Origin of the sequence: Streptomyces sp. NBC_01384 (assembly GCF_045040035.1) — a bacterium.
Taxonomy (GTDB): Bacteria; Actinomycetota; Actinomycetes; order Streptomycetales; family Streptomycetaceae; genus Streptomyces.
This window is the reverse complement of record NZ_CP109559.1, coordinates 4,755,438-4,984,795: the sequence shown is the minus strand read 5'-3', so window position 1 is coordinate 4,984,795 and position 229,358 is coordinate 4,755,438. Positions and strand designations below refer to the sequence as shown.

Annotated in this window: 210 protein-coding genes, 5 tRNA genes, 9 pseudogenes and 1 riboswitch (2 of these 225 cut by a window edge); of the genes and pseudogenes, 119 read left to right on the top strand and 105 right to left on the bottom strand. The window is 68.5% G+C overall.

The features are described 5' to 3' along the window. The 8 genes from OG747_RS22855 to OG747_RS22820 form a co-directional block, all read right to left on the bottom strand. Positions 1-475, bottom strand: partial view of a long-chain fatty acid--CoA ligase gene (locus tag OG747_RS22855; protein WP_405881202.1) — the 5' portion only. Its footprint begins 1,202 nt before the window's first position; the window shows 475 of its 1,677 coding nt (coding positions 1-475); it begins with the start codon at positions 473-475; the stop codon falls past the left edge of the window. A 148-nt stretch (positions 476-623) separates the two neighbouring features. After that, positions 624-1,178 (bottom strand): SigE family RNA polymerase sigma factor, encoded by a 555-nt coding sequence (locus OG747_RS22850; protein WP_405881201.1) that lies wholly within the window; start codon positions 1,176-1,178, stop codon positions 624-626. A 209-nt stretch (positions 1,179-1,387) separates the two neighbouring features. Continuing rightward, on the bottom strand, positions 1,388-2,557 hold the full coding sequence (locus tag OG747_RS22845) for a lipid-transfer protein (RefSeq protein WP_405881200.1): 1,170 nt from the start codon (positions 2,555-2,557) through the stop codon (positions 1,388-1,390). Beyond that, positions 2,554-2,949, bottom strand: a complete 396-nt coding sequence (locus OG747_RS22840; RefSeq protein WP_405885633.1) for a MaoC family dehydratase — start codon at positions 2,947-2,949, stop codon at positions 2,554-2,556. Before OG747_RS22840 ends, OG747_RS22845 begins: the two co-directional genes overlap by 4 nt. Before the next feature lie 20 nt (positions 2,950-2,969). After that, the gene (locus tag OG747_RS22835; RefSeq protein ID WP_405881199.1) at positions 2,970-4,001 is read right to left on the bottom strand and encodes an acyl-CoA dehydrogenase family protein; all 1,032 of its coding nucleotides are present in this window, start codon (positions 3,999-4,001) and stop codon (positions 2,970-2,972) included. 1 nt (position 4,002) lies between these two features. Continuing rightward, positions 4,003-4,932: a bifunctional MaoC family dehydratase N-terminal/OB-fold nucleic acid binding domain-containing protein gene (locus tag OG747_RS22830; RefSeq protein WP_405881198.1), complete on the bottom strand. Its 930-nt coding sequence runs from the start codon at positions 4,930-4,932 to the stop codon at positions 4,003-4,005. Continuing rightward, positions 4,929-6,092, bottom strand: a complete 1,164-nt coding sequence (locus tag OG747_RS22825) for an acyl-CoA dehydrogenase family protein (protein WP_405881197.1) — start codon at positions 6,090-6,092, stop codon at positions 4,929-4,931. The genes OG747_RS22830 and OG747_RS22825 overlap by 4 nt, the downstream gene beginning before the upstream one ends. Positions 6,093-6,349: 257 nt before the next feature. Continuing rightward, on the bottom strand, positions 6,350-6,655 hold the full coding sequence (locus OG747_RS22820) for a hypothetical protein (RefSeq protein ID WP_405881196.1): 306 nt from the start codon (positions 6,653-6,655) through the stop codon (positions 6,350-6,352). Between the two features lie 362 nt (positions 6,656-7,017). Between OG747_RS22820 and OG747_RS22815 the strand changes: the two genes are divergently transcribed. Further along, complete coding sequence (locus OG747_RS22815; protein ID WP_405881195.1) at positions 7,018-7,932, top strand: bifunctional DNA primase/polymerase; 915 nt, start codon at positions 7,018-7,020, stop codon at positions 7,930-7,932. Between the two features lie 224 nt (positions 7,933-8,156). On the opposite strand, the gene OG747_RS22810 is transcribed toward OG747_RS22815, so the two are convergent. The 3 genes from OG747_RS22810 to OG747_RS22800 form a co-directional block, all read right to left on the bottom strand. Next, positions 8,157-9,314 (bottom strand): RNA-guided endonuclease InsQ/TnpB family protein, encoded by a 1,158-nt coding sequence (locus tag OG747_RS22810; RefSeq protein WP_405881194.1) that lies wholly within the window; start codon positions 9,312-9,314, stop codon positions 8,157-8,159. Positions 9,315-9,630: 316 nt separating this feature from the next. After that, a tRNA-Ser gene (locus tag OG747_RS22805) sits at positions 9,631-9,717 on the bottom strand. A 45-nt stretch (positions 9,718-9,762) separates the two neighbouring features. After that, on the bottom strand, positions 9,763-11,265 hold the full coding sequence (locus OG747_RS22800; RefSeq protein ID WP_405881193.1) for a S1C family serine protease: 1,503 nt from the start codon (positions 11,263-11,265) through the stop codon (positions 9,763-9,765). 267 nt (positions 11,266-11,532) lie between these two features. On the opposite strand from OG747_RS22800, the gene OG747_RS22795 reads away from it, so the two are divergent. The 3 genes from OG747_RS22795 to OG747_RS22785 all read left to right on the top strand — a co-directional run bounded on the left by OG747_RS22795 (position 11,533) and on the right by OG747_RS22785 (position 14,272). Next, positions 11,533-12,351 (top strand): glycerophosphodiester phosphodiesterase, encoded by an 819-nt coding sequence (locus OG747_RS22795; protein WP_405881192.1) that lies wholly within the window; start codon positions 11,533-11,535, stop codon positions 12,349-12,351. Positions 12,352-12,478: 127 nt separating this feature from the next. Beyond that, a complete protein-coding gene (locus OG747_RS22790) occupies positions 12,479-13,144 on the top strand; it encodes an ATP-binding protein (RefSeq protein ID WP_405881191.1) in 666 nt (221 codons plus the stop codon). Positions 13,145-13,306: 162 nt separating this feature from the next. Further along, positions 13,307-14,272: a DUF5926 family protein gene (locus tag OG747_RS22785; protein WP_405881190.1), complete on the top strand. Its 966-nt coding sequence runs from the start codon at positions 13,307-13,309 to the stop codon at positions 14,270-14,272. A 254-nt stretch (positions 14,273-14,526) separates the two neighbouring features. Here the strand turns inward: OG747_RS22785 and OG747_RS22780 are convergent, their stop codons facing one another. Both OG747_RS22780 and OG747_RS22775 read right to left on the bottom strand, forming a co-directional pair. Then, complete coding sequence (locus OG747_RS22780; RefSeq protein ID WP_405881189.1) at positions 14,527-15,147, bottom strand: hypothetical protein; 621 nt, start codon at positions 15,145-15,147, stop codon at positions 14,527-14,529. 55 nt (positions 15,148-15,202) lie between these two features. Further along, entirely contained in the window at positions 15,203-15,868 is a 666-nt protein-coding gene (locus tag OG747_RS22775; protein ID WP_405881188.1) for a bifunctional DNA primase/polymerase, read from the bottom strand. A 482-nt stretch (positions 15,869-16,350) separates the two neighbouring features. On the opposite strand from OG747_RS22775, the gene OG747_RS22770 reads away from it, so the two are divergent. From OG747_RS22770 to OG747_RS22760, 3 genes and pseudogenes are all read left to right on the top strand, one after another. Then, complete coding sequence (locus OG747_RS22770; RefSeq protein WP_405881187.1) at positions 16,351-17,874, top strand: PP2C family protein-serine/threonine phosphatase; 1,524 nt, start codon at positions 16,351-16,353, stop codon at positions 17,872-17,874. A 186-nt stretch (positions 17,875-18,060) separates the two neighbouring features. Then, positions 18,061-19,563, top strand: a complete 1,503-nt coding sequence (locus OG747_RS22765; protein ID WP_405881186.1) for an aminopeptidase P family protein — start codon at positions 18,061-18,063, stop codon at positions 19,561-19,563. Positions 19,564-19,777: 214 nt separating this feature from the next. Continuing rightward, a pseudogene (locus tag OG747_RS22760) lies at positions 19,778-19,975 on the top strand (GntR family transcriptional regulator); the annotation flags it as partial. A gap of 295 nt (positions 19,976-20,270) precedes the next feature. Here the strand turns inward: OG747_RS22760 and OG747_RS22755 are convergent. The 3 genes from OG747_RS22755 to OG747_RS22745 all read right to left on the bottom strand — a co-directional run bounded on the left by OG747_RS22755 (position 20,271) and on the right by OG747_RS22745 (position 22,708). Then, a complete protein-coding gene (locus OG747_RS22755; protein ID WP_405881185.1) occupies positions 20,271-21,113 on the bottom strand; it encodes a triphosphoribosyl-dephospho-CoA synthase in 843 nt (280 codons plus the stop codon). 9 nt (positions 21,114-21,122) lie between these two features. Beyond that, a complete protein-coding gene (locus tag OG747_RS22750; RefSeq protein ID WP_405881184.1) occupies positions 21,123-22,082 on the bottom strand; it encodes an intradiol ring-cleavage dioxygenase in 960 nt (319 codons plus the stop codon). A 173-nt stretch (positions 22,083-22,255) separates the two neighbouring features. After that, complete coding sequence (locus tag OG747_RS22745) at positions 22,256-22,708, bottom strand: ATP-binding protein (RefSeq protein ID WP_405881183.1); 453 nt, start codon at positions 22,706-22,708, stop codon at positions 22,256-22,258. A 234-nt stretch (positions 22,709-22,942) separates the two neighbouring features. Between OG747_RS22745 and OG747_RS22740 the strand changes: the two genes are divergently transcribed. The 12 genes from OG747_RS22740 to OG747_RS22685 all read left to right on the top strand — a co-directional run bounded on the left by OG747_RS22740 (position 22,943) and on the right by OG747_RS22685 (position 35,022). Then, positions 22,943-23,761 carry a hypothetical protein gene (locus tag OG747_RS22740; RefSeq protein ID WP_405881182.1) on the top strand — a complete coding sequence of 273 codons (819 nt, stop codon included), beginning with the start codon at positions 22,943-22,945 and terminating at the stop codon, positions 23,759-23,761. 172 nt (positions 23,762-23,933) lie between these two features. Further along, positions 23,934-24,689, top strand: a complete 756-nt coding sequence (locus OG747_RS22735) for a YcnI family protein (RefSeq protein ID WP_405881181.1) — start codon at positions 23,934-23,936, stop codon at positions 24,687-24,689. A 128-nt stretch (positions 24,690-24,817) separates the two neighbouring features. Further along, positions 24,818-25,471 (top strand): SCO family protein, encoded by a 654-nt coding sequence (locus OG747_RS22730; protein ID WP_405881180.1) that lies wholly within the window; start codon positions 24,818-24,820, stop codon positions 25,469-25,471. Next, positions 25,468-25,962 (top strand): copper chaperone PCu(A)C, encoded by a 495-nt coding sequence (locus tag OG747_RS22725; RefSeq protein WP_405881179.1) that lies wholly within the window; start codon positions 25,468-25,470, stop codon positions 25,960-25,962. The genes OG747_RS22730 and OG747_RS22725 overlap by 4 nt, the downstream gene beginning before the upstream one ends. A 106-nt stretch (positions 25,963-26,068) precedes the next feature. After that, on the top strand, positions 26,069-28,018 hold the full coding sequence (locus tag OG747_RS22720; protein WP_405885632.1) for a copper resistance CopC/CopD family protein: 1,950 nt from the start codon (positions 26,069-26,071) through the stop codon (positions 28,016-28,018). A gap of 8 nt (positions 28,019-28,026) precedes the next feature. Continuing rightward, positions 28,027-29,403 (top strand): iron uptake transporter deferrochelatase/peroxidase subunit, encoded by a 1,377-nt coding sequence (gene efeB, locus OG747_RS22715; protein WP_405881178.1) that lies wholly within the window; start codon positions 28,027-28,029, stop codon positions 29,401-29,403. 71 nt (positions 29,404-29,474) lie between these two features. Next, entirely contained in the window at positions 29,475-30,407 is a 933-nt protein-coding gene (gene pheA / locus OG747_RS22710; protein ID WP_405881177.1) for a prephenate dehydratase, read from the top strand. 660 nt (positions 30,408-31,067) lie between these two features. Next, on the top strand, positions 31,068-32,345 hold the full coding sequence (serS, locus tag OG747_RS22705) for a serine--tRNA ligase (RefSeq protein ID WP_405881176.1): 1,278 nt from the start codon (positions 31,068-31,070) through the stop codon (positions 32,343-32,345). Next, positions 32,342-33,220: an HAD family hydrolase gene (locus OG747_RS22700; protein ID WP_405881175.1), complete on the top strand. Its 879-nt coding sequence runs from the start codon at positions 32,342-32,344 to the stop codon at positions 33,218-33,220. Before serS ends, OG747_RS22700 begins: the two co-directional genes overlap by 4 nt. Positions 33,221-33,388: 168 nt before the next feature. After that, positions 33,389-33,691, top strand: a complete 303-nt coding sequence (locus OG747_RS22695) for a hypothetical protein (RefSeq protein WP_405881174.1) — start codon at positions 33,389-33,391, stop codon at positions 33,689-33,691. A gap of 111 nt (positions 33,692-33,802) precedes the next feature. Next, positions 33,803-34,351 (top strand): GNAT family N-acetyltransferase, encoded by a 549-nt coding sequence (locus OG747_RS22690; RefSeq protein WP_405881173.1) that lies wholly within the window; start codon positions 33,803-33,805, stop codon positions 34,349-34,351. Between the two features lie 230 nt (positions 34,352-34,581). Further along, positions 34,582-35,022 (top strand): hypothetical protein, encoded by a 441-nt coding sequence (locus tag OG747_RS22685; protein ID WP_405881172.1) that lies wholly within the window; start codon positions 34,582-34,584, stop codon positions 35,020-35,022. A gap of 31 nt (positions 35,023-35,053) precedes the next feature. Here OG747_RS22685 and OG747_RS22680 read toward each other — a convergent pair whose 3' ends face one another. From OG747_RS22680 to OG747_RS22645, 8 genes are all read right to left on the bottom strand, one after another. Beyond that, positions 35,054-35,878 (bottom strand): glutamate racemase, encoded by an 825-nt coding sequence (locus tag OG747_RS22680; RefSeq protein ID WP_405885631.1) that lies wholly within the window; start codon positions 35,876-35,878, stop codon positions 35,054-35,056. Between the two features lie 398 nt (positions 35,879-36,276). Further along, positions 36,277-36,804, bottom strand: coding sequence for an FAD-dependent oxidoreductase (locus OG747_RS22675; protein WP_405881171.1), 528 nt, complete (start codon positions 36,802-36,804; stop codon positions 36,277-36,279). A gap of 60 nt (positions 36,805-36,864) precedes the next feature. Further along, positions 36,865-36,949, bottom strand: a tRNA-Ser gene (locus OG747_RS22670). Positions 36,950-37,213: 264 nt separating this feature from the next. Continuing rightward, a complete protein-coding gene (locus OG747_RS22665) occupies positions 37,214-37,462 on the bottom strand; it encodes a hypothetical protein (protein ID WP_405881170.1) in 249 nt (82 codons plus the stop codon). A gap of 140 nt (positions 37,463-37,602) precedes the next feature. Then, complete coding sequence (locus OG747_RS22660; protein ID WP_405881169.1) at positions 37,603-38,322, bottom strand: ABC transporter permease; 720 nt, start codon at positions 38,320-38,322, stop codon at positions 37,603-37,605. 10 nt (positions 38,323-38,332) lie between these two features. Further along, positions 38,333-39,244 (bottom strand): ABC transporter ATP-binding protein, encoded by a 912-nt coding sequence (locus tag OG747_RS22655; protein WP_405881168.1) that lies wholly within the window; start codon positions 39,242-39,244, stop codon positions 38,333-38,335. Next, positions 39,241-40,158 (bottom strand): ABC transporter permease subunit, encoded by a 918-nt coding sequence (locus OG747_RS22650; protein ID WP_405881167.1) that lies wholly within the window; start codon positions 40,156-40,158, stop codon positions 39,241-39,243. Before OG747_RS22650 ends, OG747_RS22655 begins: the two co-directional genes overlap by 4 nt. Beyond that, entirely contained in the window at positions 40,148-41,146 is a 999-nt protein-coding gene (locus OG747_RS22645; protein WP_405885630.1) for an ABC transporter ATP-binding protein, read from the bottom strand. The genes OG747_RS22650 and OG747_RS22645 overlap by 11 nt, the downstream gene beginning before the upstream one ends. Positions 41,147-41,401: 255 nt before the next feature. Here OG747_RS22645 and OG747_RS22640 point away from each other — a divergent pair, with 255 nt between their 5' ends. The 6 genes and pseudogenes from OG747_RS22640 to OG747_RS22615 form a co-directional block, all read left to right on the top strand. Beyond that, a complete protein-coding gene (locus tag OG747_RS22640) occupies positions 41,402-42,268 on the top strand; it encodes a M24 family metallopeptidase (protein WP_405881166.1) in 867 nt (288 codons plus the stop codon). Positions 42,269-42,273: 5 nt separating this feature from the next. Continuing rightward, positions 42,274-44,034, top strand: coding sequence for an SDR family oxidoreductase (locus OG747_RS22635; RefSeq protein ID WP_405881165.1), 1,761 nt, complete (start codon positions 42,274-42,276; stop codon positions 44,032-44,034). A gap of 99 nt (positions 44,035-44,133) precedes the next feature. Further along, a pseudogene (locus OG747_RS22630) lies at positions 44,134-44,259 on the top strand (metal-dependent hydrolase); the annotation flags it as partial. A 28-nt stretch (positions 44,260-44,287) separates the two neighbouring features. Then, on the top strand, positions 44,288-45,232 hold the full coding sequence (locus tag OG747_RS22625; protein WP_405881164.1) for a MerR family transcriptional regulator: 945 nt from the start codon (positions 44,288-44,290) through the stop codon (positions 45,230-45,232). Between the two features lie 122 nt (positions 45,233-45,354). Beyond that, positions 45,355-45,903 (top strand): RNA 2'-phosphotransferase, encoded by a 549-nt coding sequence (locus OG747_RS22620; protein WP_405881163.1) that lies wholly within the window; start codon positions 45,355-45,357, stop codon positions 45,901-45,903. 94 nt (positions 45,904-45,997) lie between these two features. After that, positions 45,998-46,171, top strand: a pseudogene (locus OG747_RS22615) (LLM class flavin-dependent oxidoreductase); the annotation flags it as partial. A 183-nt stretch (positions 46,172-46,354) separates the two neighbouring features. Here OG747_RS22615 and OG747_RS22610 read toward each other — a convergent pair. Together OG747_RS22610 and OG747_RS22605 are read right to left on the bottom strand one after the other, a co-directional pair. After that, the gene (locus tag OG747_RS22610) at positions 46,355-48,700 is read right to left on the bottom strand and encodes an FtsX-like permease family protein (protein ID WP_405881162.1); all 2,346 of its coding nucleotides are present in this window, start codon (positions 48,698-48,700) and stop codon (positions 46,355-46,357) included. After that, complete coding sequence (locus OG747_RS22605; protein ID WP_405881161.1) at positions 48,697-49,440, bottom strand: ABC transporter ATP-binding protein; 744 nt, start codon at positions 49,438-49,440, stop codon at positions 48,697-48,699. The genes OG747_RS22610 and OG747_RS22605 overlap by 4 nt, the downstream gene beginning before the upstream one ends. 128 nt (positions 49,441-49,568) lie before the next feature. On the opposite strand from OG747_RS22605, the gene OG747_RS22600 reads away from it, so the two are divergent. From OG747_RS22600 to OG747_RS22590, 3 genes are all read left to right on the top strand, one after another. Continuing rightward, positions 49,569-50,474, top strand: a complete 906-nt coding sequence (locus OG747_RS22600; protein ID WP_405881160.1) for a sensor histidine kinase — start codon at positions 49,569-49,571, stop codon at positions 50,472-50,474. Between the two features lie 107 nt (positions 50,475-50,581). Further along, positions 50,582-51,283, top strand: a complete 702-nt coding sequence (locus tag OG747_RS22595; protein ID WP_405885629.1) for a response regulator — start codon at positions 50,582-50,584, stop codon at positions 51,281-51,283. Positions 51,284-51,315: 32 nt separating this feature from the next. Beyond that, positions 51,316-51,453 (top strand): hypothetical protein, encoded by a 138-nt coding sequence (locus tag OG747_RS22590; protein ID WP_405881159.1) that lies wholly within the window; start codon positions 51,316-51,318, stop codon positions 51,451-51,453. Positions 51,454-51,730: 277 nt separating this feature from the next. On the opposite strand, the gene OG747_RS22585 is transcribed toward OG747_RS22590, so the two are convergent. From OG747_RS22585 to OG747_RS22575, 3 genes are all read right to left on the bottom strand, one after another. Further along, a complete protein-coding gene (locus tag OG747_RS22585; RefSeq protein ID WP_405881158.1) occupies positions 51,731-52,936 on the bottom strand; it encodes a hypothetical protein in 1,206 nt (401 codons plus the stop codon). Positions 52,937-52,988: 52 nt separating this feature from the next. Beyond that, positions 52,989-53,300 (bottom strand): hypothetical protein, encoded by a 312-nt coding sequence (locus OG747_RS22580; RefSeq protein WP_405881157.1) that lies wholly within the window; start codon positions 53,298-53,300, stop codon positions 52,989-52,991. Between the two features lie 388 nt (positions 53,301-53,688). Further along, entirely contained in the window at positions 53,689-54,600 is a 912-nt protein-coding gene (locus OG747_RS22575; protein ID WP_405881156.1) for an LLM class flavin-dependent oxidoreductase, read from the bottom strand. A 66-nt stretch (positions 54,601-54,666) separates the two neighbouring features. Between OG747_RS22575 and OG747_RS22570 the strand changes: the two are divergent. Together OG747_RS22570 and OG747_RS22565 are read left to right on the top strand one after the other, a co-directional pair. Next, positions 54,667-54,882: pseudogene (locus tag OG747_RS22570) on the top strand (LLM class flavin-dependent oxidoreductase); the annotation flags it as partial. 145 nt (positions 54,883-55,027) lie between these two features. After that, the gene (locus tag OG747_RS22565; RefSeq protein ID WP_405881155.1) at positions 55,028-55,936 is read left to right on the top strand and encodes a Cof-type HAD-IIB family hydrolase; all 909 of its coding nucleotides are present in this window, start codon (positions 55,028-55,030) and stop codon (positions 55,934-55,936) included. A gap of 104 nt (positions 55,937-56,040) precedes the next feature. Here the strand turns inward: OG747_RS22565 and OG747_RS22560 are convergent, their stop codons facing one another. The 5 genes from OG747_RS22560 to hisC form a co-directional block, all read right to left on the bottom strand. Continuing rightward, positions 56,041-57,702, bottom strand: coding sequence for a GAF domain-containing sensor histidine kinase (locus OG747_RS22560; protein ID WP_405881154.1), 1,662 nt, complete (start codon positions 57,700-57,702; stop codon positions 56,041-56,043). 49 nt (positions 57,703-57,751) lie between these two features. Further along, the gene (gene cydD / locus OG747_RS22555; protein WP_405881153.1) at positions 57,752-61,276 is read right to left on the bottom strand and encodes a thiol reductant ABC exporter subunit CydD; all 3,525 of its coding nucleotides are present in this window, start codon (positions 61,274-61,276) and stop codon (positions 57,752-57,754) included. A 98-nt stretch (positions 61,277-61,374) separates the two neighbouring features. After that, positions 61,375-62,382, bottom strand: a complete 1,008-nt coding sequence (gene cydB / locus OG747_RS22550) for a cytochrome d ubiquinol oxidase subunit II (protein ID WP_405881152.1) — start codon at positions 62,380-62,382, stop codon at positions 61,375-61,377. Positions 62,383-62,402: 20 nt separating this feature from the next. After that, entirely contained in the window at positions 62,403-63,920 is a 1,518-nt protein-coding gene (locus tag OG747_RS22545; RefSeq protein WP_405881151.1) for a cytochrome ubiquinol oxidase subunit I, read from the bottom strand. A 215-nt stretch (positions 63,921-64,135) separates the two neighbouring features. Then, entirely contained in the window at positions 64,136-65,227 is a 1,092-nt protein-coding gene (gene hisC, locus OG747_RS22540) for a histidinol-phosphate transaminase (RefSeq protein ID WP_405881150.1), read from the bottom strand. A 580-nt stretch (positions 65,228-65,807) separates the two neighbouring features. On the opposite strand from hisC, the gene OG747_RS22535 reads away from it, so the two are divergent. From OG747_RS22535 to OG747_RS22525, 3 genes are all read left to right on the top strand, one after another. After that, positions 65,808-66,920, top strand: a complete 1,113-nt coding sequence (locus tag OG747_RS22535) for a LacI family DNA-binding transcriptional regulator (RefSeq protein WP_405881149.1) — start codon at positions 65,808-65,810, stop codon at positions 66,918-66,920. 244 nt (positions 66,921-67,164) lie between these two features. Beyond that, a complete protein-coding gene (locus tag OG747_RS22530) occupies positions 67,165-68,247 on the top strand; it encodes a metallophosphoesterase family protein (protein ID WP_405885628.1) in 1,083 nt (360 codons plus the stop codon). Positions 68,248-68,428: 181 nt separating this feature from the next. Then, positions 68,429-69,298: a hypothetical protein gene (locus OG747_RS22525; protein WP_405881148.1), complete on the top strand. Its 870-nt coding sequence runs from the start codon at positions 68,429-68,431 to the stop codon at positions 69,296-69,298. Between the two features lie 111 nt (positions 69,299-69,409). Here OG747_RS22525 and OG747_RS22520 read toward each other — a convergent pair whose 3' ends face one another. Both OG747_RS22520 and thiC read right to left on the bottom strand, forming a co-directional pair. Beyond that, a complete protein-coding gene (locus OG747_RS22520; RefSeq protein WP_405881147.1) occupies positions 69,410-70,897 on the bottom strand; it encodes a VWA domain-containing protein in 1,488 nt (495 codons plus the stop codon). Positions 70,898-71,113: 216 nt separating this feature from the next. Beyond that, complete coding sequence (thiC, locus tag OG747_RS22515; protein WP_405881146.1) at positions 71,114-72,943, bottom strand: phosphomethylpyrimidine synthase ThiC; 1,830 nt, start codon at positions 72,941-72,943, stop codon at positions 71,114-71,116. After that, a riboswitch (TPP riboswitch) is annotated at positions 72,936-73,113 on the bottom strand. (Overlaps the previous gene by 8 nt.) A gap of 71 nt (positions 73,114-73,184) precedes the next feature. Here thiC and OG747_RS22510 point away from each other — a divergent pair. Then, complete coding sequence (locus OG747_RS22510) at positions 73,185-74,675, top strand: YibE/F family protein (RefSeq protein WP_405881145.1); 1,491 nt, start codon at positions 73,185-73,187, stop codon at positions 74,673-74,675. 428 nt (positions 74,676-75,103) lie between these two features. On the opposite strand, the gene OG747_RS22505 is transcribed toward OG747_RS22510, so the two are convergent. From OG747_RS22505 to OG747_RS22490, 4 genes are all read right to left on the bottom strand, one after another. Beyond that, a complete protein-coding gene (locus OG747_RS22505) occupies positions 75,104-75,541 on the bottom strand; it encodes an SsgA family sporulation/cell division regulator (protein ID WP_356798107.1) in 438 nt (145 codons plus the stop codon). Positions 75,542-75,640: 99 nt separating this feature from the next. Next, complete coding sequence (locus tag OG747_RS22500; RefSeq protein ID WP_405881144.1) at positions 75,641-76,366, bottom strand: IclR family transcriptional regulator; 726 nt, start codon at positions 76,364-76,366, stop codon at positions 75,641-75,643. A gap of 412 nt (positions 76,367-76,778) precedes the next feature. Then, the gene (locus OG747_RS22495; RefSeq protein WP_405881143.1) at positions 76,779-76,991 is read right to left on the bottom strand and encodes a DUF5326 family protein; all 213 of its coding nucleotides are present in this window, start codon (positions 76,989-76,991) and stop codon (positions 76,779-76,781) included. A 164-nt stretch (positions 76,992-77,155) separates the two neighbouring features. Further along, on the bottom strand, positions 77,156-77,473 hold the full coding sequence (locus tag OG747_RS22490; protein WP_099942285.1) for a cupin domain-containing protein: 318 nt from the start codon (positions 77,471-77,473) through the stop codon (positions 77,156-77,158). 81 nt (positions 77,474-77,554) lie between these two features. On the opposite strand from OG747_RS22490, the gene OG747_RS22485 reads away from it, so the two are divergent. The 5 genes from OG747_RS22485 to OG747_RS22465 all read left to right on the top strand — a co-directional run bounded on the left by OG747_RS22485 (position 77,555) and on the right by OG747_RS22465 (position 81,310). Next, positions 77,555-77,938, top strand: a complete 384-nt coding sequence (locus OG747_RS22485; RefSeq protein ID WP_405881142.1) for a phage holin family protein — start codon at positions 77,555-77,557, stop codon at positions 77,936-77,938. 9 nt (positions 77,939-77,947) lie between these two features. Continuing rightward, positions 77,948-78,439, top strand: a complete 492-nt coding sequence (locus tag OG747_RS22480; RefSeq protein WP_405881141.1) for a low molecular weight protein-tyrosine-phosphatase — start codon at positions 77,948-77,950, stop codon at positions 78,437-78,439. Then, positions 78,436-79,581, top strand: a complete 1,146-nt coding sequence (locus OG747_RS22475) for a cystathionine gamma-lyase (protein WP_405881140.1) — start codon at positions 78,436-78,438, stop codon at positions 79,579-79,581. Before OG747_RS22480 ends, OG747_RS22475 begins: the two co-directional genes overlap by 4 nt. Positions 79,582-79,830: 249 nt before the next feature. Beyond that, positions 79,831-80,736 (top strand): LysR family transcriptional regulator, encoded by a 906-nt coding sequence (locus OG747_RS22470; protein WP_405881139.1) that lies wholly within the window; start codon positions 79,831-79,833, stop codon positions 80,734-80,736. A gap of 91 nt (positions 80,737-80,827) precedes the next feature. Then, a complete protein-coding gene (locus OG747_RS22465) occupies positions 80,828-81,310 on the top strand; it encodes an NUDIX domain-containing protein (protein WP_405881138.1) in 483 nt (160 codons plus the stop codon). 70 nt (positions 81,311-81,380) lie between these two features. On the opposite strand, the gene OG747_RS22460 is transcribed toward OG747_RS22465, so the two are convergent. Both OG747_RS22460 and OG747_RS22455 read right to left on the bottom strand, forming a co-directional pair. Further along, positions 81,381-83,066, bottom strand: a complete 1,686-nt coding sequence (locus OG747_RS22460) for a globin domain-containing protein (RefSeq protein ID WP_405881137.1) — start codon at positions 83,064-83,066, stop codon at positions 81,381-81,383. Positions 83,067-83,483: 417 nt separating this feature from the next. Then, positions 83,484-84,116 (bottom strand): HAD family hydrolase, encoded by a 633-nt coding sequence (locus OG747_RS22455; protein WP_405881136.1) that lies wholly within the window; start codon positions 84,114-84,116, stop codon positions 83,484-83,486. 215 nt (positions 84,117-84,331) lie between these two features. On the opposite strand from OG747_RS22455, the gene OG747_RS22450 reads away from it, so the two are divergent. Beyond that, complete coding sequence (locus OG747_RS22450) at positions 84,332-85,198, top strand: GNAT family N-acetyltransferase (RefSeq protein ID WP_405881135.1); 867 nt, start codon at positions 84,332-84,334, stop codon at positions 85,196-85,198. Between the two features lie 92 nt (positions 85,199-85,290). Here the strand turns inward: OG747_RS22450 and OG747_RS22445 are convergent, their stop codons facing one another. Continuing rightward, positions 85,291-85,728 (bottom strand): heme-binding protein, encoded by a 438-nt coding sequence (locus tag OG747_RS22445; RefSeq protein WP_405881134.1) that lies wholly within the window; start codon positions 85,726-85,728, stop codon positions 85,291-85,293. A 109-nt stretch (positions 85,729-85,837) separates the two neighbouring features. Beyond that, positions 85,838-87,046, bottom strand: coding sequence for an MFS transporter (locus OG747_RS22440; protein WP_405881133.1), 1,209 nt, complete (start codon positions 87,044-87,046; stop codon positions 85,838-85,840). Positions 87,047-87,188: 142 nt separating this feature from the next. On the opposite strand from OG747_RS22440, the gene OG747_RS22435 reads away from it, so the two are divergent. Both OG747_RS22435 and OG747_RS22430 read left to right on the top strand, forming a co-directional pair. Beyond that, entirely contained in the window at positions 87,189-87,647 is a 459-nt protein-coding gene (locus OG747_RS22435) for a MarR family winged helix-turn-helix transcriptional regulator (RefSeq protein ID WP_405881132.1), read from the top strand. Positions 87,648-87,722: 75 nt separating this feature from the next. Beyond that, positions 87,723-88,175 carry a GNAT family N-acetyltransferase gene (locus OG747_RS22430; protein WP_405881131.1) on the top strand — a complete coding sequence of 151 codons (453 nt, stop codon included), beginning with the start codon at positions 87,723-87,725 and terminating at the stop codon, positions 88,173-88,175. 90 nt (positions 88,176-88,265) lie between these two features. On the opposite strand, the gene OG747_RS22425 is transcribed toward OG747_RS22430, so the two are convergent. After that, on the bottom strand, positions 88,266-89,651 hold the full coding sequence (locus OG747_RS22425; protein ID WP_405881130.1) for a serine hydrolase domain-containing protein: 1,386 nt from the start codon (positions 89,649-89,651) through the stop codon (positions 88,266-88,268). Between the two features lie 301 nt (positions 89,652-89,952). Between OG747_RS22425 and OG747_RS22420 the strand changes: the two genes are divergently transcribed. Both OG747_RS22420 and helR read left to right on the top strand, forming a co-directional pair. After that, entirely contained in the window at positions 89,953-91,188 is a 1,236-nt protein-coding gene (locus OG747_RS22420; RefSeq protein ID WP_405881129.1) for a glycosyltransferase, read from the top strand. A 190-nt stretch (positions 91,189-91,378) separates the two neighbouring features. After that, complete coding sequence (gene helR, locus OG747_RS22415) at positions 91,379-93,526, top strand: RNA polymerase recycling motor ATPase HelR (protein WP_405881128.1); 2,148 nt, start codon at positions 91,379-91,381, stop codon at positions 93,524-93,526. Positions 93,527-93,958: 432 nt separating this feature from the next. Here helR and OG747_RS22410 read toward each other — a convergent pair whose 3' ends face one another. The 3 genes from OG747_RS22410 to dnaB form a co-directional block, all read right to left on the bottom strand. Beyond that, positions 93,959-95,245, bottom strand: a complete 1,287-nt coding sequence (locus OG747_RS22410) for a helix-turn-helix domain-containing protein (protein WP_405885627.1) — start codon at positions 95,243-95,245, stop codon at positions 93,959-93,961. A gap of 71 nt (positions 95,246-95,316) precedes the next feature. Next, a complete protein-coding gene (locus OG747_RS22405) occupies positions 95,317-95,751 on the bottom strand; it encodes a TnsA-like heteromeric transposase endonuclease subunit (RefSeq protein ID WP_405881127.1) in 435 nt (144 codons plus the stop codon). 320 nt (positions 95,752-96,071) lie between these two features. Further along, positions 96,072-97,547 carry a replicative DNA helicase gene (gene dnaB / locus OG747_RS22400; RefSeq protein ID WP_405881126.1) on the bottom strand — a complete coding sequence of 492 codons (1,476 nt, stop codon included), beginning with the start codon at positions 97,545-97,547 and terminating at the stop codon, positions 96,072-96,074. A 459-nt stretch (positions 97,548-98,006) separates the two neighbouring features. On the opposite strand from dnaB, the gene OG747_RS22395 reads away from it, so the two are divergent. After that, on the top strand, positions 98,007-99,344 hold the full coding sequence (locus OG747_RS22395) for an MATE family efflux transporter (RefSeq protein WP_405881125.1): 1,338 nt from the start codon (positions 98,007-98,009) through the stop codon (positions 99,342-99,344). A 231-nt stretch (positions 99,345-99,575) separates the two neighbouring features. Here OG747_RS22395 and rplI read toward each other — a convergent pair whose 3' ends face one another. The 4 genes from rplI to rpsF all read right to left on the bottom strand — a co-directional run bounded on the left by rplI (position 99,576) and on the right by rpsF (position 101,306). Continuing rightward, the gene (gene rplI, locus OG747_RS22390) at positions 99,576-100,022 is read right to left on the bottom strand and encodes a 50S ribosomal protein L9 (protein ID WP_054236454.1); all 447 of its coding nucleotides are present in this window, start codon (positions 100,020-100,022) and stop codon (positions 99,576-99,578) included. An 18-nt stretch (positions 100,023-100,040) separates the two neighbouring features. Next, the gene (gene rpsR / locus OG747_RS22385) at positions 100,041-100,277 is read right to left on the bottom strand and encodes a 30S ribosomal protein S18 (RefSeq protein ID WP_003949403.1); all 237 of its coding nucleotides are present in this window, start codon (positions 100,275-100,277) and stop codon (positions 100,041-100,043) included. Positions 100,278-100,334: 57 nt separating this feature from the next. Next, positions 100,335-100,937, bottom strand: a complete 603-nt coding sequence (locus tag OG747_RS22380) for a single-stranded DNA-binding protein (RefSeq protein WP_405881124.1) — start codon at positions 100,935-100,937, stop codon at positions 100,335-100,337. 78 nt (positions 100,938-101,015) lie between these two features. Continuing rightward, the gene (gene rpsF / locus OG747_RS22375) at positions 101,016-101,306 is read right to left on the bottom strand and encodes a 30S ribosomal protein S6 (RefSeq protein ID WP_005482942.1); all 291 of its coding nucleotides are present in this window, start codon (positions 101,304-101,306) and stop codon (positions 101,016-101,018) included. Positions 101,307-101,617: 311 nt separating this feature from the next. Here rpsF and OG747_RS22370 point away from each other — a divergent pair, with 311 nt between their 5' ends. The 3 genes from OG747_RS22370 to OG747_RS22360 all read left to right on the top strand — a co-directional run bounded on the left by OG747_RS22370 (position 101,618) and on the right by OG747_RS22360 (position 104,472). Beyond that, complete coding sequence (locus OG747_RS22370; protein ID WP_405881123.1) at positions 101,618-101,929, top strand: hypothetical protein; 312 nt, start codon at positions 101,618-101,620, stop codon at positions 101,927-101,929. Between the two features lie 237 nt (positions 101,930-102,166). Further along, positions 102,167-103,288: a peptidoglycan bridge formation glycyltransferase FemX gene (gene femX, locus OG747_RS22365; RefSeq protein ID WP_405881122.1), complete on the top strand. Its 1,122-nt coding sequence runs from the start codon at positions 102,167-102,169 to the stop codon at positions 103,286-103,288. 152 nt (positions 103,289-103,440) lie between these two features. After that, positions 103,441-104,472: an alanine racemase gene (locus OG747_RS22360; protein ID WP_405881121.1), complete on the top strand. Its 1,032-nt coding sequence runs from the start codon at positions 103,441-103,443 to the stop codon at positions 104,470-104,472. Positions 104,473-104,609: 137 nt separating this feature from the next. On the opposite strand, the gene OG747_RS22355 is transcribed toward OG747_RS22360, so the two are convergent. Beyond that, the gene (locus OG747_RS22355; RefSeq protein WP_405881120.1) at positions 104,610-106,124 is read right to left on the bottom strand and encodes a glycosyltransferase family 87 protein; all 1,515 of its coding nucleotides are present in this window, start codon (positions 106,122-106,124) and stop codon (positions 104,610-104,612) included. A gap of 166 nt (positions 106,125-106,290) precedes the next feature. Further along, positions 106,291-108,969, bottom strand: coding sequence for a transglycosylase domain-containing protein (locus tag OG747_RS22350; RefSeq protein ID WP_405881119.1), 2,679 nt, complete (start codon positions 108,967-108,969; stop codon positions 106,291-106,293). 375 nt (positions 108,970-109,344) lie between these two features. On the opposite strand from OG747_RS22350, the gene OG747_RS22345 reads away from it, so the two are divergent. The 4 genes from OG747_RS22345 to OG747_RS22330 all read left to right on the top strand — a co-directional run bounded on the left by OG747_RS22345 (position 109,345) and on the right by OG747_RS22330 (position 113,174). Further along, a complete protein-coding gene (locus tag OG747_RS22345; protein ID WP_405881118.1) occupies positions 109,345-110,076 on the top strand; it encodes a helix-turn-helix transcriptional regulator in 732 nt (243 codons plus the stop codon). Positions 110,077-110,120: 44 nt separating this feature from the next. Continuing rightward, entirely contained in the window at positions 110,121-111,203 is a 1,083-nt protein-coding gene (locus OG747_RS22340) for an inositol-3-phosphate synthase (RefSeq protein ID WP_405881117.1), read from the top strand. A 101-nt stretch (positions 111,204-111,304) separates the two neighbouring features. Next, positions 111,305-112,567, top strand: coding sequence for an MFS transporter (locus tag OG747_RS22335; RefSeq protein ID WP_405881116.1), 1,263 nt, complete (start codon positions 111,305-111,307; stop codon positions 112,565-112,567). Between the two features lie 118 nt (positions 112,568-112,685). Then, complete coding sequence (locus tag OG747_RS22330) at positions 112,686-113,174, top strand: hypothetical protein (protein WP_405881115.1); 489 nt, start codon at positions 112,686-112,688, stop codon at positions 113,172-113,174. Between the two features lie 127 nt (positions 113,175-113,301). On the opposite strand, the gene OG747_RS22325 is transcribed toward OG747_RS22330, so the two are convergent. Beyond that, complete coding sequence (locus OG747_RS22325; protein ID WP_405881114.1) at positions 113,302-114,768, bottom strand: CCA tRNA nucleotidyltransferase; 1,467 nt, start codon at positions 114,766-114,768, stop codon at positions 113,302-113,304. 222 nt (positions 114,769-114,990) lie between these two features. Here OG747_RS22325 and OG747_RS22320 point away from each other — a divergent pair, with 222 nt between their 5' ends. The 7 genes from OG747_RS22320 to trxA (OG747_RS22290) all read left to right on the top strand — a co-directional run bounded on the left by OG747_RS22320 (position 114,991) and on the right by trxA (OG747_RS22290) (position 124,827). Further along, positions 114,991-117,417 carry a DUF6049 family protein gene (locus tag OG747_RS22320; RefSeq protein WP_405881113.1) on the top strand — a complete coding sequence of 809 codons (2,427 nt, stop codon included), beginning with the start codon at positions 114,991-114,993 and terminating at the stop codon, positions 117,415-117,417. A 46-nt stretch (positions 117,418-117,463) separates the two neighbouring features. Continuing rightward, the gene (gene murJ, locus OG747_RS22315; RefSeq protein ID WP_405881112.1) at positions 117,464-119,755 is read left to right on the top strand and encodes a murein biosynthesis integral membrane protein MurJ; all 2,292 of its coding nucleotides are present in this window, start codon (positions 117,464-117,466) and stop codon (positions 119,753-119,755) included. 118 nt (positions 119,756-119,873) lie between these two features. Then, the gene (locus tag OG747_RS22310; RefSeq protein WP_405881111.1) at positions 119,874-121,595 is read left to right on the top strand and encodes a protein kinase family protein; all 1,722 of its coding nucleotides are present in this window, start codon (positions 119,874-119,876) and stop codon (positions 121,593-121,595) included. A gap of 28 nt (positions 121,596-121,623) precedes the next feature. Then, the gene (sigM, locus tag OG747_RS22305; protein WP_405881109.1) at positions 121,624-122,361 is read left to right on the top strand and encodes an RNA polymerase sigma factor SigM; all 738 of its coding nucleotides are present in this window, start codon (positions 121,624-121,626) and stop codon (positions 122,359-122,361) included. Continuing rightward, positions 122,358-123,305 carry a hypothetical protein gene (locus tag OG747_RS22300; RefSeq protein WP_405881108.1) on the top strand — a complete coding sequence of 316 codons (948 nt, stop codon included), beginning with the start codon at positions 122,358-122,360 and terminating at the stop codon, positions 123,303-123,305. The genes sigM and OG747_RS22300 overlap by 4 nt, the downstream gene beginning before the upstream one ends. Positions 123,306-123,489: 184 nt before the next feature. Further along, positions 123,490-124,452: a thioredoxin-disulfide reductase gene (trxB, locus tag OG747_RS22295; RefSeq protein WP_405881107.1), complete on the top strand. Its 963-nt coding sequence runs from the start codon at positions 123,490-123,492 to the stop codon at positions 124,450-124,452. A 42-nt stretch (positions 124,453-124,494) separates the two neighbouring features. Beyond that, on the top strand, positions 124,495-124,827 hold the full coding sequence (trxA, locus tag OG747_RS22290; RefSeq protein WP_007383275.1) for a thioredoxin: 333 nt from the start codon (positions 124,495-124,497) through the stop codon (positions 124,825-124,827). Between the two features lie 93 nt (positions 124,828-124,920). On the opposite strand, the gene OG747_RS22285 is transcribed toward trxA (OG747_RS22290), so the two are convergent. From OG747_RS22285 to rpmH, 9 genes are all read right to left on the bottom strand, one after another. Next, positions 124,921-125,538: a GNAT family N-acetyltransferase gene (locus tag OG747_RS22285; RefSeq protein WP_405881106.1), complete on the bottom strand. Its 618-nt coding sequence runs from the start codon at positions 125,536-125,538 to the stop codon at positions 124,921-124,923. Positions 125,539-125,865: 327 nt separating this feature from the next. Then, positions 125,866-126,963, bottom strand: coding sequence for a ParB/RepB/Spo0J family partition protein (locus OG747_RS22280; RefSeq protein WP_405881105.1), 1,098 nt, complete (start codon positions 126,961-126,963; stop codon positions 125,866-125,868). Continuing rightward, entirely contained in the window at positions 126,960-128,033 is a 1,074-nt protein-coding gene (locus OG747_RS22275; RefSeq protein WP_405885626.1) for a ParA family protein, read from the bottom strand. The genes OG747_RS22280 and OG747_RS22275 overlap by 4 nt, the downstream gene beginning before the upstream one ends. 292 nt (positions 128,034-128,325) lie before the next feature. Further along, the gene (gene rsmG / locus OG747_RS22270; protein WP_405881104.1) at positions 128,326-129,042 is read right to left on the bottom strand and encodes a 16S rRNA (guanine(527)-N(7))-methyltransferase RsmG; all 717 of its coding nucleotides are present in this window, start codon (positions 129,040-129,042) and stop codon (positions 128,326-128,328) included. A 147-nt stretch (positions 129,043-129,189) separates the two neighbouring features. Then, positions 129,190-129,699 (bottom strand): protein jag, encoded by a 510-nt coding sequence (locus tag OG747_RS22265; protein ID WP_405881103.1) that lies wholly within the window; start codon positions 129,697-129,699, stop codon positions 129,190-129,192. Positions 129,700-129,714: 15 nt separating this feature from the next. Then, positions 129,715-131,013, bottom strand: a complete 1,299-nt coding sequence (gene yidC / locus OG747_RS22260; protein ID WP_405881102.1) for a membrane protein insertase YidC — start codon at positions 131,011-131,013, stop codon at positions 129,715-129,717. 3 nt (positions 131,014-131,016) lie between these two features. Further along, the gene (gene yidD, locus OG747_RS22255) at positions 131,017-131,382 is read right to left on the bottom strand and encodes a membrane protein insertion efficiency factor YidD (protein WP_405881101.1); all 366 of its coding nucleotides are present in this window, start codon (positions 131,380-131,382) and stop codon (positions 131,017-131,019) included. Beyond that, entirely contained in the window at positions 131,379-131,750 is a 372-nt protein-coding gene (rnpA, locus tag OG747_RS22250; RefSeq protein ID WP_266458390.1) for a ribonuclease P protein component, read from the bottom strand. The genes yidD and rnpA overlap by 4 nt, the downstream gene beginning before the upstream one ends. 20 nt (positions 131,751-131,770) lie before the next feature. Beyond that, a complete protein-coding gene (gene rpmH, locus OG747_RS22245) occupies positions 131,771-131,908 on the bottom strand; it encodes a 50S ribosomal protein L34 (RefSeq protein WP_006381191.1) in 138 nt (45 codons plus the stop codon). Between the two features lie 422 nt (positions 131,909-132,330). On the opposite strand from rpmH, the gene dnaA reads away from it, so the two are divergent. The 9 genes from dnaA to OG747_RS22200 all read left to right on the top strand — a co-directional run bounded on the left by dnaA (position 132,331) and on the right by OG747_RS22200 (position 145,418). After that, complete coding sequence (gene dnaA / locus OG747_RS22240) at positions 132,331-134,412, top strand: chromosomal replication initiator protein DnaA (protein WP_405881100.1); 2,082 nt, start codon at positions 132,331-132,333, stop codon at positions 134,410-134,412. A gap of 1,011 nt (positions 134,413-135,423) precedes the next feature. After that, complete coding sequence (gene dnaN / locus OG747_RS22235; RefSeq protein WP_405881099.1) at positions 135,424-136,554, top strand: DNA polymerase III subunit beta; 1,131 nt, start codon at positions 135,424-135,426, stop codon at positions 136,552-136,554. 171 nt (positions 136,555-136,725) lie between these two features. Further along, positions 136,726-137,601 carry a phosphogluconate dehydrogenase (NAD(+)-dependent, decarboxylating) gene (gene gnd / locus OG747_RS22230; RefSeq protein WP_405881098.1) on the top strand — a complete coding sequence of 292 codons (876 nt, stop codon included), beginning with the start codon at positions 136,726-136,728 and terminating at the stop codon, positions 137,599-137,601. Positions 137,602-137,665: 64 nt separating this feature from the next. Then, positions 137,666-138,787 carry a DNA replication/repair protein RecF gene (recF, locus tag OG747_RS22225; RefSeq protein WP_405881097.1) on the top strand — a complete coding sequence of 374 codons (1,122 nt, stop codon included), beginning with the start codon at positions 137,666-137,668 and terminating at the stop codon, positions 138,785-138,787. Next, positions 138,784-139,347, top strand: coding sequence for a DUF721 domain-containing protein (locus tag OG747_RS22220; protein WP_405881096.1), 564 nt, complete (start codon positions 138,784-138,786; stop codon positions 139,345-139,347). The genes recF and OG747_RS22220 overlap by 4 nt, the downstream gene beginning before the upstream one ends. Before the next feature lie 341 nt (positions 139,348-139,688). Then, the gene (gene gyrB / locus OG747_RS22215; RefSeq protein ID WP_405881095.1) at positions 139,689-141,773 is read left to right on the top strand and encodes a DNA topoisomerase (ATP-hydrolyzing) subunit B; all 2,085 of its coding nucleotides are present in this window, start codon (positions 139,689-139,691) and stop codon (positions 141,771-141,773) included. 42 nt (positions 141,774-141,815) lie between these two features. After that, the gene (gene gyrA / locus OG747_RS22210) at positions 141,816-144,410 is read left to right on the top strand and encodes a DNA gyrase subunit A (RefSeq protein WP_405881094.1); all 2,595 of its coding nucleotides are present in this window, start codon (positions 141,816-141,818) and stop codon (positions 144,408-144,410) included. A gap of 18 nt (positions 144,411-144,428) precedes the next feature. Next, positions 144,429-145,232 (top strand): DUF3566 domain-containing protein, encoded by an 804-nt coding sequence (locus OG747_RS22205; RefSeq protein WP_405881093.1) that lies wholly within the window; start codon positions 144,429-144,431, stop codon positions 145,230-145,232. A gap of 112 nt (positions 145,233-145,344) precedes the next feature. After that, positions 145,345-145,418: transfer RNA gene (locus OG747_RS22200), tRNA-Ile, on the top strand. A gap of 1,007 nt (positions 145,419-146,425) precedes the next feature. Here OG747_RS22200 and OG747_RS22195 read toward each other — a convergent pair. Further along, positions 146,426-150,433, bottom strand: coding sequence for a hypothetical protein (locus OG747_RS22195; protein ID WP_405881092.1), 4,008 nt, complete (start codon positions 150,431-150,433; stop codon positions 146,426-146,428). 539 nt (positions 150,434-150,972) lie between these two features. Between OG747_RS22195 and OG747_RS22190 the strand changes: the two are divergent. From OG747_RS22190 to OG747_RS22180, 3 genes and pseudogenes are all read left to right on the top strand, one after another. Then, positions 150,973-151,119, top strand: a pseudogene (locus OG747_RS22190) (IS5/IS1182 family transposase); the annotation flags it as partial. Further along, on the top strand, positions 151,116-151,508 hold the full coding sequence (locus tag OG747_RS22185; RefSeq protein WP_405881091.1) for a hypothetical protein: 393 nt from the start codon (positions 151,116-151,118) through the stop codon (positions 151,506-151,508). The pseudogene OG747_RS22190 and the gene OG747_RS22185, both read left to right, overlap by 4 nt. 420 nt (positions 151,509-151,928) lie before the next feature. Next, positions 151,929-153,224: an amidohydrolase family protein gene (locus OG747_RS22180; protein WP_405881090.1), complete on the top strand. Its 1,296-nt coding sequence runs from the start codon at positions 151,929-151,931 to the stop codon at positions 153,222-153,224. A gap of 301 nt (positions 153,225-153,525) precedes the next feature. Here the strand turns inward: OG747_RS22180 and OG747_RS22175 are convergent, their stop codons facing one another. Next, on the bottom strand, positions 153,526-154,056 hold the full coding sequence (locus tag OG747_RS22175) for a GNAT family N-acetyltransferase (protein WP_405881089.1): 531 nt from the start codon (positions 154,054-154,056) through the stop codon (positions 153,526-153,528). Between the two features lie 192 nt (positions 154,057-154,248). Continuing rightward, on the bottom strand, positions 154,249-154,698 hold the full coding sequence (locus OG747_RS22170) for a DoxX family membrane protein (RefSeq protein ID WP_405881088.1): 450 nt from the start codon (positions 154,696-154,698) through the stop codon (positions 154,249-154,251). Positions 154,699-154,874: 176 nt separating this feature from the next. On the opposite strand from OG747_RS22170, the gene OG747_RS22165 reads away from it, so the two are divergent. From OG747_RS22165 to OG747_RS22150, 4 genes and pseudogenes are all read left to right on the top strand, one after another. Further along, positions 154,875-156,101 (top strand): amidohydrolase family protein, encoded by a 1,227-nt coding sequence (locus OG747_RS22165; protein ID WP_405881086.1) that lies wholly within the window; start codon positions 154,875-154,877, stop codon positions 156,099-156,101. A 127-nt stretch (positions 156,102-156,228) separates the two neighbouring features. Then, complete coding sequence (locus tag OG747_RS22160; RefSeq protein ID WP_405881085.1) at positions 156,229-156,420, top strand: ferredoxin; 192 nt, start codon at positions 156,229-156,231, stop codon at positions 156,418-156,420. A gap of 72 nt (positions 156,421-156,492) precedes the next feature. Further along, entirely contained in the window at positions 156,493-157,416 is a 924-nt protein-coding gene (locus OG747_RS22155) for an FkbM family methyltransferase (RefSeq protein ID WP_405881084.1), read from the top strand. Positions 157,417-157,580: 164 nt separating this feature from the next. After that, positions 157,581-157,712: pseudogene (locus OG747_RS22150) on the top strand (GntR family transcriptional regulator); the annotation flags it as partial. On the opposite strand, the gene OG747_RS22145 reads toward OG747_RS22150, so the two are convergent. Then, positions 157,702-158,460, bottom strand: coding sequence for a glycosyltransferase family 2 protein (locus OG747_RS22145; RefSeq protein WP_405881083.1), 759 nt, complete (start codon positions 158,458-158,460; stop codon positions 157,702-157,704). The pseudogene OG747_RS22150 and the gene OG747_RS22145 overlap by 11 nt on opposite strands. 8 nt (positions 158,461-158,468) lie before the next feature. Continuing rightward, positions 158,469-159,257, bottom strand: coding sequence for a GntR family transcriptional regulator (locus OG747_RS22140; protein ID WP_405881082.1), 789 nt, complete (start codon positions 159,255-159,257; stop codon positions 158,469-158,471). A 297-nt stretch (positions 159,258-159,554) separates the two neighbouring features. Here OG747_RS22140 and OG747_RS22135 point away from each other — a divergent pair, with 297 nt between their 5' ends. Next, positions 159,555-159,761, top strand: coding sequence for a hypothetical protein (locus tag OG747_RS22135; protein WP_405881081.1), 207 nt, complete (start codon positions 159,555-159,557; stop codon positions 159,759-159,761). A gap of 166 nt (positions 159,762-159,927) precedes the next feature. Here the strand turns inward: OG747_RS22135 and OG747_RS22130 are convergent, their stop codons facing one another. Beyond that, on the bottom strand, positions 159,928-160,299 hold the full coding sequence (locus tag OG747_RS22130) for a DUF6344 domain-containing protein (protein WP_405881080.1): 372 nt from the start codon (positions 160,297-160,299) through the stop codon (positions 159,928-159,930). A 348-nt stretch (positions 160,300-160,647) separates the two neighbouring features. Between OG747_RS22130 and OG747_RS22125 the strand changes: the two genes are divergently transcribed. Both OG747_RS22125 and OG747_RS22120 read left to right on the top strand, forming a co-directional pair. After that, a complete protein-coding gene (locus OG747_RS22125) occupies positions 160,648-160,776 on the top strand; it encodes a DLW-39 family protein (protein WP_003999697.1) in 129 nt (42 codons plus the stop codon). Positions 160,777-161,003: 227 nt separating this feature from the next. Beyond that, positions 161,004-162,512 carry a hypothetical protein gene (locus OG747_RS22120; protein WP_405885625.1) on the top strand — a complete coding sequence of 503 codons (1,509 nt, stop codon included), beginning with the start codon at positions 161,004-161,006 and terminating at the stop codon, positions 162,510-162,512. 48 nt (positions 162,513-162,560) lie between these two features. Here the strand turns inward: OG747_RS22120 and OG747_RS22115 are convergent, their stop codons facing one another. Together OG747_RS22115 and OG747_RS22110 are read right to left on the bottom strand one after the other, a co-directional pair. Further along, positions 162,561-164,186 carry a protein kinase domain-containing protein gene (locus OG747_RS22115; RefSeq protein ID WP_405881079.1) on the bottom strand — a complete coding sequence of 542 codons (1,626 nt, stop codon included), beginning with the start codon at positions 164,184-164,186 and terminating at the stop codon, positions 162,561-162,563. A gap of 131 nt (positions 164,187-164,317) precedes the next feature. Next, positions 164,318-164,866, bottom strand: coding sequence for a helix-turn-helix domain-containing protein (locus tag OG747_RS22110; protein WP_405881078.1), 549 nt, complete (start codon positions 164,864-164,866; stop codon positions 164,318-164,320). 182 nt (positions 164,867-165,048) lie between these two features. Between OG747_RS22110 and OG747_RS22105 the strand changes: the two genes are divergently transcribed. Beyond that, a tRNA-Ala gene (locus tag OG747_RS22105) sits at positions 165,049-165,121 on the top strand. Positions 165,122-165,586: 465 nt separating this feature from the next. Here OG747_RS22105 and OG747_RS22100 read toward each other — a convergent pair. Then, positions 165,587-166,288, bottom strand: a complete 702-nt coding sequence (locus OG747_RS22100; protein WP_405881077.1) for a DUF5324 family protein — start codon at positions 166,286-166,288, stop codon at positions 165,587-165,589. Between the two features lie 313 nt (positions 166,289-166,601). Here OG747_RS22100 and OG747_RS22095 point away from each other — a divergent pair, with 313 nt between their 5' ends. Together OG747_RS22095 and OG747_RS22090 are read left to right on the top strand one after the other, a co-directional pair. Further along, on the top strand, positions 166,602-167,135 hold the full coding sequence (locus OG747_RS22095; RefSeq protein WP_405881076.1) for a peptidylprolyl isomerase: 534 nt from the start codon (positions 166,602-166,604) through the stop codon (positions 167,133-167,135). A gap of 114 nt (positions 167,136-167,249) precedes the next feature. Then, positions 167,250-168,164: a rhomboid family intramembrane serine protease gene (locus OG747_RS22090; RefSeq protein WP_405881075.1), complete on the top strand. Its 915-nt coding sequence runs from the start codon at positions 167,250-167,252 to the stop codon at positions 168,162-168,164. 302 nt (positions 168,165-168,466) lie between these two features. Here the strand turns inward: OG747_RS22090 and crgA are convergent, their stop codons facing one another. Then, the gene (gene crgA, locus OG747_RS22085; protein ID WP_405881074.1) at positions 168,467-168,721 is read right to left on the bottom strand and encodes a cell division protein CrgA; all 255 of its coding nucleotides are present in this window, start codon (positions 168,719-168,721) and stop codon (positions 168,467-168,469) included. A gap of 143 nt (positions 168,722-168,864) precedes the next feature. Here crgA and OG747_RS22080 point away from each other — a divergent pair, with 143 nt between their 5' ends. The 6 genes from OG747_RS22080 to OG747_RS22055 all read left to right on the top strand — a co-directional run bounded on the left by OG747_RS22080 (position 168,865) and on the right by OG747_RS22055 (position 173,573). Continuing rightward, positions 168,865-169,644, top strand: a complete 780-nt coding sequence (locus tag OG747_RS22080) for a DUF881 domain-containing protein (protein WP_405881073.1) — start codon at positions 168,865-168,867, stop codon at positions 169,642-169,644. 35 nt (positions 169,645-169,679) lie between these two features. After that, positions 169,680-170,405 (top strand): class E sortase, encoded by a 726-nt coding sequence (locus tag OG747_RS22075; protein ID WP_405881072.1) that lies wholly within the window; start codon positions 169,680-169,682, stop codon positions 170,403-170,405. Positions 170,406-170,442: 37 nt separating this feature from the next. Next, complete coding sequence (locus OG747_RS22070; protein WP_405881071.1) at positions 170,443-170,640, top strand: hypothetical protein; 198 nt, start codon at positions 170,443-170,445, stop codon at positions 170,638-170,640. Further along, positions 170,637-171,275, top strand: a complete 639-nt coding sequence (locus OG747_RS22065) for an aminodeoxychorismate/anthranilate synthase component II (RefSeq protein ID WP_405881070.1) — start codon at positions 170,637-170,639, stop codon at positions 171,273-171,275. Before OG747_RS22070 ends, OG747_RS22065 begins: the two co-directional genes overlap by 4 nt. Next, a complete protein-coding gene (locus OG747_RS22060) occupies positions 171,272-172,753 on the top strand; it encodes a class E sortase (RefSeq protein WP_405881069.1) in 1,482 nt (493 codons plus the stop codon). Before OG747_RS22065 ends, OG747_RS22060 begins: the two co-directional genes overlap by 4 nt. A gap of 61 nt (positions 172,754-172,814) precedes the next feature. Then, positions 172,815-173,573, top strand: coding sequence for a class E sortase (locus tag OG747_RS22055; protein ID WP_405881068.1), 759 nt, complete (start codon positions 172,815-172,817; stop codon positions 173,571-173,573). Between the two features lie 91 nt (positions 173,574-173,664). Here the strand turns inward: OG747_RS22055 and OG747_RS22050 are convergent, their stop codons facing one another. Continuing rightward, positions 173,665-174,930: a restriction endonuclease gene (locus OG747_RS22050; protein ID WP_405881067.1), complete on the bottom strand. Its 1,266-nt coding sequence runs from the start codon at positions 174,928-174,930 to the stop codon at positions 173,665-173,667. 147 nt (positions 174,931-175,077) lie between these two features. On the opposite strand from OG747_RS22050, the gene OG747_RS22045 reads away from it, so the two are divergent. Next, positions 175,078-175,386 (top strand): IS3 family transposase, encoded by a 309-nt coding sequence (locus tag OG747_RS22045; protein WP_405881066.1) that lies wholly within the window; start codon positions 175,078-175,080, stop codon positions 175,384-175,386. 3 nt (positions 175,387-175,389) lie between these two features. After that, the gene (locus OG747_RS22040; protein ID WP_405881065.1) at positions 175,390-175,782 is read left to right on the top strand and encodes an IS3 family transposase; all 393 of its coding nucleotides are present in this window, start codon (positions 175,390-175,392) and stop codon (positions 175,780-175,782) included. 152 nt (positions 175,783-175,934) lie between these two features. Here the strand turns inward: OG747_RS22040 and OG747_RS22035 are convergent, their stop codons facing one another. The 11 genes and pseudogenes from OG747_RS22035 to OG747_RS21985 form a co-directional block, all read right to left on the bottom strand. Then, positions 175,935-176,390: a hypothetical protein gene (locus tag OG747_RS22035; RefSeq protein ID WP_405881064.1), complete on the bottom strand. Its 456-nt coding sequence runs from the start codon at positions 176,388-176,390 to the stop codon at positions 175,935-175,937. A 262-nt stretch (positions 176,391-176,652) separates the two neighbouring features. After that, positions 176,653-176,829 (bottom strand): annotated as a pseudogene (locus OG747_RS22030) (ISAs1 family transposase); the annotation flags it as partial. Positions 176,830-177,059: 230 nt separating this feature from the next. Further along, complete coding sequence (locus OG747_RS22025) at positions 177,060-177,755, bottom strand: PASTA domain-containing protein (protein ID WP_405881063.1); 696 nt, start codon at positions 177,753-177,755, stop codon at positions 177,060-177,062. Continuing rightward, positions 177,697-178,011 (bottom strand): hypothetical protein, encoded by a 315-nt coding sequence (locus OG747_RS22020; protein ID WP_405881062.1) that lies wholly within the window; start codon positions 178,009-178,011, stop codon positions 177,697-177,699. Before OG747_RS22020 ends, OG747_RS22025 begins: the two co-directional genes overlap by 59 nt. 230 nt (positions 178,012-178,241) lie before the next feature. Beyond that, positions 178,242-180,239: a Stk1 family PASTA domain-containing Ser/Thr kinase gene (gene pknB, locus OG747_RS22015; RefSeq protein ID WP_405881061.1), complete on the bottom strand. Its 1,998-nt coding sequence runs from the start codon at positions 180,237-180,239 to the stop codon at positions 178,242-178,244. Positions 180,240-180,410: 171 nt separating this feature from the next. Beyond that, positions 180,411-181,901, bottom strand: a complete 1,491-nt coding sequence (locus OG747_RS22010; RefSeq protein WP_405881060.1) for a peptidoglycan D,D-transpeptidase FtsI family protein — start codon at positions 181,899-181,901, stop codon at positions 180,411-180,413. Further along, entirely contained in the window at positions 181,898-183,337 is a 1,440-nt protein-coding gene (locus tag OG747_RS22005) for an FtsW/RodA/SpoVE family cell cycle protein (RefSeq protein ID WP_405881059.1), read from the bottom strand. Before OG747_RS22005 ends, OG747_RS22010 begins: the two co-directional genes overlap by 4 nt. Before the next feature lie 26 nt (positions 183,338-183,363). Beyond that, on the bottom strand, positions 183,364-184,923 hold the full coding sequence (locus tag OG747_RS22000) for a Stp1/IreP family PP2C-type Ser/Thr phosphatase (RefSeq protein WP_405881058.1): 1,560 nt from the start codon (positions 184,921-184,923) through the stop codon (positions 183,364-183,366). Between the two features lie 128 nt (positions 184,924-185,051). Then, positions 185,052-185,576: an FHA domain-containing protein gene (locus OG747_RS21995; protein WP_405881057.1), complete on the bottom strand. Its 525-nt coding sequence runs from the start codon at positions 185,574-185,576 to the stop codon at positions 185,052-185,054. A 10-nt stretch (positions 185,577-185,586) separates the two neighbouring features. Then, the gene (locus OG747_RS21990; RefSeq protein ID WP_405881056.1) at positions 185,587-186,462 is read right to left on the bottom strand and encodes an FhaA domain-containing protein; all 876 of its coding nucleotides are present in this window, start codon (positions 186,460-186,462) and stop codon (positions 185,587-185,589) included. Further along, positions 186,450-186,593 carry a hypothetical protein gene (locus OG747_RS21985; RefSeq protein ID WP_405881055.1) on the bottom strand — a complete coding sequence of 48 codons (144 nt, stop codon included), beginning with the start codon at positions 186,591-186,593 and terminating at the stop codon, positions 186,450-186,452. The genes OG747_RS21990 and OG747_RS21985 overlap by 13 nt, the downstream gene beginning before the upstream one ends. Positions 186,594-186,983: 390 nt before the next feature. Here OG747_RS21985 and OG747_RS21980 point away from each other — a divergent pair. Next, positions 186,984-187,070, top strand: a tRNA-Leu gene (locus tag OG747_RS21980). Between the two features lie 188 nt (positions 187,071-187,258). On the opposite strand, the gene OG747_RS21975 is transcribed toward OG747_RS21980, so the two are convergent. Together OG747_RS21975 and OG747_RS21970 are read right to left on the bottom strand one after the other, a co-directional pair. Further along, on the bottom strand, positions 187,259-189,061 hold the full coding sequence (locus OG747_RS21975) for a hypothetical protein (RefSeq protein WP_405881054.1): 1,803 nt from the start codon (positions 189,059-189,061) through the stop codon (positions 187,259-187,261). Continuing rightward, entirely contained in the window at positions 189,058-189,903 is an 846-nt protein-coding gene (locus tag OG747_RS21970; RefSeq protein ID WP_405881053.1) for a hypothetical protein, read from the bottom strand. Before OG747_RS21970 ends, OG747_RS21975 begins: the two co-directional genes overlap by 4 nt. Positions 189,904-190,164: 261 nt before the next feature. Here OG747_RS21970 and OG747_RS21965 point away from each other — a divergent pair, with 261 nt between their 5' ends. After that, the gene (locus tag OG747_RS21965) at positions 190,165-190,389 is read left to right on the top strand and encodes a helix-turn-helix domain-containing protein (RefSeq protein ID WP_405881052.1); all 225 of its coding nucleotides are present in this window, start codon (positions 190,165-190,167) and stop codon (positions 190,387-190,389) included. Positions 190,390-190,648: 259 nt separating this feature from the next. Here OG747_RS21965 and OG747_RS21960 read toward each other — a convergent pair whose 3' ends face one another. The 4 genes from OG747_RS21960 to OG747_RS21945 all read right to left on the bottom strand — a co-directional run bounded on the left by OG747_RS21960 (position 190,649) and on the right by OG747_RS21945 (position 195,025). Next, entirely contained in the window at positions 190,649-191,101 is a 453-nt protein-coding gene (locus OG747_RS21960; RefSeq protein ID WP_405881051.1) for a hypothetical protein, read from the bottom strand. A gap of 828 nt (positions 191,102-191,929) precedes the next feature. Further along, on the bottom strand, positions 191,930-193,153 hold the full coding sequence (locus tag OG747_RS21955) for an MFS transporter (protein WP_405881050.1): 1,224 nt from the start codon (positions 193,151-193,153) through the stop codon (positions 191,930-191,932). A 6-nt stretch (positions 193,154-193,159) separates the two neighbouring features. After that, on the bottom strand, positions 193,160-193,621 hold the full coding sequence (locus OG747_RS21950; protein WP_405881049.1) for an ArsI/CadI family heavy metal resistance metalloenzyme: 462 nt from the start codon (positions 193,619-193,621) through the stop codon (positions 193,160-193,162). A 36-nt stretch (positions 193,622-193,657) separates the two neighbouring features. Continuing rightward, positions 193,658-195,025: an FAD-dependent oxidoreductase gene (locus tag OG747_RS21945; RefSeq protein ID WP_405881048.1), complete on the bottom strand. Its 1,368-nt coding sequence runs from the start codon at positions 195,023-195,025 to the stop codon at positions 193,658-193,660. A 292-nt stretch (positions 195,026-195,317) separates the two neighbouring features. Between OG747_RS21945 and OG747_RS21940 the strand changes: the two genes are divergently transcribed. Together OG747_RS21940 and pstS are read left to right on the top strand one after the other, a co-directional pair. Then, positions 195,318-195,683 carry an ArsR/SmtB family transcription factor gene (locus OG747_RS21940; protein WP_405881047.1) on the top strand — a complete coding sequence of 122 codons (366 nt, stop codon included), beginning with the start codon at positions 195,318-195,320 and terminating at the stop codon, positions 195,681-195,683. Positions 195,684-195,870: 187 nt separating this feature from the next. Further along, complete coding sequence (gene pstS / locus OG747_RS21935) at positions 195,871-197,016, top strand: phosphate ABC transporter substrate-binding protein PstS (RefSeq protein WP_405881046.1); 1,146 nt, start codon at positions 195,871-195,873, stop codon at positions 197,014-197,016. Between the two features lie 27 nt (positions 197,017-197,043). Here the strand turns inward: pstS and OG747_RS21930 are convergent, their stop codons facing one another. From OG747_RS21930 to OG747_RS21920, 3 genes are read right to left on the bottom strand one after another with little or no spacing between them, the layout of a single operon-like run. Next, on the bottom strand, positions 197,044-198,102 hold the full coding sequence (locus OG747_RS21930; protein ID WP_405881045.1) for an ArsO family NAD(P)H-dependent flavin-containing monooxygenase: 1,059 nt from the start codon (positions 198,100-198,102) through the stop codon (positions 197,044-197,046). After that, positions 198,099-198,881, bottom strand: a complete 783-nt coding sequence (locus OG747_RS21925; RefSeq protein WP_405881044.1) for an aquaporin — start codon at positions 198,879-198,881, stop codon at positions 198,099-198,101. The genes OG747_RS21930 and OG747_RS21925 overlap by 4 nt, the downstream gene beginning before the upstream one ends. A 38-nt stretch (positions 198,882-198,919) precedes the next feature. Continuing rightward, the gene (locus OG747_RS21920; protein ID WP_405881043.1) at positions 198,920-199,228 is read right to left on the bottom strand and encodes an ArsR/SmtB family transcription factor; all 309 of its coding nucleotides are present in this window, start codon (positions 199,226-199,228) and stop codon (positions 198,920-198,922) included. A 92-nt stretch (positions 199,229-199,320) separates the two neighbouring features. Between OG747_RS21920 and OG747_RS21915 the strand changes: the two genes are divergently transcribed. The 4 genes from OG747_RS21915 to OG747_RS21900 all read left to right on the top strand — a co-directional run bounded on the left by OG747_RS21915 (position 199,321) and on the right by OG747_RS21900 (position 202,566). Continuing rightward, positions 199,321-199,734 carry an arsenate reductase ArsC gene (locus OG747_RS21915; protein WP_405881042.1) on the top strand — a complete coding sequence of 138 codons (414 nt, stop codon included), beginning with the start codon at positions 199,321-199,323 and terminating at the stop codon, positions 199,732-199,734. Next, positions 199,731-200,714 carry a thioredoxin-disulfide reductase gene (gene trxB / locus OG747_RS21910; protein ID WP_405881041.1) on the top strand — a complete coding sequence of 328 codons (984 nt, stop codon included), beginning with the start codon at positions 199,731-199,733 and terminating at the stop codon, positions 200,712-200,714. Before OG747_RS21915 ends, trxB (OG747_RS21910) begins: the two co-directional genes overlap by 4 nt. A gap of 17 nt (positions 200,715-200,731) precedes the next feature. Further along, a complete protein-coding gene (gene trxA, locus OG747_RS21905; RefSeq protein ID WP_405881040.1) occupies positions 200,732-201,055 on the top strand; it encodes a thioredoxin in 324 nt (107 codons plus the stop codon). Between the two features lie 77 nt (positions 201,056-201,132). Further along, a complete protein-coding gene (locus tag OG747_RS21900) occupies positions 201,133-202,566 on the top strand; it encodes an FAD-dependent oxidoreductase (RefSeq protein ID WP_405881039.1) in 1,434 nt (477 codons plus the stop codon). 15 nt (positions 202,567-202,581) lie between these two features. On the opposite strand, the gene OG747_RS21895 is transcribed toward OG747_RS21900, so the two are convergent. Next, on the bottom strand, positions 202,582-202,977 hold the full coding sequence (locus OG747_RS21895) for an ArsR/SmtB family transcription factor (RefSeq protein WP_405881038.1): 396 nt from the start codon (positions 202,975-202,977) through the stop codon (positions 202,582-202,584). Between the two features lie 206 nt (positions 202,978-203,183). Between OG747_RS21895 and OG747_RS21890 the strand changes: the two genes are divergently transcribed. Further along, complete coding sequence (locus OG747_RS21890; protein WP_405881037.1) at positions 203,184-203,852, top strand: helix-turn-helix domain-containing protein; 669 nt, start codon at positions 203,184-203,186, stop codon at positions 203,850-203,852. Continuing rightward, a complete protein-coding gene (locus tag OG747_RS21885; protein WP_405881036.1) occupies positions 203,845-204,507 on the top strand; it encodes an arsenate reductase ArsC in 663 nt (220 codons plus the stop codon). The genes OG747_RS21890 and OG747_RS21885 overlap by 8 nt, the downstream gene beginning before the upstream one ends. Positions 204,508-204,716: 209 nt before the next feature. Here OG747_RS21885 and OG747_RS21880 read toward each other — a convergent pair whose 3' ends face one another. Continuing rightward, positions 204,717-205,802: a TniQ family protein gene (locus OG747_RS21880; protein WP_405881035.1), complete on the bottom strand. Its 1,086-nt coding sequence runs from the start codon at positions 205,800-205,802 to the stop codon at positions 204,717-204,719. Between the two features lie 441 nt (positions 205,803-206,243). Between OG747_RS21880 and OG747_RS21875 the strand changes: the two genes are divergently transcribed. Both OG747_RS21875 and OG747_RS21870 read left to right on the top strand, forming a co-directional pair. Continuing rightward, a complete protein-coding gene (locus OG747_RS21875; RefSeq protein ID WP_405881034.1) occupies positions 206,244-206,426 on the top strand; it encodes a hypothetical protein in 183 nt (60 codons plus the stop codon). Positions 206,427-206,518: 92 nt separating this feature from the next. Beyond that, positions 206,519-206,980, top strand: a complete 462-nt coding sequence (locus OG747_RS21870; RefSeq protein ID WP_405881032.1) for a hypothetical protein — start codon at positions 206,519-206,521, stop codon at positions 206,978-206,980. 234 nt (positions 206,981-207,214) lie between these two features. On the opposite strand, the gene OG747_RS21865 is transcribed toward OG747_RS21870, so the two are convergent. Next, positions 207,215-207,547 (bottom strand): hypothetical protein, encoded by a 333-nt coding sequence (locus OG747_RS21865; RefSeq protein ID WP_405881031.1) that lies wholly within the window; start codon positions 207,545-207,547, stop codon positions 207,215-207,217. A 58-nt stretch (positions 207,548-207,605) separates the two neighbouring features. On the opposite strand from OG747_RS21865, the gene OG747_RS21860 reads away from it, so the two are divergent. The 9 genes from OG747_RS21860 (at position 207,606) to OG747_RS21820 (ending at position 214,437) form a co-directional block, all read left to right on the top strand. Further along, entirely contained in the window at positions 207,606-208,676 is a 1,071-nt protein-coding gene (locus OG747_RS21860) for a nucleotide kinase domain-containing protein (RefSeq protein WP_405881030.1), read from the top strand. Positions 208,677-208,741: 65 nt separating this feature from the next. Then, positions 208,742-209,308, top strand: coding sequence for a dTMP kinase (locus OG747_RS21855; RefSeq protein WP_405881029.1), 567 nt, complete (start codon positions 208,742-208,744; stop codon positions 209,306-209,308). A 78-nt stretch (positions 209,309-209,386) separates the two neighbouring features. After that, positions 209,387-209,824 (top strand): hypothetical protein, encoded by a 438-nt coding sequence (locus OG747_RS21850; protein ID WP_405881028.1) that lies wholly within the window; start codon positions 209,387-209,389, stop codon positions 209,822-209,824. Beyond that, positions 209,821-210,696: a hypothetical protein gene (locus OG747_RS21845; RefSeq protein ID WP_405881026.1), complete on the top strand. Its 876-nt coding sequence runs from the start codon at positions 209,821-209,823 to the stop codon at positions 210,694-210,696. The genes OG747_RS21850 and OG747_RS21845 overlap by 4 nt, the downstream gene beginning before the upstream one ends. A gap of 1 nt (position 210,697) precedes the next feature. Further along, complete coding sequence (acpS, locus tag OG747_RS21840) at positions 210,698-211,087, top strand: holo-ACP synthase (protein WP_358630455.1); 390 nt, start codon at positions 210,698-210,700, stop codon at positions 211,085-211,087. Next, positions 211,080-211,526 (top strand): helix-turn-helix domain-containing protein, encoded by a 447-nt coding sequence (locus OG747_RS21835; protein WP_405881025.1) that lies wholly within the window; start codon positions 211,080-211,082, stop codon positions 211,524-211,526. Before acpS ends, OG747_RS21835 begins: the two co-directional genes overlap by 8 nt. Next, entirely contained in the window at positions 211,523-212,761 is a 1,239-nt protein-coding gene (locus OG747_RS21830; protein WP_405881024.1) for a protease inhibitor I42 family protein, read from the top strand. Before OG747_RS21835 ends, OG747_RS21830 begins: the two co-directional genes overlap by 4 nt. Before the next feature lie 113 nt (positions 212,762-212,874). Next, positions 212,875-213,510: a C1 family peptidase gene (locus tag OG747_RS21825; protein ID WP_405881023.1), complete on the top strand. Its 636-nt coding sequence runs from the start codon at positions 212,875-212,877 to the stop codon at positions 213,508-213,510. 36 nt (positions 213,511-213,546) lie between these two features. After that, the gene (locus OG747_RS21820; RefSeq protein WP_405881021.1) at positions 213,547-214,437 is read left to right on the top strand and encodes a nucleoside triphosphate pyrophosphohydrolase family protein; all 891 of its coding nucleotides are present in this window, start codon (positions 213,547-213,549) and stop codon (positions 214,435-214,437) included. Between the two features lie 167 nt (positions 214,438-214,604). On the opposite strand, the gene OG747_RS21815 is transcribed toward OG747_RS21820, so the two are convergent. The 3 genes from OG747_RS21815 to OG747_RS21805 form a co-directional block, all read right to left on the bottom strand. After that, positions 214,605-215,216: a hypothetical protein gene (locus tag OG747_RS21815; RefSeq protein ID WP_405881020.1), complete on the bottom strand. Its 612-nt coding sequence runs from the start codon at positions 215,214-215,216 to the stop codon at positions 214,605-214,607. Positions 215,217-215,232: 16 nt separating this feature from the next. Then, positions 215,233-215,706, bottom strand: coding sequence for a TIR domain-containing protein (locus OG747_RS21810; protein WP_405881019.1), 474 nt, complete (start codon positions 215,704-215,706; stop codon positions 215,233-215,235). A 198-nt stretch (positions 215,707-215,904) separates the two neighbouring features. Further along, a complete protein-coding gene (locus OG747_RS21805; RefSeq protein WP_405881018.1) occupies positions 215,905-216,576 on the bottom strand; it encodes a hypothetical protein in 672 nt (223 codons plus the stop codon). 204 nt (positions 216,577-216,780) lie between these two features. Here OG747_RS21805 and OG747_RS21800 point away from each other — a divergent pair, with 204 nt between their 5' ends. Next, entirely contained in the window at positions 216,781-217,131 is a 351-nt protein-coding gene (locus OG747_RS21800; RefSeq protein ID WP_405881017.1) for a hypothetical protein, read from the top strand. Between the two features lie 903 nt (positions 217,132-218,034). Then, on the top strand, positions 218,035-219,966 hold the full coding sequence (locus OG747_RS21795) for a hypothetical protein (RefSeq protein WP_405881016.1): 1,932 nt from the start codon (positions 218,035-218,037) through the stop codon (positions 219,964-219,966). A 464-nt stretch (positions 219,967-220,430) separates the two neighbouring features. Here the strand turns inward: OG747_RS21795 and OG747_RS21790 are convergent, their stop codons facing one another. Then, positions 220,431-221,945, bottom strand: a complete 1,515-nt coding sequence (locus OG747_RS21790; RefSeq protein WP_405881015.1) for a hypothetical protein — start codon at positions 221,943-221,945, stop codon at positions 220,431-220,433. 405 nt (positions 221,946-222,350) lie between these two features. On the opposite strand from OG747_RS21790, the gene OG747_RS21785 reads away from it, so the two are divergent. Both OG747_RS21785 and OG747_RS21780 read left to right on the top strand, forming a co-directional pair. Beyond that, entirely contained in the window at positions 222,351-222,749 is a 399-nt protein-coding gene (locus OG747_RS21785) for a type II toxin-antitoxin system RelE/ParE family toxin (protein ID WP_405881014.1), read from the top strand. Beyond that, positions 222,746-223,051 carry a helix-turn-helix domain-containing protein gene (locus OG747_RS21780; RefSeq protein WP_405881013.1) on the top strand — a complete coding sequence of 102 codons (306 nt, stop codon included), beginning with the start codon at positions 222,746-222,748 and terminating at the stop codon, positions 223,049-223,051. The genes OG747_RS21785 and OG747_RS21780 overlap by 4 nt, the downstream gene beginning before the upstream one ends. Positions 223,052-223,237: 186 nt before the next feature. On the opposite strand, the gene OG747_RS21775 is transcribed toward OG747_RS21780, so the two are convergent. After that, positions 223,238-223,537 carry a tyrosine-type recombinase/integrase gene (locus OG747_RS21775; protein ID WP_405881011.1) on the bottom strand — a complete coding sequence of 100 codons (300 nt, stop codon included), beginning with the start codon at positions 223,535-223,537 and terminating at the stop codon, positions 223,238-223,240. A 275-nt stretch (positions 223,538-223,812) separates the two neighbouring features. Beyond that, positions 223,813-223,974 (bottom strand): hypothetical protein, encoded by a 162-nt coding sequence (locus OG747_RS21770; protein WP_405881010.1) that lies wholly within the window; start codon positions 223,972-223,974, stop codon positions 223,813-223,815. Between the two features lie 86 nt (positions 223,975-224,060). Between OG747_RS21770 and OG747_RS21765 the strand changes: the two are divergent. The 3 genes and pseudogenes from OG747_RS21765 to OG747_RS21755 all read left to right on the top strand — a co-directional run. Next, positions 224,061-224,159 (top strand): annotated as a pseudogene (locus OG747_RS21765) (DUF397 domain-containing protein); the annotation flags it as partial. A gap of 469 nt (positions 224,160-224,628) precedes the next feature. Continuing rightward, positions 224,629-225,414, top strand: a complete 786-nt coding sequence (locus OG747_RS21760; RefSeq protein WP_405881009.1) for a hypothetical protein — start codon at positions 224,629-224,631, stop codon at positions 225,412-225,414. Then, positions 225,354-225,692, top strand: a complete 339-nt coding sequence (locus OG747_RS21755; protein ID WP_405885624.1) for a PqqD family protein — start codon at positions 225,354-225,356, stop codon at positions 225,690-225,692. The genes OG747_RS21760 and OG747_RS21755 overlap by 61 nt, the downstream gene beginning before the upstream one ends. On the opposite strand, the pseudogene OG747_RS21750 reads toward OG747_RS21755, so the two are convergent. Beyond that, a pseudogene (locus tag OG747_RS21750) lies at positions 225,639-225,929 on the bottom strand (transposase); the annotation flags it as partial. The gene OG747_RS21755 and the pseudogene OG747_RS21750 overlap by 54 nt on opposite strands. A 491-nt stretch (positions 225,930-226,420) precedes the next feature. On the opposite strand from OG747_RS21750, the gene asnB reads away from it, so the two are divergent. Then, the gene (gene asnB, locus OG747_RS21745) at positions 226,421-228,586 is read left to right on the top strand and encodes an asparagine synthase (glutamine-hydrolyzing) (protein WP_405881008.1); all 2,166 of its coding nucleotides are present in this window, start codon (positions 226,421-226,423) and stop codon (positions 228,584-228,586) included. 41 nt (positions 228,587-228,627) lie between these two features. After that, positions 228,628-229,358, top strand: the 5' portion of a protein-coding gene (locus tag OG747_RS21740; RefSeq protein ID WP_405881007.1) for a diiron oxygenase. Its footprint extends 367 nt past the window's final position; only the first 731 of its 1,098 coding nucleotides appear in the window; the start codon lies at positions 228,628-228,630; its stop codon lies off the right edge, out of view.

Below are 229,358 nucleotides of genomic sequence, written 5' to 3'. Positions count from 1 at the left end.
CCTCGAGCAGCGAACGGTCGCCCGGGCCCGAGACGACCACATGCTCGACCGTCGGCAGATGGGGGAGCAGCGGCGCGAGCAGCGGAAGCAGCGAACCGTTGGCGATGATCACGCGGTCGGCGGCGTGGTTGACGATGAAGACGAGCTGCTCCGCGGGGAGGCGGAGGTTGAGCGTGTGCAGGACCGCACCCATGGAGGGGATCGCGAAGTACGCCTCGACGTGCTCGGCGTTGTTCCACATGAGGGTCGCGACACGGTCGTCGCCCTCGATCCCGAGGCCCTCGCGCAGCGCGTGCGCGAGCTGGGCGGCCCGGTCGCCGATCTCGGCGTAGGAACGGCGCTGCGGCTCTCCCTCACCCGTCCAGGTGATCACCTGCGATGTGCCGTGGATGGCCGACCCATGGGTCAGGATCCTCGAGATCAGCAGCGGTACGTCCTGCATCGTGCTCAGCACGGCGTCCTCCCGGGGCGACATTGCCTACGAGGTGGTAAGGGATGCGCTGATTCTGCGCACATACCACGCGGTATGTCACTAGCTTCGGGCGATGGATCAGGTCACAGGGCTCGTTCGGCTCGGACGGGAACTTTTCCACGGGGACCGCTCGACTCGGGTCGGCCGAAGGTCAGCGCACAGGCTCCAGCTCGGGGTCCTCACGCAGCTTGCCCAGCGCCCGTGACACCGCCGACTTGACCGTCCCGACGGAGACGCCGAGCACCTCCGCCGTCTGCGCCTCGCTCAGGTCCTCGTAGTACCGCAGGACGACCATGGCCCGCTGCCGCGCCGGCAGCTTCATGATCGCGCGCCACATCGCGTCGTGCAGCACCTGCTGTTCGGCCGGGTCCCCGGCGGGCACGCCCTCCGGCTCCGGCAGCTCGTCGCAGACGAACTCGTCGACCTTGCGCTTGCGCCACTGCGACGTCCGCGTGTTGAGCAGCGCACGCCGTACATAGCCGTCGAGCGCCCGGTGGTCCTCGATCCGCTCCCACGCGACGTACGTCTTGGCCAGCGCGGTCTGCAGCAGGTCCTCCGCGTCGCTGGGGTTCGCGGTCAGCGACCGCGCGGTACGCAACAGCACCGGCCGGCGGGCCTTCATGTACGACGTGAACGACGGGTATGCCGCGTACGGAAGGGTCCGCGTCGCGACGTTCGAACCGCTGGTGCAGACGGGTGTGGTCATGGCTCCACGCTAGGAGCGACCCCTGCTCCTTCGGATCGGCCGCAGGTCCCGAAGAGGTGTCCCCCCTAGGTTGTAGGAGGGGGGTTGGCTCCACCTCCTGAGGGTGGACGAGCGGCGCCTGCACCCTGAGGGTTCATCCCTGAGAGACACATACGGCGGTAGTACAGCGGCTGCCGCCGTACTACCCGGGGTGTCCCCGGGACTCCTGGTCAATGGCCGTCCGCCCCCAGGATCAGCCCCGACGTGGGGACTCCGGTGCCCGCGGTGACGAGGGTGCGGCGGGCGCCCGGTATCTGGTTCACGGAGGTGCCGCGCAGCTGTCGTACCGCCTCCGCCACCCCGTTCATCCCGTGCAGATACGCCTCCCCGAGCTGCCCGCCGTGCGTGTTCAGCGGGAGCCGCTCCTCGGCGACGAAGTCCGCGGCCTCCCCCGGCTTGCAGAACCCGAACTCCTCCAGCTGCATCAGCACGAACGGCGTGAAGTGGTCGTAGAGAACGCCCACGTCGATGTCCGTAGGGGTCAGCCCGGAGGTCCGCCACAGCTGCCGCGCCACCACCCCCATCTCCGGCAGCCCGGTCAGCTCGTCCCGGTAGAAGCTCGTCATCTGCTCCTGGGCCCGGCCCGCGCCCTGGGCGGCCGCCGTGATCACCGCGGGCGGATGCGGCAGATCCCGGGCGCGCTCCACCGAGGTGACGACCAGCGCCTGGCCGCCGTCGGTCTCCTGGCAGCAGTCCAGCAGCCGCAGCGGCTCCACGATCCACCGCGAGGCCGCGTGCTCGGCGAGGGTGATCGGTCTGCCGTGGAAGTACGCCGCCGGGTTCGTCGCCGCGTACTTCCGGTCCACCACGGCGACGTGGCCGAACGCCTCGGGCGTCAGTCCGTACGTATGCAGATACCGCTGGGCCGCCATCGCCACCCAGGAGGCCGGGGTGAGCAGCCCGAACGGCAGGGCCCAGCCCAGCGCGACCCCCTCGGCCGAGGGCTCCCGCTGCTGCACCCCGGCTCCGAACCTCCGCCCCGACCGTTCGTTGAACGCCCGGTAGCAGACCACCACCTCGGCCACTCCCGTCGCCACGGCCAGCGCCGCCTGCTGGACGGTCGCGCAGGCCGCCCCGCCCCCGTAGTGGACCCGGGAGAAGAAGGACAGCTCACCGATCCCGGCGGCCTGGGCGACGGTGATCTCCGGGCTGGTGTCCATGGTGAACGTGACCATCCCGTCCACCTCGTCCGGCGTCAGCCCGGCGTCCTCGATCGCCGCCCGCACGGCCTCCACGGCGAGCCTGAGCTCGCTGCGCCCGGAGTCCTTGGAGAACTCGGTGGCCCCGATCCCGACGATCGCCGCCCGTCCGCCGAGCCGGTCCCTCGTCCGCAGGCTCATGAGGCGCCTCCGGACGGAAGGGTGACCGTCACCGTCCCGGTCACATGTCTGCCGATGCCGTTCGCCCCGACGACGCGCACCGTCGCGGTATCGCCCTCGACCTGTTCCACCGAGCCGGTCAACACCATGGTGTCGCCCGGATAGTTGGGCGCTCCGAGCCGTATGGCCACCTTGCGGAGCACCGCGTCCGGTCCGAAGTGGTCCGTGATGTACCTCCCGACCAGGCCGTTGGTGGTCAGGATGTTCATGAAGATGTCGGGGGAACCCTTCTGCCGCGCCAGCTCCGCATCGTGGTGCACATCCTGGTAGTCCCGTGAGGCGATCGCCCCGGCGACGATCAACGTGCGTGTGATCTCGATCTCCAACGGCGGCAACTGGTCACCGGCCCGCACGCTCTCACCTCCTCCGCCCCTCATGTCTCCGCCTCCCCGCTCACGATCAACTCCCCCAGCTCCTGGAGCACCTCGCTCCCGCACCCCAGATACGCGTCCAGCTGCCGCCCCCACAGGAAGTGCCGGTGCACGGGGTGCTCCAGATCGGCCCCCGTCCCACCGTGCAGATGCTGGCCCGTGTGCACGACCCGCTGTCCCGCCTCGGACGCCCACCAGGCCGCGGTCAGCGCGTGCGTCGCGTATGCGAGCCCCTCGTCGCGCCGCCACGCCGCCTCGTACGCCGTCACCCGGATCGCCTCCGTGTCCATGTACGCGTCGGCGGCCCGGAGTTGGACCCCTTGCTTGGCGGCGAGCGGGCGCCCGAACTGCTCGCGCCCGTTGGTGTGCTGCACGGCCCGCGCGAGCGACCCGGCGCACACCCCGGCCTGCAGTCCGGCGAAGGCGGTCCGTGCGGTGGCGAGCACGTCGCCGTACGCGCCCTCTGCGCCCACCGGCTCACCCGGCGCCGCGTCGAGCGTCAGCCGCCCTGCCGCCCATGGCGCCGTCAGCTCGACCGGCGCGCACTCCGCGTCGGCCGTCCGCACCAGCCACAGCCGGCGCCGGTCGTCCGCGACGAGCACATGGGTGGCGTCCCGCAGCCACGGCACCACGGGGACGACGCCGTCCAACCGCCCCGACGCGCCCGCCCGTACGGCTCCCGGCCCAAAGACCGCCCCGCTCACCACCACCGTCCCGTCCCCGATCCCGAGCAGCAGCCGCTCCCGCTGCTCCGGCGAACCGTGTGCCGTCACCGCCAGCAGCCCGTACACACAGCTCGCCGCGAACGGCACCTGCGCAGTGGTGCGCCCCTGCTCCTCCAGGAGCAGCACGAGACCCAGGAGCCCTGTGTCCGCCACGGCCGTCACCAGCCCGGCCGCGCACAGCGCCTTCCACAACTCGGCGTCACTGCCGGTCCCCGCCGCGGCGAGCCGCTCGTGCGTGGAGAGGTCGGCGAAGATCCGGGCGGCCAGCTCGCGGGCGGCCGCCTGCTCCTCGGTGGGCGTGAAGTCCATGTCAGCCTCCGCCTCCTCCCGGACCGCTCCCGGGGCTCGCGTCGGCCCGGAAGACCGGCAGCACCAACTCCTCGTCGTACCGCTCGAACCGGAGCCGTACGGGCATCCCGATCCGCACCTTGTCGTACGGCACCCCGATCACATTGCTGACGATCCGGACGCCCTCGGCCAGCTCGATCAGACCGACGGCGTACGGAGGGTCGAAGGCCGGGAACGGCGGGTGGTGCATGACCACGTACGAGTAGACCGTCCCGTCGCCGCTCGCCTCGACCGTGTCCCAGTCCAGGGAGCCGCACGCGCCGCATCCGGGCAGCCAGGGAAACCGCAGCGCCCCGCAGTCACCGCACCGCTGGATCAGCAGCTCGTGCCGGCCGACGCCCTCCCAGAACCCGGCGTTGTCCCGGTTGACGACCGGGCCCGGCCGACTGGTCCTGGGCTTGCCGCGCGCCGGGGCGTACTTGAGGATGCGGAACCGGTGCGTACCCGCCGGTTCCCCGCCCGCCCGTACGTCCATGCGCGTCGTGACGAAGTGCCCCGTGCCCAGCTTGGTCGTCTTGCGCTCGGAGACGGACTCGATCACCGCGTCGAAGGTGATCTCGTCCCCGGGCCGCAGCGGCCGCAGATACTCCTGCTCGCAGTCGGTGGCGACCACGGAGGTGTACCCGGCCTCGTCGAGCAGGCCGAGCAGCTCGTCGTACGCGTCCGAGCGGCCCGCGTGCCCGGACAGGCCGCCCATGGTCCACACCTGGAGCATGGCGGGCGGCGCCACGGCATCGGGCCCCGCGTACGCCGGATGGGTGTCGCCCATCGCCTCGCACCAGTGCCGGATCATCGGCTCGTTGACCGGGTCCTTGCCGGCGCCCGCGACGGCGGCCGCCCGCCCCTCGTACGCCTTCCAGCGCACCGCCGGTTCGTCGCTCGCGTCGCTCACCGCCGCCCCCTCGTCATCCCGAGCCGCATGGTCGCCACGATCTCGCGCTGCACCTCGCTCACCCCGCCCCCGAACGTGTTGATCTGCGCCGCCCTGTTCATCCGCTCCAGCTCGCCGTCCCCGAACACCCCCGGCGAACCGGAGCGCACCAGCGCATCCGGTCCCACGATTTCCTGACACATGCGATACGTCGCGACCGCCGATTCCGTTCCCGCCACCTTCACGCCGCTGGCGTCGCCGGGGGCCAGCCGACCGGCCCCGACATCCCCCACCAAACGCCAGCTGAGCAGGCGTGATGCCGCAAGCCGTGCATGCACCTCGGCCAGCCGGAACTTCACCCACGGCTCGTCAACCCGGCGCCGACCCGTCACCGGATCGGGGGTGCGTGCCGCCTCCAGCGCGGCCGCGTAGAAATCCTCGGCCTGCATACCGATCGCGGCGAGGGCGACCCGCTCGTGGTTGAGCTGGTCGGTGATGAGCCGCCAGCCGCCGTTCTCCTCACCGACGAGGTTCGCGGCCGGGACGCGCATCCCGTCGTAGTACGTGGCCGTGGTCGTCAGTCCGCCCACCGTCTCGATCGGCGTCCACGAGAACCCGGGCGCGTCCGTGGGCACGAGGAGGATCGAGATGCCCCGGTGCCTGGGCGCGTCGGGGTCGGTGCGGCAGGCGAGCCAGATCCAGTCGGCGTGCTGGGCGTTGGAGGTGAAGACCTTCTGACCGTCGATCAGCCAGTGGGCGTCCGTCCGTACCGCGCGCGTCCGCAGCGAGGCGAGGTCCGTTCCCGCCGAGGGCTCCGAGTACCCGATCGCGAAGACGACGTCCCCGCTCAGGATGCGGGGCAGGAAGTACTCCTTCTGCTCCTCGCTCCCGTACTTCATCAGGGTCGGCCCGACGGTGTTCAACGTGACCATCGACACCGGCGCACCGGCCCGGTACGCCTCGTCGAAGAACACGAACTGCTCGTCCGCGCCGCGCCCTTGGCCCCCGTACGCGACGGGCCAGCCGATCCCGAGCAGTCCGTCGGCGCCGATGCGGCGCAGCAACGCGCGCTGCCGGCCTGGGTCGTCTGCGGGCGGGGGACCGTCGGGCATCAGGTCCCGGAAGTACGTACGCAGCTCGGCGCGCAGCCGTCGCTGGCGCTCGGTGGGGGCGAGGTGCACGGCGGCGGCCCTCCCGGACCTCGTACGAACAAGGTTTTCTGACTGTCCGTCAGAAACCGAGGCCTGTCAAGGTCGCGGAGCGCCCGCGACCGGCCCCCTGGTACACGAAATAGGCGTATGAAAAGGCGCATGAAAAACGTCTGCGCGGCGGCACCGAAGCACCGCCGCGCAGACGCGTCACCACCCCACAGAGCACACCCCACACGGTGTTTCAAGGCCACTGAGCCCGACCCCAGAACGGGCGCATCGGCCCCGGCTCACCAGAGCTTGGTGAAGTTGATGACGGTGGTCGACTGGTCGATGGCCGTGAACGCGGAGCGGTTCACCTGAGCCGTGTTGCTCTGGTTCGAGGCACCGGAGCCGACCGCCTGCTGCTGGGTGGTGGAGGAGTTGCCGCTGTTGTTGTGTCCTACCCCGCTGCGGCTGGCGGTTGCCACGCCCGCGTTCGATCCGTTGTCCGCGAAAGCGCCGTTGTCCGCCGCGGCGACGCCCGCGAAGAGGGCGGCGGCGAGGGGCAGGGCCGAGACGGCGGCGAGAACGCGGGCGGTACGGATGCTTGCCATGTGAATCCTCCAAGAACCGGATGTACGGACCGGCGCGAACCGGGAAGTACTGCTCTCTCCAAGGCGGTTGGCCGACCGCCTCGGGCGCTGATCACGACGTCGCGAGTCCAGAGTTGCCCACCGAATCCCCGGCGAACCACCCCGTAAGGTGTGATTCCTCCTCAAGCGTGAGGACATATCGATAAACCCTCTTCATGACATAAAACCCTGGTTCACCATGGACCGGAGGGCCGGACCCCGGGCGCCACAGGAGAGGAACCGTTCCGCCACTTTTTCGGTCAATCCCGCCCGAACCCCGCTCCCGGCACCCCCGCACCCGGCGAGCCCTTCCCTTTTTCGAACACTCGTACGAACATAGATGCATGGCCACCATCGACCGGCAGGCCACGACCCTGGCCCTGGCCCACGCTCTGTCCGCCGCCGAACGCGGCCTCGCGGTGATCCCGCTGTCCCGCACGAAGCTCCCGGCCCTGCGCTCCCCCCACCGCGACGACCCCGACCCGACGGCCCCTCCCTGCCACGGCGAGTGCGGCCGCTTCGGGCACGGGGTGTACGACGCCTCCACCGACCCCCGCCGCATCCGCGACCTCTTCGCTGCCGCCCCCTGGGCCACCGGCTACGGCATCGCCTGCGGCCTCGAGCCGCACCACCTCATCGGCATCGACCTCGACACCAAAACCGGTACGGACTCCTCGGCGGCCCTGCGCGAACTGGCCCTGCGCCACCTGTTCACGATCCCGGAGACGGTGGTCGTGCTGACCCCCAGCGGCGGCCGCCACCTCTGGCTGACCGGCCCGCCGGACGTGGTCGTCCCCAACTCGGCGAGCCGACTGGCCCCCGGAATCGACATCCGCGGCGCCGGCGGCTACCTGGTCGGCCCCGGCTCCCGCACCGAGCACGGCGTGTACGGCACGGCTCCGGGCACCGCCCATCTCGCGCCGGCGCCCTGCCCACGCGAACTCCTGCGCCTGCTCACGCCTCCGCCCCGTACGCACCACCGCACGCCCCCTGCGACCGGCCAACACGGCCAGGGCCTGGTCGAGTTCGTACTCGCCGCCCATGAAGGCCAGCGCAACACCCGCCTCTTCTGGGCCGCTTGCCGCGCCTACGAGAACGGCATCGGCCCGGACCTGACCCCCGCCCTCGTCGAGGCCGCCGTCCGCACCGGCCTCACCGAACGCGAGGCCCGCTCGACGATCGCCTCGGCGTCCCGGATGACGTTCCATCGTCCCGAGCCACCGGAAAACCGAACGGCACCACGAACCGCACGTCCCTAGGCTGCGCCCCATGGCACCCGAACGTCGAGATGTCCGCACTACATCGCCCGCCGCCGATCCCACCCCACGAGCCATCCCCTGGGAGGAAGCCGTCCGGGACTTCGAGCTGCCACCTTCTCGGCCGTGAACGGCCGAGCTTGTGCAACTCGGTCGTTCACACCTTGTCGCGCTCCCGACTGTCCCCTACGGCAGGACGGTCACGGGTCGCATCTCCCGCGTTCCGGCTATGCCGATGACGGGACGGGCATGGTGACAAATACCCACGCCGAGCGTGCGCGGTCGCGCACGTTGACCCCGGCGACGTGGTCGGCGGGCCCAGCGAGGCCGCACCGACGACAGGAGAAACGGTCCCGGGTGGGCCGGTTGGCCCGCCCGGTGTGCCCGCAGCGCGGGCAGCGCTGCGAGGTGTAGGCCGCATCCACTTCCAGGAACGGCACCCCGGCCCGGCGTGCCTTGTAGGCGAGATGCTGTCCGAGCTGGTGGAACGGCCACGAGGAGAGCGTGCCCCGCTGGTCGCGACGAAGCCGTACCCGCTCGCGGATCCCGTCGAGCTGCTCGACGGCGATCCCACGACCGGTGCGTTGCGCGACAGACACAATCTCCTTCGAAATCCGGTGATTCACGTGCGTTGCATGGCGCTGCTCCTTCTTCGCACGGCAGGCCAGGCGGCGCGTGGCCGAGCGAGTGCACCTGGCCTGGAGTTCAGCGCGTTTGCGGGCCTGCCACCTGCGGTAACGGTTCAGGCGACGGCCCTGGTAGTTGGTCCCGTCGCTGGTAGTGGCCAAGTTGGCGATGCCACGGTCCACCCCGATCCAGTCCACCGGCTCGAACACCTCCGGCTCGGGGATTTCGCAGGTCGCGATCAGGAACCACTTCCCGCCCCGCCGCACCAGGTCGGACTCGCCCTTGCGGTACTCGGCCAGCGTCTTGAGCTGGTCCGCAGAGCCGGTGTAGCGGATGCCACGCATCCGCCCCTCCACCGTCCAGATCGACACCGTGCGCGCATCCGTCTGCCAGGACAGGCACCGGTCGTCGAACGGCTGCGCCGCCTCCGGCCGGAAGCCGACAGCAGAGCCGACGGCCTTGCGGTACCGCTTCGATGACGGGCGGCCCAGCCGCCCGGCCCGCAGACTCGCCGCGAGCGTGCGGTAGGCGTCGACGACCTTCTTCACCACTCGCACCGTCGGCTGCGCCGACAGCCCAAAACTGGCCTTGATGTCCGTATACACCAGTTTCTGCAGGCCGTTGCGGTCCTTCACCCCGGACGCGAAGGCGGTCCGGGAGACGTGGTCGGCGGCCCGGTTGCAGGCGCGCAGAGTTGCCTCCAGCGCCGCCGCCTGCTCAGGCGACGGCAGCAGCTTCACCTGCACCACCAGCTTCACAACACGCCAACCTAGGCAACGCTTCGCACACCCGGGCGGGCTTCGCATGCACTCACCCATACCCGCGACTGCATCGCACGCCCGTGCACATTTCCCGGATCCGCCCGACAGCAATGCGGGCGCCCCACACCCGGCCGCGGGACGCAGTGACGCTCCGCGTCACGATCCTGGATGCGATTCCTCCCCGGCGTGAACGCCGGGGCATCCTCGCAAGAATCAGGTGAAGTGCTGCCGACATGCAGAAGGGGTGTCCCGGAAGCGGGACACCCCTTCTCATCGGTACACGTACCTCATCGGCACATGGACCGAACCAACGCGGTGGGTGTGGGATTTGAACCCACGGTGACATCGCTGCCACGACGGTTTTCAAGACCGTTCCCTTAGGCCGCTCGGGCAACCCACCCCGCGCCACCGGCGATCGTCGGTTGCGCGGGACAAGACTAACCGGTCAGCTGTCGCCCTCGCGCTGTCCCAGGGTCACCTCGGCGGTGCGGGTCTTTCCGTCGCGGGTGTAGGTGAGCTTGACGACGTCGCCCGGCTGGTGGGTCCAGATCTCGCCGATGAGGGTCGGGCCGCTGTCGATCACCTGGTCGTCGAGCTTGGTGATGATGTCGCCGGGCTTGAGGCCGGCCTTGTCCGCGGGGCCGCCGGAGGTGACCGCGGCGGAGCCGCTCGCGCCCTGTTCGGTGATCTTCGCGCCGCCGGAGCCGTCTTCGAGGGAGACGGACGCGCCGATCACGGGGTAGACCGGCTTGCCGGTCTTGATGAGCTGCTGGGCGACATGCTTGGCCTGGTTGACCGGGATCGCGAAGCCGAGACCGATGGAGCCGGACTGGCTGGTGCCACTCAGGCCGCCGCTGCTCGTCGACTGAATCGCCGAGTTGATGCCGATGACCGCGCCCGAAGAGTCAAGAAGAGGGCCACCGGAGTTGCCGGGGTTGATCGAGGCGTCCGTCTGCAGGGCGCTCATGTACGAGGCCTTGCTGCTGGAGCTGCCGTCACTGGAGGCCACCGGACGGTTCTTGGCGCTGATGATGCCCGTGGTCACCGTGTTCGAGAGGCCGAAGGGCGCGCCGATCGCGATCGTGGAGTCGCCGACCGCCACCTTGTCGGAGTCGCCGAGGGTGAGCGGCTGCAGGTCCGACGGGGCGTTCTTGAGCTTGATGACCGCGACGTCGTACCCCTGTGCGTGCCCGACCACCTCGGCGTCGTACTTCTTGCCGCTGGGGAAGGTCGCGGTGAGCTTGCCGCCGTCGACCGCGTCCGCGACGACGTGGTTGTTGGTGAGGATGTGGCCCTGGGTGTCGAAGACGAACCCGGTGCCGGTGCCGCCCGAGCCACTGGTGCTCTCGGCCTCGATGGTGACGGTGCTCGGCAGCGCCTTGGCGGCCACGTTCGCGACCGTGCCCGAGGCGCGCTTGACGTCGCCGCTGCTGCTGGGCGCGGAGACCGTGGTCGAGTCGGTGGAGTTGTCGTTGTTCTTGGCCAGCGAGTAGCCGATGCCACCGCCGACGCCGCCCGCGACCAGCGCGGCCACCAGGATCGCGGCGACCAGGCCGCCGCGCCCGTTCTTCGGCTTCGGGGCGGGCTGCTGGTAGGAGGAGCCCCAGCCGTCGATTCCCGAGCCGCCGCCGTCCGCGTACGAAGGAACGGCGGGCGGCGGAGGCGGCCAGCCGGCCTCGGCTGCCGAGACCGGAGCCCCGGGAGCCCCGGGAGCCCCGGGAGCCCCGGAGTCGTACCCCTGCGCGTCAGGAGCCCCTGCGCCCATCGACGCGTACGCCGGTGACTGCTCCGGTGCGCCGGGGGCGCTCGGAGGCACCGCCGGGATCTGGGCGGTTGGTGCGCCCCCCTCGGGCGCAGCGGTCTGCGCGGGAGCAGCGGGAGTTTCCACCGGCACAGGAGGTGCGGACGGGGCCGGGGGTACTGCAGTGCCCTCGTTCTCGGTGCTCACAGCTCTTCTCCTCGATCCACGGCTGTTGTTCTCGGTCGCACTCGGTCACGCTCACTCACGCTTGTCAACGGTTCCGGCGCGATTCAGCTGTGCATGTGTGCATGTGCTTTTTGTACGCCGTCAGCTTTTCCCACGGGACGTCAGAGCACCATAAGCGGTGGCTGTGGGTCCACGACCATCCTTTATATCGGATGTTTTATATGAAATATAATCATCTCTGGCGTCTCCGGCCCGACGTCCGCCCCGTAGCGATGGCACCATGACGCGGTGACCCACGCACGACAGCACCCGAAGCACCCGATTCAGGTCGTCGCCCACCGCGGAGCCTCCGAAGAGGCGCCCGAGCACACCCTGGCCGCGTACAAGAAGGCGATCGAGGACGGTGCCGACGCCCTCGAGTGCGATGTGCGGCTGACCGCGGACGGACATCTCGTCTGCGTCCACGACCGCCGCGTCAACCGTACGTCCAACGGCCGCGGAGCGGTCTCCGCCCTGGAGCTCGCCGAGCTCGCCGCGCTGGACTTCGGCTCCTGGAAGAACCGCGAGGAGTCCCCCGACTGGGAGTACGGCCCCGGGGACCCGAAGGACACCTCCGTGCTCACCCTGGAGCGGCTGCTCGAACTCGTCGCCGACGCCGGCCGTCGCGTGGAGCTGGCCATCGAGACCAAGCACCCCACGCGCTGGGCGGGCCAGGTCGAGGACCGGTTGCTGCTCCTCCTGAAGCGCTTCGGCCTGGACTCCCCGGAGAGCGCCGCCACCTCGCCGGTACGTGTCATGAGCTTCTCGGCACGCTCGCTGCACCGCATTCGGGTCGCGTCCCCGACCCTGCCGTCGGTCTATCTGCTGCAGTTCATCTCGCCCCGGCTGCGCGACGGACGACTGCCCGTGGGTGTCCGGATCGCGGGCCCCTCGATGCGGATCGTGCGCAGTCACCCCGGGTACATCGAACGGCTGAAACGAGCCGGTCACCAGGTGCACGTCTGGACCGTGAACGAGCCCGAGGACGTCGATCTCTGCGTTGAGCTGGGCATTGACGCCATCATCACCAACCGCCCGCGCGCGGTATTGCGCCAACTCGGCCGCTGATCTGGCCCCACGCCAGGCCGCCCCTCTGGGAAACCACCCCGTGAACACCCGTCGTCGACCGTCGAAAACCAGCCATTCGATTACAGGGAGTGCACCGGCGCGTTCGATCCGCATTCGATCGTTACGAGTGCGTCAGCACACGTGGATTGGCCGGTTTCCGGTCCAGTCCAAAGGGGCATCCACACCGTGGCGTGGGGCAAAGGAGGTCTCGGGGGTGGCGTTGGTGGTGGCACGGGAAGTGCCCACGTCGTCGAGCATGGCCGTTTCCCATGGCCCTGCGGGCGTAGGGAAAGCAAGACATCGGATGCGCGATCAGTTGCGTACCGGTGGAGTGGCGGAATCGGTCATCGACGATGCCATACTGATCCTTTCCGAACTGTTGAGCAATGCGTGCCGGCACGGCAGGCCCCTCGGTGACGCCTTGGCGGGTGACGGTGACGTCCGGGCCGCGTGGCGCGTCGACACGGCCGGCAGACTCACCGTCGAGGTGACGGACGGCGGTGGTCCGACCCGCCCGGTTCCGGCCACGCCCTCGGTCACCGCCCACGGCGGCCGCGGGCTGAACATCATCACGGCACTGGCCAAGGACTGGGGCGTCCGGGACGACACCCGCGGAGAGGTCACGGTCTGGGTCGTCGTCCGGGAGGACGTGGGGGACACGGCCGCCGGACACCGGCGGGACGGCTTCGCTACGCGCGTCACATCACCGGCCGTGCCGGGGATACCCGAGCTGGACTTCGCGGACGCCTTCGACGACTTGGACCGACACCCCGCGTTCGACGACCTGGACTGACACCCCACGCGCCGGGCAGGCCCGAGCCGACGTCCGCGTACGCCGACTGACGCACCGGTTCCGGGACGACTCGGTGCGTTGTCCACAGGGTCCCGTCGGCCGTCGCGCGAGGGGCTAGGCTCGCGCCAGTACGAGACGAGCCGTGATCGGGAGACACCCACGATGGCCAAGAAGCGACCCCAGACGAAGGCCAAGCAGCCTCAGCTCAAGGACGGGGAGATCCCGGTAGTCGGCGCTCGCGAGCCCTGCCCCTGCGGCAGCGGCCGCCGGTACAAGGCCTGTCACGGCCGGGCGGCCGCACACGCCGTGACCGAGCTGGTGCAGCGCCCCTTCGAGGGCCTGCCGGGCGAGGCGGACTGGGTCGCGCTGCGCGAGCTGGTGCCCGCCGCGACCGTCGAGCTGAAGCTCAAGGAGAGCCTCCCGGAGGGTGTCCCCTCCGTGACGCTCGCCACCGTCCTGCCGATGGCCTGGCCCGCGCTGCGCCGCGACGACGGCTCGGTGCTGCTCGGCCTGCAGAACGACACGGCGTCCGGCGACATCAGCCGCGACCTCGCCGACACCCTCCAGCGCGCGCTCACGGCGACGCCCGGCACCCCGGTCCCGGGCCGCCGCGCCCCGGCCGACGGCCCGCGGCTGCAGGAACTGCTCGACCCCGAAGGCGCGTTCGAGCCAGTTGTGCACTCGGGCTTCGAATTCTGGGTCCCGGACATGGAGAACTCGACGCCGGAGGTGACCGCCTCCCTGGAGCGGGCCAACGCCGCCGCCATCCCGACCGTGAAGCTCGCCGGTGTCGACGCGGCGTACTGGTGCGAGACCCCCGACAAGAACCACCTGCGCTGGGTCATGCCGTACCCCGAGGAGCAGCTTCTGGACGCGCTCGCGCGGCTGCACGCGGCCGGTGGGTCGAGCCTCGGCGAGGGCACCCGGCTGGTCGGTTCCTTCCGTGCGCACGGGCTCACGGTGCCGGTCTGGGACCTGCCGACGGGCGTCACGGCGGACGACGTGGAGAAGCCGGCGGCCGAGTTCGCCGAGCGCCTCACGACCGCTCTGGCCTCGGACGCGCCGCTCACCACGGACGAGCGCCGGGCACGCGGCGGCCTCACGAACCGACAGGTCACGCTCAGCTGACACGCAGCGGGGCACTGACCGACCGGTCAGCTGGTCGAAGTCCCGCGGAACAGGTGACCCCTGTCACAACTCCCGGTTGCGACAGGTAAATCCCTGTCCGAATAGCCGAGATCGAATTTGCGAACCGCCGATCTCTTGTTACCGTTCGAGTAGCCCGGTTGCTGGTGCATCCCCCGTCGCCAGCAACCGGGTCTTTCCGTGTGCGGAATTCCGTACGGCGCCAACCGCCTTGCTACGGCGCTGAGTTGGCCTTGCTACAGAGCCGAGTCGCTCCCCGAGTCGCTCCCCGGGTCGCTCCCCGACCGCAGCAGCACCGGCCCGCTCCCGGCGCTTCTCGCGAACTCCGCGACCGCCGTGTACGCCCCCACGCCCCCCGTCGTACGCTCCCTGGGCGTCTCGCACGCCCCTGGGTCATCCTCCGCGCCCACCACGCAGGTCATCTGCACGGCGTGGCCGCCGGGCCCCATGAGGCTCAGTGCGGACTTCAGCTGGTCGCCGGTCGCATTGCGGTAGTAGGTGCGCGCCCAGGTGTCCTCTCCCTGGGTCAGGACACAGGTCTGTGCCTCGATGCCGTCGGGTGAGGAGAGTTCGGGGCCGCACCGGGCGGCGGTGGCCAGGCCGAGGCCCAGCAGCCGGGGTGAGGGCGCGGGTGCGGGGGTGCCTGCAGGGGCGGCCGGCCTCTTGTCGTCGAGGCGTTCGGAGGCGCGTACGAGCTCGCGGCCCTCGTCGCCGACGGGCCCTGCGGAGGCCACGGTCAGCGGCAGGGCCACGGCGAACGTCACGCCGCCCGCCAGCGCCACCAGGCGAGCACTTCGGGCGCCCGGCCCGGAGCGTAGCGACGACGAGGCTCTGTACCCCCCAGAATGACGCTGCATAGTGCGGAACATAACGAGCGCGGGTGGGCGCGCGGCTCACCGCGCGCCGGGCACCCTACAACTCGGGCGCGCTCACACCCGTACGAGTGAGCGCCTCCACCACGGCGTCCACCACCGCCTCGACATCCGGCACCCAGGGCGCGGCGGAACCGGGCAGCGGGGCCCGCTCCCAACGGATCTGCCCCTGGCCGGTCTCGGACGGGGGCAGCGCGACGTAACCGCCCTCGCCGTGGAAGCGCAGGGACCCCGGGACGAAGTCCTTGGCGTAGAGGAGCTCGCCGAGCTGCTCCATGGAGTACGGCGCGACGAGGATCGCCCAGCGCGTGGGCGCCGCGACGACCGGGCCGAGGCGCATGCCCTCGCGGTCGAGCGCGTCGAGCGCGCGGGCCGCCGCGGGGGCGGGCAGGCTCACCGCGCAGGGGGCCCTGCCTCCGGTGGCCAGCACGATCGGTGCCGACGGCCGGTTGGTCCACCACCAGCGCACCATGCGCTCGTCGGTGGTTGCCGCGAGGAGGCCGGGGTCGAAGGGGTGAGCACCGGGCACCGTGCACTCCGGGTCCGGGCAGCCGCAGCGGGCGCGCCCCTGCGGATCCGGAGCCACACCCGGGAGTACGGGCCACTGCCAATCGGTCGCGAAGGTCAGGGCCGCGCTGAGCATCTCAAGCCTCCCGTCGTTCCGCCTCGACAGAAGCCTGCGTCGCCTTCCGAGGATCTCGCGCATGAGCGCTCGTTCCTTTCCGTTGCACGCCTGGCAACACCGTGGATCACATCACACCATGTGTCGATCACTTCACTGTGCGTACCTGCTGGCGCATCACACCCCTGCGCAAGACAAGGGGAACCCATCTGGGCTGAGCATTGGTTGCGTCCGCGTCCATACTGCGTCTGTCTAAAGCATGGGCATGGCGTGGGGTGGCGGCGCCTGGCGTTTTGCCGTCCCGCGTATTTCTTGCCGCCTCCGCCACGGGAGGATGGGGCACGGTCGTCGGTGGTTAAGACGCCCGGGTCCGTTGCCAGGTTCCGGGCGGATCCCAACCACCCCTGGCCTTCACCGAGTACGTACCCATCACGACCGCTGTGACGCTCCGTGGAACGAGGCCAGTCGACCTCAATAACCCGTTGCCCGAGTCAGTTTTAAGCCAACTTCGCTTTTCCGCAAGGGTTACCGAGAGTCTCACGGACACCAGGAATCCCAGCAGGACAATGCTGGACATCCCCTCACGAGTGCGTGTACATGTGGAGACACTGCTAGCGGCGCAGAACGACATGGGGGTTTGCGATGCTATTGAGCAATACGCACCGGTCGGAAAGCCGGACACCATGAACGCCCCTCACCTTCCGAAAGTGGCCGGAATCGATTCCACGGTTCCCGCGCCCGCACACACTGTCGCGCCGACGGCTTCCGCCACGGGTTCCGCCACAGGTTCCCCTTCGGCCACCTCGTCCACCGGCCCCGGAGCCGTTCTCCAAGATCGGCTCGCCGGCTGGGTCTCCGACCTCACCACGCTCCATGAACTCACCGAGCGCCTGGTGCGCACCGCGACACTGAGCGACGCCCTGCGGGAGCTGCTGCACGCCGGAGCCGCCCTCGTGGGCGCCCGGCGCGGTCTCGTCGTCATGGAACCGGGCGACGGACTCGGCCCGGACACCACCATCGGCCTCGGCCTCGGCCGCGCCGACCTCGGCCACATCGAGACAGTCCCGCGCAGCTCCATGTCGTACGGGAGGATTTTGGATGGACTGCCGGGCGGCAACGCGGAGATCGCGGAGCCGGATCTCTTCTCCGAGGACGGGCTCGACCCCCGCCACCGCGAGGTGGCCGCCCGGCTCGGCTACGCCGCGAGCTACGCGCTCCCCCTGTCGACCGAGGCGGCGGGCCGGCTCGGCGCCGCCGTGTGGCTCTACGACGAGCCCGCCGAACCGGTGGAGCGCCAGCGCCACCTCATCGGCCTCTACGCCCGCTACGCGACCGAACACCTGGCACGGCTGCTGGAACTGGACCGCACGCGCGCGTGCATGACGACGATCGCCCAGGAGCTGCTTCCACCCCGACTGCCCCGGGTCTCCGGCGTCCAGCTCGCCGCCCGGCACCGCACGGGCCCGCGCGGCGGCGGCGACTGGTACGACGCGCTGCCGCTGCCCGACGCCGCGCTCGGCCTCGCGGTCGGCTCCGTCACCGGGTCCGGGTCCAGCGCGGTCGCCGCGATGGGCCGGCTGCGGGCCTCCCTGCGGGCGTACGCCGTGATGGAGGGCGAGGACCCCGTCGCCGTCCTGTCCGACCTCGAACTGCTGCTGCGCCTGACCGAGCCCGCCCGTTCCGCGACGGCCCTCTTCGCGTACTGCGAGCCCGCGCTGCGCAAGATCACGCTCGCCGGAGCCGGGCACAGCCCGCCCCTGGTGATCGGCGGGCGGCGCACCGAGTTCGTGGAGACCTCCCTGTCCGCGCCCCTGGGGATGCTCGCCTGCTGGGAGGCGCCCAGCGTCGAACTGACCGCCGAGCCCGGCGAGACCGTGCTGCTCTACACGGACGGCCTGCTGCACCGCACCGGCGACCCCATGGACCGCGCCTTCGCCCGGCTGCACGCGGCGGCGGCGAGCGTCCCGCGGACGGTGCGCGAAGATCCCGGCGCGATCGCCGATCACGTCCTGCGGTCCGTGCTGCCGGACGGGCTGGACGAGGCGGACAGCACGGAGGACGTCGTACTCCTGGCGGCGCGCTTCGACTGACCGCCGACGCGCTCCGGACAACCGCGTGCGGGTGGCCCGCGGGCTGTCCGCGCCGAGCTCTGCGCGTAAAGGTCTTCCGTGCCCTGGGCCCGCTCCCAAGCGACCGTACGATGGAGGGCGTGCCCCCTGCTCGAGCACAGCCGAGAGCCCGGGGGACGGTCCAGAGTCGTATCTAGGAGGCAGACCGTGTCGGAGGCGCTCACCCCGGAGACCCCGGAAGCCGTGCTCGACGATGCCGCTGACGAAGCGGGCGAAGAAGAGCCGATCAAGCAGCGCAAGAACGGCCTGTATCCGGGCGTGTCCGACGAGCTCGCCGAGAACATGAAGTCCGGCTGGGCCGACACCGAGCTGCACGGCCTGGAGCCGATCGCCCAGGCCGAGTACACCGCCGCCCGCCGCGCCGCGCTCTCCGCCCGCTTCCCGGGCGAGCGCCTGGTGATCCCCGCGGGCAACCTGAAGACCCGCTCGAACGACACGGACTACCCCTTCCGCGCCTCGGTCGAGTACGCGTACCTCACCGGCAACCTGGCCGAGGACGGCGTCCTGGTCCTGGAGCCGGCCAACCTCCCGGACGGGACGAACGGCCACAGGGCGACGATCTACCTGCTGCCGCGCTCCGACCGCGAGAACGGCGAGTTCTGGCTCTCCGGGCACGGCGAGCTGTGGGTCGGCCGCCGCCACTCCCTCGCCGAGGCGCAGCAGCTCTACGGCATCCCCGCCTCCGACGTACGCGAACTGGCCGACAAGCTGCGCGAGGCCACCGGCCCGGTCCGGGTCGTGCGCGGCTACGACGCCGGGATCGAGGCGGCCCTGACCGACAAGGTCACCGCCGAGCGCGACGAGGAACTGCGGGTCTTCCTCTCCGAGGCGCGGCTGATCAAGGACGAGTTCGAGGCCGGCGAGCTGCAGAAGGCCGTCGACTCGACGGTGCGCGGCTTCGAGGACGTCGTGAAGGTCCTGGACAAGGCCGAGGCGACCAGCGAGCGCTACATCGAGGGCACCTTCTTCCTGCGCGCCCGGGTCGAGGGCAACGACATCGGCTACGGCTCGATCTGCGCCGCCGGACCGCACGCGTGCACGCTGCACTGGGTGCGCAACGACGGGCCCGTGCGCTCCGGGGACCTGCTGCTGCTCGACGCGGGCGTCGAGACGCACACGCTCTACACCGCCGACGTCACGCGCACGCTGCCGGTCAACGGCCGCTACAGCGAGATCCAGAAGAAGATCTACGACGCCGTGTACGAGGCACAGGAGGCCGGTATCGCGGCCGTGCAGCCCGGCGCCAAGTACCGCGACTTCCACGACGCCGCGCAGCGCGTGCTGGCCGAGAAACTCGTCGAGTGGGGCCTGGCCGAAGGCCCCGTCGAGCGTGTCCTGGAGCTCGGTCTGCAGCGCCGCTGGACCCTGCACGGCACCGGGCACATGCTCGGCATGGACGTCCACGACTGCGCCGCCGCGCGGACCGAGACGTACGTGGACAGCACGCTGGAGCCGGGCATGTGCCTGACCGTGGAGCCGGGTCTGTACTTCCAGGCGGACGACCTGACCGTCCCGGAGGAGTACCGGGGCATCGGTGTGCGCATCGAGGACGACATTCTGGTGACCGAGGACGGGAACCGGAACCTGTCCGACGGGCTGCCGAGGCGCTCCGCCGATATCGAGGCGTGGATGACGGCACTGAAGGGCTGATCTGAACGGGACGGCCGGGTTGCCCCCTGGGGTGCCCGGCCGTTCTTTCGGCCGCGGGTCGTCTGTGGCTGGTCGCGCGGTTCCCTCGCGCCCCTGAAGGGGCGCGCCGGTGCACAGGGAGGGTCCGGTTCACGACTTCTGGTCCGGCGTCGGCGTGGATCTGCATCTGGAGCCGGACGTGGCCGCGGGACGCAGGACCGGGCTCTAGCGTGCGCTGCGGGACGCGGTGCGCGCCTGGCGGCTCGCTCCGGGCACGCGGCTGCCCGCGACCCGGCGGCTGGCTGCCGAACTCGGCATCTCGCGCGGGACGGCCAAGAGAACCTACGACCAGCTGGTCGCCGAGGGGTATCTGACGGCCCGGCAAGGGTCGGGCACCGAGGTGGCGGAGCTTCCCGCGGCTGCGGTGCCGGAGGCTGCCGGGGCGCTGCTCCAGGTCATCGCCGGGATGCAGCAGTCGGCGGGTTCCTGGCAGGTGGGCTTCGACCTCGCTCCGGCCGAGCGGATGGGCGAGTACCAGACCTTCTTCGGCACGGGCGTCACGGTGGCCCGCACGGCGGGACCACTGGTCCTGACCACGCTGCTGGTGGGCTGGGGGACTCCGGGGTGGCTGCTGCTGGGGGGCCTGATGCTCGGGGCGTCGTACGGGATGGGGCCGGCAGTGCGGTGGGCCGCCACGCACGGCGTGACAGCCCACCGCCGGGACCGGATCAGGCAGCGCCCCGTACCGGTGAACTGACCACCACCGGCAGCGAGTCCACGAACAACGCGCCCGCCAGGAGTGCCCCGCTGCCACGGGGGCTCCACGCGCGCGCGTGGAGGTCGTCGTCGAAGGCGGCCAGGGCCGCGCGGCCGGCCTCCGTCGCCGTACTGCCCGCCTCCAGCACGCCCCGTGCGCCCGCCTGGACGTGCCGGAGCCCGTGCGGGCCCGCTGTGTACAGCAATTCGGTGTCCTGGAGGGTGGACATGACGGTGAGGAGGGCGTCGAGTCGGGCGTACGGCTCGGACGCACCGGCGGAGCGGGAGGCCGCGAGCGCGTCCAACGCCCGCCGTACATGCGGGAATCCGGCGCGTGCCTCGCCCCGCGCCCCGGCCGCACCGTACTTCGCGGACACGGACGACCCCCGGGAGGGCCTCCCTGGCGCCCTTCGGTCGGGGTGCGCCGCGATCTGCTTGGCGGTGGCGGCGACCTCGGAGCCCTTGGCCCCGGGGTCCAGGGCCGCGGCCGCGACCAGGAAACCCAGGGCCCACAGCGCCCCGCGGTGGCCGCCGCCCGCCAGAGCCACCGAGTGCTCGGTGGACCGGCCGATCGCGCCCAGCTCCGTACGGAGTTCGGGCGTGGGCCGAGCGGCGCGGCGCGCGGCGGCCGCCATGGCCGCGAGGCCGGGCGCCAGTGCCTTGGCCGACCAGCGCAGGGAACAGAGGTCCCGGCGGGTGGCCCGGGCGCCGAGATCGCGCGGGTCGGGCAGGCCGGGCTTCGGGGTGAGCTCCAGTTGCCACGTCAGCGCGGCCACGGCGGCCTGCGCCAGCGTCTCGTCCTCGCGGCTGCTCATCCGCGAGGACTACGAAGACGCCGAGGCGGACGGGGCGGCACTGTCGCTCGGGGCGCCGCTCGGCGGCGTACCGGTCGGAGCACCGCTCGGCGCGCCGCTCGGGGGCGTACCGCCGCCACCGCTGCCCGCGCCGGTGCTCTCGGCGTCCGGGTCGATGCCCAGGGTGATGTACCCCTTGAAGCCCTTGGACGGGTCCTTCTTGTGGACCGGCTCCAGGGTCAGCAGTCCGCTGGAGGCGCCGCCGCCGTCGTACACCATGTCGTCGGCGAGCTTGGTGTAGCTGCCGGTGTGCTTGGAGTAGGGCTCCAGTGCCTGGACCTCGGCGGCGATGTCGTCGTCGAAGAAGAGCTGGCCGGTGAAGTTGACCTTGCCGCCCTCGTAGGTGCCGTCCTCCTTCTCGCCGCCGGTGTGCACCTTGACGTGGATGTGGGTGGTGCGGGGCGTGTACCAGCCGGGGAAGATCGTCTCGAACTTGACGACCCCGTTGGCGTTGGCGACCTGGTAGCCGCGCAGGTATGTCTGGTCGTTGGCGGTCGAGCCGTCCTCGCTCTCGGCGGGGGCGGAACCGCCGGGGTTGGCGGTGGTGTAGCCGGAGTAATAACCCCAGGCGTCGCAGTGCCAGATCTCCACGGCCGCGCCCGCGACCGGGTCGCAGGAGTCGGTGGTGTCCTGCACGGTGATGCGCAGCGTCAGCGGGACGCCGCCCTTGCCCTCGGTGATGTTCTTCCGCACCAGGGCGCCGTCCAGGTAGTACGGCCCCTCGGTGACGCTGGACATCAGCACGCACTGTCCGCTGCTGGTGGAGGTCGAGGTCGCCGAGGCGGCCGCCTCGGCGTCGGTGGTGGTCGTCTCGTCGGCGAACGCCGACTGGTAGCCGGCGACCGCGAGCCCGCCCGCGGCAACCGTGCCTCCGGTCACCGCGAGCGCGCGGCGCCGGGTGATCGATGTGTCTTTGTGGCTTCTCGTCATGATCGGAAAGCTACGAAGGGCAGCCGTCAGGGGCATGGGGTGGAGCTGTGAGGGGGGTAAGAATTCTGAGAAAGCTGAAATCGACGCAAAAGCGCCCTCTCCAAGGGGCCCGAAAACAGCGGGACACCGCGCGAGCACTCTGACGGTTCGGCCTGCACCGCCATGAGTTCGGCCTACACCGCCATCAGAGGCGCGTCCTTCTTCCACTTGAGGATCTTGTCGAAGCTGACCACCGCCCCGCCCCGCCCCGGTTCGTTGCCGATCTGGACGTGGTCGGCGAGTTCCTGGATCAGACACAGCCCCCGGCCGTGCTCGGCGTCGCTGCAAGCGGGCCGGAGCGGGAAACGGGCGTGGCCGGGCGCGAACCCGGGGCCGGAGTCGGCGACTTCGATGCGGCACTTCTCACCGTCGAGGTAGGCGGTGACCCGATAGGCCTCGGAGGAGGCTCCGAGGGCATCGCCGCCGTGCTCAACGGCGTTGGCACAGGCCTCGCTGAGGGCGACGGAGAGGTCGTACGAGACCTCCGGGTCGACGCCCGCCGTCTCCATCGTGCCGAGCAGCAGGCGTCTGGCGAGCGGAACGCTCGCAGCCTCGCGCCGCAGATGGAGTGACCACCAGATGCTCATGCTCCAGCCTCCCGGCCGCGGCTCGACATACCGTTACGTATTGCCGCAAGCACCCGCGTGCAATCGCCTCCATGACGTGATGCCGCCCATACGGCGGATGCGCGTACGCCCGGAATCGGTGTATGTGTGGACGGTTTCCCCCAGATAGTGATCTTCAGGACCCCGGCCTGCGGAACGTCATCTTGCGGACCTGCCGCGGGAAGCGGGTAAGTCCAGTGCGATGATGAACCCGCCATGACTGCCCCCCACCAACGCAGGGCGCGCTCCGGATACGGACTCCGGATTCTGCGGGCCGCGGTGTTCGCCGCGGTCTGCGCCGTGCTGGCCGCGGCCGGTCATGAGCTCGCCTCCTGCGCCACGATTCCGCTGTGGACGCTGGGCGCCGGATTCCTCGCGGTCTTCGCCGTCGCCGCCGCGCTGGCGGGGCGGGAGCGTTCGCTGCCGGGCATCGCCGCGCTGCTCGCGGTCGGCCAGACCGCCCTGCACACGCTCTTCGGGCTCGGCGGGGCCGGTACGGCGACGGTCTCCGGCTCCATGTCGATGGCCGACACCTCACTCGTGGAACGTGCCGCCCGCCTCGTGTGCGGCACGACCGCGGCGGCCATCACCCCCGCACACGCCCAGAAGATCCTCGCCGCCGCACGGCTCGGCACCGGCATGACGCAGTCCATGCCCATGCACCACCCCGCGGACGCGATGTCGACCACCGCGGGCTCCCCGATGTCCGTGCTGCCGTCCCTGCCGATGCTGCTCGGCCACGTCCTCGCGGCCGTCGCCGCCGGATGGGTGCTGCGCCACGGTGACATGGCGCTGCTGCGGCTCATGCGGCTGTCCGCGCACGGGGTCGCGGAAGGGGCGCTCGTACGGTCGTTGCGCGGGGCGCTCGCGCTCGTACGCGCCCTGCGGGCCGGACTTCCGGGTACGCCCGGTGCGACACCGTGCGCCTGCCGCACCGCGATGCTCCCGCCGCCCAAGCCCCGTACCACCGCGCTCCAGCACACCGTCGTCCGGCGCGGGCCGCCACACTCCACCGCTCTCGTCCTCGCCGCCTGACACGACGCGCCACTCCACCGCCCCGCCGATGGGCCCGATGGGGGTGCCGTCGTGCGGCACGCGCGCGTGCATGCCGTCGACGCCTCCAGGGCGCCGCACCGGCCCTCGCACGTGCCCCTCTGTAACGGACTTCAACGGACTTCAACGGACTGAAAGTGGAGTGTCCCCTTCTATGAAGGCTTCCCGTATCGCCGCCGCCGGTGCCGTCGCCGCCTCGGCCGTCCTCGCCGCCTCCGCCCCCGCCTTCGCGCACGTCAGCGTCCAGCCGGAGGACGAGGCCGCCAAGGGCGGCTACGCCGTCGTCGACTTCAAGGTCCCCAACGAGCGCGACAACGCCTCGACCACCAAGGTCGAGGTGAACTTCCCGACCGACCACCCGCTCGCCTCCGTCATGCCGCAGCCCCTCGACGGCTGGTCCGTGCAGGTCAGCAAGAGCAAGCCGGCCAAGCCGGTCACCCTGCACGGCGAGAAGATCTCCGAGGCCGTCTCCAAGGTCACCTGGACCGCCACCGGCAAGGGCATCGAGCCGGGCTTCTTCCAGAAGTTCCCGCTCTCCGTCGGCGCGCTCCCCGAGGACACCGCCGAACTCGTCTTCAAGGCGATCCAGACGTACGACAACAAGGAGGTCGTGCGCTGGATCGAGCCGCAGCAGGAGGGCCAGGAGGAGCCCGAGAACCCGGCTCCGGTGCTCGCGCTCTCCGCCGCGTCCACGGACGGCCACCACGGATCGTCCGCCACCGCGGAGGACGCCTCCGACACGTCCGCCGCGGGCGCCAAGGCCACCACCGAGGCCGCCTCCTCGTCCGACGGCACGTCGTCCGACGGCACGGACACCACCGCCCGCGTCCTCGGCGTCGTCGGCATCGCCGTCGGCGTGGCGGGCGTCGCGTACGGCGTCCTGGCCGGCCGTCGGCGCACCACCGCCTGAGGCCCATCGCCCCCTTCCGTTGTGCACCGGTGAGTCGTACGGCCCCGCCAGCCAGGTCGTACGCCCCCGTCAACGGCGTCGTACGACCCCGGTGCACACCGGAGCCCTCACATCTGGGACATTTTTCTATGCGCAAGAAGACGTATGCCGCGGCCGCCCTGTTCGCCGCCGCCGCACTGACCCTTTCCGCCTGCGGCAGCGGCGACGACAGCAACAAGCCGATCGCCGACGTGTCCGCCGAGGCCGGCACGGGCAAGGCCGCCACGGTCCTCGACAAGGCGTTCGAGAAGCCCGACCTCGTCCTCACCGACACGAACGGCAAGAAGTACGACTTCCGGGCCGAGACCAAGGGCGTCCCGACGCTGATCTACTTCGGCTACACCCACTGCCCCGACGTCTGCCCGACGACGATGAGCAACCTCGCCGTGGCCAAGAAGCAACTGCCCAAGGCCGAACAGGACAAGCTCAAGGTCGTGTTCGTCACCACCGACCCGGCGCGCGACACCCCCGCCGCGCTCGGCAAGTGGCTCAAGGGGATCGACCCCGCCTTCATCGGCCTCACCGGTGACTTCCCCACCATCCAGGCGGGCGCCCGCACCCTGGGCATCACCATCGAGCCGACGGCGAAGGACAAGAACGGCAAGCTCGTCTCCGTGCACGGCACCCAGGTCTTCGCGTTCTCACCGAAGACCGACGGGGGCTATGTGGTCTACGGCGAGGACGCCACCGTCGACGACTACACCAAGGACCTCCCCAAGCTCATCAAGGGGGAGAATCCGTGAGGCGTCCCGGAGCCCCTTCGAGGCGTCTCGCGGGATGCGCGGCGCTGACGGCCGCCGCGCTGACACTGGCGGGCTGCGGCTCGGACAGCTCCTCGTCGGACAACACGGACAGTTCGAGCAAGCCCGAACTGCAGGTCACCGGCGCCTACATGCCCGCCCCCGTCATGGACACCATGGCGGCCGGCTTCTTCACCGTCACCAACTCCGGCGGCGCCGACACCCTGACCTCGGTCACCAGCGACCTCGCCTCCGACGTCACGCTGCACTCCACCGAGGGCGGCGCGATGGAGGAGCAGAAGTCGTTCGCCGTGCCCGCGGACGGCACGCTCGGCTTCGCCAGCGGCGGCAACCACCTCATGTTCGAAAAGCTCACCCACAAGCCCCTGGAGGGCGAGAAGGTGTCGGTGACGCTGCACTTCACCAGGGCCGGCGCGGTGAAGATCTCCATGCCGGTGAAGTCCGCGACGTACAACCCGAAGACCGGGCACTGAGGGAGGGATCACCGTGACGCAGACCATCGTTCCCCGCGCAACTGTCCGCACGACCGCGCGTGCGGCCGTACGTGCCACTTCTGGTGTCCCCTTTCGGGTACGGACGCTGCTGTTGCTGTTCCTCGCCGTGGCGGGCGCGGTCCTGGCCGGCGCCGCGCCGGTCTCCGCGCACGCCGCGCTGACCGGCAGCGACCCGCAGCAGGGAGCGGTGGTCAAACAGGCACCGGCCCAGATCTCGCTGACCTTCTCCGAGAAGGTCGCGATGTCCGACGGCTCGGTCCGCGTGCTCGACCCCAAGGGCGAGCGCGTCGACACCGGCAAGGCGTCCGACCTGGGCGGCACCACCTACGGTGTGAAGCTGCACTCGGGGTTGCCCGACGGCACGTTCACCGTCACCTACCAGGTGGTGTCGGCGGACAGCCACCCCGTCTCGGGCGCCTTCACCTTCTCCATCGGGGCGCCCTCGCAGACCTCCGTCGCGCTGTCCGACCCGGCAGTGGGCGGCGGAGTCGTCGGCACGCTCTACGGATTCGGGCGCTATGTGTCGTACGCCGGATTCATCCTGTTCGTCGGCGGCGCGGCCTTCGTGCTGACCTGCTGGCAGCGCGGCGCCGGGGTCCGTCCGGTGCAGCGGCTCGTGGTCTCCGGGTGGCTCGCGCTGACGGGCGCCACGCTCGCACTGCTGCTCCTGCGCGGCTCGTACGTCGGCTCCGGCAAGATCGGCGACATCTTCGACCTGACGCTGCTCGGGCAGGCGCTGCAGACCAAGGCAGGCGCGGCGCTGGTCTCGCGGCTGCTGCTGCTCGCCGCGGGGGCGCTGTTCATCGCGGTGCTGTTCGGGGCGTACGCGCGCCGGGGCGAGGCCACCGCGTCCGAAGACCTCGATGACCTCGATGACCTCGAGAAGAAGGACCTCACCTTCGGGCTCGCGATCGGCGGTGCCGTCGTCGCGGCGGGCCTGGCCGCGAGCTGGGCGATGGCCGAGCACGCCTCGACCGGCATCCAGGCGGGCCTCGCGATGCCCGTCGACGTACTGCACCTGCTGGCGGTCGCCGTCTGGCTGGGCGGCCTTTCGACGCTGCTCGTGGCGCTGTTCCGGGCGCCCGCCGAGGCACAGATCGAGGCGGCGGCCGTACGACGCTTCTCCCGCGTCGCGTTCGGCAGCGTGAGCGTGCTGGCCGCGACCGGGATCTACCAGTCCTGGCGCCAGGTCGGCTCCTGGTCGGCGCTCACCGACACGTCGTACGGGCAGCTGCTGCTCGCCAAGATCGGCCTGGTGGCGGTCCTCGTCGGCATCGCGTGGATCTCGCGGCGCTGGACGGCACAGCTGTCCGAGGCGCCGGTGACGAAGGCCATGGCGACGGCAGGGGCGGCAGCCGCGGCCGGACAGCGGGCGAAGCAGCCGACCAAGGTTCCCGCGGACACCAAAAACTCCGGAGGCTCCAGGGACTCCGGAGGCTCCGGGGACACGGGGGGCTCCGGGGACTCCCCGCGCGCCGCCCAGCTCGCCCGGCAGCAGGCCGCCGTGGCCACCGCGCGCCAGAAGCGCATCCGCGACGCCGATCCGATCCGTACCGGCCTGCGCCGCTCGGTGCTCGCCGAGGCGGGCGTCGCCGTCGTCCTGCTGGCCGTGACGACCGTGCTGACGTCCACCGAGCCGGGACGCACGGAGGAGGCCGCCCAGCAGGCCACCGCGTCCACCTCCCAGCGGTCCGGGCCGCTCTCTCTGAAGCTCCCGTTCGACACCGGCGGCCAGGACGGCAAGGGCACCGTGGAGGTCACCCTCGACCCGGCCCGCGTCGGCGGCAACGAAATGCGCGTCTTCGTGGAGCGGCCCAACGGCAAGGCCTTCGACGTTCCCGAGGTGAAGGTCGCCTTCACCCTGGAGGCGAAGAAGATCGGCCCGCTGCCCGTGACCCCCGACCGCATCGCCACCGGCCACTGGTCGGCGATCGGAGTGCAGATCCCCATGGCGGGCGACTGGAAGATCGCGGTGACCGTGCGCACCTCGGACATCGACCAAGCGACCGTGAACAAGAACGCGAAGATCGGCTGAACCTCACCATGGCTGACCAGTCCACGTCGAAGGCCACCCCTAAGGCCGCCTCGAAGGCCGCTTCGGAAAGTGCCTCTCCTGGGGAGCTCGTTTCCCAGGAGCCCTCTTCCAAGGGGGCCTCTTCCAAGAAGACCTCCTCGGGGACATCCTCGGGGACCTCTCCCCAGGGAGTCTTTTCCCGTCGTCGGCTGCTCGGCACCGCGGGAGCCACCGGTCTCGCCCTGGGGGCGGCCGGAGGCGCCGCCGGGTACGCGGCGGCACCCTCCGCCGACAAGGCCGCGCCCCTGACCTCGCTCGGCGCGGACACGGTGATGTTTCACGGGAAACATCAGCCCGGCATCACCACCGCGCTGCAGGCCCGCGGCCACCTCGTCGCGTTCGACCTGGCCGCGGGCGCGGGCCGCAAGGAGGCCGCCGCGCTGCTGCGCCGCTGGTCGACGACGGCCCAGCGATTGATGGCGGGCGAGGCGGCCGCACAGGACGACACGGACGTCGCCCGCGACGCCGGCCCCTCGTCCCTGACGGTCACCTTCGGATTCGGGTACAGCTTCTTCGCGCGTACGGGCCTGGAGAAGCAGCGCCCGGTCGCCCTCGACCCGCTGCCCGACTTCTCCTCCGACCACCTCGACAAGACGCGCAGCGACGGCGACCTGTGGGTGCAGATCGGCGCCAACGACGCCCTGGTCGCCTTCCACGCCCTGCGCACGCTCCAGAAGGACGCGGGCAGCGCGGCTCGGGTGCGCTGGCAGATGAACGGCTTCAACCGCTCGCCCGGCGCCACCGCCCAGCCGATGACGGCCCGCAATCTGATGGGCCAGATCGACGGCACCCGCAATCCGAAGCCGTCCGAGTCCGACTTCGACCGGCGCATCTTCGTGCCCGCCTCCGGCGCCCCGGCATGGATGGCGAACGGCTCGTACGCCGTCGTACGCCGGATCCGGATGCTCCTCGACGACTGGGAGAAACTCTCGGTCAAGGCCCAGGAGGACGTCATCGGGCGGAAGAAGTCGACCGGGGCGCCGCTGAGCGGCGGCACCGAGACGACAGCGATGAACCTCGCCAAGACCGACGCCGACGGCAGCCCGGCCGTCCCCGTCAACGCACATGCCCGGATCACCCGGCCCGATCAGAACGGCGGCGCCGCGATGCTGCGCCGCCCGTTCTCCTTCCACGACGGCTTCGACGCGGACGGCGTGCCCGACGCGGGCCTGCTCTTCGTCTGCTGGCAGGCGGATCCGCTGCGCGGCTTCGTCCCGGTGCAGCGCAAGCTCGACCGGGGCGACGCCCTGTCCACGTACATCCGCCACGAGGCGAGCGGGCTGTTCGCGGTGCCGGGCGGGGCCGCGAAGGGCGAGTACGTGGGGCAGCGGCTGCTGGAGGGGTGAGGGTCCCCCTTCGGGACGGTGGTTTCCCGTGGCCGGGGGCCCGGGTACGAAAGGCCCATTAGGGTGAGGTCATGCCAGCCAGCTATGCGTATCTCGGTCCCGAAGGCACCTTCACCGAAGTCGCCCTGCGCACGCTTCCGGAGACCGCCACGCGGGAGCTCGTCCCGATGGTGTCGGTTCCCGCCGCGCTGGACGCCGTCCGCAACGGCGAGGCCGAGGCCGCATTCGTCCCGATCGAGAACTCGGTAGAGGGCGGCATCACCACGACCCTCGACGAGCTGGTCGCGGGCAGTCCACTGATGATCTACCGCGAGGTGCTGCTGTCGATCACCTTCGCCCTGCTGGTCAGGCCCGGCACGAACCTGTCGGACATCAAGACGGTGAGCGCCCATCCCGCCGCCCAGCCGCAGGTGCGCAACTGGCTGAAGAACAATCTGCCGGACGCCCTCTGGGAGTCCGCCGCCTCGAACGCGGACGCCGCCCGGCTGGTGCAGGAAGGCCGGTACGACGCCGCCTTCGCGGGCGAGTTCGCGGCGGCCAAGTACGGTCTGGAACCGCTGGAGACCGGCATCCACGACGCGGAGAACGCCCAGACGCGCTTCGTCCTGGTGGGCCGGCCCGCCCGGCCCGCGGCGCCGACGGGCGCGGACAAGACGTCCGTGGTCATCTGGCAGCGCGACGACCACCCGGGTGCCCTGCTGGAACTGCTGCAGGAGTTCGCCGTGCGGGGCGTCAACCTGATGCTGTTGCAGTCCCGGCCCACTGGCGAGGGCATCGGCAACTACTGCTTCGCCGTTGACGCGGAGGGCCACATCTCGGACCGCCGCGTGGGGGAGGCGCTCATGGGGCTCAAGCGGGTCTGTCCGCAGGTGCGCTTCCTCGGCTCGTACCCCCGTGCGGAAGTCGACCCCCAGGACGTACGCCCGCCCCGGGCCGGTACGTCGGACAGCGAATTCTCCGCCGCGTCGGACTGGCTGGCGCGCTGCCAGGACGGCCGGTTCTAGCGCGCCGCCAGAACGGTCCCAGGTCCGCGCCGGATCGTCGGCGCGGCCGTTTTCCACCTGCCCCGTTTTCCACCTGCCGGTTCTCCAGCTGGCCGTTTTCCACCTGGCCAACCGGCTCCCCGCCAGTGCTACCTGCCGATTTTCGTCATCCACAGGTGTTATCCACAGGTGTGCTTCTCGACCTGGGGACAAGTCGACAACGAAGCACTGCATCATCGACAAATCGCCCTACAGACCCCAAGTTCGTCCACAGCTCCGCACGTCACCCCTCGTCCACTCTTTTCCATTGATCAATCCTTTGGAGCGAAGCATTTCCACTCGAACGTGGGTGTACAGGGGGTTTGACCCGGGAATTCTTCGTCCTTGATGCGGCTTTCGGAACGATCAACTCCGACGTCCACAGATCTTCCGCACACCCTGTGGATAACTCGGTGAGGGTGGGGGTGCCTGTGGACAACTCTCCTCAAGTCCCGCCCTCCACAAGGGAATCCAGTCAACCGACGTGCGCCCGTCTGCCCCGTTTCAGGGAGTACAGTCCCTTTTATTGACGCTCATCGTTGATCAAGAGATTCAGCCCGGCATTTGACTCATAACGTCACAGAAGCGACGGAGTGGAATATCGAGTCGATGGCCGGAAGCGCGCACCGGTAGCCTTGAGGGGTGATTGACCTTCGCCAGCTTCGTGAGGACCCCGACCGTGTGCGTGCGTCACAGCGCGCCCGTGGAGAGGACGTCGCACTCGTCGACGCCCTCCTCTCTGCCGACGAGCGGCGCAGGTCGTCCGGCGTCCGCTTCGACGAGCTCCGTTCCGAGCAGAAGACGCTCGGCAAGCTGATCCCCAAGGCGTCCGGCGACGAGAAGGCCGAGCTGCTGAAGAAGGCCGGCGAGCTCGCCTCCGCCGTCAAGGCCGCCGACGCCGAGCAGCACGAGGCGGACGACGAGACCAAGCGGCTCCTCCTCCAGCTCGGCAACCTGATCCACCCGGACGTCCCGGTCGGCGGCGAGGAGGACTTCGTCGTCCTGGAGACGCACGGCACGATCCGCGACTTCGGCGCCGAGGGCTTCGAGCCCAAGGACCACCTGGAGCTCGGCGAGGCGCTCGGCGCCATCGACGTCGAGCGGGGCGCCAAGGTGTCCGGCTCGCGCTTCTACTACCTGACGGGTGTCGGCGCGCTGCTGGAGCTCGCCCTCGTCAACGCCGCGATCGCCCAGGCCACCGAGGCCGGCTTCACCCCGATGCTGACCCCGGCCCTGGTCCGCCCGCGCGCCATGGAGGGCACCGGCTTCCTCGGCCAGGCGGCCGAGAACGTGTACCACCTGGAGAAGGACGACTACTACCTGGTCGGCACCTCCGAGGTCCCCCTCGCGGCGTACCACATGGACGAGATCCTCGACGCCGACCAGCTCCCGCTGCGCTACGCCGGCTTCTCGCCGTGCTTCCGCCGCGAGGCCGGTACGTACGGCAAGGACACCCGCGGCATCTTCCGCGTGCACCAGTTCGACAAGGTCGAGATGTTCTCGTACGTCGACCCCGAGGACGCGGAGAACGAGCACAGGCGGCTCCTGGACTGGGAGAAGCAGTGGCTGACCGGCCTCGAGCTGCCCTTCCAGGTCATCGACGTGGCCTCGGGCGATCTCGGCGCGTCGGCGTCCCGCAAGTTCGACTGCGAGGCGTGGATCCCGACCCAGGGCAAGTACCGCGAGCTGACCTCGGCCTCGAACTGCGACGGCTTCCAGGCCCGCCGGCTGTCCGTGCGCATGCGCGACGGCAAGAAGGTCCAGCCCCTCGCCACGCTGAACGGCACGCTGTGCGCCGTCCCGCGCACGATCGTCGCGATCCTGGAGAACCACCAGCTCGCCGACGGCTCCGTGCGGGTGCCGGAGGTACTGCGTCCGTACCTGGGCGGCCGTGAGGTCCTGGAGCCGATCTCCAAGTGACCGGCACCCCTGGGCCGACCGGACCGACCGGACCGACCGAGTCGACCGGTCCGACCGGGCCGACCGGGCCTACTGGATCGTTTCCCTACAAGCTCGTCGCGACCGATCTCGACGGCACGCTGCTGCGTTCCGACGAGACGGTCTCGGAGCGGACGCGTGCGGCACTCGCCGCGGCGTGTGCGGCGGGCGCCGCACACATCGTCGTCACCGGGCGCGCGGTGCCCTGGACCCGGCACATCCTCGACGACCTCGGCTACGAGGGCCTCGCGGTGTGCGGTCAGGGCGCGCAGGTGTACGACGCGGGGGAGCACCGGCTGCTCACCTCGGTGACGCTGGACCGGCAGCTGGCCGGTCTGGCGCTCGCCAAGATCGAGGCGGAGGTCGGCCCGCTGCTGCTCGCCGCGAGCCGCGACGGGCTCGACGGCGAGGTGCTGGTCGGCCCCGGCTACCGGACACAGGACGGCCCCCTCCCGGTCGTCCCGATCAGGGACGCGGCGGACCTCTGGTCGGCCCCCCTGAACAAGGTGTACGTGCAGCACCCGACGCTCTCCGACGACGAGCTCGCCGCAGTGGCCGCGGAGGTCGCGGGAGGCCTCGTCGGCGTCACGATGGCCGGCGCGGGCATCGTGGAACTTCTCCCCCTCGGCCTCTCCAAGGCCACGGGGCTGTCCCTGGCGGCCCGCCGCCTCGGCGTGAAGGCCGCGGACACCATAGCCTTCGGCGACATGCCCAACGACATCCCGATGTTCGCGTGGTCGGCCCGCGGGGTGGCGATGGCCAACGCCCACGACGAGCTCAAGGCGGTCGCGGACGAGGTGACGTCCTCGAACGAGGAGGACGGCATCGCGGTGGTACTGGAGCGGTTGCTGGGTTAGAGATTGTGCTCTGGAGCGCTTCTCTGCACTTCACCCGAATGGGTGGTGCGGGGTATTCGGTGTGGCATGAACTCTCCGTTCTGGATGGACCTCTGGTCTTGGCGGTTGGCGTCTCGCCTCTCCCCTGTGCCGCGGTTACTGTCTGGGCAAGGGACTGGGGAGGGACGTGTGGGGGAGACGGCCGATTACGAGGTCTGGCATGGCGACTTGTTGGTCGGCGCGCTCTGCGCCGTGAGCATCGATCAACCGTGGTTCCTCTGCCGCTTCGTGCCAGGAGCCGGCTGGGACGATCTCGGTCCGCTCTTCGCCGCTCAGGAGGAGGCGCGACGCCAGCACTTCCCTGAGCACCTGATCGGGGCGATTGCCGCCGTGCGAGATCTCGGTGTGGAACTGCGGCCCGTGGCGGGCGGTGAGCCGATCCACCCCTGGATGATCTATCTCAGCGAGGGGCGAGCCAGCTTTCGGTACTGAGGCTGTTCCAACCTGCGGTAAGCCTGTTGGCGCGGAGCGGCGTTGAGGAGCTGCTGCCGCTGTCGGTCGTCTGAGGCTCCTACCCGGCGGGCTTGCGATAGGTTGCCCGCCATGACTGAGCTCGGATCCGTCGCCTGGCCACCTGCCCCGATCAAGACCGAGCGGCTCGTGCTCCGCGAGCCTGAGGCCCGGGACCGTGCGGCGTTCATCGAGCTGTTCGCCTCGCCGGAGGTGGGCGCCTACATAGGCGGCCCTCGACCGCGTGATGAGTTGGAGCGCGCGTTGCCTGAGACGCCCGAGAGGCGCCCCGGCCTTTTCGTGATCGAGCTCGACGGAGCGATGATCGGCACCATCGAGCTCAACCGGCGCGACGCGGAGCATCGGAGTCATGTCCGTCCGGATGCCGGGGAGGCCGAGCTCGGCTACCTGTTCCTGCCCGAGGCATGGGGACGCGGGTACGCCGCCGAGGCGAGCGCGGCGGCGCTCGGCTGGTTCGCCGACGCGCTTCCCGGCGAGCCGGTGGTGCTCTGCACCCAGACCGCCAACGACCGCTCGATGCGCCTCGCGGCGAAGCTGGGGTTCACCGAGGTGCAACGGTTCGAGGAGTGGGGCGCCGAGCAGTGGTTCGGCGTGTGGTCCCCGGTCACGCCGTCCGGTTGAACTCGTGCTCCACAGCGCGGATCCACGAGGGCACCCATCGGTCGTCGGCCTCGGCGCACCGCTTGACCTCGTTATGTACGTCGGAGGGGGAACGTACGGGGATGGGCAATGCCGGCCGTGCTGCGCGCTGCTCAACCAGGTTGGAAATGCCTCACTGACTCTCGTCGTTACCTCCTCTGCCGGCGTGCAGTCGGGATGCCAAGGTCAACGGGCGGTCGCTGAGTTCTGCGTTGTGTTTCGTCGCGCTTGGCGCGGAGGAAGGCGAGAGTGAGGTCGATGCCTTCGGTCTCGCCGACCCAGCCCTCGGCTTCGGCGCGCGCTCGACGGTCCAGGAGGTCGGCCTCCAGTTCCGCGAGGCGAGGCAGCATCTGCCCCCTGAACTGCCCAATTCCCACTGCCGGTTCAGTCAACGGGGCATCCGCTGCCCCGTACTTCAGCTGGACCCCAAACAACGGTCCCGGCTCATCGAGATCGTCCAGAACCTTCGCGAGCGGATCACCGAAGCTCGCGCCAACGGCTGGCTCGGTGAAGTCGAAGGACTTCAGGTCAGCTTTGACGCCGCGATGGCCAAGCTCAACAGCCTCAAGCGCACACCTACTGACGGCCGCTCACAGCTGGTCGACATCGGCATACCCGTCTTGACCGATACGGAGAAGCCCCCTCAACCATGATCGATTTCTTAGTCCGGAGGAGAGCCCCTGCTCAATCGGCCGGAGCAGCCATCGGGTAACAGGTTGCCTCGGGCATGAGGGCCTCGGGTGACACTCGCGTCGCGGTGGCAAGAGCCCGGCCCACGGAGTAGGCGTGGGCGCTTGCCGGGAGGCTTCCGCGGCTGCCGCTGAGCACGATGTCGACGCTACCCATCGCGCCGTCCGACTCTGTGGTCCGGTCCAGACGCCGCAACGTCTGCCGGGCGACCGCCTCCGCGCTGTCGTACAGGGTGGTGCCGGTGGGTAGCTGCTGCAGAATCTCCGGCGCTACCAGAGGGTAATGCGTGCACCCCAGCACCACGGCGTCGCAGTGGAGGGGAGTTCGCTCGACTGCGTAGGCGATCGCTTCAGATGCAGCGGCCACATCCCCGTGGTCAATCGCTTCGGCCAGACCGGGGCAGGCGACGCGCACGACTGGCTTGCCGTTCGCGAAGTCGGCGATCAGGCGGGCCTGATAGTCACTCGCCGTGGTCCGGACAGTTGCCCATACGGCGATGTTCCTGCCGGTCACTGCGGCTGGCTTCACTGCGGGAACGGTGCCGATCACCGGCACATGAGGCTCGAACTCCTGGCGCAGGGCGTCGATCGCAGTGACGGTGGCGGTATTGCAGGGCACCACGATTGCCTCCGCGCCCCGCTCGACTGCGGCATGAGCAGCGGTGACCAGACGGTCCGTGATGAAGGACGTGCTCTTCGGTCCCCAGGGGGCGCCCTCGGGATCCAAGAGCAGCAGCAGATCGAGTTCCGGGGCAAGGTGCCGCAGCCAGCCGGCGGTGGAGAGGAGGCCAAGTCCCGAGTCGATCAATGCCACCGTCATGGCGATCAAGCTACCAAGTCTGTTCCCACCACGGTCAGCGCGGATGACGGTCTCCTGCGATCGATTCCTTGGTCCGGAAAAGCGCGCCCGCCATCGCCGACGCCGTCGGCCACCGAATGCGGGAGGCCGGCGCCCGCGTCCAGATCACCCACCACCACAACTGAGGACGCAGCGGACAACGGGTTCATCGCCTACCGGGGGCTGCACGTCGCCGGCATCGGCGACCCTGCCGCCGATCGCCTTCATCCGACGGCGTTCGTCGTCATCGGACACCAGCGGTGGTCCCGCGTCATCGAGGCCGCCGCCGCGTACATGGACCGCGTCCACGGCTGGAGGAACTTACACCTCTATCCGGGCGATGACCCCTCGGTGCGCCTCCCCGAGATCCCGCGCGCGGTTCACACGTTCGGGGTGTTCCTGCGACATCCGCACCCTTGTGCACGGTCGGTCAGTGACCAACTGTGGAAGCGATACAGCGGGGCGGCCCCCGGAAGCTCGGCCTGGTCCTGAGTGCCGCCGTGCTCCGAGACCCTGATCAGCTGGGCCTCCATCTTGTTGTCGCCGGCGGCGACGGTGCGCAGCGCGCGGCCCAGCAGGACGGCATCGCGCATGGCGAGGTTGGCGCCGCGGCCCAGGGTGGGCGTCATGGCGTGGACGGCGTCTCCCAGGAGCGTGACGTTGGTGGGTGTATCCAGTGTGCCGGGCACGCTGCTGTACATGTGGACCGGGAAGAACGCCTCGGCGTCGCCCTGGCGGATGAGGTCGGCGGCCTGGTCGGGCCAGTCCGCCACCGTCCTTGCCGCGATGTCGCGCAGTTGTTCCCCGGAGAGGTTGTCGGTGTCGGGGAAGAACTGGTGGCGTCCGCCGACGATGCACACGACGTAGTCGTCCTGGAAGCGCATGGCGGTGCCGGGGGGTGCAGACAACTGTGCACTCTCAGTGCATGGAGTCGGGCCGTTCATGGTGTCGCGGAGTACGGGGTGTTGCGGAGGATGCGCGGATCGAACGCGCGCGGGGGTGACCCCGACCGCGGCTTAGCAAGCCGGTGCCTTACCTCTCGGCCAATCCTCCGGGTGGGCGGCCCGCGCGGCATACGCGCGCTCGAAGCGGCCGCCCCGGGCAGCCCCCCGTGCGGGGTGGGTTCGACGGAGGTGTAACTACTCCGGAACCCGCCGCGGGCTGCCCTGCCGGGAGCTCGACGAACTGCTCCTGATGAACATCGTCGCGCTCCTCTCCCAGAACGTGGCGCCGGCTCGATGCGGCGACGTGGACGTAACTACTGTGCCCGTACGCCGACTTGAGCGCCACTGATTAACAGGCCGCCCCCGTAGGGGTTCACCGGCGGCGCCACCTGCGTCGGCGGGCCTTGCTGAAGAACCACCCCGCGGGCGGCTCGTCGGAGCGCCAGGGCTGTGGGTCGGGTCCTCCCTCGCGCCAACGGGCGGCGAGCATACGGGCGCGGGCGGACGGCTCGGCCGTCTCCGCGGACCGTATGAAGTTCTCGTCCAGTACGAGGTCGTCCCAGACGTCCTCGACATCCCTGGACTGCTCGCGACCTTCACCTTGCGATTCCTCGACCGCCATCCCCGTTCCTCCTAGCCGTACGTCGGCCGTGCATCCCCTTTTGCCCAGTGTGCCGGGACAGAGGTGAAGCCGCTGTCAAGAAGAAGGGCCTCCACGCGCGCGTACGTGGCGACAACCGGCACGCGCGCGTGGAGCCCCGCTCACTCCTCGCCCGCCAGCGTCAGCGTCCGCAGCCTCTGCCCGGCGTACCACGTGGCGAGTACGGTGACCGCGACCAGCAGCACCGTCGCGGTCGGCAGGCCCACGTCCGAGGTGACGAGGTCCCCACCGGTGACCTTGTGGGCCACCGCGAGCGCCCACTGCTGGACGCTGAGCGTGCGCGCGCCGGACACCAGCGACCCGAACAGGGCCTCCCAGACGAGGGCGTAGACGAGGCCGAAGACCACCGCGTGCCGGGTCACCGTTCCAAGGAGCAGGAACAGCGCCGCGTACGCGATCGAGGCGACCAGCGCGGCCACCGTGTAGGCGACGGCGATCTGCTGCCCGTTGCCGTTGAGGATCATGCCCGCGATGAACGTCGGCACCGCAGAGAACGCCATGGTGACGGCGACGGCGACGATCAGCTTGGTGAAGATGATCGTGGGCCGCTTGAGGGGCTTGGCCAGCAGATACACCACCGAGCCGTCGTCGATCTCGGGCCCGATCGCGCCCGTACCGGCGATGACGCCGATGATCGGCACCATGGTGGCGAGGGCGAACCCGCCGAGCAGGTCCGAGGCCACCTGGTCGTCGGCCCCGGCGAAGCTGCGAACGGCCGCCGAGATCACGATGAGCAGGACGGGCAGTACGCAGAGGATGAGGGCCCGGCGGCGGCCGAGCAGGCCCCGATAGGTGAGCCGGGCGACTGTGGGGTCGTACATCTTGGGCCTCCTACGCCGCGACGAGATACGAGAAGACGGATTCGAGCGACTCGTCGGACGGCGACACCGTGAGCAGCCGGATGCCGTGCTCGCGCGCGACGCGCGGCAGCAGCGCGGTGAACCGGCCGAAGTCGACCGCCTGGATGCGCAACGCGCCCTCGGCGAGGTCCACTTCGATGCCGGACGTCGACGGGTCGGCGATCAGCGCGGCGGCCAGCGCCCGGTCGTCGCTGGAGCGCACCAGGTAGCGGTGCGGGCGGTCGGTCATCAGGCGGCGGATGCGCCGGAAGTCGCCGCTCGCCGCGTGCCGTCCCGCGACGATCACCTCGATGTGCGAGGCGAGTTGCTCGACCTCTTCGAGGATGTGGGACGAGAACAGCACCGTGCGTCCCTCGTCGCCCATGCGGCGCAGCAGGTCCATGAGCTGCATGCGCTGACGGGGGTCCATGCCGTTGAAGGGCTCGTCGAGCAGCAGCAGGGACGGGTCGTGGACGAGCGCGGAGGCCATCTTCACGCGCTGCCGCATGCCCTTGGAGTACGTCGAGATCTTGCGGTCCTGCGCGTACTCCATCTCGACCGTGGCCAGCGCCCGCTGGGCGGCCTTCGCGCCGAGGCCGTGCAACTCGGCGTTGGCGACGACGAATTCCTGGCCCGTGAGGAAGTCGTACATCGCCTCGCGCTCCGGGACGATACCGATGTGCTTGTAGATCTGTTCGTTGCGCCAGACCTGCCGGCCGTCGAGGGTGACGGTGCCGGTGGAGGGGGCGAGGAAGCCGCCCATCATGTTGATGAGGGTGGACTTCCCGGCGCCGTTCGGGCCGAGCAGGCCGGTGACACCCGGGCCGATCGTCATCGTGATGTCGTTGACCGCCACCACGTTGCCGAACCAGCGTGAGACGTGGTCGATGTTGAGCGTGGTCACAGCCCGACCTTTCGGTAGCGGCGCATCAGGAGGCCGTAGCAGCCCGCGATGAGACCCAGGACGACGATGAGGTAGACGACGCCCTGTCCGGACGAGGGGCCTTCCCCTCCGGGGAAGGCGGAGGTGGCGCCGAGGAAGGCCGTCTGCACTCCGTCGATCAGCGTGATGGGCGAGAAGAGCCCGAGCCAGGGGACGGCTCCCGTGCTGGACTGCTCGAAGGCGATGGCCTGGACGGTCGACACGGCCCCGTAGGAGATGGTCAGGGCGGCGATGACGGCCGCGATGCCGAAGCCGCGGCGCGGCGTGATCGCCGAGATGACCAGGCCGATCCCGGCGAAGAGCAGCGACAGGAGCGCCACGGAGACCAGCCCCTGTCCGAAGCCCTTCGTCTGGTCGGCGAAGTCGAGCTTCGCCAGAAGCGCCCCTACGTAGAGCACGATCAGTGGCGCGGCCGTGAGGATGAACAGTGCCGAGGCCAGGGCCGCGTACTTGGCGCGTACGTAGTCGACGGTCTCGATGGGGCGCGAGAAGTACAGCGGTACGGTCTTGAAGCGCAGGTCGCGGGAGACGGACTGGGGTCCCTGGGAGGCGACGTACAGGCCGATGACGGCCTGCATGATGACCGCGTAGCGCGTGTAGTCGACGGGCAGGTCCTTCGCCTTGGTGGCGACCGCGACCGCCACCATGATGAGCGCGGGCACGCACATCACCACGAAGAGCAGCATCGGCAGCACCTTGGACTTGACCGAGCGGCCCAGGCCGTAGGAGCCGCGCAGGGACTGCGAGTACAGCGAGCGGCGGGCGTAGGCGCGGCCGAGGCGCGGGCCGTCGTAGTGGCGGTAGCCGATGTTGTGGATGCGGGTCTGCTCACCGCTCTGGGCGCGTGCCGCCGTCCGGGGCTGCTCAACTGCCATGACCGACCGCCTCCTTCCGCTGTTCGTCGCCGGTCCGCTGCTCATCGCTCGCCCGCTGCTCGTCGCTGTCCTTGAAGACCTCCGCGATGTGGTGCCGGCGCTGTTCCATCCGGACCAGGCCGAGGCCGAGGTCGGCGACGACGTCGCGGACGAGGTCGTATGTCTCCTCGCCCTCGGCGGTCAGCAGCAGGATGTGCCCGGCGCCCGGCAGCCCGCTGCCGTCGTGGGTCTCCACCCCGCGCGCGTGGAGCACGTCGCGCACCGCGCGGGTGCCGTCCGGGTGCTCGTCGGTGTCGGTGACCTCGATGGCGAGGGTCGCGGTCTTCTGGGTGAAGTCCGTGGTGGAGCTGGAGCGCAGCAGCTTGCCGCCGTCGACGACGACGACGTGGTCGCAGGTGCGCTCCAGCTCGCCCAGCAGGTGCGAGGTGACCAGGACCGAGATCCCGAAGTCGGTGTGGATGCGGCGGATCAGGCCGAGCATCTCGTCGCGGCCGACCGGGTCGAGGCCGTTGGTCGGCTCGTCGAGGAAGACCAGCTGGGGGTCGTGGACGAGGGCCTGCGCGAGCTTGACGCGCTGCTTCATACCCGTGGAGTAGCCGCCGATCGGGCGGTAGCGCTCCTCGTACAGTCCGACGTGGCGCAGGGTGTCCGCGGTGCGTTCGCGGGCCGCGGCCGGCGGGAGCCCGGACATGCGCGCCATGTGGACGACGAACTCGGTGGCCGAGACGTCGGGCGGCAGGCAGTCGTGCTCGGGCATGTACCCGACCCGCTCGCGAATGGTGCCGCCCTCGGTGGCGACGTCCAGGCCGAGCACCTGTGCACGGCCCTCGGTGGCGGGGGACAGACCCAGCAGAATCTTGATCAGTGTGGACTTGCCGGCTCCGTTGGCTCCGACGAGTCCGGTCACACCGGGCCCGACGTCCACGGAGAGCCGGTCAAGAGCGGTCACCCGGGGGTACCGCTTGCTCAGGCTTTCGGTCGCGATCACAGTCACGTTGTCGAAGGTAGTGGCGCACACCACAGCGGTCGTCAACCCACGGAGCTGGATCCGCGTCCGACTCCAGTCGTACGGGCCCGTAGGGGTCCCCCTGAGGTCGAACAACCGGCGGGGGTTTATCCACATCAGGTCAGTTGTCCACAGGCGCCGCGCAGGTCTATTGACGCGGCCTCTAACAACTGTCACATTCGCCAGTGTCACGTTACGGACGCGTACCGTAGTCGACGGACAAGGTGGGGCGATGGCATGACGACGGCAGTGACAGGCGAACTCTCCGCGGAACCGCGGGGGTTCAGGTCCGCGGAGCTACGGGGGTTCCGGGAGGTCCAGCGCCTCGCGTACGACTGCGCGGAAGCGGTCGCCGCGCAGCTGAAGCCGGGCGTGACCGAGCGCGAGGCGGCACGCACGCAGCGGGAGTGGCTGCGCGAGCGCGGGGTGCGCGACTGGTTCCACCTGCCCTTCGCCTGGTTCGGGGACCGCACGGCGTTCGTGAACTTCCGGATCCCGCTGCAGTTCTTCCCCACCGACCGCCGACTGGAGCCGGGGATGCCGTACATCCTCGACCTGGCCCCGGTCCACCGGGGCTTCACGGCGGACATCGGCTACTCGGGCTCCCTGGGCCCGAACCCTCTGCAGGACAAGCTGCTCGCCGACCTGGAGGCGCACCGCGAGCTGATCCTGCGCGAGGTGCGCGAGCGCAGAGCGCTGCGCGAGATCTACGAGGACGTGGACCGGCTCATGGTCCGCCAGGGCTACGCGAACCGGCACCGCGCCTATCCGTTCGGCGTGATCGCGCACAAGGTCGACCGGGTGAAGGAGCGCTCCTGGTCACCCCGCCTGTTCGGGTTCGGCACGCGGTCCCTGAAGGGGCTGGCGAGCGACGCGCTCCACGGGCACCGGGACGGCTGGTCGCCGCTGTGGTCGCCGTACCGGTTCTCCGACCATCCTCCCCGTCCGGGGCTGTGGGCGGTCGAGCCGCATCTCGGGTTCCGGGGCACGGGCGCGAAGTTCGAGGAGATCCTGGTCGTCACGGACTCCAAGGATCCCGAGCAGAGTGCGTTCTGGCTGGACGACGATCTGCCGCACGTGCGGCGCTGGGCGGAGGAGAAGTGACTCTCGTGACTCTCGAAGGCGCGCGCGAGCGCTGGGTGCGGACGGGCGGGATCGAGCTGTGTGTAGCCGAGTTGGGCGACCCGGCGCAGCCCACGGTGGTGCTGGTGCACGGCTATCCGGACTCCAAGGAGGTGTGGTCCGAGGTCGCGACACGCCTCGCCGAGCACTTTCATGTCGTCCTGTACGACGTGCGCGGGCACGGCAGATCGACGGCGCCGCAGCCGTTGCGCGGCGGGTTCACGCTGGAGAAGCTGACGGACGACTTCCTGGCCGTCGTGGACGCGGTGAGCCCGGACCGGCCTGTGCACCTGGTGGGGCACGACTGGGGTTCGGTGCAGTCCTGGGAGTTCGTCACGGTCACGCGCACCCAGGGCCGGATCGCCTCCTTCACGTCGATGTCCGGACCGTCCCTCGACCACTTCGGGCACTGGATCAAGCAGCGCGTACGGCGGCCCACCCCGCGCGGGGTCGGCCAACTCCTCGGCCAGGGTGCCAAGTCCTGGTACGTGTACCTGCTGCACACGCCCGCTCTGCCCGAGCTCGCCTGGCGCGGCCCCCTCGGCAAGCAGTGGCCGAAGATCCTGCGGCGGGTCGAGAAGGTGCCCGGGGACGGCTATCCGACCCCGTCTCTGCCGACGGACGCGGCGCACGGCGCCTGGCTGTACCGGGACAACGTACGGGCCCGGTTGGGCCGTCCACGCCCGGACGCCTACGCGCACGCGCCCGTGCAGCTCATCACGCCCCTGGGGGACGCGTTCCTCTCCGAGCGGCTCTACGACGACCTGGAGCGGTGGGCCCCGCAGCCAGTACGCCGCACGCTCCCGGCCAAGCACTGGATTCCGCGCACCCGACCCGACCAACTGGCAGCCTGGATCACGGAGTTCGTGCACGCCCACGAGGACGGCACTCCGGTGCGGGACGCCGTGGCCACCGGTACGTACGCGCAACGGTTCGGCGGGCAGCTCGTGCTGGTCACGGGGGCGGGCAGCGGCATCGGGCGGGCCACCGCCTTCGCGTTCGCCGAGGCCGGCGCGCGCGTGGTCGCCGTCGACCGGGACGCCGAGGGCGCCGCCCGCACGGCGGAGCTGGCGCGGCTGATCGGCTCCCCCGAGGCCTGGGCCGAGACGGTCGACGTCTCGGACGAGCAGGCCATGGAGAAGCTCGCCGAGAAGGTCGCCGACGAGTACGGCGTGGTGGACGTGCTGGTGAACAACGCCGGGATCGGGCTGTCGGGCTCCTTCTTCGACACGACTCCGGAGGACTGGAAGAAGGTCCTCGACATCAATCTGTGGGGCGTGATCCACGGTTGCCGGCTCTTCGGCAAGCAGATGGCCGAGCGCGGCCAGGGCGGCCACATCGTCAACACCGCGTCGGCGGCGGCGTACCAGCCCTCGAAGGCACTCCCCGCCTACAGCACCTCCAAGGCGGCCGTGCTGATGCTGAGCGAATGCCTGCGCGCGGAGCTGGCAGGACAGGACATCGGCGTCTCGGCGATCTGCCCCGGCTTCGTCAACACCAACATCACCTCGACCGCGCACTTCGCCGGGGTCGACGCGACCGAGGAGAAACGCCGCCAGAAGAAGTCGGCGCGGTTGTACGGGCTGCGCAACTACCCGCCGGAGAAGGTGGCCGACGCGATCCTGCGCGCGGTCGTCAACAACCAGGCGGTCGTGCCGGTCACCCCCGAGGCGCGCGGCGCTCGCCTCATGTCCCGCCTCGCGCCGCGGGCGCTGCGCGCGATCGCACGGATGGAGCCACCACTGTGAGGGACCTTCCGGGCACCCTCTTGAGCGGCCCTTCGAGCGACTCCGTCGGCGTCGGCCACGCGTGGTTCGTGAAGGTCTTCGGGGCCGGATTTCCCGGTGCACAACAGGGCGGTACGCAAGGGCCTGTTGCCCACCCGGAAGGGGCTCGGCACGGCCATACCCCGCTGGCTGCGGCGGTCGTACCATCCCTCGCAGGAGGGGTCACTGCGCAGGGCCGTCGCGTAGCGCCCAGGGGGGCGGGAGGGCAGACAGCGTGGACGACGAGCCGGTCGGTGTCGCGTACCGCATCGAGGACCTGGCGCACCACAGCGGCGCCACGGTCCGGACGATCCGCGCCTATCAGGACCGCGGGCTGCTGCCCCGCCCGGAGCGGCGCGGTCGCGCCAATGTGTACGCGGACGCGCATCTGGCCCGGCTGCGGCAGATCGCCGAACTTCTGGACCGCGGCTACACGCTGGCCTCCATCAAGGAACTCCTGGAGGCCTGGGACACGGGCCGGGGCCTGGGCGGAATCCTCGGTCTGGTCGCCGAGGCCGAGGGACCGTGGACCGGCGAGGAGGCCGTACGGATCTCGCGGGCCGAGCTGGACAAGCGGTTCGGCGGCGGCCCGGACGACGCGGCGGTGGCGGAGGCGGTGGAGCTCGGAGTGCTGGAGCGCATTCCCGGCGAGCGCGAGCTGTACCTGGTCCCGAGCCCTCAAGAGCTGGCTGTGGCGGTGGAGTTGTACGCGGCGGGCGTTCCGTTGTCCGCGATCTCGGGCCACCTCAGGGAGTTGAGAGGCAAGGTTGAACACATCGCGGCGCGTTTCCTTGAGTTCACGACCGAACACGTCTTCGCGCGCTGTCTCGGCGAACATCCGCCGAGCGACGCGGAGGCGGCCGAGGCGGCCTCCCTCGTACGCCGTCTGCGACCGCTCGCACAGCAGACGGTGGACGCGGAACTGGCGCGTGCCATGCGGATGTTCGCGACCCGGCAGCTGCGTGATCGCCTCGGCTCGGGGCAACCGCGGGATCGTGGGGACGAGACGCGTTCAGTAGGGATACCGGTCGCCACAGCGCGGGCCGTGGAGCGGCTGGTTGGCGTGGAGCGCATCGCGGACTTCGTTGCGGCGGCGGCCGAACGTGAGGTACAGACACGGATCTTGGACCGTCTCACATCAAATGACCACGATGGCAATATCGTTGATGAACCACTCTAAATCACCCATGACTTGTCCACAGATTCCTCAATTACCCTGTGGATAACTACAGTTGGTTGTGGATCAAACCTCCGAACCAAAATCAAATGCGTGATCAGCATCTCGTCAGGCACTCTGACAAGATGGATGAAAGACGCACCGTAAAGGTGTCGAAGTACCTCTCGAAGCATCTGCGGCATCAGCCCGAGCGGATCGGGCTCACGCTCGACGAGGGAGGCTGGGTCGAGATCGACACGCTGATCGCCGCAGCGGCGGCGCACGGCTTCCGGTTCACCCGCGAGGAGCTCGACCACGTGGTGGCCACGAACGACAAGCGGCGCTTCGCCGTGGAAGGCACCCGTATCCGGGCCAGCCAGGGCCACTCCGTCGAGGTCGACCTCGGACTGCCCGTGGCGACTCCGCCGACGTATCTGTACCACGGGACCGTGGCCCGCAACCTGGACGCGATCCGCGCCGAGGGCCTGCGGCCCATGAACCGGCACGACGTGCACCTGTCGCCCGACCGTGAGACCGCCACCCGCGTCGGCGCCCGCCGCGGCCGGCCCGTCGTGCTCGGCGTGGACGCCGCCGCCATGCACCGCGACGGCCATGTCTTCCGGGTCAGCGCGAACGGGGTGTGGCTCACCGAGGCCGTACCACCGCGGTATCTGCGCTTCCCCGGCCCGCACTGATCGTCCGCCGGCCGGCTGATCAAGGGACGCCGATGAAGCGATCGCGCGGCGGCCGCGACCACCCCGTGGCTCCGCCTACGCTCGATGCACGAGTCTGCGTCCGAGCACTGTGATCCCGCCGTACGTCCACTGACACAAGGGCGGGCGTGCCGCCTGGCAGCGTGCGGAGCGGCTCGGCTTTCACCCCGCGTTCGCGTACGACCACCTGTCGTGGCGGACCTTCCGGGACGGCCCCTGGTTCGGCGCCGTGCCGACGCTCACCGCCGCGGACCAAGAAGTCGGGGACGCGTCCGCAGGGCCGACCATCCACCAAGCGCCGACCATCCGCCAAAGCTCCGGGGAACCGCTCGCGGGATCAGGGACCGGGCGGGCACTACGCCGTGCATCGCGCGCGGGCGCCGCCGGGCCGCCGAGGCCCTGGCAGACGCCCGCCTCCGACGCGACGCCGACGTCACTCGCTGTGCAGGACCCGGGCGATGGTCTGCCGGGCCGCCGCACGCGCCGGTATCACCGCGCCCAGTGCGGCGATCGCCACCCCGGCCAGCGCGAGCAGCGCCATGGTCCCCGGATGCCACACGTCCAGCATCCGTGCCGGGAGGGCGAGATGGGCGCTGTGCTCGGTCATCGGGATCACCACGCGGTAGGCCGCGACTCCCAGCGGCAGCCCCAGGACCCCGCCGACCAGGCCCAGCCCGGCCATGGACACCACCATCATCACCGTGACCTGGCGCGGCGTCATGCCGATCGACTTCAGCATTCCCAGGTCGCGCCGCCGCTCCCGGCTGCTCAGCACGACCGTGTTGAACACCCCCATCGCGGCGACCACCGACAGCATCAGGGTCAGCACGGTCGCGGAACTGATCACCGTTACGGCCCCGGCGTTCACCGATGTCTTCGCGTCCGGATAGAGACCGGGGTCGGCGGCCCGAACGGCCTTCACATAGGCGCTGACATCGGCTCCGGGGGTGAGCCGCACCCAGTACTGGTTGGCCTGCGCGCCCGGTGCCAGAGCGGTCACCGTCGCCCAGTCCGCGCGCATCAAGTCCGCCGGCCCGGACATGACCTCCCCGACCAGGGTCACGCGCTCCTGCCGGCCGCCCGCCGCGCCCAGGACGAAGGAGTCACCGAGACGCAGACCGGACTTGGACAGGAATCGGCCGGAAACCACCGCCTCGCCGGGCCCCCGCATCCACCGGCCCCTGGCCAGGTCGTCCTGGAGAGCCGACCGGCCCCCGCGCACGCCCTCGATCGACACGTCCTGGCTCTGCCCGAGCAGCCGCACGTCGGCGAAGCCCATGGCGGACACGTCCGCCGCGTGCGGCAGACCGCGCAGCAGCGCCTGGGTCGCGGCGTCGCCGTGCTTCGGGGCGGTCTGGCCGAACCTGGTTTCCCCTCGCCAGACGACCACCTGCGTCCTGCCGACGCCCTCGACCGCGTTGCCGTAGGAGACCATGGTGGCCGACAGGCCGGTGGCGAAGGTCACCGTCGCCACCCCGAGCAGGACCGCGCAGACGGTGAGCAGCGCCCGTCCGGGCCGCGCGAAGGGCAGCCCCAGGCCCAGGCTCACCGAGCGCGGCAGCCGCACCCCGCTCAGCCACCGCTGCACCACCAGCCCCCGTCCGCCACTGGGCGCGCTGCCCGCGCTGATCGCACGGGCCGCGGACAGCCGGTGCGCGCGCAGCGCCGGGATCAGCGCGGCCAGCAGCACCACGGCCGGCATGCCGAGCGCCGTGGTCGCGTAGACCCAGGAGCCGATCGTCGGCGTGACGTTCATCGTGCCGAGGCCTACGCCCTGGAAGACCTGGTGCAGCAGCGGCCGCGCCGCCACTCCGCCCAGGGCCGTACCGGCCAGCGCGCCCGCCGTCGCCGGGATGCAGACCATCACCAGGTAGACCGCGACCACCTGGTTGGGCGTGAACCCCAGGGACTTGAGCACCCCGATGTGCCGGAAGCCGGACACCACGGCGCCGCTCACCACATTGGCCACGATCAGGACCGCCACCAGCAGGCCGAGGATGCCGAAGGCCATGAGGAACGGCACGAAGGCGTTGGGCTTGGACGCGACCTCCGCCTTCAACGTCAGATACGACTGGCCTGCGACCAGCGATCCGGACGGCAGGCCGGCGGTCACCGCCGTGGTGTCCGCTGTGATCTGCCGGGCTGTCGCGGCCTGGTCGAACCGGTACATCATCTGGTACGTCGTGGGGTGCAGGGCCGCGATCTGCTGCGCGGAGACCCACGCCTGGGCGGTCCCGCTCACGCTGGACGCGAGGCCGACCACGGTCAGCAGCGGCAGTCCGGGCAGCCGGATCCGCTTGCCGATCGGCGAGTCCGGCCCCTTGCCCGCGCCGGGCCCGTCGATGGACGCCAGGACGATCTCGCTGGGGCCGGTGGCCCAGTGCCCGGCGAAGAGGTCAAGGCGGTCGACCGGGCCATCCGGCTCCGACCGCCCCACCACGGTCAGCGGGCCGGACGGCATCCAGGGCATCTCGGAGGCCGCGTTCTGCGGCAGGTCGACCACGGCTTCCGGGAACGGCCCGGCCGAGGCCCGCACGCCCGGACGGTGCGCGGTCCGTGCCAGCTCCGCGCCGGAGACCTTCGCCGCGTCGAAGGTGGCCACGACGTGCGCCCCGTGCGCCTGGCCGAAGAGCCGGTCGAACGGTCCGGACGCGACGTCCAGCAGGCCCAGGGCGACCACGAGGGCCATGCTGGAGACCAGGACCACCACCCCGATCACGGAGGTCTGCAGCCGACGGCGGCGCACGGCCGCGCGCGAGGCGCGCCACACCGCGCTCATGCCGACCGCTCCAGGGTCCGCTCGCCAGTGATCCGGCCGTCCGCCATCGTCACCAGGCGGCTGGCGCAGCGCGTCGCCAGCCGCTGGTCGTGCGTCACCAGCATGAGGGTCTGGCCCAGTTCGTTGAGGTCGATGAGCAGGTCCATCACCTGCTCGCCCGAGTAGCTGTCCAGCGCGCCGGTCGGCTCGTCCGCCAGCAGCAGCGCGGGGCGGTTCATCAGCGCACGGGCCACCGCCACCCGCTGGCGCTCGCCGCCGCTCAGCGCGGCCGGGTAGACGTTCCTGCGGTCGGCGACGCCGAGCTCGTCCAGCAACTCCAGCGCCCGGCGCCGGGCCTGACGGGCCGGTGTTCCGGTGAGCTGGGCGGCCAGGGCGACGTTGTCGATCGCGGGCAGGTCGTCGATGAGATTGAAGAACTGGAAGATCATGCCGATCCGGCGGCGGCGGAAGAGCGCGAGACCGGTCTCGTTGATCTCGCCCAGGTCCTCGCCGTGCACGCGCACCGAGCCGGCGCTCGGCCGGTCGAGCCCGGCGATCATGTTGAGCAGGGTGGACTTGCCGCAGCCGGACGGACCCATCACCGCCACTGCCTCCCCGGCGCCGATCTCCAGCGACACCCCGTTCAGGGCGACGGTGTCGCCGTACTCCTTGCGCAGGCCGCTCACCCGGACGACTTCCTGGTCGCGCACGGCGGCCGGGTCGGCCCCCGGGGCCGTGTCGCTGATGTCTTCGGTGGTCATGGCAGGGACGGTAGGCGGCGTGGACCGTACGGGCGTCAGCCCCCGGAGGTAACCCGCGACGCCGGTCATCCTGGCGATGTACGGGGTGGACCCGCAGGAGGACGTCCGCTCGCCGGCTGCCTGGCACGATGGACGACGTGTGGACATCGGGGACGGGCCGGCTGCTCATCGCCCTCGCGGGGGTGAGCCTGGCGGTGGCCGGGGGCGCTGTCGTGTTGCTGGCGCGGGCCCGCCACCGCTACCGCAGGGTCCTGGAGGACCGGGGCTGGCTGCTGGAGCGCGAGCGGGAGGCCGCCGCCCGCACGGCGGTGGCGGCCGAACGGGCCCGCATCGCCCGCGAGCTGCACGACATCGTCAGCCACAAGGTCAGCCTGATGGTCGTATCGGCAAGCGCCGCGCGCGAGGTGCTGGCCACCCTGCCGCACGAGGCGGAGACCGCGCTGCGGGCCGTCGAGGGTGCCGGACGCGACGCGATGACCGAAATGCGCCACCTGCTGGGCCTGCTGGCGCCGTCGCCCAACGGCGACGACGACCAGACCGAACGGTACGGCGAAGGAGACCCCTCCGGACTCGCACCGCAGCCGAGCCTGAGTCAACTGGGCACCCTCGTCGACCGGATCGCCTTCGCCGGCCTCCCGGTCGAGGTGCGGATCTCCGGCGAACCGCGCCCGCTGGCACCCGGCATCGACGTCACCGCCTACCGGATCATCCAGGAGGCGCTGACCAACGCGCTCAAGTACAGCGACGGCGGCAAGGCGGCGGTGACGGTGCGTTATGCCGACCACAGTCTGCGGGTCGAGGTGCTCAACAGCGGACCGAGCGTGCTGTCCGCCGACCACGCGAGCACGGGTGCCGGATCGGATGCCGGCTCGGATGCCGGCTCGGGTGCCCGCGAGCGCCGGGACGACAGCGCCGGGCGCGGCCTGATCGGTCTGCGCGAGCGCGTCGCCGTCTACGGCGGCCACTTCGACGCCCGGCGCCGCATCGGCGGCGGCTACCGCGTCCGCGCCCGCATCCCTCTGGAGCGCCCGTGAGCGAGTCCGCCGCCGACCGCGGCATCCACCACGCGCCGAACCGGGTTCCGAACTCCCAGCCTCCGGACTCGAACCCGAGCCGGGAAGCAGGCGCCCCGCGCGTCCTCATCGCCGACGACGAGGAGCTCATCCGAACCGGCTTCCGCCTCATCCTCACCTCGCGCGGCATCGAGGTCGTCGGCGAGGCCGCAGACGGCGTGCAGGCCGTCGCGGAAGCCGAACGGCTGCGCCCGGACGTCCTCCTGATGGACGTCCGGATGCCCAACCTGGACGGCCTGGAAGCCGCCCAGCGCGTCCTGCGGCTGCTCCCGCACTGCCGGGTGCTCATGCTCACCACCTTCGACCTCGACCGCTACGTCTACGCGGCGCTCGCCGCCGGGGCGAGCGGCTTCCTGCTCAAGGACGTCACCGCCGCCCACCTTGCCGCAGCCGTGCGACTGGTGAACACCGGCGACGCGTTGCTCGCCCCCTCGATCACCCGCCGTCTGGTCGAGCGCCACGCGACCGCCCGCGAGGCCGACCGGCCCGGCACGGCTCAGGGCCCCGCCGCTGTGGCGGCTGCGGCCCGCATACCCGCGATCCACCGCGACCTGACTCCGCTGACCCCTCGTGAACTCGAGGTGCTGGCCCTGATGGGCCGTGGCCTGTCGAACACCGAGCTCGCCGAAGCTCTCACCCTCAGCGCGTCCACCGTGAAGACCCACGTCGCCCGGATCTTCGCCAAGCTCGCCCTCCGCGACCGCGCCCAAGCCGTCGTCCTCGCCTACGAGACGGGCCTGGTCGCCCCCGGCAGCTCCGCCGCCGACTGACACCGGCACGCTGCCTCCTCGCGGAGGGAACCGTGGAGGACAAGGTGGCGAAGCTGCTGGAGTCCAAGCGCGCGCTCGCCGACGCCGTCGCCGGCTCCGGCGAGGCTGCCCTGACCGAACTGTCCGACGCCGACCTCGCCGAACTCGTCGCCCTGGGGAGGCAGTCATGAGCCCCTCCGGCCCCGGACCGCGCCGTGCGCCCGGCCGCGGCAGGCGGGCCTTCGCGGCGACCTGGTGGGGCCAGGCATGGGTGAGGGCCCTGGAGGACTCCACCTTGGACGCCGGGCGTCTGTCCCGCGGACGTACCTACGCCCGCCAGGGCATGGTCGGTCCCGTCACCGTCGCCCCCGGCCAGGTCGAAGCCGCCGTCCAGGGCAGCCGACCGCGCCCGTACCGCTCAGCCATCCGGGCAGTGTTGCGCAGCAGCCGCTGCCGTGTGAACGGTGACTACCGACGGCCGGTGAGGAGCGCGCCGAGGCGGTCGCCGATTACGGAGACACCAGGGCGGGGCTCGTTCGCGTAGTACCAGGGCTTGCGTCGGCGCAGCAGCGCCTCACCGTGCTCGCTCCAGGTGAATCCGGGCTTCCGCAGCAGCTTCCGGAACACCGCGTCGGCTGTCTCCGGGTGCGCGGCGGCCAGTCGGCGGATCGGCAGTGGCGCAATCGACCCCTCGCGCAGGTACGTGCGCAACAGGTCCTGGTGCTGCCCGCGGCTCGCGAGCACCGGGTCCGCGAAGAGATCTCGCAGCATCCCGTAGTCCGCGTAGAAGTTGAGCCCGTCGGCCTGGTCGTAGATGACGCCGATGGTGTGCGAGTCCGCGAGCTCTCGCGGCAATTCGAAGAACGGCAGGTCCAGGCCAGGCAGCCGCCTGCCCCGGGCACGGTCGGGCTGCCCGGCGACGACTGCCTCTTGGCGGCTGCGGTAGTAGGCGTTGAGGAGGTCCTCGGCTTCGGCAGGCGGAAGGACCAGTTCGTCACCGCCGCAGAACTCGACGAACGCGGCCCGGTCTTCCCGCATCCGCTGCCATCCCTGCTCGATCTTCTCGGGGTTGCGGAAGACCAGTTCGGGTTGGCTGGTGGCCAGGTGGAGAGCGGCCTGGGCGATCTCGGTGGCGCTGGACTTGGGATAGCTCGTCATCGCCCCGGACACCAGCCACGCCCCGCCGGCCGAGTGAACGGGTACCAGGCAGGTGTGGAGGAATCCTCCTTTGGACATGCCACGGAACGCCGCCCGCCCAACGTTCGAGTACGTGCGGTACTCCAGGTCGTCGACCAGGTTCAGCAGGACGACGGCGTCCTCTTCTTTGCGCTGGATCTCGAAGATGCCCTCGACCGGGTCACGCCAGCCGAGCAGCATCTCCCGGTCGACCGCGGTCAAGTTCTTCCGTCCGGCGACGAACCGGTCCACCACGGTCGAACCGTCCGGCAGGCGGTACTGCAGGATGAAGTGGTCGATGATCCGGATCGCCTCGCCCTCGTCCAACTGCCGCTCAGGCCCGGCGGCCTCAAGCAGGAGGGGCGTCAGCCACCGGTCAAAGCGGGTGCTCTGACCGAAGGCGACCAGCTGCCCTTTCAACTCGGCACTGCGCTTGATGAGGTCGGTCAGCGACGGTTCGCCGGCGCCCTGATGCGTGCCCTGTACGGCGTCAGCCACGTTCAGCCCTCCCAGACAAGTCGGTTCCGCGTGGGGTGTGAGGTGCCCGACCTCAACCGGCCCAGTGACGGTACGCCTCGATCCACTCCGCGCCCTCGGGCACCGGGCTGGGCAACGGCAGCTCCAGGATTCCGATCGATTGCCGCATGCCGCCGCAAGAGCACAGGGCGACGATCCTGCCGTCCGGCGTAAGGTCGATGCTGTCCACGGTCACCTCGACGCCGAGAACCGCGGTGGTAAAGGGCAGGCCGAGGTATTCCTCAAGCATGGTGAAGAGACCGGTCAGCTGCTCGTCCTCGTTGTAGGCATCGACAGTCGCCTCTTCGATCATGGCCTCGAGCTCGGCCGTGTCCAACACACCCATGGGGCAACACTAGCGACCCTCGGGCTGACACCGGGCGGCCATGACACTGCTGGTATCCCACCTCCGAGACGACGAGGGCGGACGGTGGCCCGCTGCACCGGCCAACACCGACCCCGTCGCGGCACTCACCACGGTCTGGGAGCAGCGGTCACCGACCTGAACGAGATATGACCGCCACCGTGAGTCGCCAGGTGAACCATCCGGACCAGGAAGCCGGAAGGCACAAGTTCACGTCAGTCAAGCCATTTTCGCCTATCGCAACGTGACCAGGAGGAATACGCTCACCCACCCCACCGTTCGCCAGTCGAGTCGGCGAAACAGGGCGCCTGGCTGCCAGAGGGCAAACGACGGCTTAGCAGAGGGAACAAGGTCGGAACAAGGTCACACATCAAGCCAGCTGGGCCGACGCCTCCATGGCGATCTGCTCGAAGACCTTCTCGTCCGCCGCGAAGTCGGAGTCCGGGATCGGCCAGTGGACCACGATCTCGGTGAAGCCCAGTTCCTGGTGCCGGCCCGCGAAATCCACGAAGGCACCGAGGGACTCCAGTGGACGGCCGCGGTCCGGAGTGAAGCCCGTGAGCAGGATCTTGTCGAGCCCGGCCACGTCACGGCCGACCGCGGCGCAGGCGGCGGCCAGCTTCTCGGCCTGTCCGCGAATGGCCTGAACCGACTGTTCAGGAGTGCCCGTCTCATACAGCTTGGGGTCTCCGGTCGTCACCCAGGCCTGTCCGTACCGGGCGGCGAGCTTCAGACCGCGCGGACCGGTGGCGGCCACCGCGAAGGGCAGTCGGGGCCGCTGCACACAGCCCGGGATGTTGCGCGCCTCGTGCGCCGAGTAGAAGTCGCCCTCGTACGACACCCCGTCCTTGCCGTCCTCGGTGAGCAGGCGGTCGATGAGCGGTACGAACTCGCCGAAGCGGTCGGCGCGCTCGCGCGGGGTCCACGGTTCCTGGCCCAGCGCGGTGGCGTCGAATCCGGTACCGCCCGCGCCGATCCCCAGCGTGACGCGCCCGCCGGAGACGTCGTCGAGGGAGATCAGGTCCTTGGCGAGGGTCACCGGGTGCCGGAAATTGGGCGACGTAACGAGGGTGCCCAAGCGCATCCGGTCGGTGACGCCTGCGGCGGCCGTCAGCGTCGGCACCGCGCCGAACCAGGGCCCGTCCCGGAACGAGCGCCAGGACAGGTGGTCGTAGGTGTACGCGGTGTGGAAACCGAGGTCCTCCGCGCGCCGCCAGGCGGCGTGGCCGCCCTCGTGCCAGCGGCGGTACGGCAGGATCACGGTGCTCAGACGCAGACTCATGCCCCCGAGCCTACGGCGACGATTGAGGTGTCCGGCTCGCACTGTGCAGTGCGCTATCTCGCATGAGCGACCTCGTGCGCGGCGATCGCCAGGACGGACTTCACTCCGGACCGTGGCCGTCCACTGGAGTCCCTGGACGCGTTCGTCGACTTCGCGGGCAGGCACGCGGAGCTGGGCTTCACCGACATCGTGATCCACTGGCCCATCCCCGACTCGGACTTCGCGGCGGACGAGAAGGTCTTCGAGCGCATTGCCATGGAGGCCCCGGCGCAGCTGGACTGACGGCCAGGGCTGTCGGCTGGAGGATCGACTGCCAGGGCTGCCGCGGGTGGCGACGGCGGGGCGTAACGGCGCTGGCGAGAGCGGTAACCACTCACGTGTGCGGACTGTCGCACGACCGTGCGGGCATATGCGCGAGAATGGCCCGGTGACCTCAGCGACTCGACAGCCCGAGCCCCCGGCCTCCCCCAAGCTCTCGACCTCGCTCGAGCAGGGAGGTGCCCCCACCGTCCCGCCGCGGCTGATCGCCACGGACCTCGACGGCACCCTCCTGCGCGACGACAAGTCGGTGTCCGAGCGCACGGTCGCCGCCCTCGCCGCCGCCGAGGAGGCCGGCATCGAGGTCTTCTTCGTCACCGGCCGCCCGGCCCGCTGGATGGACGTCGTCAGCGACCACGTGCACGGCCACGGCCTGGCGATCTGCGGCAACGGCGCCGCCGTGGTCGACCTGCACGGCGGCCCCGGCGCCCACCGGTTCGTCAAGGTCCGGGAGCTGGCGCGGGAGAACGCGCTCGACGCCGTACGGCTGGTGCGCGAGGCCGCGCCGGGCACCATGTTCGCCATCGAGCAGACGTACGGCTTCTACCAGGAGCCCGCGTACCCCAAGCTGCACATGGAGATTCCCCGCACCCTCGCGCCCGCCGAGAAACTGCTGGCAGCGGACGCTCCCGGCGCCGACGAACCGGTGCTCAAGATCCTCGCCTTCCATCACGAGCTCGACCCCGACGCCTTCCTCACCGTGGCCCGTCTCGCCGTCGGCGACCGCGCCACCATCACTCGCTCCAGCCCCAGCGCACTGCTGGAGATCAGCGGCCCCGGCGTCTCCAAGGCCAGCACGCTCGAGCTGTGCTGTGCCGAGCGCGGTATCGCCCCCGAGGAGGTCGTCGCCTTCGGAGACATGCCGAACGACGTCGAGATGCTCACCTGGGCGGGCACGTCGTACGCGATGGGAAACGCGCACCCCGCCGTGATCGCCGCCGCCTCCGGCCGCACGGTCGCCAACAACGAGGACGGGGTGGCGGTCATCATCGAACGGCTCATCGCCGAGCGGCTGTAGCACCGGATCGACGGCCCAGCCCCACTCCGGTGTGACCCGTGTCCCGAGGTGCAGATCGGGCTCGCCGCCGCTGCCGAGGCCCGTTCTCAGGGCCTGGAGTGTGCTCAGTGCGGGGCCTGCCACACCACCGTCGTACCGCCGCCGTCCGCGCCGAGCCCCGGCCCGTACCAGCTGTCGCCGCCCAGTGACTCGGCGCGCCGCCCGAGGTTCCGCAGGCCGCTGCGTCGGCCGCCCTCGGGAATGCCGATGCCGTCGTCCGCGACGGTCAGCCGGACGCCCTGCCGCCCGTCCGGCAGAACGACGGTCGCGTCGACGACCACATCGATGCGGGAGGCGCCGGCGTGCCGGAAGGCGTTGGAGAGGGTCTCGCGCAGGGCCGCGATGAGGTTCTTGCCGGCGAGTTCGCCGACCGCCGTGTCGACGGGCCCGACGAAGCGGTGCGTGGGCATGAAGCCGAGGGGCACGGCGGCCATGTTGATCTCGCGCAGCACCCGGGTGCGCAGCCCGGACGGCACTTCGGCGGGGCCCTGTTGGAGCGCGAAGACGGCGGTGCGGATCTCCTGGATAGTGACGTCGAGTTCGTCGACCGCCTTGCCGACGCTCTCCCGTACCTCGGGCACGGCGGAGTTCCGCTGCGCGCTCTCCAGCATCATCCCGGTGGCGAACAGCCGTTGGATGACGAGGTCGTGCAGGTCGCGGGCGATCCGGTCGCGGTCCTCGTAGACGGCGAGCCGTTCCCGGTCGCGCTGCGCCTCGGCCATCATCAGCGCGAGCGCGGCCTGCGAGGCGAAGTGCGCGGCGAGGGTGCGCTCGGTCGCGGTGAACGGGCGGGCGCCCCGTTCCCGGGGTGTGACAAGGGCCCCCAGGAGGCGGCCGCCGCTCTGCAGCGGGAGCATCATGGTCGGCCCGTACTCGCGGGCGAAGTCGCTGAGCATGCGCGGGTCGGTGGCCGCGTCCTCGAGGAACACGGCCGCTCCGTCGAGGAGTTCGGCGACCACTTCGCTCTCCGGCGGGATGACGGCGCCGAGCACCTTGGACGGGCGGTCCTTGGCGACCGCGGCGATCTCCAGGCCGCCCTCGGCGGCGGGCAGCAGCACGATCCCGGCTGCCGAGCCGGAGAGCCGGCGGGCCTGTTCGGCGACGACCTGGAGCGCGTCCTCGGCGTCCCCCGCCGACAGAAGTGCCCTGGTGACGGCCACCGAGCCGTCGATCCACCGTTCGCGCTGCCGGGCGGCCTCATACAGCCGGGCGTTGCCGATCGCGATGCCGGCCTCCGCGGCCAGTACGCGGACCATGTTGAGGTCGTCGTGCTCGAACGAGCCGCCGCCGCGTTTCTCGGCCAGGTACAGATTCCCGAAGATCGCGCCCTGCACGCGAATCGGAACCCCCAGGAAGCTGCGCATCGCCGGGTGGTGCTCGGGGAATCCGCACGAGCGCGGGTCCTCGGCCAACCGTGCGAGCCGTACCGGCTCCGGATCGTGGATGAGCGCCCCGAGGAGTCCCTTGTGCCCGTCGGGCAGCCGCCCGATCCGCCGGGCGGTCTCCTCGTCGACCCCGTGGAAGACGAAGTCCGCGAGCCCCTCGCCGTCCTCGGCCACGACCCCGATGGCCGCGTAGCGCGCGTCGGCCAGATCGGCCGCCGTCTCGCAGATCCGGTCCAGCGTCGAGTGCAGCTCCAGCCCCGACCCGACCGACCGCACCGCCTCCAGCAGCCGCGGCACGTCCGGGCCGCCGTCCGGGCCGGACGAGGCGGGAGCCAATGACATGCCTCGAGAGTAGTAAGTCCCTTTTGATCAGGAAAGTCGGCCGGTTTACTCAGGAAGGTAGGCCAGTTGTCTCACGCGCTGCCGCCCCGACCAGCAGATCTCCCGCCGCCTCCCGCTCCAGCATCTCCCGCAGCGGCCCCTCCACCATGGACAGCTCGGCGTACGCACCCCGCTGTGCCACCCGCCCGGCTGCCAGCACGATCACCTCGTCCACCGCTGCGAGACCGGCCAGCCGATGCGTGATCAGCAGCGTCGTACGGCCCTCGGTCGCGGCCAGCAGGTCCGCGGTGAGCGCGTCGGCCGTCGGCAGGTCGAGATGTTCGGCAGGCTCGTCGAGGACGAGGACGGGGAAGTCGGCCAGCAGTGCGCGGGCGAGCGCCAGGCGCTGTCGCTGGCCACCGGACAGCCGCGCCCCGTGCTCGCCGATCAGCGTGTCGAGCCCGTCGGGCAGGCCGTCCGCCCACTCCAGGAGCCGGGCCCGCGCGAGCGCGTCGCGCAGCTCGGCCTCGGTGGCGTTCTTCCGGGCCAGCAGCAGGTTCTCGCGCACCGTGCTGTCGAAGAGGTGCGCGTCCTGGGCACAGAGGCCGACGAGTCGGCGTACGTCGTCCCCGCCCATCCCGTACGCGTCCGTGCCACCCAGCGTGTACGTCCCCGCGCCCGCGTCCAGGAACCGCAGCAGTACCTGTGCGAGCGTGGTCTTGCCGGAGCCGGAAGGGCCGACAACGGCGATCCTGCGGCCCTCCTCAAGCGTCAGGTCGAGACCGGCGAGCGCGTCCCGGTCCTGTCCGGCGTGGCGGGCCCGGAGCCCTTGCACGCGCAGCGGGAACGGCGACGCGGGTGCCGGCTGCGGCCGCTCCGGTTCGCGTACGGGATCGGGGGCGTCCAGCACCTCGTACACGCGCTCCGCGCTCTTGTGCACCCGCTGCCGGTACTGGACGGCCAGTGGCAGCCCCAGGACGGCCTCGAACGCGGCCAGTGGAGTGAGGACGACGACGGCCATGGCCACGCCGCTCAGCCGCCCGGCAGCGACCGCCTGGGCGCCCACGAGGGCGGTCGCGGCGACGGTCAGCCCGGTCGCCAGCGCGGTGAGCCCGTCGCCGAGTGCGGTCGCGGTGGCGGCCCGGGAGGCGATGCGGGTCAGCACGGTGTCGGCCCGCCGGGCCTCGGCCGTACGGGCGGGCAGCGCGCCCGCGACGGTCAACTCGGCCGTCCCGCTGAGGAGATCGGCCACGCCGGTCGCCAGGGCGCCCCGGGCGGGGGCCAGCCGCCGTTCCGCCCGGCGCGCCACGGCTCCGGTCAGGAGCGGGACGCCGACCCCGGCCGCCAGCAGCCCGGCGGCGAGGGCGGCGCCCGCCTCGGGCAGCAGCCAGGCGGTGAAGCCGACGGAGGCGGCGGACACCACGACCGCCGCACCGGCGGGCAGCAGCCACCGCAGCCAGTAGTCCTGCAGGGCGTCCACGTCGGCGACGAGCCGCGACAGCAGATCGCCGCGCCGGGTGGTCCGCAACCCCGCGGGGGCAAGGCGCTCCAGACGCCGGTAGACGGCGACCCGGGTGTCGGCCAGCATCCGCAGCACCGCGTCGTGCGACACGAGCCGCTCCGCGTACCGGAAGACGGCCCGGCCGATCCCGAACGCCCGCGTGGCCGTGACGGCCAGCATCAGATACATCACCGGCGGCTGCTGGGACGCCCGTGAGATCAGCCACCCGGAGGTGGCCATCAGCCCGACGGCACTCCCGAGCGCGAGGCTCCCGAGAAGGAGGGCGAGCGCGAAGCGGCCGCTCCGGGGGCCGGCCATGGCGCGGACCCGGGCAAGCACGCCTCCGCGCCGCTGAGGCGCCCCGTACGCCTCTTCCGCGTCAGCCGCGGGCTCACCCTCCGGCTCGACCGGACGGAGCTCCTTCGTGCCCTCGCTGGGCACCGACCCGGCCGCGACGACAGACGCCCCGGGCTCCAGCCGCACCACCCGGTCCGCCACGGACAGCAGCGCGGGCCGGTGCACGACCAGCAGCACGGTCCGTCCGACGGCGAGCCTGCGCACCGCCGCCACGACCTCCGCCTCCGTCGCGCCGTCCAGCGAAGCCGTCGGCTCGTCGAGAAGCAGCACGGGCCGGTCCGCGAGGAACGCCCGGGCCAGGGCCAGACGTTGGCGCTGTCCGGCGGAGAGCCCGGCGCCGTCCTCGCCGAGGATCGTCCCGATCCCGTCGGGCAGGGCGTCCACGAACTCCAGCGCGCCCGCGTCGGCCAGCGCCCGCCGCACCGCCGCGTCGTCCGCGTCGGGCCGCGCCAGCCGTACGTTCTCGGCGATCGACCCGGCGTAGAGGTGCGGCCGCTGCGGCACCCAGGCCACCCGGGACCGCCACTCCTGCACATCGGCCTCGGCGAGATCGACTCCCCCGACCCGCACCCGTCCCGCGGCGGGTTCCACGAACCCCAGCAGCACGTTCAGCAGCGTCGACTTGCCGACGCCGCTCGGCCCGACGAGGGCCACCGTCTCACCTGGCTCGACCACGAAGGAGACATCGCCGACCGCGTCCCCAGAGCGCCCCGGATACCGGACCGTCACCCCGTCGAAGACGATCTCCCCCTCCGGTGCGACAAGCGAGCCGCTGGCCGGCACCGGGGTCTCCAGCACCGAGAAGATCTCCTCCGCCGCCGCGAGCCCCTCGGCGGCGGCGTGGTACTGCGCCCCCACCTGGCGCAGCGGCAGATACGCCTCGGGCGCGAGGACGAGGATGACGAGTCCCACGTACAGGTCCATGTCGCCGTGAACGAGCCGCATCCCGATGGTGACCGCGACCAGCGCGACCGAGATCGTGGCGAGCAGCTCCAGCGCGAAGGACGACAGGAAGGCGATCCGTAGCGTCCGCATGGTCGCCTGGCGGTACTCGCCGGTGATCCGCCGGATCGACTCGGCCTGCGCCTTGGCCCGGCCGAAGACCTTGAGCGTGGGCAGCCCGGCGACCACGTCCAGGAAGTGTCCGGAGAGCCGGGACAGCAGCCGCCACTGGCGGTCCATCTGGGACTGCGTGGCCCAGCCGATCAGGGCCATGAAGAGGGGGATGAGCGGCAGTGTGACGACGATGATCGCCGCCGACACCCAGTCCTCGGTGACGATCCGGGCGAGCACCGCCACGGGCACCACGATCGCGAGCCCCAGCTGGGGGAGATAGCGCGAGAAGTAGTCGTCGAGCGCGTCCACTCCCCGCGTGGCGAGGGCGACCAGCGATCCCGTCCGCTGCCCGCTCAGCCACCCGGGACCGAGCGTGGCGGCCCGCTCCAACAACCGGCCCCGCAGCTCCGACTTGACCGCCGCGCTCGCCCGGTGCGCGGCGAGCTCGGTGAGCCAGGAGACAACCGCCCGGCCGATGGCGACGGCCACCAGCAAGACCAGGGGAGTGCGGAGCTCGGCGGCCGAGTGACCGTGCTGAAAGGCACCGACCACGACTTCGGCGATGAGCATCGCTTGGGCAATGACCAGCGCCGCTCCGACCGTACCCAGCCCCACGACCGCCATCAGGAAGAAGCGAGTGGCGCGGGCGTACCGCAGCAGACGCGGATCAATTGGTTTCACGTGAAACACACCCTTGGCTCATCCGGCACGTTTCACGTGAAACATGCCCCTGGATCGGACTCGGTCCATGAGGTCGGATTCAGTCCATGAGACCGGACTCAGTGCGCGACATCCGCAGCGATGTGATGCGTACCGATCCGTTTGCGGAACACCCAGTACGTCCACGACTGGTAGAGCAGGACCATCGGCGTGGCGATTCCCGCACACCAGGTCATGATCTTCAGGGTGTACGGACTCGACGAGGCGTTTGAGACCGTCAGACTCCAGTCCTCATTGAGCGAGGACGGCATGACGTTCGGGAAGAGCGTCAGGAAGAGCATCGCGACGGCCGCCACGATGGTGAGCCCCGACAGCGCGAACGCCCAACCCTCACGTCCCGTCTGGGCCACCGCGATGGCGGCGACAAGGGCGACGACGGCCACGATCATCGCGGCCAGGGACTTCGCGTCTCCGTTGTCGGCCTGGGTCCAGATCAGGAAGACGAGCGCCAGCGCGGCGGTCACCAGTCCGACCCGGAGCGAGAGCTTTCGCGCCCGTTCCCGGATGTCCCCGACGGTCTTGAGCCCGACGAACACGGTCCCATGGAAGGTGAACAGGGTCAGCGTGACCAGACCGCCGAGGAGCGCGTACGGGTTGAGCAGGTCACCGAAGGTGCCCACGTACTCGAAGTTCTTGTCGATCTTCACGCCGCGCACGATGTTGCCGAAGGCCACGCCCCACAGGAACGCGGGGAGCAAGGAGGTCCAGAAGATCGCCGTCTCCCAGTTGCGCTGCCAGTTCTCCTCGGGCCGCTTCGCCCGGTACTCGAAGGCGACACCGCGCACGATCAGACAGACCAGGATGAGCAGCAGGGGCAGATAGAAGCCGGAGAAGAGCGTGGCGTACCACTCCGGGAAGGCGGCGAAGGTCGCGCCGCCCGCCGAGAGCAGCCACACCTCGTTGCCGTCCCAGACGGGTCCGATGGTGTTGATGAGGACCCGCTTCTCCGTGCGGTCACGCGCCAGCAGTTTGGTGAGGACGCCGACGCCGAAGTCGAAGCCTTCCAGGAAGAAGTAGCCGGTCCACAGGACCGCGATGATGACGAACCAGACGTCGTGAAGTTCCATGACTTAAGCGCTCCCTGGGCCTAGTAGGAGAAGGCCATCGGCTTGTCGGCGTCATGGGAGTCGCCGCCGATCTTGGTGGGCGGGTTCAGGTCGGCCTCGGTGAGTTCCGGCGGTCCCTGCTTGACGTACTTGAGCATCAGCTTCACCTCGATGACGGCGAGGATCGCGTAGATGAGGGTGAACACGATCAGCGAGGTCAGCACCTCACCCTGGGAGACTCCGGGCGAGACCGCGTCCCTGGTCCTGAGCAGGCCGTACACCACCCAGGGCTGACGCCCCGTCTCAGTGAAGATCCAGCCCCAGGAAATACCGATGAGCGGGAAGATCAACGTCCACTGGGACAGTCGCCACCACCAGATGCCGAGCTTCGGCGTCAGCTCCATGTTCTTGGTGAGCATGAGCTTCGGGACGTCGTCCTCGCCGGTGCGGTGTTCCGGTGCCAGCCAGAGCTTGCGCCTGGTCAGCCAGAGGCCGGCGGTGCACAGGACCATCGAGACCCCGCCGAAGCCGATCATCCAGCGGTACGCCCAGTAGGCGGTGGGGATGTTGGGACGGTAGTCGCCCGGCCCGAACTTCTCCTGCTCGGCCTTGTTGATGTCGTTGATGCCGGGGATCTTGGCGTTGAAGTCGTTCTTGGCGAGGAAGGACAGTATCCCGGGGATCTCGATGGCGACCGTGTTGTGTCCCTTGGCGACATCGCCGTATGCGAAGAGCGAGAAAGGCGCGGGCTGCTGCGATTCCCACAGAGCTTCGGCGGCCGACATCTTCATCGGCTGCTGCTCGTACATCACCTTGCCGAGGGTGTCGGCGCTGACGACGGTGAGGATCGTGCCGACCAGCGCGGTGATCAGGCCGAGCCGCAGCGACATCCGCATGGTACGGACGTGCCGCTTCTTGCGGAGGTGGAAGACGGCGATACCCGTCATGAAGGCGCCGCCGACCAGGATGGAGGCGCTGATGACGTGCCAGAAGTTGACGAGCGTCGTCTCCTGGAAGAGCACCTTGGGAAAGTCGGTGAGTTCGGCCCGTGTCGTGCCGTCCGCCTTCTTCACGAGCCGGTAGCCGACCGGATGCTGCATGAAGGAGTTGGCCGCCATGATGAAGTACGCCGACAGGATGGTGCCGATGGAGACCACCCAGATACAGGCGAGGTGTGCCTTCTTCGGCAGCTTGTCCCAGCCGAAGATCCACAGCCCGATGAAGGTGGACTCGAAGAAGAAGGCGATCAGGGCCTCGAAGGCGAGCGGGGCACCGAAGACGTCACCGACGAAGCGCGAGTAGTCGGACCAGTTCATGCCGAACTGGAACTCCTGCACGATGCCGGTCACGACACCCATGGCGATATTGATCAGGAACAGCTTTCCCCAGAACTTGGTCGCCCTGAGGTAGTGCTCCTTGCCCGTCCGCACCCAGGCGGTCTCCAGGATCGCCGTGAGAGCGGCGAGCGAGATCGTCAGAGGGACGAAGAGGAAGTGGTAGACGGTAGTGATGCCGAACTGCCATCGCGCCAGGGTCTCGGGCGCCAAAGCCAATTCCACGTCGTCAGTCTCCTTACGCCACCATGATTACAGCGGCAGTTTGCCCCGCTTGTGGCACACAGCACGGGACAACCGGGACACGCTTGTGAACGCGTTCACATTCACAAGCAATTATGACGCATACCCGTTCGAGGCTGGAGGGCCGGGGGGTCCCTCGCCGCGGCCCGACCGGCCCCTGACACAAACAGGCCGGTCGGAACCTTGACGGAAGCGGACTAGAGCTCCTTGCGGAACCCCTCCGTGGCCTTCAGGAAGATGTCGTTCGCCTCGGTCTCGCCGATCGTCACGCGCACCCCCTCCCCGGCGAAGGGCCGCACGACGACCCCGGCCTGCTCGCAGTGGGCGGCGAAGTCGAGCGTGCGCTCCCCCAGCCGGAGCCACACGAAGTTGGCCTGTGTCTCGGGCACCGTCCAGCCCTGGCCGCGCAGCGACTCGACCACGCGGGTGCGCTCGGACACCAGCGTGCCGACCCGGCCGAGCAGCTCGTCCTCGGCGCGCAGCGAGGCGACTGCCGCGTCCTGCGCGAGCTGACTCACGCCGAAAGGCACCGCCGTCTTGCGCAGCGCCGCCGCCACCGGCTCATGAGCGATCGCGAAGCCGACCCTGAGGCCGGCCAGCCCGTACGCCTTGGAGAAGGTGCGCAGCACACAGACGTTGGGCCGGTCACGGTAGATCGCGACGCCGTCCGGCACCTCACCCCCTTCGCCTTCGGCGGCACGAATGAACTCGCGGTAGGCCTCGTCCAGAACCACCAGCACATCACCGGGCACCCGGTCGAGGAACCGCTCCAGCTCGGCCCTGCGCACCACGGTGCCGGTGGGATTGTTCGGGTTGCAGACGAAAATCAGCCGCGTCCGGTCGGTGATCGCGTCGGCCATGGCGTCGAGGTCGTGCACCTCGCCCGGGGTCAGCGGCACCTGCACCGCCCTCGCCCCGCTGATCTGCGTGATGATCGGGTACGCCTCGAAGGAACGCCAGGCGTACATGACCTCGTCGCCCGGACCGCTGGTCGCCTGCACCAGCTGCTGGGCGACCCCGACCGAGCCGGTGCCGGTCGCCAGGTGCGAGAGAGGGACCCCGAAGCGGTCCGACAGCTCGTCCATCAGCCCCGTGCACGCCATGTCCGGGTAGCGGTTGAACGACCCGGCCGCGGCGCTCACGCTCTCGATCACGCCGGGCAGCGGCGGGTAGGGGTTCTCGTTGGAGGACAGCTTGTACGCCACCGCGCCGACCGCGGCAGGCTTGCCGGGCTTGTAGGTGGGAATACCCTCCAGCTCGGCACGCAGCTTGGGGCTCGTCTCGCTCACCGCAGTCCTCCTCGTGACCACCGCTGGCTCATGACCACCACCGGCTACCAATGCTCCTCACCTTATGAGGATTCGGCGCCGCTGCGAATGGGCTGTGGACAACCACGCGACGCCTCCGCCCGGGCCTGCGATCGGCCGCATACACCCCGGTGATCATCTTCATGCACTCCGACGATCAGCACCGCACGACTCCGCGATCACCGCCGCAGGAACTCGACCGTCACCGCCGCACGAAAGCGACGATCAGCGCCGGACGAACTCGGCCGTCACCGCCGTACGAGTGCACGGTCATCCTCGTACGAAGGCGTACGAAATGGGGGGGGCGCGCTACCCACAACCGCATGCGCCGGTGGCTCACGCCGTGGCGCGCATCACCCGTGAAGGTGAGTTGAGACCTCTTCGAAACATGGCCCACTTGGCAGGCCTATGCGCGCCGACAAGTCACGTATTGCCATTGGATCGTTCAACTGACTTTGTTTCAAAGGCGGTTGTATCTTTTTGACCATGCAGAAACGTGCCTGTCAACGAGTGCATATGCGTCCGCACTACCCCACCGCATGAGCCCTACTATCGGCTCGCCATGACAGCAGCAGGGAAGCACCAGGTGAGCCGGGCAGAGACCTCCCGCCGAGGCGGTCGACCGGGCCGGGCGGGCATCAGAGACGTGGCCGCGGCCGCAGGGGTCTCCATCACGACTGTGTCCGACGCCCTCAACGGCAAGGGCCGGCTCCCGGACGCCACCCGACGCCACGTCCGCGAGGTCGCAGACCGGCTGGGCTATCGCCCGTCGGCCGCGGCCCGAACCCTCCGTACCGGCAAGTCGGGCCTCATCGGCCTGACCGTGACGACGTACGGGGATGAACCTTTCACCTTCACCGAGTTCGCGTACTTCGCGGAGATGGCCAGAGCCGCCACCTCGGCCGCGCTCGCCAGGGGATACGCCCTGGTCATCCTCCCCGCGACCTCGCGCCACGACGTGTGGTCGAACGTCGCCCTGGACGGAACCGTGGTCATCGACCCGTCCGACCAGGACCCGGTCGTCAGCGAGCTGGTCCGCCAGGGTTTACCGGTCGTCTCCGACGGCCGCCCGGCGGGCTCGCTCCCGGTCACCGCCTGGGTGGACAACGACCACGAGGCCGCGGTCCTGGGCATCCTCGACCACCTCGCCGACGCCGGCGCCCGCCGGATCGGCCTCCTCACCGGCACCTCCACGGACACGTACACCCACCTCTCCACCACCGCGTACCTGCGCTGGTGCGAGCGGGTCGGACAGGATCCGGTGTACGAGGCCTACCCCGCCCACGACCCGTGCGCGGGCGCCGTCGCCGCCGACCGGCTGCTGGCCCGCCCCGACCGGCCCGACGCCGTCTACGGCCTCTTCGACCCGAACGGTACCGATCTGCTGGCCGCCGCCCGCCGCTACGGCCTGCGCGTCCCGGACGACCTGCTCCTGGTCTGCTGCAGCGAGTCCACCGTCTACGCCAGCACCGAACCGCCCATCACCACGCTCTCCCTCAAACCGCGCCGGATCGGCACGGCCGTGGTCCAGCTCCTCATCGACGCCATCGAAGGGGTCGAATCGGGCCAAACGGTCGAACAGGTGATACCGACGGAGTTGATCGTGCGGACATCCTCCGAGCGACGCCCGCCCCGTACGACGGTCAGCCCGCCCCGATCCCCCGAGCAGGGGTAGTCCGGCATCGACCGGGGAGAGTGGCCCGGCCTCCGTCGAGGTTGACGGCCGGCCGGCCCGCGTCGGGGCGTCCACCAGGGAAAGCCCCACCCAATTCGGGAGAAAACCACGGCGAACAGGGCTCCTGCTCCGATTCACCACCCCTGGGTCATCACATGGCGCGATCCGCATTCCTATGATGGGCCCACGACACCGCGGGCCGCTGCGACCAGGCAGTCCGATCCGGTGCAGATGCGGCGCGATGGTGGTGGAGGGGTCGATGACTCAGGGGGCCGGTCAGGGACCCGAGGCGGTGCGGACGGAGACGTTGCGCGACTTCCGGGTGCCCGCGTACGTCCACGAGACCGGTCCGTACGCGCCGAGCACACCTCCAGGCGAGATGGCCAGGGCCGACGAGGAGCCCGAGGGCTACACGCCCACCCGGCGCGATCTGCCGGTCATCAACCGGGGTGACACGCTTCAGGTCATGATCGATCCCGAGGTCGTGGCGGCCCCCGGGCCCGCCACCGGGCCGGGCCCGCTGTACGTCGTCGGCGACGTGCACGGCTATCTCGACGAGCTGGTCGCCGCGCTCCAGGAGCAGGGCCTCATCGACGCCGCCGGCAACTGGTCCGCCGGGACCGCGCGCCTGTGGTTCCTCGGCGACTTCACCGACCGCGGCCCGGACGGCATCGGGGTGATCGACCTCGTGATGCGGCTGTCCGCCGAGGCGGCCGCGGCCGGCGGCTACTGCAAGGCGCTCATGGGCAACCACGAGCTGCTCCTGCTCGGCGCCAGACGCTTCGGCGACACTCCCGTCAACTCCGGCGCGGGCACCGCCACCTTCCAGGCCGCCTGGCTGCTCAACGGCGGCCAGAAGACCGACATGGACCGGCTCCAGGACCACCACCTGCAGTGGATGGCCCGGCTGGACGCCATGGAGCAGGTCGACGGACACCTCCTGGTGCACTCCGACACCACCGCCTACCTCGACTACGGCGACTCGATCGAAGCGGTCAACGACACCATCCGCGAAACTCTCACGCGCAACGACGCGGACGAGTGCTGGGACCTCTTCCGGAAGTTCACCAGACGCTTCGCCTTCCGCGACGACGGCCCCGCGGCCGTGCTCTCCCTGCTGGACACCTACGGCGGCACCCGCATCGTCCATGGTCACAGCCCGATCCCGTACCTCCTGGGCGAGGTCGGCTCGGAGGACGGCGAGGACAGCGCGGGCCCCGTGGTCGAAGGACCGCATCTTTACGCCGCCGGACTGGCCATCGCAATGGACGGCGGAGTGACCATGGCCGGAAAACTGCTGGTCCAGCAACTGCCCCTGGATAGCTGAGCGTTCTTCGGGCAGGCGTCCCCCACGGAGGACTGCGCTGGCCAGGGGGCAATTTCTGGAAACCCCCTGTCACGGCGTGCCGTCACCGCTCTACCATCGGTTTATCCGTAGCAGGCTCCCCTCCGTTTCTGCCCGACGGCTCGTCAGCGTGCGAGCCACCAGCCCTACGGAGCATCGGGGGATGCACATGAACAGCGTTCCGCAGCACCTGCTGAGCGAGGACCGCCAGGAATACGGGCGGCTCCTCGATGAGGCGCTGCGCTCCGCCCCATACCGCCCGGAACTCGCCGCTGTCGGCCAGCGGCTCAACCTCGAACAGCTGCGCACCATGGCGCTCAACGCCACCGCGCTCATCACGGCGGCCGCGGCGACCGAGTACGCGCATTACGTGAAGGTCCGCGAGGAACTGCGCCACCCGGCGCCGTCCACCCCAGCCGTGAGCGAAGAAGCCGGTTCCGCGGAGCCGGGCGCGACCGCGGTGGGGCTCGCCGCCACCATGGGGGAGGTCACCGAGACCGCCGGAGCCGGCGTCACTGCCGTCGTCGCGGTGCTCGCCCCCGTCCTCGCCGGGACAGCCGCGGCGATCTTCCTGCTCGTGGGGTTCATCCTGAAGGTGCTCACCCCCGAGCTCGCGTTCGCCCAGACCCTCCTGACCACCGGGTGGGTCTTCGGCGCGGTCACGGCGGCCGCGATCCTGGTCGCCGCGGTCGGGCTGCTGCTGACCGCCCTGCGCAACGGCTCGTCCTCGCTGCGGGCCGGAGCACCCGGCGACCTGAACGCGGAGGTGGCCCGGGCCAGGGAAGCCTGGCGCGAGGCCCTGCTGGAGCGCGGCATCATGCCGTTCCTCCGGGAGGCCCTCGCCGATCCGGGCACGGCGGCACTGGGTCGTCCGTCACCGACGCCGACCACCGGCCGCATGCCGCACCTCGGCTACGACCGGCCGGGGTTCAGCAGCCCCGACGGCGGCCCCGCGGCGGGCCCACGGCCGAGCTTCACCAGCCCGGACTTCACCAGCCCCGACTTCGGAGGCCCCGAGCACCAGCCGGAGTGACACCCGGCGTGCCGACACCGGGGTGACGGGAGCAGGGGCCTGCGCCGATACGGCGTGGGCCCTCACGGGTCCGCGCGGCGCACACGCTCGTACGGTCCTCTGCGGGCGCCGTCAGATGATGCCGAGCTGCCGCGCCGCCGTCATCCAGGCTGGGAACTGCGAGAGCAGCCGGTCGTACAGCTCCGGGTCCGGTACGCCACTGATGTCGTCCACGGCGAAGAACCCGACGTTGTCGACGCGTCGGCCCGGCAGCGAGTCGAACCGCTCCAGCACGCCGTAGTTGGACCGTCCCAGACCCACGAACTGCCAGAAGATCGGCTCCTCGACCGCGTCCCGCAGCTCCTGTTCGATCTCCTTGTTGCGATAGACACCTCCGTCGGAGAAGAACAGCACCAGTGTGGGATCGACGGCCGGATGCTCTCGCACATACGTGCGCACATCGGCGATCGCCTTCTGCTCCTCGTTCTGGATACCGACCGCCCGCATGTCCACCTGCCCCGGCAGCAGGCCCTTCCGCGGCTTCCTGCTCCGCCGGAACAGGCTCAGCTCACCGACCCGGACATGGAGCTCCAGCCACTCGGGCAACTCGCCCAGGCTCAAGTCCGGCAGCCGGGCCGCATGGGAGGCGAACGTCCACGCCTGCATCACCCCGTCGTCGTCCAACTGAGCCGCCACCGCGGCCATCCGCTCCACCACGTCCGCGACGACGCCCTTCGAGTACAGGAAGGACATGGAACCGGAGGCGTCGAGGATCAGCACGACGCGCGCCGTGACCCCCGCCGCACCGTGCTTGCGCAGACTGACCGCCACCTGCTCCTTGCGCAGCGAGAGCCGCTTGCGCATGTCGACGGGAAGCCGCTCCTCGGCCTTGCTCAGACGCGGGGAGGCCGCCGGGGGTGCCAGGGGAACCTGTGCGGCGGGCGCAGGGGCAGGGGCAGCCGTCGGCGTGACCACCGGCGCGGGCGCGGGCGGAACTACAGGCGTGCCCGCCGGCTGCCCCACAGGCGGCGCCGTCGGTCGGGCCGCGGGCGCGGCCGTCTGCTCCGGCGGGCAGACGGCGGCCTCGTCGGACTCCACGCTGATACCGAAGTCGGTGGCCAGACCGGCCAGCCCCGACGCATACCCCTGGCCCACCGCCCGGAACTTCCATCGACCGCCCCGCAGATACAGCTCACCCCCGATGAACGCCGTCTCCGTCGTCGCCTCCATCTCAAAACGCGCGAACTCCTGCAGTGTCCCGGCGTCGAGCAGCCGCAGTGTCAGCCCGAAGAGCTCACCGAAGGTGCCGCCGTCCGCCGAGGCGCACAGCACGACCCGCTCGATCTCCGGTTCCAGGGCGCGCAGGTCCACCTCGACCGTGTCCGTCGTGGCACCGCCGTCCCGCCGCTTCCCCAGATGCCGTACGGCGTGGGAGGCGTGCTGTGGCTGGTTGTAGAAGACGAAGTCACCGTCGTCCCGCACCCGTCCATCCGCGCCGAGCAGCAGTGCCGAGGCATCCGCGTCCGGCGCACCGGCCCCGCCGCTCCAGCCGAGCTCGGCCCGCACCGCCCCGGCGGCGACGGGAAGGTTGGCGCCCTTGCTCATGGATGTCGATGTCATGCGCCCAGTCTGCCGAGAGAGCCCGCCCCCGGAGCCATTCGATACGCATCCCCGCGCATCGAACGGCTCACAGCAGTCGTAGGTCGGGAAGGAACCCGCACACGACGACGACCGACACCAGCTCGCCGGCCTCAGAGCGCCCACGACGCTTCCGCCACTGCCCGTGCGGGGACGCCGCTCATGGTCGGCCCGCCATGAGCGCCGCCCCGTGACTCGTCAGTCGGCGATCGGCAGATACACCCGGTTCCCGCTCGCCGCGAACTCCTTCGACTTCTGCAGCATCCCCTCGGCGATCTCCTCCGGCGACGCTCCCTCAGCCACCGCACCGCCGAACCGCTCGCTGATACTTTGGCTGATCTTCATCGAGCAGAACTTCGGGCCGCACATGGAGCAGAAGTGCGCCGTCTTGGCGGGCTCGGCCGGCAGGGTCTCGTCGTGGAACTCCCGTGCCGTGTCCGGGTCGAGGGCCAGGTTGAACTGATCCTCCCACCGGAACTCGAAGCGGGCGTCGGACAGCGCGTCGTCCCATTCCTGCGCACCTGGGTGCCCCTTGGCGAGGTCGGCTGCGTGGGCGGCGATCTTGTAGGTGATGACGCCGGTCTTGACGTCGTCACGATTGGGCAGGCCCAAGTGCTCCTTGGGCGTGACGTAGCAGAGCATGGCCGTGCCCCACCAGGCGATCATCGCGGCACCGATGCCGGAGGTGATGTGGTCGTACGCCGGCGCGACGTCCGTCGTCAGCGGACCGAGCGTATAGAACGGAGCTTCATCACAGATCTCCTGCTGAAGGTCGATGTTCTCTTTGATCTTGTGCATCGGGACATGTCCCGGGCCCTCGATCATCGTCTGTACGTGAAAACGCTTCGCGATCGTGTTGAGTTCCCCGAGCGTCCTCAACTCGGCGAACTGGGCCGCGTCGTTGGCGTCCGCGATCGACCCGGGCCGCAGCCCGTCGCCGAGCGAGTAGGTGACGTCGTACGCCGCGAGGATCTCGCAGAGCTCCTCGAAGTTCTCGTACAGGAATGATTCCTTGTGGTGCGCGAGGCACCAGGCCGCCATGATGGAGCCGCCGCGCGAGACGATGCCGGTCTTGCGGTTCGCGGTGAGGGGCACATACGACAGGCGCACGCCCGCGTGGACGGTCATGTAGTCCACGCCCTGTTCGGCCTGTTCGACGACCGTGTCCTTGTAGATCTCCCAGGTCAGCTCCTCGGCACGGCCGTCGACCTTCTCCAGCGCCTGGTAGAGCGGCACCGTGCCGATAGGAACGGGGGAGTTGCGCAGGACCCATTCACGGGTGGTGTGGATGTTGCGGCCGGTGGACAGGTCCATGACCGTGTCGGCGCCCCAGTGGGTCGCCCAGGTCATCTTCTCGACCTCCTCCTCGATGGAGGAGGTGACCGCGGAGTTGCCGATGTTGGCGTTGACCTTCACCAGGAACCGCTTGCCGATGATCATCGGCTCGATCTCCGGGTGGTTGACGTTCGCGGGCAGCACCGCGCGGCCGGCGGCGATCTCCTCGCGGACGACCTCGGCGTCGACGTTCTCGCGGACCGCCACGAACTCCATCTCGGGCGTGATCTCACCGCGACGCGCATACGCGAGCTGCGTGACCGCCTCTCCGGGGCGGCCCCGGCGCGGCTGGCGCGGCCGCCCGGGGAAGACCGCGTCGAGGTTGCGCAGGCCCCCGCGCGGCGAGGTGTGCTTGATCCCGTCGTCCTCAGGACGGACGGTACGGCCCGCGTACTCCTCGGTGTCACCGCGGGCGATGATCCAGTTCTCACGCAGCGGCGCGAGACCCCTGCGTACATCGGTGTCCACGGTCGGATCGGTGTACGGACCGGAGGTGTCGTACAGCGTGACGGACCGCCCGTTGGTGAGGTGCACCTGACGGACCGGCACTCGCAGATCGGGGCGCGAACCTCCGACATGTGCCTTGTGCCAGCCGATGGACCTCCCGGCCTCTTGCGGCTGTCCACCTTCGGGCACGGTCGGTGCCCCATCCGTCTGGCTGAAGGCAGGCGTGCGTACGTCCTTGTTGGTCATGAGACCTACTCCCTACGCCGGCATTACCCGGTAACAGGTTCAGCGGTCGACGCAGCGGATTCCGTCTGCCGACGTCTCTTGTGAAACATGACTCGTTCCACGTGAAACATCGCTGAGACGGAGGTCAGCGCCCTCTCAGCCCGGTGCTCCGAGCTCCCGCGTGTGCAAAGGTGCCTCCACGCTAGCGTCATATCTGGCGCGGTGAACAGAGGGCCCTCGCCGTTCTTGCGATGATCGGTCGGTGACCACAACGCAGCAGCCCCCGTTCCCACCCTCCGAGCCGCCGCGCGGACCCGGCACCGGTGACGGCCATGGACACGGCTCCGAAGGCGGGCATGGACACGGACACGGACACGGACCGGGTGACGGCCATGAGCATGAGCAGGACCCCGGGAACGGGCACGGGTCGGGACACTCGCACAGTCACAGCCATGGCCCCGCCGCTCCCGTCTCCAAGCACCTGCGCAAGGTCATCGCGGCCATTCTGATCCCCTTCGCCGCCGCGGTCGTTGTGGGTCTCACGGTGCTCTGGCCCGGCGGCGCACCCTCCCACGAGCGCACCGGTGTCGGCTTCGACCGGCAGACCCAGCAGGCCACGGTCACCAAGGTCGACAAGGTGGACTGCAAGTCCGTGAACGCATCGGGGGAGACCCCGACCGGCGACACGTCCACCGCCGAGGGCTCCTCCGCGCAGCGGCAGGCGACGGGCGACTGCAAGAAGGCGACGATCCGGATCGACACCGGCAAGGACAAGGGCCGTACGTTCACGGAGATCGTCCAGCCGGACCAGTCACGGCAGTTGCACCAGGGCGAGAAGGTCGTGGTCGCCTACGAGCCCTCCGCGCCCAAGGATCTGCAGTACTCGGTCACCGACGTGAACCGGCAGTTCCCGATGGCGCTGCTCGCCGGGATCTTCGCACTGACCGTCGTGGTGGTGGGCCGGATGCGCGGCGTCATGGCGCTGATCGCGCTGGCCGTCAGCTTCTTGATCCTGACGTTGTTCATCCTGCCCGCGATCCTGCAGGGCTCGAACCCGCTGGTCGTGGCGGTGGTCGGGGCGAGCGCCATCATGCTGATCGCGCTCTACATGTGTCATGGCCTCTCGGCCCGGACGTCCGTGGCGGTGCTCGGCACACTGCTCTCACTGGTGCTGATCGGTGTGCTCGGCTCGGAGTTCATCGGCTGGGCGGCGCTGACCGGCAACACGGACGACAACACCGGTCTGATCCACGGTCTGTACCCGTCCATCGACATGAGCGGTCTGCTGCTCGCGGGCGTCATCATCGGTTCGCTCGGTGTGCTCGACGATGTGACGGTGACACAGACGTCGGCGGTCTGGGAGCTGCACGGGGCCAATCCGACGATGGGCTGGCGCGACCTGTACCGCGCGGGCATCCGGATCGGCCGCGACCACATCGCATCGGTCGTCAACACGCTTGTGTTGGCGTACGCGGGCGCCGCGCTCCCACTGCTCCTGCTCTTCTCGATCGCGCAGAGCAGTGTGGGCACAGTCGCCAACAGCGAGCTGGTCGCGGAGGAGATCGTACGCACCCTGGTCGGCTCGATCGGCCTGGTCGCCTCGGTGCCCGTGACCACCGCGTTGGCGGCCCTGGTGGTCTCGGCGGACCGTCCGGAGAGTTCGGGGACTCCGGGGGGTACGGCCGTCCCCGCGGAGCCCGCGGGGAGCAGGGCGCCGGTACGCGGTGGGAAGGGCCGTCGCCGCAAGCATTGAAGCGTCTCTGGAACTCTTGAGGATCCTGGGTTGTCGCGTGGCCCCGAGGGGTGGAAGCGATGGCGAGCGCGGACGAGTCCGGGCCGATCCTTGGGTGGAGCCCGTGTGCGGCGTCACTGGCGGTGACGCGGTGCCGGCGTCTGGACTGTGCCCGGCTCTTTCGGGTCGGGCACACCCTGGGATCGCTGCCCCGCCGGACGCTGAACCGGTCACCGCAGGTGAAACACGATGCCAGTGGCGGGGACCGCGCGCATTTCAAACACGCGGCGTGTATGTCGGTTAGAACGAGAGGCAGTCCATAGGGTCACGCCCGAGCCGGAATCAGCTTTCCGCGGCTTCACCAAGCCAATCGCCGCACCGTTGGAGACCCTCCCCACGCCCGTGTTGCGGGTGAGGAAGCGTTACTCCGCTGAGGGATGTGGGACTCCTCAGCCCGCGCTCTGCTCCTCCGCCAGGATGCGGTCCAGCGCCTCGTCGAGATGGGTGTCGAAGTCCGCGAGGGAACGCTCCTGCCCCAGCGGCACCAGCTTGTCCGTGCGGTCGAGAAACGCCACGAGCGGCGCCGCCCCGGACCGGAACAGTGCGTGGTCGCCGCCCACCTGAAGCCGGATGAGCACTTCGCCGAACGCCTCCGGGTCGGCGGGCGCGATGTGCACATCACCGTCGCCGCACGGCCGGCCCACGCCGTCGATCAGCAACTCCCGCCCGAACGCCCAGGTCACAGGTGCGTCGCCGGGCAAGTGGAAGGTCAGCCGCACGGCGTAGGGATCACAGGTCTCGTATCGCAGCTCCACCGGAATGCGGAAAGAGAGCTCCTCCGACACGAGGAAGCTCATCATGACCTCTGCCTGTACCGACTCGCGCATCGCCTACCCCGTCGTTTGCCATCGACTGGCCAGGAATCATCCCCCTGACTCTGCTGAAATATTGCTCAACGTACACAAAAGATCACAAGGAGTGAGTTTTCAGATGCTGATAGAGATCGCGAGTGTCCCAAGTAGTCTGCCGATCTCACCTTGCAATTGTCGTGCCGCAGGTAGCAGTCGATCGGCCTGGTGAATAGGGAGAGAAATGGCCATTGTTGCGGCAGTGGTGCCGGCCGTGATGGGAAGCGCGGCACAGACGGTGCCCAGCGCGTATTCCTGCCGCTCGATGACGGGCTCCATGCGCCCCGTCCGTTCCAGGCGCCGCAGCAGACTGGCGTTGTCACGCACCGTGTACGGAGTGATCGACTGCACTGGATAGCGATCGAGGTGATCCCGGCGGGCCTTCTCGTCGAGCTGGGACAACAGGCACTGGCCGATCGCATGGGCGTGCCCGGTCTCCCGGAAGTCGGCCCACTCCTCCACCGCCGGATTCCCGGGGCTGTCGGCGACGCACATGACCTCGATCTCGCCGTCGCGATAGACGGCGTAGTACACGGGTACACCGATGGAATCGCGCCACTGGGCGAGCACGTCGCTCACTGTGCTGCGACGTTTCTGCTGCGCTCCGCTGCTGCTCAGCCGCTCGGCGGCCTCACCGAGGAAGAACAGCCCCTTCTCGCGGCACAGATAGCCCTCGTGGACCAGGGTCCGCAGCAGGTGGTACGCCGTCGGCAGCGCAAGCCCGGCCTCCCGGGCGAGCTGCTTCGCGGGCGCCCCGTGCTCACGCGCGGCGACGGCCTCCAGCAGCCGCATCGCCCGCTGCACGGAGCCGATCAGGGTCGTGGGGTGCGGCTCCGAGACCGCGGCCCCCAGGCCGGGAGTGCGCGCGTCCGACAGCGGAGCACGCACCTCCGCGGGCGAGGTGCGGGGCTGGGCCGGCGGGACACATGACCCCGCGGAAGCACTGGACCGCTGGATGGGTGGGGCGGGTGATTCTGCGGGTGCGGTGTCAACCGTGGCCAAGGGGCACTCCCGAAGCGCGAGGGGAACCGCCCGTGCGGGGGGACACGGGAGGGGGCTGTGCGCTGCCCGCGGGGGTCGGCCCCGCGTCGAATTCCGGACTTTAACCGCCCACCACCGCTTGCAGACGGCCTCGCCGGAAAACTTCCCTCGGCCGAGGGAACCTTGAGTTCCCTTTCCCGGCCTGCCCGTTACCCGTTGCTCACCCGGTGGTGTCTCACCAGTCGCCGCGAGACGACGAACTCGACATGAACTTCCGGACCACGTAGATCAGTCCACCGACGAGAGCGACGAAGATCAGCACCTTGAACAGCAGGCCGATCAGCACACTGAGCACACTGACTATCACCGTGCCGAACACGACCAGAGCGATGACCGGCACCGCGATCCACTTCACCCACCACGGCATCCCGTTGAAGATCTCTCGCATCGCCCTTGTCCTTACCTCTCTTCGCCCGTCGCCCCAAGTCCGGGACTCTGATTCCGGGTTCTTTCATGTCCTGCATTCGATGCTAGGGCCGAGAGAGCGCCGACGGGGGCCTCGCACCCCTTGTCCTCCCCTGACCGTTCCCCTAGGGAACCCTGAGACGGACGTCAGCTCTCGGGTGGAGAGAACACCACCAGAACCCGCAGATCCTCGGTGATGTGGTGGAACTTGTGGGCAACCCCCGCGGGTACGTAGACGACGCTGCCGCGGGCGACCTGGGTGGTCTCCAGGCCGACCGTGATCGAGGCGCGGCCGCTCACGACGAAGTAGACCTCGTCCTGCTGGTGCGGCTTCTGCGGGTCGGGCTCGCCCGCGTCCAGCGCGTACAGGCCGACCGACATGTTCCGCTCGCGCAGGAACTGCAGGTAGGCACCATCGTTGGCGGCGCGTTCCGCCTCCAGTTCGTCCAGCCGGAATGCCTTCATCGCCCTCGTCCGCTCCCCTGCTCCGAAGGCTGTTTCCACAGCCTTGCTCGCCAGTCGATCTCTTCTGCCACGATCAGACACATGAAGAATTTCGTAGTCAAGACGATCGCCAACGCGGGGGCCCTGGCCGTCGCGGTGTGGCTGCTCGACAAGATCACCCTGACAGGGGACAGCACCGGCAAGAAGGTCGGCACGCTGCTGCTCGTCGCCCTGGTCTTCGGTCTGGTGAACTTCCTGGTCAAGCCGGTCCTGAAGATACTGACCTTCCCGCTGTTCATCCTCACCCTCGGCCTGATCACCCTCGTGGTCAACGCCCTGATGCTGCTGCTCACCTCGTGGCTGGCCGACAAGCTCGATCTGAGTTTCCACGTGGAGGGCTTCTGGACCGCTGTCGTGGGCGGCCTGATCATCTCGGTGGTGTCCTGGGCACTCAATGTCGTGCTGCCCGACGGCGACAACGACTGAGAGCGTCCCATGTCCTATCGCGTCTGTTTCGTCTGCACCGGCAACATCTGCCGCTCCCCGATGGCCGAGTCCGTCTTCCGTGCCCGTATAGAAGAGGCCGGACTCGACGGTCTGATCGAGGTCGACAGCGCGGGCACGGGCGGCTGGCACGAGGGCGACGGTGCCGACTCGCGCACCGTCGCCGTGCTGGAAGCGGGGGGCTACGGGAGCGGCCATGCGGCCCGCCAGTTCCACGCCTCGTGGTTCTCCCGTCTCGACCTCGTCATCGCCCTCGACTCCGGCCACCTCAAGGCCCTGCGCCGGCTCGCTCCCACTCCCGAGGACGCGGCGAAGGTCCAACTGCTGCGGTCGTACGACCCCTCCGCGGGCGACGACCTGGACGTCCCCGATCCGTATTACGGACCTATGGACGGTTTCGAGGAATGTCTTGAGATGGTGGAGGCGGCGAGCCCAGGACTGCTCGCCGCGATACGGCAAGAACTGGAGGGACGGGCGGCATGACGTCAGGGGATTTCGTCACGAGAAGCGGCGACGGCACGCGAGCGGTACGGGCGGGCCTGCCCGACCCCGTCAAGTACGAGGCGGCTCTCCCCGGCCCGGTCTTCGCCGCGCACTTCCATCTGCCGGGCGATCCGACCGGCCCGTACACCTACGGGCGTGACGAGAACCCGACCTGGACGCTCCTGGAGCGTGCCATCGGCGAGCTGGAGGCGCCCGGACGGGACGGTGTCACGACACTCGCCTTCCCTTCCGGGATGGCCGCCATCTCGGCGGTGCTCTTCTCCCAGCTCAAGGCGGGAGACGTCGTGGTCCTGCCCGCCGACGGCTACCAGGTGCTGCCGCTGGTGCGCGAGCAGCTCACCGCGTACGGCATCGAGGTGCGCACCGCGCCGACCGGCGGCGACGCCCAGCTCGAGGTGCTCGACGGCGCGAAGCTGCTGCTGATCGAGACCCCGTCGAACCCGGGACTCGACGTGTGCGACGTACGACGGCTCGCCGAGGCGGCCCACGCGCAGGGCACCCTCGTCGCCGTCGACAACACCCTGGCGACCCCGCTCGGGCAGCGCCCGCTGGAGCTGGGCGCCGACTTCTCCGTGGCCAGCGGCACCAAGATGCTCACCGGGCACGGAGACATCCTTCTCGGATACGTCACCGCACTCGACGCCGACCTGATGGTGCCCGTGCGGCGCTGGCGGAAGATCGTCGGCGCGATCTCCGGGCCCATGGAGGCCTGGCTGGCCCATCGCTCCCTCGCCACACTCCAACTGCGCGCCGACCGGCAGAACTCCAACGCCCTGGCGCTCGCCGAGGCGCTGCGCGGCCGCCCCGAGGTGACCGGGCTGCGCTATCCGGGACTGCCCGACGACCCCTCGCACAAGGTCGCCTCGCAGCAGATGCGGCGCTTCGGATGCGTGGTGTCCTTCACTCTGCCCACGCGCGCGCGTGCCGACCGTTTCCTCGACGCGCTGCGTCTGGTGGACGACGCGACGAGCTTCGGCGGGGTGCGGTCCACCGCCGAGCGGCGCGGCCGGTGGGGCGGCGACGCGGTGCCGGACGGCTTCATCCGCTTCTCGGCCGGTGCCGAGGACGCCGAGGACCTGGTGGCGGACGTACTCCGCGCGCTCGTCGAATCCTCGGAATGAGCCCTTACTGAGCGACCGGTGAGTATGCTGCGGCACACATTGCGGCCGTCGGCTTAGTACCTTGCTACGTACAACGGACGGTCCGAGCCTCCCCCCTCGTGGCTCGGACCGTCCCGGTTCTGTGCGCGAAGAACCGCGCGAACAAGGCTAGTTGACTCTGTGTCAGTGTCCAATCACAGTAGCGACAGAGACCTATCGACTTATTTATAGTTGGGGCTCGGTCGGGTGTGCTGGGAGGGGAGGGACGCCATGGATTTGGCCCTGCTGCGCACATTTGTGACCGTGCACCGGGCCGGTTCCTTCACCCGCGCCGCCGCGCTGCTCGGTCTCTCACAGCCTGCCGTCACCTCGCAGATCCGCACGTTGGAGCGGCAGTTGGGGCGGCCGCTCTTTCTGCGCCAGGCCCGCGGAGTGACCCCGACGACGATCGGCGACGAGCTCGCCCACAAGGCCGCGCCGCATCTGGACGCCCTGGTGGAGATCGCCGAGACCGGGCTCGACGAGGACTCGTCGCTGCGTACCCTGCACCTCGCCGGGCCACCGGAGTTCACCGCCGAGCGCGCGCTGCCCGCGCTGACGGAGCTGACGGGCGAAGACGGTCAGGGCTTCGCACTGCGCGCCTCCTTCGGGAACGCCGAGGAGACGCTGGAGGGGCTCGCCGCCGGACATCATGATCTGGCCATCACCACGGCCCGTCCGCGCGGTGCCCTACTCACCGCGACTCCGCTCTGCGACGAGGAGCACGTCCTGGTCGCCGCCCCGCGTTGGGCCGCCCTCATCGGTCCCGGAAAGCTCCGTCGCAAGGGCTCGCCCGCGCTGGAGAACTTCCCCGTCGTCGAGGTGCACGAGTCGCTGCCACTCGTCGCCCGCTACTGGGCGTCCGTCTTCGACTCGTGCCCGGCCGCCTCGGGCACCGTCGTCGTCCCCGATCTGCGGGCCGTGCTCGCCTGCGCCGCCACGGGCGCGGGCCTCGCGGTGCTGCCCCGGTATCTGTGCGCCGAGGCCCTGGAACGCGGCGACGTCGTCGCACTGCTCGAACCGGCGGTTCCTCCACTGCGGACGTACTTCCTGGTGGTCCGCACCGGGACACTGGCCATGCCGCACATCGCCCGGGCACACGAGTGGCTGCTGCGTGCCGCGGCGGACTGGTCCTGAGCCCCCTCCTGAGCCCTCTCCTGAGCCCTCTCCTGGGGCTCTCGGGGCTCTGCGATGTTTCACGTGGAACCATCTGGGCCACATTTCCCCCATGACCGTCCGACCCGTGGTCAAGCGCACCGCCCGCGCCATCCTGCTCGATGGCGATGACCTGATTCTGATCAAACGCACCAAGCCCGGCGTCGATCCCTACTGGCTCACACCGGGTGGCGGGGTCGAACCGGAAGACACGACTGTCGTCGACGCGCTCCATCGCGAGGTGCACGAGGAACTCGGCGCCAAGATCATCGATGTGGTGCCCTGCTTCGTGGACACCGTCGAGCACATCGGCGACGACGGCGGCGCCACCGGCGTCAAAGTGCAGCACTTCTTCGTCTGCCGTCTGGAGTCCATGGATCCGACCCTGCGGCACGGCCCCGAGATGGAGGAGCCCTGCGGCGAGTACGAGATCGTGCGGGTGCCCTTCACCCGGGTCGGCATCGCCTCCGTCCACCTCGTACCGCTGTCCCTGCGGCACTATCTCGACGGGAACATCGAGGGCGTACGGGCCATGCACGCACCTGACCTGGGCTGACGTCCCTCGCGCCCAGGCCTTGCGGCTCGTCCTGGCGGGGCAGCCCCGGTCAGTCCGACGGGGCGGACAGTCAGTCTCCTGCCGCGACGAGTTCCTCGACCGAGTCGTGGCGTATGCGGTTCGACGGGATGCCGGCGTCCTTCAGGGCGTCCACCCCGCTGCGGATCATGCCGGGCGGGCCCGAGAGGTAGGCGTCGTACTCGTTCCACGGCCCGTACTCGCGTACGGCGTCCGGCAGCTGGAGATGGGCCTGCTGGTCCACGACCGGGCGCACGGCGAGCCAGGGGTGGCTCTGCTGCAGTCGCAGCATCGTGTCGATGTCGTACAGGTCGTGATCGGTGCGGGCGCCGTAGAAGACCTCGACCGGGCGCCGCTCCCCGTGCTCGGCGACATCCTCGACCAGTGCCTTGATGGGCGCGATGCCGGTTCCGCCACCCAGACAGAGCAGTCCGCTGTCGGTGGTGTGGTCGACGGTCATCGATCCGGCCGGCGGGCCGAGCCGGATGATGTCGCCGGGACGGGCTCGGTGCACCAGCGCGTTGGACACCCAGCCCGCCGGAACGGCCTTCACATGGAACGACAGCAACCCGTCGGACCGGGGCGCCGAAGCAAACGAGTAGTGCCGCCATATCCGTGGCCACCACGGCGTCTCCAGGCTCGTGTACTGCCCGGCGAGGAACGGGTACGGCTGGTCGGGGCGGACGGTGATGACGGCGATGTCCGGAGTCCTGAGGTCGTGCGCGACCACCTCGGCGTACCACCAGGCCGGGGCGCGCAGCTCGTCCGAGGCCGCCGCGTCGATCATGACCTGGGAGATCGTCGTGTACACGCGTACCCAGGCCGCCTCGGTCTCGGTGTCCCAGATCGCCGAGGCGAACCGGCTGAGCGAGCCGATGAGGCACTCGCCGACGGCCGGATAGTGCTCGGGCCGGGTGCCGTACTTGCGATGGCCTCGGCCGAGGTTCTGCAGGTAGTCGACGAGAACCGGGGTGTTGTCGATGTGCTCGGCGGCGGTCAGCAGCGCTTTGAGCAACCGGTCCCGCTGGGTGTCCATCGCCGCGGGGAACAGCGACCGCAGATCCGGGTGGCGAACGAAGAGCAGCGCGTAGAAGTAGGAGGTGACCTTGTCGGCGACGGGGCCGACCTCCGCCATGGTCCGGCGGATGAGCACGGCGTCCGGAGACGGCCCCGGAGTGCGGGCGGGCCTCTGAGCGGGCGACCGCATCTCAGGGACGGCCGCCGCCCCCGGTTCGGGCGACCGCGGCGCTTGGACAGGCACACGCGGCGGCTCGGGCAACCGCTGTTCCTGGACGGGCACACGCGGCTCCGGGCGGAAGCCGGGCTGCTCCCGTCCGAGATCTACCGGCTCCCGTCCTGCATCTGCCGGCTCCCGTCCGAAAGCAGACTGCTCCGCATCGGCGGCATACCGCGGGGAGCCGTGGTCGGGCCCGGCGGCGCCTGACAGCGGTCGTACGGAGTCGTGGGCGGGTTCCGGCGCGGGGCGCGGGGCCTCAGCGGGCATGGCTTCGTGGGGTGTTGGCGCTGCTTCCACGGCCGAGGATATTCGTTCCTGCGCCGCCGTTCCCCGCCCCGTGGTGGGCCGACCGACCGGGCGCATCGCGGCCAGACGGCGACCGTCGGAGAGCTCCCGCTCCCCGCCGGACGGCGCCGGTTCCTTGCGCGGCGTGAACCAACCGCCCCCGCCATTGCCTCCGGAAGTGCCATTGTCGGCCGACGTGGTGGTCGGAGCGTCCATGGTGTGCCTCGCCTCGAACATCTTTCGGTCGGTCTGCGCACTTCCGCGGTCGGAAGATGCCTGCTTTCCCCCGTAGACGACTTGCTTTCCTGCCCCGTTCAGTCCCCACCGGCCGATGCGGCCACATTCAACCCGATTCCAGCCGCGTATGGACAAGTAAGGCGAGAATGTGACATTGGCCGCACCGCTCTCACCGCAGCATCCCACTCCGGGGCAGCACCCGGCCGCACAACGGGAAATACAGGGCTTCGATCTCTCCGTCCCGTTAGGCTGCATCGGCCTGCGTTCGTGCCCCACGAGACGTGCGCACATCACGGCGAACGCGAACCGGAGTCGACCATACCGGCAGCCGCCCCACGCACAAGTCCCCCCTTCCTTCCGTACGAATGAACGGGGGTCCATCGCCAATTCCCTTAATTACAGGGCGTGTCGGACCAATTCATAGGCGCCCCGCAGGTCCCGCCCCACGTAGGAGTGCGTGGCAAGGCCGGCCAGATGTCGATCCGCATTGACGGCGACGGATACGGGCACCGCCTCGAACAGATCCTTGTCCGACAGCGAGTCGCCGTAGGCCACGCAATCGGCCCGATTCACACCGAACTCTTCACAGAGCCGGCGCGCGATCTGCACCTTTGCCTCAGCGCTGAGAATGCCCGCGAGGTCAACGGGCTCACTGAAGGGCAGGGCGGGGAAACGTGAGCCGTACGCCGCATGCGCTCCCCACTCCGTCAGCCGCTCCACGAAGAAGGAGGGCGAGAGCGAGATGACGGCGCAGTAATCGCCGTTGCCTCTGATCTCCGTCCAGACCTCCTCGATACCGGACAGCCACGGCGCACCCTCGAAGGCCGCCACCACATGCGCCTCCGTGAGATCCGTCCACAGGGTGCGTACCTGCGTCGCATACTCCGGCGAGCCGGTCCGCCCTGCCGAGATTGCCTGATCGAGCGCGATGGTCTCCGCCTCCAGCCCGAGCTGCCGCGAGATCTCCACGGGTGCGGAGCTCCCGTGCAGCAGCGTTCCGTCAAGGTCGAAGAGATGAAGTCGGGCCATAGGAGCCGAGGTTAGTGGTGCATCCTGTCCCGTCTGCCGGACAGCCCGTCTCCGGCCTCCCGTCGGCATCTTTCGTTTCACGCGGTCGGCCGCCGCTGTTTCACGTGAAACACCTGTCCGCGTGGTGTGCGAAGGGGCATGACATGGCCAAAAGCCCATGCGTCTGTGGGCAAACAGGTGGACGTCAGAGGTGTATGTCAGACAGCCTGACCTGCGTGTCCACACCTTCCCTCGCCGCTCTGTCCATCCGCCGTCTGGCGCCTCGCGATCTCACCGACTGCGCCGACTTGTCCGAGGACCGGGGGTGGCCCCGTGAGGAACACAAGTGGGGTCTGCTCCTCGCGGCCGGGACGGGCTACGGCATCGATGATCCCGACGGCGGTCTCGTCACTGCCTGCGTCGTGACCGAGTACGGAACGCCGGGGAGGCCCGATCTGGGGGCGATCGGAATGGTGCTGGTCGCCGAGCGACATGCTCGCCAAGGTGTCGGCCGACGGCTGATGCGGCACGTCGTGGCGGAGATGGGCACCACCCCGCTGACCCTGCACGCGACCCCATACGGCCGACCGCTCTACGAAGAGTTGGGCTTCAAGGTCACCGGCCGTGCCGAGATGGTCCGTGGACACTTCGTCCCCGGCGGGCCGAAGCCCGAGGTCGCCACGCGCCCGGCCACCGCCGAGGACCTCACCACGATCCTTCGGCTCGACGCGAAGGTCTTCGGCACCGACCGCACCCATCTGATCACGCGGCTGCCCGCGTTCTCCGACCAACTGCGCGTCGCCGAGGAGAACGACCAGATCATTGGGTACGCGGCCGCCTGGCCCAATATGCACACCCATGTGGTGGGCCCGCTGGTCGCCCGCGACACGGAGACGGCGAAGGCGCTGATCGCCTCGCTGGCCGCCCACACCGACCGCCCGCTGCGTACCGACATCGATGTACGGCACGAAGAGTTGCTGTCCTGGGCAAAGGAGCACGGCCTGGAGTCCACGAGTTTCAACGCGGTGATGACGTACGGGATCTCGGAACTGCCAGGGGACTGGACGCGACGCTTTGCTCCACTGACAGTGGCGGCCGGCTGAGAGCCACCTGGGCGCACCCGGGTTCCCTGCTCAGAAAAGCGCCGGCCCCCGACAGATATCGGGGGCCGGCGCCTCTCGATGCACAGGCGCGGTCAGGCGAGTGCCTCCACGGCGGCGACGGCGAAGCCGTGGTCCTGCTCGGGGGCTCCGCCGCCGACCCCGATCGCGCCGATCAGACGGCCGTCTCGGTGGACCGGAACGCCGCCCGCGATGAACAGGAGCGGACGGTCGAGGGCGGTGGGCAGGGTGTGGAAGAGGCCGCCGGGCTGGACCGCGTCGACAAGGTCTGCGGTGGCGGAGTCCAACTGGAGTGCCGTGTAGGCCTTGCGGGTGCTGGTCTCGCCGGAAATCAGCACGGCCCGGTCGTCGCGCCGGAAGGCCAGCAGATGACCGCCCGCGTCGAGAACGGTCACGCTGACCGTGGCCCCGGCGGCCTCGGCGGCGCGGCGGGCCGCCGAGACGAGAACCTCGGCGTCCTGGATGGTCAGCGGGGCGACGGTGGTGGTGGTGGTGGTGGTGGTGGTGCTCATGAAGGGGTCTCTCCTTGTGGGGCTGCGCTCGGCCGTGCTCGGTCAGGGCCTGAGCAGCCGGACGGTTGCCGGCGGTTACTCGGGCGGTGGGTCTGTGGTGCTCGGTGGTTCAGTGGTGGACGACGGTCCGCTGCTCGGCGGGCGCGCCACCGGCGACGACAGCGCTGGGGGCGTCGGCGCGGCGTTCCAGGACGGCCGAGAGGACGGCGAGGACCAGGGCGCCTGCGGCGAGCGCGGCGCCGACCCAGTTGGGGGCGGTGTAGCCCAGGCCCGCCGCGATGACGAGACCGCCGAGCCAGGCCGAAAGGGCGTTGCCGAGGTTGAAGGCGCCGATGTTCACGGCCGAGGCAAGCGTGGGGGCGCCGTGCGCCTGGTCGAGGACTCGCTTCTGCAGCGGTGGCACGGTCGCGAACCCGAGGGCACCGATCAGCGCGATCGTGACGGCCGCCAGGACCTTGTTGTGCGCGGTCACGGTGAACAGGGCGAGCGTGACGGCGAGGCCGCCCAAGGACACGTACAGCATCGGCATCAGCGCGCGGTCGGCGAACTTGCCGCCGATGAGGTTCCCGCCGACCATGCCGAGGCCGAAGAGGACCAGCAGCCAGGTGACGGAGCTGTCGGCGAACCCGGTCACGTGCGTCATCATCGGCGCGATGTAGGTGATCGCCGCGAAGACGCCGCCGAAGCCGAGCACGGTCATCGCCATGGCGAGCAGGACCTGGACGTTCTTGAAGACGGCGAGCTCGTGACGCAGGTGCACGCCCTCGGGCTTCGGCATCTCGGGAACCAGCTTGGCGATGCCCAGCAGACCGATCACTCCGAGCGCGGCGACACCGGCGAAGGTGACCCGCCAGCCCGCGTTCTGCCCAATCAGCGTGCCCAGCGGAACACCGATCACATTGGCGATGGTGAGTCCGCTGAACATCATCGCGATCGCACCGGCCTTCTTCTCGGGTGCGACCAGCTCGGCGGCGACGACCGATCCGATACCGAAGAAGGCGCCGTGGGCGAGAGAGGCGACGACCCGGCCCGCCAGCATCAGCCCGAAGGCGGGGGCAACGGCGGAGAGCAGGTTGCCGAGGACGAACAGCCCCATCAGCAGCATCAGCACCCGCTTGCGGGACACCTTCGTGCCGAGCGCGGTCATGATCGGGGCGCCGATCACCACGCCGAGGGCATAGCCGGTCACCAGCAGTCCGGCGGTGGGGATGGAGACACCGAAGTCGCCGGCGACCTCGGGCAGCACACCCATGATCACGAACTCGGTGGTTCCGATTCCGAAGGCCCCGATCGCGAGGGCCAGAAGCGCGAGAGGCATGGTGGGGTACACCTTCCCAGATGATTGCAGGAGCGCTTTACGTGCGTTCACAATAGTTGCAGACGCTGGCAATCCGCAAGAGCGGGCTATTTCGTTCGTGCCCTATCCTTGTGTCAGCCGCTCCGGGACGGAGGAACATGCCATGACAGCCACGGACCCCGCGCTCACCGCCCTCGCTCAGGGTTGGTGCGCCCTCTCCCTGCTGCACGGGAGGATCGAGGCCCACATCGAGCGCGCGCTGCAGGCCAAACACGACCTCAGCGTGCGGGAGTACTCCCTGCTCGACGTGCTCAGCCGACAGCACGACGGCAAGGGCGGCCATCTGCAGATGAAGCAAGTCGCGGACGCGGTCGTGCTCAGCCAGAGCGCCACCACGCGGCTCGTCACCCGGCTCGAGGACCGCGGGCTACTCTCCCGCTATCTGTGCCCGACCGACCGGCGCGGCATCTACACGAACGTCAGCGAGGCCGGCCTCAAGCTCCTCGCCGAGGCACGGCCGACCAATGACACCGCCTTGCGTGAGGCACTCGACCAAGCGGCCGAGAACCCCGAACTGGCCCCGCTGGTCCGCGTCGTGGAGTCGGCGGACGTTCCGGCCTAGGCCCTGCGGAGACAACTTTCCGTACCCATGCAGGCACCGGGACAGCGCGCACAGACACCTGCATAGGCTGCGCCCATGGGAGATCTTGAGATTCGACCGGCTGTCGCGGACGACGTTGCCGCCATCGTCGCGATGCTCGCCGACGATCCACTCGGTGCCGAGCGGGAGTCACCGGACGACCTGACCCCCTATCTGTCCGCGCTCGAGCGGCTGAGCGGTGACCCGAACCAGCACGTGATGGTCGCGGTACGCGAGGGACGCGTGGTCGGCACCCTGCAGCTCACGGTCATCCCCGGGCTGTCCCGCAAGGGCTCGACCCGCTCCCTCATCGAGGGCGTACGTGTCCACGTCGACGAACGTGGCAGCGGCCTCGGCACCCACCTCATCAAGTGGGCGATCGACGAATCCCGGCGCCAGGACTGCCGGCTGGTCCAACTGACCTCCGACGCCACCCGCACCGACGCCCACCGCTTCTACGGGCGACTCGGCTTCACAGCCTCGCACGTGGGCTTCAAGCTGGCGCTCTGACGCGCATCCCTCGCCAGCCGTCCCCCGTCCCCGTATACGCAGAGGGGGTCTGTTTCACGTGAAACAGACCCCCTCGCGCCGTGGCAGCGGCTACTGGATTCCTCGCCAGCCCTCGGGGTCCACCCCACCAGGCACAGGGGCGCCCTCGTCGTACGGCTGACGCGTGAAGACGAACGATCCGAGGTCCAGGTGGCTCAGGGCCCCGTCCGGGCGCCGTACGGCCCGCAGCGGCTCCCCCGTGTAGTAACCGTCGAGTCCCGTCCAGGTCCCGTCGCCGTTCGCCCGGAAGCGCGACCCACGGCCGACTCCTGACAGCGGGCCCAGCTCGACAATGCCGTCGGCCGTCAGACGAAGCGCACACGCCTGGGTGCCCCAGTACCAGGGTCCCGTCAACTCCAGTACGGACGGGTCGACTTCGGTGGCCGGACGCCATGGCTCGGGGATCCGCGGCTCGGCGTCGGCGACGATGCGTACGAGATCGCCGGCCAGCGTCAGCGCCCGCAGACCGGAGGTGCAGTTGGACAGCACCACTGCCGCCACGTCGTCTTCCATGCCGATCACGAGGGCCGCCACAAAACCGGGCAAGGACCCGGAGTGCCCCACCAGAATCCGGCCTGACCGATGCAGAATCTGCATCCCCATCCCGTAGGCGTCTCCCGAGGCGAGCTCCGCGGCTTCCAGGGGGGCCGCGGGCGTACGCATCTCCCTGAGGGACGCCGCGCTGAGCACCATCTCGTTCTCCTTGGCCAGGAAGACCGCGAAGCGCGCCAAGTCCCCGGTGGTGGACCACAGTTGCCCGGCCGGAGCCATCCGGCCGAGGTCTTCGGCGGGCTCAGGCATCATGACGTCCGCCCAGGGGTGCACGGCCCAGCCGCCCGCGTGGGGTGCCTGCGGCCGCCCGCTCGTGCGGTGCAGGCCCAACGGTTCGAGCACCTCACGCCTCAGGACCTCTTCCCAAGGGGCTCCACGCAGTTCCTCGATCAGCGCGCCCAGCAGGGTGTAGCCGGGGTTCGAGTAGTGGTGCAGCCGCCCGGCCGGATGCAGGAAGGGCTGTTCGCCGAGCACATCGGAGAGTTCGGGGCGCAGCGAACCAGGTGTGCGTTCCCACCAGGGTCCGGGTGCCTCGGCCGCCAGCCCGGCCGTATGCGCGAGGAGTTGGGCGATGGTGGCCTCCCCCGCACCGGTGCCCGGCAGGTGCTTCTCCAGCGGGTCACCAAGGTCCAGCAGTCCCTCGTCGCGCAGCCGGAGCACCAGTACGGCGGTGAAGGTCTTGGTGATCGAGCCGATCCGGTACTGCACGTTCTCGTCCGGTCCGTGCCCGTCCACCGAGGTGCGCGATCCGTGCCACACCGTCTCCCCGCCCCGGACCACCGCCGCAACCAGCGACGGTGCCCGCCCCTCGGCCTGAGCGGCGGCGATGTGGTGCAACAGAGCCCGGCGGGTGGTGGGAAGCAGCTCTCCCTCAGATGTCGTCATGCGCCCAGTTCACCTGGCCCGGCAGCGCGCGTCGAGTGCATTTCTCCGAGTGCGGAGCGCATGTTCGCGGCTGCATCCGTGGGCCCATGGGAGACCCTCCTGGGCCGACGATACGGCCGTACGCGGCGCGCCACCGCTTCGCGAGGAGGTTGTCCGTCCGCTGCGGACGATAAAGGAAAGGGGGAGTACCCACTCCTTTCCACTCTCAACGTATAGCGCACCGGGGGGCTTGCGGCAAGACCCGGGTCGTGCCGCAGAATCTCCGGCCTGGGCCAGAACCTGCGGAAATGGGGGTCGCGGAATGCGTGCGTTGCTGTTGTCGTACGGGTCGCGCGGGGACGTCGAACCGATGGCGGCACTCGCGGTGGCGGTGCGGGAACTCGGCGCGGAGGCGCGGGTGTGCGCGCCGCCGGACAAGGAGTTCGAGGAGTTGCTGGCCGGTGTCGGCGTGGAGCTGGTGCCCTTCGGCCGGCCGGTGCGCCCGCTGGTGACCGGGGCGGTGGCGCCGTCGGCGGGGGGCGCGCCCCGGCGCGCGGCCGATCTGGTCGCCGCGCACTTCGACACGGTCGCCGCGGCGGCCGAGGGATGCGATGTGCTGGTGGCGGGCGGCTTGATGCCGGCCGGCGTCCGGTCGGTGGCCGAGAAGCTGGGCATCCGCTACGTGTACGCGTGCTTCCATACGTTCGAACTGCCGTCGCCGCACTACCGGCCGTCGCCGCGGCCGGGCCGGCCGTTCCCGCCGGAGGTGACCGACAACCGGGTGCTGTGGGACCTGGACGCCCAGAGAGTGAACGCGCTGTACGGCGCGGCGCTCAACACCCACCGGGCGTCGGCCGGGCTGCCGCCGGTGGACAACGTCCGCGACCACGTCTTCACCGACACCCCGTGGCTGGCGGCGGACCCGATCCTGGGCCCGTGGCAGGAGCTGACGGACCTCGACGTCGTGCAGACCGGCGCGTGGATCCTGCCGGACGAACGCCCGTTGCCGGCCGAGTTGGTGGCGTTCCTGGACGCCGGCACACCACCGGTGTACGTGGGATTCGGCAGCATGCCCATGCGCGAGTCGCAGGACGTCGCCCGGGTGGCCATCGACGCGATCCGCGCGCAGGGGAGCCGCGCAGTCGTCGCCCAGGGCTGGGCCGACCTGGAGCTGATCGACGACGGCGCCGACTGCTTCACCGTCGGCGAGGTCAACCAGCAGGCACTGTTCGGCCGGGTGGCCGCAGTCGTGCACCACGGCGGCGCGGGCACGACGACGACGGCCACCCGGGCCGGCGCGCCTCAGGTCGTGGTGCCCCAGATGGTGGACCAGCCGTACTGGGCCGGCCGGGTGGCCGAGTTGGGCATCGGCACGGCGCACGACGGTCCGACTCCGACCATCGAGTCCCTGTCAGCCGTGCTCAGAACGACCCTGACCCCCGAGACCCGCGCACGGGCGAGGGCCGTGGCCGGCACGATCCGCACCGACGGGGCGACGGTGGCCGCGACGCTGCTGCTCGACGCGATCAGCCGAGAAAGGCCGCCCATGTCCGCGTGAACCACGCCGGATCATCGAGCCAGGACCCAGAACACGAGAACCTGCAAACCCTGGCGACCTGAACCGACAACAGCCACGGGGTCCACGTCAGGCGGAGCGTTGCTCCTCATGCCCACCAGGCTCGTCACGCCGGTCCGGACGCCTTGCTGCGCGCAATGGTCGCAAGCGGCCTCAGATCGGAGCTGATGACGTGAACCCCCTGACCACCAGCGCGTTTGACCTTCCCGACCGCCTCTCGCCCAAGGCCGATCCGACGCTGATCGCCGGCGATGAGCAGCACTTCGCGGCCATCGCGAAGTGCCTCGAGCAGTCGATCGCCGACGTGTCCGACCGCCTCGATGCCGAGCGCAAGGCGCCCGGCGGCCTGGGCCGGCAGGCGATGGACCGGGACATGGAGATCCACCGGCTGACCGCTCGCCTGCGCGCACTGCGTCGCTTCGGTCTGGACCTGTGCCTCGGGCACATGGTCAGCGCAGACAACCCCGAGCCCGTGTACGTCGGACGACTTGGCCTCAAGGACAACGCGGGTCGTCGGCTGCTGCTCGACTGGCGCTCCCCCGCGGCTGAGCCATTCTTCGGAGCCACCCACGCCAACCCGATGGGTCTGGCAAGCCGCCGCAGGTATCGCTGGACCCACGGCCGGATCAGCGACTACTGGGACGAGGTGTTCACCTCGGACGGGTTTGTCGGGCACGCCGCGCTCGACGACCAGTCCGCCTTCATCGCCAGCCTGGGCAGCAACCGGTCGACGCGGATGCGAGACGTGCTCGGCACCATCCAGGCCGACCAGGACGCCATCATCCGCGCGGGATCCCGCGGCGCTCTCGTCGTCGACGGCGGTCCGGGTACGGGGAAGACCGTCGTCGCTCTGCACCGCTCCGCCTACCTCCTCTACTCCGACCCTCGCCTCGGTCACCGCCGGGGCGGCGTGCTGTTCGTCGGTCCGCACCAGCCCTACCTGGGCTACGTCGCCGACGTCCTCCCCAGCCTCGGAGAGGAGGGCGTGCAGACCTGCACCCTGCGCAACCTCGTCGCCGAGGGAGCCGCAGCAGCGATCGAGGCCAACCCGAACGTGGCCCTCCTGAAGTCGTCCGCGGACCTGGTGAAGGCGATCGAGACGGCCGTCAGGTTCTACGAGGAGCCGCCCACCAAGGGGATGACGGTCACGACCCACTGGTCCGACATCTGGCTGAGCGCCGACGATTGGGCCGAGGCGTTCGAAGCAGCAGAACCCGGTACTCCACACAACGAGGCGCGCGACCAGATCTGGGAGGAGCTGCTCACGATCCTGGTGGACAAGCACGACGGCGACGCCTCGGCCGACCTGCTCCGCAGGTCGCTGCTCCAGAACTGGGAGCTGCTCACGACCTTCAACCGCGCGTGGCCGCTGCTCGAAGCGGCTGACCTCGTCGGAGACCTGTGGTCGGTACCCGCCTACCTGCGGAAGTGCGCTCCCTGGCTCAGCCCCGATGACGTCTCGCAGCTGCAACGCGGGGATGCCCGGGCCTGGACGGTGTCCGACCTGCCGCTCCTGGACGCAGCACGGCAGCGGCTCGGCGACCCGGAGGCATCGCGACGTAAGCGTCAACACAACGCCTCTGTCGCTGTCGAACGCGAGCACATGGCCAAGGTCGTCGACGCCCTGCTTGAGGCCGATGACGACGGCGAAGGTGTGGTGACGATGCTGCGCGGACAGGACATACAGGACACCCTGGTCGACGAGACCGCACTGCCCAGCACCGAACCGGACCTGCTCGCAGGCCCGTTCGCGCACATCGTCGTGGACGAGGCTCAGGAACTGACCGACGCAGAGTGGCAGATGTTGCTGCTCCGGTGCCCGTCCCGGAGCTTCACCATCGTCGGGGATCGTGCCCAGGCCAGGCACGGCTTCACGGAGTCATGGCAGGAACGGCTCGAGCGGATCGGGCTCGACCGGATCAACCTGGCCTCCCTGAGCATCAACTACCGGACGCCGGAAGACATCATGGCGGAAGCCGAGCCGGTCATCCGGGCCGTACTCCCGGACGCCAACGTGCCGACCTCCATCCGCAGCAGCGACGTCCCCGTCGTACACGGATCTGCTTCGGATCTGAGCTCGATCCTCGACACCTGGCTCGCCGCACATGCCGACGGGATCGCCTGCGTCATCGGCGATCCCACATTCCCGGCGACGTCCCGCGTCCGGTCGCTGACCCCGGAGCTGACGAAGGGGCTCGAGTTCGACCTGGTCGTCCTCGTCGACCCAGAGGCGTTCGGCAAGGGCATCGAAGGAGCGGTCGACCGCTATGTCGCGATGACCCGAGCGACCCAGCAACTCGTCATCCTCACGAGCCCCTGACGTCGGCCGGACGAACGCCCACTCCCGGCCGAGTCGAAGGTGTTCCTGGACGCCGGCACACCACCGGTGTGCGTGGGCTTCGGCAGCATGCCCATGCGCGCTTCGAAGGACGTCGCCCGGGTGGCCGTCGAGGCGATCCACGCGCAGCGCCGCCGCGCCGGCCGGTGTCGCGGTTCGACGTCCACGACCACCGGCTCGTCACCAGCCAGCAGCTCCAGGTCCTCCACCACGAACTCGTCAGCCCGCCGGACCCTCAGCTGTACCGGCGCAGCCAGATCTTCTTTGCCCATCAGCCTCCGCCCCGCGTTCCTCAGGGGCGACCTGATCAGCCGCCGAACGCTGCCGGCATGCCCCGGCCGTACGCATGGCTGACGACCGGGGCCGTCCGGTACACAGAGAGTGGAACTTGCGAGCCGTAGGGCCTGAATCCCGTCAACATGTCGGATCCGACACAGCTCCGACATCTTTGAGCGCGTGGACCTGTCGGTCGAGCAACTGCCCCTTCGTCAATACCCGGGCGTACCCGACGAGCGCGCCCTGCACGGCAGGGACGGGGGCGAGGAGACCCTTATCGCGGCCCGTTCGTAGCCTCGCTGGCTGAATCGAGATGCCCATCCGACGGCAGACGCTGGTCAGATGCTCAGAGACGTAGACCTTGCCGTGATCGACCACGAGTGTCTCGGGGAACAGAGGCGGAGAAGCCAGCCCCGGCCCGGTTGCGCCCTCGACGTCGACCAGGACCGTGCGCGGGATGCCGTGCTCGGGCCAGACCGCGTGCCGCGGCCAATCTCGCCCCGCTGACCGGGGGCGAAACGACTGAAAGAGCACCGCGCTGACGTCTACCGCCTTCGTCGAAACCGGGGTGCGCCGGATCCCGGTGACGCAGCGGGTGTACCAGTCCATACCGATACTGAGCTCGGCCTGTACCCACTTGAGCGTCAGCGGGTCGAACGCGAACACGTCCAGCCGCGTGGTGTCCATCAGCAGGTATTCACCCGGCCGCGTCGGCCGCAGCTTCCCGTGGACACCGTCCGGCCGGTCGGCGATGTCCCGGTTCCGCTTCGTACTCAGCCGGAACAGCGGGTGCCGGTTCTCCAGCTCTGCCGGCAGCCGGAAGGCCGTCGCCCGACTCGGCTGCGGCACCACCCCCTCGCCGAACCGGGCGATCACCCGGGCCCTCGTCCGCTCGATCACCATCGTGCGCGACGGCTTCGACTCCCCGGTGTGCTCGACCATCACCTCCAGCGCGGTCTCGGCCCACCGGTCGTCCACTCCGACCTGCGATTTCCAGGCCGGTCCCTTCTTGGGCGCGAGACCGGCCTCGCCATGCGCCCTGAATTCCGCAACCCACCGCTTCAACGTGCGCAAACCCACGCCGAGTTCCGCGGCCTTCGTCACGTACCGAGCTTCCGCGGACAGCGCGGGTGAGTACTCCGGCCGGGGCTCATCGTCACGTGCGAGCTCTGGGGTGCCGGACCGGTAGCCCGTCAGGACCTCGCGGACGTGTTCGGCCCGGTCAAGGAGCTTCCGCCTCTCCGCCTCGTCCAGTTGCCCCAGCACCACCGAGGCGATCTCTTCCGGATCGTCTGCGGCTGGACCGGAGCCGTCAGGAATGATGACCGCACGGTCGGAGAACAGCAATTCCTTCAGGGACAAACGCAGCATCCGCCCCCGGCCGTCTTTCAGGGCCACTTCGTTGCCCGCCCTGGTCGGGACCATCTCCACCACCTCGACGGTCTCCCCGTCGTAGCGGAAGCACCTACCAACTCCGACGCGGACCCCGGCCCTGCTCATGACGTGGTCCGCAACACCCGTGAGGGGCTGAGTGGTTGGTCGAGGCGGGTGACCAGGCGGCCTGTCCGTAGCAGGTGGTGAACGGCGGACCGCACGTGTGGCTCCGGACGGCCGGGCAGACGGCGCGGGACCTGCCCCAACAGGACTCCATCCAGGTCAGCGCCGAGAAGCTCGTCCAGAAGACCCGGGCTGAACAGCCAGTCCCTGCGATAGCCGGCCAGGAAACGGATGTTCTCCAGCTGTGCCGTCGGCGGCTCACTCCACACCTCGTACCGCCCTCCCCGCGACTCAACCACCCGTCGGGTCCAATCGAAGGTGAAGGCCACCTCGGGCTTGGACAACCGGCGCAGCGGCTTGACGTCCACGGCCATCGGCCCCTGCTCTGTGATCAGCAGGTAGTCCGGGATGTGCTTGCGGAGCTTCCCATCCACTTCGGCCTTCAGCCTTCAGTAGGAAGGGCTGAGCCACGATGGCCCGCACGGCGGCATCGAAATCGGCGAAGAGCAGCCTCGCCAATTCCAGGCGCGACTCGTAGATCACATGGTCGCGCACCATCGCAGACCAGTAGCTGCCGGAGTAGTGCTTCTGGCCCTTGTACCAGCGGAAAGTCCGCCATGGAGCAGCCGACTCCAAGGGCTCGACGGGGACCGTACGCCAAGCCCGGTCGTCGACACACTCACCACAAGTGCCACCGTTGTGCCATCGCGACTGAGACTGTGCCACGAAATCTGAGACCCTACACGGGGGTGGATCAGGTCTGCGCCATGTCCACGAAGCGCGAGTAGTGACCCTGGAAGGCGACCGTGATCGTGGCCGTCGGGCCGTTGCGGTGCTTGCCGACGATGATGTCCGCCTCGCCCGCGCGCGGTGACTCCTTCTCATACGCATCCTCGCGGTGCAGCAGGATCACCATGTCCGCGTCCTGCTCGATCGATCCGGATTCACGCAGGTCGGAGACCATGGGCTTCTTGTCCGTGCGCTGTTCGGGGCCACGGTTGAGCTGCGAGAGCGCGATCACCGGCAGCTCCAGCTCCTTGGCCAGCAGCTTCAGGTTTCGTGACATGTCGGAGACCTCCTGCTGCCGGCTCTCGGACCGCTTGCCTCCCGACTGCATCAGCTGCAGATAGTCGATGACGACGAGCTTCAGATCGGCGCGCTGCTTGAGGCGTCGGCACTTGGCTCGGATCTCCATCATCGACAGGTTCGGGGAGTCGTCGATGTAGAGCGGCGCGGCCGAGACGTCCGGCATACGGCGGGCGAGCCGCGTCCAGTCCTCGTCGGTCATCGTGCCGGACCGCATGTGGTGCAGGGCCACGCGGGCTTCGGCGGACAGCAGGCGCATCGCGATCTCGTTGCGCCCCATTTCGAGCGAGAAGATCACGCTGGGCATGTTGTGCTTGATCGAGCAGGCCCGTGCGAAGTCCAGCGCCAGGGTCGACTTACCCATGGCGGGGCGAGCCGCGATGATGATCATCTGCCCCGGGTGCAGACCGTTCGTGAGCGAGTCGAGGTCGGTGAAGCCGGTCGGTACGCCGGTCATCTCCCCCGACCGTGAACCGATCGCCTCGATCTCGTCGAGTGCGCCCTCCATGATGTCGCCGAGCGGTAGGTAGTCCTCGGTGGTGCGCTGCTCGGTGACCGCGTAGATCTCGGCCTGGGCGCTGTTGACGATCTCGTCGACGTCGCCGTCGGCCGCGTATCCCATCTGGGTGATGCGCGTGCCGGCCTCGACCAGGCGGCGCAGGACCGCGCGCTCGTGCACGATCTCCGCGTAGTACTCGGCGTTCGCCGCCGTCGGGACCGTCTGGACGAGGGTGTGCAGATAGGACGCGCCGCCGACCTTGGTGATCTCACCCCGCTTGGTGAGCTCGGCGGCGACGGTGATCGGGTCGGCCGGCTCGCCCTTCGCATACAGGTCGAGGATCGCGCCGTAGATGGTCTCGTGCGCGGGCCGGTAGAAGTCGTGGCCCTTGATGACCTCGACGACATCGGCGATGGCGTCCTTGGACAGGAGCATGCCGCCGAGAACGGACTGCTCGGCGTCCAGGTCCTGGGGCGGTACGCGCTCGAAGGACGAACCTCCGCTCTCCCACGGCCCGTTGTCCCGGTCGCGGTCGTGCTGCTCGTCCCGGCCCCGGCCGCCCTCACGGCCTCGGCGGGAAGCGGGCAGACGATCACTGGGACCGCTGTCGGCCCACGGGTCGTCCAAGGGCTCGGAAATACTCACCGAGCCACCTCCTCCCGTCCGCCGAGCGGACCTCGCCGTGCTCTTCATTTCTACGGCACGGCACTGACAGATAAGAGGCCCAACTCCGGTTCTGACGCGTCGGTTTTGCGAGGTTTCCGAGGCTGGAGAAGAGAGCGGGCGCCGCACCACGTTAGGCCTGCGGGCACCGTCAGCCAATCTGGTTATCCACAGGCCATGTGGACGACGGCCCGGATGCTGTGGAGAACTCCACAAAACCTGTGCACGACCCGGTGGACAGGCCTGTGAACAAGCCCTCAACCACTCCGAAGAAACCGCTCTGACCTGCTCGTTTACCATCCACCGGCTGTGCAGAAGAAAAACTTTCCAGGTCGGGCCAAGATCGCTGCAAACGGTACACGGCGACACGCCCGACGAGAGTGCGAGTAATGGTCAGTATCACTTTGCATCTCTTACCTGTGGAAGATTAGATTGGTGCTCATGACACAGGCTCCACCGGCACCCGAGGCCGCCCGCCGACGGCACGACCGAGAGATCGTCGCGCTGGCCGTTCCGGCCTTCGGCGCACTCGTCGCCGAGCCTCTCTTCGTCATGGCCGACAGCGCCATCGTCGGCCACCTCGGCACCGCACAGCTGGCCGGCCTCGGTGTCGCTTCCGCTCTTCTCACGACAGCCGTCAGCGTCTTCGTCTTCCTTGCCTACGCCACCACCGCCGCCGTCGCCCGCCGGGTCGGCGCAGGCGATCTGCGGGCCGCGATACGTCAGGGCATGGACGGCATCTGGCTGGCGCTGCTGCTCGGCGGTGCCGTCATCACCGCCGTCCTGCCCACGGCGCCCACCCTGGTGGAACTCTTCGGCGCCTCCCACACCGCAGCCCCGTACGCGACGACGTATCTGCGCATCTCTTCGCTCGGCATCCCCGCGATGCTCATCGTGCTCGCGTCCACCGGGGTCCTGCGGGGGCTGCAGGACACGAAGACCCCGCTCTATGTCGCCGTCGCGGGCTTCGTCGCCAACGCCACGCTCAACGTGGGCCTCGTCTACGGCGTCGGCCTGGGCATCGCGGGCTCCGCCTGGGGCACTGTCATCACCCAGTTCGGTATGGCCGCGGTGTACCTGTTCGTCGTCGTCCGCGGAGCCCGGAAACACGGGGCCTCCCTACAACCGGACGCCGCCGGGATACGGGCCTACGCCCAGGCCGGTGCGCCCCTGCTCGTGCGTACGCTGTCGCTCCGGGCGATCCTCATGATCGCCACGGCTGTCGCCGCACGGCTCGGAGACGCCGACATGGCCGCACACCAGATCATCCTGTCGCTGTGGAGCCTGCTCGCCTTCGCGCTCGACGCGATCGCCATCGCCGGGCAGGCCATCATCGGGCGCTATCTCGGCGCGGACGACGCCCGGGGCGCTCGCGAGGCCTGCCGCCGCATGGTCCAGTGGGGCATCGCCTCCGGCGTCGTCCTCGGCCTGCTGGTACTCGCCGCGCGTCCGCTCCTCCTTCCCCTGTTCACCAGCGACTCGGTCGTCCAGGACACAGCTCTCCCCGCCCTGGTTCTGGTGGCCGTCTCGCAGCCGATCAGCGGGATCGTCTTCGTCCTGGACGGAGTCCTGATGGGTGCGGGGGACGGGCCCTATCTGGCGTGGGCCATGCTGCTCACCCTGGCGGTCTTCGCTCCCGTGGCGCTGCTGGTGCCCACCATCGGCGGCGGGCTCACCGCGCTCTGGGGAGCGATGGCGCTGATGATGACGGTCAGGATGCTGACCCTGTGGCTGCGCTCCCAGTCAGGACTCTGGATCGTCACGGGTGCGACGCGCTGAACCAGCGCACCGACCGTTTCACGTGAAACCCTCGCGCGAACCGCCGAACCACCGAACCGCCGAACCGCCGAACCGACCTCGCCCTCAGTCCCGTTTCACGTGAAACGGCCGTTTCACGTGAAACGAAGAGCGGCTCGCCCTCTAGCGCACGAAGACTCGCCGCTCAGCGAACGAAGAAGGGCCGTACCCCAACGGGTACGGCCCTTCTCTCAGCTATGCCGAGCGCAGCGGTCAGGCCGCGACGACCTCGATGTTGACCTTGGCGGCAACCTCGGGGTGCAGACGCACGGACGTCTCGTGGGCGCCCAGGGTCTTGATCGGCGAGCCCAGCTCGATGCGGCGCTTGTCGACCTCGGGGCCACCGGAAGCCTTGATCGCCGAAGCGATGTCGGCCGGGGTGACGGAACCGAAGAGACGACCGGCGTCGCCGGAGCGAACGGCCAGACGGACCTTCACGCCCTCGAGGCGGGCCTTGATCTCGTTGGCCTGCTCGATGGTCGCGATCTCGTGGATCTTGCGAGCACGACGGATCTGCTCGACGTCCTTCTCGCCGCCCTTGGTCCAGCGGATCGCGAAGTTCCGCGGGATCAGGTAGTTGCGAGCGTAACCGTCCTTGACGTCGACGACGTCGCCCGCGGCACCGAGGCCGGAGACCTCATGGGTGAGGATGATCTTCATGTGTCGGTCACCCTTCCCTTATCGCGCGGTGGAGGTGTAGGGCAGCAGCGCCATCTCACGGCTGTTCTTCACGGCCGTGGCGACGTCACGCTGGTGCTGCGTGCAGTTGCCGGTCACGCGGCGGGCACGGATCTTGCCGCGGTCGGAAATGAACTTCCGCAGCATGTTCGTGTCCTTGTAGTCCACGTACGTGACCTTGTCCTTGCAGAAAGCGCAGACCTTCTTCTTCGGCTTGCGCACAGGCGGCTTCGCCATGGTGTATCTCCTGTGTGATCAAGAAGTGGGAGTACGGCCCACCCTCGGCCCGGGGGCCTAGAAGGGGGGCTCGTCCGAGTAGCCGCCGCCGGAGCCGCCGGAGCCGCCGGAGTTTCCACCCCAGCCGCCGCCACCGCCGCCTTGGTTGCCACCCGCAGGAGCGCTGGTCGCCCAGGGGTCGTCGGCGGGAGCGCCGCCGCCCTGCTGACCACCGCCGGGGCCTCCGCCCCAGCCGCCGCCCTGCTGGCCGCCGCCACCGCCGCCATAACCGCCCTGGCCGCCCTGGCCGCCTCGACCGGCGGTCTTGGTGACCTTGGCCGTGGCGTTCTTCAGGCTGGCGCCGACTTCCTCGACGTCCAGCTCGTAGACCGTGCGCTTGACGCCCTCACGGTCCTCGTAGGACCGCTGCTTCAGCCGGCCCTGCACGATGACGCGCATGCCTCGCTGGAGCGACTCGGCGACGTTCTCCGCCGCCTGACGCCAGACCGAGCAGGTCAGGAACAGGCTCTCGCCGTCCTTCCACTCATTGGTCTGACGGTCGAAGGTGCGGGGAGTGGACGCGACACGGAACTTCGCGACCGCCGCACCGGAAGGGGTGAAGCGCAGCTCGGGGTCGTCGACAAGATTGCCGACGACCGTGATGACGGTCTCGCCTGCCATGGGGGAACCTCTCGGCGGGTTTGCTGCTGGCTGCTTAGTGCTGCTACTCGATGCCCGAGATCAGCTGAGCTGGGGAGCTCAGTGGGTCTCGGGACGGAGGACCTTGGTCCGGAGGACCGACTCGTTCAGGTTCATCTGGCGGTCGAGCTCCTTGACGACCGCAGGCTCGGCCTGCAGGTCGATGACCGAGTAGATGCCCTCGGGCTTCTTCTTGATCTCGTACGAGAGACGACGACGGCCCCAGGTGTCGACCTTCTCGACCTTTCCGTTGCCCTCACGGACGACGGAGAGGAAGTTCTCGATCAGGGGGGCGACAGCGCGCTCCTCCAGATCGGGGTCGAGGATGACCATCACTTCGTAGTGACGCATGTGGAACCCACCTCCTTTGGACTCAACGGCCACGGTCGTTCCGTGGCAGGAGGGTTGTGATGCGTACGCAACGGTATCGGCCGCCACTGACAATCGGGCTCCGTTCGGTGTACCGAGCGATCGGTGAGCGATCGGTGACCGAGTGGAAATCCCTGTCGTGACCTGACCTTGGCCTGGGCAGACACCGGTGCAGAGAGTAAAGAGTACCCGCACACCCGCTTCCGGTTGAAATCAGGGCGGGGTCACCGTCAATCTGTACACATCGGGTGTGTATGGCGCTACGATGCGCTGCCTTCCGCAGGAGGTGCCCTATGGCACAGACGCGACCCACCGTTGCCGGCTCTCTGTTCGCGACGGACAACAAGCCCCACCCCCTCCAAGACACGCTGCTCGCGGTGACTCTGGTGCTCGGAATCACGGCCCTCGTCACCGCGGCCTTCAACAGCCTGCATCTCATCACCTCGTGGGCAGGCCTGATCGGGATCATCACCGGCGCCTCCGGGCAGTTCATCTCGGAGACGACCCGGGAGCGCTTCGGGCTGATCCTGGGTCTCGGTGCCTCGGCCGTCGGCTTCTTCCTCGGCATGGCGCACGGCGGCCTCTTCGGCGGCATCATCGGCTGAGGCAGCCGGGCCCGGCCCCCGGACCGGGCAGCCGGACACAACCTAGGCCCGGCGGCCGGAGACCTGACCTCCTGCCGATACAGCCGGACACATCACCTCAGAACGTCCTGACCACGCTTCGGTCCGGACGCAGGTTTCGTACGGCCAGTCGGGGCGCTCCCAGGGCGCAGTAGGCTTCGGCGCGAGAGCCGGAGCCCCTGTACCCATGGGGACACACCAGCCCGAGGAGCGCCCCGAATGAGCCTGACCCTGAGGACCATCAGCCGAGAGCAGCATCTGGCCTACATCCAGAGCCTGCCCGCGGCGAGCCACATGCAGGTCCCGGCCTGGGCTGATGTCAAGGCGGAGTGGCGCTCCGAGAGCCTCGGCTGGTTCGACGAGCGGACCGGCGAGATGGTGGGCGCCGGGCTGGTGCTGTACCGCCAGCTGCCCAAGATCAAGCGCTATCTCGCGTACCTCCCCGAGGGTCCGGTCATCAACTGGTACGCGCCGAACCTCGACGAGTGGCTGCAGCCGATGCTCGCGCACCTCAAGCAGCAGGGCGCCTTCTCCGTGAAGATGGGCCCGCCGGTGATCATCCGGCGCTGGGAGGCCACCTCCATCAAGAGCGGCATCCAGAGCCCGGACGTGAAGCGCCTGCGCGACATCGAGGCGGACTTCATCGAGCCGCGCGCCTTCGAGGTCGCCGACAAGCTGCGCCGCATGGGCTGGCAGCAGGGCGAGGACGGGGGTGCCGGCTTCGGCGACGTACAGCCCCGCTACGTCTTCCAGGTGCCGCTGGCCAACCGGTCACTGGAAGAGGTCCACAAGAACTTCAACCAGCTGTGGCGCCGCAACATCAAGAAGGCCGAGAAGGAGGGCGTCGAGGTCGTCCAGGGCGGCTACCACGACCTCGAGGAGTGGCAGCGGCTGTACGAGATCACGGCGATCCGCGATCACTTCCGGCCCCGCCCGTTGTCGTACTTCCAGCGCATGTGGTCGGCCCTCAACACCGAGGACCCCAACCGGATGCGGCTCTACTTCGCCCGGCGCGACGGCGTGAACCTGTCCGCCGCGACGATGCTGGTCGTCGGCGGGCACGTCTGGTACTCGTACGGCGCCTCGGACAACATCGGGCGTGAGTTCCGGCCCTCGAACGCGATGCAGTGGCGGATGCTGCGCGACTCGTACGCGCTCGGGGCGACCGTCTACGACCTGCGCGGCATCTCCGACTCGCTGGACGAGACCGACCACCTCTTCGGCCTGATCCAGTTCAAGGTGGGCACGGGCGGGCAGGCCGCCGAGTACCTCGGAGAGTGGGACTTCCCGCTCAACAAGCTGCTGCACAAGGCCCTCGACATCTACATGTCGCGCCGCTGATCCGGCCGAACCGCGTGCCGCATCGCATGTCGGGCCGCTGATCCGGCCCGGCGTCGCCCCGTCGGTCCGGCGGATCCGCCACAATTTCCTCTCGTACCTCTGACTCACCCCTCTGATTCACCGCAGCCACGAGAAAGGTTCGGGGACCGGCCATGGCGCTCACGCTCTACGTCGACACCGCGCGCTGGCGGGCACACCACAAGCAGGTGTCCGAGCAGTTTCCGGGGCTCGTCCCCGTCTGCAAGGGCAACGGCTACGGCTTCGGCCACGAGCGGCTCGCGGACGAGGCCACCCGTCTCGGCTCGGACGTGCTCGCCGTCGGCACCACGTACGAAGCCGCCCGGATCAAGGACTGGTTCGGCGGCGATCTGCTGGTCCTGACGCCGTTCAGGCGGGGCGAGGAGCCCGTGCCGCTGCCCGACCGTGTCATCCGCTCGGTGTCGTCCATCGACGGCGTGTACGGCCTCGTGGGCGCCCGTGTCGTCATCGAGGTGATGTCCTCGATGAAGCGCCACGGTGTCAGCGAGCAGGATCTGCCGCATCTGCACCAGGCCATAGAGAACGTACGGCTGGAGGGCTTCGCCATCCACCTGCCGCTCGACCGCACCGACGGCTCGGACGCCGTCGAGGAGGTCATCGGCTGGATGGACCGCCTGCGTGCCGCCCGGCTGCCGCTGCACACGATGTTCGTCAGCCACCTGAAGGCCGACGAACTCGCGCGGCTGCAGCAGCAGTTCCCGCAGACCCGGTTCCGCGCGCGGATCGGCACGCGGCTGTGGCTGGGGGACCACGAGGCGACCGAGTACCGCGGGGCCGTTCTGGACGTCACACGCGTCGCCAAGGGCGACCGTTTCGGCTACCGGCAGCAGAAGGTGGCCTCGGACGGCTGGCTCGTCGTCGTGGCGGGCGGTACGTCGCACGGGGTGGGCCTGGAGGCCCCGAAGGCGCTGCACGGCGTCATGCCGCGCGCCAAGGGTGTCGCCCGCGCCGGTCTCGCGACGGTCAACCGGAACCTTTCTCCGTTCGTGTGGGCGGGCAAGCAGCGCTGGTTCGCCGAGCCGCCGCACATGCAGGTCTCGATCCTCTTCGTGCCGTCGGACGCCACGGAGCCGAAGGTCGGCGACGAGCTGGTGGCCCATCTGCGGCACACCACCACACAGTTCGACCGCATCGTCGAGCGCTGATCCCGGCCCGCGATCCACTGCCGCCAGGGAAATCGCCGCCCCTGGGGCACAGCCGAAAGGCCGTACACAGATAGCGTGTACGGCCTTTCGCGTTGCCTGTCAGCGCCCCGTCAGCGCCCTGTACGCGCGCTGTTCGCTCAGGGCGAACCGTCTCCCGCGGCCGTACCGTGGCTGCCCCATTCCACCTGCGGCCCGTCGAAGTGGGCGGCATGCCGAGGCGGATGGGCCGCCGCGCCGAACACGAAGGCGTCCTCCGCCCCGTCCAGCACCCCGCCCGAGGGATCGTCGTCGCCGGCCCGGCGCACCACGTCCCGCTCCGGCATGAAGATGTCGCGTACGACCACGGCGCACAGGTACAGCGTCCCCAGCAGGTGGGCGGCGATCGCGAACTGGTACCCGTGGGAGGAGAGCCCCTTGTGGGCCTCCCCGCTGGTCGTGTACGCGAGGTACATCCAGATCCCCAGGAAGTACGCGACCTCGCACGCCTGCCAGATCAGGAAGTCCCGCCACTTGGGCCGGGCCAGTGCGGCGAGGGGGACCAGCCACAGCACGTACTGGGGCGAGTAGACCTTGTTGGTGAGGATGAAGGCCGCGACGATCAGGAAGGCGAGCTGGGCGAAGCGGGGGCGGCGCGGGGCGGTGAGCGCGAGCGAGGCCAGGCCCACGCAGACGAGCACCATCAGGACCAGCGCCCACAGGTTCGCCGTCTGGTAGGTGATCGGGACGTTCCACCACGTCGAGATGAACAGGAAGACCGAACCGAAGTCGATTCCCCTGTGCTGGCTGAAGCTGTAGAACTTGGCCCAGCCCTCCGGGGCGAGGTACATCACCGGAAGGTTCACGACGAGCCAGGCTCCGACGGCGCCCATGAGCGCGTTCCCGAACTCGCGCCACTTGCCGGCCCGCCAGCACAGCACCAGCAGCGGTCCCATCAGCAGGAACGGGTAGAACTTGGCGGCCGTGGCGAGTCCGAGCAGGATGCCGAAGGCGAGGGCGCGGCCCCGTGACCACATGAGCATCGCGGCGGCCAGCAGGGCCACGGCGAGGAGGTCCCAGTTGATGGTGGCCGTGAGCGCGAAGGCGGGCGCGAGGGCGACCAGGAGGCCGTCCCAGGGGCGCCTGCGGTGGGTGCGCGCGGTGCATACGGCGATGACCGCCGCGCACACCATGAGCATCCCGGCGTTGACCATCCAGTAGATCTGCTCCTGGTGCTGGATGCTGCCGCCGCCCGGGGTGAGCCAGGCCGCGACCTCCATGAACAGACCGGTCAGCACCGGGTACTCGAGGTAGTCCATGTCGCCGGGGAGCTTGTCGAAGTACGGCACGAGGCCGTCGGCGAAACCGCGCCCCTGGTAGAGGTGCGGGATGTCCGAGTAGCACGCGTGCGTGTACTGCGTGCTGGCCCCGAAGAACCAGCCGCTGTCGTAGCAGGGCAGCTTCTGCACCATGCCGAGGGCGAACATGCCGATCGCGACGAGCGCGACGACCCGTACGGGGGTCCACCAGGACGTCCCGAGCAGCGCCCTTCGTCCGATCGGGCCGCCGATCAGCTCACTTCCGGCCGCGGCGACCGCGTCCTCCTTGGTCGGCCGCACCGGCTCCGGCTCGCGCACGCTCGCTCGCGTCGTCTCCGCACTGGTCATGGCGCACATCCTGCCGTACGGACCTGAGAGTGCGGGGTCCGGCGACGGATGCCGTTTCCTCTCCCCGCCGCTTGTGATCAAGGCCACACGGCCTCCCGTACACAGAACAGGGGCCGTCAGCCACAGCTGACGGCCCCTGTTCATCGGGCTCCGCGTCTATCGCTCGGCCCGTCTGTCATCCGAAGATGCCTCCGTTGGCATTACCTTTGGTAGTTCCGATATTTCCGGTGGTGTCGGTCGCCGTGGGTGTGGGCGAGGTCGTGGTTCCACCGGTGGAGCCCCCATTGTTCGTCCCGCCGTTGTTGCCGCAGTTCCATTTGAAGTTGCCGCAGGTGTCGCTCGGCGACGGCGAGGGAGAGCTACTGGCGGACGGGCTGGGCGAGGAGCTCGGCGTCGGGCTCGCCGACTGCGACGCCGAGGCCGACGGGGTCGGGCTCGGGGTCGGGCTGGCGTTGAGGACCTTGCCGATGGGTTCGGGCGTCGGGAAGGGCTGCGCCTTCGTGCCCTGGAGCGCCTGCTCCATGTAGTCGTGCCAGATCTGGGCCGGGAACGAGGCGCCGTGGATCTTCTCCTCGCCGCCCGTGCCGTACATCTCCTGGAACGTGCGGTTCTTGTTGGACGCGTTGTCGTCCAAGCGGTACATATCGATCGAGGTCGACAACTGCGGGGTGTATCCGACGAACCACGCCGACTTGTTGCCGTCGGTGGTACCGGTCTTGCCGGCCACATCGCGGCCGGTCAGGCGGGCGGCGGTACCGGTTCCCTTGTCGACAACCGACTTCAGCACGTCGGTGACGTTGTCCGCGACCAGCGGAGTGAAGGCATCCTTCGCCTTGGCGACACTACTGTGATCGAACACCGTGCCGTCCTTGTTGGCGATCTTCTCGACCGAGTACGGATCGTGCTGCTGGCCGCTGTCCGCGAAGGTGGCGTACGCGCCGGCCATACGGATCGCACTGGGGTCGGAGGTACCGATGGAGAACGAAGGGAAGTTGGAACTCGCCAGACTGGTCTTGAGGATGCCCGCGTGCAGCGCGGCCTCCTCGACCTTGTCCAGGCCCACGTCCATACCGAGTTGGACGTAGGCGGAGTTCACGGACTGCTCCATCGCCTCGCGGAGATCGATCTTGTAACTCGGCGGGTTGACCGACTCGTTTCCATCGTTGGCCTGGAGCCACTCCTTTCCGTCCTTGTCGGTCCAGACGGAGTGGTTCCAGTTCTGGATCTTGAGCTTGTTCTTACCGCTGTAGAGGCTCTTCGGAGAGACGATGGTGCGCTCATCCAGCGACTGCGATTCTCCGAGGGCGGGGTCGCGTACACCCCACGACATGGCGGCCGCCAGGACGAACGGCTTGAACGTCGAACCCACCTGGGCACCGGTCTGGTCGGCGTTGTCGGTGAAGTGCTTGGTCGCGTCCTCACCGCCGTAGATGGCCTTGATCGCGCCCGTGGACGGCTCGACGGAGGCCCCTCCGAACTGGACGTACGTGTCCGTCTTCGGCCGCAGCTTGGGGTTGATCTTCTTCTTGCGGACTTCCGCCACGGCCTTTTCGAGCGCATTGACCTTCTTCTTCTCGAAGGTCGTGTGGATCGAGTAGCCGCCCTGCTGAAGCTGGTTCGCGGTGATCTTGGTGTTGTTGATGATGTACGCCTTGGCGAGATCGACGAGATAGCCGATCTGGCCGCTGAGCCGGGTGTTCGACCGCGGGTTCTGAGCCTTGGGGAGCGTCTTGTACTTGGCCCGCTCCGTGGCGCTCAGGTGGCCGTACTTGACCTCTTTGTCCAGGGTGTCCGACCACTGGAGCGTGGCCCGCCTCGTGTTGGCCTCGGGAGTGGCTGCAGCGTCGAGCGATGTCGCACCCGCCGGGTCGTAGTACGTGGCGCCCTTGAGCATCGCGGCCAGGAAGGCGCACTGGCTCGGGTCGAGGTCGGTGGCGTCCTTGTTGAAGTACGCGCGCGCGGCTGCCTGGATCCCGTAGGCCCCACGACCGTAGTACGCGGAGTTCAGGTAGCCGGCCATGATCTCTTTTTTGTCGACCGTGGCGCCAACCTTGATCGCGACAAAGATCTCCTTGAACTTCCGGGAGATCGTCTGCGACTGGTCGTTCAGCATCGCGTTCTTGACGTACTGCTGGGTGATGGTGGAGCCACCCTGCGTCTGGCCGCCCTTGGCCATGTTCAAGAAGGCGCGCGCGATACCCTTCGGGTCGACGCCGCTGTCGGTCTCAAAGGTCTTGTTCTCCTGTGAGATGACGGCGTACCGCATCGCTGCGGGAATCTGCGCGTAGTTGATGATCTGCCGGTTCGTCTCACCGCCGGTGGCGACCATCTGGCTGCCGTCGGCCCAGTAGTAGACGTTGTTCTGCGCCGTGGCGGTGTTCGCGACGTCCGGGACACTCACCATCGCGTACCCGACACCGGCCACGGCCACCAGGCTCCCGCAGAAGCCGATGAACAGCCCCGTCACGAGCTTCCAGGACGGCACCCAGCGCCCAGCCCCCGACTTCCCCGCGCGCGGGTAGTCGATGAAGCGTTTCTTGACGGGCCCCGTGGCCCGCCCGCGCCCGGGCCCGTTCGGACCCCCGGGACCGCCTCGGCGGCCGCCGGACCCCGCGGCTTCGGCGCCTCTGCGCCGGCCGCCTCCACTGCTGCCTCTCTGTGCCGCCCGCCGGGCCTCGGCACGGCTGCCGTACGGGCGCTCCTCACCGCCCTCCGACTCGTAGGAGTCGGAAGGGGACCCGGTGGCGCCCCGCGGTGCCGCACGGCGGCCGGAGGACGGACCGGGCTGGCCGCGTCGGGGCGCGGCACGTCCGCCGCCCTGCTGCTGCGGCGGTTTGCGACGGTGCTCGCTCATCGAACGACTACTCCTCGGGCAGGCGCACCCTTGCGCGCCTGGAAACGGCGGCTGGTTTCCGGTCCCCCCGAAGTACGGATGCGGTCGTTTACACATTCACCCGTACTGCACTAAGGACAAGGACGTCCTCAGGTGTCACTCGGTTCCCGGTGGTTCTGCATGGCGCACAGACTACGCACCGTCAAAACCCACCTAGCCCCGAGGTTCACCCCCAAAACAGGCAACTTGCTTCGTATCAATCCGTGATGTGACGCCGTTCACCATGGCCCCTCTTGTCGCAGGCGGACGGCCGATCTATCGTGCTGATGTATCGAGTCGATACATCAGCACGGCATAAAGAACGTGCCGAGGGGACCGCGACAGAGAGGAGGCGACATGAGCCGGCGATCCGGGATCCTGGAGTTCGCCGTCCTCGGCCTGCTCCGCGAGTCCCCGATGCACGGCTATGAGCTGCGCAAACGACTCAATACGTCACTGGGTGTGTTCCGTGCCTTCAGCTACGGGACGCTCTATCCCTGCCTCAAGACGCTGGTCGCGAGCGGCTGGTTGATCGAGGAATCGGGGAACACCACCGAGGACGCCCTCGCCGCTCCGCTCGCGGGGCGTCGCGCCAAAATCGTCTATCGGTTGACCGCGGAAGGCAAAGAGCACTTCGAGGAGCTGCTCTCGCAGACGGGGCCCGACGCGTACGAGGACGAGCACTTCGCCGCTCGTTTCGCGTTCTTCGGGCAGACGTCACGCGACGTGCGCATGCGCGTACTGGAGGGCCGCCGCAGTCGGCTCGAGGAGCGGCTGGAGAAGATGCGTGCCTCGCTGGCACGCACCCGGGAGCGCCTCGACGACTACACGCTTGAGCTCCAGCGCCACGGAATGGAGTCCGTGGAGCGCGAAGTGCGCTGGCTGAACGAGCTCATCGAGAGCGAGCGGGTGGGACGGGACGTCAAGGGTTCCGCCACCGGAAGCGCCTCCCCAGGTGCCTCCGAGGGCGCCTCCCGGGGCGCCTCCGAAGGCTCCGCTCAGCAGAACAGCACATATGGAGAGACGGGCGGCCTGCCCCGGCACCGGGACACGTCCCGGCCGGATCCGTCCGACGACACCACCACGTGAGGTCCAGTCGGGGCTTCACCTCGTACACACAGGGAGCAACCGGAATGGGTTCGGTTCGCGTAGCCATCGTCGGCGTGGGCAACTGCGCCGCCTCGCTGGTGCAGGGCGTCGAGTACTACAAGGACGCCGACCCGGCGTCCAAGGTCCCGGGTCTGATGCACGTCCAGTTCGGCGACTACCACGTCGGTGACGTCGAGTTCGTCGCCGCCTTCGACGTCGACGCGAAGAAGGTCGGCCTCGACCTCTCCGACGCCATCGGTGCCAGCGAGAACAACACCATCAAGATCTGCGACGTCCCGAACACGGGCATCACGGTCCAGCGCGGCCACACCCTCGACGGTCTCGGCAAGTACTACCGCATGACCATCGAGGAGTCCGCCGAGGCGCCGGTCGACGTCGTCCAGATCCTCAAGGACAAGCAGGTCGACGTCCTCATCTGCTACCTGCCCGTCGGTTCCGAGGACGCGGCGAAGTTCTACGCCCAGTGCGCCATCGACGCCAAGGTCGCCTTCGTCAACGCCCTCCCGGTCTTCATCGCCGGCACCAAGGAGTGGGCGGACAAGTTCACCGAGGCGGGCGTCCCGATCGTCGGCGACGACATCAAGTCGCAGGTCGGCGCCACCATCACGCACCGGGTGATGGCGAAGCTGTTCGAGGACCGCGGTGTCCGTCTCGAGCGCACCATGCAGCTCAACGTCGGCGGCAACATGGACTTCAAGAACATGCTGGAGCGCGACCGCCTCGAGTCCAAGAAGATCTCGAAGACGCAGGCCGTCACCTCGCAGATCCCCGACCGCGACCTGGGCGAGAAGAACGTCCACATCGGTCCGTCGGACTACGTGCAGTGGCTGGACGACCGCAAGTGGGCGTACGTCCGCCTCGAGGGCCGCGCCTTCGGTGACGTCCCGCTGAACCTGGAGTACAAGCTCGAGGTCTGGGACTCCCCGAACTCCGCGGGTGTCATCATCGACGCGCTGCGCGCCGCGAAGATCGCCAAGGACCGCGGTATCGGCGGCCCGATCCTGTCGGCGTCCTCGTACTTCATGAAGTCCCCGCCGGTCCAGTACTTCGACGACGAGGCCTTCGCCAACGTCGAGAAGTTCATCAAGGGCGAGGTCGAGCGCTAGCGAGACAAGGGCAGCATGTACGGACTCCGGTCCGACTCGGCTGTTGAGGGTCCCCGGGCACTGTGCCCGGGGACCCTCCCCCTTATGTGAGGCTGTGCCCCATGGCTGTCGTGCGTGATCTGCGCGTCCTCCTGCGCTTCCAGGGCTTCAGACGCCTGCTCGGCATCCGTCTGCTGTCCCAGGGCGCCGACGGCGTGTACCAGGTCGCGCTCGCCACGTACGTCGTCTTCTCCCCGGAGAAACAGGCCTCGGCCGGCGCGATCGCCTCCGCCATGGCCGTACTGCTCCTCCCGTACTCCCTCGTCGGCCCGTTCGCCGGTGTCCTGCTGGACCGCTGGCGACGCCGCCAGGTCTTCCTGTACGGCAACCTGCTGCGCGCCGCGCTGGCCTGCGTGACAGCCGTCCTGATGCTGAGCCATGTCCCCGACTGGCTCTTCTACGTCTCCGCGCTGTGCGTCACCGCGGTCAACCGGTTCGTCCTCGCGGGCCTCTCCGCCGCCCTGCCCCGCATCGTCGACTCCCAGCGGCTGGTCATGGCCAACTCCCTGTCGCCCACCGCGGGGACCCTCGCCGCGACCGCGGGTGCCGGTCTCGCATTCGCCGTACGGCTGGTCGCCTCGGACTCCGATGCGGCGGTCGTCCTCTTCGGAGCGGCCCTCTATCTGTGCGCGGCGCTCGCCTCGCTGCGTATCTCCCCGGAACTGCTCGGCCCCGATCAGGAGTGGGTGCAGCCGAGCCTGCGCACGGCGCTCACCGGCACTGCGCGCGATCTCGCGGCCGGCGTGCGCCATCTTGCCGAGCCCGCTCGACGGAAGGCTGCCTGGGCGCTCCTGGCGATGACCCTGATGCGCTTCTGCTACGGCGCCCTGACGGTCATGGTGCTGATGCTCTGCCGGTACTCCTGGTCGTCCGGCTCCAAGGAAGGGCTCGCCCTTCTGGGCCTCGCCGTGGGCGTCTCCGCGGCGGGCTTCTTCGTCGCTGCGGTGGTGACGCCCTGGGCGGTGGGGCGGCTGGGCCCCAGCGGCTGGATCGTCGCCTGTGCCGGCGCGGCCGCGGTCCTGGAGCCCGCGCTCGGCCTGCCGTTCGCCCCCGGGCCCATGCTGGCCGCCGCCTTCGTCCTGGGTCTGACCACACAGGGCGCGAAGATCGCCACCGACACGATCGTGCAGTCCTCGGTCGACGACGGCTACCGCGGCCGGATCTTCTCCGTTTACGACGTCCTGTTCAACGTGGCGTTCGTCGGCGCGGCCGCAGTAGCCGCCCTGATACTGCCTCCTGACGGACGCTCAGCTCCGCTCGTGGTAACAATTTCCGTTATCTACGCAGCGATTACTGCCACTATGGTCCGCTTTGATCTTCAGTAAGTGCGGCATCAGCGCCACGGAGCCCCCACAGAGGCACAGCGTTGTCACTGGGGGCCGATAACTTACGGGCGTCTTACTTTCACGCCACGCGCTCTTACTGTTCGAGGGGGACCCCCAAGTGACCGTTCCGCCGCCGCCCCAGGGCCAGAATCCGTACGCCCAGCAGCCCACCGCTCCCATGGGGCAGCAGCCCGTCCAGCCGGGAGTTCCCCCGCAACAGCCCTACGCACCGTTCCCCAACCAGGGCGCTCCCGTCCTTCCCCCCGCGCCCGCCAAGCGCGGGGGCAAGAAGATGGTGCGCCTCATCGGGACCGTCATCGTCGGCATCGTCGTCATAGCCCTCAAGTTCGGCCTGGGCTGGTTCGGGAGCGAGACCGACGCGGAAACCACGTCGGTGGGTAGCTGCATGCACAACGACGGCACGGACTCCAAAGCCGACCTCAACGAGGTCGACTGCTCCTCCAACGATGCGCAGTACAAGGTCGTCAAGAAGTTCGACGGAACCAGCGACGACACCAAGTGCAAGGACGTCACGGACGCGCCGATCGCGTACATCCAGTCGGGCGGCGGCCACGACGTCGTGCTGTGCCTCAAGGAGACCAAGTAGTAGCGCGGTCGACATGCGGTCAGGGTCGGTGTTTCACGTGAAACACCGACCCTGACTGTTCTCGACAGGAACTTCCAGGGTCATGTTTCACGTGAAACATGACCCCGCATGGCCCGCACCGTGAGCCTCAGGCCTGCTCGGCCCACCACTCCTTGAGCGCCGTCACCGCCGCGTCGTGCTCCATCGGCCCGTTTTCCAGCCGCAGCTCCAGCAGGAACTTGTACGCCTGGCCGATCGCCGGGCCGGGCCCGATGCCCAGGATCTCCATGATCTGGTTACCGTCGAGGTCGGGACGGATCGCGTCCAGCTCCTCCTGCTCCTGGAGCTGGGCGATGCGCTCCTCCAGACCGTCGTACGCCCGGGAGAGCGCAGTCGCCTTGCGCTTGTTGCGCGTGGTGCAATCGGACCGGGTCAGCTTGTGGAGACGGTCGAGAAGCGGGCCCGCGTCGCGTACATAACGGCGGACCGCGGAGTCCGTCCACTCTCCGGTTCCGTACCCGTGGAAGCGCAGGTGAAGTTCGACCAGACGCGAGACGTCCTTCACGAGATCGTTGGAGTACTTGAGCGCCGTCATCCGCTTCTTGGTCATCTTGGCGCCCACCACCTCGTGGTGGTGGAAGGAGACCCGCCCGTCCTTCTCGAAACGCCGGGTCCTCGGCTTGCCGATGTCGTGCAGCAGCGCGGCGAGCCTCAGCGTCAGGTCCGGGCCGCTCTCCTCCAGCTCCATCGCCTGCTCCAGGACGATCAGCGTGTGGTCGTAGACGTCCTTGTGGCGGTGGTGCTCGTCACGCTCCAGTCGCAGCGCGGGAACCTCCGGCAGCACATGGTCGGCGAGCCCGGTGTCGACGAGCAGCGTCAGGCCCTTGCGCGGGTGCGCGGAAAGGATCAGCTTGTTCAGCTCGTCCCGCACCCGCTCCGCCGAGACGATCTCGATGCGCCCGGCCATGTCCGTCATCGCGGCGACGACGTCGGGGGCCACCTCGAAGTCGAGCTGAGCGGCGAACCGGGCGGCACGCATCATCCGCAGCGGATCGTCGGAGAACGAGTCCTCGGGCGTGCCCGGGGTACGCAGAACGCGGGCGGACAGGTCCTCCAGGCCGCCGTACGGATCGATGAACTCCTTCTCCGGCAGCGCCACGGCCATCGCGTTCACGGTGAAGTCGCGGCGCACGAGGTCTTCCTCGATGGAGTCGCCGTAGGACACCTCGGGCTTGCGGGAGGTCCGGTCGTACGCCTCGGAGCGGTACGTCGTGATCTCGATCTGGAAGGACTGCTGTACGTCGCCCACGCGGGCGTCCTTCTGCGCGCCGACGGTACCGAAGGCGATCCCGACCTCCCAGAGGGCGTCCGCCCAGGGCCGCACGATCTTCAGTACGTCCTCGGGGCGGGCATCGGTCGTGAAATCCAGGTCATTGCCGAGCCGGCCAAGGAGCGCGTCCCGGACCGAGCCGCCGACCAGGGCGAGTGAGAACCCGGCCTCCTGAAAGCGGCGGGCAAGGTCGTCGGCGACAGGGGACACCCGCAACAGTTCACTCACCGCGCGGTGCTGCACCTGACTCAGGGCACTGGGGTTGTCTTCGTTGGCGTTCGGCACAACAGAAAAGGGTACGTGGCCGGGGCACCCGCGGGCGCCTCCATAAAACGTGCACAGGCGTCCCCTCCTTATAGGGGGGTCAATACGTACGCATACAGGACAGTCGGCCCAGTCTGCTGATCTTGCGGAGCGGACCGCGGCACTTACCCTCAGCGCGCATCGTTACCATGCGTGGACGCACATTCCGACGACCACTGACGATGACGAGGGACGGGCGAGCGCGTGGCCGAGGCGGCAGACTTCCTGGGGATGAGTCCCTCACCTGCCCGCCGGTGGCTGCGGCGCACCGGCACACTGCTGGCCGGGGCACCCCTGCTGGCCGGCCTGCTCCAGCTGCCCGCCTCCCCGGCCGCCCACGCCGTGGAGAGGACCGCTGCGTCCGACGCCACCGGGTCCAGCACGGTCGATGTCTCCCTGGACTCGCTGAGCCCCAGCGCCCCCACCGACGGCGACACGATCACGGTCTCCGGCTCGGTCACCAACAAGGGCAAGCAGACGATCACGGGCGCGCACGTGGGCCTGCGCGTGGGGCCGTCCCTGCAGGGCCGGGTCGCCATCGACGACGCGGCGAAGCGCACGGGATTCCAGCCGGGCCTCGACCCCTTCGAGGTCGGCGGCAAGTACGTCGAGACGTTCTCCAAGCTGCCCGCGGGCGTCTCACAGCAGTTCAGCATCTCGGTGCCCGTCAAGGATCTGGACCTCGGTTCCGACGGCGTGTACCAGCTCGGCGTCTCCGTCACCGGGCAGACCGCCGCCCAGCAGTGGGACCAGGTGCTCGGCATCGAGCGGACGTTCCTGCCCTGGCAGCCCAGCGCGGCGGACACGAGGACGAAGACGACGTATCTCTGGCCGCTGATCTCGACAGTCCACCTCAGGGCGGAGACCGGCTCGGACGCCCAGCAGACACCCGTCTTCCAGAACGACGACCTGGCCAAGGAGATCTCCCCCGGCGGCCGCCTGGACCAGCTCCTGTCCCTGGGCAGCGACCTCGACGTCACCTGGGTCCTCGACCCGGACCTGCTGGCCTCCGTCGACGCCATGACCCGCAACTACCAGATCCAGAACGGCGACACCACCACGGCCGGCAAGAACCAGGCCATCGCCAAGGACTGGCTCGACAAGCTCGAGAAGACGGTCGCGGACAAGGAAGTCGTCGCCCTCCCCTTCGCCGACCCCGACCTCGCATCGCTGGCGCACAACGGCAAGGACGTCACCGGCTCCCTGAGCCACCTCAAGGACGCCACGGACGTGGCCTCCAGCACGGTGGAGACGATCCTCCATGTGAAGCCGGACACCGACTTCGCCTGGCCCGCCGAGGGCGCCGTCGATCCGTCGATCGTCAAGGTCGCCACCTCCGCCGGCGCCGACAAAGTGATCGCCCGCAGCGACAGCCTGCGCGAGACCGGCGGGCTGGTGTACACGCCCACCGCGGCCCGCCCCATCGGTGGCGGCACAACGGCCGTGGTCGCGGACTCCCGGCTGTCGACCGCGTTCCAGGGCGACATGGCGAAGGCCGACACCTCCACCCTCGCCGTGCAGGAATTCCTCGCCCAGAGCCTGATGGTCAACCTGCAGGAGCCGAACAAGCAGCGCAGCATCGTCATCGCCCCGCAGCGCATGCCGTCCGTGAGCCAGGCCCTGACGATGGCGACGGCTCTCAGGGACCTCCAGGACGGGAACTGGACGGACTCCCAGGGCCTGTCCGCGGCCGCCAAGGCCAAGCCGGACCCGAACGCCACCACAATGGTGCCCTCGGCGTCCTCATACCCCTCGTCGCTGCGCAAGCAGGAGCTGCCGCGGTCGGCCTTCGAGCAGATCCAGGCCACACAGAGCACGCTCGACAACTTCAAGGTCATCCTCACCGACAAGTCCCGCGTGGTCACTCCGTTCGGTCGGGCCATAGACCGGGGGATGGCCACGTCCTGGCGCGGCCGGGCCGGCCACGCGCAGACCTTCCGCAAGGGCGTCGAGTCGTACCTCGACGACCTCACCGATCTCGTCCGGCTGATCGACAAGTCCGACGCCAAGCTCTCGGGCCGCAGCGCCACGATCCCCGTGACGGTGCAGAACAACCTCGTACAGGGCGTCCACCACCTGGTGCTGCGCCTCACCTCGCAGCAGCCCACCCGCCTCAAGATCGGCAACGGTCCCTACGCCGAACACCCGATCCAGGTCGCGGGCGAGCACAGCCAGTCGGTGAAGTTCACCACCTCGGCCAAGGCCAACGGCCCGGTGACGGTGGTCGCCCAGTTGTTCACGGACGACGGCCAGGCGTACGGTCCTCCCGTCGCCTTCGAAGTGAAGGTCACCGAGATCACCCCCACGGTGATGCTGGTCATCGGCGGTGGCGTCCTTCTCCTCGTCCTCGCCGGTTTCCGGATGTACACGCAGCGCAAGCGGGCGGCCGCCCGACAGGCCGAGGAGGAGCAGCAGGAAGCTCCCGACGCCGAGGGCGGGAACGGTGTGAACGAGGACGCGGACGGCACCGTAGACACTACTGAGGACACCGAGCGCTCCAAGGACGGTCCCGACGGGGAGTCCACGACGGAGCCCGGGGCAGACGACCCGGAGCACCCGAGTGACCCGACACCGGACACCGCACCGGAAAGCACCGACCCGTCCGGCACGGGTGAGAGAGTGGACCGTTGAGCGATGTCGTGGCCGGTGGGCCCGGGGACGATGAGGTGGGGTAACCATGAACGCGCCGTACGACGGTGACCGCGGCCAGGGCGCGGGCAGCTCGGGCTACCCCGAGGGCTACCAGGACCAGGGCGCGGGCGGCTCGGGCTACCCGGAGCAGGGCATGGGCAACACCGGCTACCCCGAGGGGTACCCGGAGGGGCCCCCGGCCGACCCCGGCCAGCTGCCGCAGGGGCAGTACCAGGACATGTACTTCCAGGACGCCTACACCCAGGATCCCTACCGGGCGCAGGACCTCGCCGCCCAGGATCCGGTGACCGAGGCGCTCTACGACCGCGCCTCGCACCCCCCGCCGCCCCCGGGCTCCTACTACCCGCAGCAGCCGCTCTACGCCCAGCCGCCCACCTCGCAGTACACCCCCGACCCCCGTGTGTGGGCCCAGACGCCCCCGCCGGAGCCCGCGGGCCCGACTCGGCACCTGCCCTACGGCGAGGACGCCCGCACGACCCAGTTCGTCGGCGTGGACGACCTCGTGACCCAGGCCGGCGAGCAGCAGCACGAGCCCGACGCCTTCGCCCACCTCTTCCGCGACCAGGGCCAGGCAGGCACCCGTACATCCGTCGCCCCGCCGGGCGTACCGTCGCCGACGCAGGAACCGGCTCCGGCCGCCCCGCAGGCCCCCGCCCCCGAACCGGCATCCGCCGCGAAGAAGTCCGGCGGACGCGCGTCGGGCCTGCTGAAGTCGAGCGCGGTCATGGCAGCGGGCACGCTGGTGTCCCGGCTCACCGGCTTCGTCCGCTCGGCACTGATCGTCTCGGCCCTGGGCATCGGCTTCCTGGGCGACTCCTTCCAGGTCGCCTACCAGCTGCCGACGATGATCTACATCCTCACCGTGGGCGGTGGCCTCAACTCGGTCTTCGTGCCGCAGCTGGTACGCGCGATGAAGGAGGACGAGGACGGCGGCGAGGCCTTCGCCAACCGGCTGCTGACCCTCGTCATGGTGGCGCTCGGCGCACTGACCGCACTCGCGGTCCTCGCCGCGCCCCTGCTGGTGCGTCTGCTGTCGGTGAAGATCGCGGACAATCCGGCAGCCAACGACGTCGCCGTCACCTTCACCCGCTACTTCCTGCCCACGATCTTCTTCATGGGCATCCACGTGGTGATGGGCCAGATCCTCAACGCCCGCGGGAAGTTCGGCGCGATGATGTGGACCCCGGTCCTGAACAACATCGTCATCATCGTGACGCTCGGCATGTTCATCTGGGTGTACGGCACGGCGTCGAACTCCGGTATGGGGGTCACGAACATCCCGCCGGACGGCCAGCGGCTCCTCGGCGTCGGCATCCTCCTCGGCCTCGTCGTACAGGCCCTCGCGATGATCCCGTATCTGCGCGAGACCGGATTCCGGTTGCGGCTGCGCTTCGACTGGAGGGGCCACGGCCTGGGCAAGGCCGCGATGCTGGCCAAGTGGACCGTGCTCTTCGTCTTCGCCAACCAGGCGGGCGCCCTCGTCGTCACCCAGCTGGCCACCTCCGCGGGCAATGACACCAAGGTGCAGGGCACCGGCTTCGCGGCCTACGCCAACGCCCAGCTCGTGTGGGGCCTGCCGCAAGCCATCATCACGGTCTCGCTGATGGCGGCCCTGCTGCCACGGCTCGCCCGCTCGGCCCATGAGGGCGACGGCGGCGCCGTCCGCGACGACATCTCCCAGGGCCTGCGCACGACGGCCGTCGCCATCGTGCCGATCGCCTTCGGCTTCGTCGCCCTCGGCATCCCGATGTGCACCCTGATCTTCGGCTCCTCGGGCACCAGCGAAGCCACCAACATGGGCTTCATGCTCATGGCCTTCGGCCTCGGCCTGATCCCTTACTCCGTGCAGTACGTCGTCCTGCGTGCCTTCTACGCGTACGAGGACACGCGCACCCCCTTCTACAACACGGTCATCGTCGCCGCCGTCAACGCCGTGGCCTCCGCCGCGTGCTACTTCGTGCTTCCGGCCCGCTGGGCCGTGGTCGGCATGGCGGCCTCGTACGGCCTCGCTTACGCGATCGGGGTCGGCGTCGCGTGGAGCCGGCTGCGCAAGCGGCTCGGCGGTGATCTGGACGGAGCCCGCGTCCTGCGGACGTACGCCCGTCTCGGCATCGCCTCGGTGCCCGCGGCCCTGCTGAGCGGCGCGGCCTGCTACGGCATCGGGCACACCCTCGGGCAGGGCGTCGGGGGCTCCCTGGCAGCCCTCCTCGCGGGCGGCATCGCCCTGCTCGGCGTCTTCTACATCGCCGCACGCAAGATGCGCATCGAAGAACTCAACTCAATGGTCGGAATGGTCCGCGGGCGCCTGGGGCGCTGAGGCGGGGGTACGCGCACAACCATCGTCCGTCGCCGTGTGTCGTGCATAGCGTCGGACTGTGGGCACAATTGGTTTCTGCGTCGGACAGCACGCAACGAATGGGGAGGCGGGAACGACGGTGGCGGAACGGAGTACGGCTGCCGTCGACGTGGCAGACAACAGCGGCGACGAGCCGCTGACCGCCAAGGCGGGCCAGTCCACGTCCGACGGGGTGGCACAGGACCGGGAGCGGGACACGGACAGCGAAGAGGCACAGGGGAGCGGCGGGACCGAGAGTCCCGAAAAGGCCTCACCGCCCGAACTGCACAGCGGCCACAAGCTCGCCGGGCGCTATCGCCTCGAAGAGTGCGTCACCCGTCTGGACGGTTTCAGCAGTTGGCGTGCGGTGGACGAGAAGTTGCGCCGCGCCGTCGGTGTGCATCTGCTGCCCGCCGACCATCCGCGGGCCCGCTCGGTGCTGGCGGCGGCCCGCTCCTCCGCCCTGCTGGGCGATCCCCGCTTCGTCCAGGTCCTGGACGCGGTCGAGGAGGACGACCGCGTCTACGTGGTGCACGAGTGGCTGCCGGACGCCACGGAGCTGACGACGCTCCTGGCCTCGGGTCCGCTGGAGGTGCACGAGGCCTACCAGATGGTCAGCCAGGTCTCCCAGGCCATGGCCGCCGCGCACCGTGAGGGCCTCGCGCATCTGCGGCTGACGCCGAGCGCCGTGCTGCGCACCTCGACCGGCCAGTGGCGCATCCGGGGGCTCGCCGTGAACGCCGCGCTGCGCGGCATCAGCTCGGACACCCCGCAGCGCACCGACACGGAAGCGATCGGCGCGCTCCTGTACGCCGCGCTCACCCAGCGCTGGCCGTACGACAACGACGCCTACGGTCTGTCCGGGCTGCCCAAGGGCGTCGGCCTGATCGCCCCCGACCAGGTACGGGCCGGAGTGCACCGCGGCCTGTCGGAGCTCGCCATGCGCGCGCTCGCCAACGACGGCGCGACCGCCTCCCGCCACGAGACTCCGTGCACCACGCCGGAGGAACTGGTGAAGGCGATCTCCGAGATGCCCCGCATCCGCCCGCCGGAGCCCGCGTTCACGGCCCCGCCGGAGTACCAGCGCACCTCGTACCAGCAGGGCAACTACGGCCGCCCCGCGCCCCACATGGGCGCCCCGCAGCCCGTACCGGCCCCGCCGCCCCCGCTGCAGAGCCGCACCGGCAAGGCACTCAAGTGGGCCGTGTCGGCCCTCCTGATCGCCGCTCTGGGACTCGGCAGCTGGCAGCTCGCGGACGCTCTGATGGAACACAGCAAGTCCGACGACACACAGCCGACACAGCCGACAGACGGCAACGACAAGAACAAGAACACCGACAAGACCAAACCGGCAAAGCAACTGAGCATCCAGGGCGCGGTCGAGTACTACCCCGACGGCAAGCCGCAGCACGCGAACGACGTGAAGCTGACCTACGACCAGGACAGCTCGACGTACTGGAGGACCTACTCCTACAACGCCGGGCCCAAGTTGGCGCCCTTCAAGCAGGGCGTGGGAATCGTCTACGACCTCGGTTCCGCCCAGAACCTGTCGGCGGCCTCGATAGGGCTGTACTACCCCGGCGATCACACGACAGCCACGCTCTACGCCACCGACTCCTTGTCGTCGTCCGCCCCGCTCACTTCCATGACGGAGATCGCGACGGCGACGACCAGTGGCACGAACCTGAAAGTCTCGGCCAAGAAGCCGGTGAAGACCCGGTACGTTCTGCTCTGGCTCACGGCAGTGCCTAAGGCAGACGGTGACCAGTACAGCGACGCCGGCTACAAGCAAGCCATCACCGACGTGAAGTTCACCGGCTGACACTCGTCGACGAAGGGGAGGGGGTCCGATGGCCGATGAAGCCGCGTATGCGTACGGCGATGCAAGCGATCAGGACCTCCTCGCCCGCCATGTGGAGGGCGATCCCGAGGCCTTCGGTGAGATCGTGCGGCGGCACCGCGACCGGCTCTGGGCGGTGGCCCTACGGACGCTGGGAGACCGTGAGGAGGCCGCTGACGCGGTCCAGGACGCACTGGTCTCCGCCTATCGGGCCGCCCACACCTTCCGCGGCCAGTCGGCCGTCACGACCTGGCTGCACCGCATCACGGTGAACGCCTGCCTGGACCGCGCCCGCAAGGCCGCCTCCAGGAAGACGTCCCCCGTCGATGACACCGAGCGCCTGGAACAGCTCCTCGAACCGCATGAGTCCGCCGCTGCTCCGGCCGAGCGCAACGATCTGCACCGCGAGCTGTTGACGGCCCTGGGCACCCTCCCGGCCGACCAGCGCGCCGCCCTCATCCTGGTGGATATGCAGGGCTACCCCGTGGCGGAGGCGGCCCGCGTCCTCGACGTGCCCGTCGGCACGGTGAAGAGCCGCTGCGCACGGGGCAGAGCCAGACTGCTCCCGCTGCTCACCCATCTCCGTTCGGAGAACGCAAGCGGTGAGGGCGGCAACAAATCGGGCGGCGGAAGGAACCGGACGCAGGGGACATCCGTCCCACCGGCAGCGGGGCCGCACGATGCGGGTCGACGTGATGCAGGGCCAAGCGATTCAGCTGTTGTGAAGGGCGGAGGTGGGCGAGCGTGACATCCACGACGGATACGGCCGGGCACCCGGACGTCGCGGAGATCTCCGACCTCACCGAAGGTCTGCTCTCGCTTGCCCGCACCGCGGACGTACGACGACACCTTGACGGCTGTGTGCTCTGCGCCGACGTGTACGACTCCCTGGAGGAGATCCGGGGGCTGCTCGGCACACTGCCGGGCCCCACGCGTATGCCCGACGATGTGGCCGGTCGCATTGATGCCGCCCTGGCCGCGGAAGCTCTGCTGAGTGCGACGACGCCGGACCATGTATCTGGGGCAGAGGACGACCGGGCGAGTGTTTCACGTGAAACATCGGTCGCCGGGGTCTCCCTCGCGTCGGGCGAACCGGCCCCTGCTTCCATCGCAGATCGTCCCTCCGGGCATTCCCACGCCGCCACCGGCCCCGGTCGTTCACGTCGGGGGCGCAGTGGGCGCCGCAGGGTGGTCCTTCTCGGCACAGTGTTCACGGCCGCCGCTCTCGGCTTGGGCGCGGTCCTCGTCCAGTCGATCGGCGGCGACGGCTCCGGCAAGAACCAGACAGCGACACAGCAGGGGTCAAAGGACACCTTCTCCGAGGGGAAGCTGAAGACTCAGGTCGCGGATCTCCTCGCGAAGAACAAGACCACGAACAACCGCTCAGCCAGTCCGAAGCACCCCTGGGGTGTCACGTCCAATGACGCCGGCAACGGATCCGCCGGAGTCGACACCTTGATCACGCCCACCGTGCAGATCCCCGACTGCATCCAGAAGGGGACCGGAAGCAACGCGGCCGTCCTCGCCGCGCAGGAGGGCACTTACAAGGGATCGAGCGTCTATCTCGTCGTACTGCCCGACGCCTCCGACAACACGAAGGTGACGGCGTACATCGTCGATGCCGCCTGCGCGAAGCAGAACTCGACATCCCCCGGAAAGCTCCTGCTGACGCACTCCTACGCCCGCTCCTGAGCGCATCGGCGTCGAGCGGCCTCCTCCCCAGTAACCCCATGGCATCTCTGCGCGGTGTCTCGTCTCCGTGTGCCCCGACACAACGGGAATGCAAGCCCCTTAGGATCCGTTGGGTGGGGTGAGAGTTCTGAGAGAGGCTCCCACCGGTAGTACGTAGCAGTCTCCAGAGACGAGGAATCAAGCCGTGAGCGACGTCCGTAACGTGATCATCATCGGCTCAGGGCCTGCCGGCTACACGGCAGCGCTTTACACCGCGCGCGCGTCGCTGAAGCCGCTGGTCTTCGAGGGCGCCGTCACCGCGGGTGGTGCGCTGATGAACACCACCGAAGTGGAGAACTTCCCCGGCTTCCAGGACGGCATCATGGGCCCCGAGCTCATGGACAACATGCGCGGCCAGGCCGAACGCTTCGGCGCCGAGCTGGTCCCGGACGACGTCGTCGCCGTCGACCTGTCCGGCGAGATCAAGACCGTCACGGACACCTCGGGCACCGTGCACCGCGCCAAGGCCGTCATCGTCACAACGGGCTCGCAGCACCGCAAGCTCGGCCTGCCGAACGAGGACGCCCTCTCCGGCCGCGGCGTCTCGTGGTGTGCCACCTGTGACGGCTTCTTCTTCAAGGACCAGGACATCGCCGTGATCGGCGGCGGTGACACCGCGATGGAGGAGGCCACCTTCCTCTCCCGCTTCGCCAAGTCCGTGACGATCGTGCACCGCCGCGACTCCCTGCGTGCCTCGAAGACCATGCAGGAGCGCGCCTTCGCCGACCCGAAGATCAAGTTCGTCTGGGACAGCGAGGTCGCCGAGATCGAAGGCAGCCCCAAGCTCTCCGGCCTGAAGCTGCGCAACCTCAAGACCGGTGAGATCTCCGAGCTGCCGGTGACCGGTCTGTTCATCGCGATCGGTCACGACCCGCGCACCGAGCTCTTCAAGGGCCAGCTCGACCTGGACGACGAGGGCTACCTCAAGGTCGAGACGCCTTCGACCCGGACGAACCTGACCGGTGTCTTCGGCGCCGGTGACGTCGTCGACCACACGTACCGCCAGGCAATCACCGCGGCCGGCACCGGCTGCTCCGCCGCCCTCGACGCCGAACGCTACCTCGCTGCCCTCGCGGACAGCGAGACCGCCGCGGCTGCCACCGTCTGACCCCCTTCCGCCCCACCGCACCAACCAGTTAAGGAGCCCGCCGTGGCCGGCACCCTGAAGAATGTGACTGACGACTCCTTCGAGCAGGACGTCCTCAAGAGCGACAAGCCCGTCCTGGTGGACTTCTGGGCCGCCTGGTGCGGTCCGTGCCGCCAGATCGCGCCGTCGCTCGAGGCGATCGCCGCCGAATACGGCGACAAGATCGAGATCGTCAAGCTCAACATCGACGAGAACCCGGGTACGGCCGCCAAGTACGGCGTCATGTCCATCCCGACCCTGAACGTCTACCAGGGTGGCGAGGTCGCCAAGACCATCGTCGGTGCCAAGCCGAAGGCCGCGATCGTGCGGGACCTCGAGGACTTCATCGCCGAGTAGTCGGTGAGCCGCCGCGCGCGAGAGCGGCGTGTGTTTCACGTGAAACACGAATGGGCCAGCCCGGAAGGGCTGGCCCATTCGCTTTACAAGGAGTCACAGGGGTCGAAGCGCTGGTTCCTTCTGTACCGCGCCCAGAAGGCGGTCCAGCGCCAGTTCCACGTCTTCTTTCCAGGAGAGCGTCGTTCGCAGCTCCAGCCTCAGACGGGGGTACGTGGGGTGGGGTCGCACCGTCTTGAAGCCCACCGCCAGAAGATGGTCGGCGGGCAGCACACAAGCGGGTTCCTTCCACCGCGCGTCCCCGAAGGCCTCGATCGCCTTGAAGCCTCTCCGCAGCAGATCCTTGACGACCGTCTGGACCATCACCCGGCCAAGGCCCTGTCCCTGATAGCCCGGCATGATGAAGGCGGTCATCAACTGGACGGCGTCCGGTGAGACCGGGCTGGTGGGGAACGCTGTGGAGCGGGGGACATAGGCAGGGGGTGCGTACAGCACGTAGCCCACCGGTACGTCGTCCACATAGACCACGCGGCCGCAGGACCCCCACTCCAGCAGGACGGCAGAGATCCAGGCCTCCTTCTCCAGTTCGGGTGTTCCCGCCTTTATCGCGGCTTCCCCGCTGACTGGGTCCAGTTCCCAGAAGACACACGCGCGACAACGCTTGGGAAGGTCCGGAAGGTTGTCCAGCGTGAGCGGTACGAGCCGACGCCCCATGAAGGATGTTCCTCGCTTCCTTCGCCCGCAGCGTCGCGGGCGGCTGTCAGAGCGCTTCGCTCCCTGAGCAGGCTGCCGACGAACCCGCCGACCGCCCCCAGTCCCAGGCCCGCGCTCACCAGTCCGGTACGGCTCAGGGTTCGCATGGCCCCCGCCTCCCCAATGAAAGGTGCCGCCAGGTGGATGCGCCATACCCGATCGCATCGTATCCACGATGCGATTCCATCGATACCGCCAGAAAGCAAAGAGCGGGCCGTGTTCCGACACACACCGGACACGGCCCACTCTTGAGGTCGCCGAGCGGAGACCGTTCCGCCATCGGGCGGCTCAGGCCTCCGTGTCCTCGGAGTCGTCGTCCAGAAGACTCCTCTGGAGAACCGGTCCCTCGCCCGGAGCGAGCGAGCCGAGGATCCGCTCAAGGTCCTCCATCGAGGCGAACTCGACCGTGATCTTGCCCTTCTTCTGCCCCAGGTCGACCTTCACCCGCGTCTCGAAGCGGTCCGAGAGACGGGTGGCGAGGTCGCTCAGGGCCGGGGAGAGTCGGGTGCCGGCCCGCGGCCCCTTGGAGCGCGGAGCGGTCTGCGGGCGCGACCCCATCAGGGTGACGATCTCCTCGACGGCCCGCACCGACAGCCCCTCGGCCACGATGCGATGGGCCAGCCGGTCCTGCTCCTCCGAGTCCGCGACGGACAACAGGGCTCGGGCATGCCCTGCGGAGAGAACTCCGGCGGCGACACGACGCTGGACCGCGGGTGAGAGCTTCAGCAGACGCAGGGTGTTGGAGACCTGCGGACGCGACCGGCCGATACGGTCCGCCAGCTGATCGTGCGTGCAGTTGAAGTCCTGGAGCAGCTGGTCGTAGGCAGCCGCCTCTTCCAACGGGTTCAGCTGGGCACGGTGCAGGTTCTCCAACAGCGCGTCCAGGAGGAGCTTCTCGTCCTCCGTCGCCCGCACGATCGCCGGAATGGCCTCGAGCCCTGCCTCACGGCAGGCCCGGAAGCGCCGCTCGCCCATGATGAGCTCATAGCGCGCAGGACCCACTTGCCGCACGACGACCGGCTGGAGCAGCCCGACCTCCTTGATGGAGGTCACCAGTTCGGCAAGAGCGTCCTCGTCGAACACCTCACGGGGCTGCCGCGGGTTGGGAGTGATGAAGTCCAGGGGCAACTCGGCGAAGTGAGCACCGACCGGCGAGGGAGGCGTCTCGAGGACTCCGTTCGCCGATGGCTCCTCCGTTTCATGTGAAACCGGCGGCAGCGTGGCCACCTTCGCCGCCGCCACCCCGCGTTCCGCAGTGAGTACGGGTACGGCTGTCGGCGAGGTGGTGGCTCCACCCGCCGCCGAAGAGGCCGCCCTCTCTCCTGTCGGAGCAGCGGGGATCAGTGCGCCGAGGCCCCGCCCCAGCCCTCGTCGTCGCTCACTCACTGGATCCCCTCCACCATGTTCTGACTGTTCTGTGCGCCCACATGGGCGTGTTGCGCGTCATAGGCCACACCGACTCCTCGGAGGGCGATTTCTCGTGCGGCCTCAAGATACGAGAGGGCACCGCTCGACCCTGGATCGTAGGTCAGCACCGTCTGCCCATAGCTCGGGGCCTCGGAGATACGGACCGAGCGAGGAATGCTCGTCCGCAGCACCTCGTCGCCGAAGTGGCTCCGCACCTCGTCCGCGACCTGGGACGCGAGGCGCGTCCGGCCGTCGTACATGGTGAGCAGAATCGTAGAGACATGGAGGTCGGGATTGAGATGTCCCCTCACCAGGTCGACGTTCCGCAGGAGCTGCCCCAGGCCTTCCAGGGCGTAGTACTCGCACTGGATGGGGATGAGGACTTCCGCGCCGGCAACCAGCGCGTTGACCGTCAGGAGACCGAGCGACGGCGGGCAGTCGATGAGGATGTAGTCCAGAGGCTGCTCGTACGCCTGGATCGCTCGCTCCAGTCGGCTCTCCCGTGCCACCAAAGACACCAGCTCGATCTCCGCACCGGCGAGATCGATCGTGGCAGGGGCACAGAAGAGGCCCTCGACATCGGGCACCGGCTGTACGACTTCGGAGAGCGGCTTACTGTCGATCAGCACGTCGTAGATCGAAGGAACTTCGGCGTGGTGGTCGATACCCAGCGCCGTGGAGGCATTGCCCTGAGGGTCGAGGTCGATCACCAGGACACGTCCGCCATGCAGAGCGAGTGAGGCAGCAAGGTTGACCGTGGTCGTGGTCTTCCCCACCCCGCCCTTCTGGTTGGCGACCACCATGACGCGGGTTTGCTCAGGCCGTGGCAGGCCCTCGCCGGCGCGACCTAGCGCCTCCATCGCCAGTTGGGCAGCACGACCGATGGGAGTGTCGTCCATCGGGGGCGGTGTTTCACGTGAAACATCCTCCCCCATCGACTCGGTACGGGGACCGGGGACCGGATCGGTCATCGGTCCCGCGATGTTGGCGTCGGACCGCAAGGATTCACTCTCCTCGACTTCAGGCTCGCAATGAACAGAGCCTCCCATGCCTTCGGGGTCGTGAACCAGCGAGGCCCGTTCTTCTGTGGAGAAATCCACCTCTGTGGACAACTCCATACCCTCTGCGAGTGAACCGAGAGGCTTACGGTCGCGGGGTTCGGCCGCGGCGCGGCCCCGACTGATGATGCCGTGCAGCAGTGAGCGACGTTTCACGTGAAACACGATGCCTAGCGGCCACGGCCATCACGGCGCGACACTCCGACATGCGTAGGTTTGGCAGCTTGTGTGGAGTACGGCTCGCCGTCAGGACGGATCAGTGAACGTGACGAAGAACTCCCACTCAGCGGCGTCGGCGGGTACGCCCCGTCCGGGCCGCCTTGGCCCGCTTCGCGGCGAACCGCACCCCACCCGGGCTCTCCCCGACCTCGACCCGCACCACGGTCGACAGCGGGTCCACGATGCCCTCACCGACGTGCAGGATGGACGTCGACACGGCGCCGAGTTTGCTGAGCGCCGTCGCGGCACTCTTCAGCTCCTCCTCCGCGGTGTCGCCCTTGAGCGCAAGCATCTCGCCGTACGGGCGAAGCAGCGGAATCCCCCAGGTCGCCAGTCGGTCCAGCGGAGCGACGGCCCGGGCGGTCACCACATGGACCGCCGGCAGCTTGCCCATGACTTCCTCGGCTCGGCCGCGGACGACGGTCACATGGTCGAGGCCGAGAAGCTCGACGACCTCGGTGAGGAAGTTGGTCCGTCGCAGGAGCGGTTCGAGCAGAGTGATCTTGATGTCGTCCCGGACGAGAGCCAGCGGAATGCCGGGCAGCCCGGCGCCTGAGCCGACGTCGCACACGGTCACACCCTCGGGCACAACCTCGGAGAGCACCGCGCAGTTCAGCAGGTGCCGCTCCCACAGCCGGGGCACTTCGCGGGGGCCGATCAGCCCACGCTGCACTCCCGTCTCGGCCAACAGCTCCGCGTACCGGACCGCGTCTGCGAAGCGATCGCCGAATACCGCCCGAGCCTCCTCGGGCACAGGGGGGAGCTCCGCTGCCTCCGTCACGGGGGACCGTCCTTCCGTACCGCTAAGCGCACTGAGCGCTGACCAACAGGACCAACAGGGATTACCAGGGACTACCAGCGACTACCAGGCTGACAAAGTTCGGCCCCGCCTGCTCAACAGACGGGGCCGGAGGAACGTACGTACCGATCAGGCGGGAAGCACGACGACGAAGCGCTGCGGCTCCTCGCCCTCGGACTCGCTGCGCAGGCCCGCGGCCTTGACCGCGTCGTGGACCACCTTGCGCTCGAAGGGCGTCATCGGCTTCATCTTCACCGGCTCGCCCGAGCTCTTCACCTCGGCCGCGGCCTTGGCGCCCAGCTCGGAGAGCTCCTCGCGCTTCTTGGCACGGTAGCCCGCGATGTCCAGCATCAGCCGGCTGCGGTCCCCGGTCTCCCGGTGAACGGCCAGGCGCGTGAGCTCCTGGAGGGCCTCGAGCACCTCGCCGTCACGACCGACCAGCTTCTGCAGATCGCGGCTGCCGGCGTCGCTGATGATCGAGACAGCGGCGCGGTCGGCCTCGACGTCCATGTCGATGTCGCCGTCGAGGTCGGCGATGTCCAGCAGACCCTCGAGGTAGTCCGCCGCGATCTCGCCTTCCTGCTCAAGGCGGCTCAGGGTGTCGCCCTCAGCGGCGGCGGAGGTGGTGCCTTCCGTCACGGGATGGACTCCTTCTTACTTCTTGGACGGGAACTTGGGCCGCTGCGGGCCCTTGCGCTGTCCGGACTGGGCTTTGCTGCGGGTACCGGTGCCCGGCTTGTTGCCGCCGCCTGCCGGCTTGGGTGCGGGCTTGGCGTCCTGCGGCTCGTCGGACTTGGTCAGCGAGGTCTTCGGCTCGGACTCATCCGCCGCCTTCGCCGTGCCGGTCGTCGTGCCCGACTGGCGCTGGGACTTGGACTGACGCTTCGGCTGCTGACGCTTGGGGGCGGCGCCGCCGGTGGTGGTGATCGTGGTGCCGTCCTCGGTCTCGACGACCGTCGCGGCCTCACCCCTCACCACGGTGCCGTCGGCCTGGGCCACCAGGCCCGCCTTCGTCAGACCGTTGATGAACTTGCGCTCGAACTCATTGCGCTCGCGCCCCTTGGCGACGACCGCCTTGACGATGGCCTTCTCGCCACGGCCACGCGTCTTCTCGTGGTGCGTGACGTGCTTCTGCAGGCGCTCCAGGTACGCGGCCTGGGCCTTGCTGCCCGGGGTCGGGTTGTTGCGGATGACGTACATCTGCTGGCCCATGGTCCACACGTTGGTGGTCAGCCAGTAGACGAGAACACCGACCGGGAAGTTGATACCGAAGACGGCGAACATGACCGGGAAGACGTACATCAGCATCTTCTGCTGCTGCATGAAGGGCGTCTTCACCGTGGTGTCGACGTTCTTCGTCATCAGCTGACGCTGGGTGTAGAACTGCGACCCCGACATCAGCACGATCATGATCGCGGTGACGACCCGGACGTCGGTGATCTGGGCGCCGAGCTGAGCGACCTTGTCGGCGTTGTCGGTGAACTTCGCCGCGAGCGGGGCGCCGAAGATGTGCGCCTTACGGGCGCTGGCGAGCAGCTGATCGTCGATGACGCCGATCGTCTTGCCCGTCGCGATGCCGTTGAGCACGTGGTACAGGGCGAAGAAGAACGGCGACTGCGCCAGGATGGGAAGGCACGAGGAGAGCGGGTTGGTACCCGAGTCCTTGTACAGCTTCATCATCTCTTCGGACTGGCGCTGTTTGTCGTTCTTATAGCGCTCCTGGATCTTCTTCATCTCGGGCTGCAGGGTCTGCATGGCCCGAGTGGCCTTGATCTGCTTCACGAAGAGCGGGACCAGGCAGATACGAATCAGGATCACCAGGGACACGATGGACAGGCCCCAGGCCCAGCCCGTATCAGGACCGAAGATCTTCCCGTACACGGCGTGGAACTGGACGATGACCCAGGAAACGGGTGTCGTGATGAAGCTGAAGAGACTGGCAATCGTGTCCACTAATCAGGCTCCTTGAGCATGGGACGGGGTCTCGGCGGCCGGGCTCGAGGGATGGTCGGACATTCCATGCCCGTCGATGGCCGGTTCGGCGGCGGAGTTCCCGCCCTTGCGTGCGTGCCAGGCGTTACGCAGCAGTTCGTGCCACCGCGGACGCTTGCGCGGCGGAACATGATCCACACCACCCAGCGACCACGGATTGCACCGGAGGATGCGCCAGGCGGTGAGTGCCGTTCCCTTGATCGCACCGTGCCGGTCGATGGCCTGGTAGCCGTAGTGGGAGCACGACGGGTAGTACTTGCACACCGGCCCGAGCAGCGGGCTGATCGTCCACTGGTACAGCTTGATAAGAGCCAGCAGCGGGTACTTCATCGCGCGCCCCCTCCCAGCAGCCGCTGAAGGGCGGCATCCAGGTCTCGGGCCAGCTGTTCATGGTCGGCGTCGCCCGCACCGGGCAGCGCTCGTACGACTACCAGGCTACCGGGGGGCAGCAGGGCGACTCGGTCGCGCATCAGATGGCGAAGTCTGCGCTTCACCTTGTTGCGCACCACCGCTCCGCCCACGGCTTTGCTCACGACGAAACCCGCACGCGTCGGGGGAGCGCTCTCCCCAGGCGCGTGCGGGTCCGTTGCACCGCTACGAAGGTGGACGACGAGGAGCGGGCGTCCGGCCCGGCGTCCTCGGCGTACCGCGGTCGCGAAGTCCTCGCGCCGCCTCAGCCGATGCTCGGTAGGCAGCACGACATCATGACCTGTTGCTATCAGGCGGACAGGCTGGCGCGACCCTTGCCACGGCGGTTCGCGAGAATCGCGCGGCCGGCACGGGTGCGCATCCGCAGGCGGAAGCCGTGGGTCTTGGCGCGACGACGGTTGTTCGGCTGGAAGGTGCGCTTGCTCACTCGGGGGCTCCAGAAAGAATCGGTGGTGGCGGGGTGCCGCCTTGGCTGTCACCGTGCGCCCACGAGTAGCTCGTAATTACGCCCGAGTGCACCGCTTCCCGATCACTCGACGTGACCTGTGCCCATCGGAGGCAGGCGGCAGCAGCCATCGACAACTCGACCTGGTCACGGTACGCGCGGCTACGCCATCCGGTCAAACCGGCTCCCGGCGAGAGACACTATCCACAGGCTGGGGACAACAACTTGAACCTCGGCGGTCGCCCTGACTACCGTGGCTGAACCCCGATGCGTTCCCTTCCCACCGCGCCAGCGGATTCGTTCCCACCGCCCCAGCTGTTTTGTGCCCACCGCCCCACCCGACTGATCTTCCCAACCAGTTCCCAGAACCACACGTTCGTGGGACCCGTGAGAGAGCGTGCCCTGTGGCTGACGTACCTGCCGATCTTGCCGCAGTGTGGCCACGAGTACTGGAACAGCTCCTCGGTGAGGGCCGCGGGCAGGGTGTCGAGGCGAAGGACGAGCACTGGATCAAGCGCTGCCAGCCCCTGGCACTCGTCGCGGACACGGCACTGCTCGCGGTCCCGAACGAGTTCGCGAAGGGCGTACTCGAAGGGCGTCTCGCGCCGATCGTCAGCGACACGCTGAGCCGCGAGTGCGGCCGCCCGATCCGCATCGCGATCACCGTCGACGACTCGGCCGGGGAGCCCCAGCCTCCGGCGCCGCCCGCCCCCCAGCCCCGGTACGAGGAGCCCGAGCTCCCCTCCGGCTCGGGCCAGGGCCGTGACACGTACGACAGCCAGGGCGGCGAAGAGCGGAACGGTTACGCCAACCAGGGACGTGACGACCGCCACGGCTACGACGCCCCAGGGCGTGAAGAACGCAACAGCTACGACGGCCAGGGACGCGAGGACCGGGGCGGCTACGACTCGCCGGGCCGTGACGAGCGCAGTGCCTACGAGGCACAGCGCCGTGACAGCTACGAGGGGTACGGCCGCCACCGCGCCGACGACCACCGGGGCGGCCGCTCCGACCAGCTCCCGGGCGCCCCCGGCGACCAGCTGCCGTCCGGCCGTTCGGACCAGCTGCCCCCGTCCCGCGGGGATCACCTCCCGACCGCCCGCCCGGCCTACCCGGACTACCAGCGCCCCGAGCCCGGTGCCTGGCCGCGGCACGCCCAGGACGACTACGGCTGGCAGCAGCAGCGCCTCGGTTTCCCGGAGCGCGACCCGTACGCCTCGCCCTCGCAGGACTACCGGCCGCAGTCGATGGAGCGTCCGCCGTACGAGCAGCAGCGCCAGGACTACGACCAGCCGCGCTCCGACTACGACCAGCGCCCCGACCGCCGCGACCTCCAGAAGCCGCCCCCGGGCGGCGGCCCGATGCACCGCGGCGGCCCCTCGCTGCCCTCCTCCGGCGGCGCGCCCGGCCCGCTCGGTGCGAAGCCCGCGCCGGCGTCCGGTCCGGGCGAGCCCACCGCGCGCCTCAACCCGAAGTACCTCTTCGACACCTTCGTCATCGGCGCCTCCAACCGCTTCGCGCACGCCGCCGCGGTCGCCGTCGCCGAGGCACCGGCGAAGGCGTACAACCCCCTCTTCATCTATGGGGAGTCGGGTCTCGGCAAGACGCACCTGCTGCACGCGATCGGGCACTACGCGCGCAGCCTCTACCCGGGCACCCGTGTGCGGTACGTGAGCTCGGAGGAGTTCACCAACGAGTTCATCAACTCCATCCGCGACGGCAAGGGCGACAGCTTCCGCAAGCGGTACCGGGAGATGGACATCCTGCTGGTCGACGACATCCAGTTCCTCGCGGACAAGGAGTCGACGCAGGAGGAGTTCTTCCACACCTTCAACACGCTCCACAACGCGAACAAGCAGATCGTGCTCTCCAGTGACCGGCCGCCCAAGCAACTGGTGACCCTGGAGGACCGGCTGCGGAACCGTTTCGAGTGGGGACTGATCACGGACGTCCAGCCGCCCGAGCTGGAGACCCGCATCGCCATCCTTCGTAAGAAGGCGGTGCAGGAGCAGCTGAACGCTCCGCCGGAGGTACTGGAGTTCATCGCGTCCCGGATCTCGCGCAACATCCGCGAGCTGGAGGGCGCGCTGATCCGGGTGACGGCGTTCGCGTCGCTCAACCGGCAACCGGTGGATCTCGGTCTGACGGAGATCGTCCTGAAGGACCTGATCCCGGGCGGCGAGGACTCCGCCCCGGAGATCACCGCGACCGCGATCATGGCGGCCACCGCCGACTACTTCGGTCTCACCGTGGACGACCTGTGCGGGTCCTCGCGCAGCCGCGTCCTGGTGACCGCACGGCAGATCGCCATGTACCTGTGCCGCGAGCTCACCGATCTCTCGCTGCCGAAGATCGGCGCGCAGTTCGGCGGCCGCGACCACACGACCGTCATGCACGCCGACCGCAAGATCCGTGCGCTGATGGCGGAGCGGCGCTCCATCTACAACCAGGTCACCGAGCTCACCAACCGCATCAAGAACGGCTGACAGGCACGGCGGCACGGCGCCGAGGGCGCCCCGGGACACGCTCCCGAGGGCGCCCTTCGCTGTTCTCACACGCGCGCCGAAAGGTTCTGGCAGCTGCCCCAGGAACCTCTGGCATCCGTTCCCAGGGGGCTCCAAGCGCTTCTGGGACCTGTTCCGAGGGGGCTCCAGCAGCTTCTGGGACCTGTCCCGAGGCCACCGTCCCTCTTTTCACCGCTACCGGAACGACATCAGATGTTCGAATACGAGCCCGGTTACGGCCACTCTCCACAGATTCGGTGACTTTCTGGCGTCCACACCCTGGGGAGGACGAAGTTGTCCCGATCGTGTCCACAGGGGGCCCTGTTGAAGGACCGTCAGACCAGGTCATGTCCCTGTGGATTCGTGGATGAAGACTCTCCACACCCTGTGGACGAAGAAAAGATCCACAGGGTGTGCACGAAGTTGTCCACCGCCGACCCACAGGCTGGAGTCGGTTGTCCCCAGTGATCCCCGACTTCTCCACATCCCTGTCCACTGTTCGGCAATGCGACGCGTGCTCTCACCGGGTCGAGTGAAAGGCGTCACACCGAGGTGCCGGATTGGGCTGTGGGGAACGCGGGTAAAGCTGGGGACGGATCTGGGGAGAAGTCACCCGAGCCTGTGCATCGAGTGTGCAGAACTTTTCGTCGTCCACAGAGACCCCCGGTTGTCCACCGCCTCCGCCCACAGGGTCAGTGGACAAAAAATCGCTGCTGACCTGCGAAAACGCGGTTATCCACGGTATCCACAGGCCCTACTACTAAGACCAACTAGAGAGAGCCTGGGAATCGTTTAGAAGACGGGGCTGTGCACAACTCGCTCTCGGAGCCTCTGGTGCCGCTCGGCACGACTTGACCCCGAGGGGCACCGACTGTCAGTGCGGTGCGTCAGACTGGTCCCCGGTGTCCTGCCCGCCACAGGGCTGAACGACACCGAGTCAGACGACGAAGGCCAGCAGGGCGAGAGCGCCGGCAACAGACGGAGGCGGCAACGGTGAAGATCCGGGTGGAACGCGACGTACTCGCGGAGGCAGTGGCCTGGGCGGCACGCAGCCTCCCGGCCCGTCCGCCGGCGCCTGTGCTCGCCGGCCTCCTTCTGAAGGCCGAGGAGGGCTCCCTGAGCCTCTCCAGCTTCGACTACGAGGTCTCGGCACGCGTCTCCGTGGACGCGGAGGTCGACGAGGAGGGCACGGTCCTCGTCTCCGGCCGCCTGCTCGCGGACATCTGCCGCGCCCTCCCCAACCGGCCGGTGGAGATTTCCACAGACGGTGTACGGGCGACCGTGGTCTGCGGCTCCTCGCGATTCACCCTCCACACCCTGCCTGTGGAGGAGTACCCGGCGCTGCCGCAGATGCCGTCGGCGACCGGCACCGTCCCCGGTGAGGTCTTCGCCTCGGCCGCCGCCCAGGTGGCCATCGCGGCAGGGCGCGACGACACGCTCCCCGTCCTGACCGGTGTGCGCATCGAGATCGAGGGCGACAGGGTCACCCTGGCCTCCACCGACCGCTACCGCTTCGCGGTCCGTGAGTTCCTGTGGAAGCCGGAGAACCCGGAGGCGTCCGCGGTGGCCCTGGTGCCCGCGAAGACGCTCCTGGACACCGCCAAGGCCCTCACGAGCGGCGACAGCGTGATCCTGGCGCTGTCCGGCTCGGGCGCAGGCGAGGGCCTCATCGGCTTCGAGGGCGCGGGCCGCCGGACGACCACCCGACTGCTGGAGGGCGACCTCCCGAAGTACCGCACGCTCTTCCCGACGGAGTTCAACTCCATCGCGGTGATCGAGACCGCCCCCTTCGTGGAGGCCGTCAAGCGTGTGGCCCTGGTCGCCGAACGCAACACACCGGTGCGGCTCAGCTTCGAGCAAGGCGTGCTGATCCTGGAGGCCGGCTCCAGCGACGACGCACAGGCTGTGGAGAGGGTGGACGCCCAGCTGGAGGGCGACGACATCTCGATCGCCTTCAACCCGACGTTCCTGCTCGACGGCCTGAGCGCCATCGACTCGCCGGTGGCGCAGCTCTCCTTCACGACGTCCACCAAGCCCGCGCTGCTGAGCGGCAAGCCCGCCGTGGACGCCGAGGCGGACGAGGCCTACAAGTACCTGATCATGCCGGTGCGACTGTCGGGCTGAGCCCCGCGGCCCGTCGGACCGGTCGGCGCGAGCGGTCCGACGGGCGCATCCGCAGGTGGGGCGAACGCCTGAGCGGCTATGCCCACAGGTGTGCGTGAGCGTCCGGGTTTAGGCTCAGACACAGGTACGAAAGTGCCCTCACGCCACGTCGCAAACCTAAGGAACAACCTGATGGAGCTCGGTCTCGTCGGCCTCGGCAAGATGGGCGGCAACATGCGCGAGCGGATCCGCCGCGCAGGCCACACCGTCATCGGATACGACCGCAACCCGGACCTCGCCGACGTCCACAGCCTGGAAGAGCTTGTGGGCAAGCTCAAGGGCCCGCGCGTGGTGTGGGTGATGGTCCCGGCCGGTGCCGCCACCCAGTCCACCGTCGACCAGCTCGGCGAGCTCCTGGAGCCCGGTGACGTCGTCGTGGACGGCGGGAACTCGCGCTGGACGGACGACGAGAAGCACGCCGAGGAGCTGGCAGCCAAGGGCATCGGCTTCGTCGACTGCGGCGTCTCCGGCGGCGTCTGGGGCCTGGAGAACGGCTATGCGCTGATGTACGGCGGCGACGCCCAGAACATCGCGAAGGTGCAGCCGGTCTTCGACGCCCTCAAGCCCGAGGGTGACCTCGGAGCGGTGCACGCCGGCAAGGTCGGCGCGGGCCACTTCTCCAAGATGGTCCACAACGGCATCGAGTACGCAATGATGCAGGCCTACGCCGAGGGCTGGGAGCTCCTGGAGAGGGTCGACTCCGTCACGGACGTGCGCGAGGTCTTCCGCTCCTGGCAGGAAGGCACGGTCATCCGTTCCTGGCTCCTCGACCTGGCGGTGAACGCCCTGGACGAGGACGAGCACCTGGACAAGCTCCGCGGTTACGCACAGGACTCCGGCGAGGGCCGCTGGACGGTGGAAGCCGCCATCGACCACGCCGTGCCGCTGCCCGCGATCACCGCGTCGCTGTTCGCGCGGTTCGCCTCCCGGCAGGAGGACTCGCCGCAGATGAAGATGGTCGCGGCGCTGCGCAACCAGTTCGGCGGCCACGCGGTCGAGAAGAAGTAATCCACAGATCCGGGGGCCCAAAAGCCCGTGGATCCACAACCCTGGGGGAGGTCGGCGAACGACCATGCACGTCACGCATCTGTCGCTGGCCGACTTCCGCTCCTACGCCCGGGTCGAGGTCCCGCTCGACCCGGGCGTCACCGCGTTCGTGGGCCCCAACGGACAGGGCAAGACGAACCTGGTCGAGGCGGTCGGCTATCTCGCCACCCTCGGCAGTCACCGCGTCTCCTCCGACGCCCCGCTGGTGCGCATGGGCGCCGACCGGGCGATCATCCGGGCCAATGTCCGCCAGGGCGAGCGCGGGCAGCTTGTCGAGCTGGAGCTGAACCCGGGCAGGGCCAACCGTGCCCGCATCAACAGGTCCTCGCAGGTCAAACCCCGTGACGTCCTCGGCATCGTACGGACCGTGCTGTTCGCGCCCGAGGACCTCGCGCTGGTCAAGGGCGACCCCGGTGAGCGGCGCCGCTTCCTCGACGAGCTGATCACCGCTCGCTCCCCGCGCATGGCGGGCGTCCGCTCCGACTACGACCGGGTCCTCAAGCAGCGCAACACCCTTCTGAAGTCGGCCGCGCTGGCCCGTCGCCACGGCGGCCGCACCATGGACCTCTCCACGCTCGACGTGTGGGACCAGCACCTCGCGCGCGTGGGCGCCGAGCTGCTCGCCCAGCGGCTCGACCTGGTCGCCACCCTCCAGCCGCTGGCCGACAAGGCGTACGAGCAGCTGGCGCCCGGCGGCGGACCGATCGCCCTGGAGTACAAGCCGTCCGCGCCCGGCGAGGCACACACGCGTGAGGACCTGTACGAGCAGCTGATGGCGGCGCTGGCCGAGGTCCGCAAGCAGGAGATCGAGCGGGGTGTGACGCTGGTGGGGCCGCACCGGGACGATGTGCTTCTCAGACTCGGCCAGCTGCCCGCCAAGGGATACGCCTCCCACGGCGAGTCCTGGTCCTACGCGCTGGCGCTGCGGCTGGCCTCGTACGACCTGCTGAGGGCCGAGGGCAACGAGCCGGTGTTGGTCCTCGACGATGTCTTCGCCGAGCTGGACAGCCGCAGAAGGGAGCGGCTCGCGGAACTCGTCGCTCCCGGCGAGCAGGTCCTTGTGACGGCCGCGGTCGACGACGACGTACCGGACGTACTGACGGGGACGCGGTACGTCGTCTCCGAGGGCACGGTGGAGCGGGTATGACGGAGAACACATCCGGCGAAGCGCACGCCCCCAAGAAGGCTTCCGAGAAGGCCCCGGAGCCCTCCGGCGTGGACCTCGCGCGCGTGGCGTTGCGCGCCGCGAAGGAGCAGGCACGCGCGCGCGGGGACGCGGCGCAGCAGAAGAAGCAGGCGCGGCGCGGCGGCCTGCGCTCCGGCGCTCGCGCCGACGGGCGCGATCCCATGGCGCTCGGTGCGGCGATCAACCGGCTGCTCACCGAGCGCGGCTGGGAGACCCCGGCCGCGGTGGGCGGCGTGATGGGCCGCTGGCCGCAGATCGTCGGCGACGACCTGGCCAAGCACTGCGTGCCGGTGCGGTATGACGACGATCCGGCAGAGCGGGTGCTGACCGTGCAGTGCGACTCGACCGCCTGGGCCACCCAGCTGCGGCTGCTCGCCCCGCAGCTGGTCGCGCGGCTGAACCAGGACCTCGGGCACGGCACGGTGCGGTTGATCAAAGTGCAGGGCCCCGGGGGTCCCCCGCGTCGTTTCGGTCCCCTGCGCGCCCCCGGGAGCACGGGTCCCGGTGACACCTACGGGTGACCCCGGCCACATCGAGGGGCCCCTGCGCGGGAGCGCGCGCGGTTGCGAACATCGACCTGACTCCGCAGTAGCCAAGGGTTGACACCCGGAAGCGCTGAGTGCCGCTGTGAGCCTCTTTGAGCCCGGGTCCACATATGGGGAGTCGGGAGAGACCGGTTCAGGGCGGCACATGCGGACTCAGGTACCGGCAAACCCCCATCACTGTCGGCGCTACCGGTAGACTGGGGACTAATCCCGCCCCGCTTGCGGGGACCGTCCGGGAAAAGCTGAGCAACGCTGATCAAGGCTTACCAACGCAACGTGCCGCAGCCGCTCCGGCAACCCGCCGACGAGCTTGGCTTGTGCTGTGCCAGAAAGGGCGCTTCGTGGCCGATTCCGGCAACCCCAACGAGAACATCCCGTCCACCGACGCCGGCGACAACGCCGAGGCCACCACCTCGAACGGCGAGGTCACAGCCTCGTACGACGCCAGCGCCATCACCGTCCTCGAGGGTCTGGACGCGGTTCGCAAGCGACCCGGTATGTACATCGGCTCGACCGGCGAGCGCGGACTGCACCACCTCGTGTACGAGGTCGTCGACAACTCCGTCGACGAGGCGCTGGCCGGGTACGCGGACACGATCGACGTGACGATCCTGCCCGACGGCGGTGTGCGTGTCATCGACAACGGCCGTGGCATCCCGGTGGGCATCGTTGCCTCCGAGAACAAGCCGGCCCTCGAGGTCGTCCTGACCGTGCTGCACGCGGGCGGTAAGTTCGGCGGCGGCGGCTACGCGGTCTCCGGTGGTCTGCACGGCGTCGGCGTCTCCGTCGTGAACGCCCTGTCGAGCAAGGTGTCCGTCGAGGTCAAGACCGAAGGCCGCCGCTGGACGCAGGATTACAAGATGGGCGTACCGACGGCCCCGCTCGACCAGCACGAGGCCACCGACGAGACCGGCACCTCGGTCACCTTCTGGGCCGACGCCGACATCTTCGAGACGACTGAGTACTCCTTCGAGACGCTGTCGCGGCGCTTCCAGGAGATGGCGTTCCTCAACAAGGGTTTGACGCTCAAACTCACTGATGAGCGCGAGTCGGCGAAGGCCACCGCCGGGGCGGACGAGGCGGGTGCGGACGAGAAGGACGAGGTCAAGACCGTCACGTACCACTACGAGGGCGGCATCGTCGACTTCGTGAAGTACCTCAACTCCCGCAAGGGAGACGTGGTGCACCCCACCGTCATCGACCTCGAGGCCGAGGACAAGGACAAGAGCCTGTCCCTCGAGGTCGCGATGCAGTGGAACACCGGCTACAGCGAGGGCGTGTACTCCTTCGCCAACATCATCCACACCCACGAGGGCGGTACGCACGAGGAGGGCTTCCGTGCGGCGCTGACCTCGCTGATCAACAAGTACGCGCGCGACAAGAAGCTGCTGCGTGAAAAGGACGACAACCTCACCGGTGACGACATCCGTGAGGGTCTGACCGCGATCATCTCGGTGAAGCTGAGCGAGCCGCAGTTCGAGGGACAGACCAAGACCAAGCTGGGCAACACGGAGGCGAAGACCTTCGTCCAGAAGGCCGTCTACGAGCACCTCAACGACTGGCTGGACCGCAACCCGAACGAGGCCGCGGACATCATCCGCAAGTCCATCCAGGCGGCCACCGCGCGCGTGGCGGCCCGCAAGGCCCGCGACCTCACCCGCCGCAAGGGCCTCCTGGAGACGGCGTCCCTGCCGGGCAAGCTGTCCGACTGCCAGTCGAACGACCCCACCAAGTGCGAGATCTTCATCGTCGAGGGTGACTCCGCCGGTGGCTCGGCCAAGTCGGGCCGCAACCCGCAGTACCAGGCGATCCTCCCGATCCGGGGCAAGATCCTCAACGTCGAGAAGGCGCGGATCGACAAGATTCTGCAGAACCAGGAGATCCAGGCTCTGATCTCGGCCTTCGGCACCGGAGTCCACGAGGACTTCGACATCGAGAAGCTCCGCTATCACAAGATCATCCTGATGGCGGACGCCGACGTCGACGGCCAGCACATCAACACCCTCCTGCTGACCTTCCTGTTCCGCTTCATGCGGCCGCTGGTCGAGGCCGGGCACGTGTTCCTCTCGCGTCCCCCGCTTTACAAGATCAAGTGGGGCCGTGACGACTTCGAGTACGCGTACTCGGACCGCGAGCGCGACGCGCTGATCGAGCTCGGCCGGCAGAACGGCAAGCGCATCCGCGACGACTCGGTCCAGCGCTTCAAGGGTCTTGGCGAGATGAACGCCGAAGAGCTGCGCATCACCACGATGGACCAGGAACACCGCGTCCTCGGCCAGGTCACGCTCGACGACGCCGCCCAGGCCGACGACCTGTTCTCGGTCCTCATGGGCGAGGACGTCGAGGCCCGCCGCGCGTTCATCCAGCGCAACGCCAAGGACGTCCGCTTCCTCGACATCTGAGTCGGTCTCAGCTGACCGCACCAGGAAGGATCTTCACCAGCAATGGCCGACGAGAACACCACCAGCACACCTGAAGAGGGCGGCGAGATCGTCCTGCGCGTCGAGCCCGTCGGGCTCGAGACGGAGATGCAGCGCTCCTACCTCGACTACGCGATGTCCGTCATCGTGTCGCGCGCGCTGCCCGACGTCCGGGACGGTCTCAAGCCCGTCCACCGCCGCGTCCTGTACGCCATGTACGACGGCGGCTACCGGCCCGAGAAGGGCTTCTACAAGTGCGCCCGTGTCGTCGGCGACGTCATGGGCACCTACCACCCGCACGGCGACTCCTCGATCTACGACGCGCTGGTCCGCCTCGCGCAGCCGTGGTCGATGCGGATGCCGCTGGTGGACTCCAACGGCAACTTCGGCTCCCCGGGCAACGACCCCGCGGCCGCCATGCGCTACACCGAGTGCAAGATGGCGCCGCTGTCCATGGAGATGGTCCGTGACATCGACGAGGAGACCGTCGACTTCACGGACAACTACGACGGCCGTAACCAGGAGCCGACGGTTCTGCCGGCCCGGTTCCCGAACCTGCTGATCAACGGCTCGGCGGGCATCGCGGTCGGTATGGCCACCAACATCCCGCCGCACAACCTCCGTGAGGTCGCGGCCGGCGCCCAGTGGTACCTCGAGAACCCCGAGGCCAGCCACGAGGAGCTGCTCGACGCCCTGATCGAGCGCATCAAGGGCCCCGATTTCCCGACCGGCGCCCTCGTAGTGGGCCGAAAGGGCATCGAGGAGGCGTACCGCACGGGCCGTGGCTCCATCACGATGCGCGCGGTCGTCGAGGTCGAGGAGATCCAGAACCGCCAGTGCCTGGTGGTCACCGAGCTCCCCTACCAGACCAACCCCGACAACCTCGCGCAGAAGATCGCCGACCTGGTGAAGGACGGCAAGGTCGGCGGCATCGCCGACGTCCGCGACGAGACGTCGTCCCGTACAGGTCAGCGGCTGGTCATCGTCCTGAAGCGCGACGCGGTCGCCAAGGTCGTCCTGAACAACCTCTACAAGCACACCGACCTGCAGTCGAACTTCGGCGCCAACATGCTGGCGCTGGTGGACGGTGTTCCGCGCACGCTGTCGCTCGACGCGTTCATCCGCCACTGGGTGACGCACCAGGTCGAGGTCATCGTCCGCCGTACGAAGTTCCGGCTGCGCAAGGCCGAGGAGCGCGCGCACATCCTGCGCGGCCTCCTGAAGGCCCTGGACGCCATCGACGAGGTCATCGCGCTGATCCGGCGCAGTGACACCGTCGAGATCGCGCGTGAGGGCCTGATGAGGCTCCTGGAGATCGACGAGATCCAGGCGAACGCCATCCTCGAGATGCAGCTGCGCCGACTGGCCGCCCTGGAGCGCCAGAAGATCATCCAGGAGCACGACGAACTCCAGGCGAAGATCACCGAGTACAACGCGATCCTCGCCTCGCCGGAGCGGCAGCGCGCCATCATCAGCGAGGAACTCGCGGCGATCGTCGACAAGTTCGGCGAGGACCGCCGTTCCAAGCTGGTGCCCTTCGACGGCGACATGTCCATTGAGGACCTGATCGCCGAAGAGGACATCGTCGTCACCATCACGCGTGGCGGCTACATCAAGCGGACCAAGACCGAGGACTACCGCTCGCAGAAGCGGGGCGGCAAGGGCGTACGCGGCGCGAAGCTGAAGCAGGACGACATCGTCGACCACTTCTTCGTGTCGACGACACACCACTGGCTGCTCTTCTTCACCAACAAGGGCCGTGTCTACCGCGCCAAGGCGTACGAGCTCCCGGACGCCGGGCGTGACGCGCGTGGACAGCACGTAGCCAACCTGCTGGCCTTCCAGCCGGACGAGGCGATCGCCGAGATCCTCGCGATCCGTGACTACGAGGCGGCGCCTTATCTGGTGCTGGCCACCAAGGGCGGCCTCGTGAAGAAGACGCCTCTGAAGGATTACGATTCCCCGCGCTCGGGCGGTGTCATCGCGATCAACCTCCGTGAGACGGAGGACGGTTCCGACGACGAACTGATCGGAGCCGAACTCGTCTCGGCCGAGGACGATCTACTGCTGATCAGCAAGAAGGCGCAGTCGATCAGGTTCACGGCGACGGACGACGCCCTGCGGCCCATGGGCCGCGCGACCTCGGGCGTCAAGGGAATGAGTTTCCGCGAGGGCGACCAGCTGCTCTCGATGAATGTTGTTCGACCCGGTACGTTCGTGTTCACTGCTACGGACGGTGGGTACGCGAAGCGGACCGCCGTTGACGAGTACCGCGTTCAGGGTCGTGGTGGCCTCGGTATCAAGGCCGCCAAGATCGTCGAGGACCGCGGGTCCCTCGTCGGTGCGCTGGTGGTCGAGGAGACGGATGAGATCCTCGCCATCACCCTGTCCGGCGGTGTGATTCGTACGCGAGTCAACGAGGTCAGGGAGACGGGCCGTGACACCATGGGTGTCCAACTGATCAACCTGGGCAAGCGCGATGCCGTGGTCGGCATCGCTCGTAACGCCGAGGCCGGTCGCGAGGCGGAGGAAGTCGACGGCGAGGTCGCCGAGGACGAGACCGCCGAGGGCATCGAGGCCGTCGGTACGGACGAGGGCGAGCAGTCCTCGTCCGAGTAGCGCGAGGAGCGAGTCATCGTGAGCGGAGCCACGGGCGCCGGATCGACCGGTACGGATACGGACGGCGGCCGTGGCTCCGCCACGGAGGCGACTGACTCCCATGACTCTCATGGATCCCAGGGGGGAACTGTGACGGACACCCGAGGCCCGCAGACCCAGCAGTACGCGGCCGGAGCGGGCCCGGCGGCTCCGGGCGGCGTACCGGCGGCAGCCGGTCCTGCCACGACCAAGGCCACGCCCGGCGCGTCGGCGCCCCCACCAGGGGCCCCTGCGGCCGGTTCGGCCGCTTCGGCGGCCTCTGCCGGGCCCGCTCCGGCGGCCGGCTCCGCGCTGCCGGGGGAGCGGCAGCCGCAGCAGCCCGCGCAGCCGTACCACCCGCCGCAGGCGTACCCGGCTCAGACCCCGGCGGGCGCCGTGCGCCGGCCGCGGACCGGAGCGCGCACCACGCCCCGCACCCGCAAGGCGCGGCTGCGGGTGGCCAAGACCGACCCGTGGTCGGTGATGAAGGTCAGCTTCCTGCTCTCCATCGCGCTCGGCATCTGCACGGTCGTGGCGGCGGCGGTGCTGTGGATGGTCCTGGACGCGATGGGCGTCTTCTCGACGGTCGGCGGCACCATCTCCGAGGCGACGGGTTCGAACGAGTCGAACGGCTTCGACCTGCAGTCGTTCCTCTCCCTGCCGCACGTCCTGATGTTCACGTCGATCATCGCGGTCATCGACGTCGTGCTCGCCACGGCGCTCGCGACGCTCGGCTCGTTCATCTACAACCTCTCCGCGGGCTTCGTCGGCGGCATCGAGCTGACCCTCGCCGAGGACGAGTAACAGCAGTTCGTCGGCCCCGGCCGGGAGGCCCCGGTTACCGATTTTGGGACTGGCCGCGTCGTGCGCTAATCTTCAGAGGTCAGCGCGCGGGACACACACCGCAAAGCGCGGCGGGGCTATAGCTCAGTTGGTTAGAGCGCATCCCTGATAAGGATGAGGCCACAGGTTCAAATCCTGTTAGCCCCACACTAGAAGATCCAGAAGAGCGGGCGTTTCCCCTGGTGGGAAGCGCCCGTTCTTTGTTCTGCCTCCGGTGAGGGCGTTGGTCTGCGTTGGTCTGGCGTGGGCAACGTCGGAACGGCCCCACTTGATCGTCTCCCAGATTTCTCCCGGGCTCTCCCCCGCTCTGAGCTCGCGGCAGGGATCCACAGCGCCGTGTCAGGCGATGTGACGGCTTCCGGGCAATGCCACCGCGTCCCGCGATCTGCCGTGGCATCCTCACCGCTCTGACCATGACGGACTCCATCCGGCGATGGCGGTGGCGATGGCGATGGCGGCGACGTGTACGGGCTGCGTCCGACAGGCACATAGCGGAGCTGCGGGCGGCCTTGGACCGCCTCGGATACGCCTGGTGGCCGGTGCCTCTCCGCGTACGCGCGGCTATGCGGCAGATCAGCGGGACCAGCCTTGGGGCGCTCCTCCACGTAGAAGCCTGGGCGCTCGGAATCGGCATGGTCGCGGTCAACCTCGTTTCGGAAGCGATCCGCGAAACGCATCACGTCCCGACCCGCGTGGCCATCACGTACTACGGCTGGATTGGGCTGACTGCCCTGACAGCCGGAGCGACCCGGGGAGCGTACGTCGCCAGTGCTGTGACCGGAATGGTTTGCCGGGTCGGGGTCTTCCGCCGGTGCGGGGGATGTCGGAGTTCTCCCCCGACCTGGCCCTCTCGGGTGCCGCCGGAGGACATACCCATGAGACGCCGGGCAGTGGCGACCACCGGGCGCCGAGATCTTGTCGCGGCGGGGTGCGTGATGAGCGTTCCCGCCCACCTCTGTCCACGTTGCTCATACTTCCGCAGGACGCAGAAACGCCCGATCGCTGGAGACGGGGGATGCACCAGCGATCGGGCTATGGCCAAGGGTAACAAGGCTGCTTGCGCAGAGGGAGCCAACTGCCCGGCCGTAATGAGAAGTTGCGATCCGGGTAATGCAACGGCCTCGCGGTGTGCCGCTGGTTGGGACTCGACATCGTTACCCACCGCAAGGAGGCTCGTACGAGAGGCGGGGCAGGTACTCGTGCCATTTCTCCGGCGTCAGAACGCCCCGAGTGGTCGAGCAAATGCGACGAATGGCCTCGTCGGCGCCCAGATTCCACAGCCGGACGGTATCCGGGCCGCTCGAGACTCCGAGCATGTGGCTTTTGGGGCTGAACGACAAGAAATTGCCTGTCTTGGCGTTCGGGCTCATCGATTGACCGATGGGCGCGGCATCGGATGGGACGGTGACGTTCCAGAGTCGGACCGTGTTGTCGTTGCCGCCGCTCGCCAGCGTGCTGCCGTCCTGACTGAACGTCAGCGACACGACCGCTTCCGTGTGGCCGGTGAGGGGCTTGCCCAGCCGGGTTGCCTTGCGGGAGTCGGTGATGTTCCAGAGCCGGACCGTGTTGTCGTCGCTGCCGCTGGCCAACGTATGGCCGTCCGGACTGTAGGCGAGCGCGTTGATGGGTCCGAGGTGTCCCATGAGAGGCGCGCCGAGTTGGGCAGCATGACGTGGGTCGGTCACATTCCACAGTCGGATGGTGTCGTCCGCGCTGCCGCTGGCGAGAGTGCGGCCGTCCGGGCTGAAGACGAGGGAGTTGACGTAGCCCTTGTGGCCGGTGAGCGGCGCGCCGAGTGGAAGAAGGCGGGACGGGTCGCTGACGTTCCACAACCGGATGGTGCGGTCCTCATAAGCCGTTGCCAGCATGCGCCCGTCCGGGCTGAAGGCCAGCGCAGCCGCGAACCGTGTCCGCAGCGCGACGGGTGGGCCGTAGGCGACAGGCCGAGTCGGGTCGGTGACGTTCCACAGCTGCACTGCGCGGTTTCCGGTCAGCACCGCGAGTATGTGGCCGTCGGGGGAGAAAGCCGGTGCATGCACCTCACCCTTCCCGGGCGTGAACGGTTCGCTCAGCGACACGGGCCGGTTGGGAGTCTCCACGTTCCACAACCGAACCCTTCCGTCGCGCGCGGCTGTGGCGAGCACCCGCCCGTCCGGGCGGAACGCTCCGATGCGGCCGATCATGTCCGACGTCGGTATCGACCACAGGCGGACCATGTTGTCGCCACTCCCGGTGGCGAGGGTCCGGCCGTCGGGGCTGAAACCCAAGGCGTACATCTCGCCGCCGCTCCCTGCGAGCGGCTCGCCGACCTGCGACGGATATGCCGGATCACTGACGTTCCACAGGCTCGCCGTGCTGTCCGCGCTGGCGGCGGCGAGCATGTTTCCGTCGGGGCTGAAAGCCACTGACCATACGGGACCGGTGTGGCCGGTGAGCGGCGCGCCGAGCGATGTCGCGTGACGTGGAACGGCCACGTTCCAGAGCCGGATGGTGTCGTCCGAGCTGCCGCTGGCGAGAGTGCGGCCATCGGGGCTGAAGGCCACGGAGTGCACCGTGTCCGTGTGGCCGGTCAGCACCGCATCGATCGGCACCGGATGACGGGGTTCGGCCATGTCCCACAGCCTGATCGTGCCGTCGTCGCTGCCGGCTGCCAGCGTCTGTCCGTCGGGGCTGAACGCCACGGAGCGTACGGCGGCGGTGTGGCCGGTCACCGCGCCGAGGGCCTTCGTCCGGCCCGGGTCGCCCACGTCCCACAGGTGAACGGTGTGATCTTCGCTGGCGGAGGCCAGAGTGCGGCCGTCCGGGCTGAAGGCGAGCAGGTAGATCGTGCCGCCGTGGCCGGTCAAGGGGGTCCCGATGGGCTGCGGGTGGCTGGGATCCTGCACGTTCCACAGCCGGATCGTGCCGTCGTCTCCGGCGCTGGCGAGGGTGTGGCCGTCCGGACTGAAGACCGCGCTGCTCACCCAACTCGTGTGGCCGGTGAGGGGCTTGCCCAGGGGTTTGGGTCGAGTCGGGTCTGCCACGTTCCACAGTCGAACGGTCCGGTCGTAGCTGGCGGTGGCCAGGATCCGCCCGTTCGGGCTGAACGAGGTGAGGTAGACGGCGCCCGTGTGGCCGAGCAGCGGCGTGGCGAGCGGCGCGTTCACGATCGAGATCAAGCGATTGCTCGTGCCCTCGTCGTGTGGCCGCAAGCGGTGTGCCACCAGGTCGAGTTGAGCGGACAACGACGGATCCGTGTGCTGGACGCGATCGGCTTCGGCGAGCACCTGCTCGAACACCGCATCGTCCCGCTGCTGCCGCGCGATCACCGCCGAACCGGCAGCCAGTATCGCCAGGACGACCAGAGCCGACACCGCGCCACGGCTGATCCAGACGGTGCGCTTGCGCAGCCTGACCGAAGCGGCCAGGAATTCCACCGCGCTCCGGGTCAGGAAGGTGTCACCGGCGGATTTCGCCCAGCTGTGGGCCTGCTCCAGACGGGAACCTCGGTAGAGCAGTGACGTGTCGCGGTTCGAGCCCTCCCAGGCTCGGCCGTCGTCCTCCAGCCGCTGGCGCAGCAGGTTGTCGTTCTTGTCCTCGTCTATCCAGTCGCGTAGGCGTGGCCAGGCGTGGAGCAGCGCTTCATGGGTGATCTCCACGGTCTCCGCGTCGAGTGTCACCAATCGGGCGCGAACCAACGCTTCGAGCGATTCCTCCGTCTTGTCGGGGTCCGTTGACTCCTCCGCCAGTTGGCGCCGTGTCCCACGCCTACGAGTTGCCTGCGTGTCTTCGCCCAGCCGGACCAGCCTGAGGAGAAGCAGCCTCGCGGCCGTGCGCGCTGCCGGGTCGAGGCCGGACCAGGCTCGCTCGGCGGTCGTCGCTACCGCTCCCTGGATTCCGCCCGCCGCGCGGTAGCCGGCCAGGGTGAGTTTTCCCGCCTTCCGTCGCTGCCAGGTGGCGAGCAGGGCGTGGGAGAGGAGCGGCAGCGCTCCCGCGTCGTGTGCCCCGCGGGGGCCGTCGGCGCTCACTTCCCGGACGATCGTCTCAGCGAGTCCCGCTTCGAGTTCCAGACCCACGGCCTTGGCGGGGCCGGTCACCGCTTCGCGCAGTTCCGTGGTGGTCAGAGGCCCGAGCACCATGTGCCGGTGTTGCAGCGCGTCGGCCAGTTCGGGATAGCCGAGGCACTGCTCGTAGAAGTCGGCGCGTATGCCGAGGACTACAAGCACGGGGGCTGGGTCACCGGGGTCGGTGGGCGAGCACGCGGCGTGGAGGAGCTGGATGAAGGCGCGTCTGCTCGCTTCCTCGGAGCAGAGGGTGAAGGCCTCCTCGAACTGATCCACGATGAGGACCGGACGGGCGGCGGAGGACGTCTCGCGTTGCGCCCATGCCGTGACAGCCTTCCTCACTGCGGGCGCGAATTCCGGAGTACTGGGCTCCTTCGTCGCCGTTTCCTCCGCGCTGGAGACGACGTGTGCGAGCTCAGGTATCCGGCGGGTCAGCTCCGCGAGAGGATCGCCTCCCGGCACGAGCTGCAGAATCCCACCCGCCTGGCTGTTCTCGTCCCCCAGTGCGCCGTTCTGCAGTGCGGGCACCAGGCCGGCATTCAGAAGGGATGATTTTCCCGCCCCGGAGGCGCCCACGAGCATGACCAGGCCACCCGTCTTCTCCGCTGCCTGGAGCTGGGAAATGAGGGCATCCGTGCTCCGCGCTCGGCCGAAGAACCACCGGGCATCCTCATGACGGTACGAAGCCAGCCCCCGGTATGGGCACACGCCCGGGTCGGCCGGGGCTTCGGCCGGGGGTCGCTCCACCGCGTCTGCGGATGCTGCGGCGTGGTCGCCGACCGGGTCGGCCACCGCGCGCTCCCACAGGCGCTGCCACTGGGCCAAGTCGTACAGGCCTGTGGACACCGGGGCGGGCCGCGAGCGCCGTGCTTCGGGGATCAGGATCTGCAGCACGGCTGCGAGGGCGGTGAACTGGGCAGGCACGTTCTTGGCCCGTCGCCAGTCGCTGATCCGCTGAGCGGACACCCGCACAGGCCGCCCTCGTTCGTCGACCCGCTGAAGCCGGACGACCGCCTCGGCCACGCGCGTGAGGGGAGGGTTGCCTGCCTCCTTGTACAGCAGCGCGAGACGTTCCGCGAAGGCTGTGCGTGCCCCTGAGTCGGAACTCAAGGCCTCCACCCCTTACTTCCCCCGCACCTGGACGTCCGGACCGGAAAACTCACCCTATATGGCTGACCTGCAGTTAAGTCCTAGGTCCGGTGGCGGAATCTCCTCGGCGGGAGCCACAGCTGGCAGGATCACGACGCAGTAGCGAATCCACCGCGCGACGCCCGGACAGGCCACCAGCTCAGCGTTCGGAGAGGCAACTCGTGACGCTGCATCTATTCGGACATCTTCCACTGGAGTTACGAGATGGTGGCGACGGTCTCGGTGCGTGCGCTTGAGAGATCCGTGCAGCCGGTTCCATCTGGACTGTTGTCGCGTCGACCACGGATGCGGCCCCTTCCTCGATCCGTGCCGACACGGCGCGGATCGACGCCGCCCGCACCGTTCGGTACCGGTCCCCACGAGGGGAGGGACCGGTACCGAACGGTGCGGAGTGTGGAGGGGGCGCAGTCCGGTATGCGGTTGGCTGAAGCGGGCAGCGACGCCATGGGGGTGGCGGAATTCGGACACACGACCCCTTCGTCCCGAACTCGATCAGGCCCTTCGTGACACTGCACCGGCGCCTGGTCCGCGACTACGGACACCGCCCGGCCTCTTCCGCCTCCCGCGTCTACGGGGCGATGACCCACACCATGACCCGCCGGCTCACCGGCACGAACACCTCCACCTGGCGCGACCCGCAGGCGGTCACGTCATGAACATCCAGCCCCTGCCCGACGCGCTCGACATCCAGGAGGAAGCCGCCCGCGCCCTGGCCGACGACTTCCGCGCCCAGATCACGGAACTGCAGAACCGGCTGCGGGAGGCCGAGACCCAGATAGAACACCTGGTGATCGCCCTGAAGACCGTCACCGCCCTCACCGAACGGCTCTCCGTCCACCCGCTGCCCGAGCACCCGGACCATCCCCGCATCCTCGCTGTCTTCAACAAGGCCGCCGGCCCTCTACGAGCCCGTGACGTCTGCGAAGCCCTTGACCACGAACTGCTGCCGAAGAACATCGAAGGCACCCGCGCCAAGCTGAAACGCCTCGTCAAGCTCGACGTCCTCACCGAGGTCGACACCGGCAGCTTCACCAGGAAGCGGTAGCCGCCCGAAGCTGACTGGACGATCTTATGAGTGCCGGTCGTCCGGGGTGAGGGGATGGCTGAAACAGGGGGCACGGCTGGGGGTTCCCGGCTCTGAACGGACCGGGGCGTGCCGCTGTGACAGGTGTGACCCCATGTTTCAGTTCCTCCCGCCGGGCGTCCCGTGGCCGTGAGGTTCAGGCGTAGCCGCTGCATCGGTGGAGTACGGAGATCGTTCGGAGCGGATGCTTGATTCGCCCATGTGGAGAATGTAGTTTCCACTTAGCGAGAGCGTTAATTCGGCTTGGCGCGGGACGGCACTCGCTGAGCTGGTGCGGGTGCCTCGTTGGGGCGTTGAGCTCAAGGATCCCGGGCTGTGACGGCGTTCCGACGACCCTCAAGGCGGCCAGGGTGCTGCCCGCGTCAGACGGAAGGGACCGACATGCAGCGGGACGACATGATCCTGATCAGCGTGGACGACCACATCATCGAGCCGCCGGACATCTTCGTGAACCACCTGCCGAAGCGCTACCAGGACGGCGCACCGCGGCTCGTCCACCGGGAGGACGGCAGCGACGTGTGGCAGTTCCGCGACAACACCGTCGGAAATGCCGCGCTCAACGCTGTGGCCGGGCGGCCCAAGGAGGAATACGGCCTGGATCCGCAGGGCATGGACGAGATCAGGCCCGGCTGCTACGACGTGCACGAACGGATCAAGGACATGAACGCGGGCGGGGTCCTCGCTCAGATGAACTTCCCGTCCTTCCCGGGCTTCTCGGCCAGGATGTTCGCCACCGAGGACTCGGACTTCTCGCTTGCCCTGGTCCGGGCCTACAACGACTGGCACATCGACGAGTGGTGTGCCGCTTACCCCGGGCGGTTCATCCCGATGGCGCTCCCCGCCATCTGGGACGCTGAACTGTGCGCGGCGGAGGTCCGGCGAGTCGCTGCCAAGGGCTGTCACTCGCTGACGTTCACCGAGAACCCTGCCGCCCTCGGCTACCCCAGCTTCCACAGCGACTACTGGAACCCGCTGTGGCGGGCGCTGTCCGACACGGACACCGTCATGTCGGTACACATCGGCTCCTCCGGCCGCCTCGCCATTCCGGCCGTCGACTCACCGCCCGACGTCATGATCACGCTCCAACCGGTGAACCTCGTCTCGGCCGCGGCCGACCTGCTGTGGTCCCGCCCGGTCAAGGACTTCCCCAACTTGAAGATCGCTCTGTCCGAGGGCGGTACGGGCTGGATCCCGTACTTCCTGGAGCGGGTGGACCGGACCTTCGAGATGCACCGGACTTGGACCCTGCAGGACTTCGGCGGAAAGCTGCCCTCGGAGGTCTTCCGGGAGCACTTCCTCACCTGCTTCATCAGCGATTCGCTGGGGGTGAGGCTCCGGCACGACATCGGCATCGACAACATCGCCTGGGAGGGCGACTACCCGCACAGCGACTCCATGTGGCCGGACGCACCGGAGCAACTCCACGGAGTGCTGGAAAGCCACTCCGTCCCGGACTCGGACATTGCGAAAATGACGCACGCGAACGCGATGCGCTGGTACTCCTTCGACCCCTTTGCACACATCCCGCGCGAACAGGCCACGGTTGGCGCGCTGCGTAAGGCGGCCGAGGGGCACGACGTCAGCATCCGCCCCCGCAGCCGGCAGCTGAAAGAGCCCGTCGACAAGCTGGAGGCCTTCCGCACTCGGGCACGTGCGGCGGTAGCTGCGGCCCAGTAGTCCCCCATTGGGGCGTGGGGGATTCCTGAAACAGGGGGGTGTCACGGCTGGTCACAGCATGTTCGTCGAGATCACGGTGATCACCGTGACGCTGTGACCGCTGTGACACCCCCCTGTTTCAGCGCTCTGGGCAGAGAACCGTCCGCCTTTGGGCACCAGTACCCCAGCTATTGATCGTGATCTTGCTGGCTGTGATGGGGTGCTTCGGCTGCCGGTGGGCGCTCGGTTGGCCGATCCTGTGCTCCGTCATTGATACCGGTGAGGGCCGTCGGACCGGGGCGGCACTCACCGGAGCCATCGATCACATGGGGAGCGAGAGCAGCCGGACCTCTCCAGTAGGCCAATGAGCATCGCGCAGTGGCGTCCACATGGTCCGCAGCGGCATGATCACGGATCCCTCGGGTTGTTCGACGTGGACGTCCTGCTCAAGCGTTCGCCAGCCGAGTCGCTGGTAGAGCGGGACGAGGGGCGATCGGCAGAAGAGGAGCCCGTGCTGCGGCCCCATCGTCCGTGCGTGGTCGAGGGCTGCCGATACGACCAACCGCGCCAGTCCGTGCCCCCGCAAGCCGGGAGCGACAGCCACCCCGCCGACGCCCACCACCTGTGTGCCGACCCCGCCGATCGATATGGGTAGCCGCAGCAGACCGGCGTGTGCGACGAGGCGGCCCTGCTGCCTGATGCCGAAATGATCTTCCTTGGGCAGCCACGTCAATCCGGCGTCTGCGACACCGAAGGGATCGGCACTGTCGCCGAGGATTTCGATCTGCTCGGTCTTCGTGTACTCCGTGAGTCGCACCACGGTTGGCGGTGCGGAAGAGAGGCGGTCTGTCATCTCGCCATGATCCTGTTTGCGTCGGATCCTGGGCAACTGACGCACTCGGAGCGGCCAACAGAGGTGCTCGCTCGCGCCGGCGGGGGCCGGTGCTGCTCGGCGACCGTCCAGCACTTCTTGCGCGGAGGGTGCCGGATCGGAGAGTGGTAAAGGCGAAATTGATCAGCGACAGCTGAGGTGCTGTAGCTCGCCCTACTGGGCGAACCCCAACGCGTCATCGAGGGACCACACCTGCCAACTCATGCCGAAAAGCGCTACGGCGGAGACCAGGGCCATCATGAGATTCTGCCCCTGCTCGGCCCAGTCGTGGATCATCAGCACCAGGTAGATCAGATTGAGCACGAGCCCGCCGACGAGGGCGATCGGCGTGAGGAAGCCGACGATGAGACCCAGGCCGAGGGCCAGTTCCGCGTAGGCGACCACGTACGCCATAAGCCGAGGCCGCGGTCTGACCAGGTGGTCGAAGCCGAGCCGTACGAGGGGCCATCGGTGCTTGGCTGCGATTCCTCCGGCCCACGCGATGCCACCTCCCGTGAACCAGTCCTTCTTGTCCTTGTGGCGCCAACTCTCCAACCACCACAGGCCAAGGCCTATGCGGAGGACCGCGAACCATTCGGCACCACTGAGCCACACCGTCTGCATCCCCTGGTCCCCTTCTGGCGCGGATCTGATGGATCGTCAGTTCAGCCGACATCGTTCCGGAGTGCAAGAGGGCGGAGTGCTGCTCGCTCTTGCTGTTGCACGGGTAGCCCCCTAGCCTGAATCTGATGGAGCGTCAGATCAGGGTCAGGGAATCGACGGGCAGCAGGGGGTAAGTCGTGGTCAGCACCGAGAGCGGCACCAGGGATCTGCCCAAGGTCATCAGCGTGGACGATCACGTGATCGAGCCCGCACACCTCTTCGAGACATGGCTCCCGAGCAAGTACCGGGACCAGGGGCCGAAGCCCTTCACCGCCGGAATCGGTGATCTCCAGTACATCGGCGGGAAGTACCGGTTCACCACGGACCCGAACGGCCAGGTCACCGATTGGTGGAGGTATGAAGGCGAGGTCTTCCCGTACAAGCGGATCATCGCCGCTGTCGGTTTCTCCCGGGATGAGATGACCCTCGACGGCATCACGCGTGAGCAGATGCGCCGTGGCTGCTGGGACCCGAAAGCCCGCCTGGAGGACATGGACCTCAATCACGTGGAGGCCTCACTCTGCTTCCCGACGTTCCCTCGGTTCTGCGGTCAGACCTTCGCGGAGGCCAAGGACAAGGAGGTCGCGCTCGCGTGCGTCCGTGCCTACAACGACTGGATGGTTGAGGAGTGGTGCGGGGACAGCGGAGGGCGACTGATTCCGCTGTGCCTCATCCCCCTGTGGGACGTCGACCTGGCGGTCACGGAGATCCGGCGCAACGCGGCCCGCGGCGTACGAGCGGTGACCTTCAGCGAGATCCCGACGTACCTGGGGTTGCCGTCGATCCATTCCGGCTACTGGGACCCGTTCTTCGCGGCGTGCGAGGAGACCGGGACCGTGGTCAACATGCACATCGGATCGTCGTCACAGATGCCGGCGGCGTCCCCGGACGCGCCGCCCGCCGTTCAGGCCTCCCTGAGCTTCAACAACGCGATGGCGTCGATGATGGACTTCCTCTTCTCCGGGGTCCTGGTGAAGTTCCCGAGGCTGAAGCTCGCGTACAGCGAGGGGCAGATGGGCTGGATTCCGTACGCCCTGGAGCGCGCGGACGACGTCTGGCGGGAACACCGGGCCTGGGGCGGGGTCAGGGATCTGATCCCGGAGCCGCCCTCGACGTACTACTACCGACAGATCTTCTGCTGCTTCTTCCGCGACAGGCACGGCATCGAGGCCATCGAGACCGTGGGCGTGAACAACGCGACCTTCGAGACCGACTACCCGCACGTCGACTCGACGTGGCCGGACACGAAGCGGGTGGCGGCGGAGCACGTGGCCGGTCTCCCCGATGACGTGACGTACAAGCTGCTGCGAGGAAACGCCATCCGGATGCTGGAGCTGTCCTTTGACCAGGGGGATTCGGCGTAGAGGACGCCGGCGGATACGGCCGATTCGGGGAATGGCTCGGCGGGCACTCAAGTCATGAAGGTCCCTGGGTTCCGGGCCGGCTCGCCGTCCCGCTCCCGGGGAGAGCTCTCTTGTGACTGGAGCGCATATGAAGGTCTCCATCGACCGTGACCTCTGCTACGGCTCCGGTGAATGCGTTCACCGGGTCCCGTCCGTCTTCACCTTCGTAGACCCCGGATATGGGGCCGTCCTGCCGGGCCGCGAGGATACCGACGACGACCCACTCATCCGTGAAGCGGCCGAGAAGTGCCCATCCCAAGCCATCACCATTGCCGAGTAGCGCAGCGTCCAGACGAAGGAGCCCGCAGGGGGCGCGCTACGGTTCGTTCGGACCCGGCGGAGAGGCAAGCGGATGACCAACCCCATTTCAGAGGCCCTGATCGCGCTTGGCCGGGGGTACGTCCGCGATGCTCCCGGCACGTTCGGCAAGGCCCTCCTGGCGGAGAGGTACCTCAACGCTCACCTGCGGGATCATCCTCGAAGGCGCGTCGTCCAAGCTCGGTTCGGTGCCCGCTTCGCGGTCGACACCCAGGACCTCATTCAGCGGTACATCTACATGTTCGGGGTGTGGGAGCCGCACATGACGCGATGGCTTCAGAATCGGCTGAGGCCTGGTGACGTTCTCGTCGACGTCGGTTCCAACATCGGCTACGTCAGCGTTCTCGGGTCCCGGCTCGTCGGGAGCACGGGCCGTGTGGTGTCCATCGAGGCGTCTCCCGTGTTCCACCGCAGGGTGCTGCAGCACCGGCAGCTCAACGGGTGCGACAACATCCGCGCGGTGAACGCTGCCGTCTCCGACAGCCGGAAGACGCTGACCTTCGTGCTCGCCAGCTCCAACAACATGGGGGCGAACAGCATCGTCCCGTACGACGGGCCGGCCGAGTCCGTCTTCGAGATGGAAGCGTGTCCGCTGCCTGAACTCCTGGACCCGGAGGAGATCGCCAACGCTCGGGTCATCAAGATCGATGTCGAAGGGGCGGAGGGCGGAGTCATCCGAGGCCTGGCCCCCATGCTCGACAAGCTGCGGCCGGACGCGGAGATCACGGTGGAGGTCACCCCGGAGCGCATGGCCCAACTGGGCGACTCCGCCGATGAGTTGCTCAAGACGATGAGGGATCACGGCTACCACGTCTATCGGCTTGCCAATGACTACGCATCGGGGACCTACCCAGCCGCCGTCCAAGGCGCGCCGGTGGCCCCGGTGCGTTGGCACGGACCGGTTGTCGGCGAGAGTGACCTGATCTTCTCCAGGGTCGACGCCGAGATCCTCCCCTGACACGACGAGGCCCGGCTCCCAACGTGCGAGGAGCCGGGCTGTGGAGGCTCGTCTTGCAGACCGTGGCCTCGATCATGAGATGGTCACCAGCGGATGGGGTCGAGGTCGCCGTCCGCGCACCCGGGACACGGGACCCGGAGTTTGTGGTCGCATGTGCCGCAGCCGAGCGCGGGGCGCTCGTCACCCGCATTCAGCGGACCTACTACAGCGACAATGCCCGACCGGTCGAAACGGCCGACATCGTCGTGCCTGCCGCCCTCTGCGAGATCGTCTACGAAGTGCCGGTCAATCCGTGATCGGGTAGCGCCACTGGAAGTACGCGAGTGCCCGTGATCTGGCCTCCACCACAGCCATGCGCGCGTCGCGTTCGGCAGGGTCGACATGCGAAGCCTGGCCCGTCATCTGCCCCTCCCACTTCCGGTAGAGGAGCCCGACCTCCTGGGAGAACCACCCTCGGCTCACGGAGTTCAGCGCGAGCAGAAGGCCGGTGTCCTCCGAGGCCGGAAGCGCCATCCAGCCGCCGAGGGCGAGCAGGAGATCCCGCCGGACGAAGAGCGTTGCCGGGTGGACCTGGGCGCGGAAAGCATTCGCCTTCCAGTGGTCGAGCACGGCTCCGCGCTCGATCGGGCCGTTGTCGGGGTCGCCCGGGAAGCCGGCGGTTGAGCCGTCAGGCAGGAAGTCCAGGACCCGTGATGTAGCCCACCCGATGGTGCGGTCATCTTCGAGTGCGGCCAGGTCGCGCGCGAGTGAGCCCGGGGCAAGCTGGTCGTCGGCGTCCAGCACCTTGATGTACTCGCCGTCGGCGTGAGCGAGAGCGATGGTCCGGGCAACACCCGGGCCGCCGGGCCGCCCCTGCCGGAAGGTCACGCGCTCGTCGTCAGGCACGTGCGGGGCGACGGCGTCCGTCCTCCCGTCCTCCTGGATCACCCAGTGCCACTCCCAGCCGTCCGGAAGCTTCTGTTCGCACAGCGACTTGTAGGCCTCCGGCAAGAAGTGCGCCGAGGGTCCGTGGACGGCAGTGACGATGATGATGCGCCGGCTCACGGCAGCACTCACCACCTTTCCAGTGGAGTGGTGAAGAGCAGCTCGGTGCGATCACCGGGCAGGACGATGTCGGAGAGATCTACGACGCGGTCACTGACGTCGTAGGAGATCTTCCGGAGCACGAGCACCGCCGTTCCGCGCGGCAGCCCCAGTTCGTCCGCCTCTTCCGGTGTCGGTGGGCGGGCGGTGACGCGTTCTTCGACGCGGTCGAGCTCGATGCCGACGGTGTACAGCTGGTTCTGGGAGCCTCCTGGCCACGGCTCGTTGGTCTCGTCCAGGAGATCGGGGTTCGCCGCGATCATTTCGCGGACGAGATAGGAGGTCACCAGGCTGAATGGCGCGCTCTCGGCGGCGTACCTCGTCCGATAGGTGCGCTCGAGCAGGGCCGTCCCCTTGGGGACGCCCATGACATCCGCGATGTCCTTGTCCGCCGTGACGTCGCGGTATGACGCGTAGAAGACGAGGTCATCCAGCTCAAGGCCGGTGTCGTGCTCAGTGGCCCCCGTCTGCGCCCGCTCCTCCACCGGCTCACGCGCCCGGCCCTTCTCCCACTGATGCCGGAGGTTGGTGCGCCGCGCCATCGTGCGGGACCGGCGGACGAAGTTGCCGCGGCCGTGCTCCTTCTCGATGAGCCCTTCCTCGCGCAGTAGCCGGAGCGCGTCCCGAACGGTCGGCACGCTGCGCCGGTAGTGCTCCGCGAGCTTCGTCTCCGACGGCAGACGGTCACCAGGCTTTCGCTCGCCTTCACGGATGGATCGGCGGAGGTCATCCGCGATCTGCTCGTACGCCTTTGGCACTGGTGCTCACCGATCCGTTATGGAGCCTGACGTGTCAGCAAGCTGACAAGCCGGCAAGCCAACAACTTCAGCCTCAGCGTACGACTCCTAAAGAGGTGTTGATGAGTGGGGGAGGGCTCCGTCGCACGGCGGAGACGGACAAGGGCACCATCACGGCGTATTGGCCCGACCGAATCGTCACCCAGGCCGCGCGGGCTGATGGCTCCTGCCGTCAGTACCAGGGCGCGAAGGCGATGGGCTTGCACCCAGCACCACTTGGGATCACTGAGCCAATCAGAGGCGCTATAGCTTGGCGCCATGGATGAACCTCGGATCAATGTGTACGGCTCGGCGGACGAAGTCACCATCGCGGCCAACGCGAGCGGGCTACGGGCTCTTGCCGAGCGGCTCCTTGGTCTCGCTGATCCTGAACTCCGGGACGGGTATCACGAGCACCTTGAGGGCGGCATCGGCCTGGTGGAAGGCTCGATCAGTCTGATTCTGGCTCGGGACGAGAAGCCGTAGATCTCGTGCGGTGACATGGCGAAGCCCCGGCAGCTCTTTTCGAGGTGCCGGGTCTTCGAATCCGGGGGTGGCGGTGTACGCAAGTTCGCCGCTACGTCAGGAGGGGGGAACAGGAGGGGGGAACAGGAGGGGGAATGGGGGCGGGGGTTGGGTGGTGCCGCGTGGTTCAGCGCCGGAGGGGTGCGTCGGGCTCGCTGGGGGCCTCGGAGGCGTAGAGGGCCGCGAGCTCGGCCGCGATGGCATCGGCGGCGTCAGTGGCATCGGTCGGCGGGCGGTGGCGGCAGCTCGGTGAGGAGCCGTGGGCCTCGGCGCGGATGCGTTGCTTCATCGTGGGGGGCAGGGCCCGGCTGTGGGGACCGGTCCAGGGAGACCCGGGAGAAACGGTCGGCACGGTCATGGGGGCCGCGCTATTGCGCGTCGCCCCGGCCTGCGGTACGGCCGCGGCCGCGGTGGTCGTGATGAATCCGAGCGCCGTGCACAGTGCCATGAAGGCGGTGACGATGGCGGTCCACAGCTTCATGACCTTGTTCTGGGTCATGGCCCCTCACTTTCGGGTCAGGCGATTTGCGTACTTTCCTCATGATGTGTATGTGGGCCGCGAAGTGGTGGACCGACGCCCATGGCGCGTCGATGTTCAGATGAACACCACCCGGATGGGTGCAAGAGGTCTGGAAAGTCCCTGAAAAGTACGAGAGGGCGAGGAAAGTCACTGTGTGCGAAGTGTGATCACCCTGCGACACGACGGTGACCGGAGCCGTCGCGTCCGGCCCTACTGCTCTCCGCCGGACGGGAGTTGGCGGTCGATGCAGGTCACCGATCGATATCGGTCGGTGTGTATAGTCGGGCGCCAGAGGTCCCCTACGTCAAGGAAAGACGAGGTCGCGCGGTGAAGAAGCTTCTCCTGGTCGCACTGGCCGCCATCGGCGGGCTCCTCGTGTACCGCCAGATCCAGGCGGATCGCGCCGAGCAGGATCTGTGGACGGAGGCGACTGACTCCGTGCCCACGGGTTCGTGAGTATCGACACCAGTCTCAGAGCAGACCCCGGCCGTCCTCGCGGTCGGGGTTTTGCGTTCCCGGAGACCGTCCCGGATTCACTGCGGCAAATGAAATGATTGCGATAGTGAATCCGTTGGCCCTCTGGACGGGCGCTTTCGGCCGCTAGTACGGATAGCACGGGTGGCCCCGTGACGGGCGGGGCAGGATGGGCCACGGTCCGGGGCTACGACGAGGGGTGGCGCGTGATGGGGCGGCGCACGGTGGGGTGGCGCGCGGCGTTGTGGCACGGCCGGACGCTGGCGGCCGTGGCAACGCTCCTGTGCGCGGCGGTGGTACTGCCGGGGTTGCCGGTCGCGACCGCCGCGGCATTCACGGCACCGGAGACCAGTACGGCAGCCAAGACCAGTACGGGTACTACGGGTACAACGGGCACCGGTACGAGTACGCCGAAGCCGTACGCCTTCGCCAAGGACGCCACGACCGTCGAAGGCACCACGGACACCACGAACGCCGTACGGCTGGCGCCCGGCCGGACCTACCGGAGCTCCCTCGGCCGGGACGGCAAGCTCTACTACCGCCTCGAACTCGACGCCACGTCCAATGCGTACGTCTCCGCCACCGCCGTCCCCAGGCCGGGCACCACGGTCTCCTACGCGGACGGCGTCAAGGTCTCCGTCCAGGACGGCAACAGCAGCCGCTGCTCCTCCACCGCGACCGCTTACTTCGGCGCCTCCCAGAGCCCGCACCCCATCGCCGCCTGGGCGTCCCGCGAGATCGGCCCCAACAAGTACGCCTGCCAGGCGGCCGGGACGTACTACGTGGTCGTCGAGCGCAGCGCGGCGTCCGCCTCCTCGTCCTCCCCGTCCTCCTCGGCCTCCCCGTCCTCCGCCGCCTCCCCCGATGATTGGGACCTCGAACTGAGCTATGTGTCGGAACCCCGGCTGAAGAAGGCGGGGTCGACGAGTGCTCCCGAGATCTGGAACTCCGCCTCGCCCGACGCCCTCCAGGGAGACGCGCGGCCCCGCACGGGCGGCACGGGGTTCACCACGGCCGGCACCCTCGGACAGGGGGTCTGGAAGGACGGGATCAGCCCTGGGCAGACGCTTTTCTACAAGGTGCCGGTCGGCTGGGGACAGCAGTTCTACGCCACCGCGGAACTCGGCAGTTCGAGTGGCGGCGACGGATTCGTGGGCACGGCCCTGGTCATGTCCCTCTACAACCCCGTACGCGGATTCGTCGACGACGTGAACTTTGGATACGACGGCAGCCAGCGGACGGCCGCGCTGAACCCGCTGCCGCCCGTCGCGTACGACAACCGCTACGCCCCGAGCGACCGGATCGGCGCCATGCGGTTCGCGGGTTCGTACTACCTGGTGGTGCATCTCGCGACGCAGGTCGCCGACAGGTTCGGCGACGGGCCGTTCGGGCTGACGCTGCGTGTACGGGTGGCCGGCGCCGCGCAGGCCGGCCCGGCGTACGCGGGGCGGGCCGAACCCCGGGACGTGTTCGACGCCGCGGCCGCAGACTCCGAGGAGACGTCCGGCGCAACGGTGGGAACCGGCAATACCGGCGATGGCGGGAGCGGCGACGGCACCACCATGAAGCTGGTGGCCGTGGGCGGCATCGGCACCGGGACCGTCCTGGTGCTGGCGCTCGCGGTGTGGACGGCGGTTGCGCGGCGCCGGGCACGGGTGGGTGTGGAGGAAGCGGTGACGGCTACGACGACGGTCTCGAGTCCGCCGCGGGGCTGGTAGGCGGCCGACGCGGTTGACGCGGGTTCAGACCCGGGTTCAGACCCGGGTTCAGATTTGGGTCAGCGCCCAGAAGCCCACCGCGAAACAGGCCAGAGCGAGCAGCAGGACCGGGACGGCCACCTTCGCGGGCGGTCCCGGACGGGGCTGCGCGCGCCGGGTGCGGTGGGTGCGGTGGGCGGGCCGGGCGGGGGAGGGCACCTGCGTGGTCGTGTGGCCGACAGGCGGGGCGTGGGCGGGGGCCGGTGCCGGCAGCGCTACCGAGGTGGGGGGAGTGGGCGGCTGCTCCGGCTGGTGCCACACCCGCTGTGCCTGTACCGGGGGGTGTGCCTGGGGCTGTGGCAGTGGCTGTGCGTGGGGGGTGGTCGCCCGGGGTGGCGGCAGATGGAAGCTGCCCGTGTCCGACATCGTGGACGGCCGTGGTGATACGGCGTCGGGGACGAGGTGCGGTGGTACGCCACCGGGCGCGGGCTCGTGCTGTGCGCCGCCGGGGACGGGCTCCGGTCGTACGCCATCCGGGCCGGGCTTCGCGCGTACGCCCCCGGAGACGGACCCCGGCCATGCCTCCCCGGAGACGGGCCCCTGCGGCAGCGCCCCGGATTCGTGACGCCCTGGCCCGGGCGCATCACCAAATCCAGAGCCGGAGCCCGAAACCGAACCCGCGGCGGAGCCCGAAACCGAACCCGAGCCCGAAACCGAACCCGAGCCCGAAACCGGGCCGGAAACCGAACCCGGGCCGGAGACAGCTTCCGGCCACGAAGGCGTGTGTTCCGTACCGTCCGGTGCTGCCGCGGCTCTGAGCGGACCCTGCGGACCGAAGCCCGGGGGAAGCGGGCCGACTTGGTCGAAGACCTCGACCAGTTCGTCGTCGGGGCCCGGCTCGGGCAGCAGCTCGGCGGCCGAGGCCAGCGCCTTGCGCACCCCCGTCGCGGTGCGGAACCGCGCCTGCGGGTCCGGCTGCAGCAGCGTGGCCACGACCTGCCACAGCGGCTCGGGTATGCCCTGGGGCGCGGGCGGCGTGCCGTTCTCCGCGAAGTACTCGATCAGGGCCTTGGCATCGGGCCTGGCCCCCTCCAGCAGATAGAGGGCGACCAGTCCCACGGCGAACAGATCGGCGGGGAAGTCGGGTTCGGCGCCCATCATCTGCTCGGGCGCGAAGTAACCGGGCGTCCCCACCACGTAGTTGGTCTCCGTCAGCCGGGGCTCGCCCAGCCGCATCGCGATGCCGAAGTCGGACAGCCGCAGCCGTGGCAGGCCCGTGCCGGTCGCCTCGAGCAGGATGTTGGCGGGCTTGATGTCACGGTGCACGACCCCCTCCGCGTGCACCGCGGCAACCCCCGCCAGAAGCTGGTCGAGCAGGGTGCAGACGAACGAGGGAGGCAGCGGGCCATAGTCGTTGACCAGGTGGACCAGTGAGCCCCCGGCCACCAGATCCATGGTGAACAGGACCTTGTCGTCGTCGGCGGCCCAGCTGGCGGGCGCGACCACATGAGGGTGATCGATCCGCAGCGCCTGCTCCCGCACGAAGCGCAGCAGCGCGTGCGCGTCGCTCTGCTGGAGCACCTTGGCGGCCACATACCGGCGCCGCCGCTGGTCCCAGGCGCGCCAGACGGCACCGACTCCCCCACGGCCGATCGGGTCGACCAGTTCGTACCGTCCGGCGAAGACCTCACCCATGGTCGTGCGTCGCTCCCCTTCGGCAGTCGGTCCGGCGCGGCCTCCGCGAGGTGCCAGGCGGCCCGAGGCGCGGCGCCGGCCGGTTTCCTGAGCCCCCGGCGCCGGGCGTGCGGTGTGGCAGGGCCGCCGGCTCAGCTCTGGTGCGACTGGTAGTGCGCGACCGCGTCGGAGGTGCGGCCGGCGCCGTACACCCGGAGGAACTCTGCCAGTTCCGGGTGGGTCGGGGCGAGGGTGTCGGCCGCCTCGATGATGTCTCCCGCGGCTGCCACGGAGCGCAGCAGCGACTGGATCTCGCGGACGACCCGCTTGACCGTGGGCGCACCCGAACTGCTCGTCGACTGCGTGGTGTTGCTGAGCACGGAGCCTCCCTGTGACTTCTTGATCTCGTCCATGCGCTCGGTCGCCTCGGCGGCGCTGACGCTGCCGTCCGCGACCTGCCCCGCCAGGTCCTGCAGCAGCTGCACGCGCTGGACCACCGCGGGGTTGCCGATCTTGGCTCGCTGACCGCTCATCAGCTGCGACAGCATGGGCGCGGACAGGCCCAGCACCCCGGCAAGACGCGCCTGGTTGAGGCCCAGATCGTCGATGAGCCTACGGAAGAGCGCCCCCAGTGGCTCCCCGTACCAGTTCCGCTGCAGCTCCTGGGCTCTCGTGGTTGCTTCCTGCTGTGCGGCGTCCATTGCGTCTCCCCATCGCTTCCCCAAATACCGCGGTTCGCTGTAGCGAACCACGTCGAGCATCTTACGGAGAGTGGTCGTCCACGGGGACCCCCAATCTTTTTGCGAGATCCCGGGGGTGACCCGGTACTCTGGTCTGCGGCGCCCGCCGGTAGCCGAGTCTTCCGGCCGGACGCTCCTCTTCCGGGGCCTTAGCTCAGTTGGTAGAGCGCTGTCTTTGCATGGCAGATGTCAGGGGTTCGACTCCCCTAGGCTCCACACCTCGGACCGGTCAGACGTCCCTCGCGGCGGCTGGCCGGTTCTTGTTTTTCGGTGACCTGGGCCACACGTCAGGCTTCGCAGGCGTTGCAGTTGTTTGCGCAAACGTCTGAGATGGGTGGGGGTGTGGGTGCCGCCGTGCCGGTGGCCGACGGGACGCGGGAGTGGCGCGCGTCGGTACGGGAGCCTTGCGTGAGCTGCCGCAAGCAGAGATGGGTAACCAGGGCAATGCGCACGGTGAAGAGAGTCTGTGCGGATGTTGTGCGCATCGACCGTTGCAAACGTCATCGTGACGGAGGGTGTAAATCGGCGGCCCGCTTCCGCGACGCGCGCGTGGCCCCGTAGCCCCGTTGCTCAGTGCCGCCGGTTCCAGATGGTTCCAGGCGGTTCCACGTGAAACATCGCCGTGGGGCGGGAGACACTCAAGCCTCCCGCCCCACGGCGATGTTGATACTGCTTCCGGGCTCAGCGGCGGTCGTCGCGATCCGTCGCTTCCTCCTCGGCCTGCTTGGCCTGGACCTCGGGGTCCAGGTCGGACTGGCCGCTGCCGTCGACCGACGTCAGCCGGCCCGGCTCGGGCACCTCCGTCGCGGCGGGAGGTTCGACCAGCCAGTCGGGGTTGGCCTGCTTGTCCCACCACTTCCAGGCGGCGAAGGCACCGCCCGCCAGGATGCCCAGAACGGCCAGCCGCTTGGCGAGACGGCCGGCCTTCGCCCGCCGCTGCTGCCTGCGGGCCAGCTTCTGGATCTCCTTGGGCGAGACCTGTCCACGCAGCGCGGCCAGCGCCGCCACACCACGCGATGCGGCTTCCTCCCGTACGGGCTGGGACGCCGCCACGGCCTGTTCGATCTTCGGCTTGGTGTAGTCGGCGGCCTGAAGAGCCGCCTGGCGGGTACGGACGGCGGCCGTGTGGGCGGCCTGGTCGACCTTCGGCGGCACATGCGTACGGGCCTGCTCCAGGCGCGGCGCGAGATGGGCGTCGTACTGGACGCGGGCCTGTTCGGCGGCCAGCGACACCTTGGGCGCGAGCCGTACGCGTGCCTCGTTCGCGTAGTACGAGGCCCGGTCCTTGGCCGTGTCGGCGTAAGGCGCCACCACTTCCGCGGCGTGCAGCACGCTGTCCTTCGCCGAGCCGGTCGCGGCGCGCACGCTGTCAATGCGGGTCACGGGTTTTCCTCCTCCTCGGTGGCGTACTTCGGCGTTCGGGTACCCCAAATAAGGCACAGTTCACCTTTCCGCCCTCTTTGAGATCATGCCCCCCGAGAGACCGCGAGGCATGCGAGATAGGGCATACGGGGCAACAGGAGCTTGTCGCCGACAATGCCACGGATCGTCGCTTCGCGCCCTGCTCACGGGAGGACTCGACCGGATTTCTGCAAGCACGACGCCGGGATATTCGCTCAGAGGTGGTGGCCGGGCGACGGGCGGCCCGGTCCGTGCGAGGATCGGGGAGTCAAAAGAAGGCAACGGAAGGCAGATCGTGGCTGAGCAGCTTTACGCCACCCTGAAGACCAACCAAGGCGACATCGAAGTCCGGCTCCTGCCGAACCACGCGCCCAAGACGGTCCGGAACTTCGTCGAGCTCGCCAAGGGCGAGCGTGAGTGGACCAACCCGGCCACCGGGGCGAAGTCCACCGACAACCTCTACGACGGCACGGTCTTCCACCGGGTGATCAGCGGATTCATGATCCAGGGCGGTGACCCGCTGGGCAACGGCACCGGTGGCCCTGGCTACCAGTTCGAGGACGAGTTCCACCCGGAGCTCGCCTTCGACAAGCCGTACCTGCTGGCCATGGCCAACGCCGGCCCGGGCACCAACGGCTCGCAGTTCTTCATCACCGTCTCCCCGACGGCCTGGCTGACCCGCAAGCACACCATCTTCGGCGAGGTCACCGACGCGGCCAGCCAGAAGGTCGTGGACGCCATCGCGGGCACCCGGACCAACCCGCGCACCGACCGACCGGTCAACGACGTCGTCATCGAGTCGGTCGTCGTCGAGACCCGCGAGGGCTGAGCCCGCAGGGCTCGCACCGCTGAGTCCTGAGGCTCCCGCAGGGAACCAAACGCCCCGCTCATCCGTAAGGATGGGCGGGGCGGTGCATTGCGTACGACCGATCGAGGGGATCCCATGGACCAGGCGCCAGGCAGCCCGCAGGGCCCGCAGGACCAGGGTCATCAGGACGCTCAGGCCCTGCCCACCTGCTACCGGCATCCGGATCGCGAGACCGGCGTGCGCTGCACCCGCTGCGAGCGCCCCATCTGCCCCGAGTGCATGATCAGCGCCTCCGTGGGCTTCCAGTGCCCCGAATGCGTCCGCGGCGGCTCCGGTACGGGACACGCGCCGACGGCCTCCCAGCCCCGCACCCTCGCGGGCGGCACCGTCACCGCGGACCCCCGGCTCGTCACCAAGATCCTGATCGGGATCAACCTCGCGGTGTTCCTGGTCCAGCTGTCGGTGGGCGACCGCTTCACCGACCGCTTCGACCTCATCGGCCGCGCGTACGTGCCGCTCCTCGGCTCGGTCCAGGGCATCGCGGACGGCCAGTGGTACCGGATGCTGACGGCGATGTTCCTGCACGGCAGCTATATCCACATCATGTTCAACATGCTGAGCCTGTGGTGGATCGGCGGCCCCCTGGAAGCGGCCCTCGGCCGCGCCCGCTATCTCACCCTGTACTTCGTCTCGGGCCTCGCCGGCAGCGCGCTCAGCTACTTCCTCGCCGCCCCGAACCAGCCCTCGCTCGGCGCCTCCGGCGCGATCTTCGGCCTCTTCGGCGCGACCGCCATCCTGATGCGCCGGCTCAACTACGACATGCGCCCCGTCATCGCCCTGCTGGTGATCAACCTGATCTTCACCTTCAACCCTGGATTCAACATCGCCTGGCAGGCCCATATCGGCGGCCTCGTCGGCGGTGTCGTCGTCGGCTACGCGATGGTTCACGCCCCGCGTGAGCGGCGGGCCCTGATCCAGTACGGGGTGTCTGCCGTGGTCCTGGCCGCGGTCGTCGTCGCGACGCTGGTCAGGACGGCTCAGCTCACCTGAGGTACCCCTCGGCTCACCTGTGGAGTGGCTCGGCTCACCCGACGAACAGGTGTTGTCCACAGATCGTGGCGGATCTTGTGCACGCTGTGTGGGAACAGCTGTGCCCCCTGTCGCTGACCCGAGTTTTCCCAGGTCGGACAGGGGGCGAACAGACTTGTGGATCTCGGTGGGCCAGTCATATCGGCGTCAACCCTTGGCTGAGTTATCCACAGATCGTCGTTCTTTTTCCACCTGTGTGGACAATCCTGTGGATAACTCGGGTGACTCAGTGGACAGCCCTGGGGAGAGCTACCTCCGAGGCGCTACTTCCACTGCGTGGAGACGCCGAATCCCGCCGCGATGAAGCCGAAGCCGACCACGATGTTCCAGTTGCCGAGCGCGTCGATCGGCAGTGAGCCGTCCGTCACGTAGAAGACGACGATCCAGGCGAGGCCGATGAGGAACATGGCCAGCATGACCGGTGCGACCCAGCCGCGGCTGGTCAACTTGATGGCGGTCGCCTGCTTCGCCGCGGGCGGCGTGTAGTCGGCCTTCTTGCGGATACGTGACTTCGGCACGAGGGTCTCTCCTGTCGATGCGCTGCGTGGCCGCGCAGGGAACTGGGGGCGGGCTCCGGGGCAGCGTACAAGGGGACACTGAATGCTCCCCCGGGCGTCCGTTAGCGTAGTGCTTCCGCGGCGCCGAAGGAGATAAGGGTACGTTGAGCAATTCTGCCGACTCCCCCGGGACGGGTTCCAGTCCTGCCGATACGCGCCGTTTCCGGCCCGTACGCGTCCTCACCGTGGCCGTCTTCGCGCTCGCCGGGCTGATTTTCTTCACCAGCTTCAACACGGCCAAGGGCACCAATATCCGCACAGACGCGTCCTTGCTGAAGCTCTCGGACCTCATTCAGGAGCGCAGCCACAAAAACGCTTCGCTGGACGAGTCCAACGGTGCCCTGCGCGACCAGGTCGACGCCCTCGCCGGGCGGGAGAACGGCGGTAGCGAGGCCGAGACCGCCAAGGTGGCCGCGCTGGAGAAGAACGCCGGCACCCAGAAGCTCAAGGGCAAGGCCGTCACGGTCACCCTCAACGACGCCCCGCCGAACGCCACGGCCAAGCTGCCCGGCTACCCCGAGCCGCAGCCCGACTACCTGGTCATCCACCAGCAGGACCTGCAGGCCGTGGTGAACGCCCTGTGGCTGGGCGGCGCCGAGGGCATCAAGGTGATGGACCAGCGGCTGATCGCCACGAGCGCCGTGCGCTGCGTCGGCAACACCCTGATCCTCCAGGGCCGGGTCTACTCACCGCCGTACAAGATCACCGCGATCGGTGACCCCCAGAAGCTCCAGAAGGCCCTTGCCGACTCTCCGGCGATCCAGAACTACATGGTGTACGTCAACGTCTACGGGCTCGGCTGGAAAGTCGAGGAGAACGGGACGGTGACTCTTCCCGGCTACTCGGGCACAGTGGATCTCCACTACGCAAAACCTGTGGAGTAGTGGCTGGAGCAGCTGCCGCTGGGGGTCCTGTGTCGGTGCGAGTGCTCGTCCGGACGTTGAGCGAACTGTGCGTCACCATCGGCACGCTGATCGTGCTCTTCGTGGTCTACGTCCTGTTCTGGACGGGGGTGAAGGCCGACAGCGAGATGAACCACCAGATCGACCAGCTCCAGAAGCAGTGGTCGAAGGGGTCGGTCGCACAGCGGTCGAAGGCGCCCACGGCCGCCCCGGCCGCCGGGAGTCCGAAGACGCCGACGGCCACCGAGAGCCCGAAGGCGCCCGGCCCCTACGCGTACGGCAAGCCCTTCGCGGTGATGTACATCCCGCGTCTTGGTTTCACGTGGAACAAGCCCGTGCTCGAAGGCACCGGCACGGACGTCCTGAAGAAGGGGCTCGGGCACTACCGGGGGACGGCTCAGCTCGGGCAGGTGGGGAACTTCGCCGTCGCGGGTCACCGTCGTACGTACGGCGACCCGTTCAAGGACTTTCCCGAGCTGCGTCGCGGCGATGCGGTGGTGCTGACCGACGGGACGACCTGGTTCACGTATCGGATCGACAAAGGCCCCTACAAAACACTGCCCACGGACATTGAGGTGATCGATCCTGTGCCACGTACGTCCGGGTACACGACTCCGGGCCGCTATCTCACGCTGACCACGTGCGAGCCGGAGTGGGGGCACAGTCATCGGCTGATCGTCTGGGCACACCTTGACTCCACACAGCCTGTGGAGGCTGGGAAACCGGGGGCGCTACGCCGTTAGTCTGGTCTCGTACGGCGTGGGTCGGGTGGTGTAGGGCGTGGCTCTGGTGCCGTGGTGCGACGGAAGGGACGGCATGTACGGCTTCATCTGGCGGCATTTGCCGGGGAACGCATGGGTCAAGGCGCTGATCTCACTCGTGCTCATCCTCGCGGTGGTCTACGTGCTCTTCCAGTACGTCTTCCCGTGGGCCGAACCGCTGCTCCCCTTCAACGATGTGACGGTGAACAACCAGTGAGCTCGCGGATTCTCGTCGTGGACAACTACGACAGCTTCGTCTTCAACCTGGTCCAGTACCTGTACCAGCTGGGCGCCGAGTGCGAGGTGCTGCGCAACGACGAGGTGTCGACCGCGCACGCCCAGGACGGCTTTGACGGCGTGCTGCTGTCGCCCGGCCCCGGCGCTCCCGAGCAGGCCGGCGTCTGTATCGACATGGTCCGGCACTGCGCGGACACCGGGGTGCCCGTCTTCGGCGTCTGCCTCGGCATGCAGTCGATGCAGGTGGCGTACGGCGGTGTCGTGGACCGCGCGCCCGAGCTGCTGCACGGCAAGACCTCGCTCGTCGAGCACGAGGGCAAGGGCGTCTTCGCGGGGCTTCCGTCGCCCTTCACGGCGACGCGCTACCACTCGCTGGCGGCCGAGCCGGAGACCGTGCCGGCCGAGCTGGAGGTCACCGCCCGTACCCAGGACGGGATCATCATGGGGCTGAGGCACCGTGAACTCCCGGTCGAGGGCGTGCAGTTCCACCCCGAGTCGGTGCTGACCGAGCACGGCCACCGGATGCTCGCCAACTGGCTGGTGGAGTGTGGCGACCAGGGAGCCGTGGCGAGGTCGGCGGGGCTCGCCCCGGTGGTGGGCAGGGCCACGGCGTGACCGCGCTGCGCCCCGAGCGCGAGACCGGCGCCGCCTACGGCGGTGCCGGCGAGGACGGGTCCTCGTACGGGCAGCAGCCGTACGGGGTGCCCGGCGCGTTCGAGGCCGCGGTGGAGCAGCTCGCGGATCCGCTGACCGACCCGCTGACCGATCCGCTGACCGATCCGCTTCCGGGCAGTCGGACCGGCCCCGTTCGGCAGGGTGGCCGGCACGGCCGTCGGCATGCCGCCCCGTCGTCCGCCGATGTACCGCCCGTTGCCGTGCCCGAGCCCGAGGCCCGGCACGAGCAGGAGAGGTCCGGCGGGCACCACCAGTACGCCGAGGACGGCCCCGAGGGGTACGCGCGGGGCTGGCCGGGAGTGCCGCAGGGCACACAGGGCACACAGGGTGCCTACGAGGGCGTACGGCAGCCGTATGCGGAGCCGACGGCCCCGCTGCCCCCCGGGCCCGCGTACGACGAACCCCTGACCCGGCCCTTGCCCATGTACGACGAGCCCGTGGTCGCCCCGGTGGTCGCTGCCCCGCCGCCGGACGACGAGACCGTGGCGCTGCGGGCCTCGGACGTCTCCGCGGCGCGGCGCAGGGCCGCGGAGGTGGCGGCCGGAGCCGCGAGCGAGGGGATACCTGCGCCCGGGGGCCGTGCGGCTCGGCGCAAGGCGGCCCGGCGCAACGGCCACGGGCGCCATGGAGGGCCTCAGGGGCCCCAAGAGCCCCTGGGGCCCCAGGAGTCGGTGGAGTCGGCGGAGAAGCCCGCTGAGGCGCCGCTGAGCCGCATGGAGGCCCGTAGGGCGGTGCGGGCGCGGAAGCCCGGCGCTGCCGTCATCGTGAGCCGGGTGGTCGGCGAGGTGTTCATCACCACCGGCGTCCTGATGCTGCTGTTCGTGACCTACCAGCTGTGGTGGTCGAACGTGCGGGCGCACCAGGAGGCGGGCAGCGCCGCGCATCACCTCCAGCAGGACTGGGCGAGCGGCAAGCGGAGCCCGGGGACGTTCGAGCCGGGACAGGGCTTCGCCATCCTGCACATCCCGAAGCTGGACGTGGTCGCGCCGATCGCGGAGGGCACCAGCAAGACGAACGTGCTCGACCACGGCATGGTGGGCCACTACGGAGAGGGAGCCTTGAAGACGGCGATGCCCGACGCCAAGACGGGCAACTTCGGTCTCGCGGGGCACCGCAACACGCACGGAGAGCCGTTCCGGTACATCAACCGGCTCAAGCCCGGCGACTCCATCGTGGTGGAGACCCAGGACGACTACTTCGTCTACAAGATGACGTCGATCCTGCCGGCGACGTCACCGTCGAACACGAAGGTGCTGGACCCGATCCCCCAGGGCTCCGGTTTCACGGCGCCGGGCCGTTACATCACACTGACCACCTGCACGCCGGAATTCACCAGCAAGTACCGCATGATCGTGTGGGGCAAGATGGTCGAGGAACGCCCGCGCAGCAAGGGCAAGCCGGACGTGCTCGTCGGGTAGGAGCCCCGTCGGGCACGGCACGTGAGACAACCTGAGACAGACCAGACGGGGCAGATGCACAGTGGCAGCGAGGACCGACCACGACGAGCGCGCCGAATCCCAGCCCGAGGCCGATGCCGAAGTGCCCGCGCCGAAGCGCCGTCGTTCCGGCCGGATCGCGATGGCGGTCAGCCTCTTCGGTGAACTCCTCATCACCGTGGGCCTGGTGCTCGGCCTGTTCGTCGTCTACTCGCTGTGGTGGACGAACGTCGTCGCGGACCGCGAGGCGAACAAGCAGGGCGACAAAGTCCGCGACAACTGGGCGCAGGACAAGGGCGGCCCCGGAGCCCTGGACACCAAGGACGGCATCGGCTTCCTGCACGTTCCGTCGATGAAGAACGGCGAGGTCCTGGTCGAGAAGGGCACGTCGACGGACGTGCTGAACGACGGTGTGGCCGGCTACTACACGGACCCCGTCAAGGCGGCCCTGCCGACGACCGGCAAGAACGGCAACTTCACGCTCGCCGCGCACCGCGACGGCCACGGCGCCAAGTTCCACAACATCGACAAGATCGAGAAGGGCGATCCGATCGTCTTCGAGACCAAGGACAACTGGTACGTCTACAAGGTCTTCTCGGTCCTCCCGGAGACCTCGAAGTACAACGTCAAGGTCCTCCAGCCGGTCCCCAAGCAGTCCGGTAAGACGAAGCCGGGCCACTACATCACGCTGACGACCTGCACGCCGGTGTACACGTCGGAGTACCGGTACATCGTGTGGGGGGAGTTGGAACGGGTGGAGAAGGTGGACAGCGACCGGACTCCGCCGAAGGAGCTGAGTTAGCGTGACGAGTTGTCACGCTTAAGATGAGCTGGGCCCGAAGTCGCAACTATTCCTTGCGACTTCGGGCCCTTTCACTGGTGTCTGGTGACGCCTACTGAAGGTCAGACAGCGGAACTCCCGCACTCCACTTCTCCAGGCGGGCACGGTCCACGAGCGTGACGCCGTGGGTCTCCGCGATGGCACGCGCGTCGGGCGTGAATGACGTCGTGGCGACGAAGAGCGCTACGTCGGCCGTGTGCTGGACGTGTGAGGCGCCGAGGAACTTCTGCAGCTCGCCGCTCCACACGGGACGGTATGGCGCGAAGCTCTTACACTGCGCGACGACCGAGCGGCCGTCGGCGGTGCGCGCGGTGACATCCACTCCCCGGTCACCCGGGCCGCCGTGCACGATGACGTCCGCGCAGCCGTCGCGACGCAGCAGGACGGCGATGTGGTGCTCGAACTCCCGCCAGTTCATGGCATCGATGGAGGCCATGATTCCGGTGTAAGGGCGCGGACCACGAGTGCGTTCGAGATCGGTGATGCGGGTGTCGTGGTCGCACAGCCGCTGCTCGATCCGTTGGACATCCTCACGGAGAGAGATGAGTTCCTGACGGTGTTCGCCTGAAGCTTCGATCAGGGCGTTGAACATGGGGACGACGGTCTTGCCGAGGATGTGGGTGATGCGCTGGTCGATGCGGTCGTCGAGGGCGTGGGGCGTGCCGGAGTCCGTGGTGTCGACCGGGTGAGTGCGCGCCAGGTATTCCATGTCGAGGAGGTAGGTGCGGACCTGGCGGGCGACGTCGCTGTCGCGGAGGAGCATTGCGACGTTGAGGACGGCTCGACGCGACCAGAGGGCCAGGCTGGAGCGGGGCTGTGGATAACCACTGCGATAGGAACTCAAGTTGAGTTCCTTAAATTCTTGCAGCTCAGGACCGCGAAGTACCCGCAGACCGTTGGACTCGAGCTCCTGCCTGTGGCGGCTTAGAAGGTTGTTGATCACTGTTTCGGCGACTTCGAAGTACACCGCCACCATCGCCGTCGCCACATGCATACCGTCCGGCAGCAGTGACAGCGCCTTGACTCTGTCGAGCGCTTCCGTCCGCTCCAGCATGCTGCCCCGCAGCGCCTTTGATTCCAGCAGGACTGCTTCGTTGATCACGTTCTGCCCCTTCTGCTTGTGTCGTGGCCGTGTAGGCCGGGGCAGAGCTTCGATTCCCCACCCCATCCCTCTCAACGAGTCGGGAAGTATGAAGATGCGGTCGAATTTCGTACAGAAGGTCGGAACAGTCTGGATTGGGAACGGAACGCGTCGGTTGCTGGAACAGAGGGCCAGACTGGAGCGGGGCTGTGGATGACTCGCCGGATAGAGAGACAACGTGTCCCCCTTAGAGGTCGCGCAGATAGGTGAGGGGCCACGAAGTTTTCGGACAGGGACCCAATAGGGTTGTCCTGAATAGGAAACGAGGAAGAAGCGGCGCCACCCAGTAAGTACTCCCCGGAGTTCCGCGAGAAAGCCTTCGACATGTCCGACGGTACCTTTGGAAACCGGCGCATCCAGGCCCAGCTGGACCGCTGGGGCGTCACCGTCGGCCTGGAACTGGTTCGCCGGCTCATGCGCAAGCTGGGTCTTGAGCCCTGCCGGCCGCGGCCGAAGAGGTTCAGACTTACCCAGGCCGCGGTCGGCCAGGTGCCGGACCTCGGCGGCCGCAACTTCACCGCTGAGGCACCCGGCGAAAAGCTCGTCGGCGACATTACCTACATCGCGACCGGGGAAGGCCGGCTGTACCTCGCAACGGTCATCGACTGCTGCACGAAGGAAGCCATCGGTTAAGCGATGGACGACCACTACCAAACCCCACTGATATCCAGGGCGATCCGCAACGCGGCACGGAACAGCAACCTCTCAGCCGGCGCGATATTTCACTCCGGCCGCGGAAGCAACTACATGCCAGTCGAGTTCGGGAAGACGCTCGACCGGTTCGGGCTCCGCAGATTTTCCGGCCGCACCGGGATCTGTTTCGACAACGCCATGGCCGAATCATTCTTCGGCGCCCTGAAGAACGAGCGCGTATCAAGGGTGACTTACCTGACCCGCGAGGCCGCCCGGCAGGACATCACTCGCTACATCGAATTCTGTTACAATCGCAAACGCCTCTACCCGGCGGTGGGTTACCGCCCTCCGTGCGAAGTCAACGCCGAGTACGAGAAGTTGCGAATCCCCGCGTGAAATAGACGGTCAGACGCCTGTCCGGAAAACGCAATACCCCTCAGGAAAGGTCCGCCAGCGGACTGACGGACCCTCATGCAAGATCGAGCGGTTATAGTCACCGTAAAGGCGATGGCCTGCCAGTCCAACTGGCAGGCCGCCGCAGAGAACACCTAACCGCAATGTCCTACAGCCTGAACGTCTCCCAGATGACCCTGCCAGCTGATCTCCCCCACCACACTGATGCAATGGCCGGCAGCGGAAACGGTGACAGGTCCAGCGTAGTAAAGGAAGTCACCCCCGTTGTCGTCCCAGACCTCAGGGGAGTAGATAGTGCAGTAACCGCCGCTGGGCGCCGTTTGCTGGCACTTCTCGACTCGGACATACATATACTTCGAGCTACCGTAACCGTGGCTGCTGTTCGATACCGTTACAGCACAGTTCTTACCTGTAGAAGAGTCGTAGTAAAGATAGACGTTACCGAACGTCTCACCGCTGTACGTGACCGGGTAAGTGTCGATCTGATTTCCGCTACACCCGTAGCCTCCGGCGAATGCAGAAGGAGCGAGTACTAGACCGCCGCCCAACATGATAAACGCGGCAACGATGATTCCGAATATCCTCTTCACGGACAATATCCCAACTTTCTCAATGTGTGCGCCCACCATTTGACGGGGTGCCGCGTCAGCTTATCCGGCCACCCTTAATGCTGTAAAGATCTTGCCCTCACTTGCATCCTCGGTTTGAATTACGGTTAAGCATTGCAAATTAATGCAAATCGTGATCATGGCATGCAGATTCCATTGTTGCGGAATTTTACATCTTGATATTATTTTCCGGGAAATTCTCTTCTTGCCAGGAACCCTGCGTTTACCTCGAATGTCCGGTTGATCATGTGATGTCACAGAGGACGAGGACGCGGCGGCGTTCGGTGTGAGCTCGGCGTCCAGCGGCGGTGTTGAAGTACCCGGCGAGCTTGAGCGTGCTGCGGATCGGGTCGCGGACGGAGGCGAGCACGGCGGGTGTATTGCGGCTCCTGACCTGGGCTTTGTCCTCGCCGAGGATAATCACGCCCCCGCAACCACCAGGCACGCTACCGTGGTCGGCTCATACTCACCGCCTGATCCGCGGCGCCCTCATTGGAACTGCACCCAGACGACAGACGGGTCCGTCCGGGAACCAAAAGTCCCGGGCGGACCCGTCTGCAGGGGGGCGGGTCAGCCGCCTGTTCCGCCGTTCAAGAAGCCGCCTCCGTTGTTGCCGCCCTGGTCGACGGTGAACAGCGCGACGCTGCTGACCTACTGGACCGTGCTGCCCTGCTGGGGGTTCGAGGCGATGACGATGGCGTCGTCGTCCTGGGCGCCGGTGATGTTGCCGACCTGGAGACCCGCCTGTTGCAGCATCTGCTCGGCGCCCTTCAGCTTCTGGTTATTGATGTTCGGGACCGTGGCCTGGCCGGCCGCCTTGCCGATCTGGATCTGGACCGTGGAGCCCGCCTGCGGTGTGGTCTTGATGACCTTGTCGACCAGGTCTGGGTCGTTGTTCTCGACCTCGGTGCAGTTGCCGGTCAGGTTGCTCGCCTGCATCTGCTGCTTGGCGGCGTCACAGGTCTGGCCCGTCACATCGGGCACGGGCACCGTCTCCACGGCTTTGGCGATGGTGAGGGTGATCGTCGTCCCCTTCTCCACCTCCTTGCCGAGCGGCAGGGACTGATCCAGGACGGTGTTCGGGGCCTCCGCGGATTCCTGGGGCTTCTCCTTGACCTGGAACTGGTAGCCGTCGCCCTCGAGGAGCGTCTTGGTGTCGTTCAGGCTCTGGCCGAGGACGCTGGGCATCGCGACCTTCGGCGCTCCCGTGGACACCACCAGCGTGACGGTGTCGTTCTTGTTGACGTCGACGCCTGCCTTCGGGTCCTGGGAGCAGATGTTGCCCGTCTTATGGTCCTCGCAGGCCTTCTGGGTGCGCGATCGCCCTTGCGCGTGACTCGATCCCACTGGCCCCCTTAAAGAGGGCCAGTCGCGTACCTGCCAGCACCTGGAAGCCGTTGGCGTGCAACTCTTCCTTGTGGTCCTTCATCACGGACTCAAGCGTCTTCACGGTTACCTCGAAGTACGCCGCCACCGTCGCCGTCGTCACATGCATGCCGTCCGGCAGCAGTGACAGTGCCTTGACCCGGTCGAGCACTTCCGTGCGCTCCAGCACGCTGCCCCGCAGGGCCTTCGATTCCAGCAGAGCCGCGTCGTTGATCACGTTCTACCCCTTCTGCTTGTGTCGTGGCCATGTGGCCGGGGCAGAGCTTCGATTCCCCACCCCACCGCCTGCAACGAGTGGGGCAGTATGAAGATGTGGTCGAATCTCGTACAGAAGGTCGACCTTTGCGTACATGGCGTGACCGAGGGGGTCCAGCCAACGAGAACTGTGCCCCGCCCGGGAATCCCGGGCGGGGCACAGTTCTTTCAGCCGCTGTTTCAACCGCTGCGTCAGCCTCCGGTGAGGCCGCCGAAGAAGTTGGTGCCGCCGTTGTTGTTACCGCCGTTGTTGTTGCCGACGCTTTGGGTGGTGAGGGTGATCGGCGTGGAGTTCGGGTCCCCCTGCGTTCCCGGCTGAGGGTCCTGCTTGGTGACGAGCGCGTTGTCGCTCTGGTCGCTGCCGTCGGTGAACTGGATGTTGTTGAAGCCGTTCTGCTGCAGGGTCTGCCTGGCCTGCTTCACGGTCAGCGTGACCACGGTCGGGACCTGTGCCTGGGACTGCGCCAGCTTGCCGATCGTGATGGTCACCGGGGAGTTCTTGTTGACCTGGCTGCCAGGCTGCGGATCGGTCGAGATGACCTTGCCGTCCTTGGAGCTGTCCGGGGTCTCCACCTGGGTGCAGGTGCCGACCAGGTTGTTGGCCGTCATCTGGGCCCTGGCCACGTCACAGGACTGGCCGATGACGTCCGGGACCGTGGACTTCTCGGCGGCCTTGGCGATGGTGAGGGTGATCGGCGATCCCTTCTCCACCTCCGTGCCGAGCTTCGGGTCCTGGACCAGGACGGTGTTCGGGTCCTCGGCGGATTCCTGGGTCTGTTCCTTGACCTGGAACTGGTAGCCGTCGCCCTCGAGGATCTTCTTGGCGTCGTCCAGGCTCTTCCCGAGGACGCTGGGCACCACGACCTTCGGCGCCCCCGTGGACACCACCAGGTTGACGGTGTCGTTCTTCTTGACGTCGACGCCCGCCTTCGGGTCCTGGTCGCAGACGCTGCCCGTCTTCTGGTTCTCGCAGGGCTTCTTCGTGATCGACCCGAGCTTCAGGTCGCTGTTGACCATCATCTTCTTGGCGTCGCCCAGTGTCTGGCCGATGAAGTTCGGGGCCGCGAAGGACTTGTTGGTGGCGCCGCCGGGGAACGCCCATTTGCCGATCAGGATCGCGCCGATCAGGACCAGGACACCGGCGACGACCAGCAGGATCGTCGAGGTGTTCGACTTCTTCTGCTGGCGGCGCCGGGCCGGGCGGTCGTCGTAGCCGTAGCCGCCGTCGTCCGGGTTCATCGGGGGGAGCATGGAGGTGGCCTGGGCGTCCGCGGAGCGCAGGGCTGTGGTGGCCTGGTCCGGGTAGCCGCCGTAGCCGACCGAGCCCATGGCGGCGGTGGCCGCGACCGGCTGGCCGTCGAGGCAGGCCTCGATGTCCTGGCGCATCTCGTCGGCGGACTGGTAGCGGTAGTCCGGGTCCTTGACGAGCGCCTTGAGGACGATCGCGTCCATCTCGGGCGTGATCTCGGGGTCGAAGACGGACGGCGGCTGCGGCTCCTCGCGTACGTGCTGGTACGCGACCGCGACCGGGGAGTCGCCCACGAAGGGGGGACGTACGGTCAGCAGCTCGTAGAGGAGGCAGCCGGTCGAGTAGAGGTCGGAGCGCGCGTCGACCTGCTCGCCCTTCGCCTGCTCCGGGGAGAGGTACTGGGCGGTGCCGATGACCGCGGCGGTCTGCGTCATGGTCATGCCGGCGTCGCCCATGGCGCGGGCGATGCCGAAGTCCATGACCTTGACCTGGCCGTTGCGCGTCAGCATGACGTTGGCGGGCTTGATGTCGCGGTGGACGATGCCGGCGCGGTGCGAGTACTCCAGGGCCTGGAGGATGCCGATGGTCATCTCCATGGACCGCTCGGGCAGCAGTCTGCGGCCCGAGTGCAGCAGCTCGCGCAGCGTGGAACCGTCGACGTACTCCATCACGATGTACGGGATGGAGATGCCCTCGATGTAGTCCTCACCCGTGTCGTACACGGCGACGATCGCGGGATGGTTGAGCGAGGCGGCCGACTGGGCCTCCCGGCGGAACCGGGCCTGGAACGACGGGTCGCGTGCGAGGTCCGCTCGCAGCGTCTTCACCGCCACGGTGCGGCCGAGCCGGGTGTCATGGGCGAGATGTACCTCCGCCATGCCACCACGGCCGAGCACCTGGCCCAGCTCGTACCGGCCGCCGAGGCGACGCGGCTCTTCCATAGCTACCTACCAGCCCTCTCCGTCGGTCCCGACCGCACGCGATGTGTGGTCCGGCGGTGTGCCGTCCGGGCATACCGTACCCGGCTCGGCTTCTGTGACCTGGCCAAGCCCGTCACCCGATACAGGACCGGTATCACAACGTGCACCGATGTGATGGGGACGTGACAGGGGTCACTTCTTGCTGTTGATGACCGCCTCCATCACGCTCTTCGCGATGGGGGCGGCGAGACCGCCACCCGTGATGTCTCCACGGTTCGCGGCGCCGTCCTCGACCACCACGGCCACGGCGACCGGCGAGCTGCCGTCGGGGAGCTTGGCGTATGAGATGAACCACGCGTACGGCTTCTCGCTGTTGGCGACACCGTGCTGGGCGGTACCGGTCTTGCCACCCACGGTGACGCCGCTGATCTGGGCCTTGTTGCCGGTGCCCTGTGGGTCGTTGACGACCGTCTCCATCATGGACTGAAGGATCTGGGCGTTGCTCTTGGAGAGCGGCTGGCTCATCTTCTGCGGTTCGGTCTGCGAGATGACGTCCAGGTTCGGGGCCTGCAGCTTGTCGACCATGTACGGCTTCATGAGCGTGCCGTTGTTGGCGACGGCGGAGGCCACCATGGCCATCTGCAGCGGGGTCGCGGCGGTCTCGAACTGGCCGATGGAGCTGAGCGCGGTCTGCGGCTTGTCCATCGTCTTGGGGAAGTTGGAGGCGTTGGAGCGCACCGGCGTGAACTGCTCGGAGTTGAAGCCGAACTTCTCGGCCTCCGCGAGCATCTTGTCCTTGCCGAGGTCGGCGCCGATCTTGCCGAAGACGGTGTTGCAGGACACCTTGAGCGCCACGCGCATGGTGGCGTTCTTGCAGGGGATGTTCCCCTCGTTCTTCAGCTCGGTCCTGGTGTCCGGCAGCGTGTACGGCAGCGGCGAGTTCGTGTTCTCGTCCGCGGACTTGTACAGGCCGTTCTCCAGCGCCGCCGCCGCGGTGATCACCTTGAAGGTGGAGCCCGGCGGGTAGGTCTCGCGCAGCGCCCGGTTTTGCATCGGGTCGTCGGGGTCGTTCTTCTTCTGCAGCTTGGTCCAGGCCTTGCCGTCGACGCTCGTCGAGTTCCCGGCGAAGGTCGACGGGTCGTACGACGGGGTGGAGGCCAGCGCCAGGATCGCGCCGGTCTGCGGGTTGATCGCGGCGACGGCGCCCTTGCCCCGGCTCAGCAGGCCCTGGTACGCGGCCTTCTGCGCGGCGGCGTTGAGGGTGGTGACGACGTTGCCGCCCTGCTTCTTCTTGCCCGTGATCATGTCGAGGGTGTTGCGGAAAAAGAGCCGGTCGTCGTTGCCGGTGAGGATGCCGTCGTCGATGCTCTCCAGCTGGGTGGCGCCGAAGGCCTGGGAGGCGTACCCGGTGATGGGCGCCCACATCGCGCCGTCCTTGTAGGTGCGCTTGTACTCGAAGTCGTTGATGCCGTTCTTGGTCGACTTGGCGGCCCCGGTGATCGGGCTGCCGTCGACGATGATGTCGCCGCGCGGGGTGGCGTACCGCTCGATGGCGACGCGGCGGTTGTTCAAGTCGGTCCGCAGGCTGTCCGCCTGGACGTACTGGATGTAGTTGTCGCGGATCAGCAGGGCGAGGACAAGGAGCCCGCAGAAGAGTGCGATCCGGCGCAGGGGCTTGTTCACGGGCGGACCACCTGGGTCATCTCGGCGTCGGGGCTGGGGGCGGGCGCAGGGGCCGGGCGGCGCGCGGTGTCGCTGATTCTGATCAGGATGCTGATCAGGGCCCAGTTGGCGATGACGGAGGAGCCTCCGTACGCCACGAACGGCATCGTCATACCGGTCAGCGGGATCAGACCCATGACGCCGCCGGCGACGACGAAGACCTGGAGCGCGAAGCCGCCGGAGAGGCCCACGGCGAGGAGCTTGCCGAACGGGTCGCGGGCCGCGAGCGCCGTACGGATACCGCGCTCCACGATCAGGCCGTAGATGACCAGGATCGCCATGATCCCCGCCAGGCCCAGTTCCTCGCCGAAGCTGGCGAGGATGAAGTCGGAGTTGGCGGCGAACCGGATGAGTTCGGAGTGGCCCTGTCCCCATCCGGTACCGAGCGTGCCGCCGGAGCCGAAGGCCCACAGGGCCTGCATGGACTGCTCGGTATGGCCGACGACGCCCTTCCTGCTCTGCGTGAACTCGTGCATGGGGTTGAGCCAGGCCTGGACACGCTGCTGGACGTGCGGTTCGAAAGAGGTGACGCCGACGGCGCCGGCCGCCGACATCAGCAGACCGAAGACGATCCAGCTGGTCCGCTCCGTGGCGACGTACAGCATGATCACGAACATGCCGAAGAACAGCAGCGAGGTACCGAGGTCGGTCTCGAAGACCAGGATCAGGATGGAGACGAACCAGACGACCAGGATCGGGCCGAGGTCGCGGCCGCGCGGCAGGTAGAGGCCCATGAAGCGGCGGCTGGCGAGGGCCAGCGCGTCGCGCTTCACCATGAGGTAGCCGGCGAAGAAGACCGCGAGGATGATCTTCGCGAACTCGCCGGGCTGGAGGGTGCCCAGACCGGGGATCGAGATCCAGATCTTGGCGCCGTAGATGTTGGCGCCGAGGCCGGGAACCAGCGGCAGCAGAAGCAGGACCAGGGCGCCGAACATGGAGATGTAGGTGTAGCGCTGCAGGACGCGGTGGTCCTTGAGGAAGATCAGCACGGCGACGAACAGACCGATGCCCAGCGCGGTGTACAGCAGTTGGCGGGGCGCGGCATTGCCGGCCTGCTTGATGGACTGGAGCAGCTTGGACTGGTCGAGACGCCAGATCATCACCAGCCCGAGGCCGTTGAGCAGCGTCGCCAGTGGCAGCAGCAGCGGGTCGGCGTACGGTGCGAACTTGCGTACGGCGAGATGGCCGACGCCCGCGAGCAGGCCGAGGCCGAGGCCGTAGCCCAGCAGGCCGGGCGGCACCTTCTCGTTGATGGCCAGGCCCACGTTGGCGTACGCGAAGACCGGGATGACGACGGCGAACACCAGGAGTGCCAACTCGGTGTTGCGTCGGCTCGGTGTGCCGATCGATCCGATGGTCGACGTGTGGTGCGTCGGCGTGTTCGTACTACTGCTCATGGTGTGACAGGGCCCCTCACGGCTTCTTACTGCTTACCGCACAGCGAGACCAGCTTCTGCTCTTCGTCGGAGAGGCTGGGGCCGGGTGTGGGAGTGGGTGCGGTGGTGGTGGAGGACGGGGTCGAGGACGGTGCCGTGCTCGACGATTTCGATGTCGGCGACGGGCTGGACGTGGCCTTGGACGTCCGTGAGGCGGTTGTGGTTCCCGTGGTCCCACCTGCCTGGCCCGTACCGTTCTTCGCGCTGGTCTTGGTCTCGGCGGTGCGGCGCTCGGCGTCCTTCTTGCACGCGGACGCCTGTGTGGCGAGCTCGCCGATCTTCTTCTGGGCGTTATTGAGGCCGCCCTCCGCGATCGTCGCCTTGACCTGCTTCTGCATGTACGGCGGCAGGTACTTGAGTTCGATCTCGGGGTGGTCCTTCTCCACCTTCGAGAGCGAGACCCAGGCCAGGTCCTGGCTGATGCCCCGGTACAGCGCGACGTGCGAGTCCTGGGTGCCGACGTAGTACTGCGTCTGCGTCCACTGGTAGCCGCCGTACAGGCCGCCGCCGATGACGGCGAGCACGAGCGCGGTGTAGAGGGATCTCTTCAGCCACTTGCGTCCGCCGCGCTCCTTGACGAAGTCCTCGTCGGAGTAGTCGCCGAAGCTGCCCGCGGGGACGTAGCCGGTGGTGTCGCCGCTGCCGGGCGGGCCGAACTCGCCGCCACCGCCCTGTCCGGGCACCGGACGGCCGAGGCTGGAGGCGCGGCCCGCGGGGGTCTGCATGGCGCCGTTGTCGTGCAGCTGGTGCTGGTGCTGGTTCTCGGCGACGGCGCCGACCACGACCGGGGTGTCGGAGAGCTGGGCGGCGAGGGTGTCGCCGGAGTCGATGTCGAGGACGTCGGCGACGATGACGGTGATGTTGTCGGGGCCGCCGCCGCGCAGCGCGAGCTCGATGAGGTTCTGGACGGTCTCCTGGGGGCCCTGGTAGCTGGCGAGGGTGTCCTCCATCGTCTGATGGGAGACGACGCCGGACAGGCCGTCGGAGCAGATCAAGTAGCGGTCGCCGGCGCGGACTTCGCGGATGGAGAGGTCCGGCTCGACATGGTCGCCGCTGCCCAGCGCGCGCATGAGGAGAGAGCGCTGGGGGTGGGTGGTGGCCTCTTCCTCGGTGATGCGGCCCTCGTCGACGAGGCGCTGCACCCAGGTGTGGTCCTGGGTGATCTGTGTGAGGACGCCGTCACGCAGGAGGTACGCGCGGGAGTCGCCGACGTGGACGAGGCCGAGGCGCTGACCGGTCCACAGGAGCGCGGTGAGGGTGGTCCCCATGCCTTCCAGCTGGGGGTCCTCCTCGACCATCATCCGCAGCTGGTCGTTGGCGCGCTGTACGGCGGTGCCCAGCGAGGTGAGGATGTCGGAGCCGGGCACGTCGTCGTCGAGCGCGACGATGGTGGAGATCACCTCGGAGGAGGCGACCTCACCGGCGGCCTGGCCACCCATTCCGTCCGCGATCGCGAGCAGCCGGGGACCGGCGTAACCGGAGTCCTCGTTGCCCTCGCGGATCATGCCTTTGTGCGATCCGGCGGCGAAGCGCAGTGACAGACTCATGCGCACCTCGCCCGTCGGCTCCGGGTACATCCGCACGGTGCCCACCCTCCGGTCGGGAGCGCGCCGGGGTCCTTTGTGTGGACCGCCGCTGCGTGCTCGCTCCGCTCGCGCTCATTCATGACGTAGCACTACTTCCGCAGCTCGATGACGGTCTTGCCGATGCGGATCGGCGCGCCCAGCGGAATGGGCGTGGGAGTCGTCAGTCGGCTCCGGTCGAGATACGTGCCGTTGGTGGAGCCGAGGTCCTCGACGATCCACTGGCCGTCCCGGTCCGGGTAGATCCTGGCATGGCGGCTGGACGCGTAGTCGTCGTCCAGCACGATGGTGCTGTCGTGCGCGCGGCCCAGCGTGATGGTCTGTCCCTGCAGCGCGACGGTCGTGCCGGTGAGGGTGCCCTCGGAGACGACCAGCTTGGTGGGGGCGCCGCGGCGCTGCCGGCCGCCGCCGCTGCTGGGCGGCGCCTGCTGGCGCTGCGGCGGCGGGGTGGCCTGGCGCGCGGCCTGCTGCGGCCTGGAGGCGTCCCGGCGCGAGGCGCGCTGTGTGACGCGCGTTCCGAACAGGTCGCTACGGATGACCTGCACGGCCACGATCACGAACAGCCACAGTACGGCCAGGAAACCCAGCCGCATGACCGTGAGGGTCAGCTCTGACATTGCCCCCGCTTCACCCTTCGGCTTGCCGGTAAATGATGGTGGTGCTGCCCACGACGATCCGCGAGCCGTCGCGGAGCGTAGCGCGGGTGGTGTGCTGCCCGTCCACCACGATGCCGTTGGTGGACCCGAGATCCTGGATCGTCGAGGGCGTTCCGGTCCGGATCTCACAGTGCCGGCGGGATACGCCGGGGTCGTCGATCCGCACGTCGGCTTCGGTGCTGCGGCCCAGCACCAGCGTCGGGCGGGAGATCTGGTGGCGGGTGCCGTTGATCTCGATCCAGTGCCGCATCCGGCCGCCGGGCGCCGGGCCCGTGGGCGCGCCGGGCCGCTGTCCCATGGGCTGTCCCATGGGCGGCTGTCCCATGGGTGAGGGGCCGGGGCGCGCGCCGGGGGGCGGCGCGGACGGCATGGGGGGAGCGGCCGTGGGCGGGTATCCGTAGCCGCCCTGGGCGCCGCGCGGGGCCGCCGGGGCGGGGCCCGCGGGGGCGCGCTCGGGGGCCTGCTGGTCGGTGGAGGAGGCGAGCGTACGGCTGCGCACCCGGTACAGACCGGTGTCGAGGTCGTCCGCCTTCTCCAGGTGGACCTTGATGGAGCCCATGAAGCTGTAGCGCTGCTGCTTGGCGTAGTCGCGCACCATGCCGGCGAGCTCGTCGCCGAGCTGGCCGGAGTAGGGGCTGAGGCGCTCGAAGTCCGGCGCGCTCAGCTCCACGATGAAGTCATTGGGTACGACGGTCCGGTCGCGGTTCCAGATCGTGGCGTTGTTGTCGCACTCGCGCTGCAGCGCTCCGGCGATCTCCACGGGCTGGACCTCGGACTTGAACACCTTGGCGAAGGTGCCGTTGACCAGACCTTCGAGACGCTGCTCGAACTTCTTCAGGACTCCCATGGGGCACCTCCTCCTTCGTAGCCGTCCTGGTACTGCCTGCTGTGTACGTCGTACTGCGTACGGCCTGCCGCGTCGTACGGCCCGCCGCTGTCGTCCTGGTTCTGCTGGTACTGCTTACTGATCGTATCCACGCGTCGGGAAATCGGCTGGTTCCCCCTGTCGGCCTGGTCGACGGGTGTCGACGGCTTCCGAAGTCCCCTCCCGAAGTTCCCTTCGGGGCTCCTCTTCGAACTCCTCCCGGCACTACTCCTGCCAAGGATCGTAGAGGTGGCCCGACACCAGTGTCCCGCACCTGACTGTGCACCCCGTCCTGCTCCTGGAGAGATGGGCTGGACCGGTACGAGGTTGATACGTGAACCGGTGAGGGCTGAGACATGCGGTGCAGGCGGGGCCCCTGGCCGTGGGGGGCGGGGCCTCTGGCCGTGGGAAAGGGATGTGATTCCACCCCGAGCAGCGTGCTAATCTTCTGCATGTCGGAAGGCGCTCGCACTACTTGGTGAGAGACCAACGACACACCCAATGCGCGGGTGGCGGAATAGGCAGACGCGCTGGATTCAGGTTCCAGTGCCCGCAAGGGCGTGGGGGTTCAACTCCCCCCTCGCGCACCAAGAGAAACCGACGAAACGGGTCTCCACCAGTGACGAAAGTCCTGGTGGGGCCCGTTTCTCGTTGTTGCGGCGGGCCCCGGCCCGGACGGTGACGCGGCAGGGCCCCGGCGGTGAGGTATCTCACGGTCGGGGCCCTGCTTTTCGTGCTGGTTGTTCTCCGGTTGGTGCTGGGGGCGCCGGCCCTCGGATCAGGCGGCCGGCATCAGGTGGCCGGTGGGTGTCCAGGCTCCGCGATCTTTGGTCTTCCGCCGGTGGTGGGTGCGGCGGCGGGGGCGCTCGCCGCCGAGCGCCAGCGTCTCGAGCCAGCTCTTGATCTTGCGGCGGTTGGCGTGGGCGAGTTGGAAGGCCAGGAGGATCGTCTGGGCCGCGATGCCGCGGATGCGGCGTGAGCCGGCTGCTTCGATGCCTTCAGCCAGTGGATTCTTTGCGTAGCCGTTGTAGCCCTCGACGCTGTTGCGGAGCCGGAAGTAGATCTTCTGCCACTCTGGGCTGCCGTACTCCAGGGACTGCCAGTGCTTGGCGCCAGCTTCGGGGCTGACGGTGATCGTGCGCTGGCGGCAGATTTTGAGCGGGCCCGCGGGGCTGGGCTCGGGGTCGATGAGGGGGATGTGGATGCCGTGGCCGAGGGTGTCCGGCTTGATGAGGCACTGGGCCTTGCCTGCTTCGGCGGGGCACATCATCCGCTGGTACCCGTCGGCGTCCGCGTTCTCCTTGGGCATGACGCGGTAGCTGCGCCGGGCTGCGATCAGCTTGATCCAGGTCTCCTGGTCGATGCGTTCTGCGTGCAGGTCGATGGTGGCGGTGATGAGGGGTTCGGGCATGGACGGGCAGTACCAGCGGCCCTCGACGAGGATCGCGCCGTCCGTCTCGGCCTGCTTGCCGAGTTGGTCCGCCCGGTAGTCGTAGACGGGCTTGTAGCCCATGGCCCGGATGGGGAGCTGCCACTCGTCGGGCTCGGAGTTGTTGTAGGCGCGGTCGCCTGCGAGGTAGCCCGGTTTGTAGCCGCGCTCCTGCATGCGGTTGAGGATCTTCACGCCGTTGTAGGCGGGCCGTTGGCCGGGCTTGTCGAGTGCGACGCCGAGGACCAGAACCGGAAGGACGTCAGGGTTTGGAGTGCCGTCGTCGAGGAGGACGACGTCGTGCTCGGCATCCCGGGTCACGATCAGGTGGGCGTCGTAGCCGAACAGGTACTTCTTCTTGAGTGAGGTCTTCTTCTGGCGTTGGGGAGCTTTGGCGTGGCTCTTCTTGGCGGGCGGCGGGGGTGGGCGCAGGGCGCCGGTGACCGGCGTGTCGGGGTCTCGGTGGTCGCCTTCGCGTACGTACCAGCCGGCGTCGGGGTCTGTGGCGAGCTCGGGCCCCTTCGTGGCGCGGCCCCGGGAGAAGGTGCGGATAGGGGTGGCGTCGATACCTAGGGACACTTCAGCCAGCTCGCTCAGCAGGCTGTGCAGGGGGCGCACGGATGCGTCCAGGATGAACTCGGTGAACAGGGCGAGCCGCCGCTCGCGTTCGGCGAGGTCGTCGGGGTCGGCGTCCGCTGTGAACCTTCGGGCTTCCGCGCGGGAGAGGTTCTTGTTGCACGGCAGAGGGGACGGGTTCATGGCGTCCTTCATTGCGTGGAAGATCCGCCGGACCACGGCGTAGGCCGCCTCGAACCCCTGGTCGTGGTCCTCGTATTCAGGTATGTCGAGCAGGGCACGCATGCGCGGTGTGGTGCGGAAGTACAGGATCTCGGTGACGCGTTCCAGCACGATCTTGCCGCCGGTTGCCTGGGTGCACAGGTGGAGGCCGATCAGCAGGCTGCGGAGGTGCAGTGTGCGGTGGCGGCCGCGTGGGAGGTGGACGAACTCTTCGAGCAGCGGGATGAGTCCGCTGTTGTCCACCTCCTCGATCGCTGCCGTGACGGCGTCGTCATCGATGAGTGTGCGCTCGGCGCGCATGTCCAGGAGGCGCTCGTGCCGGTCGCTGGGCGCGCGGGACGGGATCTTGGTCATTGGCCGCCCCTGAGCAGGCGGGCGGCTTCCTCGGCGGTGACGGCGGGCAGGAACGGCAGGATGCGGGACAGGCCGTGGAGGGTGTCGACCCCGGCAGCGGCCACGATGACGGTGATCGGGAGCCGCTCTTCGAAGAGTTCGACCAGCCAGTTCGACCGGAGACGCCCCATGACCAGGCGCGGGGCGTTCGGGCTCGGCTGAGCGCGGGCCAGGAAGTTCGTGACGGTGTTGGTGCCGCGGCTATGGCAGTTGGGGCGGAAGAGGTGCTGGGCGACGCCTGGGGTTGTCAGGCGGTCGGCGGCGGACGCCAGGACTCCTTCCCAAGGGCGTCGGCACAGAATGTCGCGCTTCCGGTTGCCGCGCGTGGCCACGACTACGGAACCGTCGGCAGCCGTGGCTCTGCGTACGTCGTGGACACGCACCCGGATGACTTCCGGGGAGTCGAGGCCGACGCCGAGCCCGAGCGCCAGAAGGGTCTTGCAGCCCCAACGAAGCTCCTCGGTGTGCTGACCGCCGGCCCAGCCCCACAGGTCCGCGAGCTCAGTCCGGCTGTAGGGCCGGTTCGGGACGGAAGCCGACAGTCTCGCGGGCCTGCCCGTGCGGCACTCGCCGCCCACGACGACCTCGCGCAGCCGCAGGAGCCGGGTCCGGTAGTTGCCCCGGGTGCTCTCGCCCGCGTTGGGGCAGCCGACGGCGATGAAGCGCTCGATCGCCTCGCGGGACAGCCACACCTCGGCGGTCCCAGGCAGACCCTCTCCGTTGCAGAACAGCGCCAACTGGGACAGCGCAGAGAGCAGTTCACGTGCCTTGTACGGCAGGAGGGGGTCGGCGAGACGGACCACGCGGCGCACTTCATCGCCGACGCGGCTCCACCCCGCGGGGGAGCCGGCCGGACGATAGGAATCAATCCGTTGACTCATCACATGTCGCCACACCAGCACCCCGGCAGGTGGGGTGCTATTCGAATAACATCTACTCGTGGCAGCAGCCTCGCGCGACCGGGGAGGACCGGATGGGTCAGACTTCACTTCATGCCCCAAGGAGATGCCCGTCGACTGCCGCCGCGCGCTTATTGCGCGAGCGGTGTGTGGCCTGAGGCCGTCATGGAGGAGCATCACGGGGCGCGCGTCGCCCAGGCGCTGGCCGCCAGGCTCCTGGCGGCGATCGAGAAGAAGGGCTGGTCGGTGGCCGAAGTGTCCCGGCGCAGCGGTGTTGCCCGTTACACCATTGCCAAGGCGCTGGCCGGCGAGGCCTGGCCCGACTTGCTCACCATCGCCAACCTGGAAAAGGCCCTGGAAGCGGACCTGTGGCCGGGGCGAGAAGTGTGACGTCGGTGGCCGTGAAGGCCGAAGGAAGGGCTGTTCGAGACTGAACACAAAGGGGTCATCCCTTCGGGCGAAGGGCAGGACCATATTTCGCAACGCGCTACCGGCGGCGCGAGGCCGTCCGTAAAATACAGCGTGGCACGAACTGATCCGGCACTTTGGAAGGTTCTCGGGAGGTTCGTCGCTGCAGGCCGCCACCATGGAAGAAATTCCAGGTGGCGGCCTTCCTTTTGTGCGTAAGTGTTGGGTGTTCGGTTCTGTTCTACGGTGCCGGCCGGACGCCGGTCGCGTGCTGGTAATTCGAACCCGGGTGCTTCACGAGTTCCCCGGCCCGCATGAGCTCGTCCATCGTCACGCGGACACTCTTCGACTTGGTGGGCACGCCCAGGGCTTCCGCCATGGAGCCTGCCTTCCAGTGTCGCTGGGGGTCCTGGCGCATCAGCTCGCGGATGCGGTCCTTGCGGGTCTGGCCTTGAGCGTTGGGCACCGTCATGTCGTTGTCTTCGTCGTCATCCGCCGACTGCCGCTGGTCGGGGATGCCGTGGCGCCTCCAATCCTCCGCGGTGTCCTTGTGCCTCTTGATCTGGCGCATCAGGCGCAGCTCCTGACGCACCTTGTAGAGGTCCTTCTGCAGGCCGTCCTCTTTCTCTTCGAGCTTCTCGATGTGCGTGTCCGGGTCACCGGCAAACTCTTCCCACGGAAGGTCCTCAATCATTGGTGAACCGTATCTATGACAGGGCATCGGTAACCCTCTCCGCAAGGGGTAATTCACTCGAACTGGCGACGAGATCAATTACCTTTGTCGGCCGAGTTCGAGAGTGCTCGAAAAGGTTGGAATTTTCCCCTGTGGTACTTCTTGTTGCGGCGTAACGTTTCGCTGTTCCGCTTTCATTTGCTCATTGCGGGCTGTGGTTACCTTTCCTGTGTTTCTTTATATCCGGTCGGTGTCAGAGGTGGACTTTCCGGGTATTTTTTCCGGCCTGCCTGTTGTGTCGGGTCCTGTCTCGAAGGAAATGGCGCGCGAGGAAACACCGTCGAGTTGCGCGTCGGTGGGGTAGGCCTGGCGATCCCGCGCCTGTTTTTGAGGGGAAGGCGAACAGGTAGGGAGGTATGGGACGTGTGCCTCATCAGGCACAGGCCACGGCTGTGCTCGGCTCTCTCATGGGTTTTCTGGGGCTGGGGTGCCGGATGAGACAGGATCTGGGCATAAGGCGACGGCGGGTGCGCACATGAACATGCCTCCGCGCCTGAACGCTGGTTGTCCCCAGGGGCCAGTGACGCGGGCAGGCGGTCTGAAGGCAGATACCTGATGCCGGTCCGTCCGATGGCTGGCTTGTGTACAGGGGAATCCGCTGAGACAGGTAGAGCGGTGGGCCAGGGGCAGGTACCGAAAGGAAACCCTGGCGGGAAGGGAGAGCCTCTCAACCATCCATCATCCGCAATAAGTTCAGCGCCCTTCTACAAGAGCGTTCTGTCCCGCCGAGGTGTCTGGTGGGGCGGCAGGGCAGAACGGCTCACGGGCGCTCGTGAGAGCCCGGCGGATTCACTGCACGTCGGGTCGACGAGCGGTCTGACCTGAGGCGAGTGCCAGCACAGCGGCTGCGGCAGAAAGCACAGCAAGGACGAGGAACAGCCCGTCGTAGCCGCCGAGAGGGCCGGCCAGGGTTGCGCCGGCCCAGGGGGCGAGGGCCGCGGCCACGGTGGCCGGGGCGCTGAGGAGCCCGGAGAGCTTCCCGTAGTGCGATGTTCCCCAGCGGTCACTGACGGCGGTGGCCTGGAGCAGGGTGAGATTGCCGCGTACGACTCCGGCGAGAACAGCCAGCAGGATCAGCAGCGGGATGGGGCCGTGCACGAGGGCCAGGGCGGTCGTGGTGACTCCGCCTGCTGTGATGAGGATGGCTGTGCGGGTGGTGACGCCGGTCGTGCGGGCGAGGGCGGCGTAGAGGGTGCGGCCCAGGGTCTGTCCGGCTCCGCCGAGTCCCAGTGCCCAGGCGGCCGTTGCCGGATCTGCGCCGCGCTCGATCATCAGGGGAACCATGCCGAAGACAACCGCGTACATGGCGAATCCGGAACAGGTGAAGGCCAGTGTGAGCAGCAGGAAGGGGCTGCTGCGGGCGATCGGCGTTCGGCTGGGGGGCGCTGTTGGGGACGGTGCGGGCGGCCAGGGGGCTTTCAGAGCCAGGGCGTGGGCCGGAATGGTGACTGCTGCGAGGACGATCGCGAGCACGCCGTAGGTGGTGCGCCAGCTGAGATGGTCGGCAAGCAGGGCGGTGATCGGGGCGAACACGGTGCTGGCCAGGCCGCCGGCGAGGGTGACGATGGTCAGGGCGCGGATGCAGTCGGGTCCCCACCAGCGCGTGAGTGCGGCGAAGGCAGGCTGGTAGAACGTGGCCGCCATGGATGCGCCGGCCATGAGCCAAGCCGCCGCGAAGACGTAGAAGTTGGGGGCTACGGCGATGATCAGGACGGACGCGGCCGCGAGCAGCGAACCGGTGGTCATGACGGCGCGAGGTCCTCGCCGGTCAAGGATGCGACCGACCGGTATACCCGCAACGGCCGAAGTGAGCAGGGCGGCGGAGAACGCTGCGGTCGCGGCGCCCCTCGACCAGCCGGTGTCCGCTGTCAGGTGCGGGAGGAGAACAGGGAACGCGTAGTAGACGATGCCCCAGCTGGTGATCTGCGTGACGCACAGGGCGGGCAGAGCGGCGCGGGGCCGCGACCGGTCCCCGGCTCCGGTCGCGGCCCCGCTGGTCTGAAGGTTGGTCATCAACGATCAGCAGCAGCCTGCCGCTGAGGCCGTCGACTCCTCCGGCGCGGCCTCGCTCGGGCCCGTGCAGCAGGCGCTGCCCTGCTGCTTTGCCAGGGACTCGGCGTCGGCCTTGACGACGTAGACCTCCCAGGGTTCCTGTCCCGGGCCGTGGACCCAGACCTTGTCCTGGAGGGCGTAGCAGCAGGTGGTGTCGTTCTCCTCGACGGTGGCCAGCCCGGCTTCGGCGAGCCGGACGGTGGCGGCATGCACGGCCTCGGCCGTCTCGACCTCGACGCCGAGGTGGTCCATACGCGTGTCGTCCCCTTCCTTGCCTTCGACGAGGACGAGCTTGAGCGGGGGCTCGGTGATGGCGAAGTTGGCGTAGCCGTCGCGGAGTTTGGCGGGCTCGGTGCCGAACAGCTTGGTGTAGAAGGCGATGGACGCGGCGAGATCGGGGACGCGGAGGGCGAGCTGTACACGGGACATGGCGAGCCTCCTGCTGGTGATGGGTGGGGTGGTGGGTCAGCAGCCGCCGGACGAGACCGGGGCGCCGATGCCGATCTGGAGGGTGGCGGGTGCGGCGCAGCAGCCACCACCTTCGCTGCTCTGCGCGGCGTCGGGGTCGTCGAACAGGCCCGCGCCGCCACAGACTCCGGTCTCCGGCAGGGTCAGCTCGACGCGCTCGGCGGCCTCCCGGTCTCCGGCGAGTGCCGCGGCGATGGAGCGGACCTGCTCGTAGCCGGTCATGGCCAGGAACGTGGGGGCGCGGCCGTAGGACTTCATGCCGACCAGGTAGACGTCCTTCTCCGGATGGGAGAGCTCGTTGACGCCGTGCGGGTAGACCGTGCCGCAGGAGTGGACGTTGGGGTCGATCAGCGGGGCGAGCGCGGTCGGGGCCTGGAGGCGCTCGTCGAGGCCGAGGCGGAGCTCGGAGAGGAAGGACAGGTCGGGGCGGAAGCCGGTCAGGACGATGACCTCGTCGACCGGGTCGAGGCGGCGGCCGTCTTCCGCGATCAGGACCAGGTGACCGTCGGCGTCGCGCTCGACGGCCTCCGTGCGGAAGCCGGTCGCCGCGGATGCGTGGCCGGCCTCGACGGCGGCCTTGGCGCGCAGGCCCAGAGCGCCGCGGGCGGGCAGCTCGTCGGCCTCGCCACCGCCGTACGTGCCGGCGCCGATGCCGCGGCGCAGGATCCACACCGCATGCGTGCCGTTCTCTTCCTTCGCCAGGTCCGCCAGGTAGGCCAGAGCGGTGAAGGCGGAGGCTCCGGAGCCGACCACGGCGGTGCGCCTACCCGCGTAACGGTCACGTACGGCCGGGTCCTTGAGGTCCGGGACGCGGTAGGAGATGCGGCCGACGGCCGACTTCTCGCCCAGGGCGGGCAGGCCGTCCGCGCCGATGGGGCTGGGCACGGACCAGGTGCCGGAGGCGTCGATGACGGCGCGGGCAGTGATGCGCTCCTCGCGGCCGTCGGCGGTCGCGATGTGCACGGTGAAGGGCTGCTCGTCGCGTCCGGAGTCGACGACGCGGTCGCGGCCGGCGCGGGCGACGCCGGTCACGGTGGCGCCGTAGCGGACCTTGTCGCCGAGGGCGTCGGCGAGGGGCTGGAGGTACTGCTCGGCCCAGTCACCGCCGGTCGGGTAGGCGGCGCCGTCGGGGCGGACCCAGCCGGTGGGGGCAAGCAGCTTCTCGGCGGCGGGGTCGACAACCTCGGCCCAGGTGGAGAACAGCCGCACGTGCGACCAGTCACGGACCGCCGCGCCCGCAGCGGGCCCTGCCTCCAGGACGAGCGGTTCGAGGCCGCGTTCGACGAGGTGGGCGGCGGCGGCCAGACCGATCGGGCCGGCTCCGACGACCACGACGGGCAGCTGGTCGGTGGCTGGTGCGTTCACGAGGTTCCCCTTTGCTTCGACGTTTGTCGATGTCTTGCGCGGCCAGCATGGCACCTGTATCGACAAGCGTCAACATAGACACACGTCGAATTTGCATCATGGATCAACTACCGCCCCGGGCTCGCACGCGTCGGGCCGGGGTGGCAGCGCAGCCCGCCCTCGCGCTTCCCGGGCGGTGTCGTGCGGGGCGGAGAGTGGATCGCCCAGCAGCCCGCCAAGCGTGTGACCTGCGGCCGAACCGGTACCTCGCAAGGCCTCGTCGCCCTGGTTCGACATGTGTCAACATAGACATATGTCGAACACGAAGGTGTTGCCGCTGCTGGAGCCCGAGGTCCCGGAGGTCACGGCACCCTGCTGCCCGCCGCTGACCGAGCGGCCACTGAGTGCTGCGGAGGCCGAGCGGACCGCCGCGATGTTCAAGGCGCTCGGTGACCCGGTCCGGCTTCGGCTCTTCTCGCTGGTCGCCTCGCACGAGGGCGGCGAGGCGTGCGTGTGCGACATCTCTGACGTCGGTGTCTCCCAACCGACCGTGTCCCATCACCTGAAGAAGCTCAAGGAAGCGGGACTGCTGACCTCCGAGCGGCGCGGGACCTGGGTGTACTACAAGGTCGAGCCGTCCGTCGTGGCAGCCATGGGACAGATGCTCACGCTTCGCTGACCCCGCCGGGGACGGCACGCGTGCGCCGCGCGCGCGACAGGAACACGTCAGCCGACGTTCGCTCGAAGGCCGCCAGCGCGGGCCATACATAGGCAAGCATCTATGTTCTGACGGGTGGGGCCCTGCCGACCGCCGAACGCGGTGTCGACTCCGAGCTGCCCCTGCCCGCTGTCCCAAGGGGGTACGGGTGCAGCATCGACGCAGGGGACGCGCACGCTGGGTGCCGGTCGGCGCGGCCATGGCGGCGGCCGCCCTCTCGGTCGGGGGCGGGCTGTGGATATGGATCGACGATTCCGGCGCGCCCAGTGGCATCAGCGCCGCTGCCCCCAGGGCATCGGCGGATCCGCGGATCGGCTGTGGCGCGAAGGGCCAGTTGCCGGGCTCCGGTTCCACTGCCCAGCAGAACGCGATGAAGTACTGGATCAAGGAGTACCAGCGGGCGTGCCCGGGGGCGCAGGTCGCCTACAACCCGGTGGGTTCCACCGCCGGCGTCGCCCAGTTCTTGCGGGTCGCCACCGCGTTCGGGGGAACCGACGGCGCGCTGTCGCCAGACGACGTCAAGCAGTCACGCGGTGCCTGTCCGGGCGGCCACGGCATTGACCTGCCTATGGTGGGCGGCCCCATCGCGGTCGGCTACAACCTGCCGGGGGTCAATGACCTCGTTCTCGACGCCCCGACCCTGGCCAGGATCTTCGACTCTGTCATCACCAGGTGGAACGACCCCGCCATACAGGCGTTGAACCCCAGCACCGAACTGCCTGACCTGGTCATCCAGGCCGTGCATCGGTCCGACGGCTCCGGTACCACCCAGAACTTCAGCGCCTATCTCGCGGGGGCAGCCCCGCAGCACTGGCCTTACCCCGCGGCGAAGTCCTGGCAGGGCAGGGGCGGTCACTCGGCCAAGGGTTCCGACGGGGTGGCCACAGAGGTGAACACCACCAGCGGCGCGATCGGCTATTTCGAGCTGTCGTTCGCCACCGCGCGCGGGATCCCCACCGTCAAAGTCGCCACGGGGGCGCTGGAGCCGGTGGCCCCGACTCCGAAGGCGGCTTCGGCCGGCATCGCCACGGCCAAGGTGACCGGCAAGGGCAAGAACATCACCCTCCAGCTCGACTACTCCACGAAGGACGCGGGTGCCTACCCGATCGTCCTGATCACGTACGAGATCGTGTGCGACAGGGGAAACCAACCCGCGACTCTGCCATTGCTGAAGTCGTTCCTTGCCTACACCGCAGGCGAGGCGGGCCAGAGAGTCCTTCTCGGCATTCAGTACGCGCCCCTGCCGGAGATCATCGCGGCGCGGGTACGGGCAGTCGTCGGCACGTTGTCGTAGCAGTCCGGCCCGTGCCGTCAACGGGCTTCATGCCCGCACCAGTTGCGCGATCTCGCGGGACGCGTCACGGGCGGGGCGGCCGACGCCGATGAGGGTGGCGGAGGCGGGGCCGGTCCAGTCTCCGTAGCCGAGCAGGTGCAGGCGCGGTTCGTCCGCGGCGCGTGTACCCGTCGTGGCGATGTGGCCGCGCCGGCCGCGGAGTTGGAGCGGGGCGAGGTGGGAGAGCGCCGGGCGGAATCCGGTGCACCAGATGACGGCGTCGGCTTCGGTGCACGTACCGTCCGCCCACTCGACGCCGCCGCGGGTGAGGCGGCTGAACATCGGGGCGGCTTTCAGCAGTCCGCGGTCGCGGGCATCGCGAACGGGCGGGACAGCCACGATGTCGCCGAGCGAGGCGACACCGCCGGTATCGGAGCGGCCCGCGTCGAGAGCGCGGCGGCGGGCGGTGGCCGCATCGAAGAGGGCACGGCCGTCGATGTCGTCGGCCAGGAAGCGGGGCGGGCGCTGGGTGACCCATGTCAGGTCGGTCTCAGAGGCGAGGTCGGCGGCGATCTGCGCGCCTGAGTTTCCGCCGCCGACCACGATCACGCGGCGGCCCACGAAGTCCTGCGGCCGCCGGTATTCCACGGTGTGCAGCTGCATGCCGCCGAAGACACCTCGACCCGGGACGGCGGGAAGGAAAGGACGCCACCAGGTGCCCGTCGCGCTGAGGACCGCCCGCGCGCGCCAGGTCCCGGAGTCGGTGTCGACGCGCAGGAGTTCACCGTCCCGGTGCACTCCCGCGACGCGGACCGGTCGCTCGACGGGCAGGTCGTAGCGTTTCTCGTAGTCGCGCAGATACGACACCACGTGCGCCGCGTCCGGATACTCCTCGCCCGCCTGCGCCGGCATCAGCCACCCCGGCAGCGAGGAGAACGCGGCCGGGGAGAACAGGTGCAGCGAGTCCCACGTGTACTGCCACGCGCCGCCCGGTGCGGCCTGGGCGTCGAGGATGACGAACTCGATGCCCAGACGGCGCAGGTGGTACCCGGCGGCGAGCCCGGCCTGGCCGCCGCCGATCACGACGACCTGGGTCGTCCGCGTCATTCGGCGGGCTGCTCGGCCTCGCCCCGGCCGGGCAGGAAGATGAGCGCCACCAGCGCCAGCCCCACCACGGCACCGACGAGCTGCATCCCGATGAACCCGGCGACCGAACCCGGCGCGATGCCCGCGAAGGTATCGGTGAAGGCGCGCCCGATCGTCACCGCCGGGTTGGCGAAGGACGTCGACGAGGTGAACCAGTAGGCCGCACCGATGTAGGAGGCGACGGCCACCGGCGCGAAGCGCAGCCGGTCGGTGCGGGCCAGGCCGAAGATCAGCAGGATCAGACCGGCCGTCGCCACCACCTCGCCCAGCAGCAGGTGACCTGCCGAGCGGTCATGCGTGGACCACTTCACCAGCGGCTCACCGAACATCGCGTCCGCGAGCACGGCGCCCGCTATCGCGCCGACGATCTGCGCCGGGACGTACACCGCCGCCTCGCGTGCGGTGACTCCCGCCCCGCCGCGCCGGGCCGTCCACCACTCGGCCAGAGTGACCGCAGGGTTGAAGTGTGCGCCGGAGACCGGGCCGAGCAGGGTGATCAGGACGCCGAGCCCGAAGACCGTGGCCAGCGAGTTGGCCAGCAACTGCACGCCCACGTCCTGGGACAGCTCGGTGGCCTGAATGCCGGAGCCCACCACCACCGCAACCAGGGCGGCGGTGCCGACCAGCTCGGCGGCCGCCTTGGCGACCAGGGGCGTACGGGGCGGGGTGGCACCCGGCGCGGGCTGCGGCTCGCCGGCGGAGACGACGGGCCCCGCTGCGGACTCGTGGGTGGCGGTCAACAAACACTCCTTGGAACAGTCGCCTCAAGCGACGGGGATCAGGGGCAGGACCGCTTGTTGTCGGCGGCGGTGCGGGCGGACTCGGCCAGGTCGGCGAACTGGCCCGCGAGCTGAGCGATGACGTCGGGGCGCAGCTTGTAGTAGGTCCACCGTCCACACGGCTCCGTCTCGACGATCCCGGCCTCGCGCAGCACTCTCAGGTGGTTGGAGAGGTTGGTCTGCTTGGCGCCGGTCTCCTCGATCAGGTGCGTGCTGCAGAGGGTCTCCTTGGCGAGCAGGGTGACGATCTGGAGGCGGAGCGGGTCGGCCAGAACCCGGATCAGATCAGCGTCGACTGACATCAGCATGCACTGATACTGTCACATCAGTGGTGGCTGACACCACCGGGTGCTGATGTCATTCGCGCCTGATGTCGTCGTGAGACAAGAGAGACCACCTGATGTCCGACAAGCCCTCCGTGCTGTTCGTCTGTGTCCACAACGCCGGCCGTTCCCAGATGGCCGCCGCGTGGCTGACCCACCTGGCCGGGGACCGTGTCGAGGTCCGCTCCGCCGGCTCCAACCCGGGCGACAACGTCAACCCGGCCGCCGTCGAGGCCATGGCCGAGGTCGGCATCGACATCTCCGCCGAGGTCCCGAAGATGCTCACCGTGGACGCGGTGAAGGAGTCGGACGTCTGCATCACCATGGGCTGCGGCGACACCTGCCCCGTCTTCCCCGGCAAGCGGTACCTGGACTGGGAGCTGGAGGACCCGGCGGGCCAGGGCGTCGAGGCCGTACGTCCGATCCGGGACGAGATCAAGGTGCTGATCGAAGGCCTGATCAAGGAGATCGCGCCGGAGCCCCAGGCATGAGCACGGCGACGGACATACGCAACGTCATCATCATCGGCTCCGGCCCCGCCGGCTACACCGCCGCTCTGTACACCGCCCGCGCCTCGCTGAAGCCGCTGGTCTTCGAGGGCGCGGTCACGGCCGGCGGCGCGCTGGTGCAGACGACCGAGGTCGAGAACTTCCCCGGCTTCCGCGACGGCATCATGGGCCCGGACCTCATGGACAACATGCGGGCCCAGGCCGAACGCTTCGGCGCCGAGCTCGTCCCCGACGACATCGTCGAGGCCGACCTCACCGGCCCCGTCAAGACCGTCACCGACAGCGCGGGTACGGTCCACCGGGCGAAGGCCGTCATCGTGGCGACCGGCTCGCAGCACCGCAAGCTGGGCCTGCCGGGCGAGGACGAACTGTCCGGCCGTGGCGTGTCGTACTGCGCGACCTGCGACGGCTTCTTCTTCCGCGAGCACGACATCGTGGTCGTCGGCGGCGGCGACACCGCGCTGGAGGAAGCCACCTTCCTCTCCCGCTTCGCCAAGTCCGTGACGATCGTCCACCGGCGCGACGCCTTGCGGGCCTCCAAGGCCATGCAGGACCGCGCCTTCGCCGACCCGAAGATCTCCTTCGCCTGGAACAGCGAGGTCGCCGCAGTCCACGAGGACGGCGGCAAGCTCGCCGGACTCACCTTGCGCGACACCGTCACCGGCGAGACCTCCGAGCTCGCGGCCACCGGGCTTTTTGTCGCCATCGGCCACGACCCGCGCACCGACCTGGTCACCGGTCAGCTGGAGTTGGACGGTGAGGGCTACCTCAAGGTCGCCTCCCCCTCCACGCGTACGAACATCCCAGGCGTCTTCGGCGCCGGTGACGTGGTCGACCACACCTACCGCCAGGCGATCACCGCCGCGGGTTCCGGCTGCGCGGCAGCCCTGGACGCCGAGCGGTACCTCGCCGCCCTCAGCGACGCCGACGTCGCGGGTGAGCCCGCCACGGCCGCCGTCTGACCAGCTGGAGCAACGTCATGGCTCTCAAGAACGTCACCGAGGACTCCTTCGAGCAGGACGTCCTGGACAGCGACAAGCCGGTCCTGGTCGACTTCTGGGCCGCCTGGTGCGGCCCGTGCCGCCAGCTCTCCCCCTCGCTGGAGGCGATCGCCGCCGAGCGCGGCGACAAGATCGAGATCGTCAAGCTGAACATCGACGAGAACCCGGCCATCGCCGCCCGTTACGGCGTCATGTCCATCCCGACGCTGCACCTCTACGACGGCGGCGAGGTCATCCAGACCATCGTCGGGGCCAAGCCGAAGGCCGCCCTGGAACGCGAACTCGCCGACCACCTCGCCTGATACGCGTCACCGGTGGGGGCGCACGCAGCGCCCCCACCGAGCCCCTCTCTTCTCCGATCTCCGACGGAGGTATCCCGGTGGCCAGCAAGCGCATCGTCGCCATCGGCGGCAGTGACGCCGGCATCAGCGCGGCCCTGCGCGCCCGCGAGCTGGATCCCGACAGCGAGGTCACCGTGGTGGTGGCCGACGCCTACCCGAACTTCTCCATCTGCGGCATCCCCTACTACGTCTCTGGCGAGGTCGGCCACTGGAGCGACCTCGCCCACCGCACCCTCGACGACCTCAAGGCCACCGGCATGCAGGTCCGCACCGACACCCTCGCCACCGCCATCGACGTCACCGGCCGACGGCTGATGGTGCGCGGCGCGGGCGGCTGGATCGGCGAACTGCCCTACGACGCGCTGATCGTGGGCACCGGAGCAGTCAGTGCCCGCCCGCCCATCGAGGGGCTGAGCGGACCGGACGCGCTCGGACCGGCCGATGGCGTGCATCTGCTGCACAGCATGGGCGACACCTTCGCCGTGATGCAGTCCCTCGCCGCCCGCGCCCCGAAGGCGGCTGTCGTCGTCGGCGCCGGCTACATCGGCCTGGAGATGGCCGAAGCCCTCACCACGCGCGGTATCCACGTCACCCAGATCGAGGCTCTGCCCGAGGTCCTGCCCACCGTCGACGCGGAACTCGGCGCCCTCGTCCACGCCGAACTCACCACCCACGGCGTCGAGGTCCTCACCGGCACCCAGGTCTCCGCCGTCAGCCGCGGCCCGGGCGACAACCAGCTCCTCGTCCAGGCCACCGGACCGGATGGCAAGACCTTCACCCAGGTCACCGACCTCGTCCTGGTCGTCGTCGGCGTACGCCCCGACACCGCCCTCGCCGCCGACGCCGGAGCCAAGCTCGGAGTGAAGGGCGCGATCGAGGTCGACGAGTACATGCGCACCTCACTGCCCGACGTGTACGCGGCCGGGGACTGCGTGGTCACCCACCACCGCCTCCTCGGCAGGACCTGGCTCCCGCTGGGGACGACCGCCCACAAGCAGGGCCGCATCGCCGGCGAGAACGCGCTCGGCGGCCACCGCTGGTTCGCCGGCAGCCTCGGCACCCAGGTGGTCAAGGTCTTCGACCTCGTCGCCGCCCGCACCGGCCTGCGCGACCACGAAGCCGCAGCCGCCGGGCGGGGCTGGACACCGGCGACCACCGCGAGCCGTCCCGACGACCACAAGGCGTACTACCCCGGCGCCACGCCGATCTCGATCCGCGTCACCGGCGACACCGCAAGCGGCCTCCTCCTCGGCGCCCAGCTCGTCGGACGCCGAGGTGCGGAGATCTCCAAGCGCGTGGACACGTACGCCACCGCGCTCTTCCACGGCATGCCGGTCGACGGCCTCAGCGAACTCGACCTCTCCTACACCCCGCCCCTGGGCTCCCCGTGGGATGCCGTCCAGGTCGCGGCGCAGGCATGGATGAACGAGCACCACCTCGACGTCCAGCGCCGCATGGTCCAGACGCCCTGAGAGCGGCGACGGTGCTCAGGCGGCTGCGGTCTCGGCCTCCGGCTCACCCACCGGCTGCAGTATCTCCCGTATGCGGCGCAGCCCGTCGTGGTCGACGGAGTACCAGGCCCAGGTCCCGCGCCGCTCACGGTTGAGCAGCCCGGCGTCCGTCATCACCTTCAGGTGATGGCTGACGGTCGGCTGCCGCAGGCCGAGGCATTCGGTCAGGTCGCACACGCACGCCTCGCCCTCGGGGGCGCGTTCGATGAGACGCAGCAGCTGCAGCCGGGTCGGGTCCGCGATGGCCTTCAGCATGGCGGCCAGCCGCTCGGCTTCCTCACGGTCGATCAGCATGCAGGACAGAGAGGGGCTGCACGTTCCCGGCTGATCCACCACCGCCTCCGCAGCCTCGCCAGGAGTAGAGATAGCCATCCGCCCACGATAAACGGCGGCTGCGTGTTCTCCCGCGGTCCGAAGACGGAGGCAGGCAGTTGTTCACCTGGGGTTCGCTCTGCACGTCGCCGTCCTGGCCGCCGCTCTGTGGTCGGCGGGTGTCCCGACCCTCGCGCCCTGTATTGACACGCAGGATTGGCTCAACGAAAATTGAGTCAATGAACGTTGAGTGGTCTGCATCGGTCGTGGCGCGAGCACAACGGCACGCGGCACTGGGGGAACCCGCGCGCCTGGCGATCATCGACCGGCTGCTGCTGGGCGACGCCTCACCCGGCGAACTCGGCCAGGAGCTGGGCCTGCCCAGCAACCTCCTGGCCCACCACCTCAAACTGCTCGAACAGATCGGCCTGATCGAGCGGTCCCGCTCCGAAGGAGACCGACGGCGCACCTACCTGCGCCTACGCGTGCAGGCCCTGGCCGACACCATGCCGACACCCCTGCGTACGGCACCCCGCGTGGTGTTCGTCTGCACCCACAACTCCGCCCGCTCCCACCTCGCCGCGGCTCTCTGGAAGCGCCACAGCACCGTGCCTGTCGCCTCGGCGGGAACCCAGCCCGCCCAACGCGTCCACCCCCGTGCCGTCGCGACCGCACGCAAACACGGCCTGTCCCTGGCCCATGCCCGTACCTCTCACATCGACGAGACGCTGCGCCCGGACGACCTGGTGGTCGCCGTCTGCGACAACGCTCACGAACAGCTCGGCCCCCGGGTCCCTGACCGCCTGCACTGGTCGGTCCCTGACCCCACCCGCACCGGCACCGACGACGCCTTCGCCGACGCCCTGAGTGATCTCGCCGACCGGGTCGACCGGCTGGCTCCCGCCGTCCGCCCTCCTGGAGGCAGCGATGACTGAGACCGCGCCCGTCCCGCACCGCAACCTGAGCATCGACCAGCAACTCGCCCTGCGTACCGCCGCCACCCACCTCACCCGCGAGTTCGACGGCGTCTTCGGCCAGGAGACCATCGAGCGGTTCCTGCACATCAGCTACGACCAGTTCGCCGGCCGCAGCACCATCCCCAACTTCCTCCCGCTCATGGCCGAACGCTTCGCCCGCCAGCGCCTGCGCGCCCTGGCCAAGGTCGAGGGCCACCACGCCGACGGCAAGCCCGTCGTGCTCTTCCTCTGCGTCCACAACGCCGGACGCAGCCAGATGGCCATGGGCTTCTTCCAGCACCTCGCCGGCGAGGGCGCCGTCGCCTGGTCGGGCGGATCCGAACCCGGCAACGAGGTCAACCCGGCCGCCATCGCAGCGATGAGCGAGCGCGGCATCGACATCTCCCGCGAGTTCACCAAGCCCTGGACCGACGAGATCGTCCGCGCCGCCGACGTCGTCGTCAGCATGGGCTGCGGCGACGCCTGCCCCGTCTTCCCCGGCAAGCGATACCTCGAATGGACTCTGGACGACCCCGCCGGCCAGTCCGTCGACGACGTCCGCCCCATCCGCGACGACATCGAGCGCCGCGTCCGCGGGCTTCTCGACGACCTGGGCGTCCCGGCACAGCACTGACCACGCACGGGGCGCGCTGAGCTCTGGCCCGACCCGACGCCGAGGTGTTTGAGCGCGCGGTAGGCGGCCTCCCCGACCGTGCCCCGTCCACTCCGGCACCAGCACGCCACGACAGGGAAGCTGAACCGATGGCAGCCCGCGCCACCTCAGCTCGGCCGTACGGTCCGGTCACGGCGGCCCACTTCGCCGATTCGAAAGGCGAGTTGTGGTCAGAGCCAGCCGCCGAGAGTGATCAGCCCGCGGTGCACCAGCGGCTCGACGAAGGGATTGGGCCGGAGTGAAGGCCCGTACGCCAACTCCGCCACGTCCATGCGCCATGGCCTATGCCGGTGATCGAGGAGCCGAAGGTCGACGATCCAGTCAGCGACCTCGCTGGCGGAATACCCGCGGCGCAGAAGCTGGTCCGCGGCATACACGGCGGCCGCCACCCGAAGTGAGTCGGTCCACGGCCTTCTGCCTTTCCTCTGCCGTTGGGAGGTACTCCTGGGTGAGCGCACCGCATATCGCAGGAGGGGATCACCGCGCCGCACTATCGACGGCGACAGGAGCGGGATCAGCACGGCTGACAGGGCCACGAGCTGCCTGTCCTCATGCGTGGGCGTCCCATCGAGCCATGCGTTGACACGCCCTTGCAAGGCAAGAACGGAGTCGTCACTCACCGGCACGGCCTGGCACAGAGCCAGCGGGAAGCCGCATGGTTCTCCAAGGTCGTAAGTCCATTCACCCTCGTCGGTCCAGTTCGCGCAGGTTCGCTCAGGTGGGGCGTCGTGCCGGAATTCGACGGTGTCCCAGCAGGCCTGGCATTCCGTCACTACGTACACACCGTGATCCACGCACGCGAACGACCACGGAAGTTTCCAGCCCAGGAGCCAGCGCGGACTGTCGTTGCCCCGTAGACACTTTGGGCACCAGCGTGCCTGCGAGTGGTGGAACCAAGCCCCCTTGTGCCATTGCTGAACCGCTACACCGTCGGACGAGAACAGCGGCAGATGCGGTAGCGCGTTGCCGGCGTAGCGTGCCAGGGTCATCGCGTGCAGGCGCTCGGCGTCGATCCCGGTCAGCTTCTCCATCCGCCGAACCACAGGATCGGACAACCGCATTTCGCCCGCAGAAAGCCCGCCGATCCTGTCGAGGTGAAGTTCCCGAAGGAGCGGCTTCATCTCGAAATCCTGTTGCTGGGCGAGTGCGCCGATCCAACTGGTCAGTGACTCCCCGGGGATCGGCTGAACCGCTGGCTCAGTCAGGGTGCGGCGCGGTGGGCGACGCTTCTGCGCCGTCTTCTTGGCAGTACTCACGACGGGAATCCTGTGGCAGGTGCACTCTGCCGAACCTTGGCTTGTGAGCGGACCACCGATGTGGGTGATCAGGGAACGTCCTCGTTTACGGGATCTCGGTCGGTCGCAAGTCACCCATTAGGGCGCTTGAGTGTGCTATTCGAATAACATCAAGGAAGAGTTGGAGGCATGGACGATGCCCACTCGGATGGCCGCGACGTAGTACGTCCTGTCCTCATCGATTCCCCGAAACGCCGACTCCTCCTGATGCCGGCTGCGCCGGACAGCGAATTCTGCTGCTGGACCGTGCCGACACTCCCCATTCGTCCCGGTGAGACCGTCCGACGCGCGGCAAACCGGCATCTGAGGCGCGATGCTCACCTCCCCGCGCTTCGCATCCCGCCGCTCATCGGCCGGCTCTCCCGCAGGGACACACCGCAGGGCGTTCAGTACGTCGTCGTGGTGCGCCCTGCAGCGGAGAGCTGGCCGTCGGCCGTCCGCTTCGCGCTCGCCCCGGAAGCCCGGTGGTGGACGACGGCCGAATTGCGGTTGGCCGGGGAGCTGGTCGAGCCCGCTGAGCTGCTCGACTTCATGGACGGCTACTGGGACGGGTGGCTGCCGGACGGAGAGATCTCGCTCGAGTAGCGGTCTGACTCACGCCACGGTTCTCGGCCCGGACGGCGCGACCTGAAGCACTGGCATCTCGTGCGCCCGACCCCCAGCAGGGAGAGCAAAAAGTGACCGTGCACGCCATCGAGATCACCCTGACCCGCACTATCGAGGCCGCCGAACTCAAGGCCGCACAGCAGGAAAGTGCCCTACTGATGGCGGCTGCCGGGGATCGGAAACGGCTCGTGGTGCTGGTGACCGCCAAGAACGAACGACGGGCCGTGAGGAAGATCTGGAGACGGTTGGAGGACGTACTCCCCATCGACGTGCTCTGCACCCTCTTTCCGGGGCCCGACGGGAAGTACCTCATGAGCATCCCCATGAGTGAGGAGGTCCAGGAGCGGGTCCAGAGTCTGGCGGCAGCCGAGCAGCAAACTCCCGAGGAGTACTTGGAGCAGGCGATCGCTCAGGCGTTGGCCCGTGACCGTTCGACGCGACGAGCGCAACTGGACTGCTCGCTGAACGAACTGCTGCGCACCTACAGTCCTGAGGAGGTCTCCGGGGCTGCGGCTTGGCGGATCGGAATGTGACTGCCCTTGCTAAGGCTCTGCGCCCCGTCCGACAGTGACCACTCGGTGAAGTTTGACGCTGCGCTTTCGGCTACTGACGTGGGTCCATTGCAGGACGCCTTCGTGCTGGACCCGTCCTGTGCCATTTCCCGAACCGTTGCCCGCCTTGTCGTCGAAGACCTCGATCGTGGTTAGTGGGAGACCTGGGGTGATCATCGATGCGGCGGTCGGCTGTCGTTCCAGGTCTGTTATCGATCAAGGCAGTGGAATAGCGGCGTGGAGCAGTCGGCATGTGTTGACGAGCATGTCCCACAGCCCGTCGTCACGGCGGACCTCGTGGTAATTGGGCCCGCGTAGACGGTCTTGTGGTTGAGGGGCCAGGAGACCGGAGTCCACCAGGCGTTTAACTACTGGGCGGACGAGGCTGTCGGTCAGCCCTGTGCGTGAGGCGACCATGCGCACAGTGACAGGTGTGTCGCCGGTGGCGGACGTGAGATCGACGATTGCCACGACCACCTCGGCCATATAGCGATTGCCGAACAGCGCCGATGACCGCCTGCGCAACGCTTCCCGGGTGTCTCCGTCCACACGTATAGTGTGACGCGTTACGTGAATCGCGTCACCCTAGATGCGGAGGCGTCCTGCGATGGGTACTGCGATGACTTCTGGCGCCACCCTCAAGGGCCTCCAGTGCGAGCTGGATCTGGCGCTGCCTGCGGAGCGTGGGGCGTCGCTGGACGAGCAGCCCGCACTGTCCCCCATCCGGGTCGCCGGGCGTCTGCTCCATCCGACGCCCGTGTTCGACACGTACTGGCAGTTCGCAGCGCGTCGGCACGCGGTCTATCAGGCTCGGCTTGAGGGCAGGCCCGGTCCCTGGACCGATGATCCAATCCTGCTGCGTCACCGGTTCACCAATTGCTACCGGGCTGCGGATCGGGTCAGCCAGTTCCTCATTCGCCACGTCTCCTACACCGGCGCGCAGGACATGCCGGAAGTGGTGTTCCGGACCTTGCTGTTCAAGATGTTCAACCGCGTCTCAACCTGGGAGCTGCTGAGCGGGGAGATCGGGGAGATCTCATGGAAGGACTTCAGCCGCAGCGCCTACGACGATGTGCTGACCCGTGCCTTTGCCGCAGGCCGCAAGCTGTATTCGGCGGCCTACGTGATTCCTCCGCCGCGGCTGGGAGCAGACCGCAAGCACAGCAATCACCTGCGGCTGCTGGAGTTGATGATGACCACGGACGTGGGGGGACGCATCGCGCGCGGCGGGTCACTGCGCGCGGCCTTCGAGGTGCTGCGGTCATATCCGGCGATGGGTGACTTCCTCGCCTATCAGTTCGCCATCGACCTGAACTACTCCGCCGTCTTCGACTTCGGCGAGATGGAGTTCGTCGTGGCCGGCCCGGGAGCACGCGATGGTATCCGCAAGTGTTTCGGCCGCCCGGCCGACGGCATCGAAGCAGACGTCATCCGCTATATGGCCGACCATCAGCAGGAGCACTTCGCCCGCCTGGGCCTTTCGTTCACCGGTCTGGCCGGCCGCCCACTGCAGCTCATCGACTGCCAGAACTTGTTCTGCGAGGTCGACAAGTACGCCCGTGTGGCCCACCCTGAGGTAGCCGGACACAGCGGCCGCAGCCGGATCAAGCAACTGTTCCAGCCGGTGCCTGAGCCGGTCGGTGCCTGGTTCCCGCCGAAGTGGAACCTGTCGGCCTGACGCACCCGGAGGCGGACTTGGCCACAGTCCCACCGAACCTCGTGCACCTTGTCCCGGGGACCCTGGTGGTCCTGGAAGGCCTGGACCGCAGCGGCAAAAGCACGCAGAGCGCCGCCCTGGCCCGCCTGCCGTGGGCCGATCCCGTGCCACTGTTCATGCATCTACCCTCCGGACAAAGCCGTTTCACCGAGGGCGTCTACCGACTGACCGAACAGGCGCCGATATCCTCTGCGCTGGCACGCCAACTGATGCACCTGGCCTGTCACGCCGAGAACATCGACACCCTGAGCGAAGCGCGGGACTGCAGAGGAGCCGTCCTGGACCGCTGGTGGTGGTCGACCGTGGCCTACGGCTGGTATGGCGCACACCTGGCGGAGGAGGGGCTGGACAAGGATGCCTTCTTCGGCATGATCGATCTTGTCTGGTCCGGCCAGCCGGCCGATGTGGTCTTTCTCTTCACGACCCCGCACGAAGCCGACGTCCTCAACCGCGAACCGGTCCGCGAGGGCTACCGCCGCCTCGCAGCCGAGCACAGCACCATGACCGTGGAGGTCCCGTCAGCGGACCTGGCCACCACCACCGATTTCCTCCTCTCCGCTCTGCATGAGCGGGGCCTCGTGACGCTCTCCTGACCCGCCGCCTGGCCTCGACCCAGGCTCACCGGCGGACGCCCCTTGACAGCAATGTCGGAATATCCGACCATCGATGTCATGACAGAGAACATGCACAGTGCGTCAGGCGCTCCGCTGTTCTTCCCCCCGCCCGCCCCGACGGCCGCACCGCAACTGTCGGCGCCCGGGTGGGCCGCCGGCTGCGACCCGAGCCAGGGGCCCTCGGCCATCCGCCTGGACCGCCACGCACTGCAGGCCATGACCGAACCGGAGATGCAGCAGCAGGTCCTGGAGATGCTGATGTGCCTGCGCCGGCAGAGCCTCCAGGACATCGCGAACAGTCCCGCGCACGCGGACGGCACCCCGGAGATCGACAGCATGACCGCGGTGTGGGTGGTCTCCACCGTCGGCAAGGCCTTCGACCGGCCCCTCGTTCGGCTGTCGAGCGTCCGGCGTGAGAGCCTGCGCAGCGTCGGCGGAGTTGCCGCACTCATCCGGGAAGCCATCCCCGGGCAACTGATGATCGGTGCGGCATGAGCGACTACGTTGAGCCGGCCGAAGACCTGGGCGAAGCGTGGCTGCGCACGCTGGAACTCGTACATGCCCGCGGCGGGCGGCGAGTCAACGTGCTCACGACGATCAGCGATCCCCTCGCGTTGGAGGAGTCGGCCGTGCGAGCGGCGATCGATGCCGTCCTGGTGCCCGGTCCCCACAAGAGCGGCACGATCCACTCGGTGCAGACGGTAGCGAGCACTATCTTCCCTCAGGATCTCTACCAGGCTCCTTCCGTGGCCTGGGATCCGGCACTGCCCGATGAGCAGAAGCAGCGCCTGGACGAGGCGGCTGACGATCTCTACGCGGCGTACGGCGACATGCTCCCGCTGCTGCGTACCGCCGATGGCAACAACCGCGGCACGTACTTCGGCCGCATGGTCAGCTGGCCGGGAAAGGAAGCGGGAGGCTACAACCAACTGGCCGACCGCGTAACGTACTTGCGCAACGTGCGTAGCGCGGGACGCCGGACGCACAATCTGTCCGACATAGCGGTTGGCGGCGAGGCGGAGCCGCCCGAGGACCATCCTCCAGCCCTGCGGGATGCAGGCGTCCAGGTCTACGCTCCGACCGACCGACGTCAGCGTGGCTTTCCGTGCCTGGTGCACATCGACCTGACCCTGCTGGACGGTCGGCTGAGCATGCTCGCCGTCTACCGTCATCAGTACCTGGTCACCAAGGCATACGGGAACCTGGTCGGCCTGGCACGGCTGCTGGCGTTCCTCGCGCAGCAGACGGGCTTCGAGGTCGGCGAGCTCGCTGTACAGGCGACGATGGCGGACACCCAGCAAAGCGACTTCGGCGGCCGCAAGGGGATCAAGGCTCTCATCGACTCTGCTCGGAGCAAGGGCGGCTAGCATGATCGGGATAGTGCTGCAGACCGGTGTCGACATGGTCGACGTGGAGCGGCTGGCCCGTATGGTCACCCTGTCGGGGGACGCTTTCCTCGAAAGTTCATGGACGCCCGCAGAGCGCTTGTACTGTGCCAACCGCCCTGAACGCTTGGCATCGCGGTGGGCCGCGAAAGAGGCAACGATGAAGGCGCTGGGGCAAGGAGTGGGACAGATCAGTCCTCTGGAGGTCGAGGTAGAGGCCGCCGAAGGACAGATGCCCACCCTGCTGCTGAGCGGCAACGCCGCGGCCCGCGCGCGCCAGCTCCATCTGGATACCTGGTCAGTATCACTTACGCACGAGGACCGTTGGGCTCTCGCATTCGTCGTCGGACTAGGGAATACAGGCCATGGATAAAAGCAAGCCGCACAGGCAGCCGGACGGCGGTCAGCAGCCAACCGAGCAGCAGCAAGTCGGCCGGCGGCTGCGCACCGCACGCGAGACCTTGGGGCTAACCCAGGATGATGTCGCCGGCGCCCTTAGCGTTCCTCGTACCAGCGTCACCGCTATGGAATCAGGGCAACGCAACGTGACCGCCCTAGAACTGAGGCGGTTGGCACGGCTGTACCGCCGGACCGTCCACTGGCTGCTTGGCGAAGAAGAGGAAGCCGCAGTCGACAACGCCTTGTACCGTGCCACCGCTGAACTGTCCGAGGACGACAAGGAACAGGTTCTGCGATTCGCGCAGTTCCTCGCGGCAGCGGGCTCACCCCCCACCTCCCGAAAGCGACGCAGCGCACCCGCGCCGCTCGGCCCCCCGCCCACTCCGCCGACCCAACCACCAGGCCAGCAATGAACACCCCGTTCCTGGGCCGGAGCCGCCGCGCACTTCAGGCCGCCGCCAGCCTCCTCGACGAACTCCACATCGATCAGGAAAAACCGGTGGACGTCTTCCAGGTGATTGAGCAGCTTGGACTGTGGCTCGTCTTTCAACCCCTTGACGTCCTGCTCGGCGCTGTACTGCCACAGGGCAACGGCGGCATCCTGATCACCACCGAACGGCGGCCGACGCTCCAGCGCTACACCGCCGCTCACGAAATCGGCCACTGGGAGCTGGACCACAATCAGCTGTCATTCGACACCGACCATGACGTTCTAAGCCCCGGCGTCAACGAGCGTGAACGGCTCGCCCAATACTTCGCCTCGTACTTCCTCATGCCACCCCCGCTGGTCCACGCCGTGGCAAGCCGTCACGGCATCCGCAGGCGCGAGAACGTCTCCCCGGCCCAGGCGTACCTCGCCGCCCGAGACATGCGCGTCAGCTACGAGGCCGCCCTGCGGCAGATGAACAACCTGCAGGTGATCACCGAACACCAGCGCGACACCCTGCTGCAAACTCAGCCTCTGCGGGCAAAGCAGGACCTGGCGTACGGCCACCGGCCAGAAACGGGCTCCGCTGACGTGTGGACCCTGGACCTGCGCGCCCCTCACCAGCAAGTCGACGTCCTCATCGACGACGAAATCGTGATCACACTGCCGGAAAACCGCTCCACCGGATACCGCTGGCTGGACGACAACCTCAACGATCAGCGCGCTGCCCGCAGAGCGCGCCCTGCCCCACCCCCGCCCCTCGTCAACAGCGGCACAAGCACTGCCGCGGATACTCAGCCGGCATCGACCGCAACGCGTCGGCCGACAGAGCGGACCGCTGCGGACGGTTCCCTGCAGGTCGTCTTCGACGCCTACGAGCCAGGCTGGGCTCCAGTGACCTCGCGCAACGCTCAGGCCGTTCGACGCCATCTCGCCGCCGCAGACCACACTGGGGACAACCAACTCGAACTCGCCGGAGAGGTACTGGTCCCGTCAACCCCCGGCGTGGGAGCCACAGGCCGACGATGGATGGCATTGAAGGCACAGGCAGAGGGCACCTCCACCTTCCAACTGCATTATGCCGCCCCATTCGAGCCGCGGACACCGCCGGCAGCCACTTTCACTGTCGAAGCGACCGTCCAGCCAGCGCCTCACGTGCGGCACCGCCGCCACCTGCTCCGCGCACTCCTTGATGACACAGACGATGGATCACCACGGTGAGCCCTACCTCCACGACGCCCGAACCCGCCCCCGGGACCGGAACAGGCCCAGTCCTACCAGCGACCGCCACCCGTCCCCCGGTGGACCTGCGGCCGCGCCTCGCAGCCGACCCCATGTTTCAGGGACCCCGGCCTGTGTGCGTTCCCATGGCTGTCTCCGTCGGCCACGAAGTCGCTCGGAGCGGCGCTGGTTCGCCCCCAGGCACCCTCGCCCCCGAGTCCATCTGGTGGTACTGCAGCGAGCGCGGCCAGACAGGATCAGAGGGAATGCTCGTGACCGACGCGGCCGAGGCACTGACCAAGGTTGGTCAGCCGCCCATCGAAACCTGGCCTTTCAACGTCGACCTCGGGATCAGCACTGAGCAGCCGCCCGCGACCACTGCAGAACCCCCGTGGCACACCGGCACATTGTCCCCGCTCGACCTAGCTCACGATGGTGTGGAAGACGCGCTGGAAGACGCACTGGCAGCAGGGTCAGCGGTGTTGATGGTCCTGGAAGTCACGGACGAGTTCCTGGAACCAGACGACGACGGACACGTCGCGGTGCCCGACCCAGCCTCGGCCCTGGGCGACTACCACGCGGTGGTATGCGTAGGCGCCGCCACACACCCCACATACGGCAGGCGCCTGCTGATACGCAACAGTTGGGGCGTGTACTGGGGGCTCGGAGGCTACTGCTGGCTCCCGCTGCAATATCTCGTTGCCTTCGCCCCGCAGGCAGCAATAATTCACCCGGCTCAGAGCAGTTAGGTCCTGTAGCGCGGCACCGACGAGAGGGCAACGTTCGTGAAATTCGCAGAGTATGAGCGCGCCGTTGCTGAGACCGATATCTTGGACTTTGAGGATCTCGTTCTCCCCATGCTCGGTCTTGCCGGGGAGATCGGCAGCCTGGCGGCTCAGTACAAGAAAATTCAGCGAGACCACACAGGTTACCGTGCCTTCTCCGATGAAGTCCGAGAAGAACTCGGCGACGTATTCTGGTATGCAACCGCGCTGGCCCGCCGCTGCAACCTGAGCCTGGAAGAAATACTCTCCGACAACGTGCGTAAAACGCGCGAGCGGTTTCTCCGGCCTGCGACACCGCCTCCGCACCCGCTCTTTGACGATAATGTAACTCCCGGTCAGCAGCTTCCGCGAAGCCTCGACATCACATTCACTGACTCCCTAGTCGAGGGCAAAGGGAAATCGCCAGTCCAGACAGTCCGGATTTACCGTGGTAATAACGCAGTCGGCGACCCGCTGGACGACAACAGTGGCGATGATGACAATTATCGCTATCACGATGTCTTCCATCTCGCCCACATGGCCGTACTTGGCTGGTCGCCCGTCATACGAAGCCTTCTGAAAGTGAAGCGCAGCGCCGATCGCGATGTCGATCGAATTCAGGACGGTGGTCGCGCAATTGCCGTAGAGGAGGGTATGACTGCCTACGTGTTCTCCATGGCTCGGGCGCACAGCTTCTTCAGTACGGCCGCAGCTGTACCTGCCGAGATCGTCAAGGTCTGCCAGGCGATGACAGCGCACCTAGAGGTGTCCCGCCGCTCGGCTCAGGACTGGGAATACGCGATTCTGGCTGGCTATCGCGTATTCGAAGAGCTCACTGCGAACGAAGGCGGCACCGTTCATCTGGACATGCTTGCTCGTACCATCACCTATCGTGGAATGTTGGTCGATTAACCCAGGAGACGCATGAGGTGATATAGCCCACCAGGGTGAGGCTTTAGATGTTTCGATTTCAGGGCGTTTAGCCGATTCCCCATACTTGCAATAGGTCATTGCGTGGGAGCCAGCCCTGCGAACCGCTCCATGTGTTGAGCGTGGATTGAGTACTTATTGAATGAATTCTAATGGCTCAGATGCCAATCCATTGGCGCACCGAGGTATCCATGCTCATCCAATGAGCGGAACCAATTCTCAAAATTTTCCACAAGGTCGATTGGGAAATCACTCTTGTGGCCATGGCCTGCGCAGATATCATGCATACCAAAATTCCTCAATTCGGTGGGAATTTTTGGCCCGTCACCTCCATAATAAGCAAAATCTGTCGAGATTAGAACCTTTGGGCTCTGTGTGTCGGTCTCCAGATTGGCTAGGTTGGTAGCGCCGTTTTTGAGGCTATGATGTGAGTCTTCCTGCATCCAGGCCCCAGAACCTTCATCTCGATGGTAGACGTTGTCCCCGTAAGCCTGCTTCACGCTTCCGCGTAGATTTGGCCTTTTTTCAAGAAAGCGTGAATCCCTCCAGTACTCGTCGAAGGTCAGCACTTCAGTGACTTTCATGGCATAGACGAGAAACCCTCGACGCTTACTCTTTGCAGACCCGGTGCCTACCACCCAGTCGCCAACTTTGGCGACTCTTCTAATTACGGGTTTGCATGTAGCTAGCGTACAATATCCGTGAAATGGGTTTGGAGCGAATCCGTAGTCCCTTGCCACGACGTAAGAGAAGATTCTCATATGCACCCTAATCGCATTAGCAGCCAAATCGCTTAATCTCGCGCTTCTCGTGCAGGTTGCCGTCGCTCGTCTCCCAGTTATTAATCTTGCCGCAGATTGCGTCTTTGATACGGTCTCCCTGCCAGCCAACTACTGCATCGGCGTAAAGGCTGAGAGCCTCGGGGACGTCACATTCAGCAGCGCCGTGCTCCCATACGCCAATGATACGCTTTCCCATTTTCTGTGCGTACTCGATCTCCCAGTTAACCCACTTGCTGGTTCGTGTGTCTTTAGAGATGAGCACGACCATAGTGCCAGCCCAGCGAATGCGCGGGGCTAGGATCTCCCCTTTTATATATGCTTCGCTTGTTGCATTATTGGGGCGCGTGCTGTTGATCGAAGAGTCGCGCACTTCGAATCCGCTATTTCGAAGCAGGGACTTCATGGCTGGAAGATCATCGTCATCCTCGTGAATATGGCTGATGAATACTCTACTAGATGTGCCAACCATGGTACCCCCGTTCCCTCCCTTTTTGACGGCTTCGATCTTACACCTAATCCCCAGGATTCCAAGATCGAGACTTAGGAGTTACGCGCCCCTTCTGGCGTCATAAAATGCCGCCCTGCTCATTCGGTAAAGGATTTAATTCCGGCAGGCGCAAATAGTGACTTCTGGCTGGGATTCCTGCACTCAAATTTCTGATGATCATCACGCATCACGTTCAGGTCCCAGCATGATGTCGGGTTTTTGGACACCGGCGAGCCGGGCGAAGGCCAAGACATACTCCCTCGTATTCGCTTGCACCTGGCGCAGTTCTCGGCGACATTCAGCCGCTCGTGGCCAAGCCGATTCGGGCAGATTGGGCTCAGCATTTTCGAAATCGCGCAAAATTGGATGCCATTTGGAGAGGAATGGCCTTATCTCGCGATTGAGTAGAGTGACCGCCAGACTTTCAACGGTGAGGCCATCCCTGGTGTTTGATGGGCGGCTCGCTTTGAGGATATCCCGAGTGGTTGCGAATAGCCCATACAAGGAAGTCAGTGCTTCCCGTATAAACCCTTCATCCTCGCCTAGTTGTTGGGTGGATGTTCTGGTGACTGATTCCACGAAAAGCTGCCAAGAGACTTGCTGGGCGTCATTGTTAACCACGAACGTAAGTTCGCTCAATTGGGGAACGGTGATTCGAACTTCGGTCAGCCTTGCTGTCCGTTTGTAAATGTCTATTCCCAGCGCTACGAGTACCCCTGCGGCAGCCCCGCCTATAGCGAAGGCGTAGCTGCTGTTGACTTGGCTAAGGCCGTATAGGGCTATTCCTGCCCCGCAGCCTGCCAGCGCAGACACGACGACGCGCAGGGGACGACTACTGGATACCGAAATCATTGGCTCTCCGCTAGGTTCGGCGCGCCCATAGCCAGCACACTCTGTGTTCGTTCTCTCCAATGGGATGCGTTACATGGGGTGACTTGTCATAAAGGTGACGGTCTGTCCCATCGATGTGATCAAACGGTGCCGCTTATTTTCGCGATGTAGGCGGTGTCACGCCAGACATCATGCCGCTCATCGTCACCCGCGAGGTTGTCCGTCGTGCATCCCACCTTCCTGACCCTCACTGATGACACGACCCGCGTCATCAGTGAGGCCCTGCACAACCTCAATGTGCGCCACCTGAGGGAGCTGACCACCTTGCTGCGCCACTACGCTGGAGCCGCTGCTCCTCCCCGGCCAGAGGTGCCACAGGTACCGACCCCGCCCATCACGGAAACGGGGCCCGATGTGCCGGTGATCGGTTTTCACGTGGCATCACCGGACCACCCGGGCGAGGGTGATATGGCGATCAGCAGAATGCCCCTTGTGGACGAGCCCGACGACTCAGGCATCGACATCCCCGGGTTCCATGACCCTCACCGACGCGGCCCACGTCGGTTCAGCTTCTGACCGGGACCGCTAGCGCGTACTCGGGACGCGCTCCGTCCAGCCCCCAGTCGGCAGGCGCGCAATGTTCGATGAGAATGCTCAACCTTCGCTGCGAGAAGCCAGCCGCCATCGGTGTCCGCTGTCATCGAATCGAGGCGTTTGGCAGCGAACCCAGGCGTTTCGGCTTCCTTGCCAGTGACCCTAGTCGTACAGGGCGAGGGACTGGGGTACCGAGTGGCCGTACCGGCTGGGGTGGATCTTGCGGAGGCGTACGTGGAGCTGTCGTACGTGGACGCTGTTACGTTGGCGTCGGCGGCGTCCGCTACTGGACTGTGTCACGGCCCGGTTCGAGGGTGCGGCTCCGGTGCGGCCGTTTCGCTGGTCGCGGGGTGAACGTCATTTCGCGTTGGTACTGGTCGGCGACGACCGGGTAACACGTCGGCTTTGGCTGGAGCAGGACCGGCTTCTGCTGATGGACTTCGACAGGCGGTGGGGATCGCCCAGCAGCTGTTCCGGCCGCACTGGCACGACGACGAGCGGGAACGTCTGCACGCTCTGGTGTCCGGTGGCTGTCGCGCTACCGGCATCCCCGCGGCGAGGCGACGATCTCCTCCCTGCTGTCCACGAGCGCGGCCACGACGATGTGCACGGCCCCGCGGACCACAGCCAGGACGGCTACACATGTGCCCCACCGGCGACAGGCCGATGGACTCCAGCAGGATCAGCGCGCACCAGGCTGCGAGCCCGCGGACGGGGGCGGGGAGCGGAGGCTGTACGAGTCCGGCGGAGCACGCGCCTGGCCGGTTGCCACCCGGGTGACGCACCATCATCCACACGCAGTGTGGGGGGTATGGCGCGACCGGTGCCCGTGGGATGAAGATGCCCCCAGGCACCGTATGCGCCGGACGGGGGGAGCGATACAGGGTGCGGACCAGAGAGTTATCGGCGGGCGAGTCACCGCCGCAGACGGCGGGGTCTGACGTCACACGGCAACTCTGCACGGCGCTCTATGCGCGCCCGGCCCGTGTCGGCGACCCCACGCCGTGGGGCGAGGCGCGGCTGCTCCGGCTGGTCAAGGACGTGCTGCGCGACCCGGCGCGCTCAGTCCCGTCGTACGGTTTTGATCTGGTACCGGTGCTCACGCACGGAGTGCGCGTCCGTCGGCGGCGGCTGCTTCGCCAGGTTGCGGTGGTGGCGGTGCTCGGCCTCGTCGTGGCCTGGGCACCGGTCTCGGCCCTGGGATGGCTGGGTGCGCTCGGCCTCGCCTGGGTGGTGGGCTCGTCCGGGCCGGGCTGGGCGCTGGTGCCGCTGATCGGGTACTGGGTGTTCACGCTGGTCGCGATGCAGAAATACGACAGTTCCCACGAGCTGTGGGCACGCAGCGCCCAGCTCCCCTTCGTGCTGGCATCCGCCGTGGCTCTGGTGTACGTCGTCGACGGGGTGGTCTGCCGGTCGGCGCGGGGACGGGTGAGCAGGGACGGCGGCACCCGAGAGTGGATGCCCTCCGTCGGGTCACGGGCCCGCAGACGCGTGGAGTGGGTTGGCACCCGGCAGAACGGCACCGCGCTGCCGTACGACGTTCAGAGTCGTTTCATCGGCGCGGGTCGGAAAGCCCGGGGCGCGGCAGAAATCCGCGTGCCGTTGCGGCCCGGGCAGCCCGAGAGGTCCGTCGTGGCGCTGCGTGAGACGGAGTTGCTGGAAAGTATCGGGGCCGCATTGACCGCCGCTGGTCACGGCGAGGGCAAGCCCGGCAACGCCGAGGAGACCGCGCCACTGCCTGGTTTCTCGGTGGCCCGGGTACTGGCCTTGCCGGCCGGCCTGTGGCTGGAGCGCAGCCGGAGCGGGGCCGAGGCGTCGGAGACGGCGGGTGGCCTGGGCCGGCCGGAGCGGCCGTATCTGCGGGCTCAGTGCGTCAGCTGGCAGGGGCAGCTCGTGGTGAGCCTCTTCGTGCACGCGGCCCTCCAGGCCGGTGAATTGCGGCTCACGCTGCTGCCGCAGGTGATGGCACCGCTGCTGCCGCTGCCCGAACCGGCCGGTCCCGCGGCGCTCGACGGCCTGCGCGGTGCGGCGGGGCTGTGGCTGATGCTGTGGCGGCAGCTCCGAAAGGCACCGGCGCGGGAGTCGGATCCGGCCGAGCGTGACGGCCCGCTGAGTCTGCGCGATGCCCTGTCCCTGCCCGAGGTTTCCGACCTGCACCAGAAAGGCGACGCCGAACGCCACGTCGAGCTGATGCAGGCCGTCGTCCTCAACGCTGTGGAGGCCCTGCTCGAACGCCACGGCTTCGCGACGGAGGCGTTCTCCGACCGGCCCACGGTGATCAACAGCATTCAGGTGGTGGGCGACAACAATGCGCCGATCCAACTCGCGGCGGGTTTGACGCTGACTCAGGTGGCGCAGACGGCACTCATGCCACCCCCTCCTGCCTCAACCGAAGGAGTGCTCATGAGCCCAGGATTTCCGCGCAGGGACCCGTCCCCCGAGCCCGCACAGTCCCCGGGGTCCGGCATCAGCATCGGCGGCGACAACTCCGGCACCGCGCAGAACGTCGCCGGTCACTGCCTGTCCCACGTCACACAGACCAGCACCGGCCAGGGCAGCGTTCCGCTCGACTCGCTCGCCACCCTCCTGACCGCCTTCCGCACGGACATCGATCGCAATACGGCCCTGCTGACGGACCCGGAGGCTCTGCGAGACCAGACGACGGTGCTGGAGGGCGCCCTGACGGACCCGGAGAGCGACGGCTTCCGCCCCGCCCTGCGTACAGCACTCCGTTCCCTGCCCGCACTGGTCGCCGGAACGGCCGTCCAGCAGACGGGCGAGGCACTGGTGACGGCGATCAGACAGCTACTGGGCTGAGCCCGACGCCCGTACCAGGCGATCGGCCGGCATGGCGCAGACAAGTCGTGCTGCCATCAGCTCTCGCCGACCCTTGCCGATGAAAGCGACCTCTGACACCCAACCTAGTCGGCCAGGTCAGCGCGCTGCACGCGACTAACTTCGCTGTCAAAGGACAATCGGCTGTCGCACTGTCTGACCAGGACTGTGGGAAATGATCTATGAGATCGTGGGAAACGATCTACAGATGGCCGACATGGCACCTGACCAGCGCATTCCGTCGGTTCCCCACCAAGGAGCACCGACGTTAGGTGCTTCAGAGCAGCGACGAAACGGTCGTCATCGTGATCACGATGGCGGCCTTTTTGCTTTGCCGTCGTGGTTCAGAGGGGATTCAGAGGTGCGGGCGCGCGTCTGGTGACCCCGGGCTGTGGAGGTACCGGGGCTGTTGGCGGTGTGATTTTCCTGTCGGTGTGAGGTCTCTCTCACTGGGTGGTGAGGTGGCCTGTGGGGGTCCAGCCGCCGAGTGGTCTGGTGGGCCGGCGGCGGGTTGGACGCCGGTGGGGTGGGTGCCCGTCGGGCGGGATGGTGGCGAGCCGGCGATCGATCTTGCGGCGGTTGGCGTGGGCGAGTTGGAAGGCCAGCAGGAGGGTCTGGGCGGCGATGCCGCGGATGCGGCGGGTGCCGGGCTGCTCGATCGCCTCGTGGAGGGGGTCTTTGGCGAAGCCGTTGAAGCCTTCGACGTTGTTGCGGAGCCGGAAGTAGACGCGCTGCCAGTCCGCGCCGCCATAGGGAAAGACCTGGTGGTGCTGCGCTCCGACCTCGGGCGGGATGGTGATCGATTGCTGGGCGCAGATCTTGGCCGGTCCGGTGGGAGACGGCTCGGGGTCGGCCGTGGGCAGGCGGGGGTCGCGGCCGAGGCTGCTGGGTTTGAGCGGGCACTGGAGGCGTCCGGCGGTGGCCGGGCAGGACATCCGCTGGTGTCCCTCGTGGTCAGGGTGCTGCTTGGGGACGAGTTGGAACGGGGTCCGGGCGGCGATGCGGCGGATCCAGGTCTCCTGGTCGATGACCTCGCGATGGAGGTCGCTGGTGGCGGTGACCAGGGCTTGCGGGAGGGCGGGGCAGTACCAGGTGCCCTCGATGAGCTGGGCTCCGGCGGTGCCGGCTTGGATGCCGAGCTGGTCTTGTCGGTAGTCGAAGACGAGCCGGTAGCCGAGGGCGCGGGCGGGGAGCTGGAAGTCGTCGGGGGCGGTGTTGTTGTAGGCGCGGTCACCGGCGAGGAATCCGGCCGGGTGGCCGCGGCGGCGGACGTCTGCCAGGACTCGGGCGGCGTTGGGGCCGGGTGCATGGCCGGGTTTGTCCAGGGTGAAGCCGGTGACCACGGCGGGCGGGACGCGGGGGTCGGCGGCGCCGTCGGGGCGGGGTGTCCCGTCGTGGTGGGGGTTGCGGGCGATAGCGAGGGTGGCGTCATAGCCGAACATCGCCTTGGCGGCGCCGCGTTGCCGCTTGCCGTTCTTCTTCGCGTTCTTTGCGGGGAGGGTGTCGGGGTCGCGGTGGTCGCCTTCGCGGACGTACCAGCCGGCGTCGGGATCGGTGGCCAGGTCCGGGCCGGTGGTGCGCAGGCCTCGGGAGTAGGTGCGCACGGGGGTGGCGTCGAGGGCGGTGGAGCCGTCCCAGTGTGTGTCGAGGTGCGGCCGGATCCGGGCGAGGGAGGCATCGACGAGGGCGTTCCCGGTGTGCAGCAGGAGCGCAGCGTGCTGCTGTAGCGCAGCGGGGTCGGCGGCGGTCTGGAGGCGGCGGGCGGTGGTCTTGTCCAGGCGGTGGTTCTTCGGCAGCGGCGAGGGGTCCATGGCGTCGGTGAGCCGGTGGAACAGGCGCCGGACGACGGCGTATCCGGCCTCGAAGCCGCGGGCGTCGTCGGGGCGTTCGGGGATTCCGAACTGTTCGCGCATGGCGGGGCTGACGGCCCAGTGCAGGATGGCGGTGGTGCGGTCGAGCACCCGACCTGGACGAACCGCTCGATCAGCTCCTTCGACAGCCACACCTCCGTGGTGGCGGGCATGCCCTCGGCATCGGCGAACAGGGCCAGCTTCGCCAGCGGTCCCAGTAACTCCCGTGCTGTGTAGGGCAGGAGAGGATCGGCCTGCTTGACGGTCGCCCTGACGAGCGGGGCGACCCGCCCCCAGGCGGATGGTGCCGGGCGCGGCGTGTAGTTGTCGATGTACCGGGAGACCGGGCATGCCTGAACGGCTGGGTACTCCTGGGTCCCGCAGGCGCAAGGGGTTGCGTCATGAACAACCGACAGGTCCGACAGGGGCTTGGCGGTCATTCCGGTTCCTGCTTCAGAGTCGGCCCAGGGTGAACCTTCGCTTGCCCGGAATATTAGTTCGTGCTAATTTTTTGATGTGGCCGAACCTTATGAGCTGCGGTTCTTTGAAGATGTGCTGGACTGGGTCAAGACGCTCGCGAAGGAAGACCCGGACAGTCATCTCCATGTGATAGCCGCTCTGGAACGGTTCCAAGAAGTGGGTCCGGCGCTCCGACGCCCGACGGTCGGCGCGATCGAGAAGAGCCGTTACCGGAACATGCGGGAATTGCGTCCACGCAGCGGCGGGACGGTGAGCATCCGGATGCTCTTCGTCTTCGACCCCGAGCGGCGGGCCATCTTTCTGGTGGCTGGCAACAAGGCGGCGGGGCGGCAGTGGGCAGCCTGGTATCCCAGGGCGGTCAAGGAAGCGGACGACAAGTACACGGCCTACCTTGAGGCGCTGGAGCAGGAGAAGAAGGAAGGGCAGGGCAGATGAAACTCGGCACCATGGCCGACCTGACGGCCGACATCACCCCCGAGAAGCGCGAGCGCATCGACGCCATCAAGGCGGAGATGGTCGACGCCGAGCGGGGACATGAACTGGCCGCTCTCCGCAAGGCGCAAGGCTTCACCCAAGCGCAGGTCGCCAAGGCCATGGGCGTCACCCAGGGGCGGATCAGCCAGATCGAGCGGGGCCTCGCCCGCCTGGACACCTCGACCATGGCCGCATACCTGCACGCGATCGGCGGGGAGCTGACGATAACTGCCACCGTAGGGAATCTTTCGGTGAGGCTGTAAGGCAGTGCCTGGTAACGCCGGGAAAGGATCTACGTGAACGTGGGAAGTGACGAGCACGAACCACGGAATCAGCCCTGGCAGAGGAGTTCCGTCGGTGCCCCACCAACCAACAGTCCCGCAGGTCACACGGCCTGCGGGGCTTTTGTTTTGCTCTCATGGTGCAACGCAGGGTGCAACCGGAAATGATCACGTGAACAGTCCGGCCACCTCAGCGGCGGCCTCAGCGCCCATGCCCGGTAGGCAGTGTGCGTAGATGTTCATGGTGATGATCGGTTTGGCGTGCCCCAACCGCTCCTGTACGACCTTCACGGGGACGCCTGCCCTGAGGGCGAGCGTCGCCCAAGTGTGGCGAAGGTCATGAACTTTGATCTCCGGTAGACCGTGCTTGGCTACACGGGCCGTGAAGAGACGTAGAACACGGTCCGGATGGCGCGGACCGCCGGCCGTCTGCCCTTCACGGAGGATGTGGGCTCCCCGGGCGAACACAACCCCTCGTCCGTCCAGCGCGCTCCGAGGGACAGCCTGTCGGCCGCTTGCGCGGCCCTGTCCGCCTTGAGCGTGTCCAGCGTCCGCGTGTCCAGGTCGATCACGCGGGGCCTGCTCGACTTGGACAGCGGCCACGGACGATACGGCCACGGATGACGCCCACCGGCTGACGGATCAGGCACGTGCGCGCGTCCCAGTCGATGTGTTGCCACCGAAGTCCAAGAGCCTCGCCCCTGCGGACTCCGGCGGAGGCGAGGAACATCCACAGCGGGAACTCAGGGGAACTCACGGCTCTTGCGCTCGCAGACCAGGAAGCGGCTGACTTGCTCCGCCGTCCACACGGTGAACTCGGGCGGCGCGGCCTCCTTCGTGGTCGGCGGGGTAGCCCTGTCTGCCGGATTCGAGGGGATCTGGCCATCCTGTACGGTCTGCGACATTTGTACAGGCATACGACTCTCCCCACGGGCAGGTCGTGGCGCCGCCTCGGCGGGATGTTGTGCCGCCGTAAGGTGTTGACCTTCGTGACTCGAAGGACCCTCGCGGTCCTGTCCTCAGCTTCTCTGATGACGCGTGGGCCGACTTCATGACGGAGATGAAGGGCGACCGCTTCCCGGCTCTGTGACAGCCGCGCGGTGCTCCTGGACATGCGAGAGCCCCCGGAAAACCGGGGGCTCTCTTGTGTGTTCAGTGGTGCATCCGGAGTGGCAACCGGGGTTGCGACCCAACCGCGGTCAAGGACGATCAACGGTTGTCAGTGACAACCGTGACCGGGCTTTTCTCGCAGCTCAGAGCCATGATTTCCGTGGGTGGCGTGTTGCGCCGAACCCTGAAGGCATGGGGTTCGACTCCCCCCTCGCGCACCAGGGAGCACCGACGAAAGTGTTCCTGCCGCACCGAAGGATCGGCGGCATCGTGATCGCGATGCCGCCCGTTCATGCATGATGAATTGAGGCCTACCGCAAAGGAGTTGGCCGTACAGCCCCCTGCGCGCCAGAAGGTTCCGGTCGGAGCGGGCGTCTGAGTACGATCACCGCAATTCGCCGCGCCAGGCGCCGCGAGGGGACACGTGCACCGACCGGAGAGGCCGAGAGATGCAGCAGTTGACCACCGACGAATGGCTCGAGCCACTGCGCCAGAGGGAATTGATACCGGCGGACTGTCTGGCGGCATTCGTCGTCGGATCAGCGGCCCGGGGATGGAACAACGCGCGCAGTGACCATGACGTGTACGTCGTCACCACGCGTGCGTGGGACACCTCGACCAGCAGGCCGATCCCGATGCCCCTCAACCCGCCTGGCGTGCGCAGCGAGACGTTCTACGAGGACGGTCGGCGCTGGGAGGTGACGTACTGGCTCGACAGCCAGATCGACCAACTGCTCGCCAAGGTCTCCTGGCAGGAGTACGAGCGCGGTCTGGCCGGAGAGGCGCTGACGCCGCGCGAGGAGGTCTCGCTGGGACGTATAGCCAACTGTCTGACCCTGCTGGGAGAGGACTGGGTGGAGGACCGTCGCAAGCGCCTCACGGACTCCGCCTTCAAGTCATTCCTTGTCGTGCGCTCGCTGAACCTCGCGGACGACGCCGTCGAGGACGCGCTGGGCCAGATGGAGGCCGGAAATCCGGAGAGCGCGACCATTTCCGCACGACGGGCCTTCGGCTACGCGGTGGACGCGCTGCTGGAGAGTCACGGCGAGTTCGGCAGCCACATGCCCAAGTGGCGGCCCAACCGTCTCCGTATCGTCGCGCCCTCGTTCCTCACCTTCGAGCGGTACTGGGCGCTGGAGACCATGCGGAGCTACGACGCCGCCGACCCGGGATCATGGATCAGGGAAGTCCTCACCCTCTGCCAGGACATCTCCATGCGAGTGGAGACCCCGTGAACGACGCCCCGAACATCGCCCCTTGCGACGTGCCCCGTCGCGTGCTCGGCATACGTGTCCGGCGTCAGGGCGAGGACCTGCTGCTCGGTTTCGAGGACAACGCCCTGCTTCTCGAAGGCGCCGCGGTACTCATCTACATGTCCGCCGACGGCACCCGCAGCGTCGGCGACGTCGCGCGGGTGCTGGTGGACGAGTACGGCATTGACGAGGAGGAAGCCCTCGCCGATGTGACCGAGTTCCTGGCCGACCTGACCGTCAAGAAGATCATCGAGTGGTAGCCGCACGGTCAGCTCGGCGGTGATCTCGGCCGTCAGCTTCAGCGAGCGCGGGGTGTGCGGCATGGTGCGGGCCGCGTTCGCGATCACGGCCGCGTCCTAGGCGTCGGTCCTGGCCTCGCCGGGATACAGGTCAGCGCTCCGGCGCATGGCCAGGCCGCGGAGGTAGGCGGCCCCGCGGCCCCGCGGCCCGCGTCCCGGGCGACCGAGTTCGTGGCCGTGGCCGTGGTGGGCGGTCATGCCGACGGCCAGGCCGAGGAAGACGCCCACGTCGTCGGCGTCGTACGACCCATCCTCCCGAAGCAGGGTCGTGCGGTGCCGGCCCTGGCGTCGGCGCCGTATGCGCGTGTCCACGTATCCGCGTATCCACGTATCCACGTATCCACGTAATGCAGACCTGTCGTCCGTAAGCGGCCGGGCCTTGCGTTCCCGTTGAAACGGAAGCGCGAAGGAGATAACCGGGGGGCGCAGTCGGCGAAGCCCGATCGATAACGGATCGAAAGGACGCGTGACTAATTTTCTCAACACATCCGGTGCTCATCGGATGCCCAGCCAAGCGGAGGTGTTCCAAATGAAGAAGTACATCAAGCCGTCTGCGAAGAGCGTCAAGCAGGGTTCCGTCATCGTGAGCATGACCTGATCGACCCCTGGGTGGGCGATCCCTTCGAGGGATCGCCCACCCACGTCATTGTCGTCGCTTCGCAAACGCACCAATAGGTTGAGGAAATTCTATGTGTGGCATTGCGTGCATAGCCCGGCTCGACGGCCGGGAGCTGGGGCCGGAGACGGACTCCGTGCTCCATGAGATGGCGGACATCCTGGACCACCGAGGTCCCGACGACCGGGAGCTGCTGCGCGATGGCCCCGTCGGGATGGCATTCACCCGGCTTTCTCTCGTCGACCCGGCGGGCGGCGGCCAGCCGCTGGTCAGCGACGACGGTTCTCTGGTGCTCATCGCGAACGGCGAGGTGTACAACCACAGGGAACTGGCCGCCGGCCTGCCGGGCGGAGTCCGTCTCCGCACGGGATCGGACTGCGAGGTGCTGCTCCACCTCTACCGGCAGCACGGACTGGATTTTCTCCGTGATGTGCGCGGAATGTTCGGTGTCATTCTGTGGGACCGGGCACGTGGGCAGTTGATCCTCGCCCGGGACCGATTCGGTATCAAACCTCTCTATTACCAGCGCGACGACCAGCGAATCGTGCTGTCGTCGGAGATCAAGGGCCTGTTCGTCGACCCGGCCACTCCCCGGAGCTTTGATTGGGCGCGCTCTTTGTCGGTGGCGATGCTGCCGGCTTCGCCGCGATTCGCGGAGTCCGACCTGTGCACGTGGTTCGAGGGCGTCGAGAACGTCCCGGCCGCCACGGTCGTGCGTATCGACCTGCGCGACGGCCGGACCACCGAGCACCGTTACTGGGAGATCCCCACCGAGCAGGACGAGTACGCCGATGCGGAGTCGCTGATCGGCCGCTACGGGGAACTGCTGGAGGCCTCGGTGGCGGAATGCGCCACCGCTGACACGGAACTCGGACTGTTCCTGTCGGGTGGGATCGACTCCAGCGCGGTGCTGGCGCTCGCGGCTCCGCGGCTCGACATCCTCCACACTTTCACCGCCTTGACCGGCGGTACCCACGACAACGGTGACGCCGAGAACGCCGAGTGGATCGCGCGCGAGTTCGGGGTGCCGAACCATCAGGTGGTGTTCCCGCGCGACCACACGCCGTCGCCGGAGGAATGGGTGCGGCTCCTGTGGCTCACCGAGACGCCGTTGTGCGGTCCCGAGGCCTACTACAAGAGCGAGCTCCACCGGTTCGCTCGACAGGAGCGGCCGGAACTGCGCGGAATGCTCCTGGGCGCGGCCAGTGACGAGTTCAACGGCGGGTACTCGCGCGACCTCCTCGGCGACAGCAACTGGGAGTCCTTCCTGGGCGGCCTGGCCTACATGGACCGCGAGACGAGGCTGGAGCGCGATCCCGGACTGGCCCGGTGGTGGGCCGGCGGCGAGTCGCTGATCGCGCTGTCCGCCCTGGACCCGGGGAGCGAGGGCCGGGTCGACGACGTGTACCGGGCGTACGTCGAGTCCGAGTACCGCAAGGTGCAGCAGTACAACGTGTGGCACGAGGACCGGACGGCTGCCGGGAGCGGGGTCGAGGCCCGGGTCCCCTTCCTCGACCACCGGTTGGTCGAGCTCGCCGCGACCGTTCCGGACCGACTCCGGTCACGTCTGCTGTGGGACAAGCGCATCCTGCGCGACGCCATGACCTCGCGCATGCCCGAGAGGATCGTCCGGCGACCCAAGGGACCCTTCTTCTACGGCACCGGTACGCGTCACGCGTACCGCATGCTCGCCCGACTGCTGCGTGCGGACGACCACCATCTCGTGGAACGCGCGCTCTCGGCCCCGGGGGCGGACGTCTTCATCGACGCGGATGTCCTGCGGCGGCGGCTCGACGCCCTGGGTGACGGCGACACGGACTCCCCGGAGGTCGAGGTCGTTCTACGGGTCGTCAACATGGGGCTGCTGGCCGAGATGGCGGCGAAACCGCCCCGGCTGGAGGACCTCTCGGCGGGCACGGTCCTCTCGTCGCTGGGCGGCCCGGTGGCGGACTCCGCGGAATCGTTCGCTCACCGCCGCGACTTCGACGCGGACGGTGTCCTGCGGCTTTCGGACGACGCGATGCTGCTCACCGACGACGCGGGAGCGTGGTTCCTGCTCCGGGAAGGTCAGATCGAGTACGTCTTCGAGGAGGACTCGCCGATCCTGCGGCTCCTGCGCCAACTGGAGAGCTCGGCGTCACTCGGCGGCGCGCTGGAGGCCACCGGCGTGGAACTGGACGACGTCCGGTCCGAGGTGGACGAGCTCTTCGGTCAGCGACTGCTCGGCTGGGCGTCGTGAGCGGGGCGCGCCGCGCGGTGCCTGAGGCGGGGGGCGCGAACGTGTCCGAGCTGCGGGGTGTGCCGGGTGGCACGTATCAGCGATTGGCGCGCGAACAACTGGTGTCGGGCAGTGCGGCGGCCAGACCGGTGCTGAGCACCTACGCCAGCCGCTTCGGCCGATGGGACGACCTGGCCAGCGTGCGCCGCAAGCCCCGGCGTCATCTGGTGGACCCGGCCGATCTCTACTTCCCGCCCGAGCTGTATCCCGTGGTGTCCCATCCCCTCGTGGTCGCGCGGGGGCCGGCTGTCGTACGGACTCTGTTGCTGCACCGTCTGTACGACTACCTCGACTTCACCACCGAACTGGAGAATCTCGCGGTCATCCCGGTGGCGGCGAAGATCGCCCGGGGCACCTCCGGTCTCCTCCTGCCGCGGCAGATGCGGGCCGACGCCTTCAAGATCGTCACTGATGAGGCGTGGCACGCACAGTTCTCCTACGACTTCATCCAGGAGCTCGAACATGTCACGGGGGTGCCGCGAGGAGGCGGCGGCATTCCGGTGTTCGCGCAGCGCCTGGACGGGGTAGTCGCCCTGCTTCCCCGGGAGGTCGCGGGTCTGGAGGCTCTGGTCTTCGCGATCGTGAGCGAGACGTTGATCTCCGGCATTCTGTCGGAGCTCCCGCGGGACGAGAGGCTGCCCCGTCCGGTCCGCGACCTGGTACGGGACCATGCCGAGGACGAGGGACGGCACCACGTCTACTTCCGTTCGGTCCTCAGGCATCTGTGGCCGGC

What these genes read in the sequence shown, in the direction of transcription:
- OG747_RS22410 (WP_405885627.1), bottom strand. Translation starts at nt 95,245, where the DNA reads ATGGTCCCGACCAGGGCGGGCAACGAAGTGGCCCTGAAAGACGGCCGG.
- OG747_RS22505 (WP_356798107.1), bottom strand. Translation starts at nt 75,541, where the DNA reads ATGCGCGAGTCGGTACAGGCAGAGGTCATGATGAGCTTCCTCGTGTCG.
- OG747_RS22345 (WP_405881118.1), top strand. Translation starts at nt 109,345, where the DNA reads ATGAGCCGGCGATCCGGGATCCTGGAGTTCGCCGTCCTCGGCCTGCTC.
- OG747_RS22430 (WP_405881131.1), top strand. Translation starts at nt 87,723, where the DNA reads ATGGGAGATCTTGAGATTCGACCGGCTGTCGCGGACGACGTTGCCGCC.
- OG747_RS21895 (WP_405881038.1), bottom strand. Translation starts at nt 202,977, where the DNA reads ATGGCTATCTCTACTCCTGGCGAGGCTGCGGAGGCGGTGGTGGATCAG.
- OG747_RS22835 (WP_405881199.1), bottom strand. Translation starts at nt 4,001, where the DNA reads ATGGACTTCACGCCCACCGAGGAGCAGGCGGCCGCCCGCGAGCTGGCC.
- pknB (WP_405881061.1), bottom strand. Translation starts at nt 180,239, where the DNA reads ATGGAAGAGCCGCGTCGCCTCGGCGGCCGGTACGAGCTGGGCCAGGTG.
- OG747_RS22000 (WP_405881058.1), bottom strand. Translation starts at nt 184,923, where the DNA reads ATGAGTCTGTCACTGCGCTTCGCCGCCGGATCGCACAAAGGCATGATC.
- OG747_RS22170 (WP_405881088.1), bottom strand. Translation starts at nt 154,698, where the DNA reads ATGCAGACGGTGTGGCTCAGTGGTGCCGAATGGTTCGCGGTCCTCCGC.
- pheA (WP_405881177.1), top strand. Translation starts at nt 29,475, where the DNA reads ATGCCAGCCAGCTATGCGTATCTCGGTCCCGAAGGCACCTTCACCGAA.
- OG747_RS22775 (WP_405881188.1), bottom strand. Translation starts at nt 15,868, where the DNA reads ATGCGCGAGATCCTCGGAAGGCGACGCAGGCTTCTGTCGAGGCGGAAC.
- thiC (WP_405881146.1), bottom strand. Translation starts at nt 72,943, where the DNA reads ATGACCAACAAGGACGTACGCACGCCTGCCTTCAGCCAGACGGATGGG.
- OG747_RS22780 (WP_405881189.1), bottom strand. Translation starts at nt 15,147, where the DNA reads ATGCAGCGTCATTCTGGGGGGTACAGAGCCTCGTCGTCGCTACGCTCC.
- rpsF (WP_005482942.1), bottom strand. Translation starts at nt 101,306, where the DNA reads ATGCGTCACTACGAAGTGATGGTCATCCTCGACCCCGATCTGGAGGAG.
- OG747_RS21885 (WP_405881036.1), top strand. Translation starts at nt 203,845, where the DNA reads ATGACTGAGACCGCGCCCGTCCCGCACCGCAACCTGAGCATCGACCAG.
- OG747_RS22495 (WP_405881143.1), bottom strand. Translation starts at nt 76,991, where the DNA reads ATGCGAGAGATCTTCAACGGGATGCCGTGGTGGGTGAAGTGGATCGCG.
- yidD (WP_405881101.1), bottom strand. Translation starts at nt 131,382, where the DNA reads ATGAAGTACCCGCTGCTGGCTCTTATCAAGCTGTACCAGTGGACGATC.
- OG747_RS22470 (WP_405881139.1), top strand. Translation starts at nt 79,831, where the DNA reads ATGGATTTGGCCCTGCTGCGCACATTTGTGACCGTGCACCGGGCCGGT.
- cydB (WP_405881152.1), bottom strand. Translation starts at nt 62,382, where the DNA reads ATGGAACTTCACGACGTCTGGTTCGTCATCATCGCGGTCCTGTGGACC.
- OG747_RS21860 (WP_405881030.1), top strand. Translation starts at nt 207,606, where the DNA reads ATGGGTACTGCGATGACTTCTGGCGCCACCCTCAAGGGCCTCCAGTGC.
- efeB (WP_405881178.1), top strand. Translation starts at nt 28,027, where the DNA reads ATGGCTGACCAGTCCACGTCGAAGGCCACCCCTAAGGCCGCCTCGAAG.
- OG747_RS21770 (WP_405881010.1), bottom strand. Translation starts at nt 223,974, where the DNA reads ATGTCGCAGACCGTACAGGATGGCCAGATCCCCTCGAATCCGGCAGAC.
- OG747_RS22420 (WP_405881129.1), top strand. Translation starts at nt 89,953, where the DNA reads ATGCGTGCGTTGCTGTTGTCGTACGGGTCGCGCGGGGACGTCGAACCG.
- OG747_RS22475 (WP_405881140.1), top strand. Translation starts at nt 78,436, where the DNA reads ATGACGTCAGGGGATTTCGTCACGAGAAGCGGCGACGGCACGCGAGCG.
- OG747_RS22605 (WP_405881161.1), bottom strand. Translation starts at nt 49,440, where the DNA reads ATGACCACCGAAGACATCAGCGACACGGCCCCGGGGGCCGACCCGGCC.
- OG747_RS21755 (WP_405885624.1), top strand. Translation starts at nt 225,354, where the DNA reads ATGGATCAGGGAAGTCCTCACCCTCTGCCAGGACATCTCCATGCGAGT.
- gnd (WP_405881098.1), top strand. Translation starts at nt 136,726, where the DNA reads ATGGAGCTCGGTCTCGTCGGCCTCGGCAAGATGGGCGGCAACATGCGC.
- OG747_RS22355 (WP_405881120.1), bottom strand. Translation starts at nt 106,124, where the DNA reads ATGTGCGCCATGACCAGTGCGGAGACGACGCGAGCGAGCGTGCGCGAG.
- OG747_RS22820 (WP_405881196.1), bottom strand. Translation starts at nt 6,655, where the DNA reads ATGGCAAGCATCCGTACCGCCCGCGTTCTCGCCGCCGTCTCGGCCCTG.
- OG747_RS22650 (WP_405881167.1), bottom strand. Translation starts at nt 40,158, where the DNA reads ATGGCAGTTGAGCAGCCCCGGACGGCGGCACGCGCCCAGAGCGGTGAG.
- recF (WP_405881097.1), top strand. Translation starts at nt 137,666, where the DNA reads ATGCACGTCACGCATCTGTCGCTGGCCGACTTCCGCTCCTACGCCCGG.
- OG747_RS21810 (WP_405881019.1), bottom strand. Translation starts at nt 215,706, where the DNA reads ATGGTTGGCACATCTAGTAGAGTATTCATCAGCCATATTCACGAGGAT.
- OG747_RS22465 (WP_405881138.1), top strand. Translation starts at nt 80,828, where the DNA reads ATGACCGTCCGACCCGTGGTCAAGCGCACCGCCCGCGCCATCCTGCTC.
- acpS (WP_358630455.1), top strand. Translation starts at nt 210,698, where the DNA reads ATGATCGGGATAGTGCTGCAGACCGGTGTCGACATGGTCGACGTGGAG.
- OG747_RS22005 (WP_405881059.1), bottom strand. Translation starts at nt 183,337, where the DNA reads ATGAGCAGTAGTACGAACACGCCGACGCACCACACGTCGACCATCGGA.
- OG747_RS22435 (WP_405881132.1), top strand. Translation starts at nt 87,189, where the DNA reads ATGACAGCCACGGACCCCGCGCTCACCGCCCTCGCTCAGGGTTGGTGC.
- OG747_RS22660 (WP_405881169.1), bottom strand. Translation starts at nt 38,322, where the DNA reads ATGTACGACCCCACAGTCGCCCGGCTCACCTATCGGGGCCTGCTCGGC.
- rpsR (WP_003949403.1), bottom strand. Translation starts at nt 100,277, where the DNA reads ATGGCGAAGCCGCCTGTGCGCAAGCCGAAGAAGAAGGTCTGCGCTTTC.
- OG747_RS22380 (WP_405881124.1), bottom strand. Translation starts at nt 100,937, where the DNA reads ATGGCAGGCGAGACCGTCATCACGGTCGTCGGCAATCTTGTCGACGAC.
- OG747_RS21940 (WP_405881047.1), top strand. Translation starts at nt 195,318, where the DNA reads ATGTCGAACACGAAGGTGTTGCCGCTGCTGGAGCCCGAGGTCCCGGAG.
- trxB (WP_405881041.1), top strand. Translation starts at nt 199,731, where the DNA reads ATGAGCACGGCGACGGACATACGCAACGTCATCATCATCGGCTCCGGC.
- asnB (WP_405881008.1), top strand. Translation starts at nt 226,421, where the DNA reads ATGTGTGGCATTGCGTGCATAGCCCGGCTCGACGGCCGGGAGCTGGGG.
- OG747_RS21995 (WP_405881057.1), bottom strand. Translation starts at nt 185,576, where the DNA reads ATGTCAGAGCTGACCCTCACGGTCATGCGGCTGGGTTTCCTGGCCGTA.
- OG747_RS22040 (WP_405881065.1), top strand. Translation starts at nt 175,390, where the DNA reads ATGGACGACCACTACCAAACCCCACTGATATCCAGGGCGATCCGCAAC.
- OG747_RS22690 (WP_405881173.1), top strand. Translation starts at nt 33,803, where the DNA reads ATGACTGAGCTCGGATCCGTCGCCTGGCCACCTGCCCCGATCAAGACC.
- OG747_RS21830 (WP_405881024.1), top strand. Translation starts at nt 211,523, where the DNA reads ATGAACACCCCGTTCCTGGGCCGGAGCCGCCGCGCACTTCAGGCCGCC.
- OG747_RS21835 (WP_405881025.1), top strand. Translation starts at nt 211,080, where the DNA reads ATGGATAAAAGCAAGCCGCACAGGCAGCCGGACGGCGGTCAGCAGCCA.
- OG747_RS22445 (WP_405881134.1), bottom strand. Translation starts at nt 85,728, where the DNA reads ATGAGCACCACCACCACCACCACCACCACCACCGTCGCCCCGCTGACC.
- OG747_RS22740 (WP_405881182.1), top strand. Translation starts at nt 22,943, where the DNA reads ATGACTGCCCCCCACCAACGCAGGGCGCGCTCCGGATACGGACTCCGG.
- OG747_RS21845 (WP_405881026.1), top strand. Translation starts at nt 209,821, where the DNA reads ATGAGCGACTACGTTGAGCCGGCCGAAGACCTGGGCGAAGCGTGGCTG.
- OG747_RS21760 (WP_405881009.1), top strand. Translation starts at nt 224,629, where the DNA reads ATGCAGCAGTTGACCACCGACGAATGGCTCGAGCCACTGCGCCAGAGG.
- OG747_RS21850 (WP_405881028.1), top strand. Translation starts at nt 209,387, where the DNA reads ATGACAGAGAACATGCACAGTGCGTCAGGCGCTCCGCTGTTCTTCCCC.
- OG747_RS21920 (WP_405881043.1), bottom strand. Translation starts at nt 199,228, where the DNA reads ATGCTGATGTCAGTCGACGCTGATCTGATCCGGGTTCTGGCCGACCCG.
- OG747_RS21990 (WP_405881056.1), bottom strand. Translation starts at nt 186,462, where the DNA reads ATGGGAGTCCTGAAGAAGTTCGAGCAGCGTCTCGAAGGTCTGGTCAAC.
- rplI (WP_054236454.1), bottom strand. Translation starts at nt 100,022, where the DNA reads ATGAAGATCATCCTCACCCATGAGGTCTCCGGCCTCGGTGCCGCGGGC.
- OG747_RS22520 (WP_405881147.1), bottom strand. Translation starts at nt 70,897, where the DNA reads ATGACATCGACATCCATGAGCAAGGGCGCCAACCTTCCCGTCGCCGCC.
- OG747_RS21975 (WP_405881054.1), bottom strand. Translation starts at nt 189,061, where the DNA reads ATGACCAAGATCCCGTCCCGCGCGCCCAGCGACCGGCACGAGCGCCTC.
- OG747_RS22360 (WP_405881121.1), top strand. Translation starts at nt 103,441, where the DNA reads ATGGCGCTCACGCTCTACGTCGACACCGCGCGCTGGCGGGCACACCAC.
- OG747_RS22845 (WP_405881200.1), bottom strand. Translation starts at nt 2,557, where the DNA reads ATGAGCCTGCGGACGAGGGACCGGCTCGGCGGACGGGCGGCGATCGTC.
- OG747_RS22045 (WP_405881066.1), top strand. Translation starts at nt 175,078, where the DNA reads ATGTCCGACGGTACCTTTGGAAACCGGCGCATCCAGGCCCAGCTGGAC.
- murJ (WP_405881112.1), top strand. Translation starts at nt 117,464, where the DNA reads ATGAACGCGCCGTACGACGGTGACCGCGGCCAGGGCGCGGGCAGCTCG.
- OG747_RS22155 (WP_405881084.1), top strand. Translation starts at nt 156,493, where the DNA reads ATGACCAACCCCATTTCAGAGGCCCTGATCGCGCTTGGCCGGGGGTAC.
- OG747_RS22770 (WP_405881187.1), top strand. Translation starts at nt 16,351, where the DNA reads ATGCTGGACATCCCCTCACGAGTGCGTGTACATGTGGAGACACTGCTA.
- OG747_RS22730 (WP_405881180.1), top strand. Translation starts at nt 24,818, where the DNA reads ATGCGCAAGAAGACGTATGCCGCGGCCGCCCTGTTCGCCGCCGCCGCA.
- OG747_RS21950 (WP_405881049.1), bottom strand. Translation starts at nt 193,621, where the DNA reads ATGTCCCGTGTACAGCTCGCCCTCCGCGTCCCCGATCTCGCCGCGTCC.
- femX (WP_405881122.1), top strand. Translation starts at nt 102,167, where the DNA reads ATGAGCCTGACCCTGAGGACCATCAGCCGAGAGCAGCATCTGGCCTAC.
- OG747_RS22130 (WP_405881080.1), bottom strand. Translation starts at nt 160,299, where the DNA reads ATGACCCAGAACAAGGTCATGAAGCTGTGGACCGCCATCGTCACCGCC.
- trxA (WP_405881040.1), top strand. Translation starts at nt 200,732, where the DNA reads ATGGCTCTCAAGAACGTCACCGAGGACTCCTTCGAGCAGGACGTCCTG.
- OG747_RS22850 (WP_405881201.1), bottom strand. Translation starts at nt 1,178, where the DNA reads ATGACCACACCCGTCTGCACCAGCGGTTCGAACGTCGCGACGCGGACC.
- OG747_RS22815 (WP_405881195.1), top strand. Translation starts at nt 7,018, where the DNA reads ATGGCCACCATCGACCGGCAGGCCACGACCCTGGCCCTGGCCCACGCT.
- OG747_RS22535 (WP_405881149.1), top strand. Translation starts at nt 65,808, where the DNA reads ATGACAGCAGCAGGGAAGCACCAGGTGAGCCGGGCAGAGACCTCCCGC.
- OG747_RS22285 (WP_405881106.1), bottom strand. Translation starts at nt 125,538, where the DNA reads ATGGGGCGTCGGCTCGTACCGCTCACGCTGGACAACCTTCCGGACCTT.
- OG747_RS22120 (WP_405885625.1), top strand. Translation starts at nt 161,004, where the DNA reads ATGGGGCGGCGCACGGTGGGGTGGCGCGCGGCGTTGTGGCACGGCCGG.
- OG747_RS22600 (WP_405881160.1), top strand. Translation starts at nt 49,569, where the DNA reads ATGGACGACGTGTGGACATCGGGGACGGGCCGGCTGCTCATCGCCCTC.
- OG747_RS21815 (WP_405881020.1), bottom strand. Translation starts at nt 215,216, where the DNA reads ATGAGAATCTTCTCTTACGTCGTGGCAAGGGACTACGGATTCGCTCCA.
- OG747_RS22745 (WP_405881183.1), bottom strand. Translation starts at nt 22,708, where the DNA reads ATGAGCATCTGGTGGTCACTCCATCTGCGGCGCGAGGCTGCGAGCGTT.
- OG747_RS22480 (WP_405881141.1), top strand. Translation starts at nt 77,948, where the DNA reads ATGTCCTATCGCGTCTGTTTCGTCTGCACCGGCAACATCTGCCGCTCC.
- OG747_RS22580 (WP_405881157.1), bottom strand. Translation starts at nt 53,300, where the DNA reads ATGGGTGTGTTGGACACGGCCGAGCTCGAGGCCATGATCGAAGAGGCG.
- OG747_RS22785 (WP_405881190.1), top strand. Translation starts at nt 13,307, where the DNA reads ATGGCCAAGAAGCGACCCCAGACGAAGGCCAAGCAGCCTCAGCTCAAG.
- OG747_RS22275 (WP_405885626.1), bottom strand. Translation starts at nt 128,033, where the DNA reads ATGGGAGGCTCTGTTCATTGCGAGCCTGAAGTCGAGGAGAGTGAATCC.
- OG747_RS22135 (WP_405881081.1), top strand. Translation starts at nt 159,555, where the DNA reads ATGGATGAACCTCGGATCAATGTGTACGGCTCGGCGGACGAAGTCACC.
- OG747_RS22735 (WP_405881181.1), top strand. Translation starts at nt 23,934, where the DNA reads ATGAAGGCTTCCCGTATCGCCGCCGCCGGTGCCGTCGCCGCCTCGGCC.
- OG747_RS22485 (WP_405881142.1), top strand. Translation starts at nt 77,555, where the DNA reads ATGAAGAATTTCGTAGTCAAGACGATCGCCAACGCGGGGGCCCTGGCC.
- OG747_RS21805 (WP_405881018.1), bottom strand. Translation starts at nt 216,576, where the DNA reads ATGATTTCGGTATCCAGTAGTCGTCCCCTGCGCGTCGTCGTGTCTGCG.
- OG747_RS21780 (WP_405881013.1), top strand. Translation starts at nt 222,746, where the DNA reads ATGAAACTCGGCACCATGGCCGACCTGACGGCCGACATCACCCCCGAG.
- gyrA (WP_405881094.1), top strand. Translation starts at nt 141,816, where the DNA reads ATGGCCGACGAGAACACCACCAGCACACCTGAAGAGGGCGGCGAGATC.
- OG747_RS22335 (WP_405881116.1), top strand. Translation starts at nt 111,305, where the DNA reads ATGGCTGTCGTGCGTGATCTGCGCGTCCTCCTGCGCTTCCAGGGCTTC.
- sigM (WP_405881109.1), top strand. Translation starts at nt 121,624, where the DNA reads ATGGCCGATGAAGCCGCGTATGCGTACGGCGATGCAAGCGATCAGGAC.
- OG747_RS21915 (WP_405881042.1), top strand. Translation starts at nt 199,321, where the DNA reads ATGTCCGACAAGCCCTCCGTGCTGTTCGTCTGTGTCCACAACGCCGGC.
- OG747_RS22665 (WP_405881170.1), bottom strand. Translation starts at nt 37,462, where the DNA reads ATGGCGGTCGAGGAATCGCAAGGTGAAGGTCGCGAGCAGTCCAGGGAT.
- OG747_RS22610 (WP_405881162.1), bottom strand. Translation starts at nt 48,700, where the DNA reads ATGAGCGCGGTGTGGCGCGCCTCGCGCGCGGCCGTGCGCCGCCGTCGG.
- OG747_RS21825 (WP_405881023.1), top strand. Translation starts at nt 212,875, where the DNA reads ATGTTTCAGGGACCCCGGCCTGTGTGCGTTCCCATGGCTGTCTCCGTC.
- OG747_RS22175 (WP_405881089.1), bottom strand. Translation starts at nt 154,056, where the DNA reads ATGACAGACCGCCTCTCTTCCGCACCGCCAACCGTGGTGCGACTCACG.
- OG747_RS22090 (WP_405881075.1), top strand. Translation starts at nt 167,250, where the DNA reads ATGGACCAGGCGCCAGGCAGCCCGCAGGGCCCGCAGGACCAGGGTCAT.
- OG747_RS22455 (WP_405881136.1), bottom strand. Translation starts at nt 84,116, where the DNA reads ATGGCCCGACTTCATCTCTTCGACCTTGACGGAACGCTGCTGCACGGG.
- OG747_RS22440 (WP_405881133.1), bottom strand. Translation starts at nt 87,046, where the DNA reads ATGCCTCTCGCGCTTCTGGCCCTCGCGATCGGGGCCTTCGGAATCGGA.
- OG747_RS22620 (WP_405881163.1), top strand. Translation starts at nt 45,355, where the DNA reads ATGGATGAAAGACGCACCGTAAAGGTGTCGAAGTACCTCTCGAAGCAT.
- OG747_RS22460 (WP_405881137.1), bottom strand. Translation starts at nt 83,066, where the DNA reads ATGGACGCTCCGACCACCACGTCGGCCGACAATGGCACTTCCGGAGGC.
- OG747_RS22490 (WP_099942285.1), bottom strand. Translation starts at nt 77,473, where the DNA reads ATGAAGGCATTCCGGCTGGACGAACTGGAGGCGGAACGCGCCGCCAAC.
- OG747_RS22180 (WP_405881090.1), top strand. Translation starts at nt 151,929, where the DNA reads ATGCAGCGGGACGACATGATCCTGATCAGCGTGGACGACCACATCATC.
- OG747_RS22350 (WP_405881119.1), bottom strand. Translation starts at nt 108,969, where the DNA reads ATGAGCGAGCACCGTCGCAAACCGCCGCAGCAGCAGGGCGGCGGACGT.
- OG747_RS21955 (WP_405881050.1), bottom strand. Translation starts at nt 193,153, where the DNA reads ATGACCAACCTTCAGACCAGCGGGGCCGCGACCGGAGCCGGGGACCGG.
- OG747_RS22640 (WP_405881166.1), top strand. Translation starts at nt 41,402, where the DNA reads ATGACGACGGCAGTGACAGGCGAACTCTCCGCGGAACCGCGGGGGTTC.
- OG747_RS22185 (WP_405881091.1), top strand. Translation starts at nt 151,116, where the DNA reads ATGAACATCCAGCCCCTGCCCGACGCGCTCGACATCCAGGAGGAAGCC.
- OG747_RS22575 (WP_405881156.1), bottom strand. Translation starts at nt 54,600, where the DNA reads ATGAGTCTGCGTCTGAGCACCGTGATCCTGCCGTACCGCCGCTGGCAC.
- OG747_RS22370 (WP_405881123.1), top strand. Translation starts at nt 101,618, where the DNA reads ATGGCACAGACGCGACCCACCGTTGCCGGCTCTCTGTTCGCGACGGAC.
- OG747_RS22395 (WP_405881125.1), top strand. Translation starts at nt 98,007, where the DNA reads ATGACACAGGCTCCACCGGCACCCGAGGCCGCCCGCCGACGGCACGAC.
- OG747_RS22755 (WP_405881185.1), bottom strand. Translation starts at nt 21,113, where the DNA reads ATGAGCAGCCGCGAGGACGAGACGCTGGCGCAGGCCGCCGTGGCCGCG.
- OG747_RS22560 (WP_405881154.1), bottom strand. Translation starts at nt 57,702, where the DNA reads ATGTCATTGGCTCCCGCCTCGTCCGGCCCGGACGGCGGCCCGGACGTG.
- OG747_RS22680 (WP_405885631.1), bottom strand. Translation starts at nt 35,878, where the DNA reads ATGACGGTGGCATTGATCGACTCGGGACTTGGCCTCCTCTCCACCGCC.
- OG747_RS22750 (WP_405881184.1), bottom strand. Translation starts at nt 22,082, where the DNA reads ATGACGAGAAGCCACAAAGACACATCGATCACCCGGCGCCGCGCGCTC.
- OG747_RS22110 (WP_405881078.1), bottom strand. Translation starts at nt 164,866, where the DNA reads ATGGACGCCGCACAGCAGGAAGCAACCACGAGAGCCCAGGAGCTGCAG.
- OG747_RS21965 (WP_405881052.1), top strand. Translation starts at nt 190,165, where the DNA reads ATGGAGGAGCATCACGGGGCGCGCGTCGCCCAGGCGCTGGCCGCCAGG.
- OG747_RS21960 (WP_405881051.1), bottom strand. Translation starts at nt 191,101, where the DNA reads ATGATTGAGGACCTTCCGTGGGAAGAGTTTGCCGGTGACCCGGACACG.
- OG747_RS21930 (WP_405881045.1), bottom strand. Translation starts at nt 198,102, where the DNA reads ATGACGCGGACGACCCAGGTCGTCGTGATCGGCGGCGGCCAGGCCGGG.
- OG747_RS22160 (WP_405881085.1), top strand. Translation starts at nt 156,229, where the DNA reads ATGAAGGTCTCCATCGACCGTGACCTCTGCTACGGCTCCGGTGAATGC.
- OG747_RS22525 (WP_405881148.1), top strand. Translation starts at nt 68,429, where the DNA reads ATGCACATGAACAGCGTTCCGCAGCACCTGCTGAGCGAGGACCGCCAG.
- OG747_RS22340 (WP_405881117.1), top strand. Translation starts at nt 110,121, where the DNA reads ATGGGTTCGGTTCGCGTAGCCATCGTCGGCGTGGGCAACTGCGCCGCC.
- OG747_RS22115 (WP_405881079.1), bottom strand. Translation starts at nt 164,186, where the DNA reads ATGGGTGAGGTCTTCGCCGGACGGTACGAACTGGTCGACCCGATCGGC.
- OG747_RS22425 (WP_405881130.1), bottom strand. Translation starts at nt 89,651, where the DNA reads ATGACGACATCTGAGGGAGAGCTGCTTCCCACCACCCGCCGGGCTCTG.
- OG747_RS22220 (WP_405881096.1), top strand. Translation starts at nt 138,784, where the DNA reads ATGACGGAGAACACATCCGGCGAAGCGCACGCCCCCAAGAAGGCTTCC.